Genomic DNA, 223298 nt, shown 5'->3' on the forward strand with positions numbered 1-223298 from the left:
CCGGCATCGGCGGTCGCTCACCGCGCCGCGCGTGACGGGGGCCGATCGCGCCCATGCGGCCGGTCAGCTCGCGCTGCTCGCCGCTGCAGACGTCGCGGGCGCCGCGCCCGAAGAATGGTACGGCGTCGCCGCGCCCAGCTCATCGGCCCCGCTGCGCGACCTCGCCAAAGAAGACGTGCGCGTCTCGCCGTCGCGCCTGCACGCCCTCGAGGAGTGCGAGCTCGACTGGGTGATCGCCGATCTCGGCGGCGACCGCGGGGGCACGACGGCGGGGATCGGCACGATCATCCACGCCGCTCTCGAGACCGCGGGGTCGTCGTCCGAAGAAGACCTCTGGGCCGTCGTCGACGACCGCTGGGGCGAGCTGGTCTTCGACGCGGCGTGGCGCGAACGCGCAGAGCGCACGCGCGCGCGTGATCTCGTGCGCCGTCTCGCCGCGTACCTGCGCCGTTTCGACGACGCCGGCGGGCGTCTGATCGGCGCCGAACGGCACTTCGAGGTGCCGATTCCGCTCGCCGATGCGGGCGAGCACGGGGCGGTGCTCAGCGGTGACATCGACCGCGTCGAGGTCACCCCGGCCGGAGAGGTCGTCATCGTCGATCTCAAGACGGGCAAGAACGAGCCGCAGACGGATGCCAAGGTCGCAGACAACCCGCAGCTCGCGGCCTACCAGCTCGCCTTCTCGTCGGGCGCCATCGAGCAGGTCGCCGGGATGCCGGCGGGCGGAGCGAAACTGCTCGTGCTGCGCCCGACCGCGGCGACGAAAGACTACGCCGAGCCGACGCAGCAGCCCTTCGACGCCGAGCAGCGCGGGGAGTTCGTCGCGCGGGTGCAGCGGGCGGTCGGCGTCATGCGGGGAAGCAGCTTCGCCGCACCGTACGAGGTGCACTGCCGTGACGAGTTCTCGTACGGGCTGTGCCGGATCCACACGGTCTCGGCGGTGAGCGCGTCGTGAGGGTCGTCCTGTCGGCCGCGACGATCGCCGCGGCGCTCGGGCAGTTCCCGCCCACCGCCGAGCAGACCGCCGTCATCGAAGCACCGCTGGAGCCCGCCCTCGTCGTGGCCGGCGCGGGCAGCGGCAAGACCGAGACCATGGCCGGTCGCGTCGTCTGGCTCGTCGCCAACGGCCTCCTCCGCCGTGACGAGGTGCTCGGTCTCACCTTCACCCGCAAGGCGGCGGGGGAGCTGGCCGAGCGGATCCAGCGCCGGTTGCAGCGGTTGTCCGAGTTCGAGGCCCGCGGCCTGCTGCCGGCTCTGCCGTCCTTGCACGCCGAGGGGCGCCTCGCCGTCTTCGCCGAGCTCGCCGCGGTCGAGGGGGCGCGAGGCGATGCGGCGCGACGCGCGGCTCTCGATGCCCTCGCGGCCGAGGTCGGAGCGACCGACGCGGAGGCTCTCGACGCCGACCACCTGCTCCACCGCCCGACGGTGTCGACGTACAACAGCTTCGCCGACTCGATCGTGCGCGAGCACGGACTGCGCATCGGTCGCGATTCCGAGTCGGCGGTGCTGTCTGAGTCCGCGGCCTGGCTGCTGATGCGACGCGTCGTGTTCGCCTCCGACGATCCGCGCCTGGAGGAGCGGCAGGAGTCGCCGCGCACGATCATCGACGCCGCCCTGCGCATCGCCCGGGACGGGGTCGACAATCTCGTCGACCTCGACCGTCTCGCCGCCTTCCCCGAGGACTTCGGGCGCATCGTCGAGCGCCCGTCGACCTCGTCGCGCGTGAGCGTGTACAAGGAGGTGGTCGACGCGGCGACGAAGGTCTCCGCTCTGTCGCTGTTGGCCTCGCTCGCCGCCGCGTACGACCGCGAGAAGGCGCGTCTGGGTGTGATGGACTTCGCCGATCAGGTCGCCGGCGCCCTTCGCATCGCGACCGAGCATCCCGCCGTCGTCGAAGAGCTGCGCGCCCGGTACCGTGTCGTGCTGCTCGACGAATACCAGGACACCTCCGTCGTGCAGACCGATCTGCTCGCCACGCTCTTCGGTGGCACCGGGGTCATGGCCGTCGGCGATCCCCACCAGGCCATCTACGCCTGGCGAGGAGCCAGCGCGGGCAACCTCGGCGGCTTTCCCGACGCGTTCGCCCCCGGAGGTGGGTGCCAGCGTTTCGCCCTGCTGACGAGCTGGCGCAACAGCGCACGCGTGCTCGACGCCGCCAACGCGGTGCTCGCCCCGCTCGCGGGTCGTTCCGCCGTCGCCGTCGAAGAGCTGCGATCCCGCCCCGGCGCACCCACGGGCCTCGTCGAGACGGTCTTCGAGAACGATCTCGACGCCGAGGCCGACCGCGTGGCCGCATGGTTCGTCGGCGTTCGCGCGGCGCGCGCGGCCGAGGGGCGCGCCACGACCGGCGCCGTCCTGTTCCGCAGCAAGAAGCACATGGTGCGGTTCGGCGACGCGCTCGGACGCCGCGGCATCCCTCACCGCATCCTGGGCCTGGGCGGACTCCTCACGACCCCCGAGGTCGTCGACGTCGTGTCGGTGCTGCGCGTCATCAGCGACCCCGAAGCGGGGTCGGCCCTCATCCGTCTGCTCGCGGGCCCCCGCTGGGCGGTCGGACTCGCCGACCTGCGCGCCCTCGCTCAGCTCGCGCGTCGCCTCGCCACCCACGACGTCGCCCTGCAGCCGCTCGCGCCCGAGGTGGTCGATCGCCTGCGCTCGACGCCCGGGGCCGACCGTGCCTCGCTGGTCGACGCCCTCGATTTCCTGACGCGTCAGACCGACGGCCACGGCTGGCTCGCCGACATCACGCCCGAAGGACGCGCGCGCCTGCGCGAAGCGGGCGCCGTGTTCGCGGGTCTGCGCCGCAGCGTCGGCGCACCGATCCCCGAGCTGATCCGGCTGATCGAGGCCGAGCTGCGTCTCGACATCGAACTCGCGGCGAACGAAGCGCGCGGTCCCGCCCGCATCGCCTCCGCCCAGCTGCGGGCGTTCGTCGACGAGATCCGCGGGTTCCTGGCGGCCGACGAATCCGGGTCGGTGGCGAGCCTGCTCGCCTGGCTCGATCATGCCGAGCAGGCTGACGAGTTCGCGCCGCGCACCGAGCCCCCCGAAGACGACGTCGTGCAGCTGCTCACCATCCACGGTTCCAAGGGACTCGAATGGGATGCCGTGGCTGTCGTCCGCCTGGTCACCGATGAGCTGCCCTCCCTGCCCCGCGACACGAAGGGGTGGCTCGGTTTCGGCATCCTCCCCTCGGAGTTCCGGGGCGATTCGGCGTGGCTGCCGGTCTTCGGCTGGCGCGGAGCCGAGACGCAGCAGGACCTGAAGGCGGCGATCGAGGACTTCGTGGCCGCCAACCGCGCGCGCCAGCTCGATGAGGACCGTCGTTTGGCCTATGTCGCGTTCACCCGAGCGCGCGATCATCTGCTGCTGTCGGGTTCGAGCTGGTCGGGAACGAAGAAGCCGCGCCGGCCGAGCGTCTTCCTCGAAGAGGCTGCCGAGGCGCTCGAGGTCGAACTCGCGGTCGACGACCCCGGCGATGACCCGTACGATGGAGAGCGGCGGCTGCTGCACTGGCCGCTCGACCCGCTGGGGTCGCGTCGCACCGCCGTCTCCGCCGCGGCGGCTGCCGCCCGCACGGCGCGCGATGCACCGCCGGCGGCACCCGATGCCGATCTCGAATTGCTGCTCGCCGAGCGAGCCGACCGGTTGCGACCCACGCACACCCCGGCGCCGACGCGGATCCCCGCGTCGCGCTTCAAGGACTTCGTCGCCGACTACGGCCGAGCCGTCGACGATCTGCGGCGTCCCATGCCGGAGCGTCCGTATCGTCAGACGCGCCTCGGAACGCTCTTTCACGCTTGGGTCGAGCAGCGTTCCGGTCACGTGGGCGCCGGTATCGGTCTCGACGACGACGGGTTGTGGGACGACGACGAGGTCGGCGCCTCGGCGGCCGACGCGGCCGAACTGCAGCGTCTGCGTGAGTGCTTCGAGCGTTCGGAGTGGGCCGACCTGCGCCCGCTCGAGGTCGAGACCGAGATCGACTTCGTCACGACGCGCCTCGACGGTCGCGAGCACGTCGTCATCTGCAAATTGGATGCCGTGTACCGGCGCGGCGACCGGTACGAGATCGTCGACTGGAAGACGGGGCGTCCGCCGACCACCGAGGCGGACCGCCGCGCCCGGATGTTGCAGCTGGAGTTGTATCGCGAGGCGTACCACGCCAAGCACGGGATCGACGTGGACCAGATCGACGTCGCCCTGTTCTACGTGGGCGACGAGTTGGTGCTGCGCGGCTGATCCGGGTGCGCCAATGGGGCCGAATGTCCGGTCGGCGGCGCATTACGGTTGGTGCGCTCGGCGCGGGCGTGGGCTGCTTTCGGGCCGGTCGGCGCAGCATCCCGGTCGGTGTGCTCGGCGCGGGCGTGGGCCGCTCTCGGGCCGGTCGGCGCGTCGATCCCGTCGGTGTGCTCGGCGCGGGCGTCGGCTCTTCTCGGGCCGGTCGGCGCGGCATCCCGGTCGATGTGCTCGGCGAAGCCGACGGCGCGTTTCGGCGGGGTCGTGAGACCGAGGAGCGCGGTGGGGGTAGTGGCCGTCTCGGGAGCGAACATCGTGGCGATCACGGAGACGACGACGATGGCGATGGTGAACCACGCCACTGCGGGCCAGTCGCGGTCGTTCCCGGGCCCGGTCACGAAGGTCTGCGCGATCGCCGGGGTGAGTCCGGCCAGCACCAGGCCGAGCATGAGGCTCACCGCCATGCCGGTGAAGCGCATCCGTGCCGGGAACTGCTCGGGGAAGTACGCCGGGTAGACGGCGTTCGACAGCGTGTAGGCCACGCCGATGAGAAGGATGCTCAGGGCCCAGACCAGCGGCATGATGGCCGCGTCGACTGCGGCGAGGAGCGCGTAGATGAGGGCGCACTGCAGCACGAGACCCGCGAGGAAGACCGGCTTGCGGCCGACGCGGTCCGAGAACGCCCCCGCGACGGGCCCGACGACGACGGCAGTGAGGTTGGACACGGTGATCACCGCCAGCATCTCCCCGCGAGGGATCCCCGCCACCGAGGTGCCGTAGGCCAGGGCGAAGACGTTCACCATGGTGTTCACGGCGGTGTACAGCGACATCAGGGTCACGCGCACGACCGTTCCTCCGTGGTGGCGGAGCAGCGTGAGCAGGGGCAGCCTGCCGGCGGCCTCGCCGTGAGGCGCCGTCGCAAGGACCTCCGGTTCGTCGAGGAGGCGCCGCAGAGCGATCGCGACGACGGTCACGAGCAGCGACGCCCAGAACGGCACGCGCCAGCCCCAGGACAGCAGGTCGTCTTCGGGCATGCTCGCGATCGGGATGAAGACGAGGCTCGAGACGACGATCCCCAACATGATGCCGCTCATCGTCCAGCTGGTGAAGAACGCCCGGCGATGGTCGGGAGCGTGCTCCAATGTCAGTGCGCTCGAGCCCGGGGATTCGCCGCCCGCCGACACCCCCTGGACGAGTCGAAGCGCGACGACGGTGATCGGCGCGGTGATACCGACCGTGTCCCAGGTGGGCAGGCATCCGACGAGGAACGTCGCGACGCCCATGATGGTCAGGCACGCCAGCAGCGCCCTCTTGCGGCCGAACCGGTCGCCGATGTGCCCCCACAGGACGGCGCCGAACGGGCGGGCCACGTAGGCGACGCCGACGGTCGCGAACGACAGCAGCGTGGCGACCCCGGGTTCTCCCTCCGGGAAGAACAGGCGGGGGAAGATGAGCGCGGCCGCCGAGGCGAAGATGAAGAAGTCGTAGTACTCGAGGGCGCTGCCCACGAATCCCGAGACCGCGGCGATCCGGGCGTTGTCTTTACGCGGATGCGGGGTCGTCGTCGACATGCTGCTCGCCTTCGGGTGGTCGTCGGAGAACCACGGTCCCGTGGGGGAGCCGGGTTCGGGACGAGCCTGCCAGAAAGCACGCGAACATGCTGTCGGTGAGGGGTGATTTCACCCGAAGAGCGCGAAAGTTCACCCGCCGCCCACGGTGATGCTCACGACGGAGCGGCGGGTCGACTGCTGGATCTAGGCCGAGTCGCCGGCGACGCCCCATCGGCGCAGGGCAGCCCGACTGGCGCGCGCGGCGTCCTCTTCATCGTCGACGGCGGGATCGCCGCCGAGCCGGTCTTCGTCGCGATCGCGCACCGCCGGACCGGGGGCGTGCGACGCGTCGCGGATGGCCGGCTCGGGCGCGTCTGCGTCCCGCTCCGGCCGTGACCACAACGACGTCGCGTCGGTGTCACCGCTGAGCGCGGGACCCCGATCGTTCACCGGTCGCTCGGTCCACCCGTCGAGGTCGACGGGTGCGGTGGCTTCGGGATCGACGCTGTCGGGTTCGGGCAGCCGGTCGACGTGGATGGCGCCGGTCTCGGCATCCGGATTCTCGACGTCGAGAGCTTCGGCGAGCGCATCGGCAGATGCGGCGCGGTCGCGCTCGGCCGAGAGGTACAGCGACAGCGCCTCGGGGTCGTAGGCGTCGGTCTGCATCGACGTGTCGACGTCGACCGCCAGGGCGGCCGGCGGCACGCTCTCGACGAGCGCCATCGCGTCGTCGATATCGCTGCGGCTGTCGGGCACGATGTGGTCGCCCCGCACACCCTCGGCGAGGGCGTCGAGCAGGGCCACGGCGTCGGCGACGACATCGGTCTCGCCGGCGTCGTGCCCGTGGACGAGCCACCGGGCGAACTCGAGCTCGGCGTACAGGCGGGCGCGCTCGCGAAGCAACGGATCGGGGGAGCGGTCGCCGGCCGCCGCGTACCCCTCGTGCACGTCGTCGGCGGCGAGGGGAGCGGATGCCAACCACCGCAGGTCGACCGCCGGGTCGCCGACGCTCAGTCCCGCCCAGTCCAGGATGCCGACGACCTGGGGGATCTCGTGCTCGTCGTCAGCGAGGAGGATCGACGCGCTCGTCGCGCCGCCGAGGATGACGGCTGCTTCGAAACGCCACAGCTCGTCGACCTCGAGGGCCCGACGCCAGCGCAGCATGAGGTCGTCGCTGACGCGTCCGGTCGCGTCGGCCCGGTCGAGCAGACGTTCGACGTCGTCGCGCACCTGCTCGGGGGAGCGGACGGGGAGGCCATCGGTGCGGACGAACGACACGGGGAGGGCGTGCACCGCGGCGAGCGCGCCGCCGATGGCGGGGGCGTAGCCCGGCCCCTTCGGGAGGTGAGCGGGGTCGATCCGGTACCCGTCGATGTGGTCGACGACGAGGACGCGCTGAGTCCCGGAGCCTGCTTCGCCCAGGACCTCGGGCACCGCGAAGGGCAGGAGCGCGCGGACGCCGGCCGTGAGCGCGTGCAGGGCGCGCGACTCGGCGGCGAGGTCGTGGGCGCCGTCTTCGCCCGCCGGCATCCGGATGACGACCTCCCGGCCGTCGTCGGTGCGCGCGAGGGCGGCGTCGAAGCGTCCACCCGCGTTCTCGGTCAGCGCGCGAGCACTCGTGAAGGCGGTGCCGGGCAGGGCCGTTGTCGCCGACGCGGCTAAAATGAGGGGCGAGCGTGCCATGTCCCCCAGGGTAGGTCGGGCCCTCGCTCACCCGCCCGCGCCACGCCCTTGACGGGGCAGGTCGCCGCATTCCCGCCCGTCAGAGAGGTGCTCGATGCCGCTTCCCGCCTCGTCGTCGTCGGCTGTGCGACCGTCTCTCCACGTCGACCGATCGGGCGCCGAGCGCGACGATGCCGATCTGCTCGCCCGCGTCTTCGTCGAGCCCGCGACGCGCGTGCTCGCGATCCGTCGCGACGCGGCGCCGCTGGTCGACGGTCGTCTGGCCCTCCTTCCGGTCTCTCGCTTCCTTCCCGTCGCGACCATCCCCGGCGCGGCGGCCGTCCGCGACGACGAGCCGGCACCCGATGGCGCGACCACCGCCCGCGGCGCCCGACCGGAACCCGATGGCGCGTCGATCGCCCATCGCGTCGACTCGGCGCCGAACGCAACCGCGACCGTCCCCGGCGACCACCCGACTCCCGACGTCCTGGAGTGGGCCTTCCTCGGACGCGCCGATGACGGCGCCGCGATCCTGCTCGCCGTGCTCGCGGACGACGCCGCCGGTGAGGTCTCGTCCGCACCAGGCACCCTCGCACCGGATGCCACCTGGATCGGGCTGCGCGCGGCGGGTGGAGACCTCCCCGAGGGGGAGGCGGAGCTGCTCACCACCGCGGTCGCCCTCGCCGGCTGGCTGCGCGACGCGCCGTTCTGCCCGGCCTGCGGCGCCCGTACGCGGGTGGAGCACGCAGGCTGGTCGCGGCATTGCCCGGTCTGCGGGCGAGAGCACTTCCCCCGCACCGACCCGGCGGTCATCGTCCTCGTCACGTCGGCGGAGGCGGACCGGGTGCTCCTCGGGGCCAACGCCGCCTGGGGTGGGGCGCGGTACTCGTGCTTCGCCGGTTTCGCCGAGGCGGGGGAGTCCCTCGAAGACGCGGTCGCGCGCGAGGTGAACGAGGAGTCGAACGTGCACCTGCACCGCGTCGAGTACCGGGGGTCGCAGGCGTGGCCGTATCCCCGGTCGCTCATGCTCGGTTTCCGGGCCGAGGTGGTCGATGAAGCTGCGGCGCGAGCCGACGGCGACGAGATCGTGGAGGTGCGCTGGTTCACCCGCGACGAGGTGGGCGCGGCCCTGCGCGGGGAGGCGGCGGTGCAGCTGCCCGGCGCGGCATCCATCGCCCACCGCCTCATCGACGAGTGGTACCGGGGGATCGCATGACCAGTCCTCTCGACGGCCTCGACGAGCACCAGCTCGAGGCGGCGCGCGCGCTGCGCGGACCCGTCTGCGTGCTGGCCGGCGCAGGCACCGGCAAGACCCGCGTGATCACCCGGCGCATCGCGCACGGTGTCGACACGGGGGCGTACTCGCCGCAGCGCGTGATGGCGGTCACCTTCACGGCGAAAGCGGCCGGTGAGATGCGCGGACGCCTGCGCGCGCTCGGTGTCGCGGGGGTGTCGGCGCGAACGTTCCACGCCGCAGCCCTCGCGCAGGTCAACTTCTTCTGGCCGACGCTCGCCGGCGACCAGGCTCCCTCGATCATCGACAACAAGGTGCGCATGCTGGCGCATGCCGCCGACGGGGTGGGTCTCGCGCCCGACACGGCGACGCTGCGCGACGTGGCCGCGGCGATCGAGTGGCGCAAGGTCACCCTGCGCTCGATCGAGCAGTATGCCGCCGATCGTCCGGAGGGCGTCGGTCGCCTGGGCGTCGACCAGGTCGTCGCGCTCCAACGCGCGTACGAGAAGCTCAAGGACGAGCGTCGGCAGATGGACTTCGAAGACGTCCTGCTCACCTGCGCGGGCATGATCGAGGCCGAGCCGCGGGTGGCCGCGGCCGTGCGCGAGCAGTACCGCCACTTCACCGTCGACGAGTTCCAAGACGTCTCGCCCCTGCAGAATCGCGTGCTCGAGCTGTGGCTCGGCGACCGGCGCGACCTCTGCGTGGTGGGCGACGCCAGCCAGACGGTCTATTCGTTCACCGGGGCAGACTCGCGCTACCTGCTCGAGTTCGAGCGGACCTACGAGGACGCGCGGGTCGTGCGGCTCGAACGCAACTACCGATCCACGGCACCCGTGCTGGCGGTCGCGAACGACCTCATGCGGGGTCGCGCCGGCGCGCTCGAGCTCGTGGCCGCGCGCGGCGACGACACGCCCACCCCGACGGTGCGCGCCTTCGACGACGACGAGAGCGAGGCCGCGTCCGTGGCCCGCGCGATCGCCGATTCGCTCACGCGCGGCGTGGATCCGCACGACATCGCCGTGCTGTACCGCTCGCACGCCCAGTCGGCGCTCCTGCTGTCGGCCCTGTCGTCGGTGGGGGTCGCCGCCTCGGTGCTCGGCGGGCGCAAGTTCTTCGACCTGCCCGAGGTGCGGCAGGCGCTCATGGCGTTGCGCGCCGCCTCGGTCGCTCCGATCAACACCGGCTTCCTCGCCACCGTGCGCGACGTGCTGCGCGGTGTCGGGCTGACCGACGACCCGCCCGAGGCGGGCGGGGCCCTCCGCGAGGCGTGGGAGGCGCGCGCCGCGCTGCTGCGTCTGGCCGAGGAAGCGCCGGAGGGCACCGACCTGCGTTCGTTCACCGACGATCTGCAGGCCCGCGCGAAGGATCAGCACGAGCCGACCACGCGCACGGTGACGCTCGCGACGCTGCACGCGGCGAAGGGGCTGGAGTGGGATCACGTGTACCTCGTGGGGGTCAGTGAGGGGCTGCTGCCGATCTCGTACGCGAAGACGTTCGAGGCGGTCGACGAGGAACGGCGACTCGCCTACGTGGGCGTCACGCGAGCGGCTCGGACCCTCTGGGTGAGCTGGGCGAGAGGACGAGGTCGGATGGAGCGTGCTCCGTCTCGCTTCCTTCAAGAGATCGGCAGCGGCAGTCTTCGCTCGGCCGATGCAAGGCCCAGGCCCGCCGGAACGAATCGGCGCGCAACCGCAGCGAGCGCGTCGACTCCCCGATCGGGGCGCTGACGAGGAACCGCGCGGCCCGTCCGGCCTCCGCGGCGAGCGCGACGTCGACCGCCGGTCGGGGTCGCGCGAGGAGTTGCGAGACCACGGTCGTCCATTCCGGGTCGCCTGCGCGGTGCGCGGCGTCGAGACACGCGAGACAGGCGGTGCGGCCGGGGACCACGACCGGGCCGATCGTGGCGCTGGCGCCGTCGAGCACGAGCGGGGCGTGAGTGATGTCGTCGCGCATGAGCCCGGACACGCGCCGAGGGTCCACCCGGTGCGCGGCGAGCACCACGACGCGGGTTCCCACCGGAACCGCCTCGGTCGCCTCGCCCGCCCAGTGCAGCACCGGCGTGCGTGCGGCGAATGCCGCGAGCACGGCGCGCACCACCCGGGCGGGCAGATCGTCGGCCGTCTGCACGGCGATCGGCGCGTGACGATGGCGTCGCGCCAACGCGGGCAGGACGGCGACGAGGAACGCCTCGATGTCGCCCTCTGCTGCGCCGTGCAGTCGAGCGAGCGCCCGCACCTCGGCGCGCGAGGTCCCACCGACGAGTGAGGCGACGACCACATCGACCCAAGGGGCGGCGATCGGTGCGATGGCCACGGCCGGTGCACCGAATTGCACGCGCCCGTCTTCACGCCAGAGCGGGGGATGAGCGGAATCGAGTCGGATCATCGCCCGATCATGTCGCCCCCGCCGGTTCCGGATGCCGCTGTCCCCAGCGCCGCATCGCCTACCCGCCGTGGGGAGGAGCCGCCATGTCGCCCCCGCCGGTTCCGGATGCCGCTGTCCCCAGCACCGCATCCCCTCACCGCCGTGGGGAGGAGCCGCTATCTCCGGAAAACGGAGAACGCCCGCGGGACACCGTCCCGCGGGCGTTCTCGTACGATCACACCGGCCGCTGGTCGCCCGGAGCACCCTGGTCGTCGTCGCCGCCGGACCCCTGCCGGTCGCGAGACGCATCCGGATCGATCGAGCCGTCGCCCTGCGCCGGAGATCCGGCGCCGTCTGCGGCATCCGGAGTCTCGTCGGCGGAGCCGGACCCGGCGGAGGGCTCGGACGCGGCCGCCTCCTCCGCGAGCAGCTGGGCGAGCGCGTCGTCCATGGCGTCGGAGGGAGCGGCCTCGCCGCGCGACTCGGCGGTCAGGCGGGCGATGAGCGCGGCCGGGTCGTCGATGTCCTCCGAGGTGGGCATGAGGTCGGGGTAGTCCCACAGCGCATCGCGGCCGGAGGCGCCGACGGCGTCGGTGACGGCGCGCCACATGGCCGACGCCTCGCGCATGCGGCGCGGGCGCAGCTCGAGGCCGACGAGGGAGCCGAGCGCCTGCTCGGCGGGACCGCCCACCGCGCGGCGTCGACGCACCGCCTCGGCGATGCGGGCCGCGGCGGGAAGTCGCGAGGTGGCGTCCTCGGTGACGACGTCGACCCAGCCCTCGATCGTGGCGAGCAGGTTCTCGAGGCGGGTGAGGGCCGCGGTCTGCTCCTCCGAGCGCTCCGGCAGCAGGGCACCGCTCTCGAGCGCCCTGCGCAGTTCGTCGGGCTGCGACGGGTCAAAGCGCGTGGCGAGTTCCTCGAGGGCGTCGGTGTCGACGCGGATGCCGTGGGCGAAGTCGCGCACCTGCGAGATGACGTGCAGGCGCAGCCACCGCGCGTGGCGGAACAGCCGGGCGTGCGCGAGCTCGCGGGTGGCGAGGTACAGCGCCAGCTGGTCGTCGGGGATCTCGAGGTCGCGGCCGAAGTCGGCGAAGTTCTGCGGGAGGATTGCGGCGTCGCCGTCGGGCATGAGGGGGATGCCGACGTCTCCGCCGCCCACGACCTCGGTGGAAAGACGGCCGACGACCTGACCGAGCTGCGTGGCGAAGAGCGAACCGCCGACGGTGCGCATGAGACGGCCGGCACCGGCGATCATCTCCTGCATGTCGTCGGGAGCCTGCTGACCCAGGGCGGCGGTGAGCGCGTCGGCGATGCTGGTGGCGACGGGCTCGGCGAGCTCCTGCCACACCGGCAGCGTCGCGCTCACCCAGGCGCCGCGGGTGACGGCGCGCGCCGGGCGGGGGAGGTCGGAGATGGTGGTGGCCTCGCCGAGCCACAGGCCCGCGAGGGTGAACGCCTGGTCGAGGTCGGTGCGCTGGCCGCTGGTGACGCCCAGGCCGTCCTGGTTGGCGATGTGCAGCGCCTGGCGCTCGGTGACGCTCCAGTCGATGCCGTCGCTCGTGCCGTTGAAGGCCCCCTGCAGCTGCGCCATGACGGCCTGCAGCATCGCGGGGTCGATCTGCATGCCCGACAGCCGCGAGAGCTGCTCCGGGTCGATGCCGCTGACGTCTCCCGAGAGGAGGCGACGCATGAGCTCCTGGAACTCCTCCTCGGGGTTCCGGTCGTCGTCTGCCACTTCAGCCGCCTTTCAGCCAGGTCTGGGGGAACGGGTTCTACGCTAGTCGCACGCTTCCCCGCATCAGTCGGCTCGGCCTCTCGCCGCTTACGCCGCGCGCGAACGACCCGGCAAAGGATTGAGACCGTGACCCTGTTCGATGAGAACGTCTCCGTCGTGCCCGCACCCCGACAGAAGTGGCGCCGCGGCACGGTCATCGGCGTCTGGTCGCTGACGCTCGCGGTCCTCATGCTCTTCGTGCTGACGTTCGTGCCCTCTGCATACGTCATCCAGCAGCCCGGCCCGGTGTACAACACCCTCGGCAGCACGACGAACGCCGACGGTCAGGAGGTTCCGCTCATCTCGGTGCCGAACGAAGACGACGACACCACCACGGGTCAGCTCGACCTGCTGACGGTGCAGGTCAGCGGCAACCGCGAGCGCACGCCGTCGTGGATCGAGCTGGCCATGGCGTGGTTCGACCGGTCGCGCGCGGTCGTGCCGATCGACCGCATCTTCCCGGCCGGTCAGAGCACCGAGCAGCGCAACACCGAGAACGCCGCCCTCATGACCGACTCCCAGCGCGAGGCCAGCGCCGCCGCCCTGCGCGAGCTCGGGTACGACGTTCCCCAGCAGATCGGCGTCATGTCGGTCGACGACTCCGGCGCCTCGGCCGGGGTCCTGCAGCAGAACGACGTGATCACCTCGATCGACGGCGTCGCCGCGACCAGTGTCGACGCCGTTCGCTCCGCGGTCCAGGATGCCGCCGGAGCCCCCGTCACGGTGGGCTTCGAGCGCGACGGCAAGGCGTCCACCGCGCAGGTCACCCCGCGGGCGAGCGACGCCGGCGACGGGACGCAGCAGTACCTGCTCGGCGTGGGGCTGGTGGTCTCGTTCGACCTCCCCGTCGACGTCACGATCCAGCTGAACGATGTGGGCGGCCCCAGCGCCGGCATGATGTTCGCGCTCGGCATCATCGACAAGATGAGCCCCGGCGACCTCACCGGCGGTCAGCACATCGCCGGCACCGGCACGATCGACGCCGACGGCAATGTGGGCCCGATCGGTGGCATCCGTCAGAAGCTCTACGGAGCTCGGGATGCCGGTGCCACCTGGTTCCTGGCACCCGAGGCGAACTGCAACGAGGTCGTGGGCCATGTGCCCGACGGCATCCGGGTGTTCTCCACCGCCACGCTCGAGCAGTCGCTCACCGTGCTCGAGACCATCCGCGACGGAGGCGACCTCGACGCCCTGCCGACGTGTGGTTCGGGATCGTAGCATTCACGGCTTTCCCCGAGAAGGCCGCGCCTAGGATGGTCGAGTGACCACGACCTCAGCGCCGAACCAGGCCACGCCGCCGAACAGATCCCGTCGGATCATCTCGATCACGTTGGCGGTGATCGCCGCTCTCGTCGTGGCGTTCTTCGTCTTCGCGAACCTGTACTCCGATTGGTTGTGGTTCTCGCAACTGGGCTTCACCGGCGTGCTGACCACCCAGTGGATCGCACGCACGATCATGTTCGTCGTGGGCTTCCTCGCGATGGCCGTGCCGGTGTGGGGCGTCATCCAGCTGGCCTACCGCCTGCGTCCGGTGTACGCGCGGCTGAGCTCGCAGCTCGACCGCTACCAGGAGGTCGTCGAGCCGCTACGTCGCCTGGCGATGTGGGGCATTCCGATCTTCTTCGGCTTCTTCGCCGGTTTCGCCGCCTCCGCCCAGTGGGAGACCACGTGGCTGTGGATCAACGGCGTCGCCACGAGCGTGACCGACCCGCAGTTCGGTCTCGACACCGGCTTCTACCTGTTCGGGATGCCGTTCTACGCGGCCGCCCTCGGGTTCGCCTCCGCGGTGGTGCTGGTCTGCCTGCTGCTCACCGGCGTGGTGTCGTATCTCTACGGCTCGGTCCGCATCGGCCAGCGCGAGCTGCGCATCTCGAAGGCCGCGCGCATCCAGCTCGCCATCCTCGCCGGCGTGTACCTGCTGCTGCAGGGTGCGAGCCTGTGGCTCGACCGCTTCCGCACGCTCGTCGAGCCGGGTGAGCGCATCACCGGTCCCGGCTACGTCGGCGCGAACGCCGTCATCCCCGGTCAGACCATCCTCGCCATCGCCGCGATCATCGTCGCTCTGGCGTTCTTCGTCACCGCGTTCGTGGGCCGCTGGCGCTACCCGCTCATCGGCACCGCGCTGCTGGTCGTCTCGGCGATCGTGGTGGGTGCGGCCATCCCGTGGGCGGTCACCACGTTCCAGGTGCGTCCGAACGAGCTCAACCTCGAGAGCCAGTACTACCAGCGCAACCTCGACGGCACGAAGGCCGCCTACGGCATCGACCGGGTCGAGAAGGAGAACTTCCAGGCGACGACCCAGGCCGAAGCCGGTCAGCTGCGCAACGACGCCGAGTCCACCGCGCAGCTGCGCATCATGGACCCGGCGATCATCGGCCCGACCGTCCGACAGCTCGAGCAGTACCGCGCCTACTACCAGTTCACCAACCCGCTCGACGTCGACCGCTACACGATCAACGGTCAGACGCAGGACACCGTGGTGTCGCTGCGCGAGCTGAACATCGGTCAGCTCGGCGACGCCGCGTCGTGGCAGAACACCACCCTCGTCTACACGCACGGCTACGGCATGGTCGCGGCCGCCGGCAACGAGCGCACCGCCGACGGCGACCCGGTGTTCCTGGAGCAGGCCATCCCCGGCACGGGCTTCCTCACCGACCTCAACTACGAGCCGCGCGTCTACTTCGGCGAGAGCTCGCCGCAGTACTCGATCGTCGGCGCACCCGAGGGCACCGACCCGATCGAGCTCGACTACCCGCTCGGCGCCGACGGCGGTACCGAGACGCGCACGACCTTCGCCGGCAACGGCGGGCCGAGCGTCGGCAACGTCTTCAACCGTCTCATCTACGCGCTGAAGTTCCAGTCGGAGCAGATCCTCTTCTCCGACAGCGTGAACGAGGACTCGCAGATCCTGTACGACCGCGACCCCAAGGAGCGCGTGCAGAAGGTTGCCCCGTACCTGACCCTCGACAGCGACCCGTACCCGACGGTCGTCGACGGACGCATCAAGTGGGTCATCGACGGCTACACCACGAGCGCGAACTACCCGTACTCGTCGAGCGTCTCGCTCTCGCGTGCGATCGCCGACTCGAACAACCCGGCCCCGACCTACGCGCTGGATGACATCAACTACATCCGCAACTCGGTCAAGGCCACGGTCGACGCCTACGACGGTTCGGTGAACCTCTACGCGTGGGACGATCAGGACCCGCTGCTGCAGGCGTGGCAGAACATCTACCCGTCGTCGCTCAAGCCCTGGAGCGACATGTCGGCCGACCTCATGAGCCACGTGCGCTACCCCACCGACCTCATGAAGGTGCAGCGCTCGATGCTCGGCGTCTACCACGTCGACGACGCGGTGTCGTTCTACCGCCAGGACAACCGGTGGACCACGCCGAACGACCCGCAGGACCCGCAGACCTTCCAGCCGCCGTACTACCTGACGATGAAGATGCCCGGTCAGGACGACCCGAGCTACTCGATGTTCACGAGCTTCATCCCGGCATCCCAGGGCGGTCAGGCGCGCAACGTGCTGACCGGCTACCTCGCGGTCGACTCCAACGCGGGCGCCGAGCAGGGCACGAAGCGCGACGACTACGGGCGTCTGCGCATGCTCGTGATCGACTCGGCGACGACCGTCCCCGGCCCCGGTCAGGTGCAGAACACCTTCGACTCCGACACGGCTGTCTCGTCGCAGATCAACATCCTCCAGCAGGGTCAGTCGCAGGTGCTCAACGGCAACCTGCTGACGCTCCCGGTCGGTGGCGGTCTGCTGTACGTGCAGCCGGTGTTCGTGCAGTCGTCGGGTGACACGAAGCTCCCGCAGCTGCGGCGCGTGCTCGTGGCCTTCGGCAACGAGATCGCGTTCGAGAACACCCTCAGCGAGGCCCTCGACACGCTGTTCGGCGGAGACTCGGGCGCCAACACCGGAGACGAGACGGTCACCCCGTCCGATCAGGGCGAGGGCGGCTCCACCGGAGGCGACACCGGAGGCACGGTCACCGTTCCGGCCGACTACGCCGCGGCTCTGCAGGAGGCCAGCTCGGCGCTGCAGGCGCGCCAGGCAGCGCTGACGAGCGGCGACCTGGCGGAGTTCGCCGTTCAGGATGCCCGCCTCACCGCGGCCGTCCAGCGCCTGCTCGACCTCGAGGCCCAGGGCCAGGGCGGGGCGAACTCCGGTTCGACGTCCGAGTCGACCCCCGGCACCGACGCCACGCCCGCGGGCTGACACGCTCCGCCGACGCCGGCGCTCCGCTCGCGCGGGGCGCCGGCGTCGTCGTTCCGCCGCTTGCGCGGGCGCCGGCGTCGCTGACGTTCCGCCGCTTGCGCGGGGTGCCGGCGTCACTGACGTTCCGCCGCGCGTTTCCCCGCGCATCGCTATCGCCCGCGCCCCTCCCCGCGCATCGCTATCGCCCGCGCCTCTCCCCGTCGAGTGTCCAAGACACGCCGCATCCCGCGCCCCCGTCGAGCGTCCAGAACACCCGGACGCGTTCCGAAAACGTCCGGGTGTCTTGGACACTCAACCCACAGAAACCCCGGGCGGCGCGGCCCCGACGCCGCGGAGAACACCGCCACGCCTCACGCGCTGAGGAACCACCACCAGATCAGCAGCATCGTCGTGCCGAACCCCGCGATCTGGTTCAACCACAGGAAACGGTTCCAGCCGGCGGTGGCGCGGTCGCTGTCGGCATCCGTCACGTTCCGGTAGGGCCAGCACACGACGAGGTACGGCACGACGAGCACCGCCGCCAGCGGCCCCGGCCACGCGGTGAACAGCATGGCCACGCCGGCCAGGGCGTACGCGACGAGCGCGAAGCGGACGGTCCACCGGGCTCCGCGGGCGGTGGCGATCGACGAGATGTCGGCGGCGCGGTCGGCCTCGACGTCCTGCACGGCACCGAAGGCGTGCGAGGCGATGCCCCACAGCGCGAACGCCACGAGCACGAACACCAGCTGCGGCGTCCACACGGCCCCGGCCAGCACGAGACCGTACACGGCGGGCGAGAAGAAGTGGATGCTGCTGGTCATCGAGTCGGCGAACGGCCGCTCCTTGAGCCGCAGCGGGGGCGCGGAGTAGAACACGACGAAGAACAGGCTCAGCGCCAGCACCAGCCACGACAGCGGCGACCCGATGATCACGAGGTACACCACGAACGGCAGGCACGTCAGCGCCGACGCCCACAGCGTGATGGGGTGCATGCGCTTGTCAAGCACGGCGCCGTGCGTGCCGCCCTTGCGGGGGTTGCGCAGGTCGGACTCGTAGTCGAACACGTCGTTCACCCCGTACATCGCGAGGTTGTACGGCACGAGGAAGAACAGGATGCCGACGATCAGTGGCGCATCGATCTGCCGCGTGGTCAGCAGGTAGGCGGCGGCGAAGGGGAACGCCGTGTTGATCCAGCTCACCGGACGCGACGAGACGAACAGCTCCCGGACGATGCGCCCGGGGGTGAGGGCGGGGAGGGTCATGCGGCATCCTTCGGGGACGGGGGAGCGGAGAGCAGCGTGCACACGGCCGGCACGAGGAACGCCGCGCACAGGGGATAGGCGAAGTCCTCGATCGGGGCGAGCCCCAGCTTCAGGCCGCTGAGATGCTCCTGAGGATACGAGAACAGGTCGACGGCGATCATGAGGTTGTCGAACACGAGAGTGAGGCCCACGAGCACGAGGGCGGTGAGCCCCGAGGATGCCATGCGCTCACGGAACCGTGGACGCCTCACCGTCGCGAGGGTCACGAGCACCGTCACGACGACGAACGGCAGCACGATCAACGGGTAGGTCATGAGCGCCGCCGCCCCTCGGCATCCGACGCCCCCGCGGCACCGGACGCCCCGGCGACACCCGAAGCCCCGGCGCCCCCCGAAGCCCCGCCAGAATCCTCGGCGCCACCCGAGCCCCGACGCCCCCGAGCCACCGCCCGCCGCTCGAACACGGCGAACATCACCACGGCCAGGTAGCTCAGGAACAGCAGGAAGAAGATCTCCTCGAGCGGCAGGTGTGGTGCGAGGACCACGCCGACGAACAGCGGGCTCTCGCCCTTGACGAACACGCCCGTGACGATGCCGACGAGGTCCCACGCGAGGAAGAACGCCGTGCCCACGAGGACCGCGACGACGGTGCGCGCCGGAGCGACCCGCAGCGCGAGCGAGTACTTCCAGTCGATCAGCATCATGCCGGTCAACGAGAAGAGGATCGCGCCGAGGTAGATCCCCGGCATGTCAGACCGCCGCGCGCGCGGGTTCCGCCAGGGGGCCGGGGGTCTTGTCGCCGGTCATGCGCTTGACGACGAGCTCGGCCGAGATGAGGCACATGGGCAGGCCGATCCCGGGCAGCACCGACGTTCCCGCGTAGTACAGGTTGTCGACCTTGCGCGAGCGGTTCTTGGGGCGGAAGATCGCGCTTTGATTGAGGGTGTGCGCGAGTCCCAACGAGTTGCCGTGCCAGGCGTGCAGGTCTTCCTTGAAGTCCTCCGGCGCGATCGTGCGGCGAACAACGATGCGTTCGGCGAAGTCCGGGATGCCGATCCACTCGCCGATCTGCGCGATGACGCGGTCCGCGGCCTTCTCGATGCGGTCGTCGCCGGCGCCCGAGACGCCGCCGCGGCCGCTGTCGGGGTCGGCGGGCACGGGGACGAGCACGAAGAGGTTCTCGTGGCCCTCGGGCGCGACGGAGTCGTCGGTGGCGCTGGGGCGGCAGATGTAGATCGACGCGGGGTCGGGGATGCGCTTGTTCTCGCCGAAGATGTTGTCGAAGTTGGTGTGCCAGTCGTCGGTGAACAGCAGCGTGTGGTGGGTGAGCTGGGGGAGCTCGCCCTTCACGCCGAGCAGCAGCAGCAGGGCACCGGGGCTCGGCACCTTGTCGTCCCACCACTTCTCGGGGTACTGGCGGTCCTTCTCTTCGAGCAGGTGGTTCTCGGTGTGGTGCAGGTCGGCGCCCGAGACCACGGCATCCGCCGCGATGACCCGGCCGTCGGCGAGACGCACTCCGCGCGCGGTGCCGGCTTCGGTGATGATCGCCTCGACGGGCGAGGACGCCTCGATCTGCACGCCGCGCTCGCGCGCGAGCCGTTCGATGGCCTTGATGATCTCGGTCATGCCGCCGCGGGGGTAGAGCACGCCGTCGCCCAGGTCGAGGTGGCTCATGAGGTGGTACAGGCTCGGCACCTCGAAGGGGGAGCCGCCGAGGAACACCGCCGGGTAGGCGAGGATCTGCTGCAGCCGCGGGTTGTGGAAGTCGCTGGTGATGCGCTTCCACAGCGAGCGGGTGAGCAGCGGGATGAGCGTGGGCAGGCGCTTGACCAGCGAGGGGTCGCGCAGTCCCTTCGTCGACGAGTACGGGTCGTAGAGGAATTTCGACGTCGAGAGCTCGTAGGCGTCCTTCGCGGAGTCGAGGTACGCGAGCAGCTTGTCGCCCGAGCCGGGCTCGTGCTTCTCCCACAGTGCACGTGCGGCCTCGCGGCCCGAGACGATGTCGATCGGCTCGCCCTTCCCGGGAGGGCCGAAGACGCGGTAGGCCGGGTCGAGGCGGACGAGGTCGAGCTGCTCGTCGGCGCTGGTGCCAAGCAGACGGAAGAAGTGGTCGAACACCTCGGGCATGAGGTACCAGCTGGGGCCGGTGTCGAAGCGGAAGCCGTCGGCCTCCCACGATCCGGCGCGTCCGCCGAGCGCGTCGCGCGCTTCGAAGAGCTGGACGTCGTGGCCGCGGTCGGCCAACAGGGCGGCGGTGCCGAGACCGGCGATTCCGCCTCCGACGACGACGATGCGCTGGGCGCTCATGGGCGGGGACCTTTCGGTGGACGCCCGAGGAGGGCACGGGCGGCGAGGGTGGCTTTGACGCCGTCGGGGACGCGCACGCGGGGCGCTCCCGCGGGCGAGAGGCGAAGGCGGCGCGACAGTTCGGCGAACAGGTCGTGAGCGGTGGTCACGGCGGCGCGGCAGTCGGGCGGCAGGTGGGGGATCACGGATGCCGCGGCGGCGAGGTCGGCGTCGATCCGGTCGAGCACAGCGACGCGGCGGTCGTCGTCGGCGGCGCCGTCGAGGTAGTCGCGGCCGAGGCGGTCGGCGTCGTCGTCGAGGTCGCGCAGGAAGTTGACGTCCTGGAAGGCCGCGCCCAACCGGCGGGCGCCGTCGACGAGGTCGGCGGCCGGGCGGGCGGGGGCCGACATCCCGGCGTTGAGGAACACCTGGAGGCACATGAGCCCGACGACCTCGGCCGAGCCGTAGACGTACGCGTCGTGCGACAGGTCGTCGTGGGCGGCGGTGTCGATGTCGGTGCGCATCGATGCGAAGAACGGCGCGATCAGCTCGTCGGTGATGCCGCACTGGCGCGCGGTCCGTGCGAAGGCGTGCACGACGAGGTTGGCGCTGAAGCCGGTGGCGATGGCATCCCGAACCTCGGCCTCGAGACCGTCGAGCACCTCGCGTTCCCGCTCGGGGGTGAGCCCTGCGTCGTGGGCGGGTCCGTCGACGATCTCGTCGGCGACGCGTACGAGGGCGTAGATGTTGCGCACGTGCGGGCGGGGGCGCGGGCCGAGCAGGCGCGCCGCGATGCCGAACGAGGTGGAGTAGCGGTTGATGACGGCGGCCGCGGCGTCGTCGGCCGTCTGCGAATAGAGTTCGAGGCCCGTGGGAGCCGTGCTCACGGAACGCGCTCCGTGACGGAGTCGACGAGGTCGAGCAGCATCATCTGGCACGGCGAGGGCAGGGTCGATCCGGTGACGATGAGGGTCGCCTCCTCGAGCGTGTCGTAGACGAGGCGTTCGAGGGCGAGGCGGGCTCCGGATGCCGAGAGCGCGGCCTGCGCGGCACGGATGGCCACGGGGCCGGTGTGCGCCTGCGCGAGCGCCTCGCTGACCTCGGGCCAGTTCTCGGTCTCGCGGGCGAGCGAGATGAGGTGCGTCTTCTTGGCCTCGCGGAGGTCGCAGCCCTCGTCTTTGCCCGAGACGGCGGTGGAACCGAAGGCGCCGATGAGGTCGTCGATGAGCTGGTAGGCGAGGCCGAGGCGTTCGCCGAAGCGCTCGAGCGCGTGCTGCACGGCGTCGTCGGCGTCGGCCATGACGGCTCCGGCCTGCAACGGCGCCGAGAACGAGTAGACGGCGGTCTTGTCGCGCGTGGCCTTGAGAACGGTCATGGGGTCGACGTCGCCGGCCGAGACGGCGTTCTCGACGTCGGCGAGCTCTCCCGCGGCCGAGACGAGCACGGCGTCTTCGACGAGGGTCATGAGCGTGGCGCGCATCTTGGCGGGGATGTCGGCGAGGGCGACGAGGCGTCCGGCCTCGTGCAGCAGCAGGTCGCCGGCGAGGATGCCCGCGGCATCGCCGAGGAGCGCTGCGCCGTGGTCGTCGGCGCCCTTGTCGATTCCGCGCTGGCGGAACTCGCCGCTGATGTTCGGGATGCCGCGGCGCTCGAGGTCGTGATCGATCACGTCGTCGTGCACGACGAACGCGGTGTGCAGCAGTTCGAAGGCCGCGGCCACCTGGTACAGGCCCGACAGGGGCACGGCGTCGCCGTCGAGCGTGTCGTATGCGGCGGCGACGAGAAGCGGGCGGAAGCGCTTTCCGCCGGTGGTGGCGCGGCGGATCGCGGATGCCAGGGCCCGGGCGCCTTCGCCCTGGGAGATCATGCGGTGCTCGAGGCGCTCGAGGGCGGTCTCGATCGCGTCTTCGATCTCTTCGCGGGCAGTGGGGGCGGCGGGAAGGATGATCACGAGGCTCTCCTCACGGCGGGTGGGGTCTCGAAGAGGTGGAGTTGCTGCGCCTGCAGCACGAGCCAGGGGCTGAACGCCCACGGGGTGGCCTCGAGCGACGCGGCCAGATCGAGGGGGTCGACCCAGCGGTACTCGGCGACCTCGTCGGGGTTGGGCTGCGGCTCGTCGTCGGTGCGGGCGATGTAGACGGGGCAGATCTCGTGCTCGACGATGCCGGAGGCGTCGACCGCGCGGTAGCGGAAGAGCGGGAGGGCGAGTTCGAGGTCGCGGACGGTCAGGCCCACCTCGAACTCGGCGCGGCGGTGCACGGCGGAGAGCACGGGTTCGGCGGGGCCCGGGTGGCCGCAGAACGAGTTGGTCCAGACGCCGGGCCAGGTCTTCTTGTGCAGCGCGCGGCGGGTGACGAGCACCTGGCCCGCGCTGTTCATCACGTGGCACGAGAACGCGAGATGCAGCTGGGTGTCGGTACCGTGGACGTCGGCCTTGAGTGCCGTGCCGATCTCGTTCCCGAAATCGTCCAGGAGGACGACATACTCGGTCTCGCTCATCGTGCCTCCTGTTTGCTAGTTTAGCTAGCGATGTGAGCCCGACTATACCGACGCGGAAAGGGGGTGTCCACTGTGGCAGAAGTGGTCTCGACCTCTGATAAAAGAACGGCCGTGACCGACACCCTGCGGTCGGTGCAGACCCTCGGCGACGCCCTCGACCGCATGAACAGCGGCATGAAGGGCGACATGGACATGAACGCCAGCGACCTCGCGACGTTGCGCATGTTGACCATCCGCGAGCACCGCGGGCAGATGGTCAGTCCGCACGATGTCGCGACGCACCTGCGCATCTCGACCGCGTCGACAACGAAGCTCATCGACCGGCTCGAGAAGTCCGGTCATCTCGAGCGTCGGCCGCACCCCTCCGACGGGCGTGCTCGCGTCGTGGTGCTGACCGACAAGTCGCGTCGCGAGTTCTTCCGGCATTTCGGCGTGCACCTCGCCGCCATGCGTCAGGTCGCCGCCGGTTTCGACGACGCGCAGCTGGAGACGATCGTCGACTTCCTCGACCAGCTCACCGAGTCGATCACCACCACCGACTGACCCCGCACCCCCCGCGAGGCGGCTGCGCCCTCCGCGAGGCGGCTGCGCCCGCAAGCGAGGTGGCTGAGCCTGTCGAAGCCCCCGAGCCCCACCCGAGGTGGCTGAGCCGCAACTGAGGTGACTGAGCCTGTCGAAGCCACCGCCACCACCCCTGCGCCTCACCCCCGCGCCACACGCACCCCGACGTCGTCGAACGCGTCCCGCGGCCGCCCACCCCGCCGTGCCGCCGCGCGCACCATGGCGGGCGCATCCGACCACCCGCCGCCGCGGAACACCCGCGCGTCGCTTTCGCCCTCGGGGTCGTACGGGTCGAAGCACCACTCCCACACGTTGCCGAGCGTGTCGAAGAGCCCGTGCAGATTGGGCAGCCGAGCACCCACGTCGGAGGGGTGACCGACGCCGTCGGCCGCGGTCCACGCGACCTCCCGCACGGGGCCGAAGGCGGCGCCCTCCGAACCGGCACGGCACGCGTACTCCCACTCGTCTTCGGTGGGGAGGCGGAACCCGTCGGCGTCGGCATCCCCGTCGACGACCTCTCCGTCGAACGAGTAGACCGGGTCGAGGCCCTCCCACTCGCTCAGCGCGTTGCACAGGCGGATGGCGCGGAGCCAGCTGAGGTGGGTCGCCGGGCGCCGCGGGTGCGATCCCGGGATGCCGAGCAGCTCGGAGAGCTGCTCCTGCGTGATGGGGTAGACGGCGATCTCGAAGGCGTCGACGACGATCTCACGTCGGTCGGGTCCGCGCTGGTCGCCGCGCAGCACGCTCCCCGCGGGGATGCGTGCCATCTCGACGTCGCTCACGCGAGCTCCACCATCCACAGGTCGCTGTCGCCGGTGATGAACAGGCGCTTTTCGTCAGCGTCGAAGGTGCAGTTGCTCACCACGTGCGGGGTGGGGATGACGCCGAGGCGCGCCCCGGTCTCGTCGACGATGATCACGCCGGCTTCGCTCGAGATCCAGAGCCACCCGCGGCTGTCGACGGCGAAGCCGTCGGGGATGCCGGCATCCACTCCCGCGAAGAAGGTCGGGGCGCCGAGGTTCTCGCCGTCCCAGGTGCACGCGACGACGCGGGGGAGCCCGTCGGCGTTCGATTCGGCGACGTAAAGGATGCGTTCGTCGCGGCTGAAGGCGAGGCCGTTGGGCTGGTCGAGGTCGATCATGCGCCGCAGGCCCTCGTCCTCGCGCCAGCGGTAGACGCTGTGGTGGGGGAGGGCGGGGTCGGCGGGGTAGCCCTCGCGCGGGTCGGAGATGCCGTAGGTGGGGTCGGTGAACCAGATCGCTCCGTCGGAGGCCACGACGAGGTCGTTGGGGGAGTTGAGGGGCTCGCCCTCGAACGCGTCCACGAGCAGCTCGGTGCCGTTCTCGTCGGTGCGGCTGATGCCACGGCGGCCGTGCTCGCACTGCACGAGGCGGCCCTCGGCATCCATCGCGTTGCCGTTGGCGAAGTTGGAGCGGTCGCGCACGGTGATGATGCTGCCGTCCTCCCGCCAGGCGAGGGTGCGCCGGCCGATGACGTCGCTGAAGACGAGCGCGCTCTCGGCGGGCCACCACACGGGACCCTCGGCCCACGTCGCGTCGGCGTACAGCGACACCAGCCGAGACGACGCGGGCAGCACCTGGGCGAGGCGGTCGTCCCACCGGCGCGGCGGGGCGACGTCGACCGGCTCGGGGGAGCGGGGTCCCTGCAGGATCTGTCCGTCGAGAGGGATGCGCGCGGGGTGGTGGGGCATGCGTCCAGTCAATCGGCTCTGCGAAGACCCCGGAGCCGGGTTGACGCGCTCACCCGAAGGGGTGAGGCGTGGGTGCCGCGGGCGAGTCGGCGAACTGGATGAGCACCTGCAGGCAGGGTTCGTCGCCGATGGTTCCGGAGAGGTGTCCTTCGCGGCCGTCGATCTCGGCGGTCTCGGTGTCCTGCCCGAAGTGGATGTCGCCCGGACCCATCTCGACGCGCGATCCGTCCTGCGTCTCGAGGAACCACCGCCCACGCAGCGGAATCACCCACTGCGGGTGTGGAGAGGGATGCCACTGACCCACCCATCCGACCGGCAATGCCGCGAACATCACCGCGGTGACCTCGCCGGGAAACGGCCGCATCCATTGCGGATCGGCGCCCCCGCCGACGCTCTGCAGCCCGAAGCCGCGCATCACGGATTCGTCGAGCCGGCTCTTTCCGTCGAGCCCGGTCCACATGTGCGTGAAAGGCAGGACAGGCGGGTCGTCTCCGTGTCGTCCGTCATTGTCGAGCGGCGCGGTGGTGGTCGTGTGCATTCTTCGAGTGAACCGGCGAGGAATTCACCGCAGGGGAGGGTTGACGAGTGGATGCCGGCACCCGCCGCCGCGAAACGGAAAGAGGCGCCGTCGACCGGAGTCGACGGCGCCCCTCGCGAGACGCGGCTGCGTCAGGCCTTGGTGCCCTGGCGGTTGCGGCGAACCGTCGTGGCCACGGCGACCGTTGCGCCGGCGAGGACGAGAGCGCCACCGCCGACCCAGAAACCGAGGAGCGAGTTGGCGTCCATACCCGTGGCGGGGAGGGAGTTGCTGCCGCTGGCGTTGGTGCTGCCGCTCGAGCCGCTGCCGCTGCCGCTGCCGACGACCGTGGTGTCGGTGCCGACGCTGCCGTCGGCGCGCGCGCCGGTTACCGCGAGAGTGTAGGGCCCCGACGGGTTGTCGGGGAGAGTCACGTTGAAGGTCACAGCGCCATTGGCGTCAGTCTTCTTCGTGATGCTCGTCGAGGTGACGGGGAGATTGGCCGTCGCGAGGCTGCCGGGACCGATGCCTCGACCGGACAGCTGGGCCGTAGCGTCGACGTTGGCGGCAAAGCCCGGCACCGGCACCGGCCCGCTCTCCGTGATCTCGATGACCACGGTGCTGGGGTTGCTGGGCGGGTACGTGGGCGCCTGTGTGGCGGCCTGAGCTGCGACGGGTGCTGCGAGAAGCAGCGCACCTGCGACCACGGACGTTGCCGCTGCCTTCTTGAGGTTGAGCTTCATAGTTGCCTGCTTTCGAATCCGGGCTACCGGTGGATTGGTGGTCCGCGTTCGTGCTATCCCGTTGAATGCAAGGGGAGGACAACAGTACAGCGGTGGGTGATTTCTGAGAGCGTTCTGAGTATCGCCTAGGTGAGCGCCTGACAGCAAATTGGCTGGGTTTCCGTCACGTAAATTTTTGCCTCCGCGCAGCCGTGGCCCAGCTCGGGTGAAAACTCGAGTGAAAATACGGGTCACTCGAGCGTCGCGGCGGGAACCCTCTCACACTCCGCGGCGACGGTTGGATTCAGTGTCGTGTCAGCTGTGGGCGTCACGAACGCCTCGGCCTTCGATGCGCTGGTACGTGCCTGCACGACCACAGTGAGGGACACGGAGGATTGTGGCTGCACGACGAAACCGTATGTCAGGACGGTGCGGCCCTCGAGAGCGCCGGGAACGAAGGATGTGCCATCCGACGTCGTCGATGAGGCGACCTGGTAACCCGGCGGTAGGTAGAGATTGGGAACGATCGACACGCTGCCGGGAGCGATGCCGTAGGCACCATTCCCCGTGATGTAAGGCGGCAGCGTCCTTTCGGCGTCGGTTGGCGCTGTATTCGTCAGCGTTAGCGTCAGAGTAAGTTCGTGAGGGGTGTCGCCGAGGCCTCCGCCACATTGCCCCCAACTCAGCTGCACATCTGGTTTGACGTAATAGCTCATCTTTGAACCCGTGCCGTCGTTGAGGAAAACCCCGAAACGGGAAGTTCTGCTGTCGCTAGACGGCAGTTCACCCGCCAAGGGTGTTCCAGCGATGAGAGCCTGCTCAGCAGAATCCGCCGACCAGACCAATATCCGTCGTTCGTTGACAGCTCGCGAGATTGCAGACAACGTGCTCGCTGTGTCTCCCCCTCCATTGAGGAAGGATGAAAAGATCGATTGAGCCGCGGACGAGAAGAAGGCATCTTGGTCGGCCGGATTTTTATAGCGCAGGTAAACCTCGTTCATCAACAGCCCGGGCGCATTGCGCGACGTGAGTTGCTCACCATCCGGAAGCCTGACGGGACCGCTGGCCTGCAATAGGTAGGACAGAGCGATCGGGTCAATCACGATGACGCCGTCCACCTGGACACCCGTCCGCACGCGGTACATGTCACGCGCAATGCGCCCACCGACGGTGAAATCTGGCAGTTGCGTAAGATTTTGGAAGTACACGGCGGGAGCGGCCCCATATATGTCGAGGGCGTCGTCAGGCAGACGCACCAGGGGCGCGGTTACGCCGCTGGACAGCGATGACGCAGGCTCCGCGGTCGCGAGTGAAAAAGAACCGTGCCTTGCGCGAAGCAGCATGGTCGACCCCGTAATGCCTCCCAGGGATCGCCATTCAGCATTATTCTGGACCAGCAGCAAATAAGTTCGGTCGCCGTCCTTCCCGAGCATTTGAGGCAACAGCTGCGTTGACCGAGAGACAGAGTCAAGTGTCCCCGCCAGCTTCTGTAATGTCGCGTCAACTTGATCGACACCAGCTGACACGACGCCAATCAGGGGCGTTCGATCTACGTTCTTGATGGCATTCGCCGCCCTCAGCGCGCTTGCGGCGGCATCGGTAACTAGGCCCGACAAATCCTGCACGGCAATGACGTCGATGGAACCGGCGGTGGGTCGCAAGGCGTCGAACGTACTCTCCGACGTTTTGGTCAGCAACGGCAGGACACTATCGTTCAACACTTCACTAGTCGATGCAGAGATGATGCTCAGAGCTTCGAGCTGGGGTCCCACCCATGGAAGGCCCCGCGATGCCTCCCATATGGGGTCAGAAGTCAAATCTCTAGCTGCTAAGGCCGCTTCCGCGGCTCGCTCCAACGCCCGTCCTTGGTCCTGGGGGGAGTACGCAATATCAGCCGATACGGCTGAGGCCTGCGCTCGTACTATCTGCAGTTGCTGGACTGCCAACGTGCCCCTGACGGCGAGCCAGCCGATAAGCACGAGTCCGGTGATGACGACTGCGGCTGCACACCAAAGGACTAAATTCTGCCCTCGAAGAACACCCATACGGCTATCACCGCTCTGCAGCTTTGAGCCTGATCTACCCGTCACTTCTTCTGGCATAAGTCGCCTCGTCAATCTTGCCGGGCCTAAAAGACGCGTGAATACGCGGTCTGCATCAGAAAGTTTCGCTGTCCGTTTCCCGCGCGGTCCGCCGGGATTTGAACCCCAGCTCATCAAGGGCGGACTCAGCTGATGTGACCGGGCGGGTGTCAGCGTCCCTGATCTTCAGCTTCTTGGCTCGACGGGGATTCGCAACTGGATCCCCGTACCTATACGTGTAGCCGTAGCCGTAGGACGCGTAGTAAGAGTCCGGTCCGCGCGTCGGCACCATGGACATGACCGAACCCGCCACCTTTGCGTCGACGGTCTTGAGGGCTTCACTCGCAGCTTCCAGCTGACGCTTTGTCGTGCGCCCCGCAGCAATCACCATGAGGGCGCCGCTCGTAGCGCGACCAAGGATGGCGGCGTCTGTGACCGGGAGTAGCGGAGGTGCGTCGCATAGAACGACGTCGAACTGCTCCTCGAGTCTCGCTAGGAGCTCACTCATACGATGCGAACCCAGCAACTCGCTTGGATTTGGGGGGATCTTGCCTGCGGGCAGAACGTAGAGGCTCCGGCCTCCCCAAGGGAGCATAACGTCGTTCACTTCGGCACGTCCGATCAGGACGTCTGTGAGACCAGCGCCTCCTTCGATGCTCAAGTACTCAGCAACCTTTGGCTTTCTGAGGTCCGCATCCACCAAGGCGACGCGCTTGCCTGCATCAGCGAGAGCGATGGCCAGGTTGATTGTCGTTGTCGACTTGCCTTCGCTTGGGACGGAACTGGTCACGACAAAGCTCGACCGCCCACCCATGTCGAGGAACTGAAGGTTTGTTCTGAGCGCGCGGAACGATTCGGCACGTGGACTTAGGGGATCCGCGTGCACGATCAACGGTCGTTCCTTAGCTTTCGCATCGAAGGCAATTGAGCCAATGCCGGGGGCGCCTGTGGCATTTTCGGCATCCCTCGGAGTGCGCACTCGGTTGTCGAGTGCCGTTCGAAGCACAGCGGTGGCGATGCCGATCGCGAAGCCAACGAGGAGTCCTAGACCAAGGTTCAGGGGGATGTTTGGTGTCGCGGCGTGGACGGCGGGCTGAGCATCGCGGACACGGCTGATTCGCACTGTGCTGTTGCCATCAGCGCCGGCAGGTTCGAGCTGCGGCACCACCGTCGCTAGGCTCGCAGCTACCTCGTTAGCGACGGCCGCAGCCTGCGAAGCGCTTGTGTCGGTAACGGTGAGCGTTATCAGTGTCGAATTGGAGCTGGCCGTTGCCGTCACGTGAGTCGCTAAAACCTCGGGCGTTTCCTCCAGGCCCAGTCGGCCAATGACCGGGTTCAGCACCGCGGGGGTCTGAACTAGTCCCACATACGTATTTATGCGCGCCTGAGCAAATACGGACCCCTGTTGCAGCTCGGCGGTGGTGCTCCCGGCCTGGGTGGAGACGAAGACCGTGCTTGACGACTCGTAGGTTGGGACCCGCGTGAATGTGTACGCTGTCGCGGCTCCGAGCCCAACGAGGGTCGTCAACACGATCACGAGCCAGTTCTTTCGAAGAATGCGGACGTAGTCGCTGAGCTCCATGGTGCCTCTCGAAGACGCGACGACCTGTGGTCCTCGCTCGGAAAATCGTCATTAGTCTGACACACGCATTGTTTCGATCCGGTGTCGGGCCGAAATAATCTCCGGCGGGTCGACTCCTGGTCGTGGCGCCAGCCGGCACGAACCGACCCAAGCTCCCGCAACGTCGCGAGTCCTAGACCGAATTGGCTTCTCCAAGCGCGATTCGCGCAAGCCTCTCAACCGCAGGCAGGCTCGCGTCGATCTGCGCTGCTGACAACTCGTACGTCGACGTCGACCTGCCGTAGGGGTCCACGACGTCCGCGTCGTTCGGATCTAAGGGAGGAACTATCACGCCTCGCCGGTCTGCAAGCATTTGGAGGATGTTGGCGAGTCGATCCTCGGCGGAGTCGGCCATGCTTCGCTGACGAAGCTGCGCATCCGTCACGGAGTCCGCTAAGAAGCTCAATTCGCGGAGCGTAAACGCACGGCGGACAACGGTCGGATCCATTTCCACGCACAAGCGGCGATGTGTTCGATCCATCGCGATCACCAGGTGCGCTTGTGCAAGGTAACTTTCCTGGAGTGGACGGGCCACATGTTCCTCGACGAGCGAGCGTGAGACCGACCTCTGCGTTGCCAGCAGAGCCGCCTCCGCAGGCATTCGACCTCCGAACCTGGCACGCGTGCCAGCGCTACTCACGGCGATGTCGACGTCCTGCAACCGCACTGCGAGTATGGCGGCCGCCAGCGCGGAGCGACAGATGTTCCCTGTGCAGACTATGAGAATGTTGAGCACGTTCTGTTCCAATGCGAGGAAGTGGACAGATTTGAGGGACGTTCCGAAGTCCGGTGGGGGTTGACTTGCACGACGATGATAGCTGCGCCGTAGCTACCTATGCGCCGGGTAGCGAGCCAGAGGTCACTGCCAAGTACAGCGCGATCGGTGCACCGTCTCGGCGGGCTCGTCGGCGTTCCCGATCTGATTGGAGGCAAGGTGGCCGCGCCGTTCGAAGGTGGAACGGTCACCTGCTTCTGGTAGCGATTCTGTCGGTCGCTGGCGGCATTCTTGCGGCGACTCTCGTAGGGCAGCAGGCTCCCGAATCAGTGCGGTCACTCGCTTCGAGCCTCACCCTGTGGGCTTCTCTTGCGATCGTCACAATCATCGCTCTGGCCCGGGCCAGACCTGCCGGTTTACTGCGCTTTCAAGCCTCGGATCTGGTCCTCGGACTAGCCGCGGGCGCGCTCTTACGACTAGCTCAAGGACTGCTCAGTGGCGCGAATGCAGTGGCGTTTCCTGTGCTCACAGCTGGGGGCGACACTCAAACATGGCTCTGGTGGCTGGATGCATTACTACCCGCTGTCGCCGTGGGGCCAGTCTTGGAGGAGTTCGTTTTCAGGGCGGTAGTTCTCGTCGCCGTTTACCAGGTGCTCCGTCGTCCGATAGGCAGCCGATCTGCCGGCCTGACCGCGTTGTTGGCATCGACGGGCGGCTTCGTCATCCTGCACGCGGCGTTCGCCTCGCTCTCGCTAGCCGATGCTATGAGCTTCGTACTCGTGGGGGCGGCGTGCTCAGGAATTGTCCTCTATACAGGGCGTATTTGGGGGGCCGTCTTCGCGCACATGTGCTACAACGGTCTGTACCTGCTCTTAGCCAGTGCGGGAACGATACTAGCTGTGTAGTCGTCTGACACACAGTCGTCGAAATCGCTCTGTCCTCTGCGGGACGGCTCTGAAACGTCCCGTTCACCATTAAGTGACATTGAGTGGTGCGCCGAACTGTTATCGTTCGTCCGGAGATGGTGGAGGCTCGGACTCGGCGAAGAACGAGCCCCTTGATTGTGTTGACGCCACCCACGCGCGGGCAGCGTGCAGGCAGGAGAAAATAGATGAGCGACGTGCCTGGCGAACGCACACAACCTAGGAAGTCGTCGAAGCTGCGGGTTGTCCTGCTCTGCGTTGGTTGGCCTGGGCGGCACGAGGTCGGCGGAGCTGCGCGCTACGCGTGGCGCTTCGCGGAGATGATTCGCGATCAGGTGGAGCTGCACATCATCACCTCCGAAGGCGGTATCCCGCTTCCCGGAGCTACAATGCACGTGATCCCTAATCGCGGTGGTCGATTCGCGCACTATTACCTGTTCCCGTTAAAGGTCCGCCGACTACTTCGAAAAATGAACTTTGATGTGCTTCATGCTTTTGGAGACGATTGGGCGATATCGCACCGGCGGTTCGCGTGGGTGCGAACATTTCACGGAAGTTCGCGGTCGGAAGCTCGTGCCTCCTCTGGTCTGAGACGGTGGAATCACTACCTCCTGGCAGCCCTTGAGCACAGCGTGCGACGCCGATGCGATGTTGCGTTGGCGGTTGGACCAGAGGGGGAGACCGAATTCAGAACGGACGCCCTTGTTCCTCCCGTTCTGCCACGCTCGGTGCGCTTCTCCGCGCCCGTTCCCTCCGCCTGTCCGACGGTCGTCTTCATCGGCACTTATGCGGGTCGCAAGCGAGGAGCACTTGCGGCAGACGTAGTCAAACAGGTTTCCCGCAACCTAAATCGGAGTGTCTCCCTGCGCGTCGTCGGACCAGCTGCTGATGCGGATCACTGGCCCCCGACTGTCAAGCACTACGCGAACCCAACCGATGCGGAAGTGCGCGAACTTGTGGGCCAGTCCTGGCTGCTGCTGGCTCCCTCAACTTACGAAGGGTTTGGGATCCCAGCGTTTGAGGCTGCGAGTCTTGGCGTTCCTAGTATCTCGAGCCCCAATCCCGGAAGCGAGTTCCTCGCCAGGCACATCCAGCTAGACGATCTGTTCTCCGTGGTGAACGACCACGATCTAGTCGACGCTGTGCAAAGACGTATCGCACGGGGCCCCTTACCAACCTCCCCCGAGGTGAGGAGCGCTGTCGCCGCTGCTGATGCGCTAGCGGACCGAGCGTCGACAGATAATCTTCTTTCTCTTTATTCAGAGACGCTTGAGAGGGCGCTGGGGCATGAACGCCCATAGCGGGGCGCGCAGAGCGCTCGAGGGTGCAGTTACTTCGAAGTCGTTGGCTGGTTTGGTCATTTTCGCGACCGTAGTCATTTTCACGGTTCTAAGTCTGACCATTGGTGGTCCCGCGGTTTTGTTGATCTTGGCGACTTTGCTTGCCATGATTCTTTCGGTCAAGAGCCCGGACATAGGGTTTGTTTTCGCGACGGTAGTAGGCGTTGGCAACGGTGCGATCCGTCGCGTAGCGGGTTGGCTCGACCCATCGGGCGTGGCGACTCAGATAGTGCCTGTTCTTCCCGCAGTGGTTCTGGTCTTTCTCTACATCACGTATTTCGTTCTCGGTCGTCGATCCGGAGCGGACGCGAATGCCCCCAAGCCCTTCATGCTGATCGCAGTCGTTGTCGTCCTAGCCGGGGTTCTGCCTGCGGGAGCTGGCCTTCTGAATAACATGCTGGCATCAGCGCTACTGCTCGCCGGGATGCTGGCTTTTCTGTTGACCTATCACCGGGTGATTTCGCGGGGGAGTGTGATTCGGGTCATTGCATGGCTCGGGTCGCTCAACGCGGCATACATGATCGCGCAGGAAATTAACGGTCTTACCCCTTGGGATGCGTACTGGGTCGATCGCTTTGGGTATTCAGCCCTCTACCTCGGCCCTAATGTCGTGCGGCCCCTGGGCTTTGGAGCGAGTGCTGCCGAGAGTGCTGCTATGTGCGCCGTTCTCGTTGGTGTGGCGGTCGCTCGCCTTCGAGTGACACGGAACCCCATCTGGTTCGTCCCCGTGAGCCTGGGGCTATACGCCGTGCTGACGAGCGGTACCAGAACCTTTGCTCTCCCTGCTCTTGCAGCAATCCTTCTCGGATTGGCGATTGGGAGAAGACGGCCCCTTTTGGTCGGATTGATTGCGGTCGGCATCACGCTCCCTCTTGTCGTTGTATTCGCCGCCCGCCTTCTGCCCGCAGTGTCTTCTCCAGGAGCCGCTCGAGTTCTGACGATGCTGAGCGGCGAAGAAAATGAACAGACAAGCACTGTCGGTATCCACCAGGACCTCATCCTGACGTCGCTTCTTCGTGGTCTCTCCAGCATCATCGGAACCGGCAGTGGCCAGGTGTCAATATTGGCCTCGGCTGGTCTCGGCAGCTCGGAGCAAGACATTTCCAATATGGCGCTGATGGGTGGGGTTCTGGGCGTCATCGCCATGTTGACGATTTACATCTCATTCGTGAGGCGTGTCCCGGCGGCGTTTACTGATGAGCAAGTTGCACCTTTTCTCTTCATCGCAATCGCGACCGCAGGGCAATGGATGAATGTGGGATATTACGGCGTCACTCCGCTCGTCTGGGCGGCGCTCGGGGTTGTATTTACGGTGAGGAAGAGGCGTTATGAAGTGGATAGTGATTGGGAAAGAAGAGCCTGGGGAAAAGACGGGTGGTCTGAACAGGTACGTCGAGGGTTACGTGCCCGCTCTCAAAGCGGTAGGTGAGAGCGTTGAAACCCGATTCTTTGGAACTCCCGGGTCGGGTTCTTCGAGTTCCGCGTCCGTTCGAATGCTTCGTGCTTTCGCTGACGGGTTTCGAATTTCAGATGCAGACGTTATTGACGTTCATTTCGCGATGTACGGAATGCCCTATCTCGTCTCGGCGCTATCCAAAACGTGGGCCTTTCGAAGGAGAAGGCCGAGAGTGGTAATCCATTTTCACGGCCCTTGGGGTGATGAGTCGGCGGTGGCGGCCGGCTCGAACAAGGGTTTGAGTGTTTGGGCCAAGCGGGGCATGGAGCGCTGGGCATTGTCTAGGGCAGACACCGTGATTGTTCTGACCGAAACCTTTGCGCGCGAGGCGGTGCGTGCCGGCGCAAGATCGGACGCGGTGGTTGTCATATCTCCGGGCGTTGACGATGTGTGGGGTACTGTTTCTCGTCGGATCGCCCCAGGGTCTGACAAGATTGATCTGCTCTGCGTTCGCCGACTGACCGCTCGCATGGGGCACGAGGCTCTCATCCGCGCGCTGCACGAGGTCGGTTTTACGGTTGATGGTCGTGCCGTGCGGTTGCACATCGTTGGTGTTGGCGAACTACAGCAGGAGCTCACGACCCTTAGTTCGAATCTTGGTCGAGAGCAGAATGTGCTCTTCCATGGGCGTCTGAGCGACCAGGACCTCCGTGATTTGGGCGCTTCGTGTTCGGCCGCAGTTGTCCCGACCCTCGCACTCGAAGGGTTTGGTCTGGTCGTGCTTGAGGCTATGGCGATGGGCCTACCAGTTATCAGCACGGGACAGGGGGGTCTTAGCACCGCTATGGGACCCTGGGCCCGACATCCCTTCATTTTCTCGTTGTACGAGCCTACGTCGCTCGTAGACGCAATCTCATCGGTGATGCCCGAAGAGTCACCGGACCTCGCCAGCGAAGTGAAATCGTACGCGTCCGCACACACCTGGTCGAAAGTCGCCCACGAAACTGTCGTGGCGGTCTCGGCATGACGAGAAGGACCGTTCTCTACTGTCACACCTCCCGGCCTGGAGGCGCCGAACTCGCAGCCCCGGCCTTAGCGTCGTCGATTGGTGCCGAAATTTGGAGTCGTGGTGAAGGTCTCACCACACGCTATGCGACCGCAATTGGTGTGCCTGTGAGCGTTCTCCGACAGATATCCGACCGCAGACCGAGTTCGCTGCGCGAGAGGTTCAACGCTGTTCTTTCTGTCGTCACGGCGCAGGCCGAGGTCTCGCGCCTCCTTCGGCGACGTACACACTCGAAGGTCATTAGCAACACTCTCCAAGGTGTCCTTCACCTAGGAATCCCGGCTCGCCTGCGTCGTGTGCCGCTGATTGTCTACGTTCGAGACCTAGGCGACGGCGGCAACAGGCCTATGTTCGAGGTTCTGGTGTATCGGTTTCTGCTGGCCGTTTGTGCGCGCGGCGTGATATTCAATAGCGAGACTACTCGGGATAGCTGGCGGCTGCGTCTTCCGAGTATTGTGATACCAACAGCGGTTGATGAACGATATTTTGCCGCACCTGCCCGCGATCGAAATGGCGGTGTGATCATGGTTGGTCGAATCGCACGATGGAAAGGTCAAGCCGAGGTAATCTCCGCAATGAACGCCCTCGCGGATTCAGGCTTCTCGACGTCATTGACCATTGTTGGCGAAAAGACTTTCGATGATAACGTCGGGCTTCCAGAAGCCCGGTTTCCGGTTCACCTTGCTGGCTTCAGCGACCCCTTGGACTATCTATCCAGCGGCGAACTTCTCGTTCATGCGAGTACGACTCCTGAGCCATTCGGCCAAGTACTTGCCCAGGCGGCTGCTGTCGGTATCCCGATAGTTTGTGCCGACCGTGGCGGGCAGACAGAGTGGCTAACGCATAACGCATCGTGCCTGATGGCAGATCCGACACGCGTCGACGAACTGGCATCGGCTATCGGCGAGGCTTTATCGGACAGGCTGGGAGCTGAGGAGCGCGCAGTGGAGGCCCGTTCGAAGGCTCAGATGTTTCGCGCTGAGGTCGCTTATGAGCCCGTAGGGAAGTGGCTTGAGGAGGTTTGTGGCAGATGAGTGAGTTGTCTATTGACGTAATCATTCCCTCCGTGGGTAGACCGGACGATGCGAGAGCCGCCATCCGTTCTGTCGCGGAGGCTTTGGCGCTCACGGAGCCTGGCCAAGTACGTGCGAACATCATGGTCGTTCACCGGCAGGATGACTCCGCAACTCAGACGGTGGCCATCGAGTCAGGCGCTCGGGCCGTCCGTGTATCTCGACCCGGTCTAGCATGGGCGATGCGGGCCGGAGCGGAGGCCTCGATGGCTGACATCGTCGCGTTCATGGATGACGATGCGCGTATGAGACCCGGATGGTTCTCGAAAGCCGCTCAGCACTACGCGGATCCGCGGATCGGCGGGGTTGGCGGTGCAGACATTCAGCCGGACGGCTTTCCAGTGCGCGTCCGTCAGTCGCGAATCGGCACGATAGACCGATGGGGCAGAGTCCTCGGCGGCCACCATCAGGCGGAAGGACACTGGCGCCTCGTCGACCACCTTAAGGGCGCGAATTGTAGCTTTCGTCGTGAACTCTTCTTGGCCCATCATTACCAAGATCGCGTTGCTGGTGGTGGCGCGCAGGCTCGAAATGAATTCATCGCGTCGCTGGCCATTAAAGAGCAAAAGTTTGCGCTCCTTCTCGACCCTGAAATGATCGTTGACCACTACCCGGCACCGCGAAGCTCCGATGATGCACGTTCTTCAGTGAGTAAGGCGTACGAGACTGCTTTCAACGAATGTTTCGCTTTCGCAGTTGTCTGTCACCGGAGGCGCCTTATGAATCGAGGCTTTCTGCTTCTGCTGGGATATCAAAACACGCCCGGATTGGTACGATTGGTCATTGGTCGGGCTCCACTTCGACAGGTGGTAGCCACTTTCCGTGGAGTCATCAGCGGGTGGTCCGTGGGACGTCGTCACCGTAAACGGAAATCTGCTGTTTGGGGCAATCAATGACCGAGGATTTTCTGGTAGTTGTGGCGCAAGGCACGGGAAGCTTCGATGCGGAGCGAGTTCGGCATCTCCTGAAGGCGAGCGGTTTGTCCGCGAAAGAGGTCCACCTCGAACGGTCGGCCGGTGCTGTGGCCTCGATGTTGGCAACCTTCAAGGCGGTTTGGAACTCACAGCAGAAGCTGATCTTCATGGAAGGCACCGGGCTTCGGGTTGGTTTACCAATAATCATCGCGCGTGTGCTGAGAGGGCGTCGCCTGAAGTACGTTGTCTCCAGCGGTGACGCGATAGATCGCTTCATCCGTAATCGGTACGGTTATATACCTGGGCTGATAGCGCGTTGTTATGAAACGCTCTTATACAGAAATGCGGCGCTCTTCATCGGCTGGACGCCATATCTCGTTGGACGTGCCATCAGAATGGGCGCGCCGACAGGACTCACAATAGAAGGACAGGCTCCACAGAGCGTCGGTGACACCGTGGGGCCTCGTAGAGCTGAAATAAGGTCAAGGCTGGGGGTCAAGCCAAACAATTTATTGGTGGGAGTAACTGGGAGTATAAATTGGTCTGTCCGCCAGTCCTACGCGTACGGGTTGGAGCTCGTAGAGTCTGCGGCGCTCGCAACTCGGAAGGACGTCCAATTCATCGTCGTGGGAAGCGGCTCGGGCCGAGCGAAACTCATCGCTCGCGCTGCGTCGAACGGAGCGCCGGTAATCTTCGTGGAACGCGTCCCTCGACAAGAGCTGTTGGCTCTGATGGCCGCTCTCGACGTGGCGGTCGTTGCGCAAACGCCCGACGAGGTTGGACTTCTCCGGCTGACCACAAAGCTGCCGGAATATCTTGCAGTAGGAACTCCGGTAATAATGCCCGCCATGCCGGGAGCTTTCGACTATTTGCCTGCTGGTTCTGACTCGCCTGCGATATTAGTGCCAGCCACGCACCCTGGCCGTAGAGAATTCTGGCGAAGGCTTGCTCTGGTAATCGACGAACTCGATAGAGAAAACTTACAAAAGAGAAGTGAGGCGGCATTGAGTGCGGCGAAACGCTTCGGCACTCACGAAGCGGCCGGGAAACTTAAACGCGCGGTGTCTATGCTTACGGAGGAGGGCCAAAATGGCGGGTTCTGATAGTTCCCTCACGGTTTTTATTTGCACACGGAATCGGCCGGTCGAGCTGGCGTCCGCGCTTCAAAGCATCGAAGCTGGATCCCTGCGGCCAGCAAGAGTTGTTGTCAGCGATGACAGTAATGATACAGATGCATCAGCGACGCTAGAGGTCGCGAGCCGCTATGGTGCGGATTATCAACGCGGACCGCGGCGCGGATTGGGAGCCAATAGAAATGCTTGCGTTGCAAACCTCACGACGCCCCTTTGTGCGTTTATCGACGACGACGTAAAGGTCTCTCGGGACTTCGTCCAGAGGGCCAGCATGGCGCCGGTCGGACAGATCACGACAGGCTGGGAACTGAATTTCTCGCACAGACCGCCTCGGGCTGTTCAGGCAAGTAACTCTAGTTTTCTAGGTTTCCAGAAGGTATCGACGCACAGGAGGCTCAAATCCATCGTGATCAATGCCACCGTCATTCCTGCTAGAATCTTCCAAAGTGCGCAGTTCGACGAGCTCACGCGGTACGGCTATGAAGAATTAGATTTTGCTCGTCATGCATATTCGTTGGGTTGGCAGATCGTGTTCGACCCGCACCTTTGGGTTGAGCATCATCCTTCGAGTCTCGGACGCTCCGACCACCACGACCAACGCGATCAGTCACGTCTGTATCTGACGCGATACGCATACGCGACATATGAGAAAAATATCTTGAAAGCCCTCGTCTTTCATCGTGTTGCTGTGCTGCACCTGCTTCTTTCGGGTTTACGGAGGGGGCGGGGTGTTCGCAAGTCGCTGACGGTTGCGAAGAATGCTCAAGAACTGTACGCGCTGAGGCAGGCGCGGAAAGTCTCGACTTGAACGCTCCTCTCGCTCGACTGCTTCGGCTAGCTCGCCATCCAATGGGGCGGCGGGTTGCGGCGACATCGCTTGTTACCTACACCGGTATGGCGCTCAGTCTTCTGTCGTCACCGGTTGTCGCTCTCACAATCGGGGCAGATGGTCGTGGTGTCGTTGCGGGGTCTTTCGCTCTTATTCAAACCTTGTCCTGGGTTGGCTTCTTGTCACTCCCGCGTGTGCTAGCAAGAGATACAACGAGCGGTTCCGGGACGTCGCGACGAGGCATGATATGGCTGACAGCACTCGGCCTCATGAACACCCTCATCGTTCTAGTTCTGGCAGACGCATTGTCAAATGGTGACTCACGTATCGCGCTTGGAATGCGATTAGCTGCAGTTGTGCTGTGCCTTAATGGAGTTGGCCAGTTGGGAGTGGAACTCGCGCTGGCGAACGGACACATCACGCTCTTCAATCTGTCTCGGCTTGGGTACACGGTCTTACCTTCCTTGATCATTCTTGGTCTGGGTGCGTCAGGCACGTTGACGACTGTCACCGCCTACTGCGCAACACTCGCGGGCCAGGTCGCGACAGTCGTGGTAGGAGTTGTAATCACGCTAGTTCTTGGGACTAAAGGGTCGGCCGCGCCGACGCCATGGCGAGATTCGCTACATCTTTGGTCTGCGAGTGCCGTCGACAGTGTCGCGGGGCAACTGGGACAGCTTGTACTTGCGGCGCTGTCCACGGCATCACAGGTCGGCATTTACTCCATTGCTGTCATGCTTGGAGCGGTAGCCGGCGGGTTGGCGCAAGCTCTGACGCAGGTCAGCTACTCTCGGTTCCTTGCGCAGGCACGCAGTGAGGTAGTCACGTCTGCAAAGTCGTTGGTGCGTTTGACTATCATCGGAGTTGCGTCGACACTCATCGTTGGTGTACTACTGATCGCATTTGTCAAGCTGTTTGGCACGGTTCTTTTTGGGCCCACTTTTGACGGGCTAGCCCTCGTGACGGCCGCGGCCATGTTCTCTCAGATATTGAGCGATCAATGGAACCTTCGAGTTATGTTCGATACGGCAAATCGACAAGTCTCGCAACTCATAATTGCCTCAGCTGCCGGTGCTGTAACAACGGGCGTGCTAACAGTGATTCTCGTTCTCACGGAGTCTCTTGCTGCTCCCACTATGGCTCTCGCTCTCGCGGGCGGCGCCGCATCCAAGATTGGCGCTCGCGCACTCATCAGCCGAAAATTGAGGTCTGGCCCGCATGCGGTTTCGGGCGGCTCGCGCTCGCGTGATCTCGGAGAACAAGATTAATTGCCGCGGAGGCGCACCATGTCCACAGTAATAGCGCACGACTATCTAACTCAACGCGGCGGCGCGGAACGCGTGGCTCTAACGCTGGCGGAGGGATTCAGTGCGAAAGAGATTGTGACATCTGCTTACGTACCATCGCAGACATTCCCGGGCTTCTCCTCTTTCGCCATACGTGAAAGTACCCACTTGGGACTAAAGATATTCAAGAGTGATCCGCGGCGAGCGTTACCGTTTCTGGCTCCTGCATGGGACGCAATGAATCCAGTAAGCGCCGACGTCGTCATCTGCAGCACGGCGGGCTGGTCCCATGGCGTGCCGGTCGCAGACGGGACGCGTAAGGTGGTCTACTGCCACAATCCCGCGCGGTGGTTGTATCAAACAGACGACTTTCTGCAAGACCAGGGATTCATTGCACGCGCAGGTCTTGCCGTTTTGCGCGACGGGTTGCGAAGGTGGGATGAACAAGCCGTTCGAAGCGCGGACGCTTACATTGTAAATTCTACGGCGGTTGCCGATCGTGTCAGGCGCGTTTACAACTTGGACCCGACGGTAATTCACCCCCCTGTGTCAGTGGACGTTTCGGCGGATCGAGATCCAGACGAGAAACTGAACCCAGGCTTTTTCTTAAGTGTGGGGCGCGCTCGGGGTTACAAAGGCGTCTCGCGATTGATTGATGCGTTCGCCAGGACACCATTGAAGCAGTTGGTCATTGTCGGTACCGAGCACCAGCCGACTTTTCCATCCAATGTCGTAGGGCTTGGCCGGGTTTCCGAGTCAAGACTTAGGTGGCTGTATGCAAATGCGTGTGCTTTGATATCGGTGTCCCGTGAAGACTTTGGGCTTACCCCTATTGAGGCCAACGCATTCGGGACGCCATCCCTGTTGCTTCGAGCCGGTGGCTTCCTCGATAGTACCGATGTCGGTGTCAGTGGTCTTTTCATCCAAGACGAAGGTCGGTCGTCTATAATAAGAGCCATCGAGGCTTTCCCTGAATATTGGGACGCAACGGCGGTTATGGCCCATGCGCAGAAGTTTTCGATCGAGCGTTTCGTTAGTCAAGTCGCTGATGTCGTGCGTGATGCATGAGGGAAGTCAAACGATGAAACCTGAACTAATCTGGCAATTCTCGCAATACCTGCACCGGCGAGGATTTCGACGATCTGCGCGGTTGGCGAAGTTTGTGAATTACTTGCTTTTCCGGGTGGTCTTACCGCCGCAGGCTACGTCGGGTCCAGGTTTGCGTTTAGGTCACCTCGGCTTAGGAGTGGTCGTGCACCCAAACGTCCGAATCGGCGCGAACGTCCTGATTTGGCATGGAGTAACCCTCTCTGTAACCACGTGGGTGGGCTCTAATGTCGAATTGCGAGTAGAAGACAACGTCACAATCGGAGCTGGAGCGGTAGTTGTCAGCCGCACGGAGCGGTCCTTGACAATTGGTGCCGGAGCGACAATCGGCGCGGGTAGCGTCGTCATCGGAAACGTTCCGGCTGGTGCAACAGTTGCGGGAAATCCCGCGAAAGTGTTGGCGATGAGGCCGACGTCGCCCTCATCCCACTGACCTAGTTCAGTCTAGAGCCTGCGCCGGGTTGTCGGCGGCAATTGCTTAACCACGCGGGCAGGGTTGCCCGCGACGACAGTAAAGGGTGGGACGTGTGAAGTCACCACGGCACCGGCGGCGATCACGGCGCCGTCTCCGACGCGAACTCCGGGCAGAATAATTGCTCCTCGGCACACCCAGACCTCGTTGCCGATTATGGTCGGATGTGATTTGACACCGTTGCCGGGATTAGTTTCGTGCGAATCGGTGTCCGCAATGGAAGCGAATGGTCCCAGTTTGAGGCCGTGACCGATACGCACTTCGAGCGCCGCGTGGATGCTAGAGCCTGAATTCATCATGAGTCGATCACCAATCATGAGGATGGCTCCGTCGTCTGAGCGTATGTGTGCGCGGGCCTCGAATCCGTAGATGACGGCTCGCGCGCCGATGACGGTGATTCGTCCGCGGGCGTCGATGTAAGGCCCCCGTCCTTTTAGGAGCGGACGCTTGCCTGACTTTAGGCCGTGAGTCAGGAACCAAAGTCGAGCTTTGACGATGCGCGCTTCCCTAAGTATGCGTTCAATCATGTCGAGCCTCCCTGGCGAGGGACACGGAGTCGCGTCTCGAGTGCCTCACATGTCGCGGGGTCGTCGGAGCAGGTGGGTAGTGTTTAATCATGCAAACGCGTCGGGCGGTCAACAGGTTGTGGTCCTTTTGTGTCAACACTCTGGGCGGGTCATCTCTGCTTCATGGGCATGTTCGCGAACGGTTCCTGCGACTGGGGGGCATCCAAACCAATGGCACCTCGGTCCGGACCGGGGTGTTCTTCGCTTCCGACCAGATCACGTTCGGCAAGGGTGGTCTTGTGGAACGTGGAGTTCAGTTCGAGAACCGAGAATCCATCACGGTGGGCTCCAATGTTTATATCGGCCCTGATTGCTACATCGGAACTTCCTCCCACACTATCGGCGCGGCGCATCACCGGGCGGGAACGTATCAGGGCGCGTCCGTTTCTATCCATGATGGATGTTGGCTCGGCGCCAGAGTCATGGTGCTCCCGGGGGTCGTCGTCGCTCGAGGATGCGTCATCGCTGCAGGAAGTGTTGTTACGCGCGACACTACAGAGAACGGGCTCTACGCCGGTATTCCTGCGATCCGAAAACGTGACTTGACGTGACGGTACTCCTGTAGGTGGCATGTGATCGTTGCGCGCCAATCGCTGGCTCTTGCTAAGGCGGCGGGCGCTCACATCTGGATCGCACTTGGTCCGCGCCCTTGGCCCTGAAAGGTGTTCTCTCGGTTCTCAAATCGCGCGGGGCGTAGGTCGGTGTCCGATCAGCAGGACGTCGCCGTCCGCCACCTATGTGAGCCTGGCCGTTTAGCTGGCGCCCGCCATAGATTTGCGCAACGCTGTCCGATCGGAGAACAGGAGTCGCAGCATCGTCGCCCCGGGTTGCGTCCGATCGTGCGTGTGAAGGGCGTCGCAACCCAGACTAGGGGCGCTCATTGCATGATTGAGTCGGGGTGCTGTAAGCATGACCGGGTTGCCCGGACGGTTTTTGTGTGTTGATCATGTCGCGATTTCGGTGGCGGTGTGAGGGGCTTCACCGAGTGGGACACGACGAAGCCCGACGGCACCCCGCAGAAGCTCCTCGACGTGTCGAAGCTCGCCGAGGCCGGGTGGACGGCATCCATCTCGCTCGAAGAGGGCATGGAGCGCACCGTCGCGTGGTACCGCGACCACGTGGATACCATTCGCGAGTAGATGTTCCGCCACATCGTGCTGTTCCGGGTCCGTGACGACGTCACGGACCCGGACGTCCTTTCCGCCATCGATGCTCTGCGCGGCCTCGGGAATGAGCCCGGCGTGGCCACCTGGACGATCCAGCTCTCGCTGGACACCCGCAAGGGGCGCATCATCGTCGAGGACGGGACGTTCGTCGACGCGGATGCCTTCACGGCATGGCGCGGAGGAGAAGCTCACCGGGTCGTGGCCGAGCGGATGTCTACGATCGCCGACTGGTGGGTCGGGGATTGGGAGGAGTGACCGTTAGCGACGTCGCCTCCATGTCTCGCGGATTGAAGACGCGATGACCCCGAAGAACAACGCCCTGGCGCGCGCGGTGCATGACGGCGACCTCGCCTGCTACGACAACGCCGTGCTCCCGGCGCGCGGACGCAGCTCGGCCAGATTTCTCATCGAGCTCTCATGCGGCCACCACGACGAGCCCGGTAGCGTCCTTACCGGAACAGCCACTCCTGGGTCAACGTCCCCCAAACGGGGGACAAACGCCGTAGCATGATCGGACTCGGCATCCAATCCGAACAGGGGAGGGTTCCGAAGACACAGCGGGACATTTCCGACTCGAAGGTGAGCGATCATGCGAAGCGAGTATCTGCACCACGGCGAAGGTCGCCCGCTCTGGGCGACGCCGATCGCCACCGCGGTCCTCTGGACCGCCGTCATCGCGCTCGCTATCGCGGGCGTTTTCATGCTCACGGTGCACGGCGACACCGGGGTTCTCCTGATGGTCGCCGCCATGATCATCGCGGCTCCCGCTGCCGCGGCGAGTCGGTATCGCAATACCGTCTGACGACCGCCGCTCTCGGCGCGGGGTGGGGCCCGGAAGCCGAGCGGTGGTGTCTGTCCGCGTGGGGGCGCGGACGACAATGGTGGGGGGAACAGAAGGCTCCGGATCCGAGGATCCGGGGCCTTCTGTCGTTCAGCGGGATGCCTCCTCGTGCGCGACGCGGAGCAGCAGCAGTTCGTCGTGCCGCCAGCCGTAGTACCGGTTGAGGCGGCTGCCGATCTCGCGGACGGCTCCGCTGCGCCGCGTGGCAATCCCGTGCGGAACATCGACGGCCGACGGGTCCAGCTCGCGAGCCGCGAGCCGGAGCTCGTTCACGAGATCATGCGTGCGAGCGACGCCGAAGGCCGACGCGACCAGCGTGACGTCCCCGATCACGACCGTGCTGTGCGCCTCTGTGCATAGACGCGTGGCGCGCCTCTCGGCTATGGCGACCAGCAGCACTGCCGCGCCGGTCAGCAGGTTCACCACGACGGCGACCAGCGCCGCGGGGACCATCGAGAACGGCCCCAGGTCGGTGTCAGGTGTCGCCCCGGAGGCGAGTGTCGTGACGGTGCGACCGGCCGAGTACATCGCATACGCGACCATCGCCACGGCGATGAGCCGCATCGATCGGTGGGGAAGCGAGTCGTTGCGCATCGCCAGAACCGCGCACACCGCGCACACGACGACCAGCACCAGCGACCGTAGGGCAATCGCCGCCGACGCGGAGAAGGCGATGGAACCCAACGCCGTGAGCAGCGAAGCCGTCGCCGCAAAAACCGCCGCCCCGCGGGCACGCCGCCGCGAGGTCGTCGACACCGCCACGCACATCAATCCCGGCGTGAGCACCAACGCGGTGTTCGAGGCAATAGATACCACCCTCCCCGCGCCGTGCTCACCCATCACCACGAGACTCGCCGCGCCGAGCGACACCACCCCCGCAGCGACCGCGGTCCGGAGGAACGCGCTGCGGGCCGCCGAGCGCTCGCCCCGGGGGAAAGCCGCAGCGACAACGCCGGCGATCACGCCGAGACACACCAGGACGAGTCCGATCGACAGAAGCACGCGCTACCCCCTCGTCACAGAATGGCGTAAGGATCCCGGCTCCGCATGGCGCGCGGGCGCGCTGCCGCGGTAAGGGTGCGTTGGGCTTTGTTTCGGCTCCGGTCGTGACCATCAGAGTGCCCCGGATTTCTCGGCCCGGGGCACACGGCATCCACTGTTCGGCTACCCATCGCCGAGGCCCAGACGCCTGCGACGCGGGCGCGGGGGTGGGCTGCGCAGCGCCGGTACGGGAGGCTCGAGTGCGCGTCAAGCATTCCGGTAGAGAGGGAAGGAACTGAGCGGTCTCGAGAGCTCTTTCTCGCCAGCGTCGGTCAACTTCCCCAAGGGCACGATGGTGGAAGCCGTCCACTCGATGAAGTCGCGCCATTGCGCATCCAGGGCTCCTGGCGGCAGTTGCAGAAGCACGTTCGTGAGGAAGCGCGCTCGGAAAGCCGCCTGCTGCCGTCGCCGCCGCAATCCGGGTCGCGTCGCGCTCAGGCGGTCGTAGAACGTGGCCAGATGGCTATAGACGTGAGCGGCGACGATTGATCTGTCGACGTCCCACGCCCACGTCTGACCGGTCGAGCGCCACCACGGCACGTCGATGAAGTCGAGGGACTCCGGAGCGCTCACCTGCTCGAACGCGCGAAAGATCCGGTATGACTTGCTGTGCGCGGCCTCGTGCAGGAGGCATTCAGCGAGATGTATCCGGTCTGCCTCGCTGCCGGCATCCCCCGAGACGGAGCTCACGAAGATGGCGCCGCCCGTGTGGTCGAGGGACGCACTGCTCAGGCGATCCGAGGGGATGTCAAAGACCCGTGTGACGAAAGAAGCGGTGTTCTGCCATACCTCGGGAACGGTCGCGGTGAGCAAGCGATATGCACCCGTGAGCCGGTGTGCGAAGTGCGCGTCCGGGGTGCACGGTTCATCCGCGAGTTCCAGATCGGAGCACACTGCGGCACGGAGATGCGCAGCCAGTGCAGAATCCGCAGGATGGTCGCGGCGAAACCAACGGGCGGGGGAGTTGAGATCGCCCGCGACAGGGACGCGAAGGTGGTCGGCAGCTGGTTCCGTCCATCCCGACGTCAATGCCTCGCACACGAAGTTGTCGAGGAGCGGATGTACAGCGAGGGCGGAGGCCCGCTGGGAGAAGCCGGCCGTCGCGTAGGCGGCGCGGCTTCGTCGACAGATCTCATCCATCGCTCCGTAGATGCCTGTCCAGAGAACGTCTCTCATAACCACTTGCCCTTCTTCCGGAGCAGCTGCGCGGTGAGGTTGGCTGTTGCCAGTCGGCCGGTCGGGATGATCGGCCGCCCGAGATCGATATCTGCGAAACGTTCAGCGCCGGGAATGAGCACCTGGACGACTGAGAGTGTCGGTGAGCTCCAGACCTCCCGGCTGAGATAGAAGAAACCCGCGGCGGCGAGCCGAGACCCGGGGTGCGGATCGCTTTCCGCTTCTTCTTGCGCTCGGACCGCGTCGATCGTGACACTGATCCGAGGCGTAGGTCTCGGGGGAACCGCCAAGGAATGCAGGACGGGATACTCCGCGAGATTGTCGCGATGCTCCCCGCCCTCCGACACCCAGGAGGCACCGAGTCGCTCGGCGACGAGTTCTTGATGCGTTTCCGTGAGCGCCCGCATGACGGCACCAGTCACAAATGAGCTGCACCCGATACCGGTGACGACAGCGCCATCAGCAGACATGCACCATGCGAAAACGACGGTCGAGACGAGGGACGGCAATCTGACGATCACTAGCTCCCGCGCGCCCAGATTCTGCAGTGTCCTGATGACGCCGATCGCGGGTGGCCATGACATGACATCCAGCTCGACTGGCGCATCCGCCTGGGTGAAGTGTGAGAGGAGGTAGGCAGAGAGGGCGTCATGCTCGATCAGCTCGTTCAACGCGTGAATCTCGGCCTCTCGCCTATCCGACCCCGACGCGTACCCCTTCGTCGTAGAGACGCGGTCGAGGTAGCCCAGGTCGCGGTCATCAGCAGTGATGGCGAAGCCGAAGTCCGCAGCGATAGCCGGGTACAGCACCGGCCTGTGTGTCACCGGATCCTCGAACTCGACGACAGGCTGCGCTGAGTCTCCGCGAATACGTCGCGCAAACCTGTACACCAAATCGCGATCTTCTAAGGCAGATTTCGGGAGCGCTCGCGACGAGTATAACGGCGATTGCCCAGGAAGCTTGTACTCCGAGGCGGCATGTTCTAGGGCCTCGTAAAGGCCGCTCGCCCACGCCTGCCAATCTATGCCTTTTCCGCATGCCTCACTGATGCAGCGATCTCCGAGGAAAATCTTCGTGGGGACGACATAGCTGGTCGCGGATGAGGATAGGACCAGATCGGGCTGTTGAAGAGTGAGTCCGAGATCGCTGAGTAACGTCAATCCGCTTCGCCAAGCCGTGAATGGCGGTAGCGTTCTATCGTGATCGAACATGTGTCGAACCAGGGTGCCGCGTCAACTGCCGCGGCACCCCGAATTGTCAGTTCTCTTCCTGTTTAGCCTGCTCTTCCTCTGCCGACGCGAAGAATTCGTCTTCGGCTGAGCGCGTCTCCTGAGGGTTTCGGAAGTTCGTCTTGCCGCTCTTGGTCTTCGTCTTGCCCATAGGGTCCTCCGTACTGTTCGTGTACAAGTGCTGGGGTTAGTCAGCACGGTTAAGGTAAGTGACTCGGCACCGCGGATGCAAGAACTCAACGATAAGATCCAACGGTGACGGTAAGCAGTGTCCCTCTTCGTACTCTTCAGCGCGCTCGACGCTGGATGACCATCGGCCTTGTCGTATCCGTCATCGGAACGAGGACCATCGAGGGTGGGTCGGATGGTGCGGTTGCCGGTGGGCTGCTACCGGTCTTCTGGGTTGCCGCGCTGGTCACCGTCGGGGAGCTGATCTCCTTCTCCTCCCCGCTGATAGCGGCCTCCGCCGCGCGGTTCAGTCCGGCGAAAGTCCTGGTGAGCGCTGACTTCGCCGAGGCTGCTCTCAGTACGGTGGCGGTCCTTCTGCTGGTGTTATGGCCAGGCGGCACCGTGCCGATCCTCGTCACCTATTTGCTTGTTGCCGCGATATTCCCCGCCGTAGGAGACGTCGTCGAGGAGTTTTATGGACAGCAACTCGCTCAAGTAGACGTGCATGAAGCACTGACATTCAATGCGTCCATCTACTCGGCGCTTGCATTTGTGGGAATTGTGGTCGCCATGCCGTTCGGCAGCATCCTCTCCGGCGTTTCCATCGTGATGCTTATTGGTGCGAATGCTGTGTTCTCTTGGCTTGGTGCGTCGTTCAGGATTGTCAGCGCGCGAACCGTGATAACGCCTCCACTCCTGAGTCAGGATCCGGAAGAATTCGACGCGCTCGGCAGTCGAATGCCAGTGCGTGAATTCCTGCATGATCTCTGGCGGAGCGGCTTTGCTTCCCCGCTATACAGTCTCATCGAGCAGATGGGCGCTACTCTTTCGGGGGTATTCGTCTATTTGGCAATCGCGAGACAGTCGGGCTTCGATCCCTCGGTCGCGCTGGCAGTTGTGATCGCGACTTTCGGAGCCGGTGCGACGATCGGTCCATGGATCGGCAAAGCAATGGCCGCGCGCCTCAACCCCCGGGCCCTCCTCATCGGGGTGACCGCTTCGACGGTCGTGATGCTGACCCTTTTCGCCCTCGCCATGACGCTGATCGGTGGGCAGTGGTTCTGGTGGATAGGGCTCGCGTACGCGCTTCTTCTGGGCGTTGCATCGCGAGTTCGAGAGGTCGTCATAACGACTCTGAGGCAACGAGAATATCGAGGTAAGAGATTCTCGAGAATCATGAGTTGGTCATTCTCGGCTACGGCCCTCGGCGCGATCGTGGGCAGCTGGATCGCCGTAGCGATCCGGGCGGTTGAATCCCCGTCAGCCGCAATCCTCTCCGCTGCGGCCCTCTTGTTGATCGCGGCGCTGATCGCGTCCATGAATCGGCCGAAGACCATCACGAGACGGGACACGACAGCGGCAGGATGATCAGACCACCCGTCCAGGTGGCTACGTCGAAATGCGCTGCACAACGGTCTCACCCGGCCCTGGCGGCCCAGTCGAGGCGCACTCTGGATGAATGAGCGTCACAAACCCGGCTGACGAGTACGAAGCGCTCGTTCATGTCCTCGTGCGGGTTTCACGTCGATTTCCGTCCGTGCCGGAGGACAGGCTTGTCGAGCTGATCGCTGGCGAGGTCAGCCGGTTCGGCCGCGTGCGACTGCGTAATTATGTGCCGGTCCTCGTAGAAGCCAACGTCGTGAGGACATTGCGCGGAACAACTCGCTCAGGAGGGTAGTCAACGGCGCACAGACAAACGACATCGAGCTCGGTGAGGACGGACTCGACAGCGGCGGCGCGGTTCCCCATGACGTGAAGATGCTTCGTCGAAGCGTGATTGGTCGAAGCTGATGGTCATGGCGGCTCTTCTCATGAGGGGTCATGTAGGGAGGCGCGAGCGTCGGTCGACTTTCCAGGTCTGCCGCGTCGCCCTCGGAGCAGAGCGAGGTGGCCGTGAGGTAGTAGCGGCCCGGTCCGGTGCTGAAGGTCATTCCCTGGAAGCCGCCCCCGGTCGCGAACACGACGGGGTGCGGCCTCTCGACGAGACGCACGGTCGTTCCGAGTTGCTGCCACCTTTCGGAAATTCGTTGAGCGTCGCCAAGGAGGATGACGACGCTGACGATGAGTCGCTTGCCGTGGACACCTCGTCTCATCGAAGGTCCTCCGGAATCGAACCGCGGGCAGGGGCGACAGCATCACCCTGGCCGATCGGGGCCATCGCGATGTCCCGCAATGGTCCGGTGAAATGGTGCAGGTAGCCGTCGCCGCGCGGCGTACTGCTGCTGTGGCTCCCGATAGCCGCCGGCTCCCCTCTCCCCGAATCCGTTCCGCACGTACGCGCTCCGAAAGTCGGATTCATCGGGGCTGCGGGATGCTCGGGGGCGTAGGGGACGCTCCAGGGAGGGGCGCACGAGGTGGCACCGTCGGTCGGTCTTCCAGGTCCGCGGAGTCGCCCTCGGCGCACAACGACGTGCCGTGCACCGCGTAAAGAGATGGTCCGGTGACGAAGGACGCGCCCTGCACGCCGCCGCCCGTTGCGAAAACGGAGGGAATGGGGGCCTCCACGAGGCGCGTACGCATGCCGAGTCCTGACCAATAGGACGCGATGCGCTTAGCGTCCGCTAGTGGGTCGGCGCCACGAGGTGCCGAGATCGACCAGGAAAACCTGGCCCGATAGTCCCCGGGGCATGGACCTGGTGCTGGGCGGCCGCCCACCGGCTCCCACTTACCAACCGGCAACTGCGCCGCCGCATCCGTCATGAGGGAAATGAGCGCTTCCTCTACTTCGGAGGCGCTACTCGGTGCCACGTCCGGCTCTGCGCAGCTTCCGAGGAGGAGCGACAGCATGGCGAGGGCGCTGATCGATAGCCGGCGCCGTGCTCTCATTCGATGGCTCTCACTCTCTCCTAGCGCCACTTGCGCGCGGCGACATGTCGTCGTTGTTGCCGGTCGTTGCGTACGCGATCGCCCGGCGACTTGAAATCGCGGTCGAGATGACCGCGCGCGAGTAGGGAGCACGGGGTGGTCCGACGTCCCGCCGATTCGCGCCCAAACGTCGGGTGTCGCCCGCGACGCAACAGGGTCGGGCTGCGGCTTCAGTGGAGCGGAAAGGTGAATCAGCCCTTCGAGAGGCTTTCCCATTTCTTGGTGACCTCGGTGTTCGCACAGACCAGGATCTCCGCGGCGGATCTCGCTGCGGACGCCGCGTTCTCGAGCAGGGCGCGGCGATTGAACATGGTCCAGGACCACTGGGCATGCATGCTCTCGTAGGCCCTCTTGGCCTGCCCGTCCCACTCGGTGCGCAGCAGTTCTGACTGCTCGTCGAGCTCGGCGAGGACGGACTCGACAGCGACCGCGTGGTTCGCAATGGCCTTGAGATGCTCGTCGAAGCGAAATTGATCGAAGCTTATGTTCATGGCGGCTCTTCTCAGAAGGGGTCATGTGGGGAGGGCGCGAGCGTCGGTCGACTTTCCAGGTCTGCCGCGTCGCCCTCGAAGCAGAGCGAGGTGGCCGTTATGTAGTAACGGCCCGGCCCGGTGCTAAAGGACATTCCCTGGAAGCCGCCGCCGGTCGCGAATACGACGGGGTGCGGCCTCTCGACAAGACGCACGGTCATCCCGAGTTGCTGCCAACTCTCGGAAATTCGTTTAGCGTCTTCGAGGTGGTTCGTCCCCGGATCCGCAACGAGCGTCCATCCGAACTCCGCCTCATTCTGATCCGAACACGTCCGCGGCGCCGGACGCCCTGCGAGTGGACGCCAGTCTCGGTCAGGAAGGAGGTCGGCCGTGTTCTCCACAACGGCCACCAACCCCCGTTCGGCCTCCGTGTGAGAAAGCGGAGACTCATGCTGCGAGCTGCAGGACGCCGCCGCTAACACACTCAGGCAGACGACGACAGCTACCAGCCGCTTACCGTCGACACCTCGTCTCATCGAAGGTTCTCCGAAATCCAACCGCGGGCAGGGGTGACAGCTTCACCCTGCCCGACCGTGGCCATCGCGATGTTCCGTAAGGATTCGGTGTGCTGGTCCAGGTATCCCTCGCCGCGCGGCGTGTTCGTGACATGGCTCTCGACGGGCGCAAGCTCGCCTCTCGCTGAATCCGTTCCAAATGTATGCGCTCCGAAGGTCGGGTTCATCGGGTCTATGGGATGTTCGAGCGACTTGCGTCCAATCCAAGCCCATTCGTCCCCCGTTACGGGCGGGAGGGGAAACGCGCTGCGCGCTTGTCCTGCGAATACCTTGTCGGCGTTCAGGTCGCTTGCATCGTTGATTGTCGTCGGCAGCCCGGCACTCCCGATGGCCACAAACGCGTCGATCCGAACGTCGGTCGAAGCCAATGCGATGGACGACGTTGTCGTGCCGTAACTGTGAGCGACGACATTGAGCGAGGACTCGGAATTCGCGCACGTCAGGCCGTGCAGTGTCTTGTTCAATCGGGCCGCTCCTTCTTCAGCGAGTTCGTTTCCGAGGACGGCGAAGTCGCCGTCTTGAGGAGAGGGGGGCGCCTTATAACCGATCCAAGCGACAACTGCATGCTGACGGCTGGCGTCGAGCGCTGCCTGCATCTCTTGCAGCGCTGAGACCGAATCCGCCCACTCCCGCATCCCCGCCGCCTCCGAGGTCATCCCCGGAACCGCGACGGTGATGTTGTCGGCCGTATCGAGATCACCGATGGAGACAGCGGCGAGCGGGGGATGGTCGTCCGTCAGGCTGACCAGAAAGCGCGGCGGACGGTCGGGGTCTGTCTTCAGCCCGTCTCGCACGCCTTCGAGTGCGGCGAGGTCCTCGCGAGCGGACTGCTCTCGCAGGTGCCGCTCGTGCATCTCCTCGGCGGTCGGGGGCGGCGACTCCGGGAGGGGCTTGAGCGCGTCGGAGAGTTCCTTCTCAACCTCCGCCAAGCGCGACGTCAGCGCCCGCCGATTCGCCTTGTCGCGGGCGCCGTACGGCACGCCCTCGAGGTTGCCGATCACGCCCGGCAGGGTGCGGATGAGCGCGCTCTGCGCGGCCGGTGCCAGTGCGCTCCACCAGGTCTTCGCGGCTTCGGTGTCGAGAGCCTTCACAAGGTCGACGAGCTCGGGGCGGGCCGTGAGAACGTCGTCGAGTTCAGCGGGGGACAGTGAGGAAAGCAGCGCGGCCGCTTGCGCAGACGTGGTGACGGTTTGACCCATGCGCTGCCACGTCTCGGCGCTCAAGGTGGGCTGTGCGGCCGCCGTTCGGATGATGCCGGCCGCGCGGTCGCCCGCCTCGGCGACGCGGGACTGTGCGTGGCGGAGGATCTCCCACGCCTTGGTCCGCAGCGCGCTCGCGTCGAACGCGCTTGGCGAGGGGGCCGGCAGCATCGACACCTGGCTCTCGGCTCGCTCCGCCTGGATCCAGGTGTCGATGGCGACGCCGGCTTGATCCCGCGCCCAGTCGAGCGTCGAGCTGTACTCCTGCAGGGCCCCGGATGCGACGGTCAAGGAGTTCTGCAGGAGCGTCCAGGATGCGGCGACCTTCTCGACGTGCCTCCGGAAGGCCCGGGGCGCCGAACCCTCCCACCCCTCGGGTGCGGCGAAGGCTCGAAGCGACAGCGCGTTCTGGTCGGCCCTGTTGGCTCGTCCCTTCCACCCGGCGATCGCCTGCTGAATCGAGACGGGGGAGCCGGGGATCAGCACCGACGGATCGGTCGACATCGTCAGCATGATCAGATGTGCCCGTCCGCCTGACGGAGGACGGCGGCCGCCTCGGCGTCGGCGTTCTCGTAGGTCGATGCGCTGTCAGCGAGTGTCGTGGGAATGGCGTGCAGGTCGTCGACCCGGGCTTTCCACGCCTGGTCGACCTCGGTGGCGAAGTGACGGATGGCATCGGCGAGACCGTCGTGACCTACGTCGGAAGGATGCTCGACACCCGCGGTGGGTGTGGCGGCATCCGCCATCTTGCGTGCGGCGGTCGCCGCTGCTTCGAGGGATTCGGGATCGACGGAGAACGCGGACATGCGATCCAGTGAACATCGCGAACCGCGTCCGGGGAAGCTTTTCCACAGGTGAAAAATACTGCCTGAGCGGGTGAAAAAGCGGGTGAGGGGGCGGCATCCGGGAAAAGCAGAAGGCCCCGGATCTTGCGATCCGGGGCCTTCTTCTTGTTGCGGGGACAGGATTTGAACCTGCGACCTCTGGGTTATGAGCCCAGCGAGCTACCGAGCTGCTCCACCCCGCGGCACAAGAGAAAACATTACGCCGAGATGAACGCGATGGCAAATCCGGACGTGCCGCCCGGGAGTGTCGCGGGAGAATCACCTGGTGAGCACCTCTCTCGACGATTTCGACGACGGCCGCCCCGAGAGCCCCGCGCAGCGTGCGGACCGCAACTGGAACGAGATCCTGCAGGAACTCCGCGTGCTGCAGACAGGCACCCAGATCCTCACTGGGTTCCTTCTCGCGCTGGCCTTCCAGCCGTCGTTCGCCGAGCTCGACGGTGGGCAGCGGATCCTCTACCTGACCCTCATCGCGTTGTCGGCGCTCAGCGCCGTCCTCGCCCTCGCACCGGTGGCCCTGCACCGCGCGGTGTTCCACCTGCAGGTGAAGCCGGCGCTGGTGCGCTTCGGGCATCGGTCGCTGCGCGGAGCGCTCGCGCTGGTGTCGCTGCTGCTGGTCGGCGTGGTCGTGTTCGTCTTCGACGTGGTCGTGACCCTCGAGGCGTCGATCGCGGCGGGTGTCGTGCTCGGCGCGGTCATCCTCGTACTGTGGATCGTGGTGCCGCTGATCATCCGGCGCCGCGGGAGGGAGACCGCGCAATGACCCACGACACCGTCGGCATCGCCGTCGCGCAGTTCGCCCCCACGGCCTCGCGGCAGGGCAACCTCGCCGACATCGACGCGGCCACGCGCGCGGCCGCCGCACGCGGCGCGCGCATCGTCGTCTTCCCCGAATACTCCAGCTACTTCGTCGACCCGTTCGACGCGTCCCTCGCCGAGAACGCCGAAGACCTCGACGGCCCTTTCGTCGCCGCGCTCACCGCGCTCGCCGCCGAGCTCGACGTGGTAGTGGTCGCGGGCCTGCTCGAGAAGGCCGACGACGGCCGGCGGGTGCGCAACGCGGTCGTGGCGGTGGCGGGGGATGGCATCCGGTCGGTGTACCGCAAGCTCCACCTGTACGACGCGTTCGGCCAGCGCGAGTCCGACTGGGTCGAGCCGGGCGAGATCGTCCCGCCGCAGACGTTCGAGGCGCACGGGCTGCGCTTCGGCCTAATGACCTGTTACGACCTGCGCTTCCCGGAGGTGGCGCGCACGCTCGCCGACGCAGGAGCCGACGTGGCGCTCGTGCCGGCCGAGTGGGTGCGGGGTCCGCTCAAAGAGCACCACTGGCGCACGCTGCTGCAGGCCCGGGCGATCGAGAACACGTTCTTCGTCGCTGCGGCCGACCACCCGCCGCCCCTCGGCGTGGGTCACTCGATGATCGTCGACCCGCAGGGTGTGGCCCTGGCTCAGGTGGGCACGGCGACCGATGTCGCCGTCGCGCACGTCGATCCCGAGGCGATCGCTCGGGTTCGGCGGGTGAACCCCGCCCTCGAGCTGCGCCGGTTCCGCGTCACTCCGCGCTGCACCCGTCGACGGGAGGCTGCCGACGGGTGAGTCGGATCTTCACCGACGCCTCGGCGCCCGCCTCGGCGATGAACAGCAGCTGACCCTTCGCGCTCAGCGTGAGACCCACCTCGATCTCGTTCACACCCCACCGGGAGGAGTCGTCGTCGATACCGTCGCCGATCGCGGTGAGCGCGCGCACGGTGTCGGCCCAGTTCTCGCGGAGGGCCTCGACGCTGGCCTCGACCACCTCGCCGCCGCGCTCGCGCAGACCCGGTCGAGCGGTCGGCGTGTAGATCTGCACGGTCCAGTCGTCGGTCATGCGGTGCTCCTTCGGGTGGGGGTGGCTTCGACGGGCTCAGCCACCGGCGGCTCGGGGTCGGGCGACGGTGGGGGTGGCTTCGACGGGCTCAGCCACCGGCGGCTCGGGGTCTGGCGACGGTGGGGTGGCTTCGACAGGCTCAGCCACCGGGGGCGGGGCCGCCGACTTCAGCGGGCCATGCCGGCCAGCCGCTCGGCGGCGTTGGCGAGCACCTCCACGCGCTTGCACGCGGCGAAGCGGACGAGCGTCGCGTACCGATCGCGATGCGCGGGAGTGACGAACGCGGTGAGCGGGATGCCGACCACCCCCGCGCGAGCGGGCAGTTCGCGGCAGAACGCGTCGGCGTCGGTCGCGCCGAGCGGGGCGGCATTCACCACCGTGAAATACGACCCGCCGGGGGAGGAGACGTCGAAACCCGCGGCACGGAGGCCGGTGCCCAGCAGGCGCGCCTTCGCGGCCATCTCCGACGCGACCGAGGCGAAGAAGGTGTCGGGCAGGCGGAGCCCCACCGCGGCCGCGGGTTGGAAGGGCGACCCGCCCACGTACGTGAGGAACTGCTTCACCGCCATCACGGCCGACACCAGCTCCGCCGGTCCGCTGACCCACCCCGTCTTCCACCCGGTGAGCGAGAAGGTCTTGCCCGCCGACGAGATCGTGAGCGTGCGGTCGGCGGCATCCGGGTGCGTCGCGATCGGCACGTGCGGGCCGTCGAACACGAGGTGCTCGTACACCTCGTCGGTGACGATGATCGCGTCGTGCCGGTGCGCCAGACGCACGATCTCGTCGCGGGCCTCGCTCGAGAACACCGAGCCGGTCGGGTTGTGCGGGTCGTTCACGAGGATCACGCGGGTGCGATCGGTGACAGCGGATGCCAACTGCTCCAGGTCGGGCTGGAAGTCGGGCCAGCGCAGGGGGACCGGCACGAGCTTCGCCCCCGACAGGGCGATGCAGGCGGCGTAGGAGTCGTAGTAGGGCTCGAAGACGACCACCTCGTCGTCGGGGCCGTCGATCAGCGCCAGCAGGGTCGCGGCGAGCGCCTCGGTTGCGCCGACCGTCACGAGCACCTCGCGACCCGGGTCGAGGTCGATGCCGTAGAACCGCTTCTGATGCTCGGCGACCGCGGCGAGCAGGTCGGGGAAGCCGCGGCCGGGCGCGTACTGGTTGATACCGGCGGCGATCGCCTCGCGCGCGGCGTCGAGCACCGCCTCGGGGCCGTCCTCATCGGGGAACCCCTGCCCGAGGTTCAATGCGCCGGTGGAGGCCGCGAGGGCGCTCATCTCGGCGAAGATGGTCGGGATCGCGGAACCGTCCGGTGCGAGGAGGCCCGCCCCGCGAGCCGTTCGCTGCCAGGCGCCGGGAATCTGCTGCATGGATCCAGGATGCCGCACGGGCACGTCTGCAAGGGGGGAATGCCTCGCGGGGTTCTGCTGCTAGACCCATAGAGGCGGCTCACTTCTGTCATAGGTGACCCACAGCATCGGTGGTCATCGTAGAAGCGCCTGGAAGAAGGAGCATCCCATGAGCGACACCACGGACAACCGTCCCGAGGGTAACGACAACAGCCACAACACCGAGTCGGCCGCGCACGGCGCCATCCCCACGTCGCCGCAGCAGTCGGACTCCTCGACCCCCACCGCCTCCGCGCCGCACGAGGGCGCCGCGACGTCGACGCCGCGCGCCGACGTGCCGCCCATGCCGACGCGCTCGCCCGCCGCGGCCGCCGCCGCGTGGCCCGCCCCCGTCGCCGGCACCAACGTGCCGCAGCAGGGAGCCGCGCAGCCCGCCCACCCCGGCTACGCCTCGGCGCCCTCGGGCGCCACCTCGCCTACCGGTCACGCCTTCGGCCCCGCCGCCACGAGCGCGCACCCCACGCTGACGCTGCCGGACTCGGCATCCTCCACCAAGCCCCGTAAGAAGAGCGCGACGCCGCGCATCGCGGCCCTGCTCGTCGCGGCGGCCCTCGTCGGCGGCGGCGCCGGCCTCGGCGGCACCTACGCCGGTCTCAGCCTGTGGGGCGGCTCGAACGCCTCCAGCGTCGCCGGTCCGTCCACGGTCACGGTGAACAACCCGCAGGACGTCAACGCCACCGCCGCCGTCGCGAGCAAGGTCGTGCCGAGCGTCGTCACCATCAGCGCCACCGGCACCAACTCCGGCGGCACCGGCTCGGGCGTCGTGCTGAGCAGCGACGGCTACGTGCTCACCAACACGCACGTGGTCACCCTCGACGGTCAGACCGGCAACGCCAAGATCTCCGTCACCACGAGCGACGGCAAGGTCTACGCAGCCACCCTCGTCGGCACCGACCCCACCTACGACCTCGCCGTCATCAAGCTCGACAACGCCTCGGGCCTGACCCCGATCGAGTGGGCCGACTCGTCGAAGCTCAACGTCGGCGACGCCACCGTCGCGGTCGGCGCGCCCCTCGACCTGCCCAACACCGTCACCACCGGTATCGTCAGCGCGCTGAACCGCTCGATCCAGGTCGCCTCCTCGGCGGCGCCCTCCGACGGCTCCGACGAGCAGCAGAGCGAGCCCGGGCAGGAGAGCCCGTTCCGCTTCGACTTCGGTCAGGGACAGCAGTCGCAGACCGCGAGCGAGACCATCAAGATCGCCGTCATCCAGACCGACGCGGCGATCAACCCCGGAAACTCCGGCGGTGCGCTCGTCGACGACGAGGGCAAGCTCATCGGCATCAACGTCGCCATCGCGAGCGCCGGCGGATCGTCGTCGGGCGGACAGTCGGGCAACATCGGCGTCGGCTTCTCGATCCCCTCCGACATCGCCAAGCGCATCTCGACGGAGATCATCGACAACGGCGCCGCCACCCACGGTCTGCTCGGTGCCTCGGTTCAGGATGCCGCCTCCCAGCAGGGTGCGACCACCACCGGCGCGTACGTCGCCGAGGCCGTCAGCGGCGGCGCCGCCCAGGCTGCGGGTCTGCAGAAGGGCGATGTCATCACGCAGTTCAACGGCATCCCCGTGACGAACTCGATCGACCTCACCGCCCAGGTGCGCGCGCTCGCCGCGGGCGCCAAGGCCGAGGTCACCTTCCTCCGCAACGGTCAGACCAAGACCGCCGAGGTCACGCTCGGGTCGATGCCCACGAACTGACCCGATCCATCACGTCGCAAGCGCCATCCCGCGGACCGCGGGGTGGCGCTTCGTCGTGCCGCGCGGTGCGGCCTCTCGCGCGGGACGGGGGTCCCTGAGCCCGTCGGAGGGACCGGGCGCCGTCGCTCCCGCGAGAACCGGAGGTCCCTGAGCATGTCGAAGGGACCGGACCCAGCTTCTTCCCGCGAGGAACGGAGGTCGCTGAGCCTGTCGAAGGGACCGGACCCGCCTCCGCCGGTTACGACAGCGGCGCCAGCCGACCGATCGCCGCGAGCGGGATCCCGATCCAGTCCGGCCGGTTGCGGGTCTCGTAGATCGTCTCGTAGACGGCCTTGTCGAGCTCGAACGCCTGCAGCAGCAGATCGTCGTCGGTGCGAGGGATGCCGGCGGTCTCGGCGTAGCCGTCGAGGAACGCCTGCTGCGCGGCGATGACCCACCGACGCACGGTGTCGCTGTCGTCGTTGGCGATCGCGCCCGAGACGTAGTCGAACGAGCGCAGCATGCCGGCGACGTCGCGCACGGCGACATCGCGTTGCCGGCGCTCGGTGATCGGCCGCAGTGGCTCGCCCTCGAAATCGAGCAGCACCCAGCCGTTGCTCGGCGTGTAGAGAACCTGCCCCAGGTGCAGATCGCCGTGCACGCGCTGCAGCGGCGGCCATGCGGCGTCGGCCGCGTCGGCGTACACCTGACGGATGCGGTCGGCGTACGGCGCGAGCGCGGGCACCTCCGACAGGGCGATGTCGAGGCGGCGCTGCCAGGCGCCCGCGACGGCGGAGCGGTCGGTCGTCGCGGCCTCGGCCGTGTCGAACGCCTCGGCGAGCGCGACGTGCATACCGGCAACGCTCGCCCCGAGCGCGCGCGCCTTGTCGGCGAAGTCCTCGCCGCTCGCCGCCGCGTCGAGCGCGACGCGCCACGCGTCTTCGACGCCCTCGAAGAACTCCTGCGCGAAGGCGAGCGATCCGCTGACCGGCTCGCCGTCGGCGGCGGTCCAGCGTCCGCGGATCTCTCCGATCGCCGCGGGCACGAACGCCGCACCACCCGCCGCGAGCGCGGACTGCAGCTCGACGTCGGGGTTGATGCCGGTGTTCACCTGCCGGAACAGCTTGCAGATGATCGGGATGCCGTCGCCCTCGGGCCGGAAGATGAGCGAGGTGTTCGACTGCTCACCGCTGAGGACACGCGCCGTCGCGCGCGACGCGATCGGGCGGTCGGAGGAGGCCGCGAGAGCGGTTCCGAGGAATCCGCCCTCTTCACCCCCCACTTCGCCCCCGACGGTCACCCACCCGTACAGCGCGTCGGTGAAGGCGGGGTCGGTCGTGGCATCCGCCCACACGTCGTTCTCGTCCGCGGCGCCGATGAGGCTGCCCGGAGGAACCGAACCCTCCGGACGCCGCACGACCGGCACTTGATAGACGACCGGCGGCTGCGCGGCGTCGTCGTGCACGAGCAGCACGTGCGCGTCGGCCGCGTCGACGGCCCAATCGGCCACGACGCGGAGTCGGGGATCGCGGCCCTTGGTGCCGTACCAGCGCTGACGCGGCATCCACACCGCGAGGAGATCGAGGAGGTCGCCCATGCCGCGAGGCTAACGCGCCCATCCCGGCGTCGCGCGGGACTTGCGCGCGGGGGTGTGCGGGTGAGAAGGGTCAGGATGCCGAACCGGCACCGTCCGCGTCGTCGTCGGCCTGATCGCCGTCCTCGCGTCGGCGGTGGGGGAGCGCCTTGCGCGCCACCGATCCGGTGCGTCGGCCCGCCGAGCCCACGGCGTCGGCGATTGCGGTGCGGGCGCGGCGGACGCCGTCGAGAGCCGTGTGCTCGAGGCGTTCGGAGCCGGGACGCGGTTCGAGATCGACCGGGAGGGCGACCGGAGGCGCTCCGAAGGCCCGACGCGCATTGACCAGCACGCGGCGCCCCAGGATGTGGTTCCCCGTTCCGCCCACCACCGCGCCCACGCCGAACGGGAGAGCCTTGCCGATCCACGATGCTCCGCCGCGCGTGGCGAACTGACGGACGAACGAGGTCTTCAGCCGATCCAGCAGCGGTCCGACGGCTGCGCGGGGGAGGGTCTTGGTGACCATCTCGCCCCAGTAGCCCTGCCGCGAGACGCCGCGACCGGAAGCCTGCGCGGCGAGCTGCGAGACGAGGTCCACTCCCTCTTTGCCGAGCATGAGCGCGAGCACGAGGGCGCGGGCCCGGTCGGGGTTGTCGACGACGACTCCGTGCACCTCCGCGACCGACTGCGCGTAGAGCGCGGTCGCCTCGAGGAACCCGAGCGTCTCGGCCCCGCTCAGCGCGAGCGTCACACCCGTGCCGATGCCCGGGACCACGGCGGTGGCCCCGACGGCCGCGCCTCCCGTGGTAACGGCGGCGAGGTAGCGCCGCTCGAGGATCTTCAGGATGTCGGGGACGGTGGCATCCGGATGCCGCAGACGGACGCTGCGGAGGTGGGCGAGCACGACCGGCCGCTGTACCGAGAGCACCCGGTCGAGCATGCGGATCATGCGGGGGTGCTCGTTCGAACCGACGGGCGGCAATCCGCCCTTCCATGGGGCGTCGTCGGACAGGGAATGGATGCGATGCACCTTCTCAGCCATGTGCACATCTTTTCGCGCGTGCCTGAGCGTGAGCGGAGCCTTGACGGCACAGCGGATCGGGGACGCCTGAGCGCGTGCCGCACGTGCGACTCGGCGTCCATCCCGTCGGGGAGTGTCGGAGGGGATTGGTAGTTTGGAGCGATGACTGCTTCGCTGCCCGAACCCCGGGACACGCCCTCCGAAACCGAGGGTGTCGCGGCGAGCGTCGAACCCTCGGCCGCTCCCGCCCCTCCGAAGCCGCGTGCCCCGCGGCGCCCCGCCGCGCCGCGCACGTCGTCGGCCGCGAAGGGGCGCTCGACCGCGGCGTCGAAGGCTGCGTCCTCCGAGGGTGAAGCCGGCGCCGAGGCGAGCGACAGTGCCGCCGCGCCCAAGACCACCGCGGCGAAAGCGAGCGGTGCCAAGGCGTCGGGAACCGGAGCGGCCAAGCCCGCAGCCAAGCCCCGCGCTCCGCGCACCACCGCCACGCGGTCGACGACGAGCAGCGGTACCCGCACCCCCGCGGCGAAGAAGCCCGCGACCCCGCGCACTCCCGCGGCCAAGAAGCCCACGACCCCGCGTACCCCCGCAGCGAAGAAGCCCACGACCCCGCGCACGACGGCCGCGGCGAAGAAGGCCGTGACCGACGCGGAGCGGGTGACCCCGGCCACGCCCGACGTGGTGGTGGCCCCGGCCGACACGCAGGGTGCGAAGCCCTCGACGCCGCCGGTTCCCCCGCTCGTGCTCGATGACATCGTGGTGCCGCCGCGTCCGCCGCTGCCCGGTGTGGTTCCGGCGGTCGTGTCGGATGGCGCTGACGATGCGGGTGACGCGGTTCCTGCTGGTGCGGCTGTCGCGGCCGGGGATGTCGTGGTCGATCCGACTCCCGCCGATGTGGCGGTGGAGGAGCCGGCCGTCGAGGTCGTTGACGCCGAGGCGACCGACGACGCTCCCGTCGCGGCCGAGGATGTCGCCGTGGATCCGACCCCCGCCGATGTGGCGGTGGAGGAACCCGTCGCGGAGGCGGCCGACGCGGTGACGCTGGTCGACGCGCCCGCCGACGACCGTGAGTCCGGAGCGGCGGCCGTCGCCTCCGATGCCGAGCTCGTGATCGAGACGCCCCTCGAGGAGGGCGCCGTCCAGCAGCCGGTGACCGCGACGGACCATGTAGCGGAACACGAAGACCCGACGCCGGCCGACGTCCGCGTAGACGAGCCGGCGGTCGAGAGGTCGGCCCTCACGGTGGAGGATGCCGCGCAACCTGTCGGCGACGGATCCGCGGAGGCAGTGCCCGCCGATGTCGACGTTCCGGTCGAAGACGCGCCTGTCGAGGTGGCACCCGCCGACGTCGACGTGCCGGTCGAGGACGCGCCCGTGGAGGCGGTACCCGCCGGTGTCGACGTTCCGGTGGACGACGCCGACGTGCTTGTCGAGGCGGCACCCGCCGACGCCGATCTGCTGGTCGAAGACGCGCCCGTCGAGAGTGCCTCTGCCGACGATGAGCGGGCCGAAGACGACGCGATCGCTCGCGCGGACGGTGAGCCGGTCGCTGACGTTCCCGCGGCATCGACCGGGACCGCCCCGGCCCTCACCGAGACCGCGGCCGACAGCGCGGAAGCGGTCGCCGGTCCCGCCTTCGCGGTCGAACCTGCCGTGGACGCCGCCGCCGCCCGGACCGCCGTCGACGAAGCCGTGCCCGCGCTGAGCTTGCGCGCGGTCACCAAGACCTTCGGTGACCTGCGCGCCGTCGACGCGATCGATCTCACCGTGCCGGCCGGGTCGTTCTACGGTCTCGTCGGCCCCAACGGCGCCGGCAAGACCACGACCCTGTCGATCATCGCGGGCCTGCTGCGCCCCGACGCGGGTTCGGTGACCATCAACGGCGTCGACGCGCGCAAGCGTGCTCGAGAGGCCAAGAAGCTGATCGGTGTGCTCCCCGACCGTCTGCGCACCTTCGACCGGCTCACCGGCCGACAGCTGCTGTCGTACTACGGAGCACTGCGCGGACTCCCCGGCGCCCTCGTCGAGAGCCGTATGGCCGATCTCGCCCGTGCGTTCGATCTGGTTGACGCGCTCGCCCGGCCCGTGTCCGACTACTCCGCCGGTATGACCAAGAAGGTCATGCTCGCCGGTGCGATGATCCACTCGCCGCGCATGCTCGTGCTCGACGAGCCGTTCGAGGCGGTCGACCCCGTCTCGAGCGCCGTCATCCTCGACATCCTCGGCACCTACGTCGCGCACGGCGGAACGGTGATCCTCTCGAGCCACGGTATGGAGCTCGTCGAGCGGGTGTGCTCCCGTGTCGCGGTGATCGTGTCGGGTCAGGTGCTGGCCGAGGGCACGGTCGACGAGGTCCGCGGAGAGGGCACCCTCGAGCAGCGCTTCCGCGAGCTCTCCGGTGGACTCGGCGACGTGGAGGGCCTCGAGTGGTTGCACACGTTTTCCGCCTGAGACTGGCGATGATGGTCGGCGCCCTGCGGGGCGACCGACGCGACGTCATCCGCCGCGTGATCGGCGTCGTGGTGCTCGTCGCGGCGACCGTGATCGCCGTGATCAGCGCGGCCGGGCTCGCGGATGCCGATCGCCTCACCACGGCTGTCGTCACCGTTCTCGCCGGCTCCGCGGTCACCCTCGGCTTCGTCGTCGCCCCACCCGTCACTGGGTCCGTCGATCCGCTCGACCCGCGCCGTTTCGCCGTCGTCGGGTCCGAACCCCGGCCCCTCGCCGGCACCCTGATCCTCGCGGGCTTCCTCAGCGTCCCGGTGCTGGTCGTGCTCGCGCTCGCCATCAGTCTCGCCGTCGCGTGGGGCGCCCATGGGGCCTCGATCCTCGGGAGCGTGGCATCCATCGTCCTGGGGCTGGCCACGTGCGTGCTGTTCGCGCGCGTGAGCATGGCGCTCGGCGCGCTCGTGCAGCGCCCGCCCCGGCAGTCGCGCGAACTCATGGGCGTGTACCTGGTCGCGGTGCTCGTCGTCGTCGTTCCCGTCGGGGTGTTCCTCGGCTCCCTCGAATGGCGCGGTGCCGTGCCGTCGCAGCTCGCGTCCGCGGCCGAGATCCTCGCGTGGACGCCCATCGGCGCGGCGTGGGGCATCGCGCTCGCGCCGAGCGCCGGGGCCGCCGTGGGAAGCGTCGTGGTCGCCGTCGCGACCGTCGCCGCGCTCGCCTTCGCCTGGTTCGCGCTCGTCGAGATCCTGCTCACCACCACCCGCCGCCCCGTCGCGGTGCGCGAACGCGGCGGACTCGGCTGGTTCGCGCTGCTGCCGGGTACGCCCGGGGGAGCGGTCGCCGCCCGCAGTCTGTCGTACTGGCTGCGCGACCGGCGCTACATCGTCAACGTCGTCATCGTGCCGATCGCCGCGGTCGTGTCGATCGTGCCGCTGCTCGTCGCCGGCGTCCCGCTCGAACTCGCCATCCTGCTGCCGGTGCCCATCATGGCCCTGTTCTTCGGCTGGCTGCCGCACAACGACCTGGCCTACGACTCCACCGCCCTGTGGATGCACATCGCCAGCGGCATGCGCGGTGCGCCCGACCGTATCGGTCGTCTCATTCCCGTGCTGCTCATCGGCATCCCGATCCTCGCCGTGAGCCTGCCGCTCGCGATCGTCGCGCACGGGCGATGGGCCATCTTCCCGGCGATGATCGGTGTGTGCGCGGCGCTGTTCCTCGCGGGGCTGGGGCTCTCGAGCATCTCGTCGGTCGTCGCGCCCTACGCGGTCTCGCGCCCGGGAGACAGCCCGTTCCAACAGCCTCAGCGCACCGGCTCCGGCGGGGTCGTCGCGCAGGGTCTCGTGATGGTCGGCGCGATCCTCGCGGCGCTGCCCTCGATCCTGCTGACCTGGCAGGCGATCGACGGCACCGCCATCGACTCCATGTTCGCGATGTGGGTGGGGATCGGGGCCGGACTGTTCGTGCTCGTGGTCGGTGTGGCGATCGGCGCGTTCCTGTTCGAGAGGCGCGGAACCCGCCTCATGGAATTCGCGGAAGCGACCTGATCGTCGGCCTCCCCGAGCCGTGGGCGCGGTCCGCGGCTACACTGGCTCTCCATGAGCACGCCTCTCGACAGTCCTGACAGCGGGGGTCTCGCGACCCTGGATCGTGAGCTCGAAGAGCTCATCCGCGAAGAGAACATCGAGCCCGGTGATCATGAGCGCTTCTCCCATTACGTGAAGAAGGACAAGATCCTCGAGTCCGCCCTCAGCGGCAAGCCGGTGCGCGCCCTGTGCGGCAAGAAGTGGACCCCGGGGCGCGACCCCGAGAAGTTCCCCGTCTGCCCCCAGTGCAAAGAGATCTACGAGTCCCTCGTCAACTGATCTTTCCGTCGCTGCCCCTGCCGCACCTCGCGTGAGTCGCCAGAGTTTGTCGCTTCAGGAGCACCTGAAGCGACAAATCTTGGCGACTCACGCGGTGGATTCGCGGTACTCGGTCGGCAGGGCGGGGTCGGCCTTGCTCAGCGCGAGGGCGCGCACGGGCAGCTCCTCGCGCACGCGCGCGTGGTGAGCCCGAGCGGCCTGCACCCCGTTGGAGCCGAGGGCGCCGGCATCCGCTTCTCCTCCCTGTATGAGAGTCGTCTGGAGGGCGCGGGCATCGGGGTGCTCGGCCGCGATCGACAACTCCTCGAAGCCGTCGCTGACGATGATCAGCTCGCTCGTGGCCGTTCCGGCGTCGAGGGTGCGGAACGCCGCCTTGCGGCCGCCGTGAGACGCCTTCTGCGCCGACGCTTTCGCGACGCCGACCCACGAACCGTCGGCCGCCTCGCGCGCGACGAGCTTGAAGACGAGTCCGGCGGTCGGTACGCCCGAGCCGGTGGCGACCGATGTGCCGACGCCGTAGCTGTCGACGGGTGAGGCCGCGAGCGCCGCAAGTGCGTACTCGTCGAGGTCGCTCGTGACCGTGATGCGCGTGCCCGTGGCGCCGAGCTCGTCGAGGAGCGCGCGCACCTCGCCCGCGACGATCGGCAGATCGCCCGAGTCGATGCGCACACCGCCCAGCTCGGTGCCGGCGACGCGGACCGCCGTGCGGACTCCCTCGGTGATGTCGTACGTGTCGATGAGCAGCGTCGTGCCGCTGCCGAGGGCGTCGATCTGCGAGCGGAAGGCGTCTTCCTCGGTGTCGTGCAGCAGCGTCCAGGCGTGAGCGGCCGTGCCCATCGTCGGCACGCCCCACCGGCGGCCGGCCTCGAGGTTGCTCGTCGCGGAGAACCCGGCGATGTACGCCGCGCGCGCGGCGGCGACGGCCGCGTCCTCGCTCGCCCGACGAGAGCCCATCTCGGCCAGGGGACGATCGCCCGCGGCGACGCTCATACGCGCGGCGGCGGTCGCGACGGCCGAGTCGTAGTTCAGGATGCTGAGCGCGAGCGTCTCGAGCAGGACGGCCTCGGCGAACGTGCCCTCGATGGTCAGCAGAGGCGAGCCGGGGAAGTAGATCTCCCCTTCCCGGTACCCGGTCACCGAGCCCGTGAAGCGGTAATCGGCGAGGAAGTCGAGGGTCGTGGCATCCACCACCCGGTTGTCGCGGAGATAGCGCAGCTCGTCGTCGCCGAAGCGGAAGTCGCGGATCGCCTCGAGCAGCCGCCCCGTGCCGGCGACCACGCCGAACCGACGCCCACCCGACAACCGACGCCCGAACACCTCGAACACGCAGCGGCGGTTCGCCGTGCCGTCGCGGAGCGCCGCGTCGAGCATGGTGAGTTCGTAACGGTCGGTGTGCAGGGCGGTGCTGCGGCTCATGGCGCCAGCCTATTGCGGGGGCGCGGGTCGTCCCGTGCGCCCTCGAGCTCTTGACACCCACCGAACTCCTGAGTTCTCGGGCCGCCAGTCGGGCATGGATGCCGAGGGACGGCCCGCCGTCGTGTTTCTCACGAGTTCGGCGCGGGCCACTCGGGTCCCGGGTCAACGCGCGCCGGGCCCTGCCCGCGCCGCCGCCCCGCCCGCTGCGTCCGCACCTCCGCCCTGGCCCGCGGAACTCCTGAGTTTTGAGCCGAGCCGCCCCCAGGTGGCCCGAAAGGCAACGCTATGCGTCATTTCTCCGGAGTCCGGCAACCCCTCTACCGGGGACCCGACCGTCCCGGCGCCGCCCGTTAGGCTGGACCCCTATGGACGACGCGCCGATCGGGATCTTCGACTCAGGGGTCGGCGGACTCACCGTCGCACGGGCCGTCTCCCGGCAGCTCCCGCGAGAGTCGATCCTCTACATCGGCGACACCGCTCGCTCGCCCTACGGCCCGAAGCCCATCGCCGACGTCCGCAAGTACTCGCTCGAGGTGCTCGACACCCTCGTCGAGCAGGGCGTCAAGATGCTCGTGATCGCGTGCAACACCGCCTCCGCGGCGATGCTGCGCGATGCGCGCGAGCGCTACGACGTGCCCGTCGTCGAGGTCATCGGCCCCGCCGTGCGCACCGCCATGTCGACCACCCGCAACGGCCGCATCGGCGTGATCGGCACGGTCGGCACGATCGGCTCGCGCGCCTATCAGGACATGCTCGAGGTCAACGAGCGCCTCACGGTCTTCGCCGAGGCGTGCCCGCGCTTCGTCGAGTTCGTCGAGGCCGGCGTCACCGACTCGCCCGAGGTGCTCGCCACCGCGGAGCAGTACCTCGCACCGCTGCGGCACGCCGGCGTCGACACGCTCGTGCTCGGCTGCACGCACTACCCGTTCCTCGAGGGCGCGATCAGCTATGTGATGGGCCCCGACGTCAGCCTCGTCTCGAGCGACAGCGAGACCGCGAAAGACGTCTACCGTCAGCTCGTCTCGCGTGACCTGCTGGCGGGACCGGATGCCACGCCCAGGCACCGCTACGAAGCCACGGGCTCGTCGGCCGACGACTTTCTCCACCTGGCGCACCGGCTCATGGGCCGCGAGGTGCGCGACGTGCAGCTGGTGCAGACCGGCGCCATCGACCTGCCGCGCTGAGTCGCGGCATCCATTCGTCCGAGGAGGACACATGACCCGCAAAGACGGTCGCACCAACGACCAGCTCCGTCCCGTGACCATCGAGCGCGGATGGTCGGCGCACGCCGAAGGCTCGGCGCTCATCACGTTCGGCGGCACGAAGGTGCTGTGCACCGCCTCGTTCACCAACGGTGTTCCGCGCTGGCTGACGGGCAAGGGCAAGGGATGGGTCACGGCGGAGTACGCGATGCTGCCGCGCGCGACGAACAGCCGCAACGACCGCGAGAGCATCAAGGGCAAGGTCGGCGGCCGCACGCACGAGATCTCCCGGCTCATCGGCCGCGCGCTTCGCGCTGTCGTCGACACCAAGGCGCTGGGCGAGAACACGATCGTCATCGACTGCGACGTGCTGCAGGCCGACGGCGGCACCCGCACCGCGGCGATCACGGGCGCCTACGTCGCTCTCGCGGATGCCATCGCCTGGGGCCGCGAGAAGAAGTTCATCGGTCAGCGGGCCGAGGTGCTGCGCGACTCGGTCGCTGCGGTGTCGGTGGGCATCATCGACGGCGAGCCGATGCTCGACCTCGCCTACGTCGAGGACGTGCGCGCCGAGACCGACATGAACGTCGTCGTCACCGGCCGTGGCCTGTTCGTGGAGGTGCAGGGCACCGCCGAGGGCGCTCCGTTCGACAAGAGCGAGCTCGACCGTCTGCTCGAGCTGGGCGTGAACGGCTGCGCCGAGCTGCGCGGCATCCAGACGACGGCCCTCGAGGGCTGAGATGGCCCGCGTCGTCCTGGCCACGCACAACCCGCACAAGGTCGAGGAGTTCCAGGCGATCGTCGCTGCGGTTCGCCCCGACCTCGAGGTCGTCGCATACGACGGCCCGGAGCCCGTCGAGGACGGGGTGACGTTCGCCGCGAACGCCCTCATCAAGGCGCGCGCGGCCGCGGCGCATACCGGCCTGCCGGCGCTCGCCGACGATTCGGGCGTGGCCGTCGACGTGCTCGGCGGCTCGCCCGGAGTGTTCTCGGCGTATTGGGCCGGACACAAGAAGGACGCCACAGCGAACCTCGAGCTGCTGCTCGACCAGCTCTCCGACGTCGCCAACCCGCACCGCACGGCGCAGTTCGTCTCGGTGATCGCGCTCGTGCGTCCCGACGGAACCGAGGACACCGTCGAGGGACGATGGCCCGGACGCCTCGCGACCGCCCCCGCCGGCCCCGGCGGCTTCGGCTACGACCCGATCTTCGTCCCTGACGGACAGGTCGCGGGCAAGGAGCGCACGGTGGGGGAGTGGACGGCCGCAGAGAAGAACGCCGAGTCCCACCGGGCGCGGGCGTTCGAGTTGCTGACGCCGTTGCTGTCCGCGCTCTGAGCTCGCGCGGGCTGTCGGCTCATTCCTGTCGGAAGTTCCGACGAGCGCACCGAGACCGACACCCGTTCTCATTCCCGACTGCGCCCAACACCCGCACCTGACCCTGTGCCCGGCCTAGCCTGGAGCTATGCACGATCACGCGCCGGCGGGCGGCATCCGGGATGCCAGCAACAGACGCCTGCTCGCGACCGCTCTCGCGCTGACCGCGACCGTGATGGTCGTGCAGATCGTCGGCGCGGTGTTGTCGGGATCGCTCGCCCTGCTCGCCGATGCGGCCCACATGTTCACCGACACCGCCGCTCTCGTCGTCGCGCTCGTCGCGACAGCGATCGCGGCGCGCCCCGCCGACGATCGCCGGACGTTCGGATACCAGCGCGCCGAAGTCCTCGGGGCGCTCGCGAACGGCGTCATCCTGATCGTGCTGTGCGCGTGGGTGGGGATCGAAGCCGTTCAGCGTCTGCTCGCGCCGGCGGAGGCCGAGGTGCAGGGCGGGTTGATGCTGACGGTCGCGATCATCGGAATGGTCGCGAACGCGATCTCGATGTGGCTGCTCGGACGCGCTCAGAAGCGCAGCATCAACGTCCGCGGCGCGTACCTGGAGGTTCTGGGCGATCTCGTCGGATCGGTCGCGGTCATCGTCGCGGCGATCGTGATCGTCACGACCGGGTTCGCGCAGGCGGATGCCATCGCCTCGCTGTTCATCGCCGTACTCATCGTGCCGCGGGCGATCGGTCTGCTGCGCGAGGTGGTCGTGGTGCTGACGGAGTCCGCGCCGGTCGGGGTGCACGTCTCCGAGATCCGGGACCACATCCGCGGGGCTGACGGCGTGGTCGACGTCCACGACGTGCACGTCTGGCAGCTCACGCGCGGGGCCCCGGTCTTCAGCGCTCACGTCATCGTCGACGACGCGGCCTTCGCGGACGGCCGGGCCGCCGGCATCCTTTCGTCTCTTCAGGAGTGCTTGAGCGATCACTTCGACGTCGAGCACTCGACCTTCCAGCTCGAACCGGCGGGCCACGTGGAGCACGACTCGCGTCACGCGTGAACTGCGTCGCGGTCCGACCATCTTCGGAAGACCTCTGCGCCCGGTAGCCGGGTGAAGACACGCGCGCCTTCGCCGCTCCGGAGGTGAATCTCCGGGTGGTCTTGTCGTCTCGAACCCCTGGATTCCCGCGTCCAACGCATTTTGCACCGCGTCGCGAACGCAATCCTGTCGTGTGCCTTCACCTCAATTTTCCGCGTCCGTCGCGGTCCTCCTCGGCCTCGTCGGAGCGCTGACGCTGTCACCGGTCGCTGTCCTCGCTTCAGGTGCGATCGGCTCCGTCAGGACTCCGATTCGTCACGCGCGGAGGCATGCACGATGAAGTTAGGGGAGATCGTCTCCTGGAGGGAACAGCCAACAACGCTGGCCGACATCATGGGGTCTTGGACCGCCCACGTTCTTCAGATGGCGGCGGACATGAGAAAGTATCCGTCCGAAGTTGTCGGGGACTTCGGTTACGACGATTACATCGGCGCTCTCTTCGCTCGGAATCATCTGCGTCGCGCAATGGACGAGTTGTCCGTGACACGGCTCGACGTTGAATGGCACTTCGCTCAAACGGCTGATGAGTACTTTCGGTCCCTGACCCGTGATGATCCGGGTGGTGTTGTCATCGAGTCTGAGCCATTGTTCGCTGAGCATCAGCACGACGAATCCTTTTGGTGGCTTCGACGCATTCCCCATACTGGGGCTCTCGGATACGAGGTTGCGAGAGTGGCTCGCGCGAGGGCTGGTCTCGTGTACTGAGTGGGGATCGAATCCGTTTTCAGGCGAGCGCTCGTGACCCACGCGCCAGCGCCTCGCCCACTTGAGCGCCTCCGGCGGTTGCTCCCTGCCGGGAAAGGTTCGTTCAGATTTAGGGCGTTCTCAGATAACCGGAGGTGGAGAACATGTCGAAGTTCGACCAATTTGTCGACTGGCACGATGAGAGGGTCACACTCGGATCTGTGATCGGTCTGTGGTCCGCGCAAGTTGTGAATATGTCCGCGGACATAAGGAACTTCCCTGCCGAGATGGTGGGCAATTTCGGTTATGACGACTTCATCGACGCGTTATTCACACGCACCTTTCTCGAAAAGGCGGCGCTGGAAACAAAGATTACGGAAAGCGACCATGAGCACTACGTCATCAAGGCTTCTGACGAGCTGTTCAGTAGCCTGACGCGTGATGATCCGGGTTTCGCCGTGATCGACTCCGAGCCCCTGTTGGAGAAGTACCGAGCGGATCCTCAATACTGGTGGACACGTCGAATCCCGGCCGGCGGTGCGCTCGGGTTCGAGGTCTGTCGGATGGCTCGGGCGGTCCGCGGCTTGAAGTACTAGGTGTGAAGAACCGAGCGTCTGGTCCGTCCTGGGATGAGGCTCGAATGGACCGTGAACGACGACTCACGCGTCGCGCGCGCTCGCTGGGCGACAACTGGCAAGCTGGTCGGAGCTCGAGACGCTCAGCGGTCAGTCCTCGCGAACCACCTCGCCCGGATGCTTGTCGGGCCGCAGGCCGCGCCACCGCGCCTGGCGCAGGATGCCGCCCGGGGTGAACTCCGCGAACTCGACCTCGCCGACGAGTTCGGGGCGCACCCAGAGGGCGTCGCGGGCGTCCTCGCGCGGTACGCCGATGAACGGGTCCGTGTCGACACGCAGTGGCTCGAGCAGCGCGGTGAGTCGCGCGAGGGTCTGCTCGCCGAATCCGGAACCGACCCGACCGGCATACTGCAGCCCCTCGGCGGTGGGCACGCCCACGAGCAGCGAGCCGATCGTCCCCGAGCGGTTGCCCTTACCCGGCCGGATGCCGCCGATCACCACCTCCTGGGTGCGGGAGTGCTTCACCTTCAGCCACTGCTCCGACCGCACGCCACGACGGTAGATCGAGGCCGGGTCTTTCACCACGACCCCTTCGAGGCCGAACCGGCCGCTCGTGGCGACCGCGGCATCCACGTCGTCGAAGACCGGCGGGACGACGACCGGGGCGCCGGCGTCCGCGGCGAGTCGCTCCAGGATCTCGCGACGTTCCTGGAGGGGGAGGGATGCCACGTCTCGCCCCTCCGCACTGAGCACGTCGAACAGGTAGAGCTGCACCGGGGTGCGCTTCGCCTCCCGCTCGATCTCGCGAGGCTGCGCCAGATTCATGCGCTTCTGCAGTAGGGGGAAGCTCGGGCGGCCCTGATCGTCGAGCGCGACGATCTCGCCGTCGAACACAGCCGGAGCGGGGCCGAGCTCGAGGTCGGCGGCGGTCAGCTCCGGGTAGGCGGCGGTGAGGTCGTTGCCGTTGCGGGAGCGCAGGCGTAGTCGCTCCCCGTCCCACAGGCCGATGCCGCGGATGCCGTCCCACTTCATCTCCACCCACGCCCGGCCCCAGCGCTCCGCGGCGGCGCGCGCCAGCCCCGGGGTCGCGGAGGTGGCGAGCATGGGCCGCAACTCCGCCGCGGTCGGCGAGGCGGGGGAGGCGGTCCCAGGTGTCGCGCCGGTGTCGCTGGGCGTCGCCGCGCCATCGGCCGCCGGCGCTGCGGCGCCGCCCGGCTGCTGCGCCACCGCGGCGCCGTCCGCCCGCGGCACCACGGCGGCGCCGTCGTGCTGCGGTGCGCCGGTGGCATCCGTCTTCATCCGGTGCAGCAGCCACTGCGACTTCTCGCCCGATCCCTGCGTGCGGATGAGGGCGAGGCGCACGCGTCCGAGCGGGCCGTCGGGGCGCCCCTCGAAGGTGGCGATCACCTCGTCGTCGCGCCACTTCTCGAGCTCGTAGGTGCCCGTGTCCCAGACCGTCATCGACCCCGCACCGTACTCGCCGCGGGGAATCTCTCCGGCGAAGTCCAGGTACTGCATCGGATGATCCTCGGTCTGCACGGCGAGGCTGTTCTTCGCGGTCGTCGAGGGCACGCCCTTCGGCACGGCCCAGCTGGCGAGCACGCCGTGGTGTTCGAGCCGCAGATCCCAGTGCAGGCGCGTCGCGTGATGCTCCTGGATGACGAAGCGCGGCAGCCCGTCGGGAGCGGGATCGCCGTGCGGGGCGTCGGGCACGGGCTCGGGCGTCTTCCCGGCGGTGCGCTTGGAGATGTACGACCGCAGGGGTCCGCTGTCGCGCTCCACCGGCGCGAGCGGGTCATCGGGACGCTCCAGGACCTCGCTGAACAACAGGTGACGCAGGTCGGGATCGTCGAGCTCGGCCCAGGTGCGCGGCGCGGCGACGGTGGGGTGCGCGCGCCCCCGGAGCGAATACGGCGCGATGGTCGTCTTGGAGCCGTTGTTCTGGCTCCAGTCGATGAACACCTTGCCGGGGCGGGCGGCCTTGGCCATCTGACTGACGACGAGGTCAGGATGGTCGGCCTCGATGGCGCGGGCGAGCTCCTTCGCGACGGCGCTGACCGCATCGCTCGACTGCGAGCCGTCGAGGTGCGCGTAGAGGTGGATCCCCTTGCTGCCGCTGGTGACCGGCAGCGGCTCGAGGCCGATGTCGGTGAGGATGGCGCGCGCCCACCGGGCGACCTCGGCGCACTCGGCGAGACCCACTCCCGGGCCCGGGTCGAGGTCGAGCACGATCCGGTCGGGGTTCCGCCTGGTCCCTGCGGCATCGAACCGCCACTGCGGCACGTGCAATTCGAGGCTCGCGACCTGCGCGAGATAGACGAGGGTGGGCAGGTCGTCGACGAGCGGGTAGTCCTTCGCCCCGGAGGAGTGGTCGATGGGGAACCGCCGCACCCACGCGGGGGCGCCGGGCTCGAGGGCCTTCGCGAAGAACGCGTCGACGGGATCGGCCTCGGTGCCGACGCCGTCGGGCCAGCGCTTACGGGTGACCGGACGGTCGCGCACGTGGGGCAGAAGCAGCGGGGCGATCCGCGAGTAGTAGTCGATGATCTCGCCCTTGGTGGTCCCCGTCTCGGGGTACAGCACCTTGTCGAGGTTCGACAGGCGCAGCCGGCGGCCGTCGATGCGCACCGTCTGCTCCGCCATCGCCCCAGCGTAGGGCGGGTGAGGTCCCGGATGCCGAGGGGGTTGCGGTCCGGCGGCGGCCGCGGAACTCCTGTCTTCCGGCGCCGGAGAGCAGAAAATCACCGCCGTGTGGCCGGGCTGACGCATTTCTCCGGAGTTCGGCGAGGGGCTGCGGGCCGACGGCGGCGCCCGGGAGCGCAGACGAGGCGCGGCGTTAGGCGCGAGTTCGGCGGAGGTGCGGCGCAAGGGTCTCGGCATCCGCCCCGCTTTCGGTGTTCACTGTCACCATGCGATCGATCTGGAAGGGCGCCCTGACCTTCGGCCTCGTCAACGTGCCCGTGAAGGTGTACTCGGCCACCGAGGACCACGACGTCTCGCTGCACCAGGTGCACAACAAGGACGGCGGGCGCATCCGTTATCAGCGCATCTGCGAGATCGATGGCGAGGTGGTGCCCTACCCCGACATCGACAAGGCCTACGACGACGGCGAGCAGACGGTCGTGCTGACCAAGGACGACCTCGCGTCGCTGCCGAGCGAGCGCAGCCGCGAGATCGAGGTGGTCGAGTTCGTGCCGAGCGACCAGGTCGACCTGTTGACGCTCGACAAGGCGTACTACCTCGAGCCGGATTCATCGTCGCCGAAGGCGTACGTGCTGCTGCGCAAGACGCTCGAGCAGACCGACCGTACCGCGATCGTGCGGTTCTCGCTGCGGCAGAAGACCCGCCTCGCGGCCCTTCGCGTGCGCGGCGACGTACTCGTCCTGCAGACGCTGCTCTGGGCCGACGAGGTCCGGGAAGCGGCGTTCCCGTCGCTCGACGAGAACGTTCGCATCTCCGCCAAGGAGCTCGAGATGTCGGCATCCCTCGTCGACAGCTTCTCGAAGGACTTCGACCCCGAGGAGTTCACCGACGAGTACCAGGCCGAGCTGCGCACCCTCATCGACGCGAAGCTCGAGCAGGGCGACGCCCTCGACACGGATGCCACCTTCGGCAAGGCCGAAGACGAGGACGGCGGTGAGGTCATCGACCTGATGGAGGCCCTGCGCGCGAGCGTCGAGCGCAGCCGCGCGGCGCGCGCGGAGAAGACGGAGGACGCCCCGAAGAAGAAGGCGCCCGCGAAGAAGAAGACGTCGAAGGCGTCTTAGCGGGTCGGCTGGTCGCCGTCCTCGAGGGTCTTCGGGTCGAGGGTGAGCGACTCGGCCTCGGCGGGAGTGACGGCGCCCTCGCGCTTGGCGGCGGCGCGCTCACGGAAGTAGTGGATCGCGATGAACAGCGCGGTGCCGGCGACGGCGGCGAGCAGGATCACGTCGATGTACTCGGTGACGATGTCGCGGATGAAGGGGATGTACCCAACCGCGTAGCCGAGCATCGTCAGGCCGATGCCCCAGATGATCGCGCCGATGAGGTTGTAGAGCGAGTACTTCTTCCACGGCATGTGGCCGACGCCGGCGGCGATGGGCGCGAAGGTGCGCACCACCGGCACGAAGCGGGCGAGAATCACCGTCAGGCCGCCGAAACGCTCGAAGAAAGCGTTGGTGCGCTCGACGTTCTTTTTGCTGAAGAGGCCCGATTCTTTGCGCTCGAAGATCGAGGGACCGGCCTTGTGGCCGATGAAGTAGCCGACCTCGCCGCCGATGAAGGCCGCGACACCGATCGCGAGGGCCACCCACCAGGCGTTGAGACCGAAGACGCCGTTCGGGGCCGCGGGGGTGGAGTGCGACAGCAGACCCGCCATGATGAGCAGGGTGTCGCCCGGCAGGAGGAAACCGATCAACAGGCCCGTCTCGGCGAAGATGATGAAGCACACGACCAGCAGGGCCCACGGCTGCGAGTTGGTGATGATGGTCGCCGGGTCGAGCCACGGAAGCAGTGCGGCAGTGGTGTGGATCACATCGGTCCCGTCGGGTCGGAGAAACGGTGCTGGGTACAGCAGCTGACGTGCGGAAGGGGGGACTTGAACCCCCACGCCCGAAGGCACAGGAACCTAAATCCTGCGTGTCTGCCGATTTCACCACTCCCGCGAGTGGGATCAGTCTAAGCGGGACGACGCCGCACACGATGTGAAGCTGCCGTCAACCCCGGACCCGCCCCATCGCGTCGACACGCCGACGGGGAATGCTGGACGCCATGGCATCCGTTCTCTCCTCCATGAAGGCGATCACGTACTCCCAGCCCGGCGACTCCTCCGTCCTCTCGCTCGCAGAGCGACCACTGCCCGAACCCGCCGCGGGAGAGGTGCGCGTGCGCCTCACCGTGTCGGGCGTGAACCCGACCGACTGGAAGGCCCGCGCCACGACTGGCCGGCCCCTGCCCTTCGACGAGGTGACGCCCAACCAGGACGGAGCGGGAGTGGTGGATGCCGTCGGCGACGGCGTCGACACGCTCTCGGTGGGCCAGCGGGTGTGGGTGTACCTGGCGGCCCATCAGCGTCCGACCGGCACCGCCGCCGAGTACACCGTGCTCCCGGCCTCGCGTGCCGTGCCGCTTCCCGATGAGGCGTCGTTCGAGCTTGGGGCGAGCCTCGGCGTTCCCGCGATGACCGCGCACCGTGCGCTCACCGTGCACGAGGACGGCCCCTCGCGCCTCGCGCCCGGCGCGCTCACCGGCCGCACCGTTCTCGTGCAGGGTGGCGCCGGAGCCGTCGGTCACGCCGCGATCCAGCTCGCCGCCTGGGCGGGCGCCACCGTCATCGCCACGGTGAGCAGCGACGAGAAGGAGGCCCTGGCCCGCGCGGCCGGCGCGCACCACGTGCTGCAGTACCCGAGCGAGACGCTGGCCGATGGCATCCGGGAACTCGCCCCGAACGGCGTCGAGCACATCGTCGAGGTCGCGATCGCCGACAACGCCGGTCTCGACGTCGAGGTCGTCGCCAACCACGGGACCATCGGCTACTACGCCGACAACGGCGGCGCCGAGTTCACGGCGCGCGTGCGCGAGAGCTTCGCGAAGAACGTCCGCTGGCAGGGCCTGCTGCTGTACACGGTGGGGGAGCGGGCGCTGCTCGCCGCCGCGGAGGACGTCGCCGCGGCGGTCGCCGACGGCGCTCTGCCGGTCGGTGAGGACGCGGGTCTCCCGCTGACCTTCTTCGACCTGGGCGACACGGCCGCCGCGCATGACGCCGTCGAGCAGGGAGCTCTCGGGAAGGTCCTGATCCGCGTCGCCGATTGACCGGTTCTCGCGCAAGAGTCGCCAGGAATTGTCGCCTTGACGCGCCCCCAAGCGACAAAATCTGGCGACTCACGCGGAAGGACGGGCGGGGTCAGCGGGTGCGGGGGACGTAGCGAGGGACCCAGCGGATGAAGCCGGCCGCACCGAGGACGGCGATCAGCCCCATCGCGCCGACGCCGATCGACAGGGATGCCACGGCGGTCAGCGCCGACACGATGAGCGGGGCGACGGCGCCGCCGGCATCCGTCAGCGTGCGCCACGAGCCGAGGAACGCCGCGGGATCGGTGGGCGGCGCGATGTCCGCACCGAGGGTGAGCAGGATGCCGCTCGACAAGCCGTTGCCGACCCCCAGGACCGCGGCGAACATCGCGTACCACATGGCCGCCGACGCGAGATCGTGCGTGAACGACAGCGCGAGGAACCCGGACCCCATCAGCACCATCGCGGGGAGCGCCGCCCACAGCCGACCGAAGCGGTCCATCACCTGGCCGCTGGCGTAGAAGAGGGCGAAATCGATCGCCCCCGAGACGCCGACGACGACCGCGATCGTGCCGGCATCCAGTCCGAGCGACACACCCCACAACGGCAGGACCACCTGGCGGGCGGAGCGCACCGCCGACAGCGACGCCGCCGCGAGCCCGAGTCGCGCCAGCACGCCGCGGAAGCGCCACATCGTGCGGAAGACGCCCTCGCGTTCGACCGTGGGGATCGATCCGGTGACGGGCTCGCCGGTGTCTTCCGCGTCGCGCGAGTCGCCGCGGTGGCGCGGGGCGGGCGCCCCCACCGGCACCGCCTTCTCGGGGTCGGGGCCGAAGAACACCAGCAGGATCGTGGCGACCTGGCAGACGGCGAAGAAGACGATGGATGCCGTCTCGGCCCCGAAGATCGTCAGGAGCGCCGCCGACACGAACGGGCCGACGAACATGCCCAGGCGGAACGTGCCGCCCAGCAGCGACAGGGCGCGCGCCCGGAAGGTCAGGGGAACGCGCGTGGTCATGAACGAGTGACGGGCCAACGCGAACGAGGCTGCGCAGAAACCGATCAGGAACACCGCCGCGGTGAAGAACGCGAGCGACTGCGCGAAGACGATGCCCAGAAGCCCACCCAGCACCACGATGCCGGCCACACCCATCGTCAGGCGCTCGCCGAAGCGGGCGACGGCCCAGCCCGCGGGGATGTTGCCGCAGAGCTGGCCGACCACGAGGGCGGCGGCGACGAGCGCCGCGACGGCGACGTCGGCACCGAGGCGATTCGCGATCACGGGGATGAGGGGGATCACGGCGCCCTCGCCCAGCGCGAAGAGCAGGGTGGGGCCGTAGATCATCGGTGCGAAGCGCACCAGCACGTTCCGGGGAGAGTCGGCTGTCACCGTGTCCACGATAGGCTTGTCCGCAAATGCTCGAACTCGATTTGACCGCCGACATCCAGGCGCTGCGCTCGACCTTCGCCGATATCCAGGCCGTGGTCGACGTCGACGCACTCAAAGCCGACATCGAACGCCTCAGCGAAGAGGCCGGTGCCCCCGACCTCTGGGACGACGTCGACAACGCTCAGAAGGTCACCAGCCGTCTCAGCCACCGCCAGGCGGAGCTGAAGCGCGTCTCGGAGATCGAGCAGCGCCTCGACGACCTCGAGGTGCTGGTCGAGCTCGCGATCGAGATGGACGACGAGGAGTCAGCCGAAGAAGCGCGCCGCGAACTCGCTTCATTGAAAGACGTGATCGGCCAGCTCGAGGTGCAGACGCTCCTCGACGGCGAATACGACCCGCGCTCCGCGGTCGTGACGATCCGCTCCGGTGCCGGTGGCGACGACGCCACCGACTTCGCCGAGATGCTGTTGCGCATGTACCTGCGCTGGGCCGAGCGTCACAAGTACCCCGTGAAGGTCATGGACACCTCCTACGCCGAGGGCGCCGGCATCAAGTCGGCCACCTTCGAGGTCGACGTGCCCTATGCCTACGGCACGCTGTCGGTCGAGGCCGGCACGCACCGTCTCGCGCGCATCAGCCCCTTCGGCGGCGCCGACAAGCGCCAGACGAGTTTCGCCGCGGTCGAGGTCATCCCCGTCATGGAAGAGGCCGTCGAGGTCGACGTCCCCGAGGGCGACATCCGCGTTGACGTGTTCCGCTCCTCGGGCCCCGGCGGTCAGTCGGTCAACACGACCGACTCCGCCGTGCGCATCACGCACCTGCCCACGGGCCTGGTCGTCTCGATGCAGAACGAGAAGTCGCAGATCCAGAACCGCGCCGCCGCCATGCGCGTGCTGCAGACGCGCCTGCTCCTGCTCAAGCGCGAAGAAGAGGCCGCGAAGAAGAAGGAGCTCGCCGGCACGATCACGGCGAGCTGGGGCGACCAGATGCGCTCGTACTTCCTCTACGGCCAGCAGCTCGTGAAAGACCTGCGCACCGGCTATGAGGTCGGGAACCCGGCGGTGGTCTTCGACGGCGACCTCGACGGCCTGATCGCGGCCGGCATCCGCTGGCGCAAGCGCAAGGACGACGACGACTGACACGTCTCCCGATCCGACGGGAAGCCCTATGGATGCCGGCACCTCGGCATCCATAGGGCTTTCTCCGTTTCGCGACACGGCGCGTCCTGTCGGCCTGCCCGGGACCCGCGCTTAGGCTCATCGAGCCATGATCCGGTTCGAGAACGTCACCAAGCGGTATCGCGGCACCGCGAAGCCCGCCCTGAACGCCGTCGACTTCGAAGTGCAGCGCGGGGAGTTCGTCTTCCTCGTCGGCGCTTCGGGCTCCGGCAAATCGTCGTGCCTGCAGCTCATCCTGCGCGCCGAGACGCCCAGCGACGGTCGTGTCGTGGTGCTCGGTCGCGACCTGCGCACCCTGTCGAACCGCAAGGTTCCCTATTTCCGCCGCCACATCGGCTCGGTGTTCCAGGACTTCCGTCTGCTGCCGAACAAGACGGTGCACCAGAACGTCGCCTTCACCCTCCAGGTGACCGGCGCTTCGCGCGGCTTCATCCAGCAGGCGGTGCCCGAGGTGCTCGCGCTCGTCGGTCTCGACGGCAAAGAGAAGCGTCTCCCGCACGAGCTGTCGGGTGGAGAGCAGCAGCGCGTCGCGATCGCGCGCGCCCTCGTCAACCGCCCGCAGGTGCTGCTGGCCGACGAGCCGACCGGAAACCTCGACCCCGGAACGTCGATCGACATCATGCGGCTGCTGGCACGCATCAACGCCGGCGGGACGACCGTCGTCATGGCCACGCACGAGGCCGGCTTCGTCGACCAGATGCAGCGCCGCGTGATCGAACTGCGCGGCGGCGAGATGGTGCGCGACGAGCGTCACGGCGGCTACGGCGACACGTCGAGCCTGCCGCGTCTCGCCCCCGAGGTCGAGCGCGGTGCGGCGGCGGTCGCCGCCCTCACCGCGGTGCTCGAGGTACAGCGCGAGGTGACCGGGCTCACCGGCCCGGTCGAGCCGCTGCGCACGGAGGTCGCCCCGTCGACGCCGCGTACCGAGAGTGCCGCTCCCCGCGCCGCCGCTTCGCGGCAGGCGTCGGACGACGCGGCATCCGCCCCATCCGCCCCATCCGCCCCCGCGGAGGAGCCGAGCCGCGAGCCGAACACCAACACGCGCTCCGTGCCCGTCACCACGCCCGACGTCGACGCCCTCGGCCTCGCCGACCGTCTCGGGCTCGGCCGCACGACAGACCGCAACGACGAAGTGGGACCCACGTCATGAGGTTCGGGCTCATCCTCTCGGAGGCCTTCACCGGTCTCCGCCGCAACGCCTCGATGGTGATCTCGGTCATCCTCGTCACGTTCGTCTCGCTGACGTTCGTGGGCGCCGCGATGCTCATGCAGATGCAGATCGGCAAGATGCAGTCGTACTGGGCCGACCGTGCACAGGTCGCGGTGTTCATGTGCGCCACCTCCTCGAACGCCCCGTCCTGCACGGCGGGGGAGGCGGCCTCCCAGGAGCAGATCGACCAGGTGACGGCCACGCTGAACGGCCCGGCGCTCGCTCCCCTCATCCGCGACTACACGTTCCTCACCGCCGACCAAGTGTTCGAGAACGCGAAGCAGCAGCTGCCCGACGACATCCTGGGTGTCGTCACCGCCGACCAGTTCAACGCCACCTTCAACATCAACCTGGTGGACCAGAACCAATCCGACGTGATCGCGGAGGCGTTCGGCGGTCAGACGGGCGTCGAGTCCGTGACCGACCAGATGCAGTACCTCGAACCGCTCTTCCAGGCATTGACGGTGGCCACCTACGTCGCCGTCGGCATCGCCGGCCTCATGCTCATCGCCGCGGTTCTCCTCATAGCGACGACCATCCGTCTTTCGGCGTTCGCCCGACGGCGCGAGCTCGGCATCATGCGTCTGGTCGGGGCGTCCAACCGTTTCATCCAGACGCCGTTCGTCGTCGAGGGCGTGCTGGCGGCTCTCATCGGGTCGGCGCTCGCGAGCGTCGCGGTCTGGGCGATCGTGGGCGTCGGAGTCAACCAGTACCTACGCGACCGGATCAGCTTCATCACCTCGTGGGTCAACCTGGCCGACGTGGCCGTGGTCATCCCGGCGCTCGTCGTGATCGGTGTCATCCTGGCCGCGCTCAGCGCCAGCTTCGCGATCAGACGCTGGTTGCGCGCGTAGCACGCGCCGCCCGGTGGCGGGTGTTCCGGTAGACTGTACGGCTCTGTGTGCCCATGATCATGAGGAGGTGGCACCATGCCTCGTGAGCAGGGTGAGAAGCTCATCGCGTCGAACAAGAAGGCGCGCCACGACTACGCCATCGAGAAGACGTACGAAGCCGGTCTCGTGCTGACCGGTACCGAGGTGAAATCGCTGCGCCAGGGGCGCGCGAACCTCACCGACGGATACGCCTACATCGACGGTGGGCAGGCCTTCCTCGACGCCGTCCACATCCCCGAGTACTCGCAGGGGCACTGGACCAACCACTCCGCCAAGCGCACGCGCAAGCTCCTGCTGCACAAAGACGAGATCATCAAGCTCTCGCACGCGGTCGCGGCGGGCGGCTACACGCTCGTGCCGCTGCGGTTGTACTTCCTCGACGGTCGGGCGAAGGTCGAGATCGCGGTCGCCAAGGGCAAGCGCGAGTTCGAGAAGCGTCAGACCATCCGCGAGCGCGAAGACAAGCGCGAGGCCGAGCGGGCGATGCGCACCAAGAACCGCCTGGGCGAGTAGAGCCTCGTCGTCACTCGGCGCGGAAGCGTCCTTCGACCACCGAGGTCACCTCGATCTCAGGCGGCTGCAGGATGAACGACGGTCCACCGCCGGCTGATGCCGCCATCATGCGCGGGGCGAGCGGCTCGGGTTGTTCGGGCCGGATGCCGAGCAGCCCGGCATCCGCGATCTCGACCGCCGCCACCGACGACAGGCCCAGTGCGTCGGCGTACGCTGCGGCGCGTTCGACGGCGACGTGCACCGCTTCGGCCGCGACCTCGCGCTCGACCCGCGCACGCGTCGCGGGGGAGAGGCGCCACTCGACGGCGGTGACCTGCACGTCGTCGGACTCGGCGACGTCGCCCAGCCACCAGGAAAGTGCCCCGGCATCGGTGAACGTCGCCGACAGCTCGACGCTCGCGTGATGCACGAGCGGCAGCTGCGCCCCCTCGTTGTTCCACGGGCGGTCCGACCACACCGACACGCGCGCGCTCGACCACTCCGACACCTCCCCGGAACGGAGGTGCGCGACGAGGCCGTCCTGCACCGAGGCCGCGCGCTCCTGGGCCCGTTCGACGACCGGCCCACGGGCGGGGCCGTCGGTGGAGACCGTGACGCGCACCGCGGCCTCCTCGGCGCGGACGCGGGCGTTGCTCTCGCCCCGGACGGTGATGACGACGTCGCTCATGGCGTGAGCATAGACGAGGCATCGTGGAGGGCGCGGGGGATGCGTCGGGCGTTGGTGGCCCCGGGGCGTGCGGAGTGGCCCCGGGGCCACCGAGGCGCGGGGTGCTTCGGGCGCGGGTGGTTACGGCGTACGCGTCGAGCGTAGGTGGCCCCGGGGCGCGGAAAGTGGCCCCGGGGCCATGACGCGTGGGGTGCTTCGTGCGCGGGAGTCCGCGGGATCCGCGTCGGTCGTATGTGGCCCCGGGGCGCGCAAAGTGGCCACGGGGCCACGGGGCTACGGGGCCACGCAGGCGCCGAGCCGACGTTCCGACGCGAACGCGCAAGGGGCAGCGGGGAATGGCTGGAGTCGCTGATCCGTTATAGACTGTGACGCTCGGGTGCTCCGGCTCCCGAGATGGTAATTCAACAGTGTGACAACGGCCGCTCCTACACGGAGTTCCCGGGGCTGATCGGTTTCGACAGCGCCTGCGAACCCGCGAGCAGCGGGCCGAGGATGTGGGGTTATCTCGTAAACGCTCCCTGCAAACCAATAAGTGCCAATGCTAAGCGCACTGACTTCGCCCTCGCTGCCTAAGCGAGCCCGATAGTCCGTCAGACCGTGTGTGACCCCGCCACGGATCCTGGCGTCATTTAGGGGTCTTGCTGCGTGATGGCGTCTGGACGTCACGCGGGACTTTTCCCAGGCTGGGCTCGTCGACCTAGGTGTCTGTGACGAAGGTCGGAGCCGAGCAGAACGCTTTCACAGACTGCGCCCGGAGAAAACGCGGAGACCCAGCGTTGGACGGGGGTTCGATTCCCCCCAGCTCCACGAGCCGTTGTCACACGAGAAAGCCCCTGCTCCCGCCCGTTTCGGCGGGGGCAGGGGCTTTCTCCGTCTCAGGCAGCGGTGCGCGTGTGGATGTCGCTCTCGCCGGCGACGTCGTTCAGTTCGAGATAGAGGCGCCCCTCCGTGCGCGTGAGCGTGGCCGTGTTGCGGCGCTCGATCGCCTCGGCGAGGCGCTCGACGAAACCGGGGTCGAAGCTGTGCAGCAGCACGTCGTCCGCGCGGTGGATGCGCTTGCCGGCCCACGGTGCGGCGACCTTGTCGGGGTCGCGGTGCGTGTAGACGGCCACCCGCTCGGACTTCATGCTGCCGGTGTGCAGGCGGGCGGCATCCGGAGCCCCCACCTCGACCCAGGCGACGAGCGCCCCGGTCAGGTCGCGGACCATCACGGCGGGCTCGTCCGTGGCGGCGACGCCTTCGCTGAAGGCGATGCCCTCCTCGAACTCGAGGCAGTAGGCCAGCACGCGCGTCAACATGTACGGCGCGGTCTCGGAGGGATGCCGCGCGACGCGCAGCTGCAGTTCGTCGTAGACGCCGCGATCGACGTCGGAGAGCTGCACGGTGAACGTGTGAATGGTCGAGCCGATAGCCACGGGATACGAGCCTAGGCGGTCACGGCGACGGCGCCCGCCGGGCGGGTGTTGCCCGGGCTCTCACGGGACGTCTAGCGTCGAGGGATGCCAGATCCCCGCGCCTCGCGTATCGACGTCGGTCCGTTCCACCTCGAGCCCACACCCGACGCCGCGACCTGGACCGCCTCACCGCGGAACGGCGCCGGGCCGGCGGCATCCGGGATCACCGGCGGGTGGAGCGACTGGGTCGCTTTCGCTCAGCGGGTGCTGCGGGCCGACGAGCTGTGGCGCGGTCTCGAGGCGCGCGGGGACGCCTGGGATGAGGGGTTCGCCGCCGCGCGGGACGCCGCCGCGGTCAACCCGTACCGGTGATCGAGGGTCAGCGCGGGCTGTCGACGAGTAGCAGGCTCTGCCGGGTGTCAGCGAATTTCACCCAGCCGTCGCCGAAGAGGTAGGTCAGGCCGTAACCGTCCACACCGCGACCGCCGAGCCATTCCGGGTTCTCGGTGACGTAGGTGCCTTCGTCCTCCCGCTCGACCTTCCACCCCGAGGCGGTGAGCTCCTTCTCGGCCGCGGCGGCCTCGGCGTCGTCGATCGGCGCCCATCCGAAGATCTGCACGCGATCGGACGCGACGTTCTGGTCGCCCCACTTGCACTGGATGCCGTCATCGAGCGCGGTCGCGCCGATGCGGAACGGCTCCTGCTGGTAGCTCCAGCCGAGGCTCGCGAAGTCATCGGCGGTGGCCTGCGGGATGATGTTCTCGCAGGTCGGGGCCGGCGCCTCGGTCTCGGATTTCGGCGTCGCCGTGGTCGCGGGCGCGTCGATCGCGGGGCCCGTGGCGGTGGCGGCGACGCTCGGCGCGGCGTCCGGGCCCGCGGTGCTCGAACAGCCCGCGAGGGCGAGTACGGCCGTGAGAGCGGCGGAAGCGGCGAGCTGCGGTCGGCGCGGCGACGTCATCGGTCGTCCTCCTCGTGCAGGAGCGTCAGGAAAGCGTCGTGCAGCACGCCGTTCGTCGCGAGGGAGGACTCGGCATCCAGACGATCGGTGCCGTCGAAGGCGGTGAACCGTCCACCGGCCTCGCGGACGATCGGGGCGATGGCGGCGATGTCGTACTCCTTGACGCCGAACTCCGCGACGAGTTCGAGCCGGCCCTCCGCGAGCCACATGTACGGCAGGGCGTCGCCGTAGGCGCGGTCGCGCCAGACGGCGCGAGTGAGTTTCTCGAGGGTGGGGACGAGGTCGACGTCGTCCCACTGCTCGATGCTCTGGAAGCTGATGCTGGACGCCGCGATCTCGTCGATGCCCGAGACGCGGATGCGGCGGGTCTCGCCGGCCGCAGTGGTGGTCCAGGCGCCCTGGCCGGTGGCCGCCCACCAGCGGCGTCCGATCGCGGGCTGACTCACGACCCCGACCACCGGGACGCCGTCAACCGTGAGCGCGATCAGCGTCGACCACACGGGGATCCCGCGCATGTAGTTGTGGGTGCCGTCGATCGGGTCGATCACCCAGCGTCGGGACGTGTCGCCCGACGACCCGTACTCCTCCCCGAGGATGCCGTCGTCCGGACGCTCGGCGTCGAGGATGCGCCGGATTGCCCGCTCGGTCTCGAGATCCGCCTCGGTGACGTGCGTGCGGTCCGGCTTGGTGTCGATCCGCAGGTCGGCCGCGTCGAAGCGCGCCATCGCGACGGCGTCCGCCGCATCGGCGAGCCGGAGGGCGAGGGCGAGGTCGTCGGTCGGCTCCGCGGGGCGCGCAGCAGGCTCTTCGGTGGGGGGCACGGCTCCAGGATAACCGCGCCACCCCAGCCGATTTGGCGCGTGTGCGTCATCCCTGGTAACGTAATTCCTCGGTTCGGAAAGAGATTCTCGGGCCGAAACGGAACGCACCTCTAGCTCAATCGGCAGAGCAACTGACTCTTAATCAGTGGGTTCTGGGTTCGAGTCCCAGGGGGTGCACCACAAAGAAACCCCCGGTTAGACGCCCAAAGCGTGACCGGGGGTTTCTTGCTGTCTGCGACAGTCTCGCCGCGATGCTAGCTGATTGCTAGCTGACGTCCTGAGATCGGGTCGTCTCGAGGGTGCGCGGGCGCGACGGGATCAGCGCGGTAGCCGCCTCGGCGTCGGCTCGGGCGGCGCTTTCGACGAGGTGCCCGTACAGGTCCGAGCTGACCGTGATCGACGAGTGCCCCAATCGGCGCTGCACGGCTTGTAGGCCGCGACCGGATGCCAGCAGGATCGAGGCGTGGAGGTGGCGCAGGGAGTGGAACGTCACCGCCGGCAACGGCGTGCCGGTGAGGTGCGCGTCCGCGCGGATGAGAGCGAGCCGCCGAGCGCCCATGCCGTGGGAGCGGGCGAGTCGCTCCAGCTCGGCGGCATCCGTCTCGGCTGACAGCTGCGCGACGCGCAACTCCTCGTTGAACCGGCGGATCGCGCGGGGGAGCGCTCGCGTCAGCTGCTCGGGGATGAGCGGCGAGCCGTCTTCGTTCGTGAAGACGAGCGCGGCGTCGTTCTGGTAATCCGAGCCCCAGGCTCGGGCGTCGCGCGCCTGCTGCGCCTGGACGCCGCGGAGGGTATCGACCGTGCGCTCATCCAGCATGACCACGCGCCCCTCTCCCGCCGCCGTCTTCGGCGCACCCACGATGACCTCACGCCCGACCTGCACGGCCTGCTGAGCGACGACGAGCCGACCCGCGGAGAGGTCGACGTCGATCCAGCGCAGGCCCGCGAGCTCGCCGCGGCGCAGACCTGTCGCCGCCGCCGCCCAGAACACCGGCGCCATACGCTCGCCGCGGTCGGTCATCCAGTCGACGAGGCGGGCGAACTGCTCGGGCTGCAGCATGGTCCGACGCGTCTTCGGGGCGCGTACGGCGTCCCGGCGGCGCGTGGGGTCGTCGGCGATCATGCCGCGTCGGAATGCGTCCCGCACGGCGCTCTGCATCACCGCGAACACGCGGGCGTGTGTGGTCGCCTTCCCCGGCAGGGTCCTGTGCAGGTGCCGCTCGAGGTCGTCGAGGGTGTCGGCCGTCACGTCGCGCAGACGCTCCCCGCCGATCGCGTCCCGGATCACGACAGCGAGCCGCCGGTACTCGGCGAGTGTCGCGGGGCGCAGAGCGTTCGATCCCTCCGAACGACGCGCGAGCCACGAGTCGAGCCAGTCGCCCAGGGTCTCGCCGCGGCGGGCAGCGGACGGTGCGCGTCGGAGGGTGTCGACAGCTTCGGCGCGCGCCCGGAGCGCTGCAGATCGCGAGGTGTAGCCACTGCCGGTCGCCTGGACGCGCTTGCCTGCACGAACGGCGCTCGCCGCGAAGGACCACGGGCAGTGGCATGCCGTCTTGCCGTCGGGGCGTATGCGGTGCGCGCACTTCGCGCCGTGCTCACGCGGGCACCGGCAGCCTTCACCGCTGCATCCGGGGGAGTGTGTGCGGTCGCAGTCGCATGCGGTGTGCCGCTGCGAGACGCCGCCGCCGGTTCGGGTGTTCGGGGTCATCACGATTCCTTCGTGGTCGAGGTCTTGCGGGGGCGTCCGCGCCTGCCGGTCAGCTCGGGGAGCAGGCTGACGCCGTCGGGCCCCGTCGTCTCCCTTGCGGCGGTCGCCCACCGTCGGGCGGTCATGTAGGAGACGTGCCAGAGGTTCGCCGCGACCCATTCGAGAGATCGCCCCGCCTGCAGAGCGAGTCGCACGTCGGACGCCACAACGGAAAGCGGTGGCCGGCCGGACTGCCGAATCAGTTCGGTGAGTTCCAGGTCGTGCCAGCCGGCGCTGACCGCGCGGCTCTCGTCGGCACTGAGGCCCTGTTGCCACGCCTCGCGGCGGCGCAAATACGCGGCGGCGAGGGCGACAAGCTCGGCGTCCGAGATCCAGGTGACATGAGCGAACGCTCCGCGAATCGGCGCCCGCCATGCTGAGGTGAGTGCTGGGTTCGCGGTGTTGTGATCGTCGAGGGTGACGACGTAGCTACCGCCTCCGTCGTGATCCACGATGCGCACGCCGAGAACGTCGGCCCGGCCCGGTTGCCAATCAGTTCCGTCGAAGATCGGGGCCGGCCCGCCGAATGCCTCGTGCGAGATGGCGACGCGGATCGATGACACGCGGCGACCTGACTGTGCGGGTCGGGCCGCCGCGATTGTCTCGGAATTGTTCATCGGGGTAGAACACTTTCTAAGTGGACTAATTGATCACTGTTCGACCACGGTAGCAGTATGACGAACACCGACACCACACCACGGCGGACAAGTCGCCTCGCTGATCTGCGGGCCCTACCCCCGACCGTCACCATCCCCGTCGCGGGCAGGATCGGCTGGGGACTCTCCCGCGCCGCCGCCTACCAGCTGCACCAAGCCGGCGCGTTCCCGTGCGCCGTTGTCAAGGTCGGCGCCCGCTTTCACGTCCGCACCGCCGACCTCGCTCGCGGACTCGGAATCGACCCCGCACTGCTCCTCGCCGAGGGGGCCTCGGTCAACGAACGGGCCGAGCCATGAGACGCAGCGGTGACGGTCTGCGTGACCTCGTCGCGTTGCTCGCCGTGCTGGGAGTCGTCCTCACCGGGATGATCATCGGTGCCGCGCTCGTCGCGGGACTGATCGTCCGATGAGCGGCGCGAGCGTGGACGCCCCCACAAAGAGCACACGCGCCGAGGTTCACATCTCCGAGGCGGCAGACGGCGGCATCCTCGCTCGGTTCCCGTTCGATTGCGCCGCGGTCGACGCGATCAAGGCCGCGCGCACAGGTGACACATGGGCCGCATGGCTCGACAACGTCGGAGCTTGGCAGGTGCCCCGCACGATGTGGCGCCGGGTCGAGCAGCGCCTGCGCGCTCTCGGCTACTCGATCGTTCACCTCTCCCAGCCGGACCAGGAAGCCGAGGAGGCACCATGACTTGGACAAGACTCAGCGACGGGTTCGCGGACTCTCCGCGCGTCATGGCCCTGTCCGATGGCGCCTTTCGGGCGCACGTGACGGCGCTGATCTGGTCGAATCGTCAGCTCACTGACGGGGTCGTGCCAGCGAATGCTGTGCGCCTGTTCACGAGCAGCCCGGACCCGTCCGGCATCGTGCGTGAGCTGGTGAGCTCCGGCCTCTGGGCCGAGGGCGACGGGGTCTACCAGCTCGACTGGACCGAGCAGGAATCGGCCGCCGCCGTGACCGAGCGTCGAGACGCAAATGCAGCGCGCGTGAAGAAGCACCGCGACCGTCAGCGGCGTCACGGACTCGGCGATCACTCGCTCTGCGATCGGTGTAACGCATTACGTGCACCGTTAGCAACGCCGTTAGTAACCCCGCCAGTAACCCCCCTCCCGTCCCGACCCGTCCCGACCCATAGGGAGGGACGGGGAAGGGACGTGCACGAGGTGCACGATTTCGAGCGAGTCGACGACGACGGGGCGGCTCTCGCTACGCCCCAAGGGGCTCCGCTGCCGCCGCCTGCTGAGAAGAAGGTGGCGGGGTTCTGGGGCACGGTCCCCCTCCCAGAGGAGGGCCACCAGTCATGACCGGCGAACTGATCCCCGAGGACCTCAAGGGGCGGCTCGCCGAGAGATTCCACGAACTACGAGAAGGGCACACTCCATGAGCACCAACACCCCGCGTCCCCGGGCTCCACGCCTCGACACCGTCGCGCCGAACTACGCCCGGATCCAGAACGCGCGCACGGCACTGAACGCGATCACCGAGGCGGGCGCTCGCCCGGCGCTGAGCGCTGTCCGCGCCGATCTCGCGGCGACGCTCGGGGAGGCGCGAGCGCGGCGCACGTGGGAGCGTCTCGTTGCTGCCGGTGCTGTCTTCGAGCGCGTGCGGCCCATGTCCGTTACGACGGTCGAGGTAAATCGGGCCCGGTTCGATCGCTACATCGCCGCGGAGAAGGCCGCGCCGCTCGAGTCCCTGCGCGGGGCGCGGCGATGAGCTCCGCGAAGGCTGGCGCCTCACCGTCGCACGTCGAGGTCGAGCGCCACGCGGGCGCGCCCGTCGCTCCGCGCACGGCTGCCGTGCTGCGGGTGCTGGCATCCCGTGCCAACGCGAAGGGTCGTGCCGCGCTCGACTGCGACGAGATGTCGAGGATCACCGGGCTCGACGCGCTCGACGTCGAGATCGGCCTCGCGGTCGCCCAAGGTCGTGGCGTCATCGAGCGCGTCCGCCTCACCGAGGTCAGCCCCGGGCGCATCGTGCTCTCCGCGCACTTCGCGGGGCTCTCGTGAACGCCGGCCGTCCGGTGGGGCCGACGCTCGAAGAGCTTCGGGCGGACCTCATCGCCGAGCTGCAGCGCCATCCGCTCCTGACCAGAGGCGCGGTCGTGATGCGCTCGGACCTCGCGACCGCTCTCGGCGTGGACGCCGAGACGGTCGAGCAGCTCACCACGCACACCCTCGCAGCCGGCTATCTGGCTGCCGCGACGTGGATCACCCCCACAGACGGCGAGGACGCGGCCCTGGTCGCCCTCCTCGCCTCCACAGACGCCCGGCTGGTCCCCGGGTAGGGCGGGGAAGCCGGGCGTTTGGAGGAACGCCCGGTGGGGCTCGCTCAGTCGGGGGCGGCGTGAGGGCATCCGCCGCCCCCGACCCTCAAACCACACACCACACGAAGGAGAAACATCATGGCATCTGGCCCCACACTCGAGGTTCCGGCCCCGAAGCGAGCACCGCGCGAAGGCGGCATCTTCACCGTCGCCGAGGTGCGCCCGAACGACCGCCTGGCGCACGTGGAAGCGATCGTCTTCCAGAGCGACGGAAACGACTTCGCGCACACCGAAGAGAGCCGTTGCTACGCGGTCCAGCCGGTCGCGGACAAGACATTCGACGTGACCGAGATCATCGAGGGTCTCGGCACGCCGTTCACGATCTACGCCGGGGTGAAGTGCTTCGAGGCACCCGACCCGGATGAGGTCGAGCGGGCACGTCGCGCCCTCGAAACCGGACGCGAGCGCGTCATCGAGGGCCGCCTCGCCGCCTGGGCGGCCGGCGGGACCACCCTCGCGCCGGGTGCCACGGCACGCGCCGCGGTCGGTCGCGTCGATCAGGCTCTCGACGACGGCTACGTAGCCCGCGGCGTGATCCTGATCTCGCGCTTCGACGCCGCGGATGCCGGCCTCGAGTATGCCGAAGGGGAGCCGCTGCGCACGAAGACTGGAACGCCGGTCATCGCGTCCGGTCGAGTCGCCCCGGGCACGGTCTACGGCCTGGGCGCCGTCACCGTCGAGCACGGCGAGATCGTCGAGCGCGACGTCCACCAGGTCCGATACAACCGGCACTGGGCCCTCGTTGAGCAGCCGCACGCGCTCATTGTCGACGCCGAGTTCCGCGTCTCCGCCGCCATCACCAACGCCTGACCAAGGGAACGGACATCATGACGAAGCAGAACACCCCGTCCAGCGCCGACGAGCTGGCCCGCGCCCGTGCGGTCGTCGCGGGCGTCGAGCGCGAGGCGGTCGAGCGACCGCGCGCCGTGTGCGCCATGTGCGGCGGCATCGTCCGCGCCGGTCGCGATCTCGTCACCGGGGAGCCGACCATTGCGGACCGCCGCCTCGACCTCGAGCGCAAGCACGCGGGTCTTCCCGCGCTGCACGGCTGGCAGAGGCGGCACGAGGCATGTATCGACGGCCCCGCCATGGTGCGCGCGATCACCGGGCGTAAGGTCTCGCCCGCGGTCGCGAACGCCGCGCTGAACGCTGCCAATCCGCCGATTCCGGGGGGCGATCCCCAGGCGCCTCTGCCGCTGTATGCCGAGCTTCGGTCCGGCCACGTCGAGAACTTCGCCAGCTGGAACGGCAAGGCCTGGGGCCACCTCAGCAGCGAGGAGCGCCGCGCGTTCGCCGAGACGGTCGACGACGAGGCGCGCGAGTACCGTCTCCGCAACGAAGATCACCGCTGCCTCGACGGAGCGTGCGGTTTCTGCGGCGTCGCGCTCGCGCGGAAGTGGTACGAATCCCGCCTGAAGTGGTCGGACGGCACCCCCGCTCCCGCGTGCGGCGCCTGCTACTCCGTCGCTCGACGTCGCCCGGACACCCGCGACATGAGGGCGCTGCGACGGATCGGCATCGAGGCGCTCAGCGGGGCGAGCGGCGCCGGCCTCGATGAGTACCTCGGAGACGACATGCGGCTCTATGTCGAGGTTGCCGGAGGTGACCACTCGGGAACGGCCGAGCCGTGGACGTTCGCGCCGGAAGCCCTCGAAGATGTGCGCGAGGCCGCCCGCCTGGCGCTGCCCTGGTCGCTGCCGGAGCCGCTGCGCACCGAGTACCGCGCGAAGGTAGCGGCCGCGCGTGAGGCTAGCCGCCAGCGTGCCGCCGAGAAGCGGGAAGCCGAGCGCCGCGTCGAGCTCGCCGGCTGGGCCGGCTGACACCAGCACCGCCAGAGGCCCCCGGCCGCCCACACGGCGCCGGGGGCCTCTGGCGTGTCAGCCCTCGATCACGTCCGCATCGAGCACGTCGTCATCCCAGATGCTCGCCTCGATCGCAGCGCCACCCTGAGCGACGAGCAGCAGATCGACCATGCGCGCCAACTCGGCGTTGTCCGAGTTCACGAGGACCTGCGTCGGCGCGTCGAGCCCATCCATCGCCGCCGCGCGCTGAGCGATCGCCGTGCCCGCGCGCAACGCCCCCGGCTTGCCGATCTCGGCGTCCCGAGCCGCGTACCTCCACAGCAGCTCCATCCGCTGCCGCCACAGGTCGCGCAGATCATCCCGCTCGACGACGGGAAGCGCGCCGAAGTAGTTCTTCACCCCACGGCAGGCCGTCGCGGCATCCGCGTAGCCCGCCAGCTGCGCCGCCTCATCCCACGTCGAGCCGGACACGCGAGCAGTCCACGCCCGCTGCGCCCTCTGTGCTGCGTCAGCACGGACGACGGCGGAGGGCCTGGGCCCCTCGGTTTGCATTTGGTTGGCATCCCCACTCATGCGAGCAGGGTACCCCCTGGGGGTATCGCTTCAGGCTGTCGGTCGTCGGTCACGCGGGAGTGCGCCCTCATGTCGCCCTCGGGAGCTCTATCGTGGCGCTCGTGACTGTTCTCGGTTTCCTGGCGGCGCTGGTCCCCATCATCGGCTCGTTATGGGCGGGCGGATGGTTCATCGCTGATCAGGTCGAGGCGCGGCGGGAGTATCGAGTGCGGATGCGTGTCGCGAACATGGTCGAGGAGCGGATGCAGCGATCGTACGAGCTGCCCTCGGGAAGCCCAGAGCATCATCGGGCCCAGCGGAACGCTCGGGAGTTCGGCGAGATGATGTTGCGCGTGCACGGAGTGAGCCTCAGCGAAGCGAGCTATACGAGCATGGAAGTTGAGGCGGCGATGACTCATCCTGTCGAGTCGGCAAGTGAGCTTCGGCGCCAGTGGCTCGTGCTCGGTTCGGCCGTCGCGGGGCTCGTGTTCCTGGCGCTCGATCTCATCTAGTAGTCGCGCGCTCAGCGCCACTCTCGCGCGTCGAGCGGTGCGGGCGGGTCCTCGGGCGCTCTCGGCGTTTTCTCGCGCAGGTGAGGCGCACGGCCTGCGCCAAGGAGGGTTTCACCCCTAGGGGTGACTCAGATCGCGATCTTCCAATCGGGTCGTGTCCATTGCGCCGGCCATCGACCGCCAGGACGGCCGGTGCATTCGAATCGGCGGGGGTAGGGGGGTGAGTCAAGGGCTATCCCCGTGGCTAGCTGCGCGCTAGCTAACTGCTAGCAAACGGAGGTCTACTCAACCGTCATCAGGTGAGCACCTCCGACCGGCTCGACACCAGTCGTGGAGCGGGATCGCGGACGTTCCGCGCACGCCGCCGTGACGACGGATATACACCGCTCATCTCACTCTTAATCAGTGGGTTCTGGGTTCGAGTCCCAGGGGGTGCACCAATCGAAAAGGCCCGGGCAACCGGGCCTTTTCTGTGTCTGGCGGGGTGGTGCTCGGCGGAAGCTCGCAAAGACCGACGCCCGAACGCAAGGCCTCGGGTTCTGCGGCTGCCGCCGATAACGTGCCGTCGTGGACTCACGGCAGAGCGACGACCGGACGGCGCTGTACGACGTGTCTCGAATCGCGGAGATGGCCGACGCCGATCTCGGCGAACGGCGGCGCGCACTGCTGCGGATCGAACGCGCGGAATTCCACGAGCACCTGAGCTCGCGGTCGTTCCTGGGCACCGTCTCCCATTCCGTGAACCCGGCTCTCGACGATGCGCGGTGGGCCGTCGAGAAGGAGATGAAGCGGCGCGGCATCTGGCCGCCTCGCGATGCCGAGTGATGTGCTGGCAACCATGACGGAGCGCTGCTACTGATGGCCGACGACGAGATCTGGGACGTCACCGACATCCACGGAACGCCCACCGGCGCCCTCCACCGCCGGGGCGACGGCCCCGTGCCCGTCGGGTCGTTCCACGTCGTGGCATCCGTGTGTCTCGTGTCGACGACCGGGCGCGTGCTGCTCAGCCGGCGCGCTGAGGGCAAGGACTACCCGCTGGCGTGGGAGTTCCCGGCCGGAAGCGCGCTGCGCGGCGAGACGAGCCGCGCCGGCGCCCGTCGCGAGCTCGAAGAGGAGACGGGCATCGCCGTTGCGCCGGACGATCTCGTGCTCGTCGGTCGCGTCGTCGAGGAGCGCGCCCTGTTCGACCTGTGGTCGGCCCCGGTCGACGGCGAGCCGGAGCCCGCACCCGATCCGGAGGAGGTTCTGGATGCCGAATGGGTCGGCCTCGACGAGGTGTACCGCCGGTGGAAGGCCGGCGTCTTCGCGACGCCGTGGAACGCCCGCTTCGACCAGCTGTGGGACGTGCTGAGCGAGCGGGTGGCGTCCAGCGGGGGCTAGGGCGCTAAAGCATGCTCCGCCACCGGTCGCGGTAGCTCCCCGTTCCTTCCAGGTTCGCGCCCCACGCGCTGAGCTGGTCGGCGATCCCCTCGAGGTCCCACGCCGGCGTCGACGACCGGCCGGGGCGCAGCGTGCGTCCGAGCCAGCGCTGCAGGGTGCGGGGGTCGCCCACCACTGGGGTCTGCGTGCGGCCGGCGACCCGACCCGGGCTGGTGCTGGTCGCGGGGGTGTCCGCGACCAGCACGCCGTCGCGGTGCGAGTAGTACACCGCGGGTGTGACCCAGGCGACGTCGTGGCCTGCGGCGACCAGGGCGTCTTTCAGGTGCGCGGCGTGCGCGCGAGCCTGCGCCCGCGGTGGCCGGTTGGTGGTCCCCGCGGCGAAGGTGGCCGTCGACGTGAGGCGGACCGCGAGCGTGCCTCCCGGACGCCTCGTGAGGTTGAGGGCGAACTCGCCCGACAGGTCGTCCTCGTCGAAGAGCGCGCCCAGACCCGCGTGCGCCTCGTGCGGCCGCACCCCGTCGAACGTGAGCCCCGTCCAGTGCTTGCCCTCGATGACGACGGCGTCGCGGTCGGTGAGCAGGACGTGGTCGATCTGTGCGACGAAGGCGCGTCCCTCGGCCGCGACCGTACGGACGACGTTCGTCGCGACCACCGCATCGATCCGCTCGGCCTCCAACGCCGCGACGATGTCGGCGTGGGCGACCTGATCCCACGTCAAGGCGCGACGGGCGTAATCGAGGATGGCTTCGGCGCGCTGGCGCTCGGCTTCCCTCGCGGAGGCCTCGGTGACGATCGCGGCGCTGAGGCTCGCCCTCAGTTCCTCTCGTGCCTGCACGTGCTCGGCTTCGAGGGCGGTCATCGCGGCGGCGTGGTCCCGCCGCGTCGCATCAGCTGTGGAACGGTACCTCCGTCGCATCCACAACGGCAGGGCGAGGGAGATTGCGGCGGCGACGGCGCAGACGGTCCAGGCGAGGGCTTCGGTCATGGAACAAGTCGACCAAGTCGAGTCGCAGCCAGGCGTCCAGCGACACGGGTGAATTCCGGGGCCGCTGCGGGTGATCCGCGACTACTCAGCAGCAGCGCCGCCCGCACGAGAACGCCCCGCCCCCGCGCACGAAGCGCGAGAGCGGGGCGTCCGGAATGGCGTCAGGCCGCGTCGCCGACCAGCACCGCGGCGCCCTCGTCGGCGGCGTCCGGGTGCGCGCCGTCGATGTGGGCGAGCAGACGCCGACCGAACAGGATGCACGCGGCCGAGATCGCGACCGAGACGGCGGCCATCACGTAGGGGACGCCGGCGCCGTAGGCGTGCCAGAGCAGAGCCGCGAGCGGGGGAGCGACCGCACCGCCGAGGAAGCGCACGGCGGAGTAGGCCGACGAGGCGACCGAGCGGGGCAGGTCGGTGGCCTCCATGACGGCCTCGGTGAGCGCGGTGTTGACGACACCGAGCACGAGACCGCCGACGATGATGCAGACGACCAGGACGGCCGCCGACGAGACGATGAACGCGGCGACGAGCAGGTCGAGACCCAGCAGCGGCAGGGCGATCAGCAGCACCGTGGTCAGCCGCAGGCGATGCAGCAGCAGAGGAGCCACCCAGACGCTCGTGATCGCCAGGCCCACGCCCCAACCGAAGAAGGTCAGGCCGATGCCCATCGCCCCGAAACCGAGGGGGAACGGCGAGAACGCCAGCAGCGTGAAGAACCCGATGTTGTAGAACAGCGCGGTCGTCGCCAGGATCGCGAGCGCCGGGCGACCCAGCGCACGGAACGGCGCGCTGAAGGGGAGCGGCGTGCGCGCGGGCTTCGGTCCGCGCAGGAGAGCGAGCACGGCCACGAACGCGATCGCCATCAGCACCACGACGCCGAAGAACGGCCCGCGCCAGCTGACCTCGCCCAGGATGCCGCCGAGCAGCGGCCCCACGGCGATGCCGAGGCCGAGAGCGGCTTCGTAGAGGATGATCGCTGCGGAGCTGCCGCCGGAGGCTGCGCCCACGATGGTCGCCAACGCCGTGGAGATGAAGAGGGCGTTGCCCAGGCCCCAGCCGGCGCGGAAGCCGATGACCGCGTCGACGCTCCCGCTGACGGCGCAGAAGAACGCGAAGACGACGATCAGACCGAGACCCACGAGGAGGGTGGCCTTGGCGCCGATGCGGCTCGAGATCCAGCTCGTGACGAGCATCGCGAGGCCGGTGACGACGAGGTAGCTGGTGAACAGCAGCTCGGTCTCGACCGGAGACGCCTCCAGCGACTCGGCGATCGCCGGCAGGATCGGGTCGACCAGGCCGATCCCCATGAACGCCACGACGCACGCGAACGCCACCGCCCACACCTGAGCGGGCTGTTTCCAGACGCTGGGCGCCTTGCTGACTGCTGCGGTACCGGCACTCACCGGACCACCTCCTGTTCTTCTGCGGCTCCCACGAGGGCTCCGCGATCATCGGTCGAGTCGGCGTCGTCTTCGTCGTCGATGTCTTCTTTGCGACCCGGTCCGGTCGGCGCCATCCCCACGCGCAGCGACAGCGCGGCGGCGGCGACGCTCACGGCATCCCATTCGCTCTCGGAGAGGTCGGCGACGTGGGGGGCGAGGGCGGCGCGGAACTGCTCGTACCAGCCGGCCAGCGCGGCCAGGCCCTTCGCGGTCGCGGCGATCACGCTCACGCGCGAATCGTCGGGGTGCCGCCGACGCTCCACGAGCCCAGCCGCGTCCATCTGGTGGACGAGCCGGGTCATGCCCGGCTGGGTCACACGGCTCAGCGTCGCGAGATCACCGAGGCGTTGCGGACCGTGGTCGCGCAGCAGCGTCAGCGTGCGCCACTGTGCGGCGGGCGCCTCGGTCTGCGTGTCGAGAGCGGCGATGCGGGTGAGCGCGTGGACCGCGAGCAGCAGGGTCTGCAGGTCGTCGTCACGGGTCATGCAAAGAAGTATACCGCAGGTATATACCTTGGGTATTGATCACTCGGAGGTCAGCGCCCCGAGACCCGCGTCGACAACTGGTGAGCGTGCGCGAGGAGGATCCGTCCCAGCTCCGCCAGGCGCTCGCCGCCGAAGCGAAACTCCACGCCCGTCAGACTCAGCGCCCACTGCGGATCGCCCGTGCGCGTGAAGACGGCGGCGCCCAGGCCCCAGCTGCCCTCGACGATCAGTCCGGGGTTCACGGCGTACCCGCGGGCCTGCGTGTCGCGGATCCGCGTGCGAAGTCGCGCGGGGGAGTGCGACGCCCCCCACTTCTCGCCGAGCTCTGGATGCCGCTCGAGATACGCATCGACGTCGTGCGGCGGCAGGAACGCGAGGATCGCCAATCCCGCCGAGGCCACGCCGAGGGGGAAGCGCACCCCCTCCGACAGGACGAACGAGCGGATCGGGAAGCTGCCGTCCTCGCGGACCAGGCAGACCGTCTCATCGCCCCGCCGCACTGACAGGAACGCGCTCTCTTCGGTGCGCACCGCGAGGGAGCGCACGATGTCGCGCGCGGTCGCGGTGATGTCGAATCGGGATGCCGCGACGCTCCCCATGAGATAGAGCTCCGGCCCCGGGAGCCAGTGGCTCGTCGCCTCATCGCGGTCGACGAGTCCCTCGACGCGGAGCGCGCTGAGCAGGCGGTGGACGGTGGGGCGCGTCAGATCGCTCCCGCGCGCCAGGTCGGCCACCGTCGCGCCCGTGGCACCCGCCGCGGTGACCAGACGGAGCAGATGGGCGGCGCGGGCGATGGCCTGCGCTCCGGGAACGGTACGAACGGCGTTGTCCACGATGTGGACGCTACGCCCAGCGGCATCCACATGACAAGCGCCCGCTCGACGCTCGCGGCGACGGCGGCGCACCGTGGGAGAACGCACAGACGAAGGAGTTCGCGTGATCGACAAGACCGTCGCCACCGCCGCCGAAGCCGTCGCCGACATCCCCGACGGGGCCTCGCTCGCCGTCGGCGGCTTCGGGCTCTCCGGCAACCCCATCGCCCTCATCGAGGCGCTGCTCGCGCAGGGCACCCGCGACCTCTCGGTCGTCTCGAACAACTGCGGCGTCGACGACTGGGGACTCGGCATCCTGCTGGGGGCCGGTCGCATTCGCAAGATGACCTCGTCCTACGTAGGCGAGAACAAGGAGTTCGAGCGCCAGTTCCTCTCCGGGGAGCTCGAGCTCGAGCTCACGCCGCAGGGCACCCTCGCCGAGAAGCTCCGGGCGGGCGGCTCCGGCATCGCCGCGTTCTTCACGCAGACCGGTGTGGGCACCCAGGTCGCCGAGGGCGGCCTGCCCCGCCGGTACGACGGCGACGGCGGTGTCGCCGTCGCTTCCCCGCCGAAGGACGTGCGCACGTTCGCCGTGAACGGCGAGCCGCGCGAGTTCGTGCTCGAGGAGGCCATCACCACCGATTTCTCGCTCGTGCACGCCTGGAAGGGCGACCGCCACGGAAACCTCGTCTTCCGCAAAGCCGCGCGCAGCTTCAACCCGCTGGCCGCGATGGCCGGACGCACCTGCATCGTGCAGGTCGAGCACCTCGTCGAGCCCGGAGAGATCGATCCGGATGCCGTGCACCTCCCGGGTGTGTACGTCCACCGCGTCGTGGAGGTCGGCGAGGTCGAGAAGCGCATCGAGAAGCGCACCGTCCGCGAGGGTTCCGCTCAACCGGGCACGGTCCCTTCGACAGGCTCAGGGACCTCCGTCCCGTCCATGAAGGAGTCGTGACCATGCCTCTGTCCCGCACCGAGATGGCCGCTCGTGCCGCTCTCGAGCTCGCCGACGGCTCGTACGTCAACCTCGGCATCGGCCTGCCCACGCTCGTGCCCAACCACGTCCCCGACGGCGTCACCGTGGTGCTGCAGTCCGAGAACGGCATCCTCGGCGTCGGCCCCTACCCGACCGAGGACGCGGTGGATGCCGACCTCATCAACGCCGGCAAGGAGACGGTCACGACGCTCTCCGGCGCCGCGTTCTTCGACTCGGCCCTGAGCTTCGGGATGATCCGCGGGGGCAAGATCGACGCCGCCATCCTCGGGGCGATGCAGGTGTCGGCATCCGGAGACCTGGCGAACTGGATGATCCCCGGGAAGATGGTGAAGGGGCCGGGCGGGGCGATGGACCTCGTTCACGGCGCCGCCCGCGTGATCGTGCTGATGGAGCATGTCGCCCGCGACGGCTCGCCCAAGATCGTCGACTCCTGCTCCCTGCCCCTCACGGGTCGCGGGGTGGTCGATCGCATCATCACCGACCTCGCCGTCATCGACGTGACGGAGGATGGACTCGTGCTCGTCGAACTCGCCCCCGGGGTGAGCGCCGACGAGGTGCGGGATGCCACCGAGCCCCCGCTGACCGTGAGACTCACCGAGGAGATCGCATGACCACCGACCACGACGTCGTCATCGTCGCCGCCGCCCGCACCCCGCAGGGGCGCCTGAAGGGCCAGCTCGCCCCACTCACCGCCGTGCAGCTGGGTGCCGCCGCCATCCGTGGAGCGCTCGAGCGCGGGGCCATCGCGGCCGAGTCCGTCGACGCCGTGCTCGTCGGGCAGGTGCTGCAGGCCGGTGCCGGGCAGAACGCCGCCCGGCAGGCCGCGATCGCCGCGGGGATCGGGTGGGATGTCCACAGCGCCACGATCAACAAGGTCTGCCTCTCGGGTGTCACCGCGATCATCGACGCCGTACGCATGCTGCGCTTGGGTGACGCCAGCGTCGTGGTCGCCGCCGGGATGGAGTCGATGACGCGCGCCCCGCACCTGCTGATGAACTCGCGCGAGGGATACGCCTACGGCTCGGTCGAGGTGCTCGACCACCTGGCCTTCGACGGCCTCACCGACGCCTACGACCGCGAGAGCATGGGCGCCTCGACCGAGCGCGCGAACGCCCGGTACGAAGTCACCCGGGAGGTTCAGGATGCCGTGGCCGCCCGCTCCCACCAGCGCGCTGCCCGGGCCCAAGCCGACGGCGTCTTCGACGCGGAGATCGTGCCGGTCGAGATCCCGCAGCGCAAGGGCGACCCGATCGTCGTGAGCGCCGACGAAGGGATCCGCGCCGACACGACGGTCGAGACGCTCGCGAGACTGCGTCCGGCCTTCGCCGAGGGCGGCTCGATCACCGCGGGCAACGCCTCGCAGATCTCCGACGGCGCCTCCGCCGTCGTCGTGACCACCCGCGGAGTCGCCGAGCAGCACGGCTGGGACGTGCTCGCCGTCGTCGGCGCCGCCGGACAGGTCGCCGGTCCCGACAACTCCCTGCACGATCAGCCGGCCCGCGCCATCGCCCGGGCGCTCGAGAAGCAGGGCATCTCGGCATCCGACCTCGACCTCGTCGAGATCAACGAGGCATTCGGTGCGGTCGTGGCCCGCTCGCAGGCGGAACTCGGGCTCGATGACGACGTCGTCAACCCGCACGGCGGCGGCATCGCGATCGGCCACCCCATCGGTGCCTCGGGCAACCGCCTCGTCGTGCACGCCGTGCACGAGCTCGTCCGGCGGGGGAGCGGTACGGCCGCGGTCGCGCTCTGCGGGGGCGGCGGTCAGGGCGATGCGCTGATCCTGACGCGCTGAGCCTGACTCGGCGCTGATTCGGCGAGATCACACGATCGGGTCGAGATCACCCGTTCCTGCGGCGTCGGTTCGTGAGCGCTCGCGCCGATCGTGTGATCTCGACGCCCCGCGACGACGAACGGATGCCGCGACCCCGGGGCCGCGGCATGCGTTCGATCACGTCGGGGCTCAGCGCCCGAGGCGCTTCTTGAAGAGCTTGTCCTGCTTCTTGGCGATGGGGGAGTCGCCGGCGATGACCTTGCCGCGGCGCGCACGACGGGTGTCCACCACCGACCCGATCGCGAGGGCGAGCGTGATGCCCCAGCTCAGCCACGCGAGCGCGGTCCGCCAGGTGAAGGGCTCGTCGTTGCGCAGGGCGCGCAGGAGCGTGACGCCGCCGGTGATGGCGCTGAGGAGACCGGTGCCGAAGATGTACTGCCGCATGCGCCCAACCTATCGAGCGGCGGGATCGCCCGCCGGACCTTGACAGGCGCGCGCGATGGGGCCGGAATGGTGGACCGGCCGCGGCAACGTGAGTCCGGACAGGAGGCGTGTATCGCATCCCGTCCACCCCCTCGACCGCATCCGGCCCGCTGTTAGCCTGAGGACGATTCCCCGAGGAGGACCTGTGACCCAGGCCGATTTCGTCGTCGTCGCCAACCGACTGCCCGTCGATCGCACCCCCGACGGAGAGGGGTGGAGACGCTCACCCGGCGGTCTCGTCACCGCTCTCGAACCGGTGATGCGCCGTGCCGAGGGCGCGTGGGTGGGGTGGGCCGGTCGGGCCGACGCCAGCGTCGAGCCCTTCGACTTCGAGGGCACGCACCTCGTTCCCGTGACCCTGTCGGCCTCCGACGTGCAGCTGTACTACGAGGGCTTCTCGAACGACACCATCTGGCCGCTGTACCACGACGTCATCGCCGCGCCCACGTACAAGCGCGCCTGGTGGGACGCCTACGTCAAGGTCAACGAGCGCTTCGCGAAGGCCGCCGCCGACGTCTCCGCCGAGGGCGGGATCGTGTGGGTGCAGGACTACCAGCTGCAGCTCGTGCCGAAGATGCTGCGCGAACTGCGGCCCGACCTCACGATCGGGTACTTCCACCACATCCCCTTCCCCGCGTATGGCCTCTACTCGCAGCTGCCCTGGCGCAAGCAGGTGCTCGAGGGCCTGCTCGGCGCCGATGTGATCGGATTCCAGCGGGTGGCTGACGCCGGCAACTTCGCCCGCGCCGTGCGGCGCCAGCTGCGGTACGAGACCAAGGCGAGCGGCATCCTGGTGCCCGACGTCTCGGGTGGTACGCGCGTCGCTCTCGCGAAGGCGTTCCCCATCTCGATCGACGCCGACTCGTACATCGAGCTCGCGCAGAAGCCCGAGATCCAGCAGCGCGCGAAGGAGATCCGCGAGGGACTCGGCAATCCGCGCAAGATCCTGCTGGGCGTCGACCGTCTCGACTACACCAAGGGCATCCGCCACCGTCTCAAGGCGTGGGGCGAGCTGCTCGAAGACGGTCGGGCGACGGTCGAGGACGCCGTCCTCGTGCAGGTCGCGAGCCCGAGCCGCGAACGCGTCGACGCCTACGTGCAGCTCCGCGACGAGATCGAGATGACCGTGGGCCGCATCAACGGCGACTACGACACGACCACGCACACCGCGATCCGCTACCTGCACCAGTCGTACCCGCGTGAGGAGATGGTGGCGCTGTTCCTCGCCGCCGACGTGATGCTCGTCACGGCGCTGCGCGACGGTATGAACCTCGTCGCGAAGGAGTACGTGGCCAGCCGCATCGATAACCGCGGCGTGCTTCTGCTGAGCGAATTCGCCGGCGCCGCCGACGAGATGGGCAGCAGCCTGCTCATCAATCCGCATGACATCGACGGTCTCAAGGACCAGATCGTGCGGGCGATCGACATGCCCGCCGCCGAGCAGGGACGCCGCATGCGGGCCCTGCGCAAGCGCGTGCGCGACCACGACGTCGAGGACTGGTCGCGCGAGTTCCTCGACGCCCTGTCGGTCTTCCACGAGAAGGCGTCCAGCGCGGCCGCCGCCGCCGAGGTCGGCCGGGACGACGACGGTTCGGCCCCTGAACGGGAGCCCATCGACGAGACGGATGCCGAGTGACCGCCGCCGACGCGGCCGTCGAGGCCGTAGCCACCACCGACACGCTGCTGGTCGCCCTCGATTTCGATGGCACCCTCTCGCCCCTCGTCGACGAGCCGATGTCGGCGCGGATGACGCCCGGCGCACGGGCGGCGATCGACGCCCTGGCGGCCCTGCCGCGCACGGTCGTCGCCCTCGTCTCCGGTCGCTCGCTCGGACACCTGCGCGAGATCGCCGAGCACGACGACGCGTCGCCGATCTGGCTCGCGGGCTCTCACGGCGCGCAGTTCTGGGTCCCCGGGTCGGGAATCGAGGCCGCCGGTGACGACGCCGCCGACCTTCAGCTACGCGACCGCCTGCAGGAGGAGGTGGGCCAGCGCACAGCCGACATGCACGGCGTCTGGATCGAACCCAAGGAATACGGGCTCGGCGTTCACACGCGTACGGCGGATGCCGACACGGCCGCGGCCGCGAGGGAGCTCGTCGACCGTCTGCTCGCGGCGGAGGCGCCTGCGTGGCGCCGCCGCACCGGTCACGACATCCTTGAGTTCTCGTTCCGGCACGAGGGCAAGGACTCCGCCGTCGCGCACCTGCGCGAGCGGATCGGCGCGACGGCGGTGCTGTTCGCCGGCGACGACGTCACCGACGAAGACGCCCTGGGCTCCCTGGATGCCGGCGACCTCGGCGTGCGCGTCGGCGGGGGAGAGACGTCGGCGACCCTGCGCGTCGCCGACATCGATGCCTTCGTCGCGGTGCTCGACGACGTCGCGCGCCTGCGCCGCGCCCACATCAGCTGACCCGACGCCTTCTCGACCGGCTCCGTTCGCATCACGGCCTCGGCGCGCGCAATAGACTTCGAGAATGCCCGCACCGCAGAATCCGAACACCGGCGAGTTCGACATCAAGCCCCGCAGTCGCGTCGTCACCGACGGCATCGAAGCCACCACCTCGCGGGGCATGCTCCGCGCGGTCGGCATGGGTGATGAAGACTGGGACAAGCCCCAGATCGGCATCGCGTCGAGCTGGAACGAGATCACCCCCTGCAACCTCAGCCTCGACCGCCTCGCGCAGGGCGCGAAAGAGGGCGTGCACGCCGGCGGCGGGTACCCGCTGCAGTTCGGCACCATCTCCGTCTCCGACGGCATCTCCATGGGCCACGAGGGCATGCACTTCTCCCTCGTGTCGCGCGAGGTCATCGCCGACAGCGTCGAGACCGTCATGATGGCCGAGCGACTCGACGGGTCCGTGCTGCTCGCGGGCTGCGACAAGTCGATCCCCGGCATGCTCATGGCATCCGCTCGCCTCGACCTCTCGAGCGTCTTCCTCTACGCGGGCTCGATCGCGCCGGGCTGGGTCAAGCTCAGCGACGGCACCGAGAAGGACGTCACCATCATCGACTCGTTCGAGGCCGTGGGCGCGTGCCTCGCGGGCAAGATGAGCGAGGAAGACCTCAAGCGCATCGAGTGCGCCATCGCCCCGGGTGAGGGGGCCTGCGGTGGCATGTACACCGCCAACACGATGGCCTCCGTGGCCGAGGCCCTCGGCCTCAGCCTCCCGGGCTCGGCCGCCCCGCCGTCCGCCGACCGCCGCCGCGACTACTTCGCCCACCGCTCGGGCGAGGCTGTGGTCAACCTGCTGCGCCAGGGCATCACCACGCGCGACATCCTCACCAAGGAGGCGTTCGAGAACGCCATCGCCCTCGCCATGGCGCTCGGCGGCTCGACCAACGTCGTGCTCCACCTGCTGGCCATCGCCAACGAGGCCGAGGTCGAGCTGACGCTGCACGACTTCAACCGCATCGGCGACAAGACGCCGCACGTGGCCGACATGAAGCCCTTCGGTCAGTACGTCATGAACGACGTCGACCGCCACGGCGGCATCCCGGTCATCATGAAGGCCATGCTCGACGAGGGCCTGCTGCACGGCGACGCGCTCACCGTCACGGGCAAGACGCTCGCCGAGAACCTCGCCGACCTCAACCCCGACCCGGTCGACGGCAAGGTCATCCACTCGTTCGACAACCCCATCCACGCCACCGGCGGCATCACGATCCTGCACGGGTCGATGGCCCCCGAGGGTGCTGTGGTGAAGTCGGCCGGTTTCGACGGCAACGTCTTCGAGGGTCCCGCGCGCGTGTTCGAGCGCGAGCGCGGCGCGATGGACGCCCTCGAGGCGGGCGAGATCAACGCCGGCGACGTCGTCGTCATCCGCTACGAGGGCCCCAAGGGCGGTCCCGGTATGCGCGAGATGCTGGCGATCACCGCCGCCATCAAGGGCGCGGGGCTCGGAAAAGATGTACTACTCTTGACGGACGGTCGATTCTCAGGCGGCACAACCGGCCTCTGCATCGGCCACATAGCTCCCGAAGCGGTGGACGCAGGTCCCATCGCCTTCGTGCGCGATGGTGATCTGATACGGGTCGATATCGCCGCTCGCACTCTCGACTTGATCGTCGATGACGCCGAGCTGAGTTCCCGCCGCGAAGGCTGGGAACCGCTTCCCCCGCGCTATACCCGTGGCGTTCTGGCCAAGTACTCCAAGCTCGTGCACTCCGCCGCGGAGGGCGCGGTCACGGGCTGACGGCCGTCCCCCTTCTCACCTTCTCCCGGTTCTCGAGGTACTCCCATGTCCATCGATTCCCCTACGGCCGCCATCCCGCGGCCGCCCGCCCGCACCGCACCGGCGCCCGTGATGACGGGTGCGCAGGCCGTGGTCCGTTCGCTCGACCTGCTCGGCGTCACCGACGTGTTCGGTCTGCCGGGCGGGGCGATCATGCCCGTCTACGACCCGCTCATGGACGACGAGCACGTGCGGCACATCCTCGTGCGTCACGAGCAGGGCGCCGGCCACGCGGCCGAGGGCTATGCCGCGGCATCCGGCAAGGTCGGCGTCGCCATCGCGACGTCGGGCCCCGGCGCCACCAACCTCGTCACCGCGATCGCCGACGCCTACATGGACTCGGTGCCGCTCGTCTGCATCACCGGGCAGGTTTTCTCCACCCTCATGGGGACGGACGCCTTCCAGGAGGCCGACATCGTCGGCATCACGATGCCGATCACCAAGCACTCGTTCCTGGTGAAGTCGGCCGACGAGATCCCCGGCGCGATCGCCGCGGCGTTCGAGATCGCCTCGACCGGTCGCCCCGGCCCCGTGCTCGTCGACATCACCAAGGACGCCCAGCAGGCCGAGGCGCCGTTCGTCTGGCCGCCCAAGATCGACCTGCCCGGATACCGCCCGGTGACCAAGGCCCACGGCAAGCAGATCCAGGCCGCGGCCCAGCTGCTGGCCACCGCGAAGAAGCCCGTGCTGTACGTCGGCGGCGGTGCCATCCGCTCGAACGCGTCCGCCGAGCTCAAGGTGCTCGCCGAGGCGACCGGTGCGCCCGTCGTCACGACGCTCATGGCGCGCGGGGCCTTCCCCGACTCGCACGAGCAGCACCTCGGCATGCCGGGCATGCACGGCACCGTGCCCGCGGTCCTCGCCCTGCAGGAGAGTGACCTCATCGTGTCGCTCGGCGCCCGCTTCGACGACCGCGTCACCGGCAAGGCGGCGCTGTTCGCCCCCCACGCCCAGGTGGTGCACGTCGACATCGACCCCGCCGAGATCTCCAAGATCCGCACGGCCGACGTGCCGATCGTGGGCGATTTGCGGGAGGTGCTCATCGACCTGGATGCCGCTTTCCGCACCGCCGACGCCGAGCACCCGCACGACTACAGCGAGTGGTGGACGTACCTGAACGGGCTTCGCGAGGAGTTCCCGCTCGGGTACACGCCGACCTCGGACGGTCTGCTCTCGCCGCAGCACGTGATCCAGCGCATCGGAGAGATGACCGGACCCGAGGGCGTCTACGCCTCGGGCGTCGGCCAGCACCAGATGTGGGCCGCGCAGTTCATCAAGTACGAGCGTCCCAACGCCTGGCTCAACTCCGGCGGCGCCGGAACCATGGGCTACGCGGTGCCCGCGGCGATGGGCGCCAAGGTGGCCCAGCCCGAGCGTGCCGTGTGGGCGATCGACGGCGACGGCTGCTTCCAGATGACCAACCAGGAGCTCGCGACCTGCGTCATCAACGACATCCCGATCAAGGTCGCGATCATCAACAACTCGTCGCTCGGCATGGTGCGCCAGTGGCAGACGCTGTTCTTCGACGGCCGCCACTCGAACACCGACTTGAACACGGGACACGGGACGCGTCGCATCCCCGACTTCGTCAAGCTCGCCGAGGCGTACGGGTGCCTCGCCATCCGCGTCGAGAAGGAAGACGAGATCGACGCCGCGATCCAGCTCGCCCTCGACACGAACGACCGCCCGGTGGTGATCGACTTCGTGGTGAGTGCCGACGCGATGGTCTGGCCGATGGTCCCGCAGGGCGTCAGCAACAGCTACGTCCAGTACGCGCGCGACCACTCGCCCGCCTTCAACGAGCAGGAGGACTGAGATGTCTCGTCACGTTCTGAGCCTCCTCGTCGAGGACAAGCCGGGTCTGCTCACCCGCGTCGCGGGTCTGTTCGCCCGCCGCGGGTTCAACATCGAGTCGCTCGCCGTCGGCGTCACCGAGGTGCCGGGACTCTCGCGCATCACGGTCGTCGTCGACGTGGAGGGTCTCCCGCTCGAGCAGGTGACCAAGCAGCTGAACAAGCTCATCAACGTCATCAAGATCGTCGAGCTCGATCCCGCCAGCTCCGTGCAGCGCGAACACGTGCTCGTCAAGGTGCGCGCCGACAACGCCAGCCGCTCGAACGTGCTCGAGGTCGTCAACCTCTTCCGCGCCTCGGTGGTCGACTACGCCCCCGATGCGATCGTGATCGAGATCACGGGCGACTCGGGCAAGGTCGGGGCCTTCCTCAAGGCCATCGAGCCCTTCGGCGTGAAGGAGCTCGCGCAGTCGGGCCTGCTCGCCGTCGGCCGCGGCGGCAAGAGCATCACCGAGCGCGTCCTGCGCGGCTGAGCCCCGTCGGTCCCTGAGCCTGTCGAAGGGCCCGACACCCCGAACTTCACACGTCCCACAACCCCCGGTCCCTTCGACAAGCTCAGGGACCTGACACAAGGAGAAACATCCTCATGGCAGAGATCTTCTACGACGACGACGCCGACCTCTCGATCATCCAGGGCAAGAAGGTCGCGATCGTCGGCTACGGCTCGCAGGGTCACGCGCACGCGCAGAACCTCCGCGACTCGGGTGTCGAGGTCGTCATCGCGCTCAAGGACGGCTCGAAGTCGGCCGCCAAGGCGCAGGAAGACGGCTTCGAGGTCAAGAACGTCGCCGACGCCGCCGAGTGGGCCGACCTCATCATGATCCTCGCGCCCGACCAGCACCAGCGGTCGATCTTCGCCGACTCGATCAAGGACAAGCTCACCGAGGGCAAGACGCTCGCCTTCGCGCACGGCTTCAACATCCGCTTCGGCTACATCGACGCCCCGGAGGGCGTCGACGTCATCCTGGTCGCGCCCAAGGCCCCCGGCCACACCGTGCGTCGCGAGTACGTCGCCGGCCGCGGCATCCCGGACATCATCGCCGTCGAGCGCGACGCCTCGGGCTCGGCCTGGGACACTGCCCTCTCGTACGCGAAGGCCATCGGCGGCACCCGCGCCGGCGTCATCAAGACCACCTTCACCGAAGAGACCGAGACCGACCTGTTCGGCGAGCAGGCCGTGCTCTGCGGTGGCATGAGCCACCTCGTGCAGGCCGGCTTCGAGACCCTCACCGAGGCGGGCTACCAGCCGCAGATCGCCTACTTCGAGGTGCTCCACGAGCTCAAGCTCATCGTCGACCTCATGTGGGAGGGCGGCATCGCCAAGCAGCGCTGGTCGATCTCCGACACCGCCGAGTACGGCGACTACGTCTCGGGCCCCCGCGTCATCTCGCCCGACGTCAAGGAGAGCATGAAGGCCGTCCTCGCGGACATCCAGTCGGGTGCCTTCGCCGAGCGCTTCATCGCCGACCAGGACAAGGGCGCCCCCGAGTTCCTCGAGCTCCGCGAGAAGGAGCAGGGTCACCCCATCGAGGCGACCGGCAAGGAGCTCCGCGGTCTGTTCGCGTGGAAGCAGCAGGACAGCGACTACACGGAGGGCAGCGCTGCGCGCTGACCTCCGCCGAAGGCTGCGTCATCCATAGCGATCGCCCAGGCGATCGCGGTGGGCTCGGCCGCGCGCTGATCCTCACCCTCGAACGCCCCGGGACCTCGCGGTTCCCGGGGCGTTCGCCGTCTCCGACGGGTGTCTCGTTCCCGGATGCCGCGGACCTTCGCCGACCGGCGGGGCGCGGCCCGGTGGCGGGGGAGCGCCGCTACCGTGGAGCCGTGAGCACTCCGCGCGATGACGACGCCCTGTCCTGGGGCGGTGACGACGATCCCACGCTCGACGTCGGCGAGAAGCACGCGCCGACGCGCGAGACGGGCGCCGAGCCGCGGGTCGAGGCTGAACCCCTCGAGCCGCTGCAGCCCGAGGCTCCGGCGCCGGTGAACCGGCATCCCGAATCCGCCGCCGCGAAGCCGGCCGTCGCCGAACCGACCCTCGCCGAGACGGGTGACGACGACGATCCGGATGCCGAGCATGCGGCGCCGCTCGGCAACGTCGGCCTCGTGGGCATCGGCATGGTCGCCGCGACCTTCCTGCTCTTCGCGATCGGGTGGCTGCTCGCGGGCTTCCGTCTGAACGGACTCGGTCTGCCCATTCCGTCCGTCACTGTCATCGCGCTCACCATCGGGGCGGCTCTCGCACCCCTCGTGTGGTTCGTGGCGGTGCTCGCCCTGACCCGCAACCGGCGCACGTGGCAGCGCTTCCTGCTGCTGATCGTGGGGATCGTGCTGCTCGTTCCCTGGCCGTTCCTGTCGCTGGGAGCCTTCGCATGAGCACTCCGGCCCGCACCCGTCACCTGCCCACGTGGCTGCTCGTCACGATCTCGGGGCTGTTCGGTCTGTTCTACGCCTACGTCGTGTGGAGCTCGGTGGCCCTGCTCGTGCAGCAGGTCGACGGCCCGCTGGGGCTCAACGGCCTGGGCTGGTTCGTCTACATCCTGCCGATCGTCTTTCCGCTCGCGGCGTTCGGGGTCGCTTTCGCGATCGGGCAGCGCCGCAAGGCCGGGGAGCTCTCCATCGCCCTGCTCGCGGGGCTGACGCTGTCGGCGGCGTTCTGGCTCGCGATCGTGGGGTACGGAACGACCTCGTACGGACTGTACGGCGGCTGATCCGCCGGGGTCCCGGCATCCGGGGTCCGTCGCCCGCCGTCACACGGTCGGGGGCGGCTCCGCCTCCGCGCTAGGCTGACAGACGGCCCGCACGGGTCGCGCGCCCGGCTCGCGCCGGTGGTGTGCGGCGGTGCGCGCCGATCCCCAGCACCGTTTCGAAGGACGCATCCGTGACGAAGCCCGTCGTGCTCATCGCCGAAGAACTCTCTCCCGCCACGATCGACGCGCTCGGCCCCGACTTCGACGTGCGCAACGTCGACGGGACCGACCGCCCCGCGCTGCTCTCGGCCCTCGCCGACGCGCACGCGGTGCTCGTGCGCTCCGCCACGCAGATCGACGCCGAGGCCCTCGCCGCGGCGCCGTCGCTCAAGGTCGTCGCCCGCGCCGGCGTCGGTCTCGACAACGTCGACATCAAGTCGGCCACCTCGGCCGGCGTCATGGTCGTCAACGCGCCGACCTCGAACATCATCTCGGCCGCCGAGCTGACCGTCGGTCACGTGCTGAGCCTCGCGCGCCGCATCCCCGCCGCTCACGCCTCGCTCGCTCAGGGCCTGTGGAAGCGCAGCTCGTTCACCGGCACCGAGCTGTTCGAGAAGACGATCGGCATCATCGGCCTCGGCCGCATCGGCGCCCTCATCGCGGCTCGTCTGCAGGGCTTCGACATGCGCGTGATCGCGTACGACCCCTACGTCACCGCCGCCCGCGCGCAGCAGCTCGGCGTGCAGCTCGTCTCGCTCGACGAGCTGCTCGAGCAGAGCGACTTCGTCACCATCCACATGCCGAAGACGCCCGAGACCACCGGCATGATCGGCGCCGAGCAGCTGCGCCGCATGAAGACGACCGCGTACGTCGTCAACGTCGCCCGCGGCGGCCTCATCGACGAGGAGGCGCTCTTCGAGGCCCTCAGCACCGGCGAGATCGCCGGCGCCGGTCTCGACGTGTTCTCGACGGAGCCCCCGGCCGAGGGCGGCCCCGCGCGCAAGCTCCTCGACCTCCCCAACGTCGTCGTCACCCCGCACCTCGGCGCGAGCACCGAGGAGGCGCAGGAGAAGGCGGGCGTCTCCGTCGCCCGCTCGGTGAAGCTGGCGCTCGAGGGAGACCTCGTCCCGGATGCCGTGAATGTCGCCGGCGGCGCGATCGACCCGTTCGTGCGCCCCGGCATCGCGCTCGTCGAGATGCTCGGCCAGTTCTTCAGCGGCCTCGCCGACAGCGCCCTGACCTCGCTCGAGATCGAGGTGCGCGGCGAGCTCGCTCAGTACGACGTCAGCGTCTATCGCCTCGCGGCCCTGAAGGGCTATTTCAGCCGGATCGTCAGCGAGAGCGTCTCGTACGTCAACGCTCCGCTCTTCGCCGAGCAGCGCGGCGTCGATGCGCGCCTGGTCGTCGAGACCGAGAGCCCGCTGTACCGCAACATCACCATCCTCCGCGGCACGCTGGCCGATGGCTCCACCCTCGAGGTCGCCGGCACGCTCGCCGGTACGCGGATGGTCCCGAAGGTCGTCTCGATCAACGGCTACGAGATCGAGGTGCCCATCGTTCAGCACCACGTCGTCATGCGCTACGCCGACCGCCCCGGCATCGTCGCGATCTACGGTCAGAAGCTGGGCGAGGCGGGCATCAACATCGCGGGGCTCCAGGTGGCGGCTCCGGATGCCACGGGCCGCGCGCTCTCCGTGCTCACGGTCGACTCGCCGGTGCCCGACGAGATCCTCGGCGCGATGCGCGAGGCCGTCGGCGCCGACCTGTTCCGACAGATCGAGATCGTCGAGGGCTGAGTCCTCGGAACGTCGTGGGGGAGGGGGTCGCTTCGGCGGCTCCCTCCTCTCTTGCTCCGTGCGCAGGCGCCGTGAGATCGCACGTGCGGGTGTCCCGGGGCGGAGGAGAGTCGGGCGGTGGAGGATGCCAGGGGCCTGATCGGTCCTCCCGTCGCTGTTTCTCCTCCCGTCGCGGGCTGCGCGCCGGCGAAAGTGATGCGGGGTGTTTCGGGTGGGGGCGGAGGAGAGTCGGGCAGTGGAGGATGCCGCGGGCCTGATCGGTCCTCCCGTCGCTGCTTCTCCTCCCGTCGCGGGCTGCGCGCCGGCGAAAGTGATGCGGGGTGTTTCGGGTGGGGGCGGAGGAGAGTCGGGCGGTGGAGGATGCCGCGGGCCTGATCGGTCCTCCCGTCGCTGCTTCTCCTCCCGCAGCGGCCGCTGCGATGCAGTGCCAGGGAGACGCCTAGTCGCGCCAGACCGTCGGGGCGCGCGCGGGATGGCTGCGGTTGCGCGCGAGTCAGGTGGTCGCCGCGACGACCGCGTCGATGAGACGGTCGAGGTCGGCCCCCTCGAGCTGGGGCCCGGGCACGGCGTTCAGATCGAGAACCGCGTTGAAATACAGGCCGTCGCTGACCAGCAGGACCATCTGCAGAGCGGTCTCGTCGCGGGTGTGCGAGCGCAGGCTGTCCTCCCAGAGCTCGCGGACGCGACGCAGGGAGGCCGAGGCGGCATCGCTGCCGTTCTGAGCGAGTCGCGAGACGGCGAGGATGGTCACGTCCAGCGGTGACCCGGTGTTCTGAGACGACCGCAGATGTGCGGCCACGACGCCCTCGGTCGAGCGTTCGATCTCGTCGACGTCTTCGCGCGCGAGCTGTTCGAGTCGGTCGACCAGCGCTGCTTCGAGGGCGCTCTTGGACGCGAAGTGGTAGAGCAGTCCGCCCTTCGAGACACCCGCGGCCTTCGCCGTGGCATCCATCGTCGCCGCACGTTCGCCGTCGTCGACGAGGATGCGGGTGAAGGCGTCGAGGACGGCTTCGCGGGCGAGAGGGGGGCGGCTCATGACTCCTCGATCGTACTGGCGGCATTCGTGCGCCGTCTGTTACTATACCGGCTGGACGGTTTAGAAACGGATCGGAAATGCTCACCACGTCGTTGCCCACCTCGGAGATCAGCGTGACGCGCGCCGGCTGGCGCGGATGGTTCGCGCTGGCGGTGCTCATGCTGCCCGTACTGCTCGTGTCGGTCGACAACACGGTGCTGAGTTTCGCACTGCCCGAGATCGCGCTGTCGCTGCAGCCCTCGAGCATCGAGCAGTTGTGGATCATCGACGTCTACCCGCTCGTGCTCGCGGGCCTCCTCGTGACCATGGGCACCCTGGGTGATCGCTTCGGTCGTCGCCGCATGCTGCTGATCGGCGCGACCGGTTTTGCCGCGGTGTCCGCGTTGTCGGCGTTCGCGCCCACCGCGGCGCTGCTCATCACGGGTCGGGCCCTCATGGGCGTGTTCGGCGCCATGCTCATGCCCTCGACGCTGTCGCTGCTGCGCAGCATCTTCCGCGACCGCGACCAGCGCCGCATCGCGATCGCCGTCTGGGCCTCCGGCTTCTCGGCGGGTGCGGCACTCGGGCCCATCGTCGGCGGATTTCTCCTCGAGCACTTCACCTGGGGCTCGGTCTTCCTCATGGCCGTGCCGGTTCTCGTGCCGCTGCTGGTGCTCGCCCCGTTCTTCGTGCCCGAGAGCCGCGACCCCCACCCGGGGCGCTTCGACCCCGTCAGCGTCGTGCTCTCGCTGGCGACGATGGTGCCGATCGTCTACGGCATCAAGAAGCTCGCGGTCGACGGGCCGCTGTCGCTCGCCCCGGTGCTCTTCGTGGTCGGAGTCGTCTTCGGCTGGCTCTTCGTGCACCGCCAGCGCCGCCTCTCCACGCCCATGCTCGACATGACGCTGTTCCGCCAGGGGACGTTCTCGGGCGCAATCCTGGTCAACCTGCTCAGCGTGGTCGGTCTCGTCGGGTTCCTGTATTTCGTCGCGCAGCACCTTCAGCTCGTCGTCGGTCTCTCGCCGATGGTCGCCGGCTTTGCGCTGCTGCCGGGGCTCGTGCTCATGATCATCTCCGGGCTCGCGGTCGTCCCCGTCGCGAAGCGGTTCCCGGCGCGCATCGTCGTGCCCGTCGCCCTGTCGTTCTCGGTGGTGGCGTACGTCATGGTCGCCCTGTCCACGGCCGACCTCGTCCTGCTCATCGTGGCCTTCGGTCTGCTCGGCATCGGAATCGGCGCCGCCGAGACGGTGTCGAACGAACTCATCCTCTCCAGCGCGCCCTCGGCGAAGGCCGGCGCGGCCAGCGCGGTCTCCGAGACCGCCTACGAGGTCGGCGCCGTCCTCGGCACGGCCGTGCTCGGGGGCATCCTCGCGGCCTTCTACCGCGCGCAGCTCGTCCTTCCCGCCGGACTCCCGGATGCCGCTGCCCAGGCGGCACGCGAAACACTCGCCGGGGCGGTCGCCGTGTCGAACACCCTCGACGACGCCGCACTGGCGGAAGCCCTGCGTCTCGCCGCCGCGCACGCCTTCGACGCGGGTGTCGTGACCACCGCCCTCATCGGCGCGGCGCTGATCGTCGTGGCCGCCGTCATCGCTGCCACTACCCTGGGAGGATCCCGTAGCGCGTCGACGAAGTGACGCGCCCGAGCTCTGAGGAGAGCGATGTCGCGTGTCGTGAAGCTGGCCGTCATCCCGGGCGATGGCATCGGTCCCGAGGTCGTCGCGGAGGCCGTGAAGGTGCTCGATGCCGTCACCGCCGGCGCAGACGTGTCGTTCGAGAAGACCCCGTTCTCGCTCGGCGCCGGTCGCTTCCTCGAGACGGGCGACACCCTCACCGACGACGACCTGAGCGCGATCGCCGCGCACGACGCGATCCTGCTCGGCGCCGTCGGGGGAGTGCCCGGCGACCCGCGCCTGAAAGACGCGAACATCGAGCGCGGTCTGCTGCTGAAGCTCCGCTTCGAGCTCGACCACTACGTCAACCTGCGTCCGTCGAAGCTCTACCCGGGTGCCGCGGGCCCCCTGGCCGAGCCGGGCGAGATCGACTTCGTGGTGGTCCGCGAAGGAACCGAGGGGCCCTACGTCGGCAACGGCGGTTCGATCCGCCGGGGCACCCCCCACGAGGTCGCGAACGAGACGTCCGTGAACACCGCCTACGGGGTGGAGCGGGTCGTCCGCTACGCCTTCGCCCTCGCCGAGCGTCGCCGTCACAAGCTCACCCTCGTGCACAAGACCAACGTGCTCGTGCACGCCGGCGGCATGTGGAAGCGGATCGTCGATGCGGTGGCATCCGAGTTCCCGGGGGTCGACGTAGACTACCTGCACGTCGATGCGGCAACCATCTTCCTGGTCACGAACCCGGGCCGTTTCGACGTGATCGTCACCGACAACCTATTCGGCGACATCCTGACCGACCTGGCCGGCGCCGTCACCGGAGGCATCGGCCTCGCCGCTTCGGGCAACATCAACCCCGACGGCGCGTTCCCCTCGATGTTCGAGCCCGTCCACGGATCGGCGCCCGACATCGCGGGCACCCAGACGGCCGATCCGACGGCCGCGATCCTCTCCGTCGCCCTGCTGCTCGATCACCTCGGGCTCGTCGACGAAGCCGCCCGCGTCACCCGCGCGGTCGAGACCGATATCGCCCGTCGCACCGGCCACCGCAGCACCGCCGAGATCGGCGACGCCATCGTTGCGGGCCTCCAGGCGTAACCTGGACCGCACGGCCCGCGTCGCCCCGCACACGAGAAGTTTTGGATCACAGATGACCACGATCGACACCGACCCCGACACCGGACTCGACCCTCTCGAGTTCGCCGTCACCCGCAACCTCGCCGCGAAGAGCCCGGCCGAGCGCGACGCCATCCTCGCCAGCCCCGGTTTCGGCCAGAACTTCACCGACCACATGGTCGACATCTGCTGGTCGGTCCGCGGCGGTTGGCATCGCCCGCGCGTCTCGCCCTACGGTCCCATCTCGCTCGACCCCGCCGCGGCCGTCCTGCACTACGGCCAGGAGATCTTCGAGGGGATCAAGGCGTACCGTCACGCCGACGGCTCGGTGCACACCTTCCGTCCCGACCAGAACGGTCGTCGCCTGCAGCGCTCGGCGCGCCGGCTCGCCCTGCCCGAGCTGCCGGTGCCCTATTTCCTGCAGTCGCTCAAGGAGCTCATCGCGGTCGATGGCGCGTGGGTGCCGTCCGGCGACGACCAGAGCCTGTACCTGCGCCCGTTCATGTTCGCGAAAGAGGCGTTCCTCGGTGTCCGTCCCGCGCACAAGGTCGCCTACTACCTGATCGCCAGTCCCGCCGGCGCCTATTTCAAGGGCGGCGTGCAGCCGGTGTCGATTTGGCTCAGCGAGGACTACTCGCGCGCGGGCAAGGGCGGCACGGGCGCGGCGAAGACCGGCGGCAACTACGCCGCGAGCCTGCTCCCGCAGTCCGAGGCCTACGAGAACGAGTGCGACCAGGTCGTCTTCCTCGACCAGGACCGCAACGTCGAGGAGCTCGGCGGCATGAACGTCGTGTTCGTCTACAGGGACGGCACCATCGTCACCCCGCAGTCCGACTCGATCCTCGAGGGGATCACGCGCGACTCCCTCCTGCAGCTCGCGCGTGACCGCGGGCACCACGTCGTGGGCCGCAACGTCTCGCTCGACGAGTGGCGTCAGGGTGTGGCATCCGGGGACATCGTCGAGGTGTTCGCGTGCGGTACCGCCGCGGTCGTCACCCCGATCGGCGTCCTCAAGGGTCGCGACTTCATCGACGAGCAGCCGTCGGGCACCCTCGCCCTCGAGCTGCGCGAGGAGCTCACGAACATCCAGTACGGCCGCGCCGAGGACAAGCACGGCTGGCTGTACCGCCTCGACGCCTGAGCGCGACGCGATCGGAGGGGCTCCCGGATGCCGGGGGCCCCTCTGCCGTTCGCGGGCGCGTCGTGGCGGCTGCGGTGGTCGCCTCCCGCGCGTGCCCCCGGCAGCGGCAACAAACGCTGTCCCGGGCGGGAAACGCTGTGGCACCGCGTTTCTCACGACGGACGGCGTTTCTCGAGGGGGCGCACACGACGCCGTGGCCGCGCCGCACCCCGCGGATAGGCTGGCACGGTGAAGATCGCTCGATTCAGCCACCAGGATGTCCTCCGCTACGGGATCGTCGACGACGGCGAGCTCGTGGTCCTCGAAGCCGACCCGATGTTCGCCGGGTTCGAGACGACGGGCGAGCGCGTGCCGTTGCACGACGTCGCTCTGCTCGCGCCGGTCATCCCGCGCTCCAAGGTGGTCTGCATCGGCAAGAACTACCACGACCACGCCGCCGAGATGGGCGGCGAGGCGCCGGCCGAGCCGCTGATGTTCCTCAAGCCGAACACCTCCGTCATCGGACCGGGCGACGCGATCGTGCGCCCCACGACGCTCAGCTCCCAGACCGACTTCGAGGGTGAGCTCGCCGTGGTCATCGGCCGCATCGCCAAGAACGTCCCCGCCGAGCGCGCTCTCGACTACGTCTTCGGATACACCGTCGCCAACGACGTCACCGCCCGCGACCTGCAGCGCACCGACGGACAGTGGTCGCGAGCGAAGGGCTTCGACACCTTCTGCCCGGTCGGACCGGTGATCGAGACCGATCTCGACCTCGCCGCGGCATCGATCACCACCCGCGTCAACGGGGAGGTCCGCCAGAACGGTCCGGTTTCGGACATGATCCACGACGTCCCCGCGCTCATCGCCTACGCCTCGTCGGTCTTCACCCTTCTCCCGGGCGACCTCATCCTCACGGGCACCCCCGCCGGGGTGGGGCCGTTCGCGGCGGGAGACGAGATCGAGGTCGAGATCGACGGCATCGGAACGCTGCGCAACACCGCGCGCGATGCCTGAGCTCGCCGCCCCGGCGGGTGTCGACGTCGCCGTCACCCAGCGCCGGACGGTGCGGGTGCTCGCGGCGGGACAGGTGCTCACCGGGGTGGCTTTCGGGGCGACGCTGTCGCTCGGCGCTCTGCTCGCCGCCGATCTCTCGGGGCAGGAGGCTCTGTCGGGGTTCGCGACGGCATCCGTGACCCTGGGAGCCGCGCTCACGGCGATCCCGCTCGCGCGCCTGGCCGCCCGGCGTGGTCGCCGTTTCGCACTGACGACGGGCAACCTCGCCGCGCTGACCGGTATCGCGGTGGTCATCGCGGCGGCGGCTGTGCGCCTGTTCCCTTTGCTGCTGGTCGGGATCGCCCTCATCGGTGCTGGCAACGCCGGGACGCTGCAGTCGCGTTTCGCCGCAACCGACCTGGCCACGACAGCACGCCGCGGCCGCGATCTGGCGACGGTGGTATGGGCGACGACCGTGGGCGGGGTCGTCGGCCCGCTGCTGCTGGCCCCGGGCGAACTCATCGGCGCGAGTATCGGGATGCCGCGCCTGACCGGCGCGTACCTCTTCTCGTTCGCCGCACAGGTGTGCGCCTTCGCGCTGTACGTCCTGGTGCTGCGACCGGATCCGCTGCTGCTCGCGCAACGCCTCGATCAGGAACGCAGCGCATCGACCCCGACGGCGCCGCAGACCGACCGTCCCGCCCTCGCGCGCTTCGCGATGCTCGCCGTCGCGGCCTCCCACGTCACGATGGCGTCGGTGATGGCGATGACGCCGGTGCACCTGTCGCACATCGTGGCCCCGGATGCCGTCACCCTCGCCGTCGGAGTCACGATCGCTCTGCACGTGTTCGGCATGTACGGGCTGTCACCGGTCTTCGGCGTGCTCGCCGACCGGCTCGGGCGCATCCCGGTGATCGTGCTGGGCCAGCTGCTGCTCGCCACCGCGCTGGTGGTGGCGGCGGTGTCGTCCGAGGCCCCCGGCGGTGTGCTGGTCGCGCTGGTCCTGCTCGGACTCGGGTGGAGCGCGGCGACGGTGGCCGGCTCGGCGCTGCTGACCGAGGCGACCCCACTCGCCGATCGACCGCGGCGCCAGGGCCGCAGCGACACGCTCATGACGGCGTGCGCGGCGGTGGGATCGGTGCTCGCCGGAGTGATCCTCGGTCTCGTCGGCTACGGCGGTCTGGCGCTGTGGGCGTTCGTCCCCGTCGCGCTGGTGTGCGCGGGTGCCGTCTTCGCGCGCATACGCCGGGCCTGAGCCCCGGCTCTGCCCCTCCGAGGCTGACGCCCGTGCCGGCCTCACTCGGCCGACGCGCCTCAGATCGCGTAGTCGAGAGCGGAGTCGAGCACGACGGGAGCACCCCAGCCGAGAGCGTGCAGCGCGCGATCGACGTCGGCCTCGTCGTTGAACACGTGGAACGCCACGCGTGCCCGGCCGGCGCGCCCGGACGCCGTGATGCCGTGGGCGGTGAGCTGCGCGAGCGCCTCCCCCGTGGCATCCGGCCAGGTCACGATCGCCGACGGCCGGAGCGGCTGCGCGAGTCCGATGCCGGTGCGGAAGCGGGCCGCGAGTCCGGTCGCGTGCGCGTACAGCTCCGTGATGTCGGCGTCGGCGAACATCTCGAGCGCGGGGGCTGCTCCCACGAACGCCTGCCACGCGGGCGAGACGTCGAAGCGGCGCGCGTCCGGGGCGAGGGTCCCGCCGGTGCCGTAGCACGACGACCACGGGTCGTCGCCCGAGTACCAGCCGGCCTGCACCGGGCGCAGGTGCGGAGAGAGCGCGGGGCCGACCGTGAGGAAACCGACGCCGCGCGGACAGCACAGCCACTTGTACGCGTGGCAGACGGTCGCGTCGAACATCGTCGCATCCACCGGCAGCCAGCCCGCGGCCTGCGTCAGATCGCAGAGGGTGAAGGCTCCGGCCCGAGCGGCCGCCGCGGCGATCCCGGCGGCATCCGCCACCTCGCCCGTGGCCGACTGCACGAGCGAGAACGCCACGAGCCATGTGTCGGTCGTCATCGCGTGGGGGAGGTCGGCCAACGCGACCTCGCGCACGCGGATCCCGCGACCGGCGTGGGCGAACGGAGCGACGAGCGACGCGAAGTCGCCCTCGGGGCACAGCACCTCGGCGCCGTCCGGCACCGCCGCCGCGATGAGAGACACCATCACCGAGGTCTGCGACGCGATCGCCACCTCGCCGATCGGGGAGCGGACGATCCGCGCGTAGGCGGCGCGGGCGTCCTCGACCGCGCGCGTCGCGGCGGCGACGTCGGGCCGACCGGATGCCGCGGCCTTGAGGTCCGCATGTGCGGCGCGCACAGTGGCGCGCGAGGGCAGACCGACGGTGCAGGCGGCGAGGTAGTCGCGGCCACCGGCGAACAGGGAGGCGAGGGCGGTCATGGGACCAGGTTCTCGCGGCATCCCTCATTGCACTAGAGCAGGTGTTGCATGAAATGCATTCGATGAGGTTATGTATGAGCGTGACCGACCTCCTCCCCGACGACTCCCTCGACGCCCATGCCCTGCGCGTGGTGAAGGCCGTCGCCGACGCGGGGTCGATCACGGCTGCCGCTCGTGCCCTCGGATACAGCCAGCCCGCTGTGAGCCAGCAGCTGCGGCGCCTCGAACGGCGCGCGGGGATGCCGATCGTGGAGCGCGTCGGACGGGGTGTGCGTCTGACCGAGGCGGGCCGGGTGCTCGCCCGTCACGCGACGGCCGTCACCACGGCCCTCGACGCCGCCGCCGGAGATCTCGCCGAGCTCCGTGGACTGCGCGCGGGACGCGTGAGGATCGCGGCCTTCCCCTCCGCCTCGTCGATCGTGGTCCCGCGGGTGATCGCGGCGGTGACCGCGCGGCGCCCGGGGGTGTCGATCAGCTTCGTCGAGGCCGAGCCTCCCGAGGCGGTCGCGGCGGTGCGGGAGGATCGCGCCGACATCGCCCTGACCTACAGCTTCCCCGGCGACCGGCGGGCGCAGCTCGACGCGGCCGCGACGGGGCTGTCGGTGACCACCGTCGGCGCCGACGACACCGTGGTGGTGGTCCCCGCCGAGCACCCCGCCGCCGCGCACGATCCTGTCGACCTCGCCCAGCTCGCCGCGGAGCGGTGGATCGCCGGCTGCCCGCAGTGCCGCGGGCATCTCCTCGAAGCCTGCTCCCGGGCGGGCTTCGCGCCCGAGATCGCGTTCGAGACCGACAACTACATCGCGGTCGAGAACCTCGTCGCCCTCGGCGTCGGCGTGGCCATCCTGCCGCGGATGGCCGTGGCATCCCTCCCTCTTGTGGCGGGCATCGCCGCGCGCCGGCTGCCCGCGACCGAGTCGCGCACGCTGCACGTGGTGACCGCCGGCGGGGCCGAGCGCGTGCCGGCGGTCGGCGCGGCGCTCGAGGCGATCGGCGAGGTGCTCGCCGCGCATCGGCACCCGGTCGGTGGGGGGCCGCGCGGCTAGGATCGAGGGGATGTCTTCCTCACCCGATCCCCGCACCACGACCGCTTCCGGCGCCGACGTCCGCGTCCGGTTCTGCCCGTCTCCGACGGGCCTGCCGCATGTCGGTCTCATCCGCACCGTCCTGTTCAACTGGGCGTACGCCCGGCACAACGGCGGCAAGCTCGTCTTCCGCATCGAAGACACCGACGCCGCTCGCGACAGCGAAGAGAGCTATCAGCAGCTGCTGGAGGCCCTGCGGTGGATGAACATCGACTGGGACGAGGGCGTCGAGGTCGGCGGACCCCACGCGCCGTACCGGCAATCGCAGCGCCACGAGATCTACCGCGAGGTGCTCGACAAGCTGGTGGCTGCGGGAGCCGTCTACGAGAGCTACTCGACCGCCGAGGAGATCGACGCGCGCAACGAAGCCAACGGCCGCGCCAAGCAGCTCGGTTACGACAACTTCGACCGCGACCTCAGCGACGAGCAGAAGGCCGCCTTCCGCGCCGAGGGGCGTCAGCCCGCCTGGCGCCTGCGCGTGCCCGACCGCGACCTCACCTACGTCGACCTCATCCGCGGCGAGGTCACCTTCCCGGGCGGGTCCTTCCCCGACTTCGTGCTCGTGCGTGCCGGGGGAGTCCCGCTGTACCCGTTCGTGAACCCGGTCGACGATGCGCTCATGGGCATCACCCACGTCATCCGCGGCGAAGACCTCATGCCCTCCACGGCGCGCCAGCTCGCGCTGTACTCGGCTCTCGTCGATGCCGGCGTCACGACGTTCATTCCGCGCTTCGGTCACATGCCGCTCGTGCTGGGCGAGACCGGCAACAAGAAGCTCTCCAAGCGCGACCCGCAGGCCGACCTGTTCCTGCAGCGAGAGAAGGGGTTCATCCACGAGGGGCTGCTCAACTACCTCTCGCTGCTGGGCTGGTCGCTCGCCAGCGACCGCGACGTCTTCTCGCTCGACGAGTTGATCGCCGCGTTCGACATCGCCGACGTCAACCCGAACCCCGCGCGCTTCGACCAGAAGAAGGCCGAGGCGATCAACGGCGACCACATCCGCATGCTGGATGCCGACGACTTCGCCGCCCGGATCGTTCCCTACCTCGCGGGTGCCGGCCTCATCGCCGAGCAGCCGAGCGAGGAGCACCGGGCGATCATCGCCGCCGCCGCCCCGCTCGTGCAGGAGCGGGTGCAGCTGCTCGGCGAGGTGCCCGGGATGCTCGGCTTCCTCTTCGTCTCCGACGTGGAGTACGCCGAGGACGCGCTGAAGGGCCTGCCGGCGAATGCGGCCGAGGTTCTCACGGCATCCGTCGAGGCTCTGCGTGGCGTCGACGACTTCACCACCGCGGGCGTGCAGGAGGCGCTCTCGCGCGCGCTCGTCGAGGAGCTGGGGCTGAAGCCCCGCGTCGCGTACGGGCCGCCCCGCGTGGCCCTCACGGGTCGTCGGGTGTCGCCGCCCCTGTTCGAGTCAATGGAGCTGCTCGGCAAGGACGAGACGGTGCGTCGACTCGAGGCGCTGGTCGCGCACCTGGCGTGACGCGTGGACCGGGTCCCCGTCGTCGCGACGGGGATCCCGGGTCCGGCGCGACGCGCGCGGGCGGGGCCGGATTTGGCACACACCCCCCTCTCACGTAAGCTTGATCCTCGGCACGAGTTACGGCTCGAAGCCATTGGGGTATGGTGTAATTGGCAACACGGCGGTTTCTGGTTCCGTTGTTCTTGGTTCGAGTCCAGGTACCCCAGCTTGTGAAAAGGCCCGATGATCGCGAAGATCAACGGGCCTTTCGCTTTCCCAGGCGTTGCTGAAACCCGTCCGCCACACTGAGCGCATGGGACTCTTCACGCAGCGACCCGAAGAACCGAGCGAGTGGGCGGGGCTTCCCGGAGAACCGGCCCGCCCGCGGACGCAAGCCGAGGTGCTGCCCGACGACGGGCGACCGGAGGCGTCGCCCTCGGGTCTGCTCGGCCTCCTCGACGCGCCGGTGACCTCGATCGCGATCGACGCGGCCCCCGCCGCTGCGCGGGACGATCCTGCGGCTACCGACTGACGCATCGCACCGACCTGTGCGCTCGCGGAGGGGCGTACCGGCTCGTGGAGGTGAACGCCGTTACGATCCGAACGACGGGCGACCCCGGCCCCTCGTCCCGCGGAAGAAGGTCTTCGTGAAGCGCTCCGGTATCGCCGCCGTCCTCATCGCCGTCCCGCTGCTCGCGGTGGGCTGCGCCCCCGAAGCGCCCGAGACCCCCGCGACCGAGGTCACGGCCCCGGCGCCGAGCCCGTCGTCGACGACGATGGACGGCATGCTGCCACCCGCCATCGTCGCGCCCACCGACCTGGAGGGGACCGAGCAGCGGGTCGTCCTGGGCACCTCGCTCGTGCTCACCGTGCCCGAGGGTACCGAGTCACAGTGGACGGGATCCACGGCCGACGTCGCGATCGCGGAGTTCAACCCCGGCGGGCCGTCCGAGGGCGCCGTGTTCCAACCGGGCTTCCTCGTGCGCGCCGTGGGCACGACGGTGGCTACGCTGACCGGCCCCGACGGTCAGACGATCTCGTTCACCATCGACGTCGTGCCGTACTGAGGCGCCGCCCGGTTCAGGATGCCGCGGGCCCGTCGAAGAGGATCACGCTCCGGCCCGTGCCGGCATCCGGGATCACCCGTGCGCGGACGCCGTAGACGTCGGCGATGAGCTCCGGGGTCAGGACAGCGGCGGGCGCGCCGGCCGCCACGACCCGACCGCTGCGCAGCACGACCACGGTGTCGCAGTAGGTGGCGGCGAGGTTCAGGTCGTGCAGCGCCACGACGCTGGTCACCGGCAGCGCGGACACCAGCGCCAGGATGTCGAGCTGGTGGCGGATGTCGAGATGGTTGGTGGGCTCGTCGAGCAGCAGCTCCCGCGGCTCCTGCGCCAGGGCCCGCGCGATCTGCGCGCGCTGACGCTCACCGCCCGAGAGCGTGTGCCACAGCCGATCTGCTTTGTCGGACAGGCCGACGCGGTCGAGCGCGGCCTCCACGGCGGCGTCGTCCCCGGTGTTCGCGCCGCCCCAGACGGGCCGGTGCGGGGTGCGCCCCAGCCGCACGACGTCACGCACGACGATGTCGGCGTCGGTCTCGGCGTGCTGCGTGACCACGGCGACGGTGCGGGCGAGGTCGCGACGACGCCAGGTCGACAGCGGACGGTCATCGAGCAGCACCGCTCCGCTGTCGGCACGGGCGGCTCCCTGCAGCAGCCGCAGCAGCGACGACTTGCCCGAACCGTTCGGGCCCAGGAGCCCCACCGTCGAGCCGGGCTGGGGCCGCACCGAGACGCCGTCGACCACGAGGGTGCCGCCGCGCGTCCAGCGCACATCGCGCGTCTCGAGCGTCATGCGCGGGTCCTCCGTCGCACGAGGAGAGCGACGAAAACGGGGACGCCGACGATCGCCGTCCCCACGCCGACGGGCAGGGGAGTGGGGGCGAAGAGCGTGCGGGTGGCGGCATCCACCCACACCATGAACACGGCGCCGACGATCGCCGCTAGCGGGACCACGCGCGAATGGCGGTGACCGACCAGCAGGCGGACGGCGTGCGGCACCACCAGGCCGACGAAGCCGACCGCGCCCACGACGCTCACGAGTGCGGCGGTCATCAAGGCCGTGACCACCAGGAGCCCGATGCGCGTGCGGGCCACATCGATGCCCAGCGAGGCGGCGACGTCGTCGCCGAAGGTGAAGGCGTCGAGCGCGCGTGCGGCGAAGAGGCACACGGCGCCGCCGACGACCACCACGACCGCGCACAGCGCGACGCGGTCCCACCGCATGCCCTCGAGCGAGCCGAGCAACCAGAACATTACGCCGCGGGTCTCGTCGCTGTCGGCCACGGCGAACACGACGAGCGAGGTCAGCGCCGAGAAGAACTGCGTGCTCGCGACGCCGGCGAGGATGACGCCCGAGGTGCCGCCCGAGGTGAAGCGGGCGAGCAGCAGCACGAGCGAGAAGGCCACGAGGGCCCCGACGAACGCGCCGCCGGAGAGACCGAGGACGCCGCCGCCGATGCCGAGCACGCCGATCACGACGGCTCCGGTCGATGCGCCCGACGACACGCCGAGGACGAACGGTTCGGCGAGGGGGTTGCGTAGCAGGGACTGCATCACGACCCCGCACAAGGCCAGGCCGGCGCCGGCGCACGCGGCGACGAGCGCCCGGGGGAGCCGCTCCTCCCACACGATCGCGTTCTTCGCGGCCTTGACCGGGATGTCGGCGAGCCCGAGGTGGTTCAGCAGGACGTCCCGCACATTCACCAGAGACACGTCGGCCGGACCGAGCGTGACGGCCACCCCCACCGAGAGCACGAGCAATGCGAGGCCGACGAGGGCGAGGACGACGCCGAGTCCCGCGGAGCCCCGACCCGGGCGGACCCGCGAGATCACGCTCGCGCTCAGAGCGAGCTTCCGTTCTCGTCGTACCACGTGCGGATCTTGTCGAGCGCATCGACGAAGCGGATCGAGGGGTTGAGCTCGGCGCCGTGCAGGGCGATGTACCGCTTGTTCTTCACGGCGGTCATGGTGCTGGTGAGCGGGTCGCTCTCGAGGAACGCGATCTTGTCGGCCAGGCGGTCCCCGGGGAAGCGGTCGCGCTGCAGGTCGCCGAGCACGAACACATCGGGGTCCTTCGCGACCAGGCTCTCCCAGCCGACCGCGGGCCAGTCGTCGGTCTGATCGGCGAAGACGTTGGTCATGTCGGTGGTGGATGCCAGCAGCGCTGCGTTCGAGAACCCGCCGGCGACGTAGGGCGTCTTGGTGTCGGCGAACCAGAAGGCGACGCTGCTGCCGCCGAAGTCGATGCCCTCGATGGCGGCGGCAGCGCGCTCCTGCAGCGAAGCCACGAGAGCCTCGCCGCGGTCGGCGACGTCGAAGATGCGGGCGAGGTCGCGGATCTCGCCGTAGAGCGCGTCGATAGTGAGCGGCGCGGTTCGTGTGCCGCCGGCGTTGAAGCTGACGTCGCCGTCGCAGTCGGTGGGCGAGAGGTAGGAGGGGATGCCGGTCTCCGCGAAGCGGTCGCGGGTGGCCACGCCGCCCTGCGCGAAGTGCCGACCGAAGGAGGCCGTCACGAAATCGGGGTCGGTGCCCAGCACCACCTCGTACGAGGGGGCGTTGTCGGACAGCCGCGGAACCTCCGCGTTGGCGTCGGCGAGCGAATCCAGCACCGGGTCGGTCCAGGATGCCGTTCCCGCGATGCGGTCCGCCAAGCCCAGGGAGAGCAGGATCTCCGTCGAATCCTGGTCCAGCGAGACGGTGCGCGCGGGCGGGGCGTCGAAGGTGATCTCGCGACCGCAGTTCTCCACGGTGAGCGGGTACGTCGTCGAACCTTCGCCCGCCGCGGCGGCGCTCGCTTCCGGGACCGCCTCGGATGCGCCGCAGCCGGTGAGCACGGCGGCGGTGGCGACGAGGACGAGGGGGAGGGCGAGGGCGCGGGCGCGTGGCATCCGGGACTCCGTGGGATCGAGGGTGGTTTCCGGTCCGACGGTGGACCGTAGGTAAGGATAGCCTCACTTCTTTCGCTCCATGGACCACCGCTGCGCGAAGGGTGTGGAGGGCGACATCACGACGGAGGCGGAGAATCTGTTGCTCTGTGTGGTTTCGTGTTGTATCGTGTGGGAATCTTCGAAGGGGATCCCGTGTACGCAATGGAGCGCCAGCAGCTCATCGAGCGCGAACTGCGCGAGGTCGGACGCGTCAGCGTGGTCGATCTCGCCCGGCGTTTCGACGTCACCACCGAGACCGTGCGCCGCGACCTCGACCGCCTCGAAGGGCTCGGAACCCTCCGCCGCGTGCACGGCGGTGCCGTCGACATCGGCCGGGCCAGCACGGCGGAGTCCTCCGTGACCGAGCGTCGCGAGCGCAAGAGTGACGCCAAGCGTGCCATCGCCACCGAGGCGGCGTCCCTGCTCGGCTCCGACTTCCGCGGATCGATCTTCCTCGACGCGGGGACGACCCCCGCAGCGCTGGCCGCCCTTCTTCCCGCAGCCCTGGGTGGCGGGATCGGCGGCGTCGAGGTCGTCACCCACTCGCTCGAAGCGGCCCACGTGCTCGCGGGCGAGGAACGCGTGTCGCTCACGACCATCGGCGGACGCGTGCGCGGCGTCACGGCGGCCGCCGTCGGTGCACACACCGTCCGCACGATCGGGCAGCTTCGCCCCGACATCGCCTTCGTCGGCACGAACGGACTGAGCGCCGGATTCGGCCTCAGCACGCCCGACCCCGACGAGGCCGCCGTCAAGGCCGCCATCATCCAGTCGGCCCGGCGCGTCGTGCTCCTCGCCGACTCCGCCAAATTCGGAGAGGAACTGCTCGTGCGTTTCGCCACCCTCGACGAGCTCGACGTGCTCGTGACCGACACGGAACCGCCCGCCGACCTCGCAGAAGCCCTCGCCGACGCCGACATCGAGGTGCGTGTCGCATGATCGTCACCCTGACCGCCAACCCCTCCGCCGACCGTGCGGTCGTGCTTCCCGCCGAGCTCGTGCCCGGCGAGGTGCAGCGCGCCGTCTCATCGAGAGAGGATGCCGGGGGCAAGGGCGTCAACGTCGCCCGGGTCGTGACGGCCGCCGGCGCACCCGCCCGCGCCGTCGTACCGGTGAACGCGCACGACCCCTACCGTCTGCTCCTCGAGGACACCGGTATCGCGCTCGATCTGGTGGAGGTCGCCGGGCGTGCCCGCGCGAACCTCACGATCACCGATCCCGCCGGCGAGACCACCAAGCTCAATCTGCCCGGCGCCGAGCTTTCCGCCGGTGAGGTCAGCGCCCTCGTCGAGGGCGTCGTCGCCGCGGCGGAGGGGGCGACCTGGCTGGTGCTGGCGGGCTCCCTCCCGCCCGGGGTCCCGGCGAGCTTCTACGCCGACCTCATCGTCGCGGTGCGCGATCGCTGGGGCGCCGACGCGCCGTTGGTCGCGGTCGACGCGTCGGGGGCGGCACTGGCCGCCGTCGTCGACGGCGCACGTCCCGATCTGATCAAGCCCAACCATGAAGAGCTCGCAGAACTCGTCGGCGAGGACGCCTCCACCGACGACGACGTCCTCGCCTCCGCCGCGCGACGCGCGCAGGCGCTCGTACCGGACCGCGTGGCATCCGCTCTCGTCACCCTCGGCGCCGACGGTGCGCTGCTGTTCGGCGCCGACGGCGCCTGGCGCGGACGCGCCCCCAAGATCCAGGTGGTCAGCACGGTCGGCGCGGGCGACAGCTCGCTCGCCGGATACCTGCTCGCCGCCCTCGAGGGGGCCTCGGCCCCCGACCGTCTCGCGCGCAGCATCGCCTATGGCGCTGCGGCCGCGACCCTGCCGGGGACCCAGGCCCCGACACCGGCCGATCTGCCCGACGGGCCGATCGCCGTCTCCGATTTCGCCACCCCTATCGCTACATCCTGACCACGGAGGTCACACCACCATGTCCGACATCATCACTCCGGAGCTCGTCAGCCTCGACGTGCCTCTGGGCGCCGACAAGCAGTCGGTGATCCGCGCGCTCGCGGAGCGCGTCGTCGCGCAGGGCCGCGCGCGCAGCGCCCAGGAGCTGTTCGACGACGCCTGGGCGCGCGAGCAGAAAGACGAGACCGGTCTTCCCGGCGGCATCGGCATCCCGCACGCGCGCAGCGCGTCGGTGACCGAGCCGACCCTCGCCTTCGCCCGCCTGACCCCCGGCGTCGACTTCGGCGCCCCCGACGGCCCGGCCGACATCGTGTTCCTCATCGCCGCCCCCGAAGGCGCCGACGAGGCCCACCTGTCGGTGCTGTCGCAGCTGGCCCGGAGCCTCATGAAGGATGACTTCACCGGCGGCCTGCGCGCCGCCTCGTCGCCCGCCGACGCCGTGCGCATCATCACCGACGCCATCACCCCGGCCGCCGAGCCCACCGTGGCCGCTGCGGCCCCGGTTGCCGCCACCCGCGCCGAGGCCCGCACCGCCACCGCGACCACGACGAAGAAGATCGTCGCCGTCACCGCGTGCGCCACGGGTATCGCCCACACCTTCATGGCCGCCGACGCCCTCACCGCTGCCGGCGCCGAAACGGAGGGCGTCGAGCTCGTCGTCGAGCCCCAGGGTTCGAGCGGCTACAAGGCCCTGCCGCAGAGCGTGATCGACGACGCCGACGCCGTGATCTTCGCGGTCGACGTCGACGTGCGCGAGCCCCAGCGCTTCGCCGGGAAGCCCGTCGTGCGCGCGGGCGTCAAGCGCGGTATCGAGCAGCCGAAGCAGCTCATCGCCGAGGCCCTCGCCGCGAGCGAGAACCCCAACGCCACGCGCGTGCAGGGCGGTGCCGCGACGGCATCCGCATCCGACGCCCCCGCGGCACAGCAGTCGGTGGGCCGTCGCATCCAGCGCTGGCTGCTCACCGGTGTGAGCTACATGATCCCGTTCGTCGCCGGTGGCGGTCTCCTCATCGCCCTGGGCTTCCTGCTCGGCGGCTACCAGGTCACCCAGAACGCGGCCAACGTCATCATCCAGAACTCGCTGTGGGATCTGCCCACCGACGGCATCACCTCGCCGCTCGGCCCGATCGGCCAGTACCTCGGCTCGGTTGCGTTCATGATCGGCGCGACCTCGATGGGCTTCATCGTGGCCGTGCTCGCGGGCTTCATCGCCTACGCGATCGCCGACCGCCCCGGCATCGCCCCCGGTTTCGTCGCGGGAGCCGTCGCCGTGCTCATGAACGCCGGCTTCATCGGCGGCATCATCGGCGGTCTGCTCGCCGGCTTCATCGCCTGGTGGCTCGGTCGCTTCGACGCCCCCCGCTGGCTGCGCGGTCTGATGCCCGTCGTCATCGTGCCCTTCCTCGGCTCGATCTTCGCCTCGGGTCTGATGATCCTGTTCCTCGGCCGCCCGATCGCCGCTCTCATGGCCGCCCTCACCGAGGGTCTGACCGGCCTCGCCGCCAGCGGCGCCGGCGCGATCATCCTCGGCGTGATCCTCGGGCTCATGATGTGCTTCGACCTCGGTGGCCCGGTCAACAAGGTCGCCTACGTCTTCGCCACCACCGGCCTCGCCGCCGCCACCCAGACGAACACCACGCCCTACCTGATCATGGCCGCGGTCATGGCCGCCGGAATGGTGCCCCCGCTCGCGATGGCCCTCGCCTCGACGCTGCTCGCTCGCAAGAAGTTCACCCCGGTCGAGCGCGAGAACGGTGCGGCCGCGTGGCTGCTCGGCGCCTCGTTCATCTCGGAGGGTGCGATCCCGTTCGCCGCCGCCGACCCGCTGCGCGTCATCCCCGCCTCGATGGTCGGCGGTGCGATCACGGGTGGTCTGAGCATGCTGCTCTCGGTGCAGTCGTTCGCCCCGCACGGCGGCATCTTCGTGTTCTTCGCGATCAACCCCTTCTGGGGTTTCGCCCTCGCGATCGTGGCAGGTACGGTCGTGACTGCGCTGATCGTCGTCGCCCTCAAGGGCATCGGCCGCAGCACGCAGGACGCCGCCGTCACCGAGGCTGCTCCCGCAGCCACGGTCGCCGCGTAACACCCCGTCGAATCGGAAGGATTCACCATGGCAGAACGTCAGGCCACCATCGCGAGCGCGTCGGGCCTCCACGCCCGCCCCGCCAAGCTCTTCGTGCAGGCCGTGCAGGAGAAGAAGGTCCCCGTCACCATCGCAGCCGACGGCGGCCCCGACCTCAACGCCGGCAGCATCCTGTCGCTGATGGGTCTCGGCGCCGGGCACGGCACCGTCGTGACGCTCAAGGCCGAGGGTGAGGGCGCCGAGCAGGCGCTCGAGGAGCTCGTCGCTCTGCTCGAGACCGACCTCGACGCGCAGTAAGCGCCTCACCGCAGAACACCGGATGCCACGGGCCGCAGGGCTCGTGGCATCCGGTGTTTCTGCGTGCTGGGGGCTGTGCGGGCCGTGCCGAACACCGGAGAAGTGGGCCCGTCGCGGCGGGTGAGCCGCCGACCGGGGCCCCGGGTGGCGAGATCTCCGGAGTTCGGTGGCGTCAGACCTCGATGCTGTCGCCGGGCTTGAGGTCGACGAACGACCCGCCGTTCTGCTCGACGGCCCAGGTGAGGCGGGAGTCGCCCATCTGCTTGCCCGCGACCGACAGCGTCATGTCGTGGGTCGCGAAGACCCGCTCGGGCTTCACGGCGAGGACGTAGTCGATTGCGTCGCCGATCTTGAGCCAGGGCGCGCCCACCGGCGCGGCGAGCAGCGAGACCTTCGCATGCTTGGGAACGGTGTACGAGTCGCCCGGGTAGTAGACGGAGTCGTTGATCAGCACACCCACGTTGTCGACCACCGGGATCGACTCGTGGATCACCGCGTGGGTGCCTCCGCTGAAGACGAGGTGGAACGGGCCGAGGTCGAGCGTGTCGCCGGGGGCCACCACCGTCACCTCGAAACCGGCGGCGGCGTTGCGCACACCCTCCGGTCCGTAGATCGGCACGCCCGGGTGCGCCTTCTGCAGCCGGGTGAGGTGCTCGGGCGTCCAGTGATCGGGGTGCTCGTGCGTGATGACGACACCGACGAGGCCGTCGAGGTCGTCGAGCGGGGACGTGAAGCTCCCGGGATCGATGACGAGCGTGCGGCCCGACTCGGAGAGGACCAGGGTGGCGTGTTCGTGCTTGGTGAGACGCATGAGGGGAGTCAACTCCTCGTTGCGGGGGTCTTCAACCGCTGGCGCTCGGCGCCATGGGGCGTTCCGTTCCTCTTCCCAGCGCGCCTCAGACGCGGTACGGTGGCCGGACACGCCCGGGAAGTCGATGGCTCGGCCTCGATTTTGCGTGGGCGTCGTTCGTGATGCATACTTGAACAGTTGCGACGCGGCCCCATCGTATAGCGGCCTAGTACGCCGCCCTCTCACGGCGGTAACGCGGGTTCGAATCCCGCTGGGGTCACCAACACGAAAAAGCCTCGACCGAATGGTCGGGGCTTTTTTCGTGTCCGGGTGCCGCGGCAGGACGCGGAGCCGCGTGCGCGGGTGGGGCCCACCGCCCGGAGGCTCCGCGCGCCGCGGCGAGCGTCATGGATGCGGACGCGGCGGACGGATCCGGATGCCGGGAGCCCCGTCATCCGCATCCGTTGCGCCCCTCCGCATCCGGTGCGGGCTGAAGCTCGCCGGCTCAGCCCTCGCGGGCTGTGCGGCGGCGCCGCACAGCGCGCCGTACGCCCCACACCACGGCGGAGACCACGCCGGCCACGACGATCCACGGCAGCAGGAAGCCGAGCCCGATCACGAGGCCGTTGAGGGTGGCGACCAGGCCGTTCCAGCCGGCGGAGAGGCCGTCGCCGAAGCCCGCGGGGTCGGCGGCGACGGTGGTGGAGCGCTCCGTCAGTTGCACGCTGAGCGACGACATGGCCACCTGCGACTCGAGCGACTGCAGCACGGAGCGATCGGAGTCGAGCTGCGCCTGACGGTCGGCGAGCGCGGACTCGGCGGTGACGAGGTCGGACACCGACCCCGCCTGCGCGAGCAGCTCGGTCAGCCGGGCCACCGATGCCTCCCCGGCGGCGACGCGGGCGCGCAGGTCGACGGTCTGTTCGGTGACGTCGGAGCGGTTGATGCTCGTCGCGGTGACCTCGCCGACGTCGCGCAAGTCGTCCATCACCCCGGTCAGGGCGTCGGCGGGCACGCGTACCGTGATCCACCCGGAGGATGCCGCGGGGCCCGTCGCCGAGCCCTCGATGGGCACCGCGCCGATCGCCCCGCCCAGCTGTGACGATTCGACGTATCCGCCCGCGGCGGTCGCCGCTGCGCCGATGTTCTCGACCGCCGCGGCGATGTCGTCGACCTCCACGGTGCTCGAGCCGGTGGCCACGATGTCGCGCGGCGCGGCGTCGCGGGCCACCGCGCCGCCCGAGATCGCCTCCGATGACGAGCCCGCGGCATCCTGACCGGGTGCGACGGGCGCGCTGTCGAACTGCTCCGTGTAGCCGCCGCTCGCTCCGGTGACCGACGACGCACCGGACCCGGACGACGAGGTCAGGGCAGGACCCACGACGGCCGCGACCACGACGACGGCCGCGGCCGCGCCCACTCCCGTCCAGACACCTCGACGACGGCGGCGCACGCGCGCTCTCTCGTCGGCGATGCGGGCGAAGACGGCGGTCTCGACGGCATCCATTCGATCGGCGGGGAACGGGGGAAGGGTGGGGGTGGTCATGGGGTCTCCGTCTCCATCGCGGTGGCGCGCATCCGGGAGCGGATGCGGGAGAGTCGATTGCGCACCGTGCCGTGCGAGACACCCAGGGTCGCGGCTGCGGCGGCGTAGCCGTACCCCTCCGCCGCGCACAACCGGAAGATCTCGCGATCGAGCTCGCCGAGGTGCGAGACGGCGGCGAGGATCGCCGACACGGTCTGCGCCTGGACGACCTGCGCCTCGACGTCGACGGCCGAGGGGATCTCGTCGTCGAGCGCGTCGTGCGCGCCGTGGCGTCGCCGCGCGCGCAGACGGTTCTGGGCCTGCAGCCGGCACACCGTCGCCAACCACGGCAGCAACGACGACCCCTCCAGACGCAGCGACGGGATCTTCCGCCAGGCCACGACGAACGTCTCCTGGACGACGTCCTCGGCGTCGGGCGCGTTGCCGACCAGGCCGAACGCCATCCAGTACACCGGCCGTGCGTACGCGCGGTACAGCTCGCGGTAGGCCGCATCCGATCCGCCGGCGGCGCGCGCCACGAGCGCCCTGTCGTCGATCACGTCGTCGGTCATCGGCATCCACTTCTCGGTCGGACTCGGCTCTGCGAGCACTCTCTCACTGAGAGGTGTCCCGTCGCGCGGGATCGTCTCACCGCACTACGCGCGCAATGAGCAGTACGTGCACAAGGCCCGCCGGGCGAGAGCTGCTGGATAGACTCGAGCGTTTCCCCCGGAGAAAGGCCCTGCGATGGAGCTGCAGCTCGACCCCCTCTTCCAGACGATCACTCTGGTGGTGCTCGTGCTGATCCTCATCGCCGACCTGCTGATCATCCTTAAGCGCCCCCACATCCCGGCGCCCAAGGAGTCGACGCTCTGGGTCGTGTTCTACGTGACCCTCGCGCTCATCTTCGCGGGCGTGCTGTGGATCGTCGCCGGGGGAGAGGTTGCCGGGCAGTTCGTCGCCGGATGGCTGACGGAGTACAGCCTCTCGATCGACAATCTCTTCGTCTTCGTGCTGATCATGGGGCAGTTCGCCGTCCCGCGCCGCTACCAGCAGGAGGTGCTGATGGTGGGCATCATCATCGCGCTCATCCTGCGCGGCGCGTTCATCCTGGTCGGGGCGACCATCATCGAGAACTTCAGCCCGATCTTCTACCTGTTCGGCGCATTCCTCATCTACACCGCGATCCGCCAGGCCTTCCCCGGCGACGACGATGACGACGAGCAGAAGGAGAACCTCATCGTCCGCACTCTCCGCCGGGTGCTGCCGATGAGCGACTCGTACGACGGGAAGAAGGTCATCACGCGCGTCGACGGCAAGAAGCTATTCACCCCGATGATCATCGTGTTTGTCGCGATCGGCGTCACCGACCTGCTGTTCGCGATCGATTCGATCCCCGCGATCTTCGGCATCACCCAGAGCCCGTTCATCGTCTTCACGGCGAACCTGTTCGCTCTCATGGGACTGCGTCAGCTGTACTTCCTGCTCGGCGACCTGCTCGACCGCCTGAAGTACCTCCACTTCGGCATCGCGTTCATCCTCGCCTTCATCGGCGTGAAGCTCATCCTGCACGCGATGCACGTCAACGAACTGCCCTTCATCAACGGCGGCGAGCCCATCGAGTGGGCGCCCGAGATCTCGACGTGGGTGTCGCTCGCGGTCATCGTGCTGTCGATGGCGGTCGCCACGGTCGCGAGCCTGCTCGCCGCGCGCCGTCAGCCGTCGGCTGTCGGAGCTCAGGATGCCGCAGCCGAGGTCGCCGACGAGAAGGGCACGCCCGCGACGGTGGAGCACCCCGAGCGCGACTGACCGCGGCTCGAGGTGGGCTGACGCCGTGCGGCGTCGCGTCGCGCGTGTCCCACTTCGTGCAGGTTACGGGCGGGCGGGGCGCGCGAAGTGGGACATGCTCTCGACGTGTGCCGCGTCGGCGGTGGGCTCAGACGGCGTCGCGTCGCGCGTGTCTCACTTCGTGCAGGTTGAGGGCGTCTGAGTCGCACCGAGTGGGCCATGCCCCGGCGAGGGGCGCTAGAACGCCCGCAGGTTCGCGTGCAGGCCGCCGTCGACGTACTCCTCGCGAAGAATGCCGCGGCGTCGCAGGATCGGGACGAGGTCGTCGAGCAACCGGTGCACGGTGACCGGGTGCAGGTCGCCCCACAGCAGCACGCCGTCGTTGCCCCACGTACCGAGCTCCTCGATGCGGTCGGCGAACTCGTCGGCGGTCCCCACGAAGCCGGAGCCGTCGCTCAGCCGACCGAGACGCGCGTGCGCCGCGAGGATCGTGCGCAGCGGCGCATCGGCGTCGTGCGCGCCGACGAGACGCCGGATGCTGCCCTCGGACACGTGCTCGCCGAAGATCGAACGGTCGAGGGGTGCGTCCAGGTCGAGTCCGGTGAGGTCGGTCTCGAGGTCGCTCGACTGCTTGCGGGCGATGGCGATCAGCGCGTCGTCGGACGGGTCGGCGGATGCCGCGACGAGGCGGTCCGCCTCCTCCGGCGACGAGACGATCACGGGCTGGATCGCGAACAGGACCTTCACCTCGTCGGCGGAGCGTCCGGCCGCCTCAGCGGCGGCGTGGATACGTCCGCGGTAGGAGCGGATGCTCGCTTCGTCGAGGGGCGCGAGCGCGAGCTGCACGTCGGAGTTGTGGCCGGCGAACGACAGACCCCGGCCCGAGCCGCCGGGGGAGACGATCGCGGGCTCGCCGTCCGTGAACGGGATCGCGTTGAGCGGCCCGTCGAACCCGAAGTACTCGCCGCGGTGCCGCGTGGCATCCAACCTCGTGCCGTCGGCGTACACGCCGGACTCCTCGTCGACGACGAGCGCTCCCTCGTCCCAGCTGCGCCACAGCTGCCGGATGCCGTCGAGCCACTCCTCGGCCCGGTCGTAGGCCGCGTCGTGCCCGAGTTGCGGTGCCGTGGAGAAGTGACGCGCGCTGCCGGTGTCGGTGACGACGTTCAGACCCAGCCGGTGCCCGCTGAGGTGCTGCAGGGTCGCGAACTGCCGTGCCGCCGTGTACGGCAGGTATGCCGCGGGGTTGACCGTGGGCACGACGCCGAGGTGCCGGGTCGCGGCGAAGAGGTAGGGCGCGAGCAGCAGCGGGTCGTGCTTCGGGCCGCCGAACGCGTGGCGGACGCGCAGGTCGATGGTCTCGGCGCTGCCGAGCGAGGGGGCGTCCTCGATGATGAGCAGGTCGAAGCCGGCCTGCTCGAGCGTGCGCGCGGAGTCCTGGTACAGCCCGGGCTCGGTCCAGCGGTGGTTCCAGCGCAGGTAGGGATGACCCCACCCGTGGGGGCCGAAGCCGCGCGCGAGGAACCAGCCGAAGTGCTGCAGGCGGCTCACAGCACGACCGTCTCGCGCTCGGCGGCGGGAACGCCCACGAGGGCGTGCTCGAGGTCGGCGAGGATGTCGTCGACGTCCTCGATGCCGATGGACAGGCGGATGGTGCCGGGGAAGACGCCCGCACGCTCGCGCTCGGCGGCGGTCCGCGAGGCGTGCGAGGTGGACTGCGGGTGCAGGACGAGCGAGCGGACATCGCCGAGGTGCGTCATGTGCGTCACGAGGCGCACCGACTGCACGACGTGCCGCGCGGCCTCGAGTCCTCCGCGAAGCGTCACGGTGAAGACCGAGCCGCTTCCGCGCGGGAGATAGCGCCTGCCGAGCTCGTGGAACGGATGCGAGGGGAGCCCGACGTAGTCGACGCGCTCGACCTCGGGACGCTGTTCGAGCCACCGGGCGACGACGAGGGCGTTCTGCGACTGACGCTCGACGCGCAGGCTCAGCGTCTCGATGCCCTGGCCGATCAGGAAGGCGTTCAGCGGAGAGGGCGCCGGCCCGAAGCGCGGCGCGACGCTCTCGCGGATGTAGGCCCCGCGGGCTCGCGGCCCGTGCTTCTCGGCGTAGCTCGCGCCGCCGAGGCGGTCGGCCTGCACCAGATGGGGGAAGCGGTGACCGGATGCCGCGGCGTCGAAGCGTCCGTCGTCGATGATGACCCCGCCGAGCACCGCACCCTGCCCGGCGAGGAACTTGCTCGCCGAGTGCACGACGACGGCGGCACCGTGCTCGATCGGGCGCAGCAGGTAGGGCGTGGTGAACGTGCTGTCCACCACGAGGGGGATGCCGTGCGCCGCGCCGACGGCAGCGACCGCCGCGACGTCGAGCACGTCGTTGCGCGCGTTGGAGAGCGTCTCGGCGAACAGGGCGCGCGTGCGCGGGGTGATGGCATCCCGGATCGCGTCGAGATCGGAGACGTCGACGAAGGTGGTCTCGATGCCGAGGCGTGCCAGGTTGTCGAGCAGGAGGCCTCGGGTGCCCTCGTAGATGTGCTCCGAGACGACGAGGTGGTCGCCGGCGCCGGCGAGAGCAAGCAGGGCGACGGTCACGGCGGCCTGACCGCTCGAGACCAGCACCGCCTGATCGCCGCCCTCGAGGGAGGCGAGTCGTTCTTCGACGGCTTGCACCGTGGGGTTGCCCGTGCGCGTGTAGCCGAAGCCGGCCCCCGTGCCGAAGTGCGCGGCCGACTCCTCGAGGTCGCTGAACGTGAACCCGGCGGTGAGGTAGATGGGCGTCGCGCGCGGTGTGGCGGGTGCCGTCGCCGCGCCGGCGTGCACCTGCCGGGTCGAGAATCCGGTGTCGGCGCCTGCGGTCATGACGCGCTCCTTCCGTCGGGATCGGCCCAGGCTCGCACGGCCCGGTCCGCGTCGGCGAACCGTGCGACGCCGCGTTACACGCGGCCCGGGCAGTGGCCGGTGGTATCGTGACCGGGTGCGGATCGCTCGCCTCCTCCTTAGCGGCCGCGACGAGACCTTGTCCTAGGCCTCTCTCGTCGCGGAGTTCGTCGCGGGCCTCACACCCCTCCCGAGGAGAAACGCAACATGAGCACGATTCCCGAAAACCCCCGCACCCTGGCCGAGAAGGTGTGGGACGACCACCTGGTGGTGAAGGGCGAGGACGGCCAGCCCGACCTCATCTACATCGACCTGCACCTCGTGCACGAGGTCACCAGCCCGCAGGCCTTCGACGGTCTACGCGCCGAGGGTCGTCCCGTGCGCCGCCTCGACCTGACGATCGCGACGGAAGACCACAACACCCCGACTCTCGACATCGACAAGCCGATCGCCGACCTCACCAGCCGTACCCAGATCGACACCCTGCGCCGCAACGCCGAAGAGTTCGGCGTCCGCATCCACTCGCTGGGCGACAAGGAGCAGGGGATCGTCCACGTGGTGGGCCCGCAGCTCGGTCTGACCATGCCCGGCATCACCGTCGTCTGCGGCGACTCGCACACCTCCACCCACGGCGCGTTCGGTGCGATGGCGTTCGGTATCGGCACGAGCGAGGTCGAGCACGTGCTCGCGACGCAGACCCTGCCGCTGAAGCCGTTCAAGACGATGGCGATCACCGTCGAGGGCGATCTGAAGCCCGGCGTCACCGCGAAGGACATCATCCTCGCGATCATCGCCAAGATCGGCGCCAACGGGGGACAGGGCTACGTACTCGAGTTCCGCGGCAGCGCCATCCGCTCCCTCTCGATGGAGGGGCGCATGACGATGTGCAACATGTCCATCGAGGCCGGTGCCCGCGCCGGCATGATCGCCCCCGACGAGACGACCTTCGCGTACGTGAAGGACAAGCCGCACGCCCCGCAGGGGCAGGACTGGGACGACGCGGTCGCCTACTGGCGCACCCTGCCGAGCGACGAGGGTGCCGTCTACGACGCCGAGGTCTTCCTCGACGCGAACGAGCTCGAGCCCTTTGTCACGTGGGGGACGAACCCCGGCCAGGGCGTCTCGCTGTCGGATGTCGTGCCGACCCCGTCCGACATCGCCGACCCGAACGAGCGCGCCGCCGCCGAGCGGGCCCTCGAATACATGGACCTCGCCGCCGGCACCCCGATGAAGGACATCCCCGTGGATGCCGTCTTCATGGGCTCGTGCACGAACAGCCGCATCGAGGACCTCCGCGCCTTCGCCTCCGTCATCCAGGGCCGCTCCAAAGCCGAGAACGTCCGCGTCATGGTCGTCCCCGGATCGGCACGCGTGCGCCTCGAGGCCGAGGCCGAGGGCCTCGACAAGGTGTTCACCGACTTCGGTGCGGAGTGGCGCTTCGCCGGCTGCTCCATGTGCCTGGGCATGAACCCCGACCAGCTCGCCCCGGGGGAGCGCTGCGCGTCGACCTCGAACCGCAACTTCGAGGGTCGTCAGGGCAAGGGCGGGCGAACGCACCTCGTGTCGCCGCTCGTGGCCGCCGCCACGGCCGTGCGCGGGACGCTGTCGAGCCCCGCCGACCTGGAGCCGCTCCCCGCGGACATCGTTTCGACCGGGGCGGAGGCCTGACATGGAGAAGTTCACCACGCACACCGGTATCGCCGCTCCGCTGAAGCGGTCGGCGGTCGACACCGACCAGATCATCCCGGCGGTCTTCCTCAAGCGCGTCACCAAGACGGGCTTCGACGACGCCCTGTTCGCGAACTGGCGCCAGGACCCGGAGTTCATCCTCAATCAGGACGCCTACCGCTCGGCATCCGTCCTCGTCGCCGGCCCCGACTTCGGCACCGGCTCCAGCCGCGAGCACGCCGTGTGGGCGTTGCGCGACTACGGCTTCCAGGTCGTGCTGAGTCCGAAGTTCGCCGACATCTTCCGCGGCAACTCGGGCAAGCAGGGTCTCGTGACCGGTGTCATCACCGAAGACGAGGTCGAGCAGATCTGGGCCGTCCTCGAGGCGAACCCCGGCATCGAGATGACCGTCGACCTTACCGCGAAGACCGCCACGGTGGGCGACCTCCAGGTCTCCTTCGAGATCGACGATTACACTAGGTGGCGGCTTCTCGAAGGGCTCGACGACATCGGGCTCACGCTGCGTGACGAAGACAAGATCACGCAGTTCGAGGCGCGCCGCGAGGCATGGCGGCCGCGGACCCTCCCGGTCCGCTGAGCCCGATCGACCCGATCGGGTCGATCTGCCGCCCCTCGTCCACGAAGTGAGGTCCACCCCCCTATGAGCACACTCGTTCCCGACACCGGAGAACACCCCATCGGCCAGCCCGACTGGGAGGCGGCCGAGACGCTCTCGATCCGCGGCGGACGACCCCTCCGCGGAACCGTCGAGGTCAAGGGTGCGAAGAACCTCGTGACCAAGGCGATGGTGGCGGCCCTGCTGGGCGAGACCACGAGCACCCTGCGTGACGTGCCGATGATCAGCGACGTCAAGGTCGTGCGTTCGCTCCTCGAGGTGCACGGCGTCACCGTGACCGAAGGCGACGAGGAGGGCACCCTCCACCTTGATCCCTCCGGCGCGGTCGCCGCGCACTTCGAGGAGATCGACGCGCACGCGGGCGCCTCGCGAATCCCGATCCTCTTCTGCGGGCCGCTCCTGCACCTGCTCGGCGAAGCGCTCATCCCCGACCTCGGTGGATGCCGCATCGGCGACCGTCCGATCAACTTCCACATGGACGCTCTGCGCGCGTTCGGCGCGGTCGTCGACAAGAGCTACGAGGGCATCCGTATCACGGCCCCCAACGGCCTGCACGGCGCGAACATCACGCTGCCCTACCCGAGCGTCGGCGCGACCGAGCAGGTGCTGCTCACCGCCGTGCGCGCGAAGGGCGTGACCGAGCTGCGCAACGCCGCGATCGAGCCCGAGATCATGGACCTCATCGCCGTGCTGCAGAAGATGGGCGCCATCATCTCGTACGAGCCCAACCGCGTCATCTTCATCGAGGGCGTCGACAAGCTCGTCGGCTACGACCACCGCGCGATCTTCGACCGGAACGAAGCGGCGTCGTGGGCGTGCGCAGCCCTGGCCACCGACGGCGAGATCTTCGCCAAGGGTGCGCGCCAGCAGGACATGCTGACGTTCCTCAACGTCTTCCGCAAAGCGGGCGGCTGGTTCGACGTCCGCGAGGACGGCATCCTGTTCCGTCGGGGCGAGTCCCTCAAGCCCGTCATGGTCGAGACCGACGTGCACCCCGGCTTCATGACCGACTGGCAGCAGCCGCTCATCGTCGCCCTCACGCAGGCGCCCGGCACGTCGACGGTGCACGAGACGGTGTACGAGAACCGCCTGGGCTTCACCGAGGCGCTCAACAAGATGGGCGCCGACATCGTCGTGCACCCCAAGGGCATCGCCAGCCCCGACCGCCGCGTGCCCCGACGCGACCTCGAGCAGGCGGCCGTGATCAACGGACCGACGCCGTTGCACGGCGCGGACGTCGAGGTCCCCGACCTCCGCGGCGGCTACAGCTACGTCATCGCGGCGCTGGCCGCCGAGGGTGAGTCGACGGTGCGCAACATCGGCATCATCCGCCGCGGGTACGAGAAGTTCCTCGAGAAGCTCACCGCTCTCGACGCCGACTTCGACGTCGTGGGCTGACACCCGTGGCTGGGACCCCGGAGACGAGCCGGCCGAGCGCCTTCTGGCCGCTCGCGGCGATCATCGTGCCCGCGGTGGGGCTGTTCGCGAGGATCGAGATCCGCGGTGCGGAGAACCTCCCGCGCGACGGCGCGTACGTGCTCGCCCCGAACCACAACTCGGAGTTCGATCCGCTGATCGTCGCCGTCGCGGTGTGGCGCCTCGGGCGCGCGCCGCGGTTCATGGCGAAGGAGAGCCTCTTCCGCGTCCCTGTGCTCGGCGCGGCACTGAAGGCGACCGGAATGGTTCCGGTGCCCCGTACCTCCACCAGCGCCAACCAGTCGATGCAGGCGGCGCAGCAGATCGCCCGCGACGGCCGCGGGGTCATCGTCTACGCCGAGGGCACGCTCACCCGTGACCCGGACCTGTGGCCGATGCGCGGCAAGACGGGCGCGGTGCGCCTGGCCCTCGCCGGCGATCTGCCGCTCATCCCCATGGCGCAGTGGGGCGTGCAGCAGATCCTCCCGCGCTACGGCAAGCTGAAGTTCCCGCGGCGCTCGCACGTGGTCGTCGAGTTCGGTCCCGCGATGGACCTCACCGCCTACGCCGCGACGCCCACGCAGCCCGCGACGCTGACGAAGGCGACCGACGCGATGATGAACCGCATCACGGCGATGCTCAGCGGCATCCGGGATCTGCCGGCCCCCGCGGAGCGCTGGAACCCGTCGCAGCACGGGCAGAACGAGACGGGTCGCCTTGAGCCGTAAGAACGTCGTGCCCGCCGTCGGCCCCAAGGTCGCCGTCGTGGGCGCGGGGAGCTGGGGCACCACGTTCGGGAAGATCCTCGCCGACGGCGGTGCATCGGTCGTCATGTGGGCGCGCCGGCCGGAGCTGGCCGCCGAGATCACCGAGTCCAAGCGCAACAGCCGCTACCTCGCCGGGATCAATCTCCCGCGCACCATGACCGCGACGACCGACCTCGCCGCCGCCCTCGACGGCGCCGAGCAGATCTTCCTCTCGGTGCCGAGCCAGTCGCTGCGCGAGAACCTCGCGGCGCTGAAGCCGCTCGTCGAGCGTACGGACGTGCCGCTCGTCTCGCTCATGAAGGGCGTCGAGAAGTCGACGGGTCTGCGCATGAGCCAGGTCATCGAGCAGGTCCTCGCGTGCGATCCGGCGCGCATCGCCGTCGCATCCGGGCCGAACCTCGCCCTCGAGATCGCGCGCGAGCAGCCGACGGCCGCCGTCATCAGCTCGCTCAGTCCCGAGACGGCCGAGGCCGTCGCCCGTCGTGCACGCAACCGCTACTTCCGCTCGTTCGTGAACACCGACGTGATCGGCACGGAGTTCGGCGGTGTGCTGAAGAACCTCATCGCCGTCGCCATCGGCATCGTCGACGGCGTCGGATACGGCGAGAACACCAAGGCGTCGATCATCACGCGCGGCCTGGTCGAGATGACCGATTTCGCCGTCGCGCAGGGCGCCCAACCCGAGACGCTGCAGGGGCTCGCCGGCCTCGGTGACCTCATCGCCACGTGCCAATCGCCGCTGAGCCGCAACAACACCGCGGGACGCCTGCTGGGGCAGGGCTACAGCTTCACCGATGTGGTCACGCAGATGCAGCAGACCGCCGAGGGCCTGGCATCCGTCGCCCCGGTCCTCCACCTCGCGAAGCAGGTCGGCGTCGACATGCCCATCGTGCAGCAGGTGAAGATGGTGCTCGACGGCACCATGGATCCGCGCGACATCGCGCCGCACCTGACGACAGACGACGACCAGCCGCAGGGCGAGAGGACGCAGAATGACCAGACCGGTGGTGGTGGTGCTCTTCGGCGGGCGCTCCAGCGAGCACTCGATCAGTTCCGCCACGGCGGGAGGGGTCCTTCGGGCGATCGACCGTGACCGTTTCCGGGTGATCCCGGTCGGCATCACCCGGGACGGTGCCTTCGTCCTCGAAGACGACGACCCCGACAAGTTCGCGCTCATCCCCGACGCGCTCCCCGAGGTCGTCGACAACGGCACGCGCGTGCGGCTCCCGGACTCGACGCTGACGCGCGAGTGGACCGTGACCGACGCCGACGGCACCCGATCCCTCGGTGACGTCGACGTCGTGCTGCCGATCCTGCACGGCCGTTTCGGCGAGGACGGAACGGTGCAGGGCCTGCTCGAGCTGCTGGGCATCCCGTACGCCGGCGGCGGTGTGCTGATGTCGGCGATCGGCATGAACAAACACGTCACCAAGCGCGTGCTCCGCGCCGCGAACGTCCCCGTCGTCCCCTGGGTGGCCGTCACGCGCGCCGACCTCGACCGCGACCGGGGGCTGTGGGAGCGACGCATCCGCGCGCTGGATCTGCCCGTGTTCGTCAAGCCGAACGAGGCCGGGTCGAGCGTCGGCGTCACCAAGGTGTCGCGCTGGGAAGACCTCGATGCCGCCTTCGACGTCGCCTTCGCTGAAGACGGCCTCGTGCTGGTGGAGCAGGCCGTGGTCGGGCGCGAGCTCGAGTGCGGCGTCCTCCCAGGACGCGACGGGGGACCGGTGCGGGTGAGCGTGGCGGGCGAGATCGTGGTGACCGGGCGGGAGTTCTACGACTTCGAGGCCAAGTACCTCGATGCCCCCGGCGTCGACCTCGTCTGCCCGGCGGAGCTCGGCGACGGCGAACTGGGCGAGATGCAGCGCATCGCCGCGCAGGCGTTCGAGGCTCTCGGTGGAGAGGGTCTCGCCCGTGTCGACTTCTTCTACACCGGCACCGAGTTCTACGTCAACGAGGTGAACACCATGCCCGGGTTCACCCCGATCTCGATGTTCCCCACGTGCTGGATCGCCTCGGGGCTGTCGTACCCCGACCTGATCAGCGACCTGCTCGACGCCGCCCTCGCGCGCGCCTGACCCGGGCGCGGTGCCGGCGCGTCACCCGGGATCCCGGGTGCGGCGTCGGCGCGTCACCCGAATGTCGGTGCGTCACCCGAGAGGGGCGTCGCGCGCCTTCGGTTCGCGAACTCAGGGCGTGGCCGAGGGCGCGGGCGTCGCGTCCGAGGCCGTCGTGCAGGCGGCACCGGTGCTCGGCAGGTACGACCGGATGAGCGGTCCGAGGGCCTGGGCGACGTCTCCGCTGCTGGCCAGGTCGTAGTCGAGGAACACCTGGATGGCGGGCTGTCGCCCGAACGTCGTGAGCGTGTAGCGGTTCTCGGCGGCCTGCGACTCGTCGACGATCCAGTCGACACCGTCGAACGTCCGGCACGGCAGGGTCGTGGGAGCCGGTGCTTCGAGTCCGCAGGTCATCAGGATCGCCGTCGGGGAGCCCCACGCCCCGGTCGACTGCGCGTCGGTCCAGCGACGGTCCTGGCCCGAGATGGTCGCGGGCAGACGGGAGACGACCTCGGCGCACGCGGGGTCGTTCGCGAGCTTCGCGGGCTGCATCGCGACGGTCGTGCTGCATGCCGCCAGCCCCGGGATCAGGGCGAGGGCGGCCAGGAGCGCGAGGGTCCGAGATGAGCGGGGCACCCCTCCAGGCTAATAGCGTGGGAGGGTGACAGACGCCGAGACCACCGTGGGGGAGCTGTCCGAGGGGCAGATCCTGCGCGGCATCCTGGACCGACTCCCGCCGTCCGACGCCCTCGTCGGCCCGGGCGACGACGCCGCCGTGATCGCGGTCCCCGACGGGCGGGTGGTGGCCACGACCGACACGCTCGTGCACGGTCCCGACTTCCGTCTGGCGTGGTCGTCGCCGTTCGACCTGGGCTTCAAGTCGGCGGCGGTGAATCTCGCCGACGTGGCCGCGATGGGGGCGCGTCCCCTCGCCCTGCTGGTGGCCTTGGCCATGCCGGATGACACGCCCGTGTCGTTCGTCCGGGGTTTCGCCGACGGCTTGGCGGCCGCCTGCGCCGAGCTCGCCCCGGGCTGCGCGGTCGAGGGGGGAGACCTGACGGTGTCCGACACGCTGACCGTCGCCGTCACCGCGCTCGGCGGTCTCGAGGGGCGCGCCCCCGTGCTGCGCTCCGGGGCCCGCGAGGGCGACGGGGTGTACGTCATCGGCGAGCTCGGCGAGGCCGCACGCGGCCTCGAGGTGCTCTTCGAGCGGTTCACGGATGCCGCCGGCCGCCCCGTCGTGATCGGCGACGACGCCCGTCGGGCCCTGGGCGTGTCCGACGCGCGCGGGCTCTCGCGGCAGCTGACCCCGCGCCCGCCGATCGCCGAGGCGCTGCGGGCCGCGGCATCCGGAGCCTCCGCGATGATGGACATCTCCGACGGCCTCGCGCTCGACGCCACGCGCATGGCGGATGCGTCCGAGGTCACGATCGCCCTCGATTCCGCGACCCTCGGCGACGAGCCCGCGCGGGCCCTCGGCGGGGGAGAGGACCACGGCTTCCTCGTGGCCTTCGCTCCGGATGCCGAGCCCCTCGGCCGCCGCATCGGCACCGTGCGGGCGCGCGCCGAGGCGGCGCTGCTCGTCGACGGCGTGCCGTGGTCGGGGCGGGCCGGCTGGGATCCCTACCGTGATTGGGACGCCGGGCGGGGATAGTCCTCAGAGCGCCGGCCGGCCCCACCACATCGTCGTGTCGCCGTAGCCGCGGTCGCGCTCCGGCTCGAGGCCGGCGGCGGTCCAGTCGGGAGCGGCGGAGCGCTTCGCCCGTTCGACGATCACGGTCGCGTCGGGACTAAGACGCGGCGCCAGGGCGATGAGGGCCCGGGTGAGCTCGGCATCGGCGATGTCGTACGGCGGATCGAGGAACACGAGATCCCAGACGGCCGTGGATGCCGCGAGGTACGTTGTGACGTTCGCGCGGTGCACCCGTGCGGGCCCGGTCACACCGGCGGCGCGCACGCGTTCGGCGTTCTTGCGGATGAGGGCCGCGGCGGGAGCGGAGAGTTCGACGAGATCGGCGGAGGCGGCACCGCGGCTGAGGCTCTCGAGTCCCAGCGCTCCGGAACCGGCGAACAGATCGGCGACGCGCGCGTCGTCGAGCGCCCCGGACGACTCGAGGGCGCCGAACAGCGACTCGCGTACGCGATCGCTCGTGGGCCGGGTGCCCTTGGGGGGCACGTCGAGGACGGTGCCGCCCGCGCGGCCCGAGATGATGCGCGTCACCGTCTCACCCTATTCGGCCCGACTCGAAGAGCGGGGCGCGCTGGGCGGCCGCGTCGTCGACAGGCGGACCGTCGGTGTCGGACCCCCTGCCTAGACTCGGATCATGCCCGGTCTCTCGCTCGCCTCTCGGCTCGACGGCGCCGTGGGCGGCAAGACCGCAGCGGCCTTCGACAAGGCGTTCGGCGTGAAGACCGTCGGTGAGCTGCTCGAGCACTACCCTCGGCGCTACGCCCGTCGAGGCGAGTTGACGCCGATCGCGACGCTGCCACTCGGCGAACCGGTCACGATCGTGGCCGAGGTGGTCAGCGCCAACGAGCGGCGGATGCAGAACCGTCGGGGATCGCTGCTCGAGGTCGTCATCAGCGACGGCGACACGCGCATGTCGCTGACGTTCTTCAACCAGCCCTGGCGACTGAAAGACCTCGAGCCCGGGCGCCGTGGCATCTTCTCCGGCAAGGTGGGGGAGTACCGCCGTCAGACGCAGCTGACGAACCCCGACTACGAGCTGTTCGACGACCTGGCCGAGGCCCGCGCCGAGGCCGAGGCCACCGCGAAGCGCCCCATCCCGATCTACCCGGCGACGAGCTCCGTGCCCAGCACTCTCGTGCAGAAGACGATCGGGATCGTGCTCGACGCTCTCGGAGAGGTCGAAGACCCCCTCCCCGAGAGCCTTCGTATGCGTCGAGGTTTGCTCGGCGCGCGCACCGCGCTCGAGCACATCCATCGACCCGAGCACGACGACGAGATCCCGCCCGCCGTGCGTACCCTCCGGATGCAGGAGGCCTTCGTCCTGCAGACGGCTCTCCTCCAGCAGCGGCAGTTCGTCCGAGCGCTCTCGGCCACGAAGCGGCCGGCCACGCCGGGTGGGCTGCTCGAGCGGTTCGATGCGATCTTGCCCTTCGAGCTCACCCCCGATCAGCAGAGCGTCGGCGCCCAACTCGCCGCCGACCTGGTCGGCGACTGGCCGATGAATCGTCTGGTCCAGGGCGAGGTCGGCTCGGGAAAGACGCTCGTGGCGCTTCGCGCCATGCTGCAGGTGGCGGAGTCGGGCGGGCAGTCGGCGCTCATCGCCCCCACCGAGGTCCTGGCCGCCCAGCATCTCCGCTCGATCGCTCGCATGCTGGGCCCCGAGCTCGCGCCGGAACTCATGCCGACGTTGCTCACCGGGCAGATGCCGGCCGCCGAGCGGCGCAAGGCCGCCCTGCGCGTCGCGTCCGGGCAGGCGCGCATCGTCGTCGGGACGCACGCGCTGCTCAGCGCCACCACCACCTTCGCCGACCTCGGATTCGTGGTCGTCGACGAGCAGCACCGCTTCGGTGTCGACCAGCGCGAAGCGCTTCGCGCCAAGGGAGACTCGCCGCACACCCTGGTCCTCACCGCCACGCCCATTCCCCGCACCGTCGCCATGACGGTGTTCGGCGACCTCGACGTGTCGACCATCCGCACCATGCCGGCCGGTCGTGCCGGCATCCAATCGTTCGTCGCCCCGCTCGCCGAGAAGCCCGGCTGGTTCGCCCGCGTGTGGGACCGCGTCGCCGAGGAGGTGGCGCTGGGCCGACAGGCCTTCGTCGTGTGCGCCGCGATCGACGCCGAACAGCTCACCGCCGACGAGAAGAGCGATGAACCGGCCGACGCCCCCGCCGCGCCCGGTGGTGAGAGCTCTCGAACCCGGTGGGGGGTCGTCCAGGTCGAAGCACTGCTCTCCCGTCTGCCCTCGTTCGCCGGCATCCGGGTGCAGACGCTGCACGGCAAGATGCCGGCCGACGAGAAGGACGCCGTGATGCAGGCCTTCTCGCGCGGCGACATCGACGTGCTCGTGGCCACCACGGTGATCGAGGTCGGCGTCGATGTGCCCAACGCCTCGACCATGGTCATCCTCGAAGCCGACCGCTTCGGCGTCTCGCAGCTGCACCAGCTCCGCGGACGCGTCGGTCGAGGCGGCCTGCCCGGGCTGTGCCTGCTGGTCACGGAGGCGGCCCCCGGCTCATCGTCGCGCTCGCGCGTCGAGGCCGTCGCCGCCACCCTCGACGGGTTCCAGCTCGCCGAGGTCGACCTCGAGCTGCGCGGCGAGGGCGATGTGCTCGGCGGGGCGCAGTCGGGGGTGCGCTCGTCGCTGCGGCTGTTGCGCGTCGTCACCGACGCCGATCTCATCGTCGAGGCGCGCGCCGAGGGAGAACGGCTTCTCGCCGACGACCCGGCCCTGCTGCGGCATCCGGGACTCGCCGCCGCACTCGAGCGGCGCGTGGGCGTCGAAGAACGGGCCGCCCTGGCGAAGTCCTGACGGTCCTCGTCGTCCCTCCACAGAACCCCCGGATCGCCGGCCCTCGGGGCGGCCCCGTCGGTAGGCTGGCGGAATGGACCCCCGGATCGCCGTCGTCCCCGGCTCGTTCGACCCGCCCACGCTCGGTCATCTCGACGTGATCCGTCGAGCGGCGGGGCTCTTCGACCAACTGCACGTGCTGGTCGTGCACAACCCCGGCAAAGAGGCGATGCTGCCGATCGCGCAGCGGCAGAGTCTGCTCGAGCAGTCCATCTCCGAAGCAGGCATCGAGGGCGACGTCATCGTCGCCGCATGGAGCATGGGTCTGCTCGTCGACTACGCGACCGACGTCGGCGCCCGCGTTCTCGTGAAGGGGATCCGCTCGCAGGTCGACGTGGCCTACGAGACGCCCATGGCGATCGTCAACCGCGACCTCGCCCACGTCGAGACGGTGTTCCTCCTGCCCGACCCTTCGCACGCCCTGGTGTCGAGCTCCCTCGTTCGTCAGGTCGCCGGTCTCGGCGGAGACGTCTCGCCCTATGTGCCGGGCGCGGTCGCGCGCTTCCTCGACACCGGAGCCCGCGGCATCTGAGGCACGGCCGCGTCGACGCGCCACGCGGGTCGGTCGGCCCCCGGCCCTCGCCCAGGGGTGCGCGGGTACGATTGTCGACCGTGAGAACCCACCGTCCCGGACCTTTCCAGCTCCCCGTACGCGACATCGAGCGCAAGCCGGGCGAGATGCGCGAGCACAGTCTCGACCTGCCCGCCCCCGAGAAGTGGGGTGAGGGCCTCGTCGCGGTTGCCGAGGGCGAAGCGCTCGAGCTCGATGTGCGGCTCGAATCCGTCCACGAGGGCATCCTCGTCTCGGGAACCGTCGACACCACCGCCACGGGCGTGTGCGGTCGATGCCTGATCGACATCGCCGAGCCTGTCGAAGTCGAGTTCCAGGAACTTTTCGCGTATCCTGGGGATGAAGCGAGCGACTACGACGTTCAAGACGACCACGTGGATCTTGAAAATCTGGTTCGGGACGCCATCGTCCTGTCGCTTCCGTTCCAGCCGGTGTGTCAGCCGGACTGCCCCGGGCTCGACCCGAACACGGGCGAGAGGCTGACGGAGAGCGTCGGCGACACGGAGCAGGCGCCTGTCGATCCTCGATGGGCTGCTCTCCAGCAGTACACCCCAGACGACGGCGATGCGCACCGCGCCGCCCCCAAGACAGAGAAGAGCTAGTCATGGCAGGTAACCCCCCGAAGCGGAAGGTCTCCCGCTCCAACACCCGCTCGCGCCGCGCGCAGTGGAAGGCCGAAGCCCCCGCGCTGGTCAAGACCATCGAGAACGGCAAGGTCGTCTACAGCCGCCCCCACCAGGCGAAGGTCGTCACCGACTCGCAGGGCACCGAGCTCTTCCTCGAGTACAAGGGCCGCAAGGTCGCCGACGTCTGATCGGCGCTTCGTGACGCGTAAGCACGTCGAGCGCCGTGCGCTCACCGAGAAGCTCGGGGTCGACATCGACCCCGAGCTTCTTTCGCTCGCTCTGACGCATCGGTCGTTCGCCTACGAGAACGGCGGCATCCCGCACAACGAGCGCCTCGAATTCCTCGGCGACTCCGTGCTCGGCCAGGCCGTCACGGTCCGCCTGTTCACGCGGCATCCGGAGCTCGACGAGGGCAGTCTCGCGAAGCGGCGTGCGAGCGTGGTGTCGACGGTCGCCCTGGCCGAAGTGGCCCGCGCGATCGGTCTCGGCGACCACGTCCGTCTCGGCCGAGGCGAGATCCTCACCGGGGGACGCGACAAGGACTCCATCCTCGCCGACACCATGGAGGCGCTCATCGGCGCCACCTACCTCTCGGCCGGACCCGACGCGGCCACCGACATGGTGCTGCGCCTCGTCGAGCCGCTGTTGGCCGACCCGGCGCGCTACGGCGCCGCGATGGACCCGAAGACGAGTCTGCAGGAGATCGCCGCGCGGCTCGGCTTCGCTGCCCCCGTCTACGGCGTCGAGTCCACCGGTCCCGACCACGATCGACGCTTCACCGCCACGGTGTCGGTGGGCGATCTGGCGACGACCGGCAGCGGGTCGAGCAAGAAGCAGGCCGAGATGGCCGCCGCGCTCACGGCGTGGACCGAGCTCGACGCCCGTGCCTGAGCTCCCCGAGGTCGAGGTCGTCCGAGCCGGCCTCGAGCCCGCGGTGACGGGTGCGTTGATCACCTCGGTCGACGTGCGCGACGATCGCGCGCTCACCCGTCACGCCGGGGGAGCGGCGCACTTCGAGAGCGAGCTCACGGGGCGTCGCATCACCGCAGCGGTCCGACGGGGCAAGTTCCTGTGGATGCCGGTGGCAGCCGACGAGGCGATCGTCACTCACCTGGGCATGAGCGGTCAGATGCTGCTGCGCCTCCCCGGTGCTCCGGAGGAGCGGCACGAGCGCATCCGCATCGAGCTCGAGCATCCCCGGCACGGACCGCTCTCGGTCGTCTTCGCCGACCAGCGCACGTTCGGCTCGCTCGCGATCGACGCCCTGGTCGACACGCCCGACGGCGCGGCGGGCGGGCGGGGTTCCGACCTCGCCCGTGTACCGACGCAGGTCGCGCACATCGGTCGCGACCCCCTCGACCCCGCTTTCGACGCGGCGACGTTCCGCGCCCGGTTGGCGCGTACCTCGTCGGGGATCAAACGCGTACTCCTCGATCAGACGGCGGCGAGCGGCATCGGTAACATCTACGCCGACGAGTCGCTGTGGGCCGCGCGCATCCACCCCGAGACCGCGGCATCCGATCTGCCCACGCGCGCCGTCAACCGTCTGCTCGGCGAGGTGCAGGCGGTGCTCGAGAAGGCCCTCGCCGAGGGCGGCACGAGCTTCGACGCCCAGTATGTCAACGTGAACGGTCAGGCCGGGTACTTCGCGCATTCGCTCAACGCCTACGGGCGCACCGGTCAGCCCTGCCCGCGCTGCGGACGGCCGATCGTGCGGGTGTCGTTCATGAACCGGTCGAGCCATTTCTGCCCGCACTGCCAACGCCTGCGGTGACGCATCCGGCCATGCGCCCCTTCTGGGCTGGTCCGAGATGGCGTGTTACGCTCCCCGCTGGCCGCGGGGAAGCCACCGCGTCCGGAGTGCGGGGGAGCTTCTCATGGGTCGAATCGACGTCGACGGCGACGCCTACGATCGGGTACGCCAGACGCTGCTGCAGTCGGCGACGTCGTTGAACGCGGCGGGGGGTGTGCTCGGCTCGGCCGTACCCGGAATGGCCTTCGGCCCGATCGCGGCCTTCATCCCGCCCGGATTCAACGCCCTCGGGTCCCTGTTCGAGGGAGCGTCGTCGTTCGTCGGTGCGCGCGCGGAGCGATCGGCCGAGGGCGTGCAGACCGCTCTCGCCGGCTTCCAGCGAGTCGATGACGAGGCCGAAGCCGACTTCGTGCGCCGCGGAGGCGACCTCTGATGACAGCGACCGCCGTCCTTCCCGAGGCGGATGCCGCGGCGGCGCGGCTCGCCGCGGGTGACTGGCAGAACTCCCTCCCCGTCGGCGGAGCGGGCGGTGACGGCTGCGGCAGCGGGCTCGGAGGATTCGCCTCCAGCATCGCGCGGTTCGTGCAGCCCCTCGAGGAGCTGTTGGAACGCGTCACCGGTGACCCCGCCGGCCTCTACCACGCGTCGCACACGTGGGAGGTGTACTCCGGGGACATGCAGGGGGTGTCGGAGTCGTACACCGACGCACTCCGCCAGATCCAGGGGCACATCCAGGGAATCACCGCCACGGTCATCGAGGGCTCGCTGACGGTTCTCGCGGCGGGCACCCATTCGATCGCCGACTGGGCCAAGGTGGTGAGCCAGGTCCTGCAGCTGTGCGTGCGCGCGGTCGAGATCATGCGCTCGCTCGTCTGCAGCGGATTCGAGCTGCTGTCTTCGGCGGCCGGCGTGATCGGCGATGTGCTGTTCGGCAGTTGGCCGTGGGAGATCGATGAGAAGGCTCAGGCCATCAGCGATTTCGCCGACAACTGCGCCTCCGTCATCGACGACGTGATCGACAACATCGACCGGGTCCTCCAGGCCCTGCGCGAAATGGTCCGACTCGTCACCGACCTGTACCGCGCGATCGTCCCGTTCCATCAGGACATCGAGAATCTCCTCGGGCGTCTCCTCGAGCGGTTCCCGCCGGGGAGCATCCCGGGGCTGGGCGGCCTTCCCGATCTGGTTCCCGGCGACGGCTCTCTCGGCGACACTTACAACCCCGGACCGGTGCCCTATCCCGGCTCCGATCAGCGCTTCCGCCAGGACTATGCGCTGGGGTATCAGCACGAGTACGACCTGGGCACCACGGACATGACGACCGAGCAGCTGAATCAGATGCTACGGGAGCAGTTCGGTCACGTCTTCCTCCCCCCTCGCGTCGGCGACAACGGTCAGCTCGACATGCAGCTGACCGGCGAGGGGCAGACGATCCGTACGTCGCTGTTCGGTCTGGGTATCCCGGGCGTGACGGCGGGCGACATCCAGGTGCAGCAGATCACCGACGACGGTTTCGTCATCGCGGCGCAGGAGGGGCACCCGGAGTATCCGGGCGAGGTCGCTTTCCGCCTGCGCAACGTCGACGGACGCGCCGTGTTCGAGGTCACCGGGGCCTACGACGAGACGATTCTCGACGGGCTCGGCTTCGGCGGCAACACCAACGGCGCCTACGCCGGCATCTCCGACGTGAGCATCTGGGCCGACATGCAGTACCGACTCGAGGACATGATGAACTATGGCCCGTCTTGAACGATGGATCGCTGCGGTGGTCGTGATCGGCGGCATCGCCTCCGTCGCCGGGTGCGCCCAGGCCCGGCGCGACGACATCCCGCACGACGCCCCCTCGGGCGGACAGACCCTCACCGAGATGCAGGCCGCGGTGTCCGAGATCCCCGGGCTGTCCGTCGACGTCTCCGGAGGCGGAGCGCCCAACGTCAAGGGCAACACCGGCTATGACATCGCCGTGACCGTCGCACCGGGATACCGGATCGTGGACGGCCCCGCTCTGATCACCTTCCTCACGGAGTCGGCGTGGTCGGTGCGCGAGGGCTACATGCCCAACGCGCAGATCTCCGTCAGCGTGACAGCCGGCGCCGGAAGCGATTTCGACGCCGCGGTCGCCGCCGCCGAAGCGGGCTGGCTCGAGCCCCGCGAACCGGTGCCGAGCTCGAACGGCTTCAGCGTCGCCGCGATCAGCGTCCGCGACGGCTCGTCCGCGCGAGAACGTCTGGGTGAGTGGCCCGGCGACGTGCCCGTCGTCCCCTCCGACGTGACCTCCACCAGCTGAGACGAGAGCCGAGATGACCGATCCCTTCGCCGGCATGGATGCCGGCTTCGAAGACGCCCGGCGTCAACTGTCCGAGATCCGCGCGAAGGCGCACGACAACAAGCGACGCGCGAACGCCCTGGCCGACGACGTCGACGCGATCACCGCAGAAGCGCGGAGCCCACGCGGAGAGGTGGTCGTGGAGGCGGGTGTGGGAGGACGTCTGCGGGCCGTGACCTTCGGCCCGGCGGCGCAGAACCTCGCGCTGGACGCCCTCGGTGTCCTCACCCTGCAGACCATTGCCGACGCGCAGCACGCGGCGATGGCTCGACTCGCCGACCGCGGAGCGGAGCTGTTCGGCGCGGAATCCGACATCGCGGTGAGCATGCGCCGCGACGCGGACCAGGGGTATCCGCGTGCGGGTGAACCCTGGTCGTGAAGGAGGCGTCATGAATCTCACGGCAGACACCTCCGCGATCGCGGCGACGGCCCAGGCTCTGACGCACGCGGCCGATGCACTCAGCGCCGACGTGGACTCGCTGGCCACCGCCTCGTCCGATCTGCGCGGGCGCTGGGCGGGAGACGCGCAGAGCGCGTTCACCTCGCAACACGCGCAGGTCGACGTCCGGATGCGCGAGAAGGCCGCGATCCTGAAGATCACGGGCGAGCGCTTGGCGACGTATGCCGCGGACCTGGAGCGGGCCGACATCGATGGAGCCCGCGCCGTCCTCGGCCTCTGACGACCGAGGACGCGCGGGGGCTCAGGCCAGCACCTTCTTCCACACTCCTTCGTACGAGATCGGCGCGAAGCCGATCGCCTCGTTGATCGAGAGCATGGGGCGGTTCTCCTCGGCGTTGTAGGTCAGCACGCGCGGCGAATCCGGCGCGATGTCGCTCCAGGCGAGGAGTCCCGCGCACTTGACGAGCATCCCGAGGCGGTGGCCGCGGTGGGCCGCGACGACGAGGGTGTCCTCCTGGCTGGTCGCCGCGGTGCGGTCCTTGCCGATGACCAGCTCGTTGAAGGCCGCGAGCTCACCGGTGTCGACGTGCTGCGCCGCGGTGACGAGCATGTGCCGGCCGGCGTCGAGGTAGCCGGCCTCGTAGCGGCGAACCCGCGCGGCATCCCACACCTCCTCGTCGAACTCGAGATCCGCCGAGGGGGCGTCGGTCACCATGCGCGATTTCATCCACGCGAAGGAGTCGACGAACTCGTCGGGGGTGGGCAGGGTCCACTGGACGATCCGATAGCCCGTGGCCGCTCCTTCGGCCTCCGCGAGGAGTTGCTCGATGCGGGGTCGCGCCCCGGCGAGATCGAGCGCGCTCACGCGCACAATCTGTTCCAGCGAGAACCCGGATGTTAGGAGGAAGCGCGCCGCGTGATCCCGGGGGATCGATCCGAAGCCTGTCGGTGCGTCGAGGCGCGGTCCTTCCGCCGCGGGGTGCTCGGCCCACGACTGGATGACGGTTCGACCGTGTTCCCGGGCGACGTTCTCGATCAGTGCGTAGGCCGCTCGTCCGATGCCCTGGCCCCACGCGGAGCGGCGGAGCTCGACGAGCCAGAACCCGGTTCGGGCGCCCTCTTCCTCGGGGAAGTCGACACCCACCCGGCCGACGACCTCGCCGTGGAGCACGGCGATCCACGCGAACCGCGTCATCTCGGGTCGCGGTCTGTACAGCGGCAGGAGTTCGTCGGCGGGCATGGACGAGTCGTCATGTCCGGAGATCTCGGCGTAGATCAAGTTCCGCAGGCGGACCATCTCGCGGAAGTCCGCGGCGTCCGGGTCGTCGATGTGGGCGGGCACGTGCAGGGGGCGCAGCTCGAGGCTGGCGGGGAGGGAAGTCATAGGAAGTCTTTCGTCGACAGGAGGAGAAGGGGTGGGGCCGACGAGGGTGTCGGCCCCACCGGGATCAGAACGGCGGGCAGCTGAACGCCGCGGCGCTCTGCCAGGCACGCTCGCGCCGGTCGCGCTCGGCGGCCGCGTCTCGAGCGCGCAGCGCCTCGATCGCGCGGTGGTCGAGAGCACGGGCCCGGTTAGCGTGCCGGTCGAGCAGCCACAGGCCCAGGCGCAGCGACAGGCGGTCGAACAGGCCGAGCGGCCGGTAGGCGGTCGTGTCGAAGGTGACCGTGGAGGGGGTGGGCGGGGTGGAAGGCGCGGCCGAGGAGTGCTGCGGCGCGCGCGTGAACAGGGCGTTCATGCGGAGGCTCCGTAAGAAGGTGTAGCGAGGATGACGCGTCGAGCAGAGAGCTCACGCGGGAGCGGACGCAGAGGGTCCGGGTGGCCGACGTCGAGAAGACGGGCTCACGAGCAGCGGAGACGCGAGGCGTCTCGACGCGACGAATCAGCCCAGACGAGTGGGCATTCCGACGGCGGTGGCTACTTCGTACACGGGTGCGGAGAGCACGGGGACGGCGATGAAGCCGGTGGCGGTGAAGCCGGTCGTGGTGCGAATCATGGAAGTAACCTCCTTTCGACGTCGGTTGCGACCTCAGACGCTAGCGAAGCCTGTCAGCGAATGTCAAGCTTCTCCTCAGAATCGCTGGTCATTCGGGCGCGTCGCGGGCGGCTCATCGGCTTGCCGCCGCGGAATCCCGCGGCTCTTCGACTACCGTGAGGCCGAGCCCGTGCGGGTGAGCGAGTTCGGGAAGGGCGGGTGACATGCACCTCAAGAGCGTGACGCTCAAAGGCTTCAAGTCCTTCGCCCAGTCCACGACTTTCGCTCTCGAACCGGGGGTGACCTGCATCGTCGGTCCGAACGGATCTGGCAAGTCCAATGTCGTCGACGCTCTCGCCTGGGTGATGGGGGAGCAGGGGGCGAAGACCCTCCGCGGCGGCAAGATGGAGGACGTCATCTTCGCCGGCACCTCGACGCGCGGCCCGCTCGGTCGTGCCGAGGTGCAGCTGACCATCGACAACGCCGACGGGGCGCTGCCGATCGATTACAGCGAGGTGACGATCAGCCGGACGCTGTTCCGCACCGGCGCCAGCGAGTACGCGATCAACGGGCAGACGTGCCGTCTCCTCGACGTGCAGGAGCTGCTGAGCGATTCGGGCCTCGGACGCGAGATGCACGTAATCATCGGGCAAGGCCGGCTCGACACCGTGCTGCAGGCGACCGCCGAGGATCGCCGCGGCTTCATCGAGGAAGCGGCCGGCATTCTGAAGCACCGCCGCCGCAAAGAGAAGACGGTTCGCAAGCTCGAGGCGATGGAGGCGAACCTCACGCGTCTGAGCGACCTCGCGGGCGAACTTCGCCGCCAGCTCAAACCGCTCGGCAAGCAGGCGGAGATCGCGCGGGAGGCGGCGACCATCGCCGCGGTGGTGCGCGACGCCAAGGCGAGGCTCTACGCGGACGACCTCGTGCTTCTGCGCACTCAGCTCGCCGACGCGGCGCGCGCGGAGAGCGAGCGCCACACCGAACGGCTCGGACTGCAGGAGCAGGCGGAGGGTCTGCGTCGGCGGGTCGAACGGCTGGAAGCGGACCAGCGCTCGGAGGCGGTGGACCGCGCGCGCAGCGTCGCCTTCTCGCTCCAGCAGGTGCAGGAGCGTCTGCGGGGGCTGTACAGCCTGGCGGGGCAACGCTTGACGCTCCTGGGAGAAGACGACGGCGAGTCGAACGGCTTCGCCCCCACCGTGTCGCAGTCGACCATCGACGACGTGCGCGCCGAGATCGACGACATCGCCGCGGGCCTGGGGGAAGCTCAGGATGCCGCGTCGGACGCGGCGCGTGCGGTGACCCGAGCCCGTGCCGATCTCGACGCCCTCGATGTGGAGATCGCGGCCCAGAGCGCTCTCGTCTCCGAGCACGACATGCGGATCACGGCGCTGCGGGGATCGGCGGACGCCGCCCGCTCGACCCTGGCGGCGGTGATCTCCGGCGTCGAGAGGCAGCAACGTGCCTTGGACGCCGCGCTCCAGCGACGCGCCGACACCGAACGCGAGCGTGCCGAGGTCGATCCCGGCGTGGCCCCCGAAGCGGCGAGCGCCGAGCACGCCGCAGCTTACGAACGCGCTCAGCGCGACGCGAACGACGTCGAGGCCCGTGTCGCGGGGTTGCGCGAGCGCCTGCATGCGGCGGAGCGCGAGCGTGACGCGCTCACCGCCCAGACGACCGCGCTCGGACGCGCGCTGGACGTGCGCAACGCCGCGGCCGACCTGCTGGCCGCGGGCGGAGCGGGCGTGCGGGGGCTCGTGTCCGACGACGTGAAGGTGACCGCGGGCTTCGAGACGGCGATCGCCGCCGCCCTCGGCTCTCTCGCCGAGGGACTGCTCGTCGGCGATCCCGCGGCCGCCTTCGCCGCCGCGCGCGCCGCGAGCGCCTCCGACCTGGGCGTCGTCGACATCGCGATCGCCGACACGGACGCCCCGGATGCCGTGACGTCGCTGCCCGGTGCGGTTCCCGCGGTCGAGGTCGTCACAGCCTCGGCGGGGGTGCGCGGCATCCTGGGACGAACCTTCGTCGTCGACGATCTCGCCGCGGCGGAGAGCCTGCAGGCCCGCATCCCGCACGACGCGACGGTGGTCACGCGGGCGGGCGAGGTGCTGACCGCGCACACGGTGCGCGCCGGTTCGGGGTCGGGGCGGTCACGGCTCGAGCTCGCCGCCGAGCGCGACGCGGCGGCCGAGCGACTCGATGAGATCGTCGTGATCGTCGACTCCCTGCGCGAAGCGCTCGGCGAGGAGCAGCGCGCGCTCACCGGCGCCCGGCAGCACACGAAGGAAGCGCTGTCGACGCTCCGGGCGCACGACGCGGCCCTCGCCGCGCACGCCGAGAAGGTGAACCGCGTCGCCGTGCGCCACGAGGCCGCCGTGGCCGAGTGCGAGCGGCTGGCTGCCGGTCTCGCTCAGGCGCAGACCGCCGTCACCGAGGCGGAGGAGTCCGCGCGGCGCGCCGACGAAGAGCTCGAGCGGGCCCTGCAGACCCCGCGACCTCTGCTGGACGTCTCCGCTCGCGAGCACCTGGCGGCCGAGGTCGAGGCGACCCGCGAGAACGAGATGCGCGCCCGCCTCGAGATCGAGACGCTGAAGGAGCGGGTGCGCGCCGGCGAAGCCCGCATCGTCCAGCTCGAGCAGCAGCGTGAGCGGGAGCGCGCCGCCGCGGCCGAGGCTGCCCGCCGCGCCGTCATCCGACGGGCGCAGCGCGAGATCGCCGCCGACGTGTCCGGGCAGCTTCCGGCGCTGCTGGACTCGGTGGACCGCTCGGTCAGCCAGGCGCGGGTCGAGCTCGCGGCCGCCGAGTCCGCCCGGGCGGCGATCACCGATGAGCTCTCCCGGGCGCGGGCTGATGAGACCGCGGCGCGCGAACGGCTCGCGCGTCTCACGGAGAGCGTCCACGGGCTCGAGCTTAAGATGCACGAGAAGAAGCTCCACGTCACGAGCCTGCTCGAGCGCGTGCAGTCGGAGCTCGCGCTCGACGAGGACATCCTCGTGTCCGAGTACGGCCCCGATCAGCCCGTTCCGGCCGAGGACGAGGGGCAGACCGTCGCCTTCGACCGTGCCGCCCAGAAGCGCCGGCTGCAGGATGCCGAGCGCAAACTGTCGCAACTCGGGCGGGTGAATCCGCTGGCACTGGAGGAGTTCGCCGCGCTCGAGCAGCGGCACGCGTTCCTCACCGAGCAACTCGCGGATCTGCAGCAGACGCGCGCCGATCTCCAGACGATCATCGCCGACCTGGACGAGCGGATGCAGACGATCTTCGTCGCCGCCTTCGAGGACACCCGGGTCGCATTCACCGAGATCTTCCCGATCCTCTTCCCCGGCGGCGCCGGCAGCATCTCGCTCACCGACCCCGACTCGCCTCTCACGACCGGCATCGAGGTGTCGGTGCGACCGGTGGGGAAGAAGATCGAGCGCCTGTCGCTGCTGTCCGGTGGTGAACGCTCGCTCGCCGCGGTGGCGTTCCTGACGTCGATCTTCACGGCCCGACCGAGCCCGTTCTACATCCTCGACGAAGTCGAGGCCGCGCTCGACGACGCCAACCTCGGCCGCCTCCTCGGCGTGTTCGAGAAGCTCCGCGCGAGCAGCCAGCTCATCGTCATCACCCACCAGAAGCGCACGATGGAGATCGCCGACGCACTGTACGGCGTTTCGATGCGCCAGGACGGCGTCTCGGCGGTGGTCGGCCAACGAGTGGGCGACCGTGCCGCCGCCCGCTCCGAGGCCGCCCCCGTAAGCTGAAGCAATGGCTGAGAACTCCTGGTCGCTGGGCCGCGCGCTGCGTGGGCTGTTCGTCAAGCCCACGATCGACGAGACGACGTGGGACGATCTCGAGACGGCGTTGCTGACGGCCGACTTCGGGCCCGACGTGACCGAGCGTCTCATCGACGAGCTCCGTGAGAAGGTCGAGCGCTACCGCACGACCGATCCGCGCGACCTGCAGCGCATGCTGCGCGAGACGCTCGAAGAGCACTTCGCGAAATTCGACACGACCCTGCGACTGACCGAGCGACCGGCGGTCGTCCTGGTCGTCGGGGTGAACGGCGTCGGCAAGACCACGACCATCGGCAAGTTCGCGAAGTTCCTGCAGCGCTACGGCCGCACCGTCACGGTCGGGGCCGCCGACACCTTCCGCGCCGCCGCGGTCGACCAGCTGGCCACCTGGGCCGAGCGCGGGGGAGCGACGATCGTCCGGCCGCAGCACGAGGGCCAGGATCCCGCGTCCGTCGCCTTCCAGACCGTCGCGCACGCGAAGGAGACGGGAACCGAGATCGTCCTCGTCGACACCGCCGGGCGCCTGCACACCAAGGGCGGGCTCATGGACGAGCTCGGCAAGATCAAGCGCGTCATCGAGAAGCAGGCGCCGATCAGCGAGGTGCTCCTGGTGCTCGACGCCACCACCGGGCAGAACGGGCTCATGCAGGCGCAGGCGTTCCTCGACAGCGCCGGGGTGACGGGGCTGGTGCTGACGAAGCTCGACGGCTCGGCCAAGGGCGGCTTCGTGCTCGCGGTGCAGGAGCGCACCGGCATCCCGGTCAAGCTGCTCGGTCAGGGCGAGGGCATCAACGACCTCACCGGTTTCACCCCGCACGTGTTCGCGGCCTCGCTCGTCGACTGACCCCTACCGCACACGGCGACCCGGGCGGGTCGTCTTCCCGAACCCGGGACGGACTGCTTACATGGAGTCATGGCCATCGAGCACGACTTCTTCGGACTCCTCGAGTCGGGCCCCGACGGGTCGATCTTCTGGAGCGAGAGCGTCGAGTTCGGCGACCAGAGCGTCACGGTCGATCTGACGGCGCCCGATCAGGACGACGTGTCGGCGGAGGCGCTCGACGTCGCGGCATCCATGATCTCCGCGCTCGAGTCGATCGATCTCGCCGCGCGCAACGCGATGGTGAACGAACTCGACTCGCGCACGAGCGAGGTCACCGAGTACATCCTCCAGCAGCAGGCGACGCTCGGCGACGAGCTCGAGGACCTCCTCGTCGACGCCTCCGGTGACACCCACATCGATGTCATCAAGGCGCTCCAGCTCATGAGCATGACGATCCTCGCCGACGAGCACGGCGGCGCCGACCCGTTCGCGGTCCTCGAGTACGCGCTGGATCCCGACGCGACCGACGACGTGCTGCTGGTCAATCTCGCTTCCGACGGGCGCGTGCAGTCGGTCACGAGCGCCGACTGAGGCCCGTGCAGACCTTCCTGCCGTATCCCTCGTTCGTCGATTCCGCCCGCGCTCTCGACCTCAAGCGCCTCGGCAAGCAGCGGGTCGAGACGTTCCAGCTGCTGCGCGCACTGACCGTGCCCGACCACGGCTGGAGACACCACCCCGCAGCCAAGATGTGGGACGGGCACCTTCCCGCGCTCGTGTCGTACGGCCTGGTCATGACCGACGAGTGGATCGCCCAGGGCCGAGCCGACACGGTGCGCGAGAAGATCCTTGTCTTCGCTCCCGAGGTCGACGGCGTCGCTCAGGCGGACCTCGACCTCCCGCCGTGGATCGGCGACGAGGCGTTCCACCTCGCGCACCGGTCGAACCTGGTGCGCAAAGACCCCGAGTTCTACGTGCCGAGGTTCGGCGACGTGCCCGACGACCTGCCCTACATCTGGCCGGTCTGATTCACACCGCCTGCGCGAAGCCGGCGTCGGCGGCGGCGATGTCCTTGGCGAGGTGCGCGAGGTGCGGCGGGATCTCGCGGCCCTTCGACACCATCGACTGCGCCCACAGGCGACCGGCGCGGTACGACGAGCGCACCAGCGGGCCGGCCAGCACACCGAGGAAGCCGATGCGCTCCGCCTCCTCCTTGAACTCCACGAACTCGGCGGGCTTGACCCAGCGCTGCACCGGCAGGTGACGCGGGGTCGGACGCAGGTACTGCGTGATCGTGATGATGTCGGTGCCCGCCGCGTGCAGGTCTTCGAGGGCTTGGACGACCTCCTCGGGCTCCTCGCCCATGCCGAGGATGAGGTTCGACTTCGTGATGAGACCCGCGTCGCGGGCCGCGGTGAGCACTCCGAGCGAGCGCTCGTACCGGAACGCCGGGCGGATGCGCTTGAAGATGCGCGGCACCGTCTCGACGTTGTGGGCGAACACCTCGGGTCGCGACGAGAACACCTCGTCGAGGTGCGAGAGGTTGCCCGAGAAGTCGGTCGCGAGGATCTCGACCCCGGTGCCCGGGTTCTCGGCGTGGATGCGGCGCACCGTCTCGGCGTGCAGCCACGCGCCCTCGTCGGGCAGGTCGTCGCGGGCGACGCCGGTGACCGTCGCGTAACGCAGCTGCATGCGCGTCACGCTCTCGGCGACGCGACGCGGCTCGTCGGTGTCGTAGTCGGCGGGCTTGCCGGTGTCGATCTGGCAGAAGTCGCACCGGCGCGTGCACTGCGAGCCGCCGATGAGGAAGGTCGCCTCGCGGTCCTCCCAGCACTCGAAGATGTTGGGGCACCCGGCCTCCTGGCAGACCGTGTGCAGCTCCTCGGTCTTCACGAGATTCTGCAGGGCCGTGTACTCCGGCCCCATCTTCGCCTTGGTCTTGATCCACTCGGGCTTGCGTTCGATGGGCGTCTCCGCGTTGCGCACCTCCAGGCGCAGCAGCTTGCGCCCGTTCGGAGCGGTGGATGCCGGCGCCCCGGCGTTGCCGGTCCCGCAGGCGCTCATGCTGCCACCGCCGCGTACTCGGCGCGGAACACGCGTTCGATCGAGGGGACGAGGTCGACGGGGGAGACGTCGGCGCCGAGCACCTCGCTGACGGTCGTGACCCCGGCATCCGAGATCCCGCACGGGACGATGCGCCGGAACGCGGCGAGCGAGTTGTCGCAGTTGACGGCGAAGCCGTGCATGGTCACTCCCTTTTCGACGCGGACCCCGATGGCCGCGACCTTGTCGACGCCGAGGGGGCGCCGGACCCAGACGCCGCTGCGTCCCTCGACGGTGAAACCGTCGACGCCGTGCGCGCCGAGGGCGGAGACGAGCAACGCCTCGAGACGGCGGACGTGGGCGACCACGTCGATGGGCTCGGGCAGGCGCACGATGGGGTACCCCACGAGCTGGCCCGGGCCGTGCCAGGTGATCTTGCCGCCGCGATCGACGTCGACGACGGGAGTGCCGTCGTCGGGCCGCTCGTGCGCCTCGGTGCGCTTGCCGGCCGTGTAGACGGCCTCGTGCTCGAGGAGCAGGAGCGTATCGGGCCGGTCGCGCGCGACCACGTCGGCGTGGATGCGGCGCTGGTGGGCCCAGCCGTCGAGATAGGGAACGAAGTGCGGGTCGAGTCCCGCGAGGTGGATGTCGAGCACGACCCCTCCGATGTTGGATTGCGTCCAAGAATACACCGGGCCCCCGCCTCTAGGCTGGAGCGATGGCATCCGAGTCCCGCAGTGGTCGCCCCCGCGCGTCGTCTCGCGAGGTGCTCGCCGAAGCGGCGTGCGAGCTCTTCCTCGAGCAGGGCTACGACGCCACCTCGGTGTCCGACATCACGCGCCGCGCCGGCGTCAGTCGGTCGAGCTTCTTCAACTACTTCTCGGCCAAGGGCGACGTGCTGTGGTCGGGCTTCGACGCGCAGTCGGAAGAGGCCGTCCGCCGCCTCCGCGACGATGTCGCCATCGACGGTGCACTGGCGGCCATCGGCGAGGGGCTCGCTCCGGATGCGCTCGCCCTGGCCATCACGAATGCCGAGGCGATGGGGCTCGCCGCCGAGCTCGACCGCGACCGCGCGGTGCGTCAGTTCCGGCTGCAGCGCGAGATCGCGGCGCGAATGGTGCGCGGCGGCGCCGCGCCGTTGATCGCGCAGGTGCGCGCCGGGGCCTCGGCCGCCGCGGTGCTCGCGGCCGTGTGGGCCTGGGCGGACCGCACCGCGTCCGGTGGATCACTGACCGATATCCTCACCGAGGCCCTCGCCTCGGCGTGATGCCCGCGCCCGTCGGGACTCGTGCGATGCCGCCCCGGCCGGGGCGAGCGGCGCGACGGCGCACGCCCGCGTAAACTCGTCTCATCATGGCGACTTTCGGCACCCTCTCCGACCGGCTCACAGAGACCTTCCGCAACCTCCGGAAGAAGGGCCAGCTCACACCCGCCGACGTCGACGGGACGGTGCGCGAGATCCGCCGTGCCCTCCTCGACGCCGACGTGGCGCTGCCCGTCGTCAAGGAGTTCACGGCGTCCGTGCGCGAGCGCGCCCTCGGCGACGAGGTCAACCGAGCCTTGAACCCCGCGCAGCAGGTGGTGCAGATCGTCAACGACGAGCTGATCGGCATCCTGGGCGGCCAGCAGCGCCGTCTGCAGTTCGCCAAGAACCCGCCGACGGTCATCATGCTCGCCGGCCTCCAGGGCTCGGGGAAGACGACCTTCGCCGGCAAGCTCGCGAAGATGCTCGAGAAAGACGGGCACACGCCGCTGCTCGTCGCCTGCGACCTGCAGCGCCCCAACGCCGTCAACCAGCTCCAGGTCGTCGCCGAGCGCGCCGGCGCCGCCATCTACGCGCCCGAGCCCGGCAACGGCGTCGGCGACCCGGTCAAGGTCGCCCGCGACGGTGTCGCGCACGCCACGCGCCAGCAGCACGACATCGTCATCATCGACACCGCCGGTCGCCTCGGCGTCGACGCCGAGCTGATGAAGCAGGCGTCCGACATCCGCAAGGCCACCCAGCCCGACGAGGTGCTCTTCGTCATCGACGCGATGATCGGTCAAGATGCGGTGAACACGGCCAAGGCCTTCCAGGACGGCGTCGACTTCACCGGCGTCGTGCTGTCCAAGCTCGACGGCGACGCCCGCGGTGGTGCCGCGCTGTCGGTCGCCTCGGTCACCGGCCGGCCAATCATCTTCGCGTCCACCGGTGAGGGTCTCGACGACGTCGAGCCCTTCTACCCCGACCGCATGGCATCCCGCATCCTCGACCTTGGTGACATCCTCACTCTGATCGAGCAGGCGCAGAACGCCTTCGACGAGGCCGAGGCGATGAAGGTCGCCGAGAAGCTCGCGACCGAGACGTTCACGCTCGAGGACTTCCTCGAGCAGATGCAGCAGATGAAGAAGATGGGCTCCATGAAGAAGATGCTCGGGATGCTCCCGGGCATGGGAAGCATGAAGCAGCAGCTCGAGGACTTCGACGAGCGCGAGATCGACCGCACCGAGGCCATCATCCGCTCCATGACGCTCGCCGAGCGTCGCAACCCGAAGATCCTCAACGGCTCCCGCCGTCTGCGCATCGCGCGCGGTTCGGGCATGACCGTCACCGATGTGAACCAGCTCGTCCAGCGCTTCGACCAGGCCGCGAAGATGATGAAGACCGTCGCTCGCGGCGGTGTGCCCAACATCCCCGGCATGGGTCCGGTGGGCGGCAAGCCCGGCGCCTCGTCGAAGCGCGGCAAGCAGCAGAAGGCGAAGGGCTCGCGCTCGGGGAACCCGGCCAAGCGCGCGGCCGAGAACGCCGGTATCGCGGCATCCGCTCCGGCCACCGGCTCGGGCTTCGGCCTGGGCGGTCAGGCGGCGCCGAGCGAGGCCGACCTCGCCGAGCTGCAGAAGATGCTCGGACGCGGCTGAGCCGCTCCCGAACGGCCGGCGTCCGCCTCAGGGCAGGATGCCGGCGTCCTGCAGCGCCGACATGACGGTCTGCTCGATCGCGCGTTGACCGCGCGGGGTGGGGTGGACGTCGTCCTCCTGCATCCACTCCGGGTGGCCGGCGAGGGGCTGGCCCACCTCGACGAAGGTGCCCCCCACCGCGTCGACGGCGTCGCGCAGCGCGTCGGAGGTGACGGCGGTGTCGTCGGGGACGTCGGGGTCGTCGTTCCAGATGGTGCTCAGGCCCACGATGCGGGCATCCGGCACCGCGTCGTGCAGGGACTGGATCGTGTCGGCGGTGTCGACGCGCACGTCGTCTCCGTCTTCCCAGAAGTCGTTGCTGCTGGACTCGACGATGAGCAGCTGGGGCTGCAGCGCCGTCACGGCGGGGACGAAGCCGGAGTACGTGGTGCCGCAGTCGCCCTGCACGACGAAGCCCATGCCCGGGCAGGCGAGATTCGTCAGCGCGAGACGGGCGCGGCTGCCCAGCAGTGTCGGCCACGCTTGTTCGGGTGCGAGCCCGTAACCCGACATGAGCGAATCGCCCAGCGTCACGACCCGCTCCGGCGTCGACGCGGTGGGCGAGGCGGTGGGGGAGGGATGCAGCGCCGGGGCAGCGAACGTCGGCAGCGCCTCCGGCTCGGTGGGCTCCGCGGCGCAACCGGCGAGGACGGTGACGAGACCGGAGGCGAGGGCGATCGTCGAAACCGCGGCGAGTCGGCGTCCGGTCATCATGAGGCCGATCCTAAGAGCCCCCACCTATGAACGGGCGTGGAGGGCGGGCGCTCACACCCGCAGAGCGGCGAGGTGCTCGCGCAGCGTCGGGCCGCCGCGGAACTCGCGGATGAGGTGCTGAACGACCTCGCGCAGGTCGCCGTCCGCCGCCTCTGCCACCGCGATCTGGCGAGCCGAGCTGCCCCCGGTCGCGAGGATCGTCTCGAGGCTGGCGAACTCCCGGGCGCACTTGAGCTCCACCGCGACGTCGGCGAGCTGCTCCATCGTCTCGCGGAGGTGCTCGACGACGGGCCGCTGCGTGCCCTCGCGGTCGACGATCACGCGGGCGTCGAGGCCGTACCGGGCGGCGCGCCACTTGTTCTCGCGGGCGTACCAGGGCGGGATGCCGGGCAGCTCGCGCCCATCGTCGAGCAGGCGCGAGAAGTGCTCGACGAGCGTCTGCGCCAGGGCGGCGACGGCCGCGAGCTCGGGGAGGGTCGACATGCCGTCGCACGCGCGGATCTCGACCGTGCCCCACCGGGGCGCCGGACGGATGTCCCAGCGCACCTCGCTGGCATCCGCCATCACCCCGGTGCGGACCATGTCGTCGAGGTAGTTCTCGAAGTCGCCCCAGGTCTCGAGCTGCCAGGGCAGACCGGCCGTGGGCAGTTGCTGGAACACGAGCGCGCGGTTGGACGCGTAGCCGGTGCGCTCGCCCGCCCAGAACGGGCTGGATGCCGACAGCGCCTGCATGTGCGGGAGGAAGACGGTCAACGCGTTGACGATCGGCATGACCTTCTCGACGTCGTCGACGCCGATGTGCACGTGGATGCCCCAGATCATCATGTTGCGTCCCCACCACTGGGTGCGCTCGATGAGGGTGTGGTAACGCGTCTTGTCGGTGACCTGCTGGTCGTACCACTGCGCGAACGGGTGGCTGCCTGCGCACAGCAGCTCGACGCCGCGCGGTTCGGTCTGCTCGCGCAGGGCGCAGATGGCGTCGCCGATGTCGTCGACCGCCTCGGCGACGGTATGGCCCACCCCGCTGGTGACCTCGACCGTGTTGGTCAGCAGTTCGCCGGTGACGGTGAAGCGCTCGAGCGTCGAGCTCTCTTCGACCTCCGCGAGGATGTCGGGCGCGCGGGGGACCAGATCGCCCGTCTCGCGGTCGGCGAGCATGAGCTCCCACTCCAGACCCACGGACGAACGCGTCGATGCAGCGAACGGCAGCCTCATGCGGTCAGTCTGACACGGTGCCCGAATGCCGGGATGCTCCGCTACCCTCCGAGTCGGTCCGTGTCGCGGCGCGTCGCGTGTCACCGCGGGGTCGCGGCATCTGGCAGAATAGAGGGCTGGACCCGCCACTCGACCCTCTATCCAGTGTCGGTCCACCCTTTTGAGCTTCCGCCGGGTGTGCACCCCACTCTCCAGGCGTTCGGTTCGTTCGTTTTCATCATTTGGAGTCATCGTGGCTGTCAAGATCCGTCTCAAGCGCCTCGGAAAGATCCGCGCGCCCTACTACCGCATCGTCGTCGCCGACTCGCGCACCAAGCGCGACGGTCGTGTGATCGAGGAGATCGGCAAGTACCACCCGACCGAGGAGCCCTCGTTCATCGAGGTCGACTCGGAGCGCGCGCAGTACTGGCTGTCGGTCGGCGCCCAGCCCACCGAGCAGGTCGCCGCCATCCTCAAGCTCACGGGCGACTGGGGCAAATTCAAGGGCGACAAGGACGCCGTGTCGACCGTCAAGGTCCGCGAGCCCAAGGCCGCGTTCGAGGCCGACGCCTCGAAGAAGTCGGTCGTCAAGCCCAAGGCCGAGAAGAAGGCCGACGCTCCCGCCGAGGCGCCCGCTGAGGACGCCGCCGAGACCTCGGCCGAGTAATCCCCGTGCTGTCCGCCGCGCTCGAACACGTCGTCAAGGGGATCGTCGATCACCCCGACGCCGTGACCATCCGTTCCAGCTCCTCCCCGCGTGGTGAGGTGCTGGAGGTTCGCGTGCACCCCGATGACCGGGGTCGCGTGATCGGGCGCGGCGGTCGCACCGCCAAGGCTCTGCGCACGGTCGTGTCGGCTCTCGCCGACGGTCGCCGTGTGCGCGTCGACGTCGCCGACGACTGATGGCGAACGGCGACACCGCGGGCTCTCAGCCCGCCAAGACCCAACTCCGCGTCGGCCGCCTGGTCAAGGCCCACGGCCTCAAGGGCGCCTTCAAGCTGGAGCTGTACACCGACGACCCCGACGGCCGTTTCGTGCCGGGCGCCGCGTTCACCCTGCAGGTGCCGGAGTCGTCGCCGTGGCATGGACGCGACCTCGTCGTTCGCGAGTTCCGCTGGATGAACTCGCACCCCGTCGTCTTCTTCGAGGGCGTCGACGATCGCACCGCGGCGGAGGAGCTCGTCAAGGCGATCCTATGGATCGACCAGGACACCGAGACCGCCCCCGCCGAAGACGACGCCTGGTACGACCATCAGCTGATCGGTCTCGACGTGATCCGTGACGGCGACGTCATCGGTCGCGTCGTGCGCGTCGACCACCTCCCGGCGCAAGACCTGTTGATCGTGCGTCCCACGTCGGGCGACACCGAGGTGCTCGTCCCCTTCGTCAGCGCCATCGTGCCCGAAGTCGACATCGCCGGCGGTCGCGTCGTCGTCACGCCCCCGGCGGGTCTGTTCGAAGACCTCCCGGCCGAGCCCGACGACGAGCCGGAGCCGGCCGACGCCGCCGAGCCCGCCGGCGCCGACGCGCCCACCGACCGCGAGGACTGACGTGCGCATCGACGTCGTGTCGATCTTCCCCACGATCTTCGACGCCCTCGAGGTGTCGCTCCTGGGCAAGGCGCGGCAGAGCGGTCTGCTCGACATCCACGTGCACGATCTGCGTGACTACACGCACGACCGCCATCGCACGGTCGACGACACCCCGTACGGCGGGGGCGCGGGCATGGTGATGAAGCCCGAGCCCTGGGGTGCGGCCCTCGACGACATCGTCTCCGAGGCCGACGACCGCCCCGTGATCGTCTTCCCCTCACCCGCCGGGGAACGCTTCAGCCAGGCCATCGCCCGCGAGCTCTCGACCGCGCCGCGGATCGTGTTCGGCTGCGGCCGTTACGAAGGCATCGACGAGCGCGTCTTCGACTACGCCGCCGAGCGCGGTGACGTCCGGCTGCTCTCGCTGGGCGACTACGTCCTCAACGGCGGCGAGGTCGCCGTCATGGCGATGGTCGAGGCCATCGGCCGACTGGTTCCGGGAGTGGTCGGCAATCCCGAGAGCCTCGTCGAGGAGTCGCACGAGGACGGACTCCTCGAATACCCCTCGTACACGAAGCCCGCCGTGTGGCGAGAGCGCGAGGTCCCGCCGGTACTGCTGAGCGGCAACCACGGCGCGGTGGCAACGTGGCGTCGCGAGCAGCAGGTGCAGCGGACGCGCGAGCGTCGTCCGGATCTGCTCGCCGACTGACTCCGGTCGGGGAGCGCGCCCCTCGCGTGAACCCCCGCGGCCCCGCATGGTCGGAGCCGCACCCCGCCGAAGCGTACGCCCCGGGGCCGGACGAGACGGATGCCGCGACCTCGAGGCCGCGGCATCCGGTGCACCCGCGTCAGTCGACGCCGAGGAACGAGCGGTCGGTGAGCACGATCGGGCCGTCGGCCGTGATCGCGACGGTGTGCTCGGAGTGCGAGCCCCGCGAGCCGTCGGCGCTGCGCAGCGTCCACCCGTCGGGATCGGTGACCAGCTTGTCGGTGGTGTGCAGGAACCACGGCTCGAGAGCGACGACGAGACCCGCGCGCAGCGGATAGCCGCGACCCGCCTTGCCGTCGTTGGCGACGTGCGGGTCGCCGTGCATGGTGCGGCCGACGCCGTGGCCGCCGAAGTCGGTGTTGATCGACAGGCCCTCCGCGTGCGCGACAGCGGCGATCGCCGCGGAGATGTCGCCGATCTTGTGCCCGACCGTGGCTGCGTCGATCGCCGCGGCGAGGGCGCGCTGGGTCGTGTCGATCAGCGCGAGGTCCTCATCGCGCGGGGTGCCGACGACGAACGACACTGCGGAGTCCGCCACCCAGCCGTCGACGGAGGCCGCGAAGTCGAGCGAGACGAGGTCGCCGTCGCGCAACGCGTAGTCGTGGGGGAGACCGTGCAGGACGGCGTCGTTGACCGAGGTGCACAGCACCTTGCCGAAGGGGCTCGCGCCGAAGGACGGGTGGTAGTCGATGTAGCAGGACTCGGCGCCGGCGGAGCGGATCATGTCGTGGGCACGGCGATCCAGGTGCAGGAGGTTCGTGCCCACCTTGGTCTCGTCGCGCAGCGTCGCCAGCACCTCCGCGACGAACCGTCCCGCGGGACGCATCGCCTCGATCTCGGCCGGTGTGCGCAGTTCGATCATGGTGTTCCTTCCGTCGAACCTCCATTCTCGCCGATGGATGCCGAGCCCCGGGGACATCGGCTTCTCAAAGCGCGCGCACATCGTCGCGCCGTAGCATCGGCCCATGGTGCTGCGCCGACTGTTCTTCCGCTGGTTGTTCCCGGCCGCCTTCGTCCTCCCGCTGTGGCTGTTCGTGGGCTGGATCGTGTTCTCCGGCGGCAGCGGGTGGGCACTGCTGTGGCTGCTGGTGGCGATCCCGGCCGTCTTCGTGTCGCAGCTCGTGCTGGCCCTGTTCATCCGGGCGCGCGCGAGCGTGCGCGAGACCCGGGCGGTGTCGTGGCGCGACCTGGCCGGCGTCGGTGCGTGGCAGCTCGCGATCATCGCGCTGGGGTCCTTCGACTCGCGCGTCTTCTTCCCGCTCCTGGTGCTCTCGGTGGTCGGAGCGCTCCTGCTCTTCTGGTCGTCGCTGTCGCAGTTGTGGAACGAGGCCCGAGGTGCGGTCACGGTGCTGCACACGACCGATGGCACCGCCTACATCCCCCCGACGCGGCCGCGCGAACAGCCGACCGGCGCGGGCGAGGTCATCGTGGTGTCGGAGTCTCGCCGCGACTGAGGCCTCGTTTTGGCCGCACGCCCCGCGCGTGGCAGAATGGACGCTTGTGCCCTGACCGGCTCTGCCTCAGGGGAGTCCGCCGCATCCGCGGCCTCGGGTACGCCTCACCCTTTTCCCTTTTATCGTGCGATCGACCTGTGGCGGTCGCAGGAAGTGACGATCATGCAGATCCTCGACTCCGTCGACGCGGCTTCGCTCCGCTCCGACATCCCCGCCTTCGGCCCCGGTGACACCGTCAAGGTGCACGTGAACATCACCGAAGGCAACCGTTCGCGTATCCAGGTTTTCCAGGGCGTCGTCATCGGCCGCTCCGGCGACGGCGTGCGCGAGACCTTCTGCGTCCGCAAGGTCAGCTTCCAGGTCGGCGTCGAGCGCACCTTCCCGGTCCACAGCCCCGTGATCGACCACATCGAGGTCGTCACCCGCGGTGACGTGCGTCGCGCGAAGCTCTACTACCTGCGCAACCTGCGCGGCAAGAAGGCCAAGATCAAGGAGAAGCGCGACCGCTGAGTCCCGTCTTTCCCGAACGCCCCGTGGGTCCGCCCACGGGGCGTTCGTCGTTCCCGGCGGGCGCGCGGTGTATTCACGGGCGATCCGGTCACGCGGCGGTCCCCGGGTGTGCGACCCTGGTTCGTGCGGTTCTCCGGTGTGCGGGAACCCGGTGAAGGAACACATGAGCGACCAGACCGCCTCGACCCCGGATGCCACGGCATCCCCCGCCACCGCACGTCGCCGCCGCGGGTGGGGAGCCTTCCTCCGTGACCTGCTGGTCATCGTCGTCATCGCGCTGCTGGTGTCGTTCCTGGTCAAGACCTTCGTCGTGCGCTCGTTCTACATCCCCTCGGGGTCGATGGAGAACACGTTGATGATCAAGGACCGCATCCTCGTCGACGAGATCACGCCCCGCTTCGGCGACTACCACCGCGGTGACGTCGTCGTCTTCCGCGATCCGGGCGGGTGGCTGCAGACCCAGCCCACGGTCGAGCGTTCCCCGGTGGTCGAGGGCGTGGACTGGGTGCTGTCGATCTTCGGCCTGTCGGCTCCCGACAGCGACGACCACCTCATCAAGCGCGTCATCGGAACGGCGGGCGATCACGTCGTGTGCTGCAACGCTCTGGGGCAGACGACGGTCAACGACGTGCCGCTCGAGGAACCGTACGTGCGCCTCGCGCCCGGGGCGACGGCGCCCGAGCCCGTGCCGTACGACGTCACCGTGCCCGAGGGCTCGTTGTGGGTGCTCGGTGACAACCGCAACAGCTCGCGCGACTCCCGCTACAACCAGGATCAGCCCGGGCAGGGCTTCGTCCCGGTCGACAACGTGGTCGGTCGCGCCTTCCTCATCACCTGGCCCTTCGACCGTTTCGGTCTGATCGACTTCCATCACGACGTGTTCGCGGGCGTCCCCGCGCCGGCGGCGAGATGATCGAACCCACTCTCACGCTCGAGCGCCGTGTGCTGAAGGAGCACGCGATCGTCATCGCGTGCGACGAGGTGGGCCGGGGCGCGCTGGCGGGCCCCGTGGCGGTGGGGGCCGCGGTCATCGACCCGTCGCGCTCCCGCAAGCGGGTACCGGCGGGACTGCGGGACTCCAAGCTCGTGCCCGAGGCGCGCCGGCCCGAGGTCGCGGCGCGGGCGGCGGCGTTCGTCCAGCACAGCGCCGTCGGGTGGGCGAGCTCCGTCGAGGTCGACGAGATCGGCATCATCCGCGCGCTGGGGCTGGCGGCGGTGCGGGCGATCGCCGACCTGCGGGCGCACGGGGTCGTCCCCGAGGAGGCCCTGGTCATCCTCGACGGCAATCACGACTACATCACCCCGGCGGGGGAGCCCGATCTCACCGTGCGCCCGATCGTGAAGGCCGACCGGGACTGCGCGAGTGCGGCCGCGGCATCCGTCATCGCCAAGGTCGCGCGCGACTCGCTCATGACGGGACTCCACGACGACCTTCCGGCCTACGGCTGGGCGCGCAACAAGGGCTACGCCAGCGTCGACCACCGTGACGCGATCTCCCTGCACGGGATGAGCGAGCACCACCGCCACTCCTGGGCCATCGCGGCGGCGCCGACGCTGTTCTGACGTCCCGTCGTCCTCTCGCCTGCGGGCCGTCCGGACGCGCCCGGCGACCGCACGCGTGCGACCTCGCAGACGCCGCGCGCCTAGGATGGAACCACCATGGATGACGACGTCTTCGAGGACTACGACCGCGAACTCGAACTGGCCCTGTACCGCGAGTACCGCGATGTCGTGCGCCAGTTCACTTACGTGATCGAGACCGAGCGCCGGTTCTATCTCGCGAACGACGTCAACGTCGTGCGCCGCGACACCGAGCACGACTTCTACTTCGAGATCTCGATGACCGACGTGTGGGTGTGGGACATCTACCGCGCCGACCGTTTCGTGAAGTCCGTTCGCGTGCTGACATTCAAGGACGTGAATGTCGAGGAGCTCTCGCGCCACGACTTTCAGCTGCCCGACGAGCTCTCGCTCGACAGCTGACGCCTCCTCCCCAGGCGGCGCGTCGAACGATCCATCCCCAGAACGGGGTTCGGTTCCGACGGGCTCGGTGAGCGGGATGCCACGCTCTCGGGCATGGCAGCGAAAGACGACCTCGGCAGGGCCGGGGAAGACCGCGCCGTCGCCTATCTGAGCGGCGACGGCTACCGCATCATCGCGCGAAACTGGCGATGCCCGCAGGGCGAGATCGATATCGTCGCCGAGCGCGACGGCACCCTCGTGGTGGTCGAGGTGAAGACCCGGCGCAGCGAGGACTTCGGGCACCCGTTCGAGGCGATCGACAAACGCAAGGCCGAGCGCCTGTGGCGTCTGGCGATGGCCTGGCTCGCCGCACACCCGCTGGAGGCGCGCGGGCGCCGTCTGCGCGTCGACGTGATCGGCCTCGTCGGCTCCGACCCCGCCTCGGCGCGGCTCGAGCACCTCGAGGATGCGTTGTGACGGTCGCGCGCACGTGGGCGGTGGCGCTGTCGGGGCTGCGGGGCGACCTCGTCGAGGTCGAGGCCGACGTGTCGTCGCAGACGCCCGAGTTCTCGATCATCGGGCTCGCCGACAAAGCTCTCGGCGAGGCGGGTCGGCGCGTGCGCAACGCCTGCGCCAACCGCGCGCTCGACCTGCCCAAGCGGCGCATCACCGTCAACCTGTCGCCGGCGAGCCTGCCCAAGCGCGGGTCCGGCTTCGACGTCGCGATCGCCGTCGCGGCGCTCGCGACGACGGTGAAGATGGATGCCGCCCACGTCGCCGACACCGTGCATCTGGGCGAGCTGGGACTCGACGGGCGGCTCCGGCCCGTGCCGGGAATCCTGCCGGCGGTCGTGGCGGCGCGACGGGCGGGGCATGCGCGCGTCGTGGTCCCCGCTCCCAATGCGGCCGAGGCCGCGCTCGTCGAGGGGATCGAGGTGTTCGCTCCCACCTGCCTGGCCGAGGTCGTCCGGTGGCACGGCGGGGCGAGCGACGCGCCCGACCTCCCCGCCGTCTCGACGCCGGCTCCGTCCGAAGACGGCGAGGAGATCCTCGAACTGGCTGACGTCGTCGGTCAGCCCGAAGCGGTCGACGCGCTCGTGGTCGCGGCGGCGGGCGGGCACCACCTGCTGATGAGCGGCCCGCCCGGCGCGGGCAAGACCATGCTCGCGCGGCGCCTCCCCGGCATTCTGCCGCCTCTCGACGACGAGGCCGCGCTGTCGGTCGCGTCGGTCCGATCGCTCGCGGGCGAATCGGTGACGCAGCTGTCGCGCATCCCTCCGTTCGAGAGCCCGCACCACGGTGCCACGGCGGCTGCGCTCATCGGCGGCGGGTCGGGCGTGGTGCGGCCGGGGGCGATCGCGCGCGCGAGCGAGGGGGTGCTGTTCCTCGACGAGGGCGGCGAGTTCCCCGCGTCCGTTCTCGACGCGCTGCGGCAACCGCTCGAGAACGGGACGATCCAGGTGCATCGGTCGGGTGTCACGGCGACCTATCCGGCCCGCTTTCAACTCGTGGTGGCCACCAACCCCTGCCCGTGCGGGCAGTACGGGGTCGTCGGGGGAGCGTGCGACTGCGCCCCGCAGGCGATCCGGCGCTACACGCGCCGCCTGTCCGGCCCCTTGCTCGACCGCATCGACATCGACCTGCGACTGCAGCGCGTCTCGTCGGCGCGGATGCAGGACGACACGCGGGGCGTCACGACCGCCGAGGCGCGCCGGACGGTGGCCCGCGCGCGGCAACGAGCGGCCGAGCGATGGCGGGACACCCCGTGGCGACGCAACGCCGATGTTCCCGGTACGTGGCTGCGGGGGCCGGCCGCGCCGGCGTCCGGCGTGCTCGAGCCCCTCGACAGCGCGCTGCGGCGCGGCGCGCTCACGCTGCGCGGATACGACCGGCTTCTCCGGGTCGCCTGGACGGTCGCCGACATCGCCGGTCACGACGATCTCCAGCTCGACGACGTCGGTCGGGCGCTGTACCTCCGGCGGGCGGCCGGCGCATGATGAGCGTCGTTCCCGGCGACGAGGCTGCGGCACAGGCACTGACGGGGGTGCGTCGGAACGGTGATGCCGAGGCGTACGCGCGCGTGGTGTGGAGCGTGCTCGTCGAACCCGGTGACAGTGTCGCCGGTGCGCTCATCGCGACGCACGGGGCGTCGGAGGCGCTGCGACGCGCCGCGACGGAGACGGATCCCGAGGTGGTGGCGGCCCGGGCGCGATGGATGCCACGGCTGCGACGAGATCTGGTCGACGCGGCGGTGGAGGCCGCGCGCCGCTGCGAGGGGCGGTTGATCCTGCCCGGCGACGATGCCTGGCCTCGCCGCCTCGACGACCTCGGCGCCCATGCACCGGTGGCGCTGTGGCGTCGGGGGATCGACCTCGAGGCCGGCGCCCCGGTCGTCGCCCTCGTCGGAGCGCGCGCGTCGACCGCCTACGGAGAGGGCGTGGCCGCCGACCTCGCGGCCGACCTCTCGGCAGCGGGGGTCACGGTGGTGTCCGGCGCCGCCTACGGGATCGACGGGGCGAGCCACCGCGCAGCGCTGTCCACGGGCGGGACCACGATCGCCTTCCTCGCCGGAGGCGTCGACCGCCCCTATCCCCGCGGGCACGAGGGATTGCTGAGCAGGATCGCCGCTAGTGGGGCCGTGTGGAGCGAGACGCCGTGCGGAACGCCCCCGACGAAATGGCGCTTCCTCAGCCGAAATCGCCTCATCGCCGCGATGGCCGACGTCGTCGTGGTGGTCGAGGCGGGATGGCGCAGCGGGTCCCTCAACACCGCTGCGCATGCCGCCTCCCTCGGGCGCGCTCTGGGCGCGGTGCCCGGGCCGGTCACCAGCCCCGCATCGGCGGGATGCCACCGCATCCTGCGGGAGTTCGACGGGGTCTGCGTGACTTCGGCCGCCGACGTGCGGGAGATGCTCGGCTCGGATGCCCCCGGGGAGGCGGGACGGGAGTCGCGGACCGACGACACGACGCGTCTTCTCGACGCCCTCTCGCCGCGGTCGTCCCGGACGACGGACGAGATCGTCCGGCGCAGCGGTCTCGCCCCCGATCAGGCCGAGGTGCTGCTCGGTTTCGCAGAACTCGAGGGGCGGGCCGTGCGTGACGACGACGGCTGGCGATCGAGGAGGAGAGAGGGCGGAGGGCGATGAGGACGACAGTGGGAACCGCTGCCCTCGGCGCGTGCGCACGGCGGCGCCCGTGCGGCGGTGCAGGCTGGAGGCATGCGCACGTCCGACGTCGTGGAGGGGTACCTCGCCCACCTCGCGAACGTGCGGCGCCTGTCGCCCGCGACCGTCCGGGCTTACCGCTCCGATCTGGCCGATCTGGTGTCGGTGGTCCGGGACCGCCCGATCACCGAGCTCGATATCGAGGACCTTCGGGAATGGCAATGGCTCGCGACGAAGGCGGGGCAGTCGAAGGCCACCGCTGCACGGCGCACGTCCACCGCGCGCGGATTCTTCTCGTGGGCGAGCGAGGAGGGGATCATCGGCACGGACCCCTCGCTGCGCCTGGTCTCGCCCAAGCGTGGGCGCTCGCTTCCGGCGGTGGCCACAGCCGACGCGCTCGACAGCGTGCTCGCGGCGGCGGCGCGCCGCGCGGAGAGCGGCGACGCGATCGATCTGCGCGACCACGCTCTCCTCGAGATCCTCTACGGTTCGGGGGCGCGGGTCTCCGAAGTCTGCGGTCTCGACGTCGACGCCGTCGACGTCGAGCGCCGCACCCTCCGCCTGCGCGGCAAAGGCGACAAAGAGCGGGTCGTCCCCTTCGGCGCCCCCGCGGAACGAGCCCTCCAGGCGTACCTCGTCCGCGGCCGACCCGTCCTCCGCGCCCGGGCGGAGGAGACCGCGAGCCGGATCCCTTCCGAGGGCTCGTCCGCCGGGGGCATCGACGATCGGGCGGTGTTCCTCGGGGCGAAGGGGGGTCGCCTCGGCCCGCGAGCCGTGCACGCGCTCGTGTCGCGCACCGTCGCACCGCACGTCGGCGCCGACACGCTCGGGCCGCACGCGCTCCGCCACTCCGCCGCGACGCACCTCCTCGACGGCGGCGCCGACCTGCGCACAGTGCAGGAGATCCTCGGTCACGCGAGCCTCGGGACGACGCAGATATACACGCACGTGTCGGCCGAGCGACTGCGCGACGCGTACAAGCTCGCCCACCCCCGCGCGTGACCACGTCGCGCAGTGTCTGGCATGGACCGCGTCGGCCCCCTAGCGTGGAGCCCGTGAGCTCCCGCCGTCTGTTCCCCGCGATCGTCGCCACCGCTGTACTGTGCGTCGCCGCGGCGGGCTGTGCGCCGACACCGCAACCCGTGGAGACGCGACTCCCGCCGGGCCTCGAGGCGCAGAGTCCTCGGCCCAGCGTCGCGGTACCGTCCCCGACCGTGGTGACCCTCTCGCCCGCCCCGTCCGCGACGGCCGTACCCGCCCCGTCGGTCGGCACGGTGGGAGCCGACGTCCTGGAGTGCGGGGGCGGGGAGAACCAGTCCGTGTCGGGAAGCGAGCGGAGCGTGCAGATCACCGGCACGTGCGGCGAGGTGACGGTGTCGGGTTCGGCCATCGAGATCGACGCCTCGACGGCGACGATCACGACGCTGCGCATCTCGGGGGATCGCGCCCGGGTGAGCGCGGGCCCGCTCGGATCCGTCGTGGTGCAGGGCAACGACGGTGTCGTGACGTCGTCGGCGTCGATCGACAGCGTCGACGTGTCGGGCGACCGTACGCGCATCGAGGCGGCCGGGGACATCTCGGCGGTGACGGTGCGCGGGCAGGACAACGTGGTGCGATCCGGGGGCAACGTCGGTTCCGCCGTCGTCGAGGGTCGCGGCAACCAGATCGGTTGACCGCGGGGCGGTCAGCAGCACGCTTTCAGCACAGCGCGGGGCACACCCCCGAGCAGCCGCAGCGGGTTGATGTACTCGCCGTTCCAGCGCACCCCGAAGTGCACCGTCCCCGGTCCCTCGTGGCCGCCGTCGGCCAGCCGGGCTACCACGGCGCCCCGAGCGACCGGATCGCCCACCGACAGCTCGGTCGTCGCCGGCTCGAGCGTCGTGACCAGACCGTCTCCGTGGTCGATCGTGACCACCGGCCGCCCCGCCACCTGCCCGGCGAAGGCGACGAGCCCGTCGGCGGGGGAGCGGAGCGTCGCTCCGGCCGCGAGATCGACCCCGCGATGCCCCGGACCGTAGGCGTGCGCGGGCGCCGCGAACGGGCGCAGCAGCTGCACCCCGTCGACGGGCCAGACCCACCCCCGGTCCTCGAGAGCGTCGTGGGCGGTGGATGCCGCGGCCGCTTCCGTCACGGCGAACGACACGGCGGGGGTTCCGATCACCAGCACGACGGCGAGCACGGCACCGAGCAGGGATCTGACTCGTTCGGGGTTCATCGCCGCAGTCTGCCCGCGTCCGACATGGATGGCAGGTCGCTTCGGTCCGCCTGGGGACCGCGCACGCGGTGGGGAGGAGGCGTCCTGTATGCTGGGGGACGCATCTCGCTCGTCGGGATGACTCCGCGTGCCCACAGCGCATCGCGTCTTCCTCGCAGAAGCCGCACCGCGCGGCATCCACACCCCATGGTCCTCCGCTCCGGCGGATGGCGGGTGTGCGCCGGGCACCAGGCTCGTCAGGCCTCCGCCTGACGCGAAACAACCACAACCACGGCGCAGTACGCGCCCAGAAACAGGAGTACGACCATGGCCGTCGTCACCATCCGCCAGCTGCTCGACAGCGGCGTTCACTTCGGACACCAGACCCGCCGGTGGAACCCGAAAGTCAAGCGCTTCATCCTGACCGAGCGCAGCGGCATCCACATCATCGACCTGCAGCAGTCGCTCGGCTACATCGACAAGGCGTACGAGTTCGTCAAGGAGACCGTCGCGCACGGCGGCACCATCCTCTTCGTCGGCACCAAGAAGCAGGCGCAGGAAGTCCTCGCCGAGCAGGCGACGCGCGTGGGCCAGCCCTACGTCAACCAGCGCTGGCTCGGTGGCCTCCTCACCAACTTCCAGACGGTGTCGAAGCGCCTCGCCCGCATGAAGGAGCTCGAGGAGCTCGACTACGAGAACCCGGCCGAAAGCGGCTTCACCAAGAAGGAGCTGCTGCTCAAGAAGCGCGAGCTCGACAAGCTGCACAAGTCGCTCGGTGGTATCCGCAACCTGCAGAAGACCCCCTCGGCCATCTGGGTCGTCGACGCCAAGCGCGAGCACCTCGCGGTCGACGAAGCCAAGAAGCTGGGCATCCCCGTCATCGGCATCCTCGACACCAACGCGGACCCCGACGAGTTCCAGTACCCGATCCCCGGCAACGACGACGCGATCCGCTCGGTGAGCCTGCTCACGCGCATCATCGCCGACGCCGCCGCGGAGGGCCTGATCCAGCGTCACCAGCCCGCCGGTGAGGAAGAGGCCGCCGAGCCCCTCGCCGAGTGGGAGCGCGAGCTCCTCGAGGCTCCCGCCGAGTCGACCGAGGCTCCGGCCGCCGAGTCCACCGAGGCGCCCGCTGCCGAGTCGACCGAGGCCGCCGACGCCCCGGCCGCCGACGCCGAGACCACCGACAGCAAGTAAGCCGCGTCGACGTCGCGTCACCGCGACGTCACCCGCACAGGCTACGATCCGGCGGGGTCGTGACCACCCCTCATCCGAGGCGGTGACACGGCCCCGCCGGGCTCACATCGAGAACGCAAACGACAAGGAGACCGCCACACCATGGCAAACTTCACGATCGCCGACATCAAGGCGCTGCGCGAGCAGCTCGGCACCGGCATGGTCGACACCAAGAAGGCCCTCGAAGAGGCTGACGGCGACGTCGAGAAGGCCGTCGAGATCCTGCGCCTCAAGGGTGCCAAGGGCAACGCCAAGCGTGCCGACCGTTCGACCAGCGAGGGCCTCGTCGTCGCTCGCGAGAACGCCGGCTCCGTGACGCTGCTCGAGCTCGCCTGCGAGACCGACTTCGTCGCCAAGAACGAGCGCTTCATCGCCCTGGCCGACAAGGTCGTCGACGCGGCCGCCGCCGCGGGCGCCGACTCGGTTGAGGCCGCCCTCGCCGCCGACGCCGACGGCAAGACCGTCGAGCAGCTCATCTCCGACGAGGCCGCGATCATCGGCGAGAAGGTCGAGCTCCGTCGCGTGCGCACCATCTCGGGCGACAAGTTCGAGGTCTACCTGCACAAGACCAGCAAGGACCTGCCCCCGCAGGTCGGCGTGGTCCTCGCCTACACCGGTGACGACGCCGAGACCGCTCGCTCCATCGCGCAGCACATCTCGTTCGCCAACCCCTCGTACCTCACCCGCGACGCCGTCCCCGAGGCCGACGTCGAGAAGGAGCGCGAGATCGTCACCGAGATCTCCCGCAACGAGGGCAAGCCCGAGGCCGCCCTGCCGAAGATCGTCGAGGGCCGCGTCAACGCGTTCTTCAAGCAGGTCGCCCTGCTCGACCAGGACTACGCGAAGGACAACAAGCTGTCCGTCGCCAAGGTCGCGTCCGACGCCGGTCTCACGCTGACCGACTTCGCCCGCTTCAAGGTCGGCGCGTAACCCTTCGACAGGCTCAGGGCCCGTCATGAGGCCCGGGATGCCATGGCATCCCGGGCCTTTTCCCTGCCCGCGCTCCGATCGGTTCCGCCGTGTCGGTAGGCCCGAGCGGGGGGATAGTTTGTTCAAGACGAGAGGACACCACCCGTGATCGATGAAGCCACCAAGCGCCGCCGCGTCCTGCTGAAGCTGTCGGGGGAGGCGTTCGGCGGAGGCCAGTTGGGCGTGAACCCCGACGTCGTGAGCCAGATCGCGCGCGAGATCGCCGAGGCGGTGGACCGCGTCGAGATCGCGATCGTCGTCGGCGGCGGCAACTTCTTCCGCGGCGCCGAACTCAGCCAGCGCGGCATGGACCGCGGTCGCGCCGACTACATGGGCATGCTCGGCACCGTGATGAACTCGCTCGCCCTGCAGGACTTCCTCGAGCAGGCCGGAGCCGCCACGCGCGTGCAGTCCGCGATCTCCATGACCCAGGTCGCCGAGCCCTACATCCCGCGCCGCGCGGTGCGACACCTCGAGAAGGGCCGGGTCGTGATCTTCGGCGCGGGCGCGGGGCTTCCGTACTTCTCGACCGACACCGTCGCCGCGCAGCGCGCCCTCGAGATCGGTGCCACCGAGGTCCTCGTGGCCAAGAACGGCGTCGACGGCGTCTACACGGCCGACCCGAAGGTCGACTCCTCCGCCACCAAGCTCGACCATCTCACCTACAACGACGCCCTGCAGAAGGGCCTCAAGGTCGTGGATTCCACCGCCTTCAGCCTCTGCATGGACAACGGCATCGACATGCGGGTCTTCGGCATGGAACCCGCCGGCAACGTCACCCGCGCCCTGCTCGGTGAGACGATGGGCACCCTCGTCACCGCATGACGCGCCGCGCGGGCCCGGGGAGCCGGGCCCGCGCGCGACTAGACTGGGAAGTCAGTCCCAACGAATGGAGTCACCGTGATCGCCGAAGCCCTCGCCGATGCCGGAGCGCGCATGGATCGCGCCGTGGAGGCCGCCAAGGAGGACTTCGCGACCGTCCGAACCGGACGCGCGAACCCCCAGATGTTCCAGAAGGTCATGGTCGACTACTACGGTTCGCCGACCCCGCTGGCTCAGCTCGCATCGCTGAACAACCCCGAAGCGCGCACCGTCGTCGTCAACCCCTACGACAAGTCGGCGCTCAAGGCCATCGAGCAGGCCATCCGCGACATGCCGAATCTCGGCGCCAACCCGACGAACGACGGTTCGATCGTCCGGGTCACCATGCCGGAGCTCACCGAGGAGCGACGCAAGGAGTACGTCAAGCTCGTGCGCAGCAAGGGCGAAGACGCCAAGGTGCAGGTGCGCAACCTTCGCCGCAAGGCGAAGGACGACCTCGACGCCCTCAAGAGCGAGGTCGGCGAAGACGAGCTCGTCCGCGCCGAGAAGGAGCTCGACGGCATCACGCGCACGCACGTCGACCAGATCGACGAGGCTCTCAAGCGCAAAGAGGCCGAGCTGCTCGAGGTCTGACCCTCATGCCCGACGCCCCCGAGACCGGCGACGGTGTTCCGGTCGACCCGACCGGTTCGCGGCGCGACGCTTCGGCGCGCCGTCCTGCGATCACGGGTGAGGGCGTGACGGCGATCGAGTCGCAGCTGCGTGCGATGCGATCGGATGCCGAGCAGCACATCGCTCATGCCCGTGCCGAGTTCGATCAGGCGAACGAGCGCCTGAAGCAGCGCACCGGCCGTGACCTCATCGTGGCGACGCTGATCGGCGTCGGGATCGGTGCCGTCGTCGTCGCGTCGCTGATCTTCGTCAAGTGGCTGTTCGTGCTGTTCGCCGCGGCGGCGATGGTGCTGGGCGTGTTCGAGTTCTCGCGTGCGCTCCAGGTCGCGGGGCGACGAGTCGATGTCGTCCCGCAGCTGGTCATGGGATTCCTGCTGCTGCTGAGCGGCTTCTTCCTGAGCCCATGGATCCACTGGGTGTCCACGCTCGTCGCGGTCGTGGTGGTGATCGTGTGGCGGCTCGTGGCCCAGTTGTTCGCCGCCGACGGGCGCGCTCACATCGACGTGATCGGCGACGTCCTGGTCGCGGGGTTCGTGCAGATGTACGTGCCGTTCCTCACGAGCGCTGCGATGATCCTCCTCGCGCAGGAGCGCGGTGAGTGGTGGGTCCTCGCCTTCCTCATCCTCGCGGTCGTCGCCGACACCGGCGCCTACGTGTCGGGGCTGACGTTCGGGCGGGGCGGACGGCATCCGATGGCCCCGCGCATCAGCCCGAAGAAGACGTGGGAGGGCTTCGCCGGTGCGTGCGTCGCCGCTCTCGCCGCCGGCGCGATCCTCGCGGTGTTCATGCTGCAGGTGCCGTGGTGGGCCGGTCTGATCTTCGGTGCCGTGGTGCTCGCGACGGCGACCGTGGGCGACCTCGGCGAGTCGATGGTCAAGCGCGACCTGGGCATCAAAGACATGAGCTCGTGGCTGCCGGGTCACGGCGGGGTGCTCGATCGGCTCGACTCGATCCTGCCGTCGGCCACCGCGGCCCTGGTGATGTTCTACCTGCTGCACACGTTGGGAGTGTCATGACCGAGACCCCCGTCCACGACCGGGTGGCGGCCACGCCGTTCCCGAGCTCGGGCCGCGCCAAGGGCTACGAACGCCGCGCGGTCGACACCTTCCTCGCCCGGGCGCGTGAGGCCTTCGAATCCGACGAGGTCGGCACGCTGCGCTCCTCCGAGGTCCGGGGGGTCGCCTTTCCGCTCGTGCGGGGCGGCTATGCGGTGACCGCCGTCGACGCGGCTCTCGGCCGCGTCGAAGACGCCTTCGCCGCCCGCGAGCGCGAACACGCGCTGTCTCGTCTGGGAGCGCGCGCCTGGGTCGCCGAGACGCGCGACACGGCCCAGGTGGTGCTCGATCGACTTCGTCGACCGCGGGGTCAGCGCTTCGAACGGGTCGGGATCCTGCGTTACGGCTACCGCGTCGACGAGGTCGACGTCGTCGCCGACCGCATCGCGCGCTACCTCGCAGCGGGCGACCCGGTGACGCCCGATCAGGTGCGCTCGGTCGCGTTCCGCATGCAGCGGGGCGGCTACCGGGAGACGCAGGTCGACGCCGTGCTCGACGCGGTCGTCGAAGTCATGCTCGCCGTCGGATGAGTGGGCGCGTGGCACCCTCCGGCGGACCTCGGTAGACTCGACGGCACTGTGACTTCTGGTTCGGAACTCTCACGCTCCTCCTCGGTCCGCATCGCCCGTCGTGGCGGAGCGGGCGTCGACGTGATCCCGCCGGAGCTGCCTCGTCGTTCGGCGCCGCGCTGGTCGCGCCGACGCGGCGTGGTCGGCGTGTTCGCCTCGTGCGCCGCCGTCCTGTTCGCGGGCGCGTACGTCGGCCCCATGGGGGCGTCGCTGCTGCCGGCCCAGGCGTCGGAGCCGCAGACGGTCACCCTGTACGCCGAGGGTCTCGACGACGTCCAGGCGGTGTCGACCTCCGGCGAGAAGCAGGCGCCCGACCTCCAGCGCTCCAGCTACAACGTCTACGTCAAGCCGAAGCCCACTCCGACTCCGACGCCCACTCCCTCGGCGTCGCGCGAGTCGGACTCGGGTTCGTCGGCCGGCAGCACCGGTCCGTTGTTCTACACCGGCGGCGGCGCACCCGCCGAATGGATGGCCGCGGCGGGCATCGCCGAATCCGACATGGGCTTCGTCGACTACATCGTCAGTCGCGAAAGCGGATGGAACCCCAACGCGACCAACCGGTCGTCGGGAGCCTGCGGTCTCGTGCAGGCCCTGCCCTGCAGCAAGGTCCCCGGCAACGGCTACGACCCGGTCGACAACCTGCGGTGGGGGACCGGGTACGCCACCGGGCGTTACGGCGGATGGGCCGGCGCCTACGCCTTCTGGACCGCCAACCACTGGTGGTGAGCGGCATCCATGCCCCGCTCCCGTAAGAGGCGTCCCGATTCCTCGCGCGCCGACGAATCGCTCGACCGGCTGATCGCCGGGTGGAAGCGCACCGAGGTCAAGCGCGGGGGAGAGTGGACCGTGCAGCCCCTGTCGGGTCCGCAGGCCGCCAAAGAGTACGTCTGCCCGGGTTGCGGGCGCACCATCCCCGTCGGTACGCCCCACCTCGTCGTGTGGCGCGCCGACGGCGTCCTCGGCGATGCCGCCGATCTCGCCGCCCGTCGCCACTGGCACACGCACTGTTGGAGGATCGCCTGATGGAGATTCGCGGACCCGTTCTTCTGCCCGCCCGTCGCGAGGACATCACCCTGCGCACGGTCGACGAGCTCACCCTCGTGGGCGAGCTCGCTCTGCCTGCCGATCGCGAGCCGGTGGCCACCCTGGTGACGCTGCATCCGCTACCGACGGCGGGCGGCTTCATGGATTCGCACATCCTCCGCAAGGCGGCCGGACGCCTGCCCGCTCTCGCCGATCTGGCGGTGCTGCGCTTCAACACCCGCGGCACGTCGTCGCCGCGCGGCACGAGCGGGGGAGCGTTCGACGGGGGCGCGAACGAGGTCTTCGACGTCGCGGCCGCGGTCGACTTCGCGCGCGAGCGGGAGCTGCCGCGTCCGTGGCTGGTGGGGTGGTCATTCGGCACCGAACTGGCGCTGAAGTACGGTCGCGATCATGACATCGAGGGCGTCATCCTGCTCTCGCCCCCGTTGCACCGTGCCACGGCCGAGGAGGTCGCGGCGTGGGCGGGCGATCCGCGGCGGATGGTCGTGCTGGTGCCCGAGTTCGACGATTACCTGCGCCCGGACGAGGCCCGTAAGCGGTTCGCCTCGGTCCCGGATGCCACGCTCATCGCCGTCGACGGGGGGAAGCACCTCTGGGTCGGCGAGACGCAGACCCGTCGTGTGCTGACCGAGATCGTCGCCGCGGTGAACCCCGACGCGCTGCCGCTGCCCACCGAGTGGGACGGCCCGGTGGAGGACTGACTCAGCGCTCGTTCTGCCGCGGGATGATGACCTCGCGGTAGATGATGAGGATGCTGGCGGCCACCGGGATCGCGATCAGGGCGCCGAGCAGGTTCAGCAGCGCGCCTCCCGCGAGGGCCGAGATGACGACGACCGATCCGGGCACCGAGACCGCGCGGTTCATGATGCGCGGGGAGATCACGTACGCCTCGATCTGCATGTAGACGAGGTAGTAGATCGCCGCGGCGAGGATCGCCCACGTCGGGGTGCCCAACCCCGGGATGAGGCACGTCAGCACGATGATCGTCGATCCCGTGAGCGTGCCGACGAGCGGGATGAGCGAGAAGAAGAAGGCGATGACGGCGAGCACGGCGGGGAAGGGCGCGTCGATGATCGACAGGAAGATCGCGCTCAGCACGCCGTTGATGACGCCCAGGCTGACCTGGCCCATGACGTAGTAGCCGACCGAGTCGGTGATCTTCTCCGCCAGCTCGATGAATCGTGCGCGCTTGGACGCCGGCACGAGTTGGTACACCGCCGACTTCAGGGAGGGGGTGGATGCCGTGAAGTAGATCGTGAGGATGAGCACGATGAACGCGCCGCCCAGGCCCGCCGCGACCGCTCCGCCGATCTGGAGCAGGCTGTTGCCGACCATCGTCGAGATCGACCCGACGTCGAGGGTGCCGAGCCACTGCTGAACTCCGGCCCAGACGTCGTCGAGCCGGAGCCACGGAAGGGTCTGCGACGCCCAGTCCTGCACCTGGCGGACGAGCTCGTTCCACCGGTCGGCCTGCAGGAGCTGCTCGATCTGGACGACGAGCTGGGTGATCTGACCGACGATGATCGGCACGACCATGACGATGATGCCCGCGAAGACGCCGAGCACCGCGAGGATCGTCACGAGCACCGCCGCCCAGCGCGGCAGCCCCCGCCGCTCGAGGAACGAGACGACCGGGTCGAGGCCGAGGGACAGGAACAGGGCCGTTCCGACGTAGAGGAGGATGGTCGAGAGGTTCTGGACGCTGCCGATCAGCAGCAGTCCGACGCCGACGCCGAGGGTCGCCAGCAGCGCGACCCGGAATGGGTTGTGGATCTTCATGGCCCGACGACTCCCGCCTCAGCCGGGCCTCGTGCCCGTCTGGTCAGGATACTGAGGCGCGAGCGCCCACCGCGTGCGCGACGGGCCTCGCCGCGAACTTTCAGGCGCCCTCCGATAGTCTGAAACGTCGATTCTTCGGTGGCGCCCGAGCCGCCGGTGGGGATGGTGTGAAGCGTGAGATTCGTCTGGGCCGTGGTGGCGTTCGTCATCGCCGCCGTCATGATCGGTGCCGGTATCGCCCAGCGCACGGTGTTCCAGGGCCCGTCGGAGACATCCGCGACGGTGCAGACCGAGGGGACGACGGCCTACACGCTCCTCGACGGCTCGGTGCTCAACAGCGTGCCGGGCGCGCAGACGCTGCGCGTCGAGGGTGACGGCGCCGTGTTCGTCTCGTACGGTCGCACCGCCGACGTCAAGGCGTGGCTCGCCGACGTCCCCTACACCGCGGTGACCGTCGACGGTGCCGGCGTCGTGCAGACCGCCGTCGCGCAGCCCACCGTGACGCCCACGAGCGATGCGGCCGCGGGCCGTTCCCCGGTCGACTCCGACCTGTGGCTCGACGAGTTCGAGCAGACCGGAACCCTGTCGACGACCCTCCAGCTCCCGAGCGACATGAGCGTCCTCATCGCTTCCGATGGCTCGTCGCCCGCGCCGGCCAACGTCAGCGTGACCTGGCCGATCGACGACTCCACGCCGTGGGCGGGGCCGCTCATCGTCGGCGGTGGGATCGTGCTGCTCATCGGCCTGGTGCTGTACCTGCTCGGCATCCGGCACGTCCGACGCTCCCGCCGGCCGCGCCGCAAGGGTCTTCCGCTGCCGGTGACCGAGCCGATCTCCACCGTGGGCGGCGACGCAGAGGCGAAGGGCGTGATCAGCGAGTCCGCCGGCCGCCGCGGCTCGCGCGTGCGCGGTGCGCTGGGTGGTCGACGCGCGCTCATCGCCGTCCCGGCGCTGGGCGTCTCGGCCGCGCTGCTGGCCGGCTGTTCCGCCGACGCGTGGCCGCAGCTCGCGGCGAGCGAGTCGCCGAGTCCGACTCCGACCGTGATCGTCCCGGAGGGCCAGTTCCCGCCCGCGGTGACCGAGGCGCAGGCGCAGCGCATCGTCTCGCGTCTGTCGTCGACCGTGGCGGAGGCCGACGCGGCCCTCGACGCGACCGCCGCAGCGGAGCGGCTCTCCGGTCCCGCTCTGGCGGAGCGCGAGACCAACTACAAGCTGCGCGCCGCGATCTCGGACCGACCGGCGCTCCCGGCGATCCCCGCCGAACCGGTGCAGATCGTGCTGCCGCAGACGACGGGAACGTGGCCGCGCTCGCTCATGACGGTGGTGGAGTCCGCGGATGCCGCGACCCCGACCACGACGATCATGATGATGACGCAGCAGACGCCGTGGGACGAGTACAAGGCGTCCTACGTCGGCAACCTCGAGGCCTCCACCAATCTGCCGGAACTCGCCGCGCCCTACGTCGGCGCCACCCAGGTGCCGCCGGACTCGTCCTTCCTCGTACTCGCGCCCGAGAAGGTCGCAGCGGCCTATGCCGACATCATCAACAACGGCACGAACAGCGCCTCGGCACCGTTGTTCGACACCGCGAACGATCTGCTCCTCTCGGCGATCCAGGACAACAAGACCAAGCGCACCGACGAGTTGAACCAGACCGGTGCCGGGACCGCCGAGATCAGCTTCTCGGCGTCCGCGGGGCCCGCGACGCCCATCGCGCTGGCCACCCTCGACACCGGCGCGATCGTCGCCGTCAACGTGTACGAGAGCGACACCGCCAAACCGACCAACACCGATGCCGTGATCAAGCTCGACAACAATCCGGCGGTCAAGGCCCTCACGGGCGTCGACCAGTCGGCGACGGGCTTCACGACGACCTACTCCGACCAGGTCTTCTTCTACGTGCCCAGCCAGGGCTCCGACGATCAGATCCGCCTGCTCGGCTACCGTTCCAGCCTCCTCGAAGCGAAGGTGTCCCCGTGAGCACTCCCGCCCCCGGTTCCGTGATGCGCGGTGCCGTCGACCTCTCGTCGCTGCGCAACCGTCACCAACCCCCGGCGCCCGCTGCGGCGACGGACGCGTCCCCGTCGCCGGCGGGGGCGATCCCGCTGGTCTTCGACGTCACCGACGCGACCTTCGGCGAGGTGCTCGAGCTCTCGCGCACGGTCCCCGTCGTGATCGACCTGTGGGCCGAGTGGTGCGGACCGTGCAAGCAGCTCAGCCCCGTCCTCGAGAAAGTCGTGAACGAGCTCGCGGGTCGCCTGGTCCTGGCGAAGGTCGACGTCGACGCGAACCCGCAGCTCGCGCAGGGCTTCCGGGCGCAGTCGATTCCGATGGTCCTCGCCCTCGTCGCCGGTCAGCCCGTCCCGCTGTTCACCGGCGCCGTTCCCGAGCAGCAGGTGCGCGACGTCTTCGCCCAGCTGCTGCAGCTGGCCGCCCAGCACGGCGTCACCGGTACGGTCCCCGTGGGCAGTGACACCGGCACCGACACCCCCGCCGAGGAGCCGCCCCTCCCGCCGCTGCACGCCGAGGCCTTCGCGGCGATCGAAGAGGGCGATTACGCCCGCGCGATCTCGGCGTACGAGCAGGCCCTCGCCGAGAACCCCCGCGACGCGGACGCGCGCGCCGGCCTCGGGCAGGTGCGACTGCTCGACCGCGTCCAGGGAGCCGATCTGCAGGCCGCTCGCGCCGCGGCGGCGGCCGACCCCACCGGACTCGAGGCGCAGTTCCTCGTCGCCGACCTCGACGTCGTCGGCGGCCACGTCGACGATGCGTTCGGACGGTTGCTCGACCTCTTCGCCGCCCTCCCGGCCGAGGAGCGCGCGCCCGTCCGCGAGCGCCTGCTGGAGCTGTTCGGCCTCGTCGGCGACGACGACGCCCGGGTCGTCCGCGCCCGAGCGCGGTTGGCATCCCTGCTGTTCTGACGAACCCGGCGCCTACGACGACGGCCCCGCTCCCGAAGGAGACGGGGCCGTCGTCGTCCGCGCGTCAGGCGTCTGCGCGGTGATGCAACCAGAGCACGCCGAGCGGGGGCAGGGTCAGAGTCGCACTGCCGCGGGCATCGGTCGTGACCGCGCCCAGATTACCCTGGCCCGACCCGCCGAACGCCTCGGCGTCGCTGTTGAGCACCTCGGTCCAGGTTCCCGACTCGGGCAGGTCGAGCGGGAAGTCGCCGAGCGGCACGCCCGAGAAGTTGCAGATCACCGCGACGGTGTTGCCGTGGTGGTCGCGACGTGCGAAGGCGAGCACGTTCGGGTTCCACGCCGGCGCACCCAGGCGCGAGAACGCGGCACCGTCGTGGTCCCGCGACCACAGGGGAGCGTGGTCCTTGTAGACGCGGTTCAGCTCGGCGACGAAGCCGTGGAGCTGGCGGTGCGCGGGCTGGTCGAGCATCCACCAGTCCAGGTCGCGGGACTCGGACCACTCCGACATCTGGCCGAACTCCTGGCCCATGAACAGCAGCTGCTTGCCGGGGTGGCCCCACATGTACGCCAGGAAGGCGCGCATGTTGGCCAGCTTCTGCCAGTGGTCTCCCGGCATCCGGCCGAAGAGGCTGCCCTTGCCGTGGACGACCTCGTCGTGGCTGATCGGCAGGACGAAGTTCTCGCTGAACGCGTAGACGAACGAGAACGACAGCTCGCCCTCGTGGTGCGAGCGGTACATCGGATCGCGACCGATGTACTGCAGCGAGTCGTTCATCCACCCCATGTTCCACTTGAACCCGAAGCCGAGCCCGGCGGCCGAGGTCGGAGCCGTGACGCCAGGGAAGCTCGTGGACTCCTCGGCGATCATCGCGATGCCGGGGTACCGCTTGTACGAGGTCGCGTTGACCTCCTGCAGGAAGCGGATGGCCTCGAGGTTCTCGCGGCCTCCGAACTGGTTGGGCGCCCACTCCCCGTCGTTGCGGGAGTAATCGAGGTAGAGCATCGAGGCGACGGCATCCACTCGGAGACCGTCGACGTGGAACTCCTCGAACCAGTACAGGGCGTTCGCGACGAGGAAGTTGCGCACCTCGTTGCGGCCGTAGTCGAAGATGAGCGTTCCCCAGTCCTTGTGCTCTCCGCGTCGCGGATCGGGGTGCTCGTACAGCGCCTCGCCGTCGAAGCGCGCGAGGGCGAACGCGTCCTTGGGGAAGTGACCGGGGACCCAGTCCATGATCACGCCGATACCGGCCTGGTGCAGCCGATCGATGAGGTAGCGCAGGTCGTCGGGGGAGCCGAAGCGGCTGGTGGGGGCGTAGTAGCCCGAAACCTGGTATCCCCACGACCCGCCGAACGGATGCTCGGCGAGGGGGAGGAACTCGACGTGCGTGAAGCCCTGGGCACCCACGTAGTCGATGATCTGATCGGCGGCGTCGCGATACGACAGGCCCTGCTTCCACGAACCGAGGTGCAGCTCGTAGATCGACATCGGCCGGTCGACGGGTGCGGTGCGCGAGCGCTCCTCGATCCAGGCGTCGTCGCTCCACTCGTAGGCGGTGTCGGTGACGACGGATGCCGTTGCCGGCGGCACCTCGGCGGCCCGGGCCATGGGATCGGCCTTCTCGATCCACTGACCCCCGCGGGTGAGGATCTCGAACTTGTACCGGGTTCCGACGCCGATGCCGGGCACGAACAGCTCCCAGACGCCGCTGCCGCCCATGGAGCGCATGGCGCTCCCGCTGCCGTCCCAGCCGTTGAAGTCTCCCTTGATGCGCACCGCGCGGGCGTTCGGGGCCCAGACCGTGAAGGCCACGCCCTGCGAACCGTCGATCTCGCGCACGTGCGCGCCCAGGACGCGCCACAGCTCCTCGTGACGGCCCTCCGCGATGAGGTGGAGGTCGAGCTCGCCGATCGAGGGCGAGTGGCGATAGCCGTCGTCGGTGACGTGCTCGGTGCCGTCGTAGGTGGCGCGCACCGTGTAGCGACCGGGGAACGACTCGACGGTCGCCTCCCAGATGCCCCCGCGCAGGTGGGTGAGGGGCACCGCCGTGCCGTCGTCGAGAACGGCCACCACCTCGGCCGCGAGCGGTCGGCGCGCGCGGATGACCCACCCGTCGCTGCTCTCGTGGACGCCCAGCACGCTGTGCGGGTCGTGGTGGGCGCCGTGGGCGACGGCGTCGAGGATGTCGGGGGACAGGGGGGTCATCGGTTCTCCTTGACGTGCAGGATGTGCACGGGTTCGGCGAAGGCGTCGAGGCGCACGAAGTTGTGGTCGGCCCAGGTCCACACCTGGCCCGTCACGAGGTCCTCGACGTCGTACGACGCCCCGGGTTCGATGCCGAACACGGTGGTGTCGAGGTGGACGGTGGTCTCCCGGGCCGAGTGGGGATCGACGTTCGCAACGACGATGATCGTGTCGGCTTCGCCGGTCGGCGACAGCTCCGCGGAGAGGTGCTTTGAGTAGACGAGGATGGCGTCGTCGTCGCTCCAGTGGATGCTGAGGTTGCGCAGCTGACGCAGCGCCGGGTGCGCGCGACGCGCCGCGTTGAGCATGCGCAGGTACGGGGCGAGCGAGTCGCCCGCGGCTTCGGCGCCCGCCCAGTCGCGGAACTTGTACTCGTACTTCTCGTTGTCGATGTTCTCCTCGGAACCGGGCCGGGCGACGTTCTCGAACAGTTCGTACCCGGCGTAGACGCCGTAGGTCGGGGCCGCGGTGGCCGCGAGGGCGGCGCGGACCTTGTACCCCGGTCGCCCGCCGAACTGCAGGTACTCCGTCAGGATGTCGGGGGTGTTGACGAAAAGGTTCGGCCGGAGGAAGTCGTCGGTCTCGTGAGCGAGCCCCGAGAGGAACTCTTCGAGTTCTTCCTTGGTGTTGCGCCAGGTGAAGTACGTGTAGCTCTGCTGGAAGCCGGCCATCGCCAATCCCTGCAGCGGGGCGGGGCGCGTGAACGCCTCCGCGAGGAAGACGGCATCCGGTTCTTCGGTGCTGACGGTCGCGATCAGCCACTCCCAGAACTGAAGCGGCTTGGTGTGCGGGTTGTCGACGCGGAAGATCTTCACGCCCTGCGCGATCCAGTGCCGCACGACGCGCAGCACCTCCGCGCGGATGCCCTCGGGGTCGTTGTCGAAGTTGACCGGGTAGATGTCCTGATACTTCTTCGGCGGGTTCTCCGCGAACGCGATCGACCCGTCCGGAAGCGTCGTGAACCATTCCGGGTGCTCGGTGACCCACGGGTGATCGGGGCTCGCCTGCAGCGCGAGGTCGAGCGCCACCTCGATGCCGTTGTCGCGGGCCGCGGCCACGAACGCGCGGAAGTCCTCGAGCGTGCCGAGGTCGGGGTGCACGGTGTCGTGTCCGCCCGCGGCGCCGCCGATGGCCCACGGCGAGCCGGGGTCGCCGGGCTGCGTGACGAGGGTGTTGTTCGGGCCCTTGCGGTTCGTCTCACCGATCGGATGGATCGGGGGGAGGTAGAGCACGTCGAAGCCCATACCGGCGACACCGGGGAGCCGTTCCGCGGCGGTGCGGAAGGTCCCGCTGATGACGGAGCCGTCCTCGGCGCGGCGCGCGCCCTCGGAGCGGGGGAAGAACTCGTACCAGGCGCCCACGCCGGCGCGTTCGCGCTCGACGAGCAGCTCGGCATCCCGTCCGACCGACACCAGGCCCATCATCGGCCGGTCCGCGAACAGCGACGCGATCTGCGGGTCCCGCACGATCGCGAGGGCGACGTCGTCGTGGACGTCGGGGTCGCGCAGCGACCGGGCCGCGTCGTAGAGCGCGTCCTTGTCGGTCCCGGGACGCTTCTTCTCACCGCGAGCGCGGTCGAACAGCTGCGCGCCCATCTCGCGCATGAGCGCGGTGTCGACACCGGCCGCGATCTTCAGCTCGGCCGCGTGCTCCCACGTCGCGAAGTCGTCCGCGAAGGACTCGAAACGGAACCGCCACACGCCCTGCTCGAGCGGGGCGACGAGGACGGACCACCGGTCGAACCCGTCGTTGAGCGGGCTGAGACGGTGCAGCGACTCGTCGCCCGAGGGGGAGAAGAGCCGCACGTTCACGCCGATGCGGTCGTGACCCTCGCGGAACGCCGTGACCGTGAACGGGACCGCCTCGCCGACGTAGGCGGACGGCCGGAAGCGTCCGCCCGGGACGCTCGGGTGCGGCAACGCCATCGGGATGCGCGGCGTGACCACGCTGCGCGAAGTCGGCGTCGGCTTCACCGGGCGCACGGGGATCGAGGCGGCGCTGCGCCAAGGCAGCTCGGGCGAAGATGTCGTCGTGGTGGCCACGGTCCGAACCTACCGTGGGCCGGCGCTCGCGCCCCGGCTTTCTCGCGGCCTTGACAGCGCGGGGCGATCAGTCGACGCGGAACAACCGCATCGACGTCCCCGCCAGCGGGACCACGTCGCCGGGGACGAACGTCTCGTCGTCGTCGGCGGGCGCTTCGTCGGCGCTCGACCACAGCGACACGAACGAGGCCCCGGTCAGTGCGGGCAGCGTGATCTCGGTGGGCTCCTCGGTGCCGTGGATGACGAGCAGCACTCGATTGGGCTCCTCGTCTTCGGGGGTCGAGGTGGCGAGATACTGCAGCGTCCGGTGCGCGGGGTCGTTCCAGCGATCGCTCGACATCGTTTCGCCGTGCTCGTCGAACCAGTCCATGACGGAGGCCGAGGGGATGGTCTCACCCGCGCGGGCGAAGCGCTTCGGACGCAGCGCCGGGTTGTCGCGCCGCGCCTGCAGCAGGCGCTGCGTGTGCGCGAGCAGGTCGCGCTGCCACGGCGCCAGGTCCCACGACACCCAGGTGAGCGCCGAGTCGTGGCAGTAGGCGTTGTTGTTGCCCCGCTGCGTGCGCCCCATCTCGTCGCCGGCCGTGATCATCGGCACTCCGGCCGACAGCAGCAGCGTCCCCATCAGGTTCCGCATGGCCTTGCGGCGGGTGGCGAGCACGCGCTCGTCGTCGGTGCGTCCCTCGGCACCGTGGTTGAAGGAGCGGTTAGTGTCGGCCCCGTCGCGATTCTGCTCGCCGTTGCCGAGATTGTGCTTGACGTCGTAGGAGACGAGGTCGCGCAGGGTGAAACCGTCGTGCGCGGTGACGAAGTTCACGCTCGCCAGCGGGCCGCGGTCCTCGCTGAACGTGTTCGACGAACCGGCGAGACGCGTCGCGAAGCCGCCGATCCCCACGGGGGCGGTGTCGGCGCGTCGCGCGTAGTCGACGTCGCTCAACCAGAAGTTGCGCACCCGGTCGCGGTAGCGATCGTTCCACTCGAGCCACGGAGAGCCGAAGTTGCCGGTCTGCCAGCCGCCCATACCGACGTCCCACGGTTCGGCGATGAGCTTGGTGCCGGCCAGCGCCGGGTCTTCGCGGATGGCGGTGAGCAGCGGGTGGTCGGGGGTGAAGGAGTGACGCTCGTCGCGGCCGAGCGTCACCGCGAGGTCGAAACGGAAGCCGTCGACCTGCACCTCGTCGCTCCAGTAGCGCAGCGAGTCCAGGACCAGACGCGCCGCGGCATCCGTCGACGTGTCGACCGCGTTCCCGCACCCGGTCTCGTCGATGTAGACACCTTCACCGGTCTGTCGGTAGTAGCCGGTGTTGTCGATTCCCCGGAAGCTGGTGCGCGGATCGCCGATACCGCCCTCGGCGGTGTGGTTGTAGACGACGTCGAGCAGTACCTCGAGTCCGGCCTCGTGCAGGAGCTTCACCATCCCCTTGAACTCGCGCAGCACCGCCTCCGGTCCCTCCGCGCGGCTCGCCGCCGTGGCGTACGGAGCGTGCGGCGTGAAGAAGTTGAGGGAGTTGTAGCCCCAGTAGTTGGTGAGCCCGAGCTGCAGCAGCCGCGGTTCGGTGGCGTAGGCGTGCACGGGGAGGAGCTCGACGCTGGTGACCCCGAGCGAGAGCAGGTGCTCGATCATGGCCGGGTGGGCGAGCCCCGCGTAGGTGCCGTGGAGCGCCGGCGGGATGAGGGGATGCCGCTTCGTCAGGCCCTTGACGTGCGCCTCGTAGATCACGGTGCGGTCCAGCGGCACCCCCGGCTTGGCCGACGAGCCCCAGTCGAAGGACCCGTCGATCACGACCGACCGCCAGTCGCCCGTTCCGCCGCCCGACACGAGCCCGCGGGAGTACGGCTCGATGAGCAGCGACTCGGGGTTGAAGAGGTGCCCGGGCCCCTGGGGTCCGCCCACGCGGATCGCGTACCGCGCGCCGGCCCGGAGCAGGGGCGTCGTCGCCTGGAAGACACCGCCGCCCACGGGGACCATGTCGATGGTCTCGGTGGCCCAGTCGAGGTCGACGTCGTCGAAGAGGAGGAGCTGGACGGAGTCGGCGGTTCCCGACCACACGCGCAGCGTCCCGCCGTCGGGGCCCAGGCGCACGCCGAGGTCGTCGAGGGCGGGGTTCAGCAGGGCGGGGCGGGCGGGGAGGACCGTCTCGGGTAAGACCATGCGCCCTAGGGTAGTGAAGGCGGCTGACACCACGAGGAGGACCGGATGCGGGTATACCTCGATCACGCGGCGACCACGCCGCTGCGTCCCGAGGCGCGCGACGCCTGGATCGCGGCGCACGAGGTCATCGGCAACCCGTCCTCGATCCACGGCGCCGGTCAGGATGCCCGGCGACTTCTCGAGGACGCCCGTGAGAATCTCGCGGAGATCCTGGGATGCCAGCCCATTGAAATCGTGTTCACCTCCGGCGGCACCGAGGCGGCGAACCTCGCCCTGAAGGGTGCGTGGTGGTCGCGTGTGGCCGGCGCGGACGCCGTCGTGCTGCCCGACGGTGAGCATCACGCGACGCTCGACGTCGTCGGGTGGCTCGCCGCCGCGGAGGGGGCGTCGGTGCGCGCCGTGCCTCTCGACAGGCGGGGGCGGATCGATCCGGAGCTCTTCGCCGCAGCGCTTCCCGGGGCGGCGGTCGCGACGGCTCTCGTCGCCAGCAACGAGGTGGGGACGATCCAGGATGCCGCGTCCCTGGCGCGGGCGGCATCCGAAGCCGGCGTGCCGATGCATCTCGACGCGGTGTCCGCGCTGGGACAGATCCCGGTCGACTTCGGCGGGTGGCGCGGGGCGGGCGCATCGGCGGCGGGGCTCGTGGCGATGTCGGTCTCGGCGCACAAGGTCGGTGGACCCGTGGGCGTGGGCGCGGCGGTCGTCTCCCGGCACGCGCGGCTGACCCCGCTCCTGCACGGCGGCGGTCAGCAACGGGGGCTGCGCGCCGGCACTCAGGATGTCGCGGGAGCGGTCGCCTTCGCGGCGGCGGCGCGCGCTGCCGAGGCGGAGCGCGAGAACGAGAGCGTGCGTCTCGCGGGTCTGCGTGATCGCCTCGTGGCGGGGATCATCGCCGGCGTGCCCTCGGCCCGGCTCCTGGGCGACCCCTCGCACCGACTCCCGGGCAACGCGCACGTTTTGTTCCCGGATGCCGCCGGCGAGACGCTGCTGTTCCTGCTCGACATGGAGCAGATCGCGGTGTCGACCGGCTCCGCCTGCCAGGCGGGGGTCGCGGAGCCGTCGCACGTCGTCCTCGCCCTCGGTCTCGACGACCGGGCCGCGCGGTCGGTGCTGCGTTTCACCCTCGGATACACCTCCACGCCGGCGGACGTCGATGCTCTCGTCACCCGCATCCCGGAGGCGTACCGGCGGGCCGTGGCATCCGGCGCCCGTTCAGACCGCGCTTCGTAGACTGGGACGATGCGAGTTCTGGCGGCGATGAGCGGTGGGGTCGACTCCGCGGTGGCGGCGGCCCGCGCGGTGGAGGCCGGTCACGACGTGGTGGGCGTGCACCTCGCGCTCTCGCGCGCCGGGGGAACGCTGCGCGCCGGCAGCCGCGGGTGCTGCACGATCGAGGACGCCATGGATGCGCGACGCGCGGCCGACAAGCTCGGGATGCCGTTCTACGTGTGGGACTTCTCCGAGCGCTTCCGCGACGACGTCATGGACGATTTCGTCTCGGAGTACCGCGCCGGACGCACGCCGAACCCGTGCATGCGGTGCAACGAGAAGATCAAGTTCGCCGCTCTCCTCGAGCGGGCGCTCGAGCTCGGTTTCGACGCCGTGTGCACCGGTCATTACGCCACGCTCGTCGACACGCCCGAGGGGCGCGAGCTGCACCGGGCGTCCGACAACGCCAAGGATCAGTCGTACGTCCTGGGCGTGCTCACCGCCGAACAGCTCGCGCACACCTACTTCCCGCTCGGTTCGACGCCCTCCAAGGCGCTCGTGCGCGCCGAAGCGGAGGCGCGCGGTCTGTCGGTCGCGCAGAAGCCCGACAGCCACGACATCTGCTTCATCCCCGACGGCGACACCCGCGGCTGGCTCGCCGACAAGGTCGGGGCTGAGCGCGGCGAGATCCTCGACCGCACGGGGGCCGTCGTCGGCACGCACGAGGGAGCCCACGCCTTCACGGTCGGGCAGCGCCGCGGCCTCCAGCTGGGCGTGCCCGCGGCCGACGGCAAGCCGCGCTTCGTGCTCGAGGTGCGGCCGGTCACCAACACGGTCGTGGTCGGCCCGAAAGAGGCCCTCGCGTGCTCCGAGATCGCGGGGGAGCGCTTCACGTGGGCGGGTCGTGCCCCGTCGGCATCCTCGTTCCCCTGCGACGTGCAGATCCGCGCGCACGCCGACCCTGTCCCCGCCGCCGCGGAGCTGGTCGACGGTGTGCTCACCGTACGCCCCGAGGAACCGTTCGACGGCGTCGCTCCCGGCCAGACCGCGGTGCTCTACGACGGCACGCGCGTGATCGGGCAGTTCACGATCGACCGGACGGTGTCCGCGGTCCCGGTCGAGGCCTGAACCCTTTTCTCCGCGGGCGCGAGTGCCACTGCGCGGGACGGGAGGAGAATCGCGCTGCGGAGGGCCGAGTCGGGGCGGACTCTCCTCCCGCGCCGAAAGCTCCTCCGTCGGGCGCGAGTGCCACTGCGCGGGACGGGAGGAGAATCGCGCTGCAGAGGACCGAGTCGGGGCGGGCTCTCCTCCCGCGCCGAAAGCTCCTCCGTCGGGCGAGGTGAGGCCCGCCTGCGCCCGGCAAGGCCCTCCGGCGATGTCGGACCCCGTCCCTAAGCTGGATGGGTGACCGAGCACGATCAGCTTCCCGACCTCACCCTCGACGAGGCGCGCGCCGAGGCCGACGACCTCACCCGGAGCATCGTCGCCGCGCGCGACGCCTACTACGGACGAGACGCCGAGGTCGTCGACGACGCGACGTACGACGCGTGGATGCATCGACTCGAGGAGCTGGAGCGTCTGCACCCCGAGCTGCAGGGACAGGACAGTCCCACGCAATCGGTGGGCGCGGCCGAGGCCACCGATCTCGCCACCATCGAGCACGCCGAGCGCATGCTCAGTCTCGACAACGTGTTCTCACCCGAGGAGCTCCGCGACTGGGCCGTGAAGACGCAGGCGGCGGCGGGACGCCCGGTGCAGTGGTTGAGCGAGCTCAAGATCGACGGACTCGCCATCAGCCTCCGCTACGAGAACGGCGTGCTCACCTCGGCGGCCACGCGCGGGGACGGGCGGGTCGGCGAGATCGTCACCGAGAACGCTCTGCGTCTGTCCGACATCCCGCGGGAGCTCGAGGGCGAAGGTCACCCGGCGATCGTCGAGGTGCGCGGCGAGGTCTTCATCCCCGTCGCGGCCTTCGAGAACCTCAACCGCCTGCAGGGCGAGTTCCGGGAGCGGGCCGTGGCCGAGGCGCGAGAGCGTGCCGCGGGCCGGCGGGGCGGCCGCTCCTTCGATGCAGCGAAGGCGGAGATCGCCGCGGCTCGCCGCTTCCCGGCGTTCGCGAACCCCCGCAACGCAGCCAGCGGCGGCCTCCGCCAGCAGATCGAGAAGAAGAGCGGCCTCGAACTCGAGGCGGGACTCGCGCGGATCGAGTCCCTCAAGCTGTACGTCCACGGCATCGGGGCATGGCGGAACCCGCCGGTGGCCGCGCAGAGCGAGATCTACGATCTGCTCGCTGCGTGGGGCCTGCCCACCTCGCCCTACAGCCGTGTCGAACCCTCGATCGACGGCGTCCTCGCCTTCGTCGCCCACCACGGCGAACACCGTCACGACGTCGAGCACGAGATCGACGGCGTCGTGGTCAAGGTCGACGAACTCGAGCTGCACGACGAGCTGGGCGCCACCAGCCGCGCGCCGCGGTGGGCGATCGCGTACAAGTACCCGCCGGAGCAGGTCAACACCAAGCTGCTCGACATCGTCGTCTCGGTCGGCCGCACCGGGCGGGCGACGCCCTTCGCGGTCATGGAGCCCGCCAGGGTCGCCGGTAGCGTCGTGCGTCAGGCGACCCTGCACAACCAAGACGTCGTGAAGGTCAAGGGCGTGCTCATCGGCGACACGGTGGTGCTGCGCAAGGCCGGAGACGTGATCCCCGAAGTCCTCGGACCCGTGGTCGAGCTTCGCGACGGCACCGAACGCGCCTTCGTGATGCCCGCGGACTGCCCCGAGTGCGGTACCCCTCTGCGTCCCGCGAAGGAGGGCGACATCGACCTCCGCTGCCCGAACGCGCGCTCATGCCCGGCGCAGGTGCGCGGACGCGTCGAGCACATCGGCTCGCGCGGGGCGCTCGACGTCGAAGCGCTCGGCGAGGTCACCGCCGCGGCGCTCACCCAGCCCGAGGTCCCGGAGAAACCACCGCTCGACACCGAGGCGGGGCTGTTCGACCTCACCGTCGAGCAGCTGGTCCCGATCGAGGTCGTCGTCCGCGACTCCGAGACGGGGGAGCGCAAGGTCGACGCCGACACCGGCGAGCTCGTCCGGCGCCTGCCGTTCCAGAAGCTCTCCCCGGCGTCCTACCCGCCCGGCACGGAAGGCCTCGATCCCGCGGAGCGGCGCCGGCGCGGCATCCGGAAGGACTACCGGGAGGTCCGCCCCTCGGAACAGGCGACGAAGCTGATCGCCGAGCTCGACAAAGCCAAGACGAAGGACTTGTGGCGTCTGCTCGTCTCGCTCAACATCCGCCACGTCGGTCCCGTCGCCGCGCGCGCCCTCGCCCAGTGGTTCGGCTCTCTCGACGCGATCCGCGCGGCGTCGCGCGAGGAGCTCGCCGCCGTCGAGGGCGTGGGAGCGATCATCGCCGATGCGGTGATCGAGTGGTTCGAGGTCGATTGGCATCGCGAGATCGTCGAACGGTGGGAGGCGGCCGGCGTGCGGTTCGCGATTCCCGGCCACCCCGGTCCCGGAGCGGCCGCGGCCGCAGGCGGCGTCCTAGCGGGGCTGACCGTCGTCGCCACGGGCTCGCTCGAGGGCTACACCCGCGAGGGGGCGCAGGAGGCGATCCTGGCGGCGGGCGGCAAGGCGGCGTCGAGCGTGTCCAAGAAGACCGACTTCGTGGCCGCGGGCCCGGGGGCCGGGTCGAAGCTGGCGAAGGCGGAGGAGCTCGGCCTGCGCATCCTGGATGCCGCGCAGTTCCGCATCCTGGTCGAGCAGGGTCCCGCCGCCCTCGACGAGAGCGCGTCTGCCACCGCTGACTGAGTACGGGGGAGGAGGGGTCTGTGGAGGGGTTCCGGGACCGCGGCGGACGTACGCCTACGCTGCCGGGAACCGAGAGGAGATCCCATGAACCCCATCGATCCCGAGGTGCTCGCGTTCCTCGATCAGGACGACCGGCGCCTCGCCGAGACCATCCGCGCCCACGCCGTGTCGGTCGAGTACGTGTCGTGCGGGCCGGAATCCGAACCGTCGTCGTTCGCCTACACGATCGGCCTGTTCGGACTCGGCCATCCGGAACTGCTGATCTACTCGGTCACTCCGGGGACGGCCTCCGCCGTGCTGACCGAGCTCGCCGAGCGTGTGCGCGACGGCGGTGACCTCCTCCCCGGGGAGGTCATCGCCTTCGACGGGTGGGCGCACCGGGTGCGGGTCGAAGAGGTGCCGAACCCGGGCGACATCGTCTTCGGGGCGAACCGCTTCTATCAACGCCCGCCCGAGGCATCGGTTCCGGTCCTCCAGCTCACCTGGGACGACAAGACCGGGCATTTCCCCGACGAGAGCGAATACACCGTGCCGCAGCTCGCTCAGCCGCGGCCCGGTACCTGGCGGGCCTGATCCTGAGCGGCGGAGGCTGGGCGCGCGATGGTGCGTCGAGCCTGCCAATCGAGGCTCACCGGCTTCGACCGGCCACCGCCGAGAACGACGGTGGGCGGAGGCCTCAGCCCCCGCCCACCGCGATCGGGTCAGCCCTGACAGGCGGTTCCCGCCTCGGTGAAGCTCTCCTGCAGCGCCGTCACCTGGTCGCTCAGCCCGCTCACCTTGCTCGGGTCGCTGACGACGCTGTCGAGGAAGGTCACGTATTCGCCGAGCTGAGCACTCGCCTTCTGCGCCACCGGGGCGATCTCGGCGTTGCTGATCTGCGCGAAGTCGGCCGTCACCTTGTCGGCGAGGGTCCTGAATGTCGCGACCGCCGCCTGCGGGTCCGACGTGGAGATCTCGCTGCTGGCCTGGGTCACATCGGTGAACGAGCTGATGATGATCTGGCAGGCGTCGGCCTTCGACTGACCGGTCGTGGCCGCGGCCGCGGCCGAAGTGGCCGCCGCGGTCGCCGCCGGAGTCGCTGCGGCGCTCTCGCTCGCCGTGTCGGCCGGTGCCGTCGTGCCGCCCGAGCAGCCCGCCAGGAGCAGCAGGGCGGATGCGGCCAGGACGGCGAACGACGTACGTGTGGTGTGCATGAGATTCCCCCAATGGTCTCGACCGGGCGTTCCCGGCACTCCATCTCACCGTATCGATGGACGCGCTCCCCGCCTGACGGCTCTCGCTAGCGCCCCGCCGGGATCAGTCCGAGAGGAGCGTGTCGCGAACCTGCCGGCGCAGGACCTTGCCGATGAGCGATCGCGGCAGCTCGTCGACCACGACGACGCGCTTGGGCACCTTGTAGGGAGTGAGGATGCCGCGTGCGAAGGCCCGTAGCGCCTCGGCGTCGAAGTCGTCCCGAGAGGCCGGGACGACGGCGGCGACGACGTCTTCGCCCGAGTGCGCGCTGGGGAGACCGACGACAGCGACGTCGGCGACGGACGGATGCTGGCGCAGGACGTTCTCGACTTCGGTCGGCGCGACGTTGAACCCGCCCGTGATGATGAGCTCCTTGATCCGATCGACGATGCGCACGAAGCCGTCGTCGTCGATGGTGACGATGTCTCCCGTGCGGAACCACCCGTCGACGAAGACCGCCTCGGTCTCCTCGGGCTTGCCGTAGTAGCCCGAGAACACCTGGGGGCCCCGCACGAGGAGCTCGCCCTTCTCGACGTCGGTGAACGGGTCATCGGGGTCGACCACGCGGCACTCCGTGCCGGGCAGCGGCAGCCCGACGGTACCGGCGACGCGGTTGTCGGCGACGGGGTTCGCCATCAGGACGGGCGAGCACTCGCTCAGCCCGTACCCCTCGACGAGGAACCCGCCGGTCGCCTGCTCGAAGGGCACGACGAGCGAGTGGGGCAGAGCCATCGCGCCCGAGATCGCGACGTCGGTACCGGTGAGGTCGACGCCCTTCTCCTGCGCGGCGGAGAGCAGGCGCTCTGCGATCGGAGGCACGAGCGGGAGGAACGTCGCCGGGTGCTTCTTGGTGACCGCCAGCACGAGGTCGGGGTCGAACTTGGGGAACAGCACCAGGCGCGCGCCCATCGACATGGCGAATGTGAGGCACAGGGTCAGCCCGTACGCGTGGAACATCGGCAGCACCGCGTAGACGACGCAGCCTTCGCCGCGGACGATCTGCGGCACCCACGCCCGCGCCTGCGCGGCGTTGGCGAGAAGATTGGCATGCGTGAGCATCGCACCCTTGGGCGTGCCCGTCGTCCCGCTGGTGTACTGGATGATCGCGAGATCGTCGGTACGGGGACGCGGATGCGTCTCGGGCAGAGGGACGTGACCGGTCAGGTCCTCCCACTCGACGGCATCCCGGGTCTTCGCGTGCAGAGCCGCCCGCGAGGCGCGGGCCTTGGCCACGGGCAGGCGCAGCGCGAGGCGCGCGGTCCAGGGCATGGCGCGGGTCACGTCGACCGAGACGAGGGTGTCGACCTTGAGATCGGCGGGGAAGTCCTGGACGGTGGCCACGACCTTGCTCCAGACGATCGCGTGCTTCGCGCCGTGGTCCTCGAACTGCTTGCGCAGCTCGCGAGGGGTGTAGAGCGGGTTGTGCTCGACGACCACCGCGCCCAGGCGCAGGACGGCGTAGAACGCGACGATGTGCTGCGGGCAGTTGGGCAGGACGATGGCGACCGGGTCCCCGGCTTTCACACCGCGCGCGGCGAGGGCCGCGGCGACGCGGGCGATCTGCGCCGACATCTCGGCGTAGGTCGTCTCGCGACCGAAGAACTGCAGGGCGGGGGCGTCGGGATAATCGCGCGTGGAGGCGTCGACGATGTCGACGAGTGAGCCGCTCTGGGGACCGAGATCTTCCGGCACCCCCGCGGCGTAGCTCGAGGTCCAGGGGCGCGGCGGATCGAAGCTCGTCACCCGGCCAGCCTAGGGTCCCGCACGCGACGGGGTCGAGGCGGGCGGCGCAGTGCGCGCGAACTAGACTTGCCGGGTGTCTGAAATCACTCCTGATCTCGTGCGCCATCTCGGTGTGCTCGCCCGGATCCAGTTGAGCGACGAGGAGATCCAGAGCCTGACCGGCCAGCTGGATGCCATCGTCGACAACATCGCGAAGGTGTCCGAGGTGGCGACCCCCGAGGTCGTCGCGACGAGCCACCCGATTCCGCTCGAGAACGTCTTCCGCCCCGACGTCGTGCAGCCGCAGCTCACGCGCGAGCAGGTGCTGCAGAACGCCCCCGACCAGGCCGACGGCCGGTTCCGGGTCACCGCCATCCTGGGGGAGGAACAGTGAAAGATCTCACGCGACTGACCGCTGCCGACCTGGCATCCGCCCTGGCGAGCAAAGAGGTGTCGAGCGTCGAGGCGACGCAGGCGCACCTCGACCGCATCGCCGCCGTCGACGGCGACGTCCACGCCTTCCTCCACGTGAGCGACCACGCGCTCGAGGTCGCCGCCGACATCGACCGCCGCCGCGCGGCCGGCGAGCAGTTGCACGAGCTGGCCGGCGTCCCGCTTGCGGTGAAGGACGTGCTCGTCACGACCGACATGCCCTCCACCAGCGGGTCGAAGATCCTCGAGGGGTACATGTCGCCGTACGACGCCACCGTCGTCGCGCGCTCCCGTGCCGCGGGCCTCGTGCCGCTCGGAAAGACGAACATGGACGAGTTCGCGATGGGCTCCTCCACGGAGTTCTCCGCGTACGGTCCCACCCGCAACCCGTGGGACCTCGACCGCATCCCCGGCGGCTCCGGTGGAGGCTCGGCCGCGGCCGTCGCCGCCTTCGAAGCCCCGTTGGCCCTCGGCTCCGACACGGGCGGCTCGATCCGCCAGCCCGCACACGTCACCGGCACGGTGGGCGTCAAGCCGACCTACGGCGGTGTGAGCCGCTACGGCGCGATCGCGTTGGCATCCAGCCTCGACCAGGTCGGTCCGGTCACCCGCACCGTCCTCGACGCGGGCCTGCTGCACGACGTCATCGGCGGGCACGACGCCAACGACTCCACCTCGCTGTCCGACGAGTGGCCGTCGTTCGCCGCCGCCGCCCGCGAGGGTGCGAGCGGTCAGGTGCTCAAGGGCCTCAAGGTCGGCGTCATCCGCGAGCTCGACGACCGCGGCTTCCAGAAGGGCGTGTCGGATTCGTTCCGTGCGTCGCTGGCGGCCATGGAAGCCCAGGGTGCCGAGATCGTCGAGATCAGCGCCCCGCATTTCGAGTACGGTGTCGCCGCCTACTACCTCATCCTCCCGGCCGAAGCCTCGAGCAACCTCGCGAAGTTCGACTCGGTGCGCTTCGGCCTTCGCGTGAACCCGCAGGGGGCCGCAACGGTCGAGAACGTCATGGCCGCCACGCGCGACGCGGGCTTCGGTCCCGAGGTCAAGCGCCGCATCATCCTGGGCACCTACGCCCTGTCCGCGGGCTACTACGACGCGTACTACGGCAGCGCCCAGAAGGTCCGCACGCTGATCCAGCAGGACTTCGATGCCGCGTTCGCGCAGGTCGACGTCATCGCGACGCCGTCGGCGCCAACCACGGCGTTCCGCCTGGGCGAGAAGATCGACGACCCGCTGCAGATGTACCTCAACGACATCACCACGATCCCGGCGAACCTCGCGGGCGTCCCGGGCATCTCGATCCCGAGCGGCCTCGCCGAAGAGGACGGTCTGCCCGTCGGCATCCAATTCCTGGCCCCCGCCCGCGAGGACGCCCGTCTCTACCGCGTCGGTGCCGCCCTCGAGGCGCTTCTCGTCGACCAGTGGGGCGGACCCCTGCTCGACAAGGCCCCCTCCCTCACGAACGGAGCGTCGCTCTGATGGCGAAAGATGCCCTGATGGACTTCGACGAGGCGCTCGAGCTGTTCGAGCCCGTCCTCGGCTTCGAGGTGCACGTCGAGCTGAACACCGCGACCAAGATGTTCTCGTCGGCGCCCAATCCCGCCAACGACGAGAACCACGGGGCCGAGCCCAACACGCTCGTCGCTCCGGTCGACATGGGCCTGCCGGGCGCCCTCCCGGTCGTGAACCAGGAAGCGATCCGCTCCTCGATCAGCCTCGGCCTCGCGCTCGGCTGCTCGATCGCGCCGTCGAGCCGCTTCGCGCGGAAGAACTACTTCTACCCCGACCTGGGCAAGAACTACCAGATCTCGCAGTACGACGAGCCGATCGCCTTCGAGGGCTCGGTCGAGGTCGAGCTCGAAGACGGCACCATCGTCATGGTGCCGATCGAGCGCGCGCACATGGAAGAGGATGCCGGCAAGCTCACCCACATGGGCGGTGCGACCGGTCGCATCCAGGGCGCCGAGTACTCGCTCGTCGACTACAACCGCGCGGGCGTCCCGCTGGTCGAGATCGTCACGAAGCCGATCTTCGGCGCCGAGCACTCCGCTCCCGATCTGGCGAAGGCGTACGTCGCGACCATCCGCGACATCGTGCGGGCCCTCGGCATCTCGGAGGCGCGTCTGGAGCGCGGGAACCTGCGCTGCGACGCCAACGTGTCGCTGCGTCCCCGCGGCCAGGAGAAGCTCGGCACGCGCACCGAGACGAAGAACGTCAACTCGATGCGTTCGGTCGAGCGCGCGGTGCGCTACGAGATCCAGCGGCAGGCCGCCATCCTCGCGAAGGGCGGCACCATCACGCAGGAGACGCGCCACTGGCACGAGGACACCGGTCGCACCTCTCCCGGGCGCCCCAAGTCGGACGCCGACGACTACCGCTACTTCCCGGAGCCGGACCTGCTGCCGGTCGTCCCCGCGCCCGAGCTGATCGACGAGCTGCGCGCCGCCCTGCCCGAGCAGCCCGCCGCGCGTCGTCGCCGCCTCAAGGCGGAGTGGGGTTTCACTGACCTCGAGTTCCAGGACGTGGCTAACGGCGGCCTGCTCGACGCCGTGGCCGACACGATAGCCGCGGGCGCCGCCCCGGGCGCGGCCCGCAAGTGGTGGACCGGTGAGATCACCCGCGTCGCCAACGCGCAGGAGCGCGACGCGGCCGACCTCGTGTCGCCCGAGAACGTGGCCGCGCTGCAGAAGCTCGTCGACGCCGGGACGCTGACCGACAAGCTTGCGCGCCAGGTGCTCGAGGGCGTCATCGGCGGAGAGGGCACCCCACAGCAGGTCGTCGACGCTCGAGGTCTCGCCGTGGTGTCCGACGACGGGGCGCTCATCGCCGCGATCGACGAGGCCCTCGCGGCCCAGCCCGACGTGCTCGCGAAGATCCGCGACGGCAAGGTGCAGGCCGCCGGCGCCGTCATCGGCGCGGTCATGAAGGCGATGAAGGGCCAGGCCGACGCCGCGCGTGTACGCGAGCTCGTTCTGGAGCGCGCCGCCCAGTAAGACACCGGATGCCACGACCACGGCCGCTCCGCGCGGCTCGGGGTCGTGGCATCCGTCGTTTTCCGGCACGGGCCTTCGGGCGCGACCGCCTCCTCAGCGATTCGGGCGAACGCGGTGGTCGTCGCCCGTCACGGGCCGAGGTCGCGCGGATCGCTGGACGTCGGTCACGACCCCGGCCCGATGTCGGAGGTCCGGGGGAGAATGGATGCCATGGGACGAGGTGACGGAACGGGGCGCATCGTCTCTCGCCCCGACGCCGACGACACCGGCACCGGCATCCTGCACGTCGACATGGACGCGTTCTTCGCGTCGGTGGCGGTGCTCGACGATCCGTCGCTGGCCGGGAAGCCGCTGATCATCGGCGGGTCCGAGGGGCGCGGTGTCGTCTCCAGCGCCTCGTACGAGGCGCGCCGCTACGGCGTGAAGTCGGCGATGCCGGTCGCGATCGCGCTCCGCCTGTGCCCGACGGCGATCGTCGTCAACCCGCCCTACCACCGCTACACCGAGATGTCGCGGCAGGTCATGGCGATCTTCCACGACGTCACTCCTCTCGTGGAGCCGCTGTCGATCGACGAGGCATTCCTCGATGTCCGCGGCGCCCGCCGCTTGTGGGGGAGCCCTGGGACGATCGCGCGCGATCTGCGCGCCCGCGTCAAGGCCGAGACGGGCCTCACCTGCAGCATCGGGGTCGCCGCGACGAAGCACGTCGCCAAGATGGCGTCCACGATCTCCAAGCCCGACGGCCTGCTCGTCGTCGCCGCGGCCGACACCGAGGCGTTCCTGCGTCCGCGGTCGGTGCGGGCGCTGTGGGGCGTGGGTCCCAAAGCCGCGGAGGCGCTCGAGTCTCGCGGCATCCGGCTCGTCTCCGACATCCTCGACACCCCGCGCCATGCGCTCGATCAGGTGCTGGGGTCGGCGATGGGGGAGCGTATCTGGCATCTGTCGCGCGGGATCGACGCCCGCGAGGTGCACACGGGGCGGTCCGAGAAGAGCGTCGGGCACGAAGAGACCTTCCACACCGACATCTCCGACACCCGCCTGCTGCACGTCGAGCTGCGGCGGCTCGCCGACCGCGTCGGCGCGCGCCTGCGCGGCCAGCAGTACGAGGCATCGACGATCTCGATCAAGGTGCGCTTCTCGGACTTCACGACGCTCAGTCGTTCGCGCACCCTGAAAGAGCCCACGTCCGTCGGCCAGCGGATCGGCGACGCCGCGATCGAGTTGTTCGACTCCATCGACCGTAGACAGGCCGTGCGCCTCGTCGGCGTGCGCGGCGAGAAGCTCAAGCCCGCGGCGATGGCGGCGACCCTCTGGGACGACGACGCCGAGTGGCGCCGGGTCGAGGGCGCCCTCGACGGTGCAACCGCCCGCTTCGGGCGCGGCGCGGTGACCCGTGGGTCGCTCCTGGGGCCGTCGCGCGGCGGGGGAGCCCTGCCGACGAACCCGCGGCCGTCGTACGACCACTGACACGGGGCCCCGGCCGACGCAACGCCCCTGGGCTCGTCCCGGCCGGCCCGCTACGGTGGGCCTATGCCCAACATCGCATTGGAACTCGGCAAGCAGGCCACCAGCTTCGGCGTCACCTCCGCCTACGGCGAGCAGCAGGACGTCGACGGCGTCCGCATCGTGCCCGTCGCCCTCACCTGGGCCGGCTTCGGCGGTGGCTCCGACGAGCAGGGCAACGGAGGTGGCGGCGGAGGCGGCTACACCCTTCCGCTCGGCGCGTACATCCGCCGTGGCGACGACCTGCGCTTCGACCCGAACCTGGTCGCGCTGCTCGCCGTCGGCATCCCGTTCGTATGGGTGGCCGGTCGCGCCCTCAGCCGTGTCATCCGCGCCCTCAAGAAGTAGCGCGGACCCGGTCGACGACGCCCTCACCACGGCGGTGGCCGCGGTGGCGGCGCGTGTCGCGCGCGTCGGCGCGGCCAATCCGGTCGTGATCGTCGACGGCCGCAGCGGCGCGGGGAAGAGTTCGCTCGCGCGCCGTCTGGTCGCGGCCTGGCCGGGGCGCGGTCGCGTGCAGCTCATCGCTCTCGACGACCTCTATCCCGGGTGGGACGGCCTCTCCGACGGGGTCGCCTACGCGCGTGAGACCGTCCTCGTGCCGCACGGCCGCGGTCTCGTCGGCGTCTGGCAGCGCTGGGACTGGGAGCTCGGACAACGCGCGGAAGCCCACGCGGTCGACCCGTCGCTCCCGCTCGTCGTCGAGGGGGCCGGTCTGCTGACCCCGGAGGTCGCGCGGCTCGCCGATGTCACGGTGTGGGTCGAGGCGCCTCTTCCCTCGCGACGCGCACGCGCGCTCGACCGCGACGGCGACACGTACCGACCGCACTGGGACCGGTGGGCGCGTCAAGAGGACGCGCACATCGAGGCCCATGGCCCGGCTGCGGCCGCGGACGTCGTCGCCCGCATCCCGTGATGGCTCGTGGCGGGCTCAGCCGCGGTCGAGGGCCGTCATGAGGCCGTCGAGGCGATAGCCGATCCAGTCGTAGACGCCAAAACGCGGGTCGTCGGGATGGTGGTCGTCGTCGGTCTGGATGCCGAGTCGTGTCGCCAGCACCAGACGCACCGCCGCGAGGGTGCGCATCCACGCGAGAGCCTCGGTCTCGCCGAGGGCGACCGCGATGGCGGCATCCGGGTCGCTTTCGGGGTCGAGGTCGGTACCGTCATGGCCGAGCGTCCGCAGCACCGTCGCCGCGTCGTCCGCGCGCCGCTGCAGCAGATCGGCGCCCGTCAGCCGACGGAACTCGCGGCTCGCCTGGGCGTCGTCGGGGTAGGCGTCAGGGAGCAACCGGGTGACGGCCGGATCGGTGTCGGCGCGCGTCTCGGCGAGGAGGTCGCGGAACTGCCCCACGATGCCGGCGAGGTGGAGCGCCTCGAGTCCGCTGACCTCCATCACGACGATCCGTTCGTTCACGCGGGGTCCTTCCTCACGGTGGCCCACAAGCCGTAGTCGTGCATCGCCTGGGTGTGCGCCTCCATGACCTCTCGCGGGCCGCGGGCGACGACAGCGTGACCGTCGTGGTGCACCGAGAGCATCAGGCGATGAGCGGTCGCGGCATCGAAGCCGAAGTACGAGCGGAAGACGTGCGTCACGTAGCTCATCAGGTTGACCGGATCGTTCCACACCACGGTCTGCCACGACGCCGGCGGCATCGAGGACGTGTCGCGCTCGAGGTCGGCGTCGAGATCGGGCGTCGCGAGCCCCGCCATCACGCCCACCCCAGTTCGTGGAGCTTCTCGTCGTCGATGCCGTAGAAGTGCGCTATTTCGTGCACGAGGGTGGTGTGGATCTCGTCGCGCAGCTCGTCTTCGTCGGCGCAGGCGGCCAGGTGCGGCTCGCGGTACAGGATGATGCGGTCGGGGAGTTCGCCGACGCCGTAGCGGTCACGCTCGGTCAGGGCCCAGCCGTCGTAGAGGCCGAGCAGATCGAGCGAACCGTCCTCGGGGCGATCCTCGACGACGAACACCACGTTGTCCAGACCCTCCACCATGTCGTCGGGCAGCTGGTCGAGTTCGTCGACCACGAGGGCCTCGAACGCCTCGGCGTCGAGAGACAAGGCGGGGCGTGCGTCGACGTGATCGTTCACGGCGGGCCTCCCGGGGTTTCGGGCCGGTGCGGAGCGCGCCGGCCCCGTCGATCGATTCTACGGCGGGGCAGGGGCGGGCGGCGGGATCTCGGCCCGCCCGATGAACGACGAAGGCCCGGACAGCACTGCTCTGCCGGGCCTTCGTCATCTCTTGGGGTGGCTAACGGGACTTGAACCCGCGACCCCCGCGACCACAACGCGGTGCTCTACCAACTGAGCTATAGCCACCATGTGTCTGCCGGAGAAGACAACTGAACGATTATGTCATAGGTCGGCGGCGTACGACGACACGGCCGACGCCGACACGGCCTTGGCCTCGTCGCTGGTCGGACCGGGCTGGGGCACGAAGACCGCGGCACGGTAGTAGGCGAGCTCGCGGATGGACTCGCGGATGTCGGCGAGGGCGCGGTGTCCGCCGTTCTTGGCGGGGGCCTGGAAATAGGCCCGCGGATACCATCGACGCGACAGCTCCTTGATGCTCGAGACATCGATGTTGCGGTAATGCAGCCACCGGTCGACGCGCGGCATGTACTTGGCGAGGAACATGCGGTCGGTACCGATCGTGTTGCCCGCCAGCGGCGCCTTGCCCTCGACGGGCGCGAAACGCTGGATGTACTCGAGGGCCTGGAACTCGGCATCGGCGAGGCTCACGCCGAAGGGGATCTCATCGAGCAGACCCGACGACCGGTGCATGTCGGTGACGAACTCACCCATGTTCGCGAGGGCGGAGTCGTCGGGCTTGATGACGATCTGAAAGCCGGGGTCGAGGGGGGTCAGCTCAAAATCGGTGACGACGACCGCGATCTCGACGAGTTCGTCGACCCCCAGATCGAGGCCGGTCATCTCGCAGTCGATCCAGACGAGCCGGTCGTTCTCGGAGGCGTTTACCATCCCCACATCCTACTGAGGGGCCCCGACATCGGCTCGGTCCCCCAGACACGATTCGAACGTGTGACCGGCGGATTAGAAGGCCGCTGCTCTATCCACTGAGCTACTGGGGGTCGCCCCCAGGATAACGGTCGCCTCCGGCTGACCGCACCAGCCCCTGGCGCGCGGCGGCGAGCGAGCGTAATCTCCGGGGCGAACGAGAGCAAAGGAGCACTCATGAGCGACACCGCCACACGACGCCTCTGGGTCGCCTACGGCCCCAACGGGGTCGTCGGCAAGATTCAGAAGGATGCCGACGGCTACCGCGTCCACATGGCCGGCAAGGACGAGCCGCTCGGGGCCTACCCGTCCATGGACATCGCCAAGAACGCCCTGCACGCGCACCTCAAGCCCGGCAGCGACCGACCGGAGTTCCGCGAGCACTGATTCGCGACCTCCGAGCGGGTCCGTCGCCGGTGCGGTCGGACCCGCATCGCGGGTGCTGGCGGACCCGCATCGCTCGTGCGGGCGGACTCGCACCGCGTGTGCGAGAGGTGAGGCGCCGTGAGTCCCGGACGGCCGGTTCGCCGGGTGCGCGACCTATACCCGCGCGCGATCCGGCGTGCGCGCGGGCGCCGGCTTCGTCGCGAGCAGGGGAAGAGCGAGGTGCACCAGCGGGCCGATGCCGAGCGCGAAGACCACCGTTCCCAGACCGACCGTGCCCCCGAGCAACCACCCGAGCACGAGGACCGAGCCCTCGACCGTGAGCCGGCACGCCCAGATGGGCCAGCCGAGGCGACCGTTGAGGCCCGTCATCAGCCCGTCACGGGGTCCGGGTCCGAAGTTGGCTCCGATGTAGAGTCCGGATGCCACCGCCACCAGCACGACGCCGGCGACGAGCATGAGCGCCTGCAGCCAGAAGACGTCGGGGTGGGGGAGCACCCCGAGGGCCAGCTGCAGGCTGGTGCCGACGAGCGCGATGTTCGCGAGCGTGCCGACGCCGGGCTTCTGCCGCAGCGGGATCCAGAGCAGGAGTACGCCGAGACCGACGATGTTCGTCACCCACCCGATGCCGATGCCGCTCACACGGGACAGTCCCTGCGCGAAGACGGTCCACGGGTCGACGCCGAGACCGGCCGCCACCGTGAAGGCGCAGCCGACGCCGTAGAGCACGAGACCGATGACGAGACGGGTGACGCGGGAGAACATGAGGGAATCCAATCACGCGATTGGCTTTCTACCAGGATGCCAATTCGACTAACGTGGCCCCATGGACTCGCGCATCTCGGCTCGTGCACTCGCTGCTGCCCTCGGGGGATGGCGGGGGAGCGGCCCCGCGTACGAGGCACTCGCCGACGCGGTACGTCTGCTGTGCCTCGACAACCGCCTCGCCCCCTCGACGGCGCTGCCGGCCGAGAGGGAACTGGCGGCGGCGCTGTCGCTGAGTCGGACGACCGTCGCCGCGGCCTATCGCAGCCTGCGCGACACCGGCCACATCGAGAGCCTGCGCGGCAGCGGGAGCGTCACCCTGCCCCTACGCCGCAACGATCCCGGGCGACTCGACGCCGGGGATGCGGCGATCGACCTGCAGCAGGCGAGCCCGGCGGCGTGGCCCGGTCTCGCCGCGGTCGTCGCCGAGGTCGCCCAAGAGGCTCCTGCTCTGCTGTCGCGCGTCGGCTACGACGTGGTGGGCGACCCCGCGCTGCGCGTCGCGATCGCGGATCACTACGGGCGTCGGGGGATGCCCACCTCGACCGACCAGATCCTCGTGACCTCCGGTGCGCAGAGCGCCATCCACCTGATCGCGTCGGTGCTGCTCTCCCGAGCCGATCGGGTGCTTCTGGAGACGCCCACGTATCCGCACGCGGCGGACGCGTTCCGACGGGTCGGAGCGCGACTGATCGGTGTTCCCGTCGACCCGGCAGCCGGGTGGGACCTCGAGCGCACCGAGCAGAGCTTCGCGCGCGCACTGCCCACGCTCGCGTATCTCATGCCCGACTTCCAGAACCCCACGGGCCGCACGATGAGCGCCACCGAGACCTCGGTGTTCGTCGCCGCCGCGCGCGCCGCCGGCGCCGTCCTGGTGCTCGACGAGACGACGGCCCAGCTCGGAATCGATCGCGAGCAGGGCCCGGCCCCCTTTCCCGATGACGATCGGATCATCCGCCTCGGCTCGCTCGGCAAGACCGTGTGGGGAGGCCTGCGGGTGGGCTGGGTGCGCGCCGCTCCCGACATCGTGCGGCGACTCGCCGCCGAGCGCCCGGTGCACGACCTGGGCACGCCCGAGATCGAGCAGGCGATCGCGCGGCGTCTGCTTCCGCGTCTCGACGAGATCGCTCAGCAGCGCGGTGACCTGCTGCGGGCCGGGCGCGACAGTCTCGTTGCCGCCCTGCGCCACCGCCTCCCCGAATGGGACGTCCCCGACGTCGCGGGCGGTGTGTCGCTGTGGGTCGGCATCGGTGAGGCGCTCAGCACGCCTCTGGTCATGAACGCACGGTCGCGTGGACTGGCGCTGTCGGCGGGCTCGCGGTTCGCGGTCGAGGGCGGTCACGATCGGCGCCTCCGCGTGCCGTTCACCGCACCGCCCGCGACCTTGGAGCGGGCCGTCGACATCTTGCGCGCGAGTTGGGACGACGTGCGCGGCGGCGCCTCCGTCGTCGCGCGCGAGGACTTCGCCACGGTCGTCTGACCGGACGCCGACACCCCCGTCACCTCACCGCGCGTACCGCAGGCACTCGACGGCATCGGACGACGACCAGAACTCCCCGAGACGGCGGAAGCTCCCGGAGGCGGCGTGGAAGCGTTCGGCCGCATAACGCCATCCGCCCTCCGCGGCGACGGCTCGGATATGACCGACCACGATGCCGCGCGGATCGGCGATGCGCCACAGACCCGCGGCGACGTGCGTCGCCGCTCCCCACCCGGCCGAGCGCGGGGCCGGAGCGAGATCGTTCCACAGTGCGGTGCTCATGCCGTCACGGTACGACCAACCTCCGACATCGCCGTCCGAGGCGGATGTCGAGCGTTCCTCCCCATCCACGCGCGGCCGCCCTGTGTCCACAGATCGGCCTCCTCGCAGCGCGGCGCGGTCGACGACCCGGTCATCCTGAGCGTGCCTCCGGCATCCGTCGGGCACACGGATGCCGGAGGCACGACCCCATCGAGAGGACACATCATGAGCGACCACATCACCCTCGTCGGCAACATCGTCGGAGACCTCGAGCAGCGCTCCACGCGCGGAGGCGACTCCATCGCCGCCTTCCGCCTGGCCGTCGGCGAACGCCGCTTCGACCGAGAACGCGGCGAGTGGGTCGACGGGCACACGAACTACTACTCCATCTCCGTCTTCGGCGAGCTCGGGGCCAACGCCCTGCGATCGCTCCGCAAGGGGGAGCGCATCGTGCTGAGCGGGCGCCTGCGGCTGCGCGAATGGGAGACCGAGACCAAACGCGGCGTGAGTGCCGACGTCGTCGCCGAAGCCCTCGGGCACGATCTGCGATGGGGGCGGTCGCAGTTCGAGCGCACTCCGAAGCCGGGTGCGGCCGCTGCCGCCCCGACGACGACGGAGTCGAACGACGACGAGGCCTGGTCGGCTCCGGGTCGGGAGACGGAGGCGGAGGACGTCCCCGTCGCCGCGGGCGGGACGACCGCGGTCGGGTCCGGTGGCGAGGGTGGCGAGACGCCGTTCTGATCGGCGACGCCTCCGAAGGGGGCGGCCGCGCGGGAGGACGGGAGCGGATCCGTAGACTCGGTCGCGTGTCCCGTCTTCCCGGTCGTCCCCTCGCCGCTCTGACCGTCGTCGCCGCGCTGGCTCTCGCGGGCTGCACCGCGCAGGCCCCCGACCCGGCTCCCGCGATCACCGAGGGGGCGCCCACCGCGGCGGCGTCCGACTCCGCGTCTCCCGCGGCCGCGTCGGCGACGCCGTCCGCGGCCGCGCTGGTCCCCGGCGGGACGGCCCAGGAGAATCTGCCGTTCTTCACCCAGATCGTCGCCGGTGTGTGGGCCGGCCCCGACCAGTCGACCGGGCGCGCCTACATCGATGCGTTGTCAGCGGGCGGCTTCGATCGGGGCGCCATGCAGGTGACGGCCGACCAGTCGACGATCGGCAATGCGGCGGAGAGCATCGCCTTCTCGGTCCGCATCGGCGGGGAGTGCCTCGTCGGTCAGGTCGGCCCCTCCATCGGTCAGCCCGTCACCGCGGTGATGCCCGGGCTGGCCGCGGGCGGGTGCCTCATCGGTCAGACGGTCGGCATCGACTGATCCCCGACGCCGCGCCCCTAGACTGGACGGGTTATGGCGGAATACATCTACTCCATGGTCCGCGCCCGCAAGGCTGTGGGCGACAAGTTGATCCTCGACGACGTCACGATGTCGTTCCTCCCCGGTGCCAAGATCGGCATGGTGGGACCGAACGGTGCCGGTAAGTCCACGATCCTGAAGATCATGGCGGGGCTCGACAACCCCTCCAACGGCGAGGCGCGGCTCAGCCCCGGCTTCACCGTGGGCATCCTCATGCAGGAGCCCGAGCTCGACGACAGCAAGACCGTGCTGGAGAACATCCAGGACGGCGTCGCGATCAAGCCGAAGCTCGACCGCTTCAACGAGATCTCGGCCCTCATGGCCGACCCCGACGCCGACTTCGACGCACTGCTGGCCGAGATGGGCACCCTGCAGGAGGAGATCGACGCCGCCGACGGCTGGGACCTCGACTCCCAGCTCGAGCAGGCGATGGACGCCCTTCGCACGCCGCCGGCCGACGCCTCCGTCATCCCGTTGTCGGGTGGTGAGCGTCGCCGCGTCGCCCTCGCCAAGCTCCTGCTGCAGAAGCCCGACCTCCTGCTGCTCGACGAGCCCACCAACCACCTCGACGCCGAGAGCGTGCTGTGGCTCGAGCAGCATCTCAAGGCCTACAAGGGCGCGGTCATCGCCATCACCCACGACCGGTACTTCCTCGACAACGTCGCGGAGTGGATCGCCGAGGTCGACCGCGGGCACCTGTACCCCTACGAGGGCAACTACTCCACCTACCTCGAGAAGAAGGGGCAGCGTCTCGACGTCCAGGGCAAGAAGGACGCCAAGCTCGCCAAGCGCCTGAAGGAAGAGCTCGAGTGGGTCCGCTCCAACGCGAAGGGCCGCCAGGTCAAGTCGAAGGCGCGCCTGGCCCGCTACGAGGAGATGGCGGCCGAGGCCGAGCGCACGCGCAAGTTGGACTTCGACGAGATCCAGATCCCCGCGGGTCCGCGTCTGGGCAGCATCGTCATCGACGCCAAGAAGCTCGAGAAGAGCTTCGGCGACCGGTCGCTCATCAGCAACCTGAGCTTCAACCTGCCGCCCAACGGCATCGTCGGCGTCATCGGACCCAACGGTGTCGGGAAGACCACGCTGTTCAAGACGATCGTCGGTCTCGAGCCCCTCGACGGCGGAACGCTGAAGATCGGCGAGACGGTCAAGATCAGCTACGTCGACCAGTCGCGCGCCAACATCGACCCGGAGAAGACGCTGTGGGAGGTCGTGTCCGACGGGCTCGACATCATCACGGTCGGCAAGACCGAGATCCCCTCGCGCGCCTATGTGTCGAAGTTCGGCTTCAAGGGTCCCGACCAGCAGAAGAAGGCCGGTGTCCTTTCCGGCGGTGAGCGCAACCGTCTCAACCTCGCGCTCACGCTGAAAGAGGGCGGCAACCTGCTGCTCCTCGACGAGCCCACCAACGACCTCGATGTCGAGACGCTCAGCTCGCTTGAGAACGCCCTCCTGGAGTTCCCCGGCTGCGCCGTCGTCATCACGCACGACCGGTGGTTCCTCGACCGCATCGCCACGCACATCCTCGCCTACGAGGGTACCGAGGAGCACCCCGATCAGTGGCACTGGTTCGAGGGCAACTTCGAGGCCTACGAGGCGAACAAAATCGAGCGCCTCGGTGCCGACGCGGCCAACCCGTCGCGTTCGACCTACCGCAAGCTCACGCGTGACTGACGACGTCACCGGCGACTCGGGTCCGGCGTCCGCCGGGCCCGAGCGCCTGCACGTGCCCATCCACCTGCGGTGGGGAGACCTCGACGCACTGGGACACGTCAACAACACCTCGATGCTCAAGCTCCTCGAAGAAGCGCGCCTGCGCGCCTTCTGGCGCAGCGACGACGACGGCGAGGCTCTGCCGACCGCGGTGTTCGACATGAGCGTGCTCGAGAGCGGCGGAGAGCGCGCCACGCTCATCGCCCGACAGGAGATCGAATACCTCCGCCCGGTCCCGTACAGCCAGCGTCCCCTCGACGTGCGCCTGTGGATCGGCGCGATGGGCGGCTCCAGCGCCGACATCTGCTTCGAGGTCTACAGCCCCCGGGGCGACGCCGAACCCGTGCTCTACGCCCGCGCGACCGCGGTCACCGTCCTCGTCGACACCGCGAGCGGGCGCCCCATCCGCTGGAGCGAGGCCGAGCGCTCCGCGTGGGCGCCGTACGTCGGCGACCCGATCGAGTACCGCCGCCGCTCCGCCCGCGGCTGACGTCAGCCGTACCCGCGCGCGCCCCGCGAACTAGACGTCGCGTGCCGCCGTGGGCACCCCTCGGCCGTGCGGACCACGCTCGCCGGGTAACGAGATACAAGGTGCTCTCATCTCGTCGCCGCAGGGCCCCGAGCGGCCGGGACCGCGGCATCCGGGGTCACCCGCGCGGGACGCGCACCATGACCTCCTGCGCGACGCTGGCCACCAGCACGCCCTCGCGCGTGTAGATGCGCCCCGTCGCGAGGCCGCGGCCGCCGCGGGCGTTGGGCGACTCCTGCACGTAGAGGAGCCAATCGTCGACGCGTCCCGGACGATGCCACCACATCGCGTGATCGAGGCTCGCGACCTTCAGTCCGGGCGCGTTCCACGCGACGCCGTGGGCGCGCATGATCGATTCCTGGATAGTCAGGTCGCTGAGGTACGCGAGCGCGGCACGGTGCACGGCGGGGTCGTCCGAAATGGGGCGACGCAGCTTCATCCACACGGCCTGACGCGGCACGTGCGGGCCCTCGACCGAGGCGTACAGCGGCGAACCCACGTGCCGCACGTCCACGGGGCTCTCGGAGAAGATCCGCCGGCTGATCGGGTGCAGTGCCTCGACGTCGAGCGTCGGGGCGTCTTCGGGCTGGGGGATGCCCTCGGGCATGGGCTCGAAGTGCTCGAGTCCCGGGTCTTCGTCCTGGAACGACGCGATCATCGAGAAGATCGGCACACCCGCCTGGAACGCCTGGGTCCGCCGGGTCGAGAACGAACGACCGTCGTGGATGCGATCGACCGAGAAGGTGATGCCGTCGGTCGGGTCGCCCGGCCGCAGGAAATAGCCGTGCATCGAGTGCACCGAGCGCTCGGGCGGGAGGGTGCGCGAGGCGGCCACGATGGTCTGTGCGAGTACCTGTCCGCCGTAGACCCGACCCGTGGGCATGGCCTGCGACATCCCGGTGAAGATGTCCTCGGTCGTGCGCGCTCCGGCGTCGCGGAGATCGAGCACGGCGAGCAGGGACGTCACCGGATCGCTGGCCTCGGTCACGCTGTCTCCCGTTCCGGCGCGACGAGCCCGCACCGCTTGGTAGTTTAGGGCGGGTGTCCGCGCGCCTGTTGTTCCCCGACCCGCAGGCGGCAGCCGACCTGCTCACCTTCGCCTCCCGCACCATCCGTCTCGGTGACGGAACGGTCCGGCTGCGCGCCGAGAACGGGGTGCTCGTCGCCACCGCCGCCCCCCTCGCTCCGCGGGGCCTGATGGACACCACCCCGACCGTGCTCGGGCTGCGGGTGTCGGCGATCGACCCCGAACTCGAGTGCGACCTCGTCGTCGAGGCGGCATCCCTCCTTCCGGCACCCGACGATGCGAGTGCGGTCCTCCTTCCCGACACGGCCACGTCGCCGGCGTGGGCCGGGATCTCGCCGCCCCGCGGCGGGTGGGAGCAGGTGGAT

Annotated in this window: 221 protein-coding genes, 7 tRNA genes, 1 other RNA gene and 1 pseudogene (2 of these 230 running past the window's edge); 147 read left to right on the forward strand and 83 right to left on the reverse strand. The window is 69.4% G+C overall.

Annotated features, from left to right (window positions below):
- On the forward strand, window positions 1-955 hold the 3' end of the coding sequence (locus tag Q9R20_RS11955; RefSeq protein WP_311249546.1) for an ATP-dependent DNA helicase. 2192 nt of this gene lie to the left of the window's left edge; only the last 955 of its 3147 coding nucleotides appear in the window; the start codon falls outside the window, past its left edge; the stop codon is at window positions 953-955.
- Complete coding sequence (locus Q9R20_RS11960) at window positions 952-4239, forward strand: ATP-dependent DNA helicase (protein WP_311249547.1); 3288 nt, start codon at window positions 952-954, stop codon at window positions 4237-4239. Before Q9R20_RS11955 ends, Q9R20_RS11960 begins: the two co-directional genes overlap by 4 nt.
- On the opposite strand, the gene Q9R20_RS11965 is transcribed toward Q9R20_RS11960, so the two are convergent.
- Together Q9R20_RS11965 and Q9R20_RS11970 are read right to left on the reverse strand one after the other, a co-directional pair.
- The gene (locus Q9R20_RS11965) at window positions 4206-5807 is read right to left on the reverse strand and encodes an MFS transporter (RefSeq protein WP_311249548.1); all 1602 of its coding nucleotides are present in this window, start codon (window positions 5805-5807) and stop codon (window positions 4206-4208) included. The two genes, Q9R20_RS11960 and Q9R20_RS11965, sit on opposite strands and share 34 nt — an antisense overlap.
- Window positions 5808-5990: 183 nt before the next feature.
- Window positions 5991-7469: a phosphotransferase gene (locus Q9R20_RS11970; RefSeq protein WP_311249549.1), complete on the reverse strand. Its 1479-nt coding sequence runs from the start codon at window positions 7467-7469 to the stop codon at window positions 5991-5993.
- Window positions 7470-7563: 94 nt separating this feature from the next.
- On the opposite strand from Q9R20_RS11970, the gene nudC reads away from it, so the two are divergent.
- Window positions 7564-8664 (forward strand): NAD(+) diphosphatase, encoded by a 1101-nt coding sequence (gene nudC, locus Q9R20_RS11975; protein ID WP_311249550.1) that lies wholly within the window; start codon window positions 7564-7566, stop codon window positions 8662-8664.
- Complete coding sequence (locus Q9R20_RS11980) at window positions 8661-10412, forward strand: ATP-dependent helicase (protein ID WP_311249551.1); 1752 nt, start codon at window positions 8661-8663, stop codon at window positions 10410-10412. The genes nudC and Q9R20_RS11980 overlap by 4 nt, the downstream gene beginning before the upstream one ends.
- A gap of 872 nt (window positions 10413-11284) precedes the next feature.
- Here Q9R20_RS11980 and Q9R20_RS11985 read toward each other — a convergent pair.
- Window positions 11285-12784, reverse strand: coding sequence for a zinc-dependent metalloprotease (locus tag Q9R20_RS11985; protein WP_311249552.1), 1500 nt, complete (start codon window positions 12782-12784; stop codon window positions 11285-11287).
- Window positions 12785-12910: 126 nt separating this feature from the next.
- On the opposite strand from Q9R20_RS11985, the gene Q9R20_RS11990 reads away from it, so the two are divergent.
- Together Q9R20_RS11990 and Q9R20_RS11995 are read left to right on the forward strand one after the other, a co-directional pair.
- Window positions 12911-14041, forward strand: a complete 1131-nt coding sequence (locus tag Q9R20_RS11990; protein ID WP_311249553.1) for a S16 family serine protease — start codon at window positions 12911-12913, stop codon at window positions 14039-14041.
- Between the two features lie 43 nt (window positions 14042-14084).
- Complete coding sequence (locus tag Q9R20_RS11995; RefSeq protein WP_311249554.1) at window positions 14085-17048, forward strand: UPF0182 family protein; 2964 nt, start codon at window positions 14085-14087, stop codon at window positions 17046-17048.
- A 350-nt stretch (window positions 17049-17398) separates the two neighbouring features.
- On the opposite strand, the gene Q9R20_RS12000 is transcribed toward Q9R20_RS11995, so the two are convergent.
- Genes Q9R20_RS12000 through idi form a run of 7 tightly spaced genes read right to left on the reverse strand, consistent with a single transcriptional unit; the run spans window position 17399 to window position 23073 of the window.
- The gene (locus tag Q9R20_RS12000) at window positions 17399-18289 is read right to left on the reverse strand and encodes a prenyltransferase (RefSeq protein WP_311249555.1); all 891 of its coding nucleotides are present in this window, start codon (window positions 18287-18289) and stop codon (window positions 17399-17401) included.
- A complete protein-coding gene (locus Q9R20_RS12005; protein WP_311249556.1) occupies window positions 18286-18603 on the reverse strand; it encodes a lycopene cyclase domain-containing protein in 318 nt (105 codons plus the stop codon). The genes Q9R20_RS12000 and Q9R20_RS12005 overlap by 4 nt, the downstream gene beginning before the upstream one ends.
- Window positions 18600-19037, reverse strand: a complete 438-nt coding sequence (locus Q9R20_RS12010; RefSeq protein ID WP_311249557.1) for a lycopene cyclase domain-containing protein — start codon at window positions 19035-19037, stop codon at window positions 18600-18602. The genes Q9R20_RS12005 and Q9R20_RS12010 overlap by 4 nt, the downstream gene beginning before the upstream one ends.
- 1 nt (window position 19038) lies before the next feature.
- Entirely contained in the window at window positions 19039-20595 is a 1557-nt protein-coding gene (crtI, locus tag Q9R20_RS12015) for a phytoene desaturase family protein (RefSeq protein WP_311249558.1), read from the reverse strand.
- Window positions 20592-21461, reverse strand: coding sequence for a squalene/phytoene synthase family protein (locus Q9R20_RS12020; protein ID WP_311249559.1), 870 nt, complete (start codon window positions 21459-21461; stop codon window positions 20592-20594). The genes crtI and Q9R20_RS12020 overlap by 4 nt, the downstream gene beginning before the upstream one ends.
- The gene (locus Q9R20_RS12025; RefSeq protein WP_311249560.1) at window positions 21458-22525 is read right to left on the reverse strand and encodes a polyprenyl synthetase family protein; all 1068 of its coding nucleotides are present in this window, start codon (window positions 22523-22525) and stop codon (window positions 21458-21460) included. Before Q9R20_RS12025 ends, Q9R20_RS12020 begins: the two co-directional genes overlap by 4 nt.
- Window positions 22522-23073, reverse strand: a complete 552-nt coding sequence (idi, locus tag Q9R20_RS12030; protein WP_311249561.1) for an isopentenyl-diphosphate Delta-isomerase — start codon at window positions 23071-23073, stop codon at window positions 22522-22524. The genes Q9R20_RS12025 and idi overlap by 4 nt, the downstream gene beginning before the upstream one ends.
- A gap of 111 nt (window positions 23074-23184) precedes the next feature.
- Between idi and Q9R20_RS12035 the strand changes: the two genes are divergently transcribed.
- On the forward strand, window positions 23185-23616 hold the full coding sequence (locus tag Q9R20_RS12035) for a MarR family winged helix-turn-helix transcriptional regulator (protein ID WP_295835816.1): 432 nt from the start codon (window positions 23185-23187) through the stop codon (window positions 23614-23616).
- Between the two features lie 158 nt (window positions 23617-23774).
- On the opposite strand, the gene Q9R20_RS12040 is transcribed toward Q9R20_RS12035, so the two are convergent.
- The 7 genes from Q9R20_RS12040 to Q9R20_RS12070 all read right to left on the reverse strand — a co-directional run bounded on the left by Q9R20_RS12040 (window position 23775) and on the right by Q9R20_RS12070 (window position 31034).
- On the reverse strand, window positions 23775-24416 hold the full coding sequence (locus Q9R20_RS12040) for an SUMF1/EgtB/PvdO family nonheme iron enzyme (RefSeq protein WP_311249562.1): 642 nt from the start codon (window positions 24414-24416) through the stop codon (window positions 23775-23777).
- Window positions 24413-25345: an SMP-30/gluconolactonase/LRE family protein gene (locus tag Q9R20_RS12045; protein WP_311249563.1), complete on the reverse strand. Its 933-nt coding sequence runs from the start codon at window positions 25343-25345 to the stop codon at window positions 24413-24415. Before Q9R20_RS12045 ends, Q9R20_RS12040 begins: the two co-directional genes overlap by 4 nt.
- A gap of 49 nt (window positions 25346-25394) precedes the next feature.
- Window positions 25395-25883 (reverse strand): hypothetical protein, encoded by a 489-nt coding sequence (locus Q9R20_RS12050; RefSeq protein ID WP_311249564.1) that lies wholly within the window; start codon window positions 25881-25883, stop codon window positions 25395-25397.
- Window positions 25884-26014: 131 nt separating this feature from the next.
- The gene (locus Q9R20_RS12055; protein ID WP_311249565.1) at window positions 26015-26605 is read right to left on the reverse strand and encodes an LPXTG cell wall anchor domain-containing protein; all 591 of its coding nucleotides are present in this window, start codon (window positions 26603-26605) and stop codon (window positions 26015-26017) included.
- 230 nt (window positions 26606-26835) lie between these two features.
- Entirely contained in the window at window positions 26836-28281 is a 1446-nt protein-coding gene (locus Q9R20_RS12060; protein ID WP_311249566.1) for a DUF4012 domain-containing protein, read from the reverse strand.
- 460 nt (window positions 28282-28741) lie between these two features.
- A complete protein-coding gene (locus Q9R20_RS12065; protein WP_311249567.1) occupies window positions 28742-30247 on the reverse strand; it encodes a polysaccharide biosynthesis tyrosine autokinase in 1506 nt (501 codons plus the stop codon).
- Between the two features lie 172 nt (window positions 30248-30419).
- Window positions 30420-31034: a low molecular weight phosphatase family protein gene (locus tag Q9R20_RS12070; protein ID WP_311249568.1), complete on the reverse strand. Its 615-nt coding sequence runs from the start codon at window positions 31032-31034 to the stop codon at window positions 30420-30422.
- A gap of 488 nt (window positions 31035-31522) precedes the next feature.
- Here Q9R20_RS12070 and Q9R20_RS15965 point away from each other — a divergent pair, with 488 nt between their 5' ends.
- From Q9R20_RS15965 to Q9R20_RS12110, 10 genes are all read left to right on the forward strand, one after another.
- Window positions 31523-31906, forward strand: coding sequence for a type II CAAX prenyl endopeptidase Rce1 family protein (locus Q9R20_RS15965; protein ID WP_396653694.1), 384 nt, complete (start codon window positions 31523-31525; stop codon window positions 31904-31906).
- Between the two features lie 206 nt (window positions 31907-32112).
- Window positions 32113-33225, forward strand: a complete 1113-nt coding sequence (locus tag Q9R20_RS15970) for a glycosyltransferase family 4 protein (RefSeq protein ID WP_396653690.1) — start codon at window positions 32113-32115, stop codon at window positions 33223-33225.
- Window positions 33226-33268: 43 nt separating this feature from the next.
- Entirely contained in the window at window positions 33269-34693 is a 1425-nt protein-coding gene (locus Q9R20_RS12075; protein ID WP_311249569.1) for a hypothetical protein, read from the forward strand.
- Window positions 34593-35687: a glycosyltransferase family 4 protein gene (locus Q9R20_RS12080; RefSeq protein WP_311249570.1), complete on the forward strand. Its 1095-nt coding sequence runs from the start codon at window positions 34593-34595 to the stop codon at window positions 35685-35687. The genes Q9R20_RS12075 and Q9R20_RS12080 overlap by 101 nt, the downstream gene beginning before the upstream one ends.
- Before the next feature lie 335 nt (window positions 35688-36022).
- The gene (locus Q9R20_RS12085; protein ID WP_311249571.1) at window positions 36023-36760 is read left to right on the forward strand and encodes a glycosyltransferase family 4 protein; all 738 of its coding nucleotides are present in this window, start codon (window positions 36023-36025) and stop codon (window positions 36758-36760) included.
- On the forward strand, window positions 36757-37695 hold the full coding sequence (locus Q9R20_RS15975) for a glycosyltransferase (protein ID WP_396653691.1): 939 nt from the start codon (window positions 36757-36759) through the stop codon (window positions 37693-37695). Before Q9R20_RS12085 ends, Q9R20_RS15975 begins: the two co-directional genes overlap by 4 nt.
- Window positions 37692-38816: a glycosyltransferase gene (locus Q9R20_RS12095; RefSeq protein WP_311249573.1), complete on the forward strand. Its 1125-nt coding sequence runs from the start codon at window positions 37692-37694 to the stop codon at window positions 38814-38816. Before Q9R20_RS15975 ends, Q9R20_RS12095 begins: the two co-directional genes overlap by 4 nt.
- Entirely contained in the window at window positions 38803-39654 is an 852-nt protein-coding gene (locus tag Q9R20_RS12100) for a glycosyltransferase family 2 protein (RefSeq protein ID WP_311249574.1), read from the forward strand. The genes Q9R20_RS12095 and Q9R20_RS12100 overlap by 14 nt, the downstream gene beginning before the upstream one ends.
- A gap of 290 nt (window positions 39655-39944) precedes the next feature.
- Window positions 39945-40943: a hypothetical protein gene (locus Q9R20_RS12105; RefSeq protein WP_311249575.1), complete on the forward strand. Its 999-nt coding sequence runs from the start codon at window positions 39945-39947 to the stop codon at window positions 40941-40943.
- An 18-nt stretch (window positions 40944-40961) separates the two neighbouring features.
- Window positions 40962-42029 (forward strand): glycosyltransferase, encoded by a 1068-nt coding sequence (locus Q9R20_RS12110; protein ID WP_311249576.1) that lies wholly within the window; start codon window positions 40962-40964, stop codon window positions 42027-42029.
- 483 nt (window positions 42030-42512) lie between these two features.
- On the opposite strand, the gene Q9R20_RS12115 is transcribed toward Q9R20_RS12110, so the two are convergent.
- Complete coding sequence (locus Q9R20_RS12115; protein ID WP_311249577.1) at window positions 42513-43067, reverse strand: DapH/DapD/GlmU-related protein; 555 nt, start codon at window positions 43065-43067, stop codon at window positions 42513-42515.
- Between the two features lie 89 nt (window positions 43068-43156).
- Here Q9R20_RS12115 and Q9R20_RS12120 point away from each other — a divergent pair, with 89 nt between their 5' ends.
- From Q9R20_RS12120 to Q9R20_RS12135, 4 genes and pseudogenes are all read left to right on the forward strand, one after another.
- Entirely contained in the window at window positions 43157-43657 is a 501-nt protein-coding gene (locus Q9R20_RS12120) for an acyltransferase (RefSeq protein ID WP_311249578.1), read from the forward strand.
- Window positions 43658-44071: 414 nt separating this feature from the next.
- Window positions 44072-44245: pseudogene (locus Q9R20_RS12125) on the forward strand (GDP-L-fucose synthase); the annotation flags it as partial.
- On the forward strand, window positions 44246-44527 hold the full coding sequence (locus Q9R20_RS12130; RefSeq protein ID WP_311249579.1) for a Dabb family protein: 282 nt from the start codon (window positions 44246-44248) through the stop codon (window positions 44525-44527).
- Window positions 44528-44861: 334 nt separating this feature from the next.
- On the forward strand, window positions 44862-45074 hold the full coding sequence (locus Q9R20_RS12135; protein ID WP_311249580.1) for a hypothetical protein: 213 nt from the start codon (window positions 44862-44864) through the stop codon (window positions 45072-45074).
- Window positions 45075-45203: 129 nt separating this feature from the next.
- On the opposite strand, the gene Q9R20_RS12140 is transcribed toward Q9R20_RS12135, so the two are convergent.
- The 4 genes from Q9R20_RS12140 to Q9R20_RS12155 form a co-directional block, all read right to left on the reverse strand.
- Entirely contained in the window at window positions 45204-46115 is a 912-nt protein-coding gene (locus Q9R20_RS12140) for a hypothetical protein (RefSeq protein WP_311249581.1), read from the reverse strand.
- A 246-nt stretch (window positions 46116-46361) separates the two neighbouring features.
- Window positions 46362-47294, reverse strand: coding sequence for a hypothetical protein (locus Q9R20_RS12145; RefSeq protein ID WP_311249582.1), 933 nt, complete (start codon window positions 47292-47294; stop codon window positions 46362-46364).
- A 32-nt stretch (window positions 47295-47326) separates the two neighbouring features.
- On the reverse strand, window positions 47327-48541 hold the full coding sequence (locus tag Q9R20_RS12150) for a YcaO-like family protein (RefSeq protein WP_311249583.1): 1215 nt from the start codon (window positions 48539-48541) through the stop codon (window positions 47327-47329).
- Between the two features lie 46 nt (window positions 48542-48587).
- Entirely contained in the window at window positions 48588-48710 is a 123-nt protein-coding gene (locus Q9R20_RS12155) for a hypothetical protein (RefSeq protein ID WP_311249584.1), read from the reverse strand.
- 155 nt (window positions 48711-48865) lie between these two features.
- Between Q9R20_RS12155 and Q9R20_RS12160 the strand changes: the two genes are divergently transcribed.
- A complete protein-coding gene (locus Q9R20_RS12160) occupies window positions 48866-50095 on the forward strand; it encodes an MFS transporter (protein ID WP_311249585.1) in 1230 nt (409 codons plus the stop codon).
- A 91-nt stretch (window positions 50096-50186) separates the two neighbouring features.
- A complete protein-coding gene (locus tag Q9R20_RS15980) occupies window positions 50187-50405 on the forward strand; it encodes a three-helix bundle dimerization domain-containing protein (protein ID WP_366509184.1) in 219 nt (72 codons plus the stop codon).
- 1378 nt (window positions 50406-51783) lie between these two features.
- Here Q9R20_RS15980 and Q9R20_RS12165 read toward each other — a convergent pair.
- The 4 genes from Q9R20_RS12165 to Q9R20_RS12180 all read right to left on the reverse strand — a co-directional run bounded on the left by Q9R20_RS12165 (window position 51784) and on the right by Q9R20_RS12180 (window position 54863).
- Entirely contained in the window at window positions 51784-52083 is a 300-nt protein-coding gene (locus Q9R20_RS12165; RefSeq protein ID WP_311249586.1) for a WXG100 family type VII secretion target, read from the reverse strand.
- 511 nt (window positions 52084-52594) lie between these two features.
- On the reverse strand, window positions 52595-54349 hold the full coding sequence (locus Q9R20_RS12170) for an alpha/beta hydrolase (RefSeq protein WP_311249587.1): 1755 nt from the start codon (window positions 54347-54349) through the stop codon (window positions 52595-52597).
- A 2-nt stretch (window positions 54350-54351) separates the two neighbouring features.
- Window positions 54352-54642 (reverse strand): hypothetical protein, encoded by a 291-nt coding sequence (locus Q9R20_RS12175; protein ID WP_311249588.1) that lies wholly within the window; start codon window positions 54640-54642, stop codon window positions 54352-54354.
- Between the two features lie 147 nt (window positions 54643-54789).
- A tRNA-Met gene (locus tag Q9R20_RS12180) sits at window positions 54790-54863 on the reverse strand.
- A gap of 83 nt (window positions 54864-54946) precedes the next feature.
- Here Q9R20_RS12180 and Q9R20_RS12185 point away from each other — a divergent pair.
- Both Q9R20_RS12185 and Q9R20_RS12190 read left to right on the forward strand, forming a co-directional pair.
- Window positions 54947-55444 carry a DUF6328 family protein gene (locus Q9R20_RS12185; protein WP_311249589.1) on the forward strand — a complete coding sequence of 166 codons (498 nt, stop codon included), beginning with the start codon at window positions 54947-54949 and terminating at the stop codon, window positions 55442-55444.
- Entirely contained in the window at window positions 55441-56277 is an 837-nt protein-coding gene (locus Q9R20_RS12190) for a carbon-nitrogen hydrolase family protein (RefSeq protein ID WP_311249590.1), read from the forward strand. Before Q9R20_RS12185 ends, Q9R20_RS12190 begins: the two co-directional genes overlap by 4 nt.
- Here Q9R20_RS12190 and Q9R20_RS12195 read toward each other — a convergent pair.
- Both Q9R20_RS12195 and Q9R20_RS12200 read right to left on the reverse strand, forming a co-directional pair.
- Entirely contained in the window at window positions 56234-56548 is a 315-nt protein-coding gene (locus tag Q9R20_RS12195) for a hypothetical protein (RefSeq protein WP_311249591.1), read from the reverse strand. The genes Q9R20_RS12190 and Q9R20_RS12195 overlap by 44 nt on opposite strands.
- A 167-nt stretch (window positions 56549-56715) precedes the next feature.
- On the reverse strand, window positions 56716-57918 hold the full coding sequence (locus tag Q9R20_RS12200; RefSeq protein WP_311249592.1) for an aminotransferase class I/II-fold pyridoxal phosphate-dependent enzyme: 1203 nt from the start codon (window positions 57916-57918) through the stop codon (window positions 56716-56718).
- Window positions 57919-58066: 148 nt separating this feature from the next.
- On the opposite strand from Q9R20_RS12200, the gene Q9R20_RS12205 reads away from it, so the two are divergent.
- Window positions 58067-59659 carry a trypsin-like peptidase domain-containing protein gene (locus Q9R20_RS12205; RefSeq protein WP_311249593.1) on the forward strand — a complete coding sequence of 531 codons (1593 nt, stop codon included), beginning with the start codon at window positions 58067-58069 and terminating at the stop codon, window positions 59657-59659.
- A gap of 238 nt (window positions 59660-59897) precedes the next feature.
- On the opposite strand, the gene Q9R20_RS12210 is transcribed toward Q9R20_RS12205, so the two are convergent.
- On the reverse strand, window positions 59898-61235 hold the full coding sequence (locus tag Q9R20_RS12210; RefSeq protein ID WP_311249594.1) for a maltokinase N-terminal cap-like domain-containing protein: 1338 nt from the start codon (window positions 61233-61235) through the stop codon (window positions 59898-59900).
- A 70-nt stretch (window positions 61236-61305) separates the two neighbouring features.
- Window positions 61306-62253, reverse strand: coding sequence for a hypothetical protein (locus Q9R20_RS12215; protein ID WP_311249595.1), 948 nt, complete (start codon window positions 62251-62253; stop codon window positions 61306-61308).
- Window positions 62254-62394: 141 nt separating this feature from the next.
- On the opposite strand from Q9R20_RS12215, the gene Q9R20_RS12220 reads away from it, so the two are divergent.
- Genes Q9R20_RS12220 through Q9R20_RS12230 form a run of 3 tightly spaced genes read left to right on the forward strand, consistent with a single transcriptional unit; the run spans window position 62395 to window position 66539 of the window.
- Window positions 62395-64680: an ATP-binding cassette domain-containing protein gene (locus tag Q9R20_RS12220; protein ID WP_311249596.1), complete on the forward strand. Its 2286-nt coding sequence runs from the start codon at window positions 62395-62397 to the stop codon at window positions 64678-64680.
- 11 nt (window positions 64681-64691) lie between these two features.
- Window positions 64692-66221 (forward strand): hypothetical protein, encoded by a 1530-nt coding sequence (locus Q9R20_RS12225; RefSeq protein WP_311249597.1) that lies wholly within the window; start codon window positions 64692-64694, stop codon window positions 66219-66221.
- A gap of 51 nt (window positions 66222-66272) precedes the next feature.
- Entirely contained in the window at window positions 66273-66539 is a 267-nt protein-coding gene (locus Q9R20_RS12230) for a DUF3039 domain-containing protein (protein WP_144785396.1), read from the forward strand.
- Window positions 66540-66626: 87 nt separating this feature from the next.
- On the opposite strand, the gene Q9R20_RS12235 is transcribed toward Q9R20_RS12230, so the two are convergent.
- The gene (locus Q9R20_RS12235) at window positions 66627-67955 is read right to left on the reverse strand and encodes a nicotinate phosphoribosyltransferase (RefSeq protein ID WP_311249598.1); all 1329 of its coding nucleotides are present in this window, start codon (window positions 67953-67955) and stop codon (window positions 66627-66629) included.
- 365 nt (window positions 67956-68320) lie between these two features.
- On the opposite strand from Q9R20_RS12235, the gene murI reads away from it, so the two are divergent.
- The 4 genes from murI (at window position 68321) to Q9R20_RS12255 (ending at window position 71539) form a co-directional block, all read left to right on the forward strand.
- Window positions 68321-69139 carry a glutamate racemase gene (murI, locus tag Q9R20_RS12240; RefSeq protein ID WP_295835709.1) on the forward strand — a complete coding sequence of 273 codons (819 nt, stop codon included), beginning with the start codon at window positions 68321-68323 and terminating at the stop codon, window positions 69137-69139.
- A 31-nt stretch (window positions 69140-69170) separates the two neighbouring features.
- Window positions 69171-69896 carry a ribonuclease PH gene (rph, locus tag Q9R20_RS12245; RefSeq protein ID WP_311249599.1) on the forward strand — a complete coding sequence of 242 codons (726 nt, stop codon included), beginning with the start codon at window positions 69171-69173 and terminating at the stop codon, window positions 69894-69896.
- A 1-nt stretch (window position 69897) separates the two neighbouring features.
- A complete protein-coding gene (gene rdgB, locus Q9R20_RS12250; RefSeq protein WP_311249600.1) occupies window positions 69898-70494 on the forward strand; it encodes an RdgB/HAM1 family non-canonical purine NTP pyrophosphatase in 597 nt (198 codons plus the stop codon).
- 127 nt (window positions 70495-70621) lie between these two features.
- Entirely contained in the window at window positions 70622-71539 is a 918-nt protein-coding gene (locus Q9R20_RS12255) for a cation diffusion facilitator family transporter (RefSeq protein WP_311249601.1), read from the forward strand.
- A gap of 321 nt (window positions 71540-71860) precedes the next feature.
- Here the strand turns inward: Q9R20_RS12255 and Q9R20_RS12260 are convergent, their stop codons facing one another.
- A complete protein-coding gene (locus Q9R20_RS12260) occupies window positions 71861-72184 on the reverse strand; it encodes a hypothetical protein (RefSeq protein ID WP_311249602.1) in 324 nt (107 codons plus the stop codon).
- Between the two features lie 242 nt (window positions 72185-72426).
- Between Q9R20_RS12260 and Q9R20_RS12265 the strand changes: the two genes are divergently transcribed.
- Complete coding sequence (locus Q9R20_RS12265) at window positions 72427-72858, forward strand: hypothetical protein (RefSeq protein ID WP_311249603.1); 432 nt, start codon at window positions 72427-72429, stop codon at window positions 72856-72858.
- Window positions 72859-72987: 129 nt separating this feature from the next.
- On the opposite strand, the gene Q9R20_RS12270 is transcribed toward Q9R20_RS12265, so the two are convergent.
- Entirely contained in the window at window positions 72988-75480 is a 2493-nt protein-coding gene (locus tag Q9R20_RS12270; RefSeq protein ID WP_311249604.1) for an ATP-dependent DNA ligase, read from the reverse strand.
- Window positions 75481-75746: 266 nt separating this feature from the next.
- Between Q9R20_RS12270 and Q9R20_RS12275 the strand changes: the two genes are divergently transcribed.
- The gene (locus Q9R20_RS12275; protein WP_311249605.1) at window positions 75747-76604 is read left to right on the forward strand and encodes a Ku protein; all 858 of its coding nucleotides are present in this window, start codon (window positions 75747-75749) and stop codon (window positions 76602-76604) included.
- Here the strand turns inward: Q9R20_RS12275 and Q9R20_RS12280 are convergent.
- Window positions 76601-77350, reverse strand: a complete 750-nt coding sequence (locus Q9R20_RS12280) for a DedA family protein (RefSeq protein ID WP_311249606.1) — start codon at window positions 77348-77350, stop codon at window positions 76601-76603. The two genes, Q9R20_RS12275 and Q9R20_RS12280, sit on opposite strands and share 4 nt — an antisense overlap.
- A 48-nt stretch (window positions 77351-77398) precedes the next feature.
- Window positions 77399-77480: transfer RNA gene (locus Q9R20_RS12285), tRNA-Leu, on the reverse strand.
- 127 nt (window positions 77481-77607) lie between these two features.
- Here Q9R20_RS12285 and Q9R20_RS12290 point away from each other — a divergent pair.
- Window positions 77608-78627 (forward strand): NADPH:quinone reductase, encoded by a 1020-nt coding sequence (locus tag Q9R20_RS12290; protein ID WP_311249845.1) that lies wholly within the window; start codon window positions 77608-77610, stop codon window positions 78625-78627.
- Between the two features lie 91 nt (window positions 78628-78718).
- Here the strand turns inward: Q9R20_RS12290 and Q9R20_RS12295 are convergent, their stop codons facing one another.
- The gene (locus Q9R20_RS12295; RefSeq protein WP_311249846.1) at window positions 78719-79951 is read right to left on the reverse strand and encodes an MFS transporter; all 1233 of its coding nucleotides are present in this window, start codon (window positions 79949-79951) and stop codon (window positions 78719-78721) included.
- 71 nt (window positions 79952-80022) lie between these two features.
- On the opposite strand from Q9R20_RS12295, the gene prfB reads away from it, so the two are divergent.
- From prfB to smpB, 4 genes are all read left to right on the forward strand, one after another.
- Window positions 80023-81135 (forward strand): peptide chain release factor 2, encoded by a 1113-nt coding sequence (gene prfB / locus Q9R20_RS12300; protein WP_311249607.1) that lies wholly within the window; start codon window positions 80023-80025, stop codon window positions 81133-81135.
- Between the two features lie 127 nt (window positions 81136-81262).
- Window positions 81263-82324 (forward strand): cell division ATP-binding protein FtsE, encoded by a 1062-nt coding sequence (gene ftsE / locus Q9R20_RS12305; RefSeq protein WP_311249608.1) that lies wholly within the window; start codon window positions 81263-81265, stop codon window positions 82322-82324.
- Window positions 82321-83238: a permease-like cell division protein FtsX gene (ftsX, locus tag Q9R20_RS12310; RefSeq protein WP_311249609.1), complete on the forward strand. Its 918-nt coding sequence runs from the start codon at window positions 82321-82323 to the stop codon at window positions 83236-83238. The genes ftsE and ftsX overlap by 4 nt, the downstream gene beginning before the upstream one ends.
- Before the next feature lie 75 nt (window positions 83239-83313).
- Entirely contained in the window at window positions 83314-83790 is a 477-nt protein-coding gene (gene smpB / locus Q9R20_RS12315) for an SsrA-binding protein SmpB (protein WP_311249610.1), read from the forward strand.
- Window positions 83791-83800: 10 nt separating this feature from the next.
- On the opposite strand, the gene Q9R20_RS12320 is transcribed toward smpB, so the two are convergent.
- Window positions 83801-84457 carry an SIMPL domain-containing protein gene (locus tag Q9R20_RS12320; RefSeq protein ID WP_311249611.1) on the reverse strand — a complete coding sequence of 219 codons (657 nt, stop codon included), beginning with the start codon at window positions 84455-84457 and terminating at the stop codon, window positions 83801-83803.
- A 440-nt stretch (window positions 84458-84897) separates the two neighbouring features.
- Between Q9R20_RS12320 and ssrA the strand changes: the two genes are divergently transcribed.
- Window positions 84898-85267, forward strand: a transfer-messenger RNA (tmRNA) gene (gene ssrA, locus Q9R20_RS12325).
- A 65-nt stretch (window positions 85268-85332) separates the two neighbouring features.
- Here ssrA and Q9R20_RS12330 read toward each other — a convergent pair.
- Complete coding sequence (locus Q9R20_RS12330; protein ID WP_311249612.1) at window positions 85333-85872, reverse strand: YaeQ family protein; 540 nt, start codon at window positions 85870-85872, stop codon at window positions 85333-85335.
- Window positions 85873-85956: 84 nt separating this feature from the next.
- On the opposite strand from Q9R20_RS12330, the gene Q9R20_RS12335 reads away from it, so the two are divergent.
- Window positions 85957-86223, forward strand: a complete 267-nt coding sequence (locus Q9R20_RS12335; RefSeq protein ID WP_311249613.1) for a hypothetical protein — start codon at window positions 85957-85959, stop codon at window positions 86221-86223.
- Between the two features lie 7 nt (window positions 86224-86230).
- Here the strand turns inward: Q9R20_RS12335 and Q9R20_RS12340 are convergent, their stop codons facing one another.
- Window positions 86231-86809, reverse strand: coding sequence for a hypothetical protein (locus tag Q9R20_RS12340; RefSeq protein WP_311249614.1), 579 nt, complete (start codon window positions 86807-86809; stop codon window positions 86231-86233).
- A complete protein-coding gene (locus tag Q9R20_RS12345) occupies window positions 86806-87630 on the reverse strand; it encodes an inositol monophosphatase family protein (RefSeq protein WP_311249615.1) in 825 nt (274 codons plus the stop codon). Before Q9R20_RS12345 ends, Q9R20_RS12340 begins: the two co-directional genes overlap by 4 nt.
- A 104-nt stretch (window positions 87631-87734) precedes the next feature.
- Between Q9R20_RS12345 and Q9R20_RS12350 the strand changes: the two genes are divergently transcribed.
- Window positions 87735-87810: transfer RNA gene (locus Q9R20_RS12350), tRNA-Lys, on the forward strand.
- 85 nt (window positions 87811-87895) lie between these two features.
- Here Q9R20_RS12350 and Q9R20_RS12355 read toward each other — a convergent pair.
- The gene (locus Q9R20_RS12355; protein WP_311249616.1) at window positions 87896-89338 is read right to left on the reverse strand and encodes a site-specific integrase; all 1443 of its coding nucleotides are present in this window, start codon (window positions 89336-89338) and stop codon (window positions 87896-87898) included.
- Entirely contained in the window at window positions 89338-89940 is a 603-nt protein-coding gene (locus Q9R20_RS12360) for a hypothetical protein (protein WP_311249617.1), read from the reverse strand. The genes Q9R20_RS12355 and Q9R20_RS12360 overlap by 1 nt, the downstream gene beginning before the upstream one ends.
- 111 nt (window positions 89941-90051) lie before the next feature.
- Here Q9R20_RS12360 and Q9R20_RS12365 point away from each other — a divergent pair, with 111 nt between their 5' ends.
- From Q9R20_RS12365 to Q9R20_RS12395, 7 genes are all read left to right on the forward strand, one after another.
- Window positions 90052-90330: a hypothetical protein gene (locus tag Q9R20_RS12365; RefSeq protein ID WP_311249618.1), complete on the forward strand. Its 279-nt coding sequence runs from the start codon at window positions 90052-90054 to the stop codon at window positions 90328-90330.
- Between the two features lie 109 nt (window positions 90331-90439).
- Window positions 90440-90727 (forward strand): hypothetical protein, encoded by a 288-nt coding sequence (locus Q9R20_RS12370; RefSeq protein ID WP_311249619.1) that lies wholly within the window; start codon window positions 90440-90442, stop codon window positions 90725-90727.
- Window positions 90728-91417: 690 nt separating this feature from the next.
- Window positions 91418-91750 (forward strand): hypothetical protein, encoded by a 333-nt coding sequence (locus tag Q9R20_RS12375; RefSeq protein ID WP_311249620.1) that lies wholly within the window; start codon window positions 91418-91420, stop codon window positions 91748-91750.
- Window positions 91747-92043 carry a hypothetical protein gene (locus Q9R20_RS12380; RefSeq protein ID WP_311249621.1) on the forward strand — a complete coding sequence of 99 codons (297 nt, stop codon included), beginning with the start codon at window positions 91747-91749 and terminating at the stop codon, window positions 92041-92043. The genes Q9R20_RS12375 and Q9R20_RS12380 overlap by 4 nt, the downstream gene beginning before the upstream one ends.
- The gene (locus tag Q9R20_RS12385; RefSeq protein WP_311249622.1) at window positions 92040-92321 is read left to right on the forward strand and encodes a hypothetical protein; all 282 of its coding nucleotides are present in this window, start codon (window positions 92040-92042) and stop codon (window positions 92319-92321) included. The genes Q9R20_RS12380 and Q9R20_RS12385 overlap by 4 nt, the downstream gene beginning before the upstream one ends.
- Window positions 92322-92438: 117 nt before the next feature.
- Entirely contained in the window at window positions 92439-93170 is a 732-nt protein-coding gene (locus Q9R20_RS12390) for a hypothetical protein (RefSeq protein ID WP_311249623.1), read from the forward strand.
- A 17-nt stretch (window positions 93171-93187) separates the two neighbouring features.
- Complete coding sequence (locus Q9R20_RS12395) at window positions 93188-94180, forward strand: hypothetical protein (RefSeq protein ID WP_311249624.1); 993 nt, start codon at window positions 93188-93190, stop codon at window positions 94178-94180.
- A gap of 57 nt (window positions 94181-94237) precedes the next feature.
- Here the strand turns inward: Q9R20_RS12395 and Q9R20_RS12400 are convergent, their stop codons facing one another.
- Window positions 94238-94633 carry a hypothetical protein gene (locus tag Q9R20_RS12400; protein WP_311249625.1) on the reverse strand — a complete coding sequence of 132 codons (396 nt, stop codon included), beginning with the start codon at window positions 94631-94633 and terminating at the stop codon, window positions 94238-94240.
- 203 nt (window positions 94634-94836) lie between these two features.
- On the opposite strand from Q9R20_RS12400, the gene Q9R20_RS12405 reads away from it, so the two are divergent.
- The 3 genes from Q9R20_RS12405 (at window position 94837) to Q9R20_RS12415 (ending at window position 96609) form a co-directional block, all read left to right on the forward strand.
- The gene (locus tag Q9R20_RS12405) at window positions 94837-95226 is read left to right on the forward strand and encodes a hypothetical protein (RefSeq protein WP_311249626.1); all 390 of its coding nucleotides are present in this window, start codon (window positions 94837-94839) and stop codon (window positions 95224-95226) included.
- 567 nt (window positions 95227-95793) lie between these two features.
- Window positions 95794-96051, forward strand: coding sequence for a hypothetical protein (locus Q9R20_RS12410; protein ID WP_311249627.1), 258 nt, complete (start codon window positions 95794-95796; stop codon window positions 96049-96051).
- A gap of 33 nt (window positions 96052-96084) precedes the next feature.
- A complete protein-coding gene (locus Q9R20_RS12415) occupies window positions 96085-96609 on the forward strand; it encodes an NUDIX domain-containing protein (protein ID WP_311249628.1) in 525 nt (174 codons plus the stop codon).
- A gap of 4 nt (window positions 96610-96613) precedes the next feature.
- On the opposite strand, the gene Q9R20_RS12420 is transcribed toward Q9R20_RS12415, so the two are convergent.
- The 4 genes from Q9R20_RS12420 to Q9R20_RS12435 form a co-directional block, all read right to left on the reverse strand.
- Window positions 96614-97594 carry a nuclease-related domain-containing protein gene (locus Q9R20_RS12420; protein ID WP_311249629.1) on the reverse strand — a complete coding sequence of 327 codons (981 nt, stop codon included), beginning with the start codon at window positions 97592-97594 and terminating at the stop codon, window positions 96614-96616.
- 161 nt (window positions 97595-97755) lie between these two features.
- Complete coding sequence (locus Q9R20_RS12425) at window positions 97756-98997, reverse strand: MFS transporter (RefSeq protein ID WP_311249630.1); 1242 nt, start codon at window positions 98995-98997, stop codon at window positions 97756-97758.
- Window positions 98994-99521 (reverse strand): MarR family transcriptional regulator, encoded by a 528-nt coding sequence (locus Q9R20_RS12430; RefSeq protein WP_311249631.1) that lies wholly within the window; start codon window positions 99519-99521, stop codon window positions 98994-98996. Before Q9R20_RS12430 ends, Q9R20_RS12425 begins: the two co-directional genes overlap by 4 nt.
- 50 nt (window positions 99522-99571) lie before the next feature.
- Window positions 99572-100354: an IclR family transcriptional regulator gene (locus Q9R20_RS12435; RefSeq protein ID WP_311249632.1), complete on the reverse strand. Its 783-nt coding sequence runs from the start codon at window positions 100352-100354 to the stop codon at window positions 99572-99574.
- 103 nt (window positions 100355-100457) lie between these two features.
- On the opposite strand from Q9R20_RS12435, the gene Q9R20_RS12440 reads away from it, so the two are divergent.
- Genes Q9R20_RS12440 through Q9R20_RS12450 form a run of 3 tightly spaced genes read left to right on the forward strand, consistent with a single transcriptional unit; the run spans window position 100458 to window position 103125 of the window.
- Window positions 100458-101288 carry a CoA transferase subunit A gene (locus Q9R20_RS12440; protein WP_311249633.1) on the forward strand — a complete coding sequence of 277 codons (831 nt, stop codon included), beginning with the start codon at window positions 100458-100460 and terminating at the stop codon, window positions 101286-101288.
- Window positions 101289-101290: 2 nt separating this feature from the next.
- Window positions 101291-101941: a 3-oxoacid CoA-transferase subunit B gene (locus tag Q9R20_RS12445; RefSeq protein ID WP_311249634.1), complete on the forward strand. Its 651-nt coding sequence runs from the start codon at window positions 101291-101293 to the stop codon at window positions 101939-101941.
- The gene (locus tag Q9R20_RS12450) at window positions 101938-103125 is read left to right on the forward strand and encodes an acetyl-CoA C-acetyltransferase (protein WP_311249635.1); all 1188 of its coding nucleotides are present in this window, start codon (window positions 101938-101940) and stop codon (window positions 103123-103125) included. The genes Q9R20_RS12445 and Q9R20_RS12450 overlap by 4 nt, the downstream gene beginning before the upstream one ends.
- A gap of 168 nt (window positions 103126-103293) precedes the next feature.
- Here Q9R20_RS12450 and Q9R20_RS12455 read toward each other — a convergent pair whose 3' ends face one another.
- The gene (locus tag Q9R20_RS12455; protein WP_311249636.1) at window positions 103294-103548 is read right to left on the reverse strand and encodes a hypothetical protein; all 255 of its coding nucleotides are present in this window, start codon (window positions 103546-103548) and stop codon (window positions 103294-103296) included.
- Window positions 103549-103732: 184 nt separating this feature from the next.
- Here Q9R20_RS12455 and Q9R20_RS12460 point away from each other — a divergent pair, with 184 nt between their 5' ends.
- The 9 genes from Q9R20_RS12460 (at window position 103733) to serA (ending at window position 114160) form a co-directional block, all read left to right on the forward strand.
- Entirely contained in the window at window positions 103733-105223 is a 1491-nt protein-coding gene (locus Q9R20_RS12460; RefSeq protein WP_311249637.1) for a trehalose-6-phosphate synthase, read from the forward strand.
- The gene (otsB, locus tag Q9R20_RS12465) at window positions 105220-105999 is read left to right on the forward strand and encodes a trehalose-phosphatase (protein WP_311249638.1); all 780 of its coding nucleotides are present in this window, start codon (window positions 105220-105222) and stop codon (window positions 105997-105999) included. The genes Q9R20_RS12460 and otsB overlap by 4 nt, the downstream gene beginning before the upstream one ends.
- Window positions 106000-106063: 64 nt before the next feature.
- A complete protein-coding gene (gene ilvD, locus Q9R20_RS12470; protein WP_295835606.1) occupies window positions 106064-107782 on the forward strand; it encodes a dihydroxy-acid dehydratase in 1719 nt (572 codons plus the stop codon).
- A 45-nt stretch (window positions 107783-107827) separates the two neighbouring features.
- On the forward strand, window positions 107828-109636 hold the full coding sequence (locus tag Q9R20_RS12475; protein WP_311249639.1) for an acetolactate synthase large subunit: 1809 nt from the start codon (window positions 107828-107830) through the stop codon (window positions 109634-109636).
- Between the two features lies 1 nt (window position 109637).
- Window positions 109638-110147: an acetolactate synthase small subunit gene (gene ilvN, locus Q9R20_RS12480; protein WP_311249640.1), complete on the forward strand. Its 510-nt coding sequence runs from the start codon at window positions 109638-109640 to the stop codon at window positions 110145-110147.
- Window positions 110148-110260: 113 nt separating this feature from the next.
- A complete protein-coding gene (gene ilvC / locus Q9R20_RS12485) occupies window positions 110261-111286 on the forward strand; it encodes a ketol-acid reductoisomerase (protein WP_311249641.1) in 1026 nt (341 codons plus the stop codon).
- 212 nt (window positions 111287-111498) lie between these two features.
- Window positions 111499-112050, forward strand: a complete 552-nt coding sequence (locus Q9R20_RS12490) for a DNA polymerase III subunit gamma/tau (RefSeq protein WP_311249642.1) — start codon at window positions 111499-111501, stop codon at window positions 112048-112050.
- On the forward strand, window positions 112047-112385 hold the full coding sequence (locus Q9R20_RS12495) for a bacitracin resistance protein (protein ID WP_311249643.1): 339 nt from the start codon (window positions 112047-112049) through the stop codon (window positions 112383-112385). The genes Q9R20_RS12490 and Q9R20_RS12495 overlap by 4 nt, the downstream gene beginning before the upstream one ends.
- Before the next feature lie 170 nt (window positions 112386-112555).
- On the forward strand, window positions 112556-114160 hold the full coding sequence (serA, locus tag Q9R20_RS12500; RefSeq protein WP_311249644.1) for a phosphoglycerate dehydrogenase: 1605 nt from the start codon (window positions 112556-112558) through the stop codon (window positions 114158-114160).
- Window positions 114161-114653: 493 nt separating this feature from the next.
- On the opposite strand, the gene Q9R20_RS12505 is transcribed toward serA, so the two are convergent.
- Complete coding sequence (locus tag Q9R20_RS12505; RefSeq protein WP_311249645.1) at window positions 114654-115196, reverse strand: TetR/AcrR family transcriptional regulator; 543 nt, start codon at window positions 115194-115196, stop codon at window positions 114654-114656.
- A 77-nt stretch (window positions 115197-115273) separates the two neighbouring features.
- Between Q9R20_RS12505 and Q9R20_RS12510 the strand changes: the two genes are divergently transcribed.
- The 5 genes from Q9R20_RS12510 (at window position 115274) to Q9R20_RS12530 (ending at window position 121275) form a co-directional block, all read left to right on the forward strand.
- A complete protein-coding gene (locus Q9R20_RS12510) occupies window positions 115274-116812 on the forward strand; it encodes an MFS transporter (protein ID WP_311249646.1) in 1539 nt (512 codons plus the stop codon).
- Between the two features lie 24 nt (window positions 116813-116836).
- On the forward strand, window positions 116837-117886 hold the full coding sequence (locus Q9R20_RS12515; protein ID WP_311249647.1) for a 3-isopropylmalate dehydrogenase: 1050 nt from the start codon (window positions 116837-116839) through the stop codon (window positions 117884-117886).
- A 52-nt stretch (window positions 117887-117938) separates the two neighbouring features.
- Window positions 117939-119045 carry a branched-chain amino acid aminotransferase gene (locus Q9R20_RS12520; RefSeq protein ID WP_311249648.1) on the forward strand — a complete coding sequence of 369 codons (1107 nt, stop codon included), beginning with the start codon at window positions 117939-117941 and terminating at the stop codon, window positions 119043-119045.
- Between the two features lie 228 nt (window positions 119046-119273).
- Window positions 119274-120041 carry a fumarylacetoacetate hydrolase family protein gene (locus Q9R20_RS12525; RefSeq protein WP_295835571.1) on the forward strand — a complete coding sequence of 256 codons (768 nt, stop codon included), beginning with the start codon at window positions 119274-119276 and terminating at the stop codon, window positions 120039-120041.
- A complete protein-coding gene (locus Q9R20_RS12530) occupies window positions 120034-121275 on the forward strand; it encodes an MFS transporter (protein WP_311249649.1) in 1242 nt (413 codons plus the stop codon). Before Q9R20_RS12525 ends, Q9R20_RS12530 begins: the two co-directional genes overlap by 8 nt.
- Before the next feature lie 59 nt (window positions 121276-121334).
- Here Q9R20_RS12530 and Q9R20_RS12535 read toward each other — a convergent pair whose 3' ends face one another.
- The gene (locus tag Q9R20_RS12535; RefSeq protein ID WP_311249650.1) at window positions 121335-122417 is read right to left on the reverse strand and encodes an aminotransferase class V-fold PLP-dependent enzyme; all 1083 of its coding nucleotides are present in this window, start codon (window positions 122415-122417) and stop codon (window positions 121335-121337) included.
- A gap of 74 nt (window positions 122418-122491) precedes the next feature.
- Between Q9R20_RS12535 and Q9R20_RS12540 the strand changes: the two genes are divergently transcribed.
- The 5 genes from Q9R20_RS12540 (at window position 122492) to Q9R20_RS12560 (ending at window position 126028) form a co-directional block, all read left to right on the forward strand.
- Entirely contained in the window at window positions 122492-123463 is a 972-nt protein-coding gene (locus Q9R20_RS12540) for a LysR family transcriptional regulator (RefSeq protein ID WP_311249651.1), read from the forward strand.
- Window positions 123464-123473: 10 nt separating this feature from the next.
- Entirely contained in the window at window positions 123474-124982 is a 1509-nt protein-coding gene (gltX, locus tag Q9R20_RS12545; RefSeq protein WP_311249652.1) for a glutamate--tRNA ligase, read from the forward strand.
- 134 nt (window positions 124983-125116) lie between these two features.
- Window positions 125117-125188 (forward strand) — tRNA-Gln (locus Q9R20_RS12550).
- A gap of 86 nt (window positions 125189-125274) precedes the next feature.
- On the forward strand, window positions 125275-125493 hold the full coding sequence (locus Q9R20_RS12555; RefSeq protein WP_311249653.1) for a hypothetical protein: 219 nt from the start codon (window positions 125275-125277) through the stop codon (window positions 125491-125493).
- Between the two features lie 115 nt (window positions 125494-125608).
- Window positions 125609-126028, forward strand: a complete 420-nt coding sequence (locus Q9R20_RS12560; protein ID WP_311249654.1) for a hypothetical protein — start codon at window positions 125609-125611, stop codon at window positions 126026-126028.
- A gap of 13 nt (window positions 126029-126041) precedes the next feature.
- Here the strand turns inward: Q9R20_RS12560 and Q9R20_RS12565 are convergent, their stop codons facing one another.
- From Q9R20_RS12565 to Q9R20_RS12575, 3 genes are all read right to left on the reverse strand, one after another.
- The gene (locus Q9R20_RS12565; RefSeq protein ID WP_311249655.1) at window positions 126042-126815 is read right to left on the reverse strand and encodes an ABC transporter ATP-binding protein; all 774 of its coding nucleotides are present in this window, start codon (window positions 126813-126815) and stop codon (window positions 126042-126044) included.
- Window positions 126812-127783, reverse strand: a complete 972-nt coding sequence (locus tag Q9R20_RS12570) for an iron chelate uptake ABC transporter family permease subunit (RefSeq protein ID WP_311249847.1) — start codon at window positions 127781-127783, stop codon at window positions 126812-126814. The genes Q9R20_RS12565 and Q9R20_RS12570 overlap by 4 nt, the downstream gene beginning before the upstream one ends.
- 80 nt (window positions 127784-127863) lie before the next feature.
- Complete coding sequence (locus Q9R20_RS12575; RefSeq protein ID WP_311249656.1) at window positions 127864-128910, reverse strand: ABC transporter substrate-binding protein; 1047 nt, start codon at window positions 128908-128910, stop codon at window positions 127864-127866.
- 192 nt (window positions 128911-129102) lie between these two features.
- Between Q9R20_RS12575 and Q9R20_RS12580 the strand changes: the two genes are divergently transcribed.
- From Q9R20_RS12580 to Q9R20_RS12595, 4 genes are read left to right on the forward strand one after another with little or no spacing between them, the layout of a single operon-like run.
- Window positions 129103-129888 carry a DeoR/GlpR family DNA-binding transcription regulator gene (locus Q9R20_RS12580; RefSeq protein ID WP_311249657.1) on the forward strand — a complete coding sequence of 262 codons (786 nt, stop codon included), beginning with the start codon at window positions 129103-129105 and terminating at the stop codon, window positions 129886-129888.
- Window positions 129885-130850, forward strand: coding sequence for a 1-phosphofructokinase family hexose kinase (locus Q9R20_RS12585; protein WP_311249658.1), 966 nt, complete (start codon window positions 129885-129887; stop codon window positions 130848-130850). The genes Q9R20_RS12580 and Q9R20_RS12585 overlap by 4 nt, the downstream gene beginning before the upstream one ends.
- A 19-nt stretch (window positions 130851-130869) precedes the next feature.
- Window positions 130870-132933, forward strand: a complete 2064-nt coding sequence (locus Q9R20_RS12590) for a fructose-specific PTS transporter subunit EIIC (protein WP_311249659.1) — start codon at window positions 130870-130872, stop codon at window positions 132931-132933.
- A 27-nt stretch (window positions 132934-132960) separates the two neighbouring features.
- The gene (locus Q9R20_RS12595) at window positions 132961-133230 is read left to right on the forward strand and encodes an HPr family phosphocarrier protein (protein ID WP_311249660.1); all 270 of its coding nucleotides are present in this window, start codon (window positions 132961-132963) and stop codon (window positions 133228-133230) included.
- Window positions 133231-133402: 172 nt separating this feature from the next.
- Here Q9R20_RS12595 and Q9R20_RS12600 read toward each other — a convergent pair whose 3' ends face one another.
- Window positions 133403-134041, reverse strand: coding sequence for an MBL fold metallo-hydrolase (locus Q9R20_RS12600; protein WP_311249661.1), 639 nt, complete (start codon window positions 134039-134041; stop codon window positions 133403-133405).
- Between the two features lie 186 nt (window positions 134042-134227).
- On the opposite strand from Q9R20_RS12600, the gene Q9R20_RS12605 reads away from it, so the two are divergent.
- A tRNA-Glu gene (locus Q9R20_RS12605) sits at window positions 134228-134303 on the forward strand.
- Window positions 134304-134525: 222 nt separating this feature from the next.
- On the opposite strand, the gene Q9R20_RS12610 is transcribed toward Q9R20_RS12605, so the two are convergent.
- Together Q9R20_RS12610 and Q9R20_RS12615 are read right to left on the reverse strand one after the other, a co-directional pair.
- Window positions 134526-135566, reverse strand: a complete 1041-nt coding sequence (locus Q9R20_RS12610; protein ID WP_311249662.1) for a DUF4349 domain-containing protein — start codon at window positions 135564-135566, stop codon at window positions 134526-134528.
- Window positions 135563-136117 (reverse strand): sigma-70 family RNA polymerase sigma factor, encoded by a 555-nt coding sequence (locus Q9R20_RS12615; RefSeq protein WP_311249663.1) that lies wholly within the window; start codon window positions 136115-136117, stop codon window positions 135563-135565. The genes Q9R20_RS12610 and Q9R20_RS12615 overlap by 4 nt, the downstream gene beginning before the upstream one ends.
- 175 nt (window positions 136118-136292) lie before the next feature.
- On the opposite strand from Q9R20_RS12615, the gene Q9R20_RS12620 reads away from it, so the two are divergent.
- The gene (locus Q9R20_RS12620) at window positions 136293-137354 is read left to right on the forward strand and encodes a TerC family protein (protein ID WP_311249664.1); all 1062 of its coding nucleotides are present in this window, start codon (window positions 136293-136295) and stop codon (window positions 137352-137354) included.
- 216 nt (window positions 137355-137570) lie between these two features.
- Here the strand turns inward: Q9R20_RS12620 and Q9R20_RS12625 are convergent, their stop codons facing one another.
- Together Q9R20_RS12625 and Q9R20_RS12630 are read right to left on the reverse strand one after the other, a co-directional pair.
- A complete protein-coding gene (locus Q9R20_RS12625) occupies window positions 137571-138884 on the reverse strand; it encodes an LLM class flavin-dependent oxidoreductase (protein ID WP_311249665.1) in 1314 nt (437 codons plus the stop codon).
- Window positions 138881-140191 carry a PLP-dependent transferase gene (locus tag Q9R20_RS12630; RefSeq protein ID WP_311249666.1) on the reverse strand — a complete coding sequence of 437 codons (1311 nt, stop codon included), beginning with the start codon at window positions 140189-140191 and terminating at the stop codon, window positions 138881-138883. Before Q9R20_RS12630 ends, Q9R20_RS12625 begins: the two co-directional genes overlap by 4 nt.
- Before the next feature lie 225 nt (window positions 140192-140416).
- Here Q9R20_RS12630 and leuC point away from each other — a divergent pair, with 225 nt between their 5' ends.
- The 6 genes from leuC to Q9R20_RS12660 all read left to right on the forward strand — a co-directional run bounded on the left by leuC (window position 140417) and on the right by Q9R20_RS12660 (window position 146775).
- Complete coding sequence (leuC, locus tag Q9R20_RS12635; protein WP_311249667.1) at window positions 140417-141877, forward strand: 3-isopropylmalate dehydratase large subunit; 1461 nt, start codon at window positions 140417-140419, stop codon at window positions 141875-141877.
- Window position 141878: 1 nt separating this feature from the next.
- Window positions 141879-142475: a 3-isopropylmalate dehydratase small subunit gene (gene leuD, locus Q9R20_RS12640; RefSeq protein WP_295839872.1), complete on the forward strand. Its 597-nt coding sequence runs from the start codon at window positions 141879-141881 to the stop codon at window positions 142473-142475.
- 63 nt (window positions 142476-142538) lie between these two features.
- Window positions 142539-143912 (forward strand): UDP-N-acetylglucosamine 1-carboxyvinyltransferase, encoded by a 1374-nt coding sequence (gene murA / locus Q9R20_RS12645; protein ID WP_295839873.1) that lies wholly within the window; start codon window positions 142539-142541, stop codon window positions 143910-143912.
- A gap of 5 nt (window positions 143913-143917) precedes the next feature.
- Window positions 143918-144658, forward strand: a complete 741-nt coding sequence (locus Q9R20_RS12650) for a lysophospholipid acyltransferase family protein (protein ID WP_311249668.1) — start codon at window positions 143918-143920, stop codon at window positions 144656-144658.
- Entirely contained in the window at window positions 144648-145790 is a 1143-nt protein-coding gene (locus Q9R20_RS12655) for an NAD(P)H-dependent glycerol-3-phosphate dehydrogenase (protein ID WP_311249669.1), read from the forward strand. The genes Q9R20_RS12650 and Q9R20_RS12655 overlap by 11 nt, the downstream gene beginning before the upstream one ends.
- Window positions 145690-146775, forward strand: a complete 1086-nt coding sequence (locus Q9R20_RS12660) for a D-alanine--D-alanine ligase family protein (RefSeq protein ID WP_311249670.1) — start codon at window positions 145690-145692, stop codon at window positions 146773-146775. Before Q9R20_RS12655 ends, Q9R20_RS12660 begins: the two co-directional genes overlap by 101 nt.
- A 111-nt stretch (window positions 146776-146886) precedes the next feature.
- On the opposite strand, the gene Q9R20_RS12665 is transcribed toward Q9R20_RS12660, so the two are convergent.
- On the reverse strand, window positions 146887-147390 hold the full coding sequence (locus Q9R20_RS12665; protein WP_311249671.1) for a DUF3515 family protein: 504 nt from the start codon (window positions 147388-147390) through the stop codon (window positions 146887-146889).
- Window positions 147391-147415: 25 nt separating this feature from the next.
- On the opposite strand from Q9R20_RS12665, the gene thiL reads away from it, so the two are divergent.
- Entirely contained in the window at window positions 147416-148408 is a 993-nt protein-coding gene (thiL, locus tag Q9R20_RS12670) for a thiamine-phosphate kinase (protein ID WP_311249672.1), read from the forward strand.
- 3 nt (window positions 148409-148411) lie between these two features.
- Here thiL and rsmD read toward each other — a convergent pair whose 3' ends face one another.
- Window positions 148412-148975, reverse strand: a complete 564-nt coding sequence (rsmD, locus tag Q9R20_RS12675; protein ID WP_311249673.1) for a 16S rRNA (guanine(966)-N(2))-methyltransferase RsmD — start codon at window positions 148973-148975, stop codon at window positions 148412-148414.
- Window positions 148976-149078: 103 nt separating this feature from the next.
- Here rsmD and Q9R20_RS12680 point away from each other — a divergent pair, with 103 nt between their 5' ends.
- From Q9R20_RS12680 to Q9R20_RS12730, 11 genes are all read left to right on the forward strand, one after another.
- Window positions 149079-151256, forward strand: a complete 2178-nt coding sequence (locus Q9R20_RS12680; RefSeq protein WP_311249674.1) for an ATP-dependent DNA helicase RecG — start codon at window positions 149079-149081, stop codon at window positions 151254-151256.
- Between the two features lie 73 nt (window positions 151257-151329).
- Window positions 151330-151827, forward strand: a complete 498-nt coding sequence (gene coaD / locus Q9R20_RS12685) for a pantetheine-phosphate adenylyltransferase (protein ID WP_311249675.1) — start codon at window positions 151330-151332, stop codon at window positions 151825-151827.
- A gap of 146 nt (window positions 151828-151973) precedes the next feature.
- Window positions 151974-152468, forward strand: a complete 495-nt coding sequence (locus tag Q9R20_RS12690) for a DUF177 domain-containing protein (protein WP_295840091.1) — start codon at window positions 151974-151976, stop codon at window positions 152466-152468.
- A 2-nt stretch (window positions 152469-152470) separates the two neighbouring features.
- Window positions 152471-152680, forward strand: a complete 210-nt coding sequence (rpmF, locus tag Q9R20_RS12695) for a 50S ribosomal protein L32 (RefSeq protein WP_013586329.1) — start codon at window positions 152471-152473, stop codon at window positions 152678-152680.
- Between the two features lie 10 nt (window positions 152681-152690).
- A complete protein-coding gene (gene rnc, locus Q9R20_RS12700; RefSeq protein ID WP_311249676.1) occupies window positions 152691-153383 on the forward strand; it encodes a ribonuclease III in 693 nt (230 codons plus the stop codon).
- Complete coding sequence (gene mutM / locus Q9R20_RS12705) at window positions 153376-154266, forward strand: bifunctional DNA-formamidopyrimidine glycosylase/DNA-(apurinic or apyrimidinic site) lyase (protein ID WP_311249677.1); 891 nt, start codon at window positions 153376-153378, stop codon at window positions 154264-154266. The genes rnc and mutM overlap by 8 nt, the downstream gene beginning before the upstream one ends.
- Before the next feature lie 103 nt (window positions 154267-154369).
- Window positions 154370-154678 (forward strand): hypothetical protein, encoded by a 309-nt coding sequence (locus tag Q9R20_RS12710; protein ID WP_295840082.1) that lies wholly within the window; start codon window positions 154370-154372, stop codon window positions 154676-154678.
- Complete coding sequence (locus Q9R20_RS12715; protein ID WP_311249678.1) at window positions 154678-155994, forward strand: hypothetical protein; 1317 nt, start codon at window positions 154678-154680, stop codon at window positions 155992-155994. The genes Q9R20_RS12710 and Q9R20_RS12715 overlap by 1 nt, the downstream gene beginning before the upstream one ends.
- Window positions 155981-156532 carry a hypothetical protein gene (locus Q9R20_RS12720; RefSeq protein ID WP_311249679.1) on the forward strand — a complete coding sequence of 184 codons (552 nt, stop codon included), beginning with the start codon at window positions 155981-155983 and terminating at the stop codon, window positions 156530-156532. The genes Q9R20_RS12715 and Q9R20_RS12720 overlap by 14 nt, the downstream gene beginning before the upstream one ends.
- Before the next feature lie 13 nt (window positions 156533-156545).
- Window positions 156546-156950, forward strand: a complete 405-nt coding sequence (locus Q9R20_RS12725) for a YbaB/EbfC family nucleoid-associated protein (protein WP_311249680.1) — start codon at window positions 156546-156548, stop codon at window positions 156948-156950.
- 10 nt (window positions 156951-156960) lie between these two features.
- Window positions 156961-157251, forward strand: coding sequence for a WXG100 family type VII secretion target (locus Q9R20_RS12730; protein WP_311249681.1), 291 nt, complete (start codon window positions 156961-156963; stop codon window positions 157249-157251).
- Window positions 157252-157272: 21 nt separating this feature from the next.
- On the opposite strand, the gene Q9R20_RS12735 is transcribed toward Q9R20_RS12730, so the two are convergent.
- Together Q9R20_RS12735 and Q9R20_RS12740 are read right to left on the reverse strand one after the other, a co-directional pair.
- Complete coding sequence (locus Q9R20_RS12735; protein ID WP_311249682.1) at window positions 157273-158355, reverse strand: GNAT family N-acetyltransferase; 1083 nt, start codon at window positions 158353-158355, stop codon at window positions 157273-157275.
- Between the two features lie 64 nt (window positions 158356-158419).
- A complete protein-coding gene (locus Q9R20_RS12740) occupies window positions 158420-158707 on the reverse strand; it encodes a hypothetical protein (protein ID WP_311249683.1) in 288 nt (95 codons plus the stop codon).
- Window positions 158708-159168: 461 nt separating this feature from the next.
- Between Q9R20_RS12740 and smc the strand changes: the two genes are divergently transcribed.
- The 4 genes from smc (at window position 159169) to Q9R20_RS12760 (ending at window position 164568) form a co-directional block, all read left to right on the forward strand.
- Complete coding sequence (smc, locus tag Q9R20_RS12745; protein WP_311249684.1) at window positions 159169-162687, forward strand: chromosome segregation protein SMC; 3519 nt, start codon at window positions 159169-159171, stop codon at window positions 162685-162687.
- Window positions 162688-162691: 4 nt separating this feature from the next.
- Complete coding sequence (gene ftsY, locus Q9R20_RS12750) at window positions 162692-163564, forward strand: signal recognition particle-docking protein FtsY (protein WP_295840074.1); 873 nt, start codon at window positions 162692-162694, stop codon at window positions 163562-163564.
- A gap of 69 nt (window positions 163565-163633) precedes the next feature.
- Window positions 163634-164134, forward strand: a complete 501-nt coding sequence (locus Q9R20_RS12755) for a DUF2004 domain-containing protein (RefSeq protein WP_311249685.1) — start codon at window positions 163634-163636, stop codon at window positions 164132-164134.
- A 5-nt stretch (window positions 164135-164139) separates the two neighbouring features.
- A complete protein-coding gene (locus tag Q9R20_RS12760) occupies window positions 164140-164568 on the forward strand; it encodes an MSMEG_6728 family protein (RefSeq protein ID WP_311249686.1) in 429 nt (142 codons plus the stop codon).
- 1 nt (window position 164569) lies between these two features.
- Here Q9R20_RS12760 and lipA read toward each other — a convergent pair whose 3' ends face one another.
- Entirely contained in the window at window positions 164570-165604 is a 1035-nt protein-coding gene (gene lipA / locus Q9R20_RS12765; protein ID WP_295840072.1) for a lipoyl synthase, read from the reverse strand.
- Entirely contained in the window at window positions 165601-166239 is a 639-nt protein-coding gene (gene lipB, locus Q9R20_RS12770) for a lipoyl(octanoyl) transferase LipB (RefSeq protein ID WP_311249687.1), read from the reverse strand. Before lipB ends, lipA begins: the two co-directional genes overlap by 4 nt.
- A gap of 62 nt (window positions 166240-166301) precedes the next feature.
- Here lipB and Q9R20_RS12775 point away from each other — a divergent pair, with 62 nt between their 5' ends.
- Both Q9R20_RS12775 and ffh read left to right on the forward strand, forming a co-directional pair.
- Window positions 166302-166850, forward strand: coding sequence for a helix-turn-helix domain-containing protein (locus Q9R20_RS12775; protein ID WP_311249688.1), 549 nt, complete (start codon window positions 166302-166304; stop codon window positions 166848-166850).
- 86 nt (window positions 166851-166936) lie between these two features.
- On the forward strand, window positions 166937-168481 hold the full coding sequence (gene ffh / locus Q9R20_RS12780; RefSeq protein ID WP_311249689.1) for a signal recognition particle protein: 1545 nt from the start codon (window positions 166937-166939) through the stop codon (window positions 168479-168481).
- A 27-nt stretch (window positions 168482-168508) separates the two neighbouring features.
- Here the strand turns inward: ffh and Q9R20_RS12785 are convergent, their stop codons facing one another.
- Window positions 168509-169234, reverse strand: a complete 726-nt coding sequence (locus Q9R20_RS12785; protein ID WP_311249690.1) for an SGNH/GDSL hydrolase family protein — start codon at window positions 169232-169234, stop codon at window positions 168509-168511.
- 51 nt (window positions 169235-169285) lie between these two features.
- Window positions 169286-170449, reverse strand: coding sequence for a glutamate--cysteine ligase (locus Q9R20_RS12790; protein WP_311249691.1), 1164 nt, complete (start codon window positions 170447-170449; stop codon window positions 169286-169288).
- 232 nt (window positions 170450-170681) lie between these two features.
- On the opposite strand from Q9R20_RS12790, the gene rpsP reads away from it, so the two are divergent.
- Genes rpsP through trmD form a run of 4 tightly spaced genes read left to right on the forward strand, consistent with a single transcriptional unit; the run spans window position 170682 to window position 172669 of the window.
- On the forward strand, window positions 170682-171095 hold the full coding sequence (gene rpsP / locus Q9R20_RS12795) for a 30S ribosomal protein S16 (protein WP_116538114.1): 414 nt from the start codon (window positions 170682-170684) through the stop codon (window positions 171093-171095).
- A gap of 5 nt (window positions 171096-171100) precedes the next feature.
- A complete protein-coding gene (locus Q9R20_RS12800) occupies window positions 171101-171331 on the forward strand; it encodes an RNA-binding protein (RefSeq protein ID WP_295840066.1) in 231 nt (76 codons plus the stop codon).
- On the forward strand, window positions 171331-171978 hold the full coding sequence (gene rimM / locus Q9R20_RS12805) for a ribosome maturation factor RimM (protein WP_311249692.1): 648 nt from the start codon (window positions 171331-171333) through the stop codon (window positions 171976-171978). The genes Q9R20_RS12800 and rimM overlap by 1 nt, the downstream gene beginning before the upstream one ends.
- A gap of 1 nt (window position 171979) precedes the next feature.
- Window positions 171980-172669, forward strand: a complete 690-nt coding sequence (gene trmD / locus Q9R20_RS12810) for a tRNA (guanosine(37)-N1)-methyltransferase TrmD (protein ID WP_311249693.1) — start codon at window positions 171980-171982, stop codon at window positions 172667-172669.
- Window positions 172670-172808: 139 nt separating this feature from the next.
- On the opposite strand, the gene map is transcribed toward trmD, so the two are convergent.
- Window positions 172809-173591, reverse strand: coding sequence for a type I methionyl aminopeptidase (map, locus tag Q9R20_RS12815; RefSeq protein WP_311249694.1), 783 nt, complete (start codon window positions 173589-173591; stop codon window positions 172809-172811).
- Window positions 173592-173694: 103 nt separating this feature from the next.
- Here map and Q9R20_RS12820 point away from each other — a divergent pair, with 103 nt between their 5' ends.
- From Q9R20_RS12820 to Q9R20_RS12865, 10 genes are all read left to right on the forward strand, one after another.
- A complete protein-coding gene (locus tag Q9R20_RS12820; RefSeq protein WP_311249695.1) occupies window positions 173695-174183 on the forward strand; it encodes an MFS transporter permease in 489 nt (162 codons plus the stop codon).
- Window positions 174184-174345: 162 nt separating this feature from the next.
- Entirely contained in the window at window positions 174346-174693 is a 348-nt protein-coding gene (rplS, locus tag Q9R20_RS12825) for a 50S ribosomal protein L19 (protein ID WP_043363166.1), read from the forward strand.
- A gap of 163 nt (window positions 174694-174856) precedes the next feature.
- On the forward strand, window positions 174857-175606 hold the full coding sequence (lepB, locus tag Q9R20_RS12830) for a signal peptidase I (RefSeq protein ID WP_311249696.1): 750 nt from the start codon (window positions 174857-174859) through the stop codon (window positions 175604-175606).
- Entirely contained in the window at window positions 175603-176256 is a 654-nt protein-coding gene (locus Q9R20_RS12835) for a ribonuclease HII (protein ID WP_311249697.1), read from the forward strand. Before lepB ends, Q9R20_RS12835 begins: the two co-directional genes overlap by 4 nt.
- A 96-nt stretch (window positions 176257-176352) precedes the next feature.
- On the forward strand, window positions 176353-176676 hold the full coding sequence (locus Q9R20_RS12840) for a DUF2469 family protein (protein WP_295840058.1): 324 nt from the start codon (window positions 176353-176355) through the stop codon (window positions 176674-176676).
- A 93-nt stretch (window positions 176677-176769) separates the two neighbouring features.
- Window positions 176770-177132: a YraN family protein gene (locus Q9R20_RS12845; protein ID WP_311249698.1), complete on the forward strand. Its 363-nt coding sequence runs from the start codon at window positions 176770-176772 to the stop codon at window positions 177130-177132.
- Entirely contained in the window at window positions 177129-178652 is a 1524-nt protein-coding gene (locus tag Q9R20_RS12850) for a YifB family Mg chelatase-like AAA ATPase (protein WP_311249699.1), read from the forward strand. The genes Q9R20_RS12845 and Q9R20_RS12850 overlap by 4 nt, the downstream gene beginning before the upstream one ends.
- Window positions 178652-179800 (forward strand): DNA-processing protein DprA, encoded by a 1149-nt coding sequence (gene dprA, locus Q9R20_RS12855; RefSeq protein WP_311249700.1) that lies wholly within the window; start codon window positions 178652-178654, stop codon window positions 179798-179800. The genes Q9R20_RS12850 and dprA overlap by 1 nt, the downstream gene beginning before the upstream one ends.
- 72 nt (window positions 179801-179872) lie before the next feature.
- The gene (locus Q9R20_RS12860; protein ID WP_311249701.1) at window positions 179873-180820 is read left to right on the forward strand and encodes a tyrosine recombinase XerC; all 948 of its coding nucleotides are present in this window, start codon (window positions 179873-179875) and stop codon (window positions 180818-180820) included.
- 53 nt (window positions 180821-180873) lie between these two features.
- A complete protein-coding gene (locus Q9R20_RS12865) occupies window positions 180874-181491 on the forward strand; it encodes a DUF3060 domain-containing protein (protein ID WP_311249702.1) in 618 nt (205 codons plus the stop codon).
- A gap of 11 nt (window positions 181492-181502) precedes the next feature.
- On the opposite strand, the gene Q9R20_RS12870 is transcribed toward Q9R20_RS12865, so the two are convergent.
- The gene (locus Q9R20_RS12870) at window positions 181503-182033 is read right to left on the reverse strand and encodes a M23 family metallopeptidase (RefSeq protein ID WP_311249703.1); all 531 of its coding nucleotides are present in this window, start codon (window positions 182031-182033) and stop codon (window positions 181503-181505) included.
- A 306-nt stretch (window positions 182034-182339) separates the two neighbouring features.
- Here Q9R20_RS12870 and rpsB point away from each other — a divergent pair, with 306 nt between their 5' ends.
- The 9 genes from rpsB to Q9R20_RS12915 all read left to right on the forward strand — a co-directional run bounded on the left by rpsB (window position 182340) and on the right by Q9R20_RS12915 (window position 189080).
- Window positions 182340-183209, forward strand: a complete 870-nt coding sequence (rpsB, locus tag Q9R20_RS12875; RefSeq protein WP_311249704.1) for a 30S ribosomal protein S2 — start codon at window positions 182340-182342, stop codon at window positions 183207-183209.
- 141 nt (window positions 183210-183350) lie between these two features.
- Window positions 183351-184178: a translation elongation factor Ts gene (gene tsf, locus Q9R20_RS12880; protein WP_311249705.1), complete on the forward strand. Its 828-nt coding sequence runs from the start codon at window positions 183351-183353 to the stop codon at window positions 184176-184178.
- A 144-nt stretch (window positions 184179-184322) separates the two neighbouring features.
- The gene (gene pyrH, locus Q9R20_RS12885) at window positions 184323-185042 is read left to right on the forward strand and encodes a UMP kinase (RefSeq protein WP_311249706.1); all 720 of its coding nucleotides are present in this window, start codon (window positions 184323-184325) and stop codon (window positions 185040-185042) included.
- A 75-nt stretch (window positions 185043-185117) separates the two neighbouring features.
- Window positions 185118-185672: a ribosome recycling factor gene (gene frr, locus Q9R20_RS12890; protein ID WP_295840048.1), complete on the forward strand. Its 555-nt coding sequence runs from the start codon at window positions 185118-185120 to the stop codon at window positions 185670-185672.
- A 5-nt stretch (window positions 185673-185677) separates the two neighbouring features.
- Window positions 185678-186727: a phosphatidate cytidylyltransferase gene (locus tag Q9R20_RS12895; protein ID WP_311249707.1), complete on the forward strand. Its 1050-nt coding sequence runs from the start codon at window positions 185678-185680 to the stop codon at window positions 186725-186727.
- Entirely contained in the window at window positions 186724-187296 is a 573-nt protein-coding gene (locus Q9R20_RS12900) for a DivIVA domain-containing protein (protein ID WP_311249708.1), read from the forward strand. Before Q9R20_RS12895 ends, Q9R20_RS12900 begins: the two co-directional genes overlap by 4 nt.
- Before the next feature lie 48 nt (window positions 187297-187344).
- On the forward strand, window positions 187345-188061 hold the full coding sequence (locus tag Q9R20_RS12905) for a transglycosylase SLT domain-containing protein (RefSeq protein WP_311249709.1): 717 nt from the start codon (window positions 187345-187347) through the stop codon (window positions 188059-188061).
- Between the two features lie 9 nt (window positions 188062-188070).
- A complete protein-coding gene (locus tag Q9R20_RS12910) occupies window positions 188071-188358 on the forward strand; it encodes a hypothetical protein (RefSeq protein WP_311249710.1) in 288 nt (95 codons plus the stop codon).
- Entirely contained in the window at window positions 188358-189080 is a 723-nt protein-coding gene (locus tag Q9R20_RS12915) for an alpha/beta fold hydrolase (protein ID WP_311249711.1), read from the forward strand. Before Q9R20_RS12910 ends, Q9R20_RS12915 begins: the two co-directional genes overlap by 1 nt.
- A 1-nt stretch (window position 189081) precedes the next feature.
- Here Q9R20_RS12915 and Q9R20_RS12920 read toward each other — a convergent pair whose 3' ends face one another.
- Window positions 189082-190158, reverse strand: coding sequence for an AI-2E family transporter (locus tag Q9R20_RS12920; protein WP_311249712.1), 1077 nt, complete (start codon window positions 190156-190158; stop codon window positions 189082-189084).
- A gap of 174 nt (window positions 190159-190332) precedes the next feature.
- Between Q9R20_RS12920 and Q9R20_RS12925 the strand changes: the two genes are divergently transcribed.
- Window positions 190333-192138: a glycosyl transferase gene (locus tag Q9R20_RS12925; protein WP_311249713.1), complete on the forward strand. Its 1806-nt coding sequence runs from the start codon at window positions 190333-190335 to the stop codon at window positions 192136-192138.
- Window positions 192135-193079, forward strand: coding sequence for a tetratricopeptide repeat protein (locus Q9R20_RS12930; RefSeq protein ID WP_311249714.1), 945 nt, complete (start codon window positions 192135-192137; stop codon window positions 193077-193079). The genes Q9R20_RS12925 and Q9R20_RS12930 overlap by 4 nt, the downstream gene beginning before the upstream one ends.
- A 64-nt stretch (window positions 193080-193143) precedes the next feature.
- Here Q9R20_RS12930 and glgB read toward each other — a convergent pair whose 3' ends face one another.
- The 3 genes from glgB to glgX all read right to left on the reverse strand — a co-directional run bounded on the left by glgB (window position 193144) and on the right by glgX (window position 199512).
- Window positions 193144-195282: a 1,4-alpha-glucan branching protein GlgB gene (glgB, locus tag Q9R20_RS12935; protein ID WP_311249715.1), complete on the reverse strand. Its 2139-nt coding sequence runs from the start codon at window positions 195280-195282 to the stop codon at window positions 193144-193146.
- Entirely contained in the window at window positions 195279-197246 is a 1968-nt protein-coding gene (locus tag Q9R20_RS12940; RefSeq protein WP_311249848.1) for a maltotransferase domain-containing protein, read from the reverse strand. Before Q9R20_RS12940 ends, glgB begins: the two co-directional genes overlap by 4 nt.
- 184 nt (window positions 197247-197430) lie before the next feature.
- Window positions 197431-199512, reverse strand: a complete 2082-nt coding sequence (glgX, locus tag Q9R20_RS12945; protein ID WP_311249717.1) for a glycogen debranching protein GlgX — start codon at window positions 199510-199512, stop codon at window positions 197431-197433.
- Window positions 199513-199557: 45 nt separating this feature from the next.
- Here glgX and Q9R20_RS12950 point away from each other — a divergent pair, with 45 nt between their 5' ends.
- The 4 genes from Q9R20_RS12950 (at window position 199558) to Q9R20_RS12965 (ending at window position 205101) form a co-directional block, all read left to right on the forward strand.
- Window positions 199558-200742 carry a cysteine desulfurase family protein gene (locus Q9R20_RS12950; protein ID WP_311249719.1) on the forward strand — a complete coding sequence of 395 codons (1185 nt, stop codon included), beginning with the start codon at window positions 199558-199560 and terminating at the stop codon, window positions 200740-200742.
- Between the two features lie 9 nt (window positions 200743-200751).
- A complete protein-coding gene (mnmA, locus tag Q9R20_RS12955; RefSeq protein ID WP_311249720.1) occupies window positions 200752-201849 on the forward strand; it encodes a tRNA 2-thiouridine(34) synthase MnmA in 1098 nt (365 codons plus the stop codon).
- A gap of 276 nt (window positions 201850-202125) precedes the next feature.
- Window positions 202126-204528, forward strand: a complete 2403-nt coding sequence (gene ligA, locus Q9R20_RS12960) for an NAD-dependent DNA ligase LigA (protein ID WP_311249721.1) — start codon at window positions 202126-202128, stop codon at window positions 204526-204528.
- Window positions 204529-204612: 84 nt separating this feature from the next.
- Window positions 204613-205101, forward strand: a complete 489-nt coding sequence (locus Q9R20_RS12965) for a DUF4262 domain-containing protein (RefSeq protein ID WP_311249722.1) — start codon at window positions 204613-204615, stop codon at window positions 205099-205101.
- A gap of 128 nt (window positions 205102-205229) precedes the next feature.
- On the opposite strand, the gene Q9R20_RS12970 is transcribed toward Q9R20_RS12965, so the two are convergent.
- Window positions 205230-205721 (reverse strand): hypothetical protein, encoded by a 492-nt coding sequence (locus Q9R20_RS12970; protein WP_311249723.1) that lies wholly within the window; start codon window positions 205719-205721, stop codon window positions 205230-205232.
- Window positions 205722-205824: 103 nt separating this feature from the next.
- Window positions 205825-207504 (reverse strand): long-chain-fatty-acid--CoA ligase, encoded by a 1680-nt coding sequence (locus tag Q9R20_RS12975; protein ID WP_311249724.1) that lies wholly within the window; start codon window positions 207502-207504, stop codon window positions 205825-205827.
- A 73-nt stretch (window positions 207505-207577) separates the two neighbouring features.
- On the opposite strand from Q9R20_RS12975, the gene gatC reads away from it, so the two are divergent.
- The 6 genes from gatC (at window position 207578) to Q9R20_RS13005 (ending at window position 213327) form a co-directional block, all read left to right on the forward strand.
- Window positions 207578-207877 (forward strand): Asp-tRNA(Asn)/Glu-tRNA(Gln) amidotransferase subunit GatC, encoded by a 300-nt coding sequence (gene gatC / locus Q9R20_RS12980; RefSeq protein ID WP_311249725.1) that lies wholly within the window; start codon window positions 207578-207580, stop codon window positions 207875-207877.
- Window positions 207874-209394 carry an Asp-tRNA(Asn)/Glu-tRNA(Gln) amidotransferase subunit GatA gene (gene gatA, locus Q9R20_RS12985; protein WP_311249726.1) on the forward strand — a complete coding sequence of 507 codons (1521 nt, stop codon included), beginning with the start codon at window positions 207874-207876 and terminating at the stop codon, window positions 209392-209394. Before gatC ends, gatA begins: the two co-directional genes overlap by 4 nt.
- On the forward strand, window positions 209394-210908 hold the full coding sequence (gene gatB, locus Q9R20_RS12990) for an Asp-tRNA(Asn)/Glu-tRNA(Gln) amidotransferase subunit GatB (RefSeq protein ID WP_311249727.1): 1515 nt from the start codon (window positions 209394-209396) through the stop codon (window positions 210906-210908). Before gatA ends, gatB begins: the two co-directional genes overlap by 1 nt.
- A 210-nt stretch (window positions 210909-211118) precedes the next feature.
- Window positions 211119-212375, forward strand: coding sequence for a DNA polymerase IV (locus Q9R20_RS12995; RefSeq protein ID WP_311249728.1), 1257 nt, complete (start codon window positions 211119-211121; stop codon window positions 212373-212375).
- Window positions 212376-212438: 63 nt separating this feature from the next.
- Window positions 212439-212759, forward strand: a complete 321-nt coding sequence (locus Q9R20_RS13000; RefSeq protein ID WP_311249729.1) for a hypothetical protein — start codon at window positions 212439-212441, stop codon at window positions 212757-212759.
- Window positions 212734-213327 carry a hypothetical protein gene (locus tag Q9R20_RS13005; protein ID WP_311249730.1) on the forward strand — a complete coding sequence of 198 codons (594 nt, stop codon included), beginning with the start codon at window positions 212734-212736 and terminating at the stop codon, window positions 213325-213327. The genes Q9R20_RS13000 and Q9R20_RS13005 overlap by 26 nt, the downstream gene beginning before the upstream one ends.
- A gap of 15 nt (window positions 213328-213342) precedes the next feature.
- Here the strand turns inward: Q9R20_RS13005 and Q9R20_RS13010 are convergent, their stop codons facing one another.
- The 6 genes from Q9R20_RS13010 to Q9R20_RS13035 all read right to left on the reverse strand — a co-directional run bounded on the left by Q9R20_RS13010 (window position 213343) and on the right by Q9R20_RS13035 (window position 215499).
- The gene (locus Q9R20_RS13010; RefSeq protein ID WP_311249731.1) at window positions 213343-213825 is read right to left on the reverse strand and encodes a DUF2017 family protein; all 483 of its coding nucleotides are present in this window, start codon (window positions 213823-213825) and stop codon (window positions 213343-213345) included.
- Entirely contained in the window at window positions 213822-214121 is a 300-nt protein-coding gene (clpS, locus tag Q9R20_RS13015) for an ATP-dependent Clp protease adapter ClpS (RefSeq protein ID WP_295840835.1), read from the reverse strand. The genes Q9R20_RS13010 and clpS overlap by 4 nt, the downstream gene beginning before the upstream one ends.
- On the reverse strand, window positions 214121-214402 hold the full coding sequence (locus tag Q9R20_RS13020; protein WP_396653695.1) for a metallopeptidase family protein: 282 nt from the start codon (window positions 214400-214402) through the stop codon (window positions 214121-214123). Before Q9R20_RS13020 ends, clpS begins: the two co-directional genes overlap by 1 nt.
- A 248-nt stretch (window positions 214403-214650) precedes the next feature.
- Window positions 214651-214726: transfer RNA gene (locus tag Q9R20_RS13025), tRNA-His, on the reverse strand.
- Between the two features lie 36 nt (window positions 214727-214762).
- Window positions 214763-215389, reverse strand: coding sequence for an oligoribonuclease (orn, locus tag Q9R20_RS13030; RefSeq protein ID WP_311249733.1), 627 nt, complete (start codon window positions 215387-215389; stop codon window positions 214763-214765).
- A 37-nt stretch (window positions 215390-215426) separates the two neighbouring features.
- Window positions 215427-215499: transfer RNA gene (locus Q9R20_RS13035), tRNA-Arg, on the reverse strand.
- A 103-nt stretch (window positions 215500-215602) separates the two neighbouring features.
- Between Q9R20_RS13035 and Q9R20_RS13040 the strand changes: the two genes are divergently transcribed.
- Window positions 215603-215812 carry a methyltransferase gene (locus tag Q9R20_RS13040; RefSeq protein ID WP_311249734.1) on the forward strand — a complete coding sequence of 70 codons (210 nt, stop codon included), beginning with the start codon at window positions 215603-215605 and terminating at the stop codon, window positions 215810-215812.
- A 153-nt stretch (window positions 215813-215965) separates the two neighbouring features.
- On the opposite strand, the gene Q9R20_RS13045 is transcribed toward Q9R20_RS13040, so the two are convergent.
- Window positions 215966-216574: a hypothetical protein gene (locus Q9R20_RS13045; RefSeq protein WP_311249735.1), complete on the reverse strand. Its 609-nt coding sequence runs from the start codon at window positions 216572-216574 to the stop codon at window positions 215966-215968.
- Between the two features lie 61 nt (window positions 216575-216635).
- On the opposite strand from Q9R20_RS13045, the gene Q9R20_RS13050 reads away from it, so the two are divergent.
- Window positions 216636-218054: a PLP-dependent aminotransferase family protein gene (locus Q9R20_RS13050; protein ID WP_311249736.1), complete on the forward strand. Its 1419-nt coding sequence runs from the start codon at window positions 216636-216638 to the stop codon at window positions 218052-218054.
- Window positions 218055-218078: 24 nt separating this feature from the next.
- On the opposite strand, the gene Q9R20_RS13055 is transcribed toward Q9R20_RS13050, so the two are convergent.
- Window positions 218079-218336 (reverse strand): hypothetical protein, encoded by a 258-nt coding sequence (locus Q9R20_RS13055; RefSeq protein ID WP_295840562.1) that lies wholly within the window; start codon window positions 218334-218336, stop codon window positions 218079-218081.
- 204 nt (window positions 218337-218540) lie between these two features.
- On the opposite strand from Q9R20_RS13055, the gene Q9R20_RS13060 reads away from it, so the two are divergent.
- The 4 genes from Q9R20_RS13060 to Q9R20_RS13075 all read left to right on the forward strand — a co-directional run bounded on the left by Q9R20_RS13060 (window position 218541) and on the right by Q9R20_RS13075 (window position 221867).
- A complete protein-coding gene (locus tag Q9R20_RS13060) occupies window positions 218541-219056 on the forward strand; it encodes a single-stranded DNA-binding protein (RefSeq protein ID WP_311249737.1) in 516 nt (171 codons plus the stop codon).
- Window positions 219057-219121: 65 nt separating this feature from the next.
- Complete coding sequence (locus Q9R20_RS13065; RefSeq protein WP_311249738.1) at window positions 219122-219625, forward strand: DUF6993 domain-containing protein; 504 nt, start codon at window positions 219122-219124, stop codon at window positions 219623-219625.
- Window positions 219626-219658: 33 nt separating this feature from the next.
- Complete coding sequence (gene ettA / locus Q9R20_RS13070; protein WP_311249739.1) at window positions 219659-221338, forward strand: energy-dependent translational throttle protein EttA; 1680 nt, start codon at window positions 219659-219661, stop codon at window positions 221336-221338.
- Window positions 221331-221867 (forward strand): thioesterase family protein, encoded by a 537-nt coding sequence (locus Q9R20_RS13075; protein WP_311249740.1) that lies wholly within the window; start codon window positions 221331-221333, stop codon window positions 221865-221867. Before ettA ends, Q9R20_RS13075 begins: the two co-directional genes overlap by 8 nt.
- Before the next feature lie 157 nt (window positions 221868-222024).
- On the opposite strand, the gene Q9R20_RS13080 is transcribed toward Q9R20_RS13075, so the two are convergent.
- Window positions 222025-222894 (reverse strand): acyl-CoA thioesterase II, encoded by an 870-nt coding sequence (locus Q9R20_RS13080; RefSeq protein ID WP_311249850.1) that lies wholly within the window; start codon window positions 222892-222894, stop codon window positions 222025-222027.
- A 53-nt stretch (window positions 222895-222947) separates the two neighbouring features.
- Between Q9R20_RS13080 and Q9R20_RS13085 the strand changes: the two genes are divergently transcribed.
- Window positions 222948-223298, forward strand: partial view of a hypothetical protein gene (locus tag Q9R20_RS13085; RefSeq protein ID WP_311249741.1) — the 5' portion only. It continues 318 nt past the right edge of the window; the window shows 351 of its 669 coding nt (coding positions 1-351); it begins with the start codon at window positions 222948-222950; the stop codon falls past the right edge of the window.

The sequence above is a fragment of the Microbacterium sp. PRF11 genome (assembly GCF_031844085.1).
Lineage (GTDB): Bacteria > Actinomycetota > Actinomycetes > Actinomycetales > Microbacteriaceae > Microbacterium.

Excerpts from the sequence above, each read along its gene's own strand:
- Q9R20_RS11965 (WP_311249548.1), bottom strand. The coding sequence starts at position 5,807 with ATGTCGACGACGACCCCGCATCCGCGTAAAGACAACGCCCGGATCGCC.
- Q9R20_RS11970 (WP_311249549.1), bottom strand. The coding sequence starts at position 7,469 with ATGGCACGCTCGCCCCTCATTTTAGCCGCGTCGGCGACAACGGCCCTG.
- nudC (WP_311249550.1), top strand. The coding sequence starts at position 7,564 with ATGCCGCTTCCCGCCTCGTCGTCGTCGGCTGTGCGACCGTCTCTCCAC.
- Q9R20_RS11980 (WP_311249551.1), top strand. The coding sequence starts at position 8,661 with ATGACCAGTCCTCTCGACGGCCTCGACGAGCACCAGCTCGAGGCGGCG.
- Q9R20_RS12000 (WP_311249555.1), bottom strand. The coding sequence starts at position 18,289 with ATGACCCTCCCCGCCCTCACCCCCGGGCGCATCGTCCGGGAGCTGTTC.
- Q9R20_RS12005 (WP_311249556.1), bottom strand. The coding sequence starts at position 18,603 with ATGACCTACCCGTTGATCGTGCTGCCGTTCGTCGTCGTGACGGTGCTC.
- Q9R20_RS12010 (WP_311249557.1), bottom strand. The coding sequence starts at position 19,037 with ATGCCGGGGATCTACCTCGGCGCGATCCTCTTCTCGTTGACCGGCATG.
- crtI (WP_311249558.1), bottom strand. The coding sequence starts at position 20,595 with ATGAGCGCCCAGCGCATCGTCGTCGTCGGAGGCGGAATCGCCGGTCTC.
- idi (WP_311249561.1), bottom strand. The coding sequence starts at position 23,073 with ATGAGCGAGACCGAGTATGTCGTCCTCCTGGACGATTTCGGGAACGAG.
- Q9R20_RS12045 (WP_311249563.1), bottom strand. The coding sequence starts at position 25,345 with ATGCCCCACCACCCCGCGCGCATCCCTCTCGACGGACAGATCCTGCAG.
- Q9R20_RS12050 (WP_311249564.1), bottom strand. The coding sequence starts at position 25,883 with ATGCACACGACCACCACCGCGCCGCTCGACAATGACGGACGACACGGA.
- Q9R20_RS12055 (WP_311249565.1), bottom strand. The coding sequence starts at position 26,605 with ATGAAGCTCAACCTCAAGAAGGCAGCGGCAACGTCCGTGGTCGCAGGT.
- Q9R20_RS12065 (WP_311249567.1), bottom strand. The coding sequence starts at position 30,247 with ATGGAGCTCAGCGACTACGTCCGCATTCTTCGAAAGAACTGGCTCGTG.
- Q9R20_RS15970 (WP_396653690.1), top strand. The coding sequence starts at position 32,113 with ATGAGCGACGTGCCTGGCGAACGCACACAACCTAGGAAGTCGTCGAAG.
- Q9R20_RS12080 (WP_311249570.1), top strand. The coding sequence starts at position 34,593 with ATGAAGTGGATAGTGATTGGGAAAGAAGAGCCTGGGGAAAAGACGGGT.
- Q9R20_RS15975 (WP_396653691.1), top strand. The coding sequence starts at position 36,757 with ATGAGTGAGTTGTCTATTGACGTAATCATTCCCTCCGTGGGTAGACCG.
- Q9R20_RS12095 (WP_311249573.1), top strand. The coding sequence starts at position 37,692 with ATGACCGAGGATTTTCTGGTAGTTGTGGCGCAAGGCACGGGAAGCTTC.
- Q9R20_RS12100 (WP_311249574.1), top strand. The coding sequence starts at position 38,803 with ATGGCGGGTTCTGATAGTTCCCTCACGGTTTTTATTTGCACACGGAAT.
- Q9R20_RS12105 (WP_311249575.1), top strand. The coding sequence starts at position 39,945 with ATGAACACCCTCATCGTTCTAGTTCTGGCAGACGCATTGTCAAATGGT.
- Q9R20_RS12110 (WP_311249576.1), top strand. The coding sequence starts at position 40,962 with ATGTCCACAGTAATAGCGCACGACTATCTAACTCAACGCGGCGGCGCG.
- Q9R20_RS12115 (WP_311249577.1), bottom strand. The coding sequence starts at position 43,067 with ATGATTGAACGCATACTTAGGGAAGCGCGCATCGTCAAAGCTCGACTT.
- Q9R20_RS12120 (WP_311249578.1), top strand. The coding sequence starts at position 43,157 with ATGCAAACGCGTCGGGCGGTCAACAGGTTGTGGTCCTTTTGTGTCAAC.
- Q9R20_RS12130 (WP_311249579.1), top strand. The coding sequence starts at position 44,246 with ATGTTCCGCCACATCGTGCTGTTCCGGGTCCGTGACGACGTCACGGAC.
- Q9R20_RS12135 (WP_311249580.1), top strand. The coding sequence starts at position 44,862 with ATGCGAAGCGAGTATCTGCACCACGGCGAAGGTCGCCCGCTCTGGGCG.
- Q9R20_RS12145 (WP_311249582.1), bottom strand. The coding sequence starts at position 47,294 with ATGGATGAGATCTGTCGACGAAGCCGCGCCGCCTACGCGACGGCCGGC.
- Q9R20_RS12150 (WP_311249583.1), bottom strand. The coding sequence starts at position 48,541 with ATGTTCGATCACGATAGAACGCTACCGCCATTCACGGCTTGGCGAAGC.
- Q9R20_RS12155 (WP_311249584.1), bottom strand. The coding sequence starts at position 48,710 with ATGGGCAAGACGAAGACCAAGAGCGGCAAGACGAACTTCCGAAACCCT.
- Q9R20_RS12160 (WP_311249585.1), top strand. The coding sequence starts at position 48,866 with ATGACCATCGGCCTTGTCGTATCCGTCATCGGAACGAGGACCATCGAG.
- Q9R20_RS15980 (WP_366509184.1), top strand. The coding sequence starts at position 50,187 with ATGAGCGTCACAAACCCGGCTGACGAGTACGAAGCGCTCGTTCATGTC.
- Q9R20_RS12165 (WP_311249586.1), bottom strand. The coding sequence starts at position 52,083 with ATGAACATAAGCTTCGATCAATTTCGCTTCGACGAGCATCTCAAGGCC.
- Q9R20_RS12170 (WP_311249587.1), bottom strand. The coding sequence starts at position 54,349 with ATGCTGACGATGTCGACCGATCCGTCGGTGCTGATCCCCGGCTCCCCC.
- Q9R20_RS12175 (WP_311249588.1), bottom strand. The coding sequence starts at position 54,642 with ATGTCCGCGTTCTCCGTCGATCCCGAATCCCTCGAAGCAGCGGCGACC.
- Q9R20_RS12190 (WP_311249590.1), top strand. The coding sequence starts at position 55,441 with ATGACCCACGACACCGTCGGCATCGCCGTCGCGCAGTTCGCCCCCACG.
- Q9R20_RS12195 (WP_311249591.1), bottom strand. The coding sequence starts at position 56,548 with ATGACCGACGACTGGACCGTGCAGATCTACACGCCGACCGCTCGACCG.
- Q9R20_RS12200 (WP_311249592.1), bottom strand. The coding sequence starts at position 57,918 with ATGCAGCAGATTCCCGGCGCCTGGCAGCGAACGGCTCGCGGGGCGGGC.
- Q9R20_RS12205 (WP_311249593.1), top strand. The coding sequence starts at position 58,067 with ATGAGCGACACCACGGACAACCGTCCCGAGGGTAACGACAACAGCCAC.
- Q9R20_RS12210 (WP_311249594.1), bottom strand. The coding sequence starts at position 61,235 with ATGGGCGACCTCCTCGATCTCCTCGCGGTGTGGATGCCGCGTCAGCGC.
- Q9R20_RS12215 (WP_311249595.1), bottom strand. The coding sequence starts at position 62,253 with ATGGCTGAGAAGGTGCATCGCATCCATTCCCTGTCCGACGACGCCCCA.
- Q9R20_RS12220 (WP_311249596.1), top strand. The coding sequence starts at position 62,395 with ATGACTGCTTCGCTGCCCGAACCCCGGGACACGCCCTCCGAAACCGAG.
- Q9R20_RS12225 (WP_311249597.1), top strand. The coding sequence starts at position 64,692 with ATGGTCGGCGCCCTGCGGGGCGACCGACGCGACGTCATCCGCCGCGTG.
- Q9R20_RS12230 (WP_144785396.1), top strand. The coding sequence starts at position 66,273 with ATGAGCACGCCTCTCGACAGTCCTGACAGCGGGGGTCTCGCGACCCTG.
- Q9R20_RS12235 (WP_311249598.1), bottom strand. The coding sequence starts at position 67,955 with ATGAGCCGCAGCACCGCCCTGCACACCGACCGTTACGAACTCACCATG.
- murI (WP_295835709.1), top strand. The coding sequence starts at position 68,321 with ATGGACGACGCGCCGATCGGGATCTTCGACTCAGGGGTCGGCGGACTC.
- rph (WP_311249599.1), top strand. The coding sequence starts at position 69,171 with ATGACCCGCAAAGACGGTCGCACCAACGACCAGCTCCGTCCCGTGACC.
- rdgB (WP_311249600.1), top strand. The coding sequence starts at position 69,898 with ATGGCCCGCGTCGTCCTGGCCACGCACAACCCGCACAAGGTCGAGGAG.
- Q9R20_RS12255 (WP_311249601.1), top strand. The coding sequence starts at position 70,622 with ATGCACGATCACGCGCCGGCGGGCGGCATCCGGGATGCCAGCAACAGA.
- Q9R20_RS12265 (WP_311249603.1), top strand. The coding sequence starts at position 72,427 with ATGTCGAAGTTCGACCAATTTGTCGACTGGCACGATGAGAGGGTCACA.
- Q9R20_RS12270 (WP_311249604.1), bottom strand. The coding sequence starts at position 75,480 with ATGGCGGAGCAGACGGTGCGCATCGACGGCCGCCGGCTGCGCCTGTCG.
- Q9R20_RS12275 (WP_311249605.1), top strand. The coding sequence starts at position 75,747 with ATGCGATCGATCTGGAAGGGCGCCCTGACCTTCGGCCTCGTCAACGTG.
- Q9R20_RS12290 (WP_311249845.1), top strand. The coding sequence starts at position 77,608 with ATGAAGGCGATCACGTACTCCCAGCCCGGCGACTCCTCCGTCCTCTCG.
- Q9R20_RS12295 (WP_311249846.1), bottom strand. The coding sequence starts at position 79,951 with ATGATCTACGGCCCCACCCTGCTCTTCGCGCTGGGCGAGGGCGCCGTG.
- prfB (WP_311249607.1), top strand. The coding sequence starts at position 80,023 with ATGCTCGAACTCGATTTGACCGCCGACATCCAGGCGCTGCGCTCGACC.
- ftsE (WP_311249608.1), top strand. The coding sequence starts at position 81,263 with ATGATCCGGTTCGAGAACGTCACCAAGCGGTATCGCGGCACCGCGAAG.
- ftsX (WP_311249609.1), top strand. The coding sequence starts at position 82,321 with ATGAGGTTCGGGCTCATCCTCTCGGAGGCCTTCACCGGTCTCCGCCGC.
- smpB (WP_311249610.1), top strand. The coding sequence starts at position 83,314 with ATGCCTCGTGAGCAGGGTGAGAAGCTCATCGCGTCGAACAAGAAGGCG.
- Q9R20_RS12320 (WP_311249611.1), bottom strand. The coding sequence starts at position 84,457 with ATGAGCGACGTCGTCATCACCGTCCGGGGCGAGAGCAACGCCCGCGTC.
- Q9R20_RS12335 (WP_311249613.1), top strand. The coding sequence starts at position 85,957 with ATGCCAGATCCCCGCGCCTCGCGTATCGACGTCGGTCCGTTCCACCTC.
- Q9R20_RS12340 (WP_311249614.1), bottom strand. The coding sequence starts at position 86,809 with ATGACGTCGCCGCGCCGACCGCAGCTCGCCGCTTCCGCCGCTCTCACG.
- Q9R20_RS12355 (WP_311249616.1), bottom strand. The coding sequence starts at position 89,338 with ATGACCCCGAACACCCGAACCGGCGGCGGCGTCTCGCAGCGGCACACC.
- Q9R20_RS12365 (WP_311249618.1), top strand. The coding sequence starts at position 90,052 with ATGACGAACACCGACACCACACCACGGCGGACAAGTCGCCTCGCTGAT.
- Q9R20_RS12370 (WP_311249619.1), top strand. The coding sequence starts at position 90,440 with ATGAGCGGCGCGAGCGTGGACGCCCCCACAAAGAGCACACGCGCCGAG.
- Q9R20_RS12375 (WP_311249620.1), top strand. The coding sequence starts at position 91,418 with ATGAGCACCAACACCCCGCGTCCCCGGGCTCCACGCCTCGACACCGTC.
- Q9R20_RS12380 (WP_311249621.1), top strand. The coding sequence starts at position 91,747 with ATGAGCTCCGCGAAGGCTGGCGCCTCACCGTCGCACGTCGAGGTCGAG.
- Q9R20_RS12390 (WP_311249623.1), top strand. The coding sequence starts at position 92,439 with ATGGCATCTGGCCCCACACTCGAGGTTCCGGCCCCGAAGCGAGCACCG.
- Q9R20_RS12395 (WP_311249624.1), top strand. The coding sequence starts at position 93,188 with ATGACGAAGCAGAACACCCCGTCCAGCGCCGACGAGCTGGCCCGCGCC.
- Q9R20_RS12415 (WP_311249628.1), top strand. The coding sequence starts at position 96,085 with ATGGCCGACGACGAGATCTGGGACGTCACCGACATCCACGGAACGCCC.
- Q9R20_RS12420 (WP_311249629.1), bottom strand. The coding sequence starts at position 97,594 with ATGACCGAAGCCCTCGCCTGGACCGTCTGCGCCGTCGCCGCCGCAATC.
- Q9R20_RS12430 (WP_311249631.1), bottom strand. The coding sequence starts at position 99,521 with ATGACCCGTGACGACGACCTGCAGACCCTGCTGCTCGCGGTCCACGCG.
- Q9R20_RS12445 (WP_311249634.1), top strand. The coding sequence starts at position 101,291 with ATGCCTCTGTCCCGCACCGAGATGGCCGCTCGTGCCGCTCTCGAGCTC.
- Q9R20_RS12450 (WP_311249635.1), top strand. The coding sequence starts at position 101,938 with ATGACCACCGACCACGACGTCGTCATCGTCGCCGCCGCCCGCACCCCG.
- Q9R20_RS12455 (WP_311249636.1), bottom strand. The coding sequence starts at position 103,548 with ATGCGGCAGTACATCTTCGGCACCGGTCTCCTCAGCGCCATCACCGGC.
- ilvD (WP_295835606.1), top strand. The coding sequence starts at position 106,064 with ATGCCCGCACCGCAGAATCCGAACACCGGCGAGTTCGACATCAAGCCC.
- Q9R20_RS12475 (WP_311249639.1), top strand. The coding sequence starts at position 107,828 with ATGTCCATCGATTCCCCTACGGCCGCCATCCCGCGGCCGCCCGCCCGC.
- ilvN (WP_311249640.1), top strand. The coding sequence starts at position 109,638 with ATGTCTCGTCACGTTCTGAGCCTCCTCGTCGAGGACAAGCCGGGTCTG.
- ilvC (WP_311249641.1), top strand. The coding sequence starts at position 110,261 with ATGGCAGAGATCTTCTACGACGACGACGCCGACCTCTCGATCATCCAG.
- Q9R20_RS12495 (WP_311249643.1), top strand. The coding sequence starts at position 112,047 with ATGAGCACTCCGGCCCGCACCCGTCACCTGCCCACGTGGCTGCTCGTC.
- Q9R20_RS12505 (WP_311249645.1), bottom strand. The coding sequence starts at position 115,196 with ATGAGCCGCCCCCCTCTCGCCCGCGAAGCCGTCCTCGACGCCTTCACC.
- Q9R20_RS12510 (WP_311249646.1), top strand. The coding sequence starts at position 115,274 with ATGCTCACCACGTCGTTGCCCACCTCGGAGATCAGCGTGACGCGCGCC.
- Q9R20_RS12515 (WP_311249647.1), top strand. The coding sequence starts at position 116,837 with ATGTCGCGTGTCGTGAAGCTGGCCGTCATCCCGGGCGATGGCATCGGT.
- Q9R20_RS12520 (WP_311249648.1), top strand. The coding sequence starts at position 117,939 with ATGACCACGATCGACACCGACCCCGACACCGGACTCGACCCTCTCGAG.
- Q9R20_RS12530 (WP_311249649.1), top strand. The coding sequence starts at position 120,034 with ATGCCTGAGCTCGCCGCCCCGGCGGGTGTCGACGTCGCCGTCACCCAG.
- Q9R20_RS12535 (WP_311249650.1), bottom strand. The coding sequence starts at position 122,417 with ATGACCGCCCTCGCCTCCCTGTTCGCCGGTGGCCGCGACTACCTCGCC.
- Q9R20_RS12540 (WP_311249651.1), top strand. The coding sequence starts at position 122,492 with ATGAGCGTGACCGACCTCCTCCCCGACGACTCCCTCGACGCCCATGCC.
- gltX (WP_311249652.1), top strand. The coding sequence starts at position 123,474 with ATGTCTTCCTCACCCGATCCCCGCACCACGACCGCTTCCGGCGCCGAC.
- Q9R20_RS12555 (WP_311249653.1), top strand. The coding sequence starts at position 125,275 with ATGGGACTCTTCACGCAGCGACCCGAAGAACCGAGCGAGTGGGCGGGG.
- Q9R20_RS12565 (WP_311249655.1), bottom strand. The coding sequence starts at position 126,815 with ATGACGCTCGAGACGCGCGATGTGCGCTGGACGCGCGGCGGCACCCTC.
- Q9R20_RS12575 (WP_311249656.1), bottom strand. The coding sequence starts at position 128,910 with ATGCCACGCGCCCGCGCCCTCGCCCTCCCCCTCGTCCTCGTCGCCACC.
- Q9R20_RS12585 (WP_311249658.1), top strand. The coding sequence starts at position 129,885 with ATGATCGTCACCCTGACCGCCAACCCCTCCGCCGACCGTGCGGTCGTG.
- Q9R20_RS12590 (WP_311249659.1), top strand. The coding sequence starts at position 130,870 with ATGTCCGACATCATCACTCCGGAGCTCGTCAGCCTCGACGTGCCTCTG.
- Q9R20_RS12595 (WP_311249660.1), top strand. The coding sequence starts at position 132,961 with ATGGCAGAACGTCAGGCCACCATCGCGAGCGCGTCGGGCCTCCACGCC.
- Q9R20_RS12600 (WP_311249661.1), bottom strand. The coding sequence starts at position 134,041 with ATGCGTCTCACCAAGCACGAACACGCCACCCTGGTCCTCTCCGAGTCG.
- Q9R20_RS12610 (WP_311249662.1), bottom strand. The coding sequence starts at position 135,566 with ATGACCACCCCCACCCTTCCCCCGTTCCCCGCCGATCGAATGGATGCC.
- Q9R20_RS12615 (WP_311249663.1), bottom strand. The coding sequence starts at position 136,117 with ATGACCGACGACGTGATCGACGACAGGGCGCTCGTGGCGCGCGCCGCC.
- Q9R20_RS12620 (WP_311249664.1), top strand. The coding sequence starts at position 136,293 with ATGGAGCTGCAGCTCGACCCCCTCTTCCAGACGATCACTCTGGTGGTG.
- Q9R20_RS12630 (WP_311249666.1), bottom strand. The coding sequence starts at position 140,191 with ATGACCGCAGGCGCCGACACCGGATTCTCGACCCGGCAGGTGCACGCC.
- leuC (WP_311249667.1), top strand. The coding sequence starts at position 140,417 with ATGAGCACGATTCCCGAAAACCCCCGCACCCTGGCCGAGAAGGTGTGG.
- leuD (WP_295839872.1), top strand. The coding sequence starts at position 141,879 with ATGGAGAAGTTCACCACGCACACCGGTATCGCCGCTCCGCTGAAGCGG.
- murA (WP_295839873.1), top strand. The coding sequence starts at position 142,539 with ATGAGCACACTCGTTCCCGACACCGGAGAACACCCCATCGGCCAGCCC.
- Q9R20_RS12660 (WP_311249670.1), top strand. The coding sequence starts at position 145,690 with ATGACCAGACCGGTGGTGGTGGTGCTCTTCGGCGGGCGCTCCAGCGAG.
- Q9R20_RS12680 (WP_311249674.1), top strand. The coding sequence starts at position 149,079 with ATGCCCGGTCTCTCGCTCGCCTCTCGGCTCGACGGCGCCGTGGGCGGC.
- coaD (WP_311249675.1), top strand. The coding sequence starts at position 151,330 with ATGGACCCCCGGATCGCCGTCGTCCCCGGCTCGTTCGACCCGCCCACG.
- Q9R20_RS12690 (WP_295840091.1), top strand. The coding sequence starts at position 151,974 with ATGCGCGAGCACAGTCTCGACCTGCCCGCCCCCGAGAAGTGGGGTGAG.
- rpmF (WP_013586329.1), top strand. The coding sequence starts at position 152,471 with ATGGCAGGTAACCCCCCGAAGCGGAAGGTCTCCCGCTCCAACACCCGC.
- Q9R20_RS12710 (WP_295840082.1), top strand. The coding sequence starts at position 154,370 with ATGGGTCGAATCGACGTCGACGGCGACGCCTACGATCGGGTACGCCAG.
- Q9R20_RS12715 (WP_311249678.1), top strand. The coding sequence starts at position 154,678 with ATGACAGCGACCGCCGTCCTTCCCGAGGCGGATGCCGCGGCGGCGCGG.
- Q9R20_RS12720 (WP_311249679.1), top strand. The coding sequence starts at position 155,981 with ATGGCCCGTCTTGAACGATGGATCGCTGCGGTGGTCGTGATCGGCGGC.
- Q9R20_RS12725 (WP_311249680.1), top strand. The coding sequence starts at position 156,546 with ATGACCGATCCCTTCGCCGGCATGGATGCCGGCTTCGAAGACGCCCGG.
- Q9R20_RS12730 (WP_311249681.1), top strand. The coding sequence starts at position 156,961 with ATGAATCTCACGGCAGACACCTCCGCGATCGCGGCGACGGCCCAGGCT.
- Q9R20_RS12735 (WP_311249682.1), bottom strand. The coding sequence starts at position 158,355 with ATGACTTCCCTCCCCGCCAGCCTCGAGCTGCGCCCCCTGCACGTGCCC.
- Q9R20_RS12740 (WP_311249683.1), bottom strand. The coding sequence starts at position 158,707 with ATGAACGCCCTGTTCACGCGCGCGCCGCAGCACTCCTCGGCCGCGCCT.
- smc (WP_311249684.1), top strand. The coding sequence starts at position 159,169 with ATGCACCTCAAGAGCGTGACGCTCAAAGGCTTCAAGTCCTTCGCCCAG.
- ftsY (WP_295840074.1), top strand. The coding sequence starts at position 162,692 with ATGGCTGAGAACTCCTGGTCGCTGGGCCGCGCGCTGCGTGGGCTGTTC.
- Q9R20_RS12755 (WP_311249685.1), top strand. The coding sequence starts at position 163,634 with ATGGCCATCGAGCACGACTTCTTCGGACTCCTCGAGTCGGGCCCCGAC.
- lipA (WP_295840072.1), bottom strand. The coding sequence starts at position 165,604 with ATGAGCGCCTGCGGGACCGGCAACGCCGGGGCGCCGGCATCCACCGCT.
- Q9R20_RS12775 (WP_311249688.1), top strand. The coding sequence starts at position 166,302 with ATGGCATCCGAGTCCCGCAGTGGTCGCCCCCGCGCGTCGTCTCGCGAG.
- ffh (WP_311249689.1), top strand. The coding sequence starts at position 166,937 with ATGGCGACTTTCGGCACCCTCTCCGACCGGCTCACAGAGACCTTCCGC.
- Q9R20_RS12785 (WP_311249690.1), bottom strand. The coding sequence starts at position 169,234 with ATGATGACCGGACGCCGACTCGCCGCGGTTTCGACGATCGCCCTCGCC.
- Q9R20_RS12790 (WP_311249691.1), bottom strand. The coding sequence starts at position 170,449 with ATGAGGCTGCCGTTCGCTGCATCGACGCGTTCGTCCGTGGGTCTGGAG.
- rimM (WP_311249692.1), top strand. The coding sequence starts at position 171,331 with ATGGCGAACGGCGACACCGCGGGCTCTCAGCCCGCCAAGACCCAACTC.
- map (WP_311249694.1), bottom strand. The coding sequence starts at position 173,591 with ATGATCGAACTGCGCACACCGGCCGAGATCGAGGCGATGCGTCCCGCG.
- Q9R20_RS12820 (WP_311249695.1), top strand. The coding sequence starts at position 173,695 with ATGGTGCTGCGCCGACTGTTCTTCCGCTGGTTGTTCCCGGCCGCCTTC.
- rplS (WP_043363166.1), top strand. The coding sequence starts at position 174,346 with ATGCAGATCCTCGACTCCGTCGACGCGGCTTCGCTCCGCTCCGACATC.
- lepB (WP_311249696.1), top strand. The coding sequence starts at position 174,857 with ATGAGCGACCAGACCGCCTCGACCCCGGATGCCACGGCATCCCCCGCC.
- Q9R20_RS12835 (WP_311249697.1), top strand. The coding sequence starts at position 175,603 with ATGATCGAACCCACTCTCACGCTCGAGCGCCGTGTGCTGAAGGAGCAC.
- Q9R20_RS12840 (WP_295840058.1), top strand. The coding sequence starts at position 176,353 with ATGGATGACGACGTCTTCGAGGACTACGACCGCGAACTCGAACTGGCC.
- Q9R20_RS12845 (WP_311249698.1), top strand. The coding sequence starts at position 176,770 with ATGGCAGCGAAAGACGACCTCGGCAGGGCCGGGGAAGACCGCGCCGTC.
- dprA (WP_311249700.1), top strand. The coding sequence starts at position 178,652 with ATGAGCGTCGTTCCCGGCGACGAGGCTGCGGCACAGGCACTGACGGGG.
- Q9R20_RS12860 (WP_311249701.1), top strand. The coding sequence starts at position 179,873 with ATGCGCACGTCCGACGTCGTGGAGGGGTACCTCGCCCACCTCGCGAAC.
- Q9R20_RS12870 (WP_311249703.1), bottom strand. The coding sequence starts at position 182,033 with ATGAACCCCGAACGAGTCAGATCCCTGCTCGGTGCCGTGCTCGCCGTC.
- rpsB (WP_311249704.1), top strand. The coding sequence starts at position 182,340 with ATGGCCGTCGTCACCATCCGCCAGCTGCTCGACAGCGGCGTTCACTTC.
- tsf (WP_311249705.1), top strand. The coding sequence starts at position 183,351 with ATGGCAAACTTCACGATCGCCGACATCAAGGCGCTGCGCGAGCAGCTC.
- Q9R20_RS12895 (WP_311249707.1), top strand. The coding sequence starts at position 185,678 with ATGCCCGACGCCCCCGAGACCGGCGACGGTGTTCCGGTCGACCCGACC.
- Q9R20_RS12900 (WP_311249708.1), top strand. The coding sequence starts at position 186,724 with ATGACCGAGACCCCCGTCCACGACCGGGTGGCGGCCACGCCGTTCCCG.
- Q9R20_RS12910 (WP_311249710.1), top strand. The coding sequence starts at position 188,071 with ATGCCCCGCTCCCGTAAGAGGCGTCCCGATTCCTCGCGCGCCGACGAA.
- Q9R20_RS12915 (WP_311249711.1), top strand. The coding sequence starts at position 188,358 with ATGGAGATTCGCGGACCCGTTCTTCTGCCCGCCCGTCGCGAGGACATC.
- Q9R20_RS12920 (WP_311249712.1), bottom strand. The coding sequence starts at position 190,158 with ATGAAGATCCACAACCCATTCCGGGTCGCGCTGCTGGCGACCCTCGGC.
- glgB (WP_311249715.1), bottom strand. The coding sequence starts at position 195,282 with ATGACCCCCCTGTCCCCCGACATCCTCGACGCCGTCGCCCACGGCGCC.
- Q9R20_RS12940 (WP_311249848.1), bottom strand. The coding sequence starts at position 197,246 with ATGGCGTTGCCGCACCCGAGCGTCCCGGGCGGACGCTTCCGGCCGTCC.
- glgX (WP_311249717.1), bottom strand. The coding sequence starts at position 199,512 with ATGGTCTTACCCGAGACGGTCCTCCCCGCCCGCCCCGCCCTGCTGAAC.
- Q9R20_RS12950 (WP_311249719.1), top strand. The coding sequence starts at position 199,558 with ATGCGGGTATACCTCGATCACGCGGCGACCACGCCGCTGCGTCCCGAG.
- mnmA (WP_311249720.1), top strand. The coding sequence starts at position 200,752 with ATGCGAGTTCTGGCGGCGATGAGCGGTGGGGTCGACTCCGCGGTGGCG.
- Q9R20_RS12965 (WP_311249722.1), top strand. The coding sequence starts at position 204,613 with ATGAACCCCATCGATCCCGAGGTGCTCGCGTTCCTCGATCAGGACGAC.
- Q9R20_RS12970 (WP_311249723.1), bottom strand. The coding sequence starts at position 205,721 with ATGCACACCACACGTACGTCGTTCGCCGTCCTGGCCGCATCCGCCCTG.
- gatB (WP_311249727.1), top strand. The coding sequence starts at position 209,394 with ATGGCGAAAGATGCCCTGATGGACTTCGACGAGGCGCTCGAGCTGTTC.
- Q9R20_RS12995 (WP_311249728.1), top strand. The coding sequence starts at position 211,119 with ATGGGACGAGGTGACGGAACGGGGCGCATCGTCTCTCGCCCCGACGCC.
- Q9R20_RS13000 (WP_311249729.1), top strand. The coding sequence starts at position 212,439 with ATGCCCAACATCGCATTGGAACTCGGCAAGCAGGCCACCAGCTTCGGC.
- clpS (WP_295840835.1), bottom strand. The coding sequence starts at position 214,121 with ATGGCGGGGCTCGCGACGCCCGATCTCGACGCCGACCTCGAGCGCGAC.
- Q9R20_RS13020 (WP_396653695.1), bottom strand. The coding sequence starts at position 214,402 with ATGGTGGAGGGTCTGGACAACGTGGTGTTCGTCGTCGAGGATCGCCCC.
- orn (WP_311249733.1), bottom strand. The coding sequence starts at position 215,389 with ATGGTAAACGCCTCCGAGAACGACCGGCTCGTCTGGATCGACTGCGAG.
- Q9R20_RS13040 (WP_311249734.1), top strand. The coding sequence starts at position 215,603 with ATGAGCGACACCGCCACACGACGCCTCTGGGTCGCCTACGGCCCCAAC.
- Q9R20_RS13045 (WP_311249735.1), bottom strand. The coding sequence starts at position 216,574 with ATGTTCTCCCGCGTCACCCGTCTCGTCATCGGTCTCGTGCTCTACGGC.
- Q9R20_RS13050 (WP_311249736.1), top strand. The coding sequence starts at position 216,636 with ATGGACTCGCGCATCTCGGCTCGTGCACTCGCTGCTGCCCTCGGGGGA.
- Q9R20_RS13055 (WP_295840562.1), bottom strand. The coding sequence starts at position 218,336 with ATGAGCACCGCACTGTGGAACGATCTCGCTCCGGCCCCGCGCTCGGCC.
- Q9R20_RS13060 (WP_311249737.1), top strand. The coding sequence starts at position 218,541 with ATGAGCGACCACATCACCCTCGTCGGCAACATCGTCGGAGACCTCGAG.
- ettA (WP_311249739.1), top strand. The coding sequence starts at position 219,659 with ATGGCGGAATACATCTACTCCATGGTCCGCGCCCGCAAGGCTGTGGGC.